Annotated in this window: 214 protein-coding genes (2 of these 214 cut by a window edge); 103 read left to right on the top strand and 111 right to left on the bottom strand. The window is 60.8% G+C overall.

Features of this window, described 5'->3' with window-relative positions:
- The 5 genes from fkpB to murJ form a co-directional block, all read right to left on the bottom strand.
- Positions 1-345: the 5' portion of an FKBP-type peptidyl-prolyl cis-trans isomerase gene (gene fkpB / locus AB1J88_RS25030; protein WP_430292716.1), read on the bottom strand. Its footprint begins 93 nt before the window's first position; 345 of the gene's 438 nt are visible here — the first part of the coding sequence; it begins with the start codon at positions 343-345; the stop codon falls past the left edge of the window.
- Positions 346-352: 7 nt separating this feature from the next.
- Entirely contained in the window at positions 353-865 is a 513-nt protein-coding gene (gene lspA, locus AB1J88_RS25025; RefSeq protein WP_041065299.1) for a signal peptidase II, read from the bottom strand.
- A complete protein-coding gene (gene ileS, locus AB1J88_RS25020; RefSeq protein WP_430292172.1) occupies positions 858-3,689 on the bottom strand; it encodes an isoleucine--tRNA ligase in 2,832 nt (943 codons plus the stop codon). Before ileS ends, lspA begins: the two co-directional genes overlap by 8 nt.
- 13 nt (positions 3,690-3,702) lie before the next feature.
- A complete protein-coding gene (ribF, locus tag AB1J88_RS25015; protein WP_003228347.1) occupies positions 3,703-4,641 on the bottom strand; it encodes a bifunctional riboflavin kinase/FAD synthetase in 939 nt (312 codons plus the stop codon).
- Between the two features lie 129 nt (positions 4,642-4,770).
- The gene (murJ, locus tag AB1J88_RS25010; protein WP_041065293.1) at positions 4,771-6,309 is read right to left on the bottom strand and encodes a murein biosynthesis integral membrane protein MurJ; all 1,539 of its coding nucleotides are present in this window, start codon (positions 6,307-6,309) and stop codon (positions 4,771-4,773) included.
- Positions 6,310-6,561: 252 nt separating this feature from the next.
- Between murJ and rpsT the strand changes: the two genes are divergently transcribed.
- Complete coding sequence (rpsT, locus tag AB1J88_RS25005) at positions 6,562-6,834, top strand: 30S ribosomal protein S20 (protein WP_003228351.1); 273 nt, start codon at positions 6,562-6,564, stop codon at positions 6,832-6,834.
- A gap of 120 nt (positions 6,835-6,954) precedes the next feature.
- On the opposite strand, the gene AB1J88_RS25000 is transcribed toward rpsT, so the two are convergent.
- From AB1J88_RS25000 to rplU, 5 genes are all read right to left on the bottom strand, one after another.
- A complete protein-coding gene (locus AB1J88_RS25000; protein ID WP_003228353.1) occupies positions 6,955-7,422 on the bottom strand; it encodes a CreA family protein in 468 nt (155 codons plus the stop codon).
- A 12-nt stretch (positions 7,423-7,434) separates the two neighbouring features.
- Positions 7,435-8,553, bottom strand: coding sequence for a glutamate 5-kinase (gene proB, locus AB1J88_RS24995; RefSeq protein ID WP_041065290.1), 1,119 nt, complete (start codon positions 8,551-8,553; stop codon positions 7,435-7,437).
- A 123-nt stretch (positions 8,554-8,676) separates the two neighbouring features.
- Positions 8,677-9,900 (bottom strand): Obg family GTPase CgtA, encoded by a 1,224-nt coding sequence (gene cgtA / locus AB1J88_RS24990; protein WP_041065287.1) that lies wholly within the window; start codon positions 9,898-9,900, stop codon positions 8,677-8,679.
- 194 nt (positions 9,901-10,094) lie between these two features.
- The gene (gene rpmA / locus AB1J88_RS24985) at positions 10,095-10,352 is read right to left on the bottom strand and encodes a 50S ribosomal protein L27 (protein ID WP_003228360.1); all 258 of its coding nucleotides are present in this window, start codon (positions 10,350-10,352) and stop codon (positions 10,095-10,097) included.
- A 35-nt stretch (positions 10,353-10,387) separates the two neighbouring features.
- Positions 10,388-10,699 carry a 50S ribosomal protein L21 gene (rplU, locus tag AB1J88_RS24980; RefSeq protein ID WP_003228361.1) on the bottom strand — a complete coding sequence of 104 codons (312 nt, stop codon included), beginning with the start codon at positions 10,697-10,699 and terminating at the stop codon, positions 10,388-10,390.
- A gap of 241 nt (positions 10,700-10,940) precedes the next feature.
- Between rplU and AB1J88_RS24975 the strand changes: the two genes are divergently transcribed.
- From AB1J88_RS24975 to AB1J88_RS24965, 3 genes are all read left to right on the top strand, one after another.
- Positions 10,941-11,909 (top strand): polyprenyl synthetase family protein, encoded by a 969-nt coding sequence (locus tag AB1J88_RS24975; RefSeq protein WP_041065282.1) that lies wholly within the window; start codon positions 10,941-10,943, stop codon positions 11,907-11,909.
- 160 nt (positions 11,910-12,069) lie between these two features.
- Entirely contained in the window at positions 12,070-12,411 is a 342-nt protein-coding gene (locus AB1J88_RS24970; RefSeq protein ID WP_041065279.1) for a zinc ribbon domain-containing protein YjdM, read from the top strand.
- 206 nt (positions 12,412-12,617) lie between these two features.
- Complete coding sequence (locus tag AB1J88_RS24965; protein ID WP_008078558.1) at positions 12,618-12,875, top strand: PA4570 family protein; 258 nt, start codon at positions 12,618-12,620, stop codon at positions 12,873-12,875.
- Positions 12,876-12,985: 110 nt separating this feature from the next.
- Here the strand turns inward: AB1J88_RS24965 and AB1J88_RS24960 are convergent, their stop codons facing one another.
- The 3 genes from AB1J88_RS24960 to AB1J88_RS24950 all read right to left on the bottom strand — a co-directional run bounded on the left by AB1J88_RS24960 (position 12,986) and on the right by AB1J88_RS24950 (position 14,654).
- The gene (locus AB1J88_RS24960; protein ID WP_198758327.1) at positions 12,986-13,603 is read right to left on the bottom strand and encodes an FKBP-type peptidyl-prolyl cis-trans isomerase; all 618 of its coding nucleotides are present in this window, start codon (positions 13,601-13,603) and stop codon (positions 12,986-12,988) included.
- A gap of 121 nt (positions 13,604-13,724) precedes the next feature.
- The gene (locus AB1J88_RS24955) at positions 13,725-14,030 is read right to left on the bottom strand and encodes a DUF6482 family protein (protein ID WP_096795239.1); all 306 of its coding nucleotides are present in this window, start codon (positions 14,028-14,030) and stop codon (positions 13,725-13,727) included.
- A gap of 135 nt (positions 14,031-14,165) precedes the next feature.
- Entirely contained in the window at positions 14,166-14,654 is a 489-nt protein-coding gene (locus AB1J88_RS24950; protein ID WP_007963798.1) for a TIGR00645 family protein, read from the bottom strand.
- Positions 14,655-14,828: 174 nt separating this feature from the next.
- Between AB1J88_RS24950 and AB1J88_RS24945 the strand changes: the two genes are divergently transcribed.
- On the top strand, positions 14,829-16,661 hold the full coding sequence (locus tag AB1J88_RS24945; protein ID WP_430292171.1) for a hypothetical protein: 1,833 nt from the start codon (positions 14,829-14,831) through the stop codon (positions 16,659-16,661).
- Between the two features lie 6 nt (positions 16,662-16,667).
- On the opposite strand, the gene AB1J88_RS24940 is transcribed toward AB1J88_RS24945, so the two are convergent.
- Both AB1J88_RS24940 and AB1J88_RS24935 read right to left on the bottom strand, forming a co-directional pair.
- Positions 16,668-16,997: a hypothetical protein gene (locus tag AB1J88_RS24940; RefSeq protein WP_041065267.1), complete on the bottom strand. Its 330-nt coding sequence runs from the start codon at positions 16,995-16,997 to the stop codon at positions 16,668-16,670.
- A gap of 323 nt (positions 16,998-17,320) precedes the next feature.
- Positions 17,321-19,759 carry a Lon protease family protein gene (locus AB1J88_RS24935; RefSeq protein ID WP_041065264.1) on the bottom strand — a complete coding sequence of 813 codons (2,439 nt, stop codon included), beginning with the start codon at positions 19,757-19,759 and terminating at the stop codon, positions 17,321-17,323.
- A 301-nt stretch (positions 19,760-20,060) separates the two neighbouring features.
- On the opposite strand from AB1J88_RS24935, the gene AB1J88_RS24930 reads away from it, so the two are divergent.
- The 4 genes from AB1J88_RS24930 to AB1J88_RS24915 all read left to right on the top strand — a co-directional run bounded on the left by AB1J88_RS24930 (position 20,061) and on the right by AB1J88_RS24915 (position 23,740).
- A complete protein-coding gene (locus AB1J88_RS24930; RefSeq protein WP_041065261.1) occupies positions 20,061-20,549 on the top strand; it encodes a DUF3015 domain-containing protein in 489 nt (162 codons plus the stop codon).
- A 260-nt stretch (positions 20,550-20,809) separates the two neighbouring features.
- A complete protein-coding gene (locus tag AB1J88_RS24925; protein ID WP_430292170.1) occupies positions 20,810-22,663 on the top strand; it encodes a DUF4105 domain-containing protein in 1,854 nt (617 codons plus the stop codon).
- Between the two features lie 154 nt (positions 22,664-22,817).
- Positions 22,818-23,174, top strand: a complete 357-nt coding sequence (locus AB1J88_RS24920) for a hypothetical protein (protein ID WP_007963787.1) — start codon at positions 22,818-22,820, stop codon at positions 23,172-23,174.
- A gap of 71 nt (positions 23,175-23,245) precedes the next feature.
- Positions 23,246-23,740 carry a GreA/GreB family elongation factor gene (locus AB1J88_RS24915; protein ID WP_145598291.1) on the top strand — a complete coding sequence of 165 codons (495 nt, stop codon included), beginning with the start codon at positions 23,246-23,248 and terminating at the stop codon, positions 23,738-23,740.
- Here AB1J88_RS24915 and gdhA read toward each other — a convergent pair.
- Both gdhA and ettA read right to left on the bottom strand, forming a co-directional pair.
- On the bottom strand, positions 23,737-25,074 hold the full coding sequence (gdhA, locus tag AB1J88_RS24910) for an NADP-specific glutamate dehydrogenase (RefSeq protein ID WP_430292169.1): 1,338 nt from the start codon (positions 25,072-25,074) through the stop codon (positions 23,737-23,739). The two genes, AB1J88_RS24915 and gdhA, sit on opposite strands and share 4 nt — an antisense overlap.
- Before the next feature lie 372 nt (positions 25,075-25,446).
- On the bottom strand, positions 25,447-27,111 hold the full coding sequence (ettA, locus tag AB1J88_RS24905) for an energy-dependent translational throttle protein EttA (RefSeq protein ID WP_086792873.1): 1,665 nt from the start codon (positions 27,109-27,111) through the stop codon (positions 25,447-25,449).
- 286 nt (positions 27,112-27,397) lie between these two features.
- Here ettA and AB1J88_RS24900 point away from each other — a divergent pair, with 286 nt between their 5' ends.
- The 7 genes from AB1J88_RS24900 (at position 27,398) to AB1J88_RS24870 (ending at position 37,288) form a co-directional block, all read left to right on the top strand.
- Positions 27,398-31,246 (top strand): sensor domain-containing protein, encoded by a 3,849-nt coding sequence (locus AB1J88_RS24900; protein WP_222018286.1) that lies wholly within the window; start codon positions 27,398-27,400, stop codon positions 31,244-31,246.
- A 248-nt stretch (positions 31,247-31,494) separates the two neighbouring features.
- Positions 31,495-32,748 (top strand): serine hydroxymethyltransferase, encoded by a 1,254-nt coding sequence (gene glyA / locus AB1J88_RS24895; protein ID WP_041065242.1) that lies wholly within the window; start codon positions 31,495-31,497, stop codon positions 32,746-32,748.
- A 226-nt stretch (positions 32,749-32,974) separates the two neighbouring features.
- Positions 32,975-33,547, top strand: a complete 573-nt coding sequence (locus AB1J88_RS24890; protein WP_041065239.1) for a hypothetical protein — start codon at positions 32,975-32,977, stop codon at positions 33,545-33,547.
- Between the two features lie 82 nt (positions 33,548-33,629).
- Positions 33,630-34,184 (top strand): hypothetical protein, encoded by a 555-nt coding sequence (locus AB1J88_RS24885; RefSeq protein WP_108183857.1) that lies wholly within the window; start codon positions 33,630-33,632, stop codon positions 34,182-34,184.
- 267 nt (positions 34,185-34,451) lie between these two features.
- Positions 34,452-35,765 carry a C4-dicarboxylate transporter DctA gene (locus AB1J88_RS24880; protein WP_095668274.1) on the top strand — a complete coding sequence of 438 codons (1,314 nt, stop codon included), beginning with the start codon at positions 34,452-34,454 and terminating at the stop codon, positions 35,763-35,765.
- An 84-nt stretch (positions 35,766-35,849) separates the two neighbouring features.
- Positions 35,850-36,554, top strand: coding sequence for a FadR/GntR family transcriptional regulator (locus AB1J88_RS24875; RefSeq protein ID WP_025108765.1), 705 nt, complete (start codon positions 35,850-35,852; stop codon positions 36,552-36,554).
- Positions 36,555-36,577: 23 nt separating this feature from the next.
- On the top strand, positions 36,578-37,288 hold the full coding sequence (locus AB1J88_RS24870) for a GntR family transcriptional regulator (RefSeq protein WP_430292168.1): 711 nt from the start codon (positions 36,578-36,580) through the stop codon (positions 37,286-37,288).
- Between the two features lie 122 nt (positions 37,289-37,410).
- On the opposite strand, the gene yjiA is transcribed toward AB1J88_RS24870, so the two are convergent.
- The 3 genes from yjiA to AB1J88_RS24855 all read right to left on the bottom strand — a co-directional run bounded on the left by yjiA (position 37,411) and on the right by AB1J88_RS24855 (position 40,814).
- Positions 37,411-38,382 carry a GTPase gene (gene yjiA / locus AB1J88_RS24865; protein ID WP_430292167.1) on the bottom strand — a complete coding sequence of 324 codons (972 nt, stop codon included), beginning with the start codon at positions 38,380-38,382 and terminating at the stop codon, positions 37,411-37,413.
- Between the two features lie 152 nt (positions 38,383-38,534).
- Complete coding sequence (locus tag AB1J88_RS24860; protein ID WP_003228401.1) at positions 38,535-38,732, bottom strand: YbdD/YjiX family protein; 198 nt, start codon at positions 38,730-38,732, stop codon at positions 38,535-38,537.
- Positions 38,733-38,747: 15 nt separating this feature from the next.
- Positions 38,748-40,814, bottom strand: a complete 2,067-nt coding sequence (locus AB1J88_RS24855; protein ID WP_047296692.1) for a carbon starvation CstA family protein — start codon at positions 40,812-40,814, stop codon at positions 38,748-38,750.
- Positions 40,815-40,973: 159 nt separating this feature from the next.
- Here AB1J88_RS24855 and AB1J88_RS24850 point away from each other — a divergent pair, with 159 nt between their 5' ends.
- Positions 40,974-41,342, top strand: coding sequence for a PilZ domain-containing protein (locus tag AB1J88_RS24850; protein WP_041065221.1), 369 nt, complete (start codon positions 40,974-40,976; stop codon positions 41,340-41,342).
- 152 nt (positions 41,343-41,494) lie between these two features.
- Here AB1J88_RS24850 and radA read toward each other — a convergent pair whose 3' ends face one another.
- The 3 genes from radA to katB are packed head-to-tail and all read right to left on the bottom strand — an operon-like array spanning position 41,495 to position 45,044.
- A complete protein-coding gene (gene radA, locus AB1J88_RS24845) occupies positions 41,495-42,862 on the bottom strand; it encodes a DNA repair protein RadA (protein WP_003228407.1) in 1,368 nt (455 codons plus the stop codon).
- Between the two features lie 43 nt (positions 42,863-42,905).
- The gene (locus tag AB1J88_RS24840) at positions 42,906-43,442 is read right to left on the bottom strand and encodes an ankyrin repeat domain-containing protein (RefSeq protein WP_108183861.1); all 537 of its coding nucleotides are present in this window, start codon (positions 43,440-43,442) and stop codon (positions 42,906-42,908) included.
- A gap of 60 nt (positions 43,443-43,502) precedes the next feature.
- Positions 43,503-45,044 carry a catalase KatB gene (katB, locus tag AB1J88_RS24835; RefSeq protein ID WP_222018280.1) on the bottom strand — a complete coding sequence of 514 codons (1,542 nt, stop codon included), beginning with the start codon at positions 45,042-45,044 and terminating at the stop codon, positions 43,503-43,505.
- 286 nt (positions 45,045-45,330) lie between these two features.
- Between katB and mscL the strand changes: the two genes are divergently transcribed.
- Positions 45,331-45,744 carry a large-conductance mechanosensitive channel protein MscL gene (mscL, locus tag AB1J88_RS24830; RefSeq protein WP_007963760.1) on the top strand — a complete coding sequence of 138 codons (414 nt, stop codon included), beginning with the start codon at positions 45,331-45,333 and terminating at the stop codon, positions 45,742-45,744.
- A 41-nt stretch (positions 45,745-45,785) separates the two neighbouring features.
- On the opposite strand, the gene AB1J88_RS24825 is transcribed toward mscL, so the two are convergent.
- The gene (locus tag AB1J88_RS24825) at positions 45,786-46,562 is read right to left on the bottom strand and encodes a ferredoxin--NADP reductase (RefSeq protein WP_041065214.1); all 777 of its coding nucleotides are present in this window, start codon (positions 46,560-46,562) and stop codon (positions 45,786-45,788) included.
- Positions 46,563-46,893: 331 nt separating this feature from the next.
- Between AB1J88_RS24825 and AB1J88_RS24820 the strand changes: the two genes are divergently transcribed.
- Positions 46,894-47,622, top strand: a complete 729-nt coding sequence (locus AB1J88_RS24820) for a helix-turn-helix transcriptional regulator (RefSeq protein ID WP_108183863.1) — start codon at positions 46,894-46,896, stop codon at positions 47,620-47,622.
- Positions 47,623-47,772: 150 nt separating this feature from the next.
- A complete protein-coding gene (locus tag AB1J88_RS24815; protein ID WP_430292166.1) occupies positions 47,773-48,897 on the top strand; it encodes a methyltransferase in 1,125 nt (374 codons plus the stop codon).
- Between the two features lie 75 nt (positions 48,898-48,972).
- Here AB1J88_RS24815 and AB1J88_RS24810 read toward each other — a convergent pair whose 3' ends face one another.
- The 3 genes from AB1J88_RS24810 to AB1J88_RS24800 all read right to left on the bottom strand — a co-directional run bounded on the left by AB1J88_RS24810 (position 48,973) and on the right by AB1J88_RS24800 (position 51,678).
- Positions 48,973-49,140 (bottom strand): DUF2474 domain-containing protein, encoded by a 168-nt coding sequence (locus AB1J88_RS24810; protein WP_080963309.1) that lies wholly within the window; start codon positions 49,138-49,140, stop codon positions 48,973-48,975.
- A gap of 84 nt (positions 49,141-49,224) precedes the next feature.
- Complete coding sequence (cydB, locus tag AB1J88_RS24805; protein ID WP_007963753.1) at positions 49,225-50,232, bottom strand: cytochrome d ubiquinol oxidase subunit II; 1,008 nt, start codon at positions 50,230-50,232, stop codon at positions 49,225-49,227.
- Between the two features lie 3 nt (positions 50,233-50,235).
- On the bottom strand, positions 50,236-51,678 hold the full coding sequence (locus AB1J88_RS24800; RefSeq protein ID WP_041065206.1) for a cytochrome ubiquinol oxidase subunit I: 1,443 nt from the start codon (positions 51,676-51,678) through the stop codon (positions 50,236-50,238).
- Between the two features lie 544 nt (positions 51,679-52,222).
- On the opposite strand from AB1J88_RS24800, the gene AB1J88_RS24795 reads away from it, so the two are divergent.
- The 3 genes from AB1J88_RS24795 to AB1J88_RS24785 all read left to right on the top strand — a co-directional run bounded on the left by AB1J88_RS24795 (position 52,223) and on the right by AB1J88_RS24785 (position 54,142).
- Positions 52,223-53,461, top strand: coding sequence for an MFS transporter (locus tag AB1J88_RS24795; RefSeq protein ID WP_222018277.1), 1,239 nt, complete (start codon positions 52,223-52,225; stop codon positions 53,459-53,461).
- A 100-nt stretch (positions 53,462-53,561) separates the two neighbouring features.
- Positions 53,562-53,840 carry a type II toxin-antitoxin system RelE/ParE family toxin gene (locus AB1J88_RS24790; protein ID WP_027612847.1) on the top strand — a complete coding sequence of 93 codons (279 nt, stop codon included), beginning with the start codon at positions 53,562-53,564 and terminating at the stop codon, positions 53,838-53,840.
- Positions 53,841-53,854: 14 nt separating this feature from the next.
- A complete protein-coding gene (locus AB1J88_RS24785) occupies positions 53,855-54,142 on the top strand; it encodes a HigA family addiction module antitoxin (protein WP_108183866.1) in 288 nt (95 codons plus the stop codon).
- Positions 54,143-54,147: 5 nt separating this feature from the next.
- Here the strand turns inward: AB1J88_RS24785 and AB1J88_RS24780 are convergent, their stop codons facing one another.
- Together AB1J88_RS24780 and AB1J88_RS24775 are read right to left on the bottom strand one after the other, a co-directional pair.
- Positions 54,148-54,699 carry a DJ-1 family glyoxalase III gene (locus tag AB1J88_RS24780; RefSeq protein ID WP_430292165.1) on the bottom strand — a complete coding sequence of 184 codons (552 nt, stop codon included), beginning with the start codon at positions 54,697-54,699 and terminating at the stop codon, positions 54,148-54,150.
- A gap of 67 nt (positions 54,700-54,766) precedes the next feature.
- Positions 54,767-55,216 (bottom strand): YolA family protein, encoded by a 450-nt coding sequence (locus AB1J88_RS24775; protein ID WP_145598307.1) that lies wholly within the window; start codon positions 55,214-55,216, stop codon positions 54,767-54,769.
- 224 nt (positions 55,217-55,440) lie between these two features.
- Between AB1J88_RS24775 and AB1J88_RS24770 the strand changes: the two genes are divergently transcribed.
- The 4 genes from AB1J88_RS24770 (at position 55,441) to AB1J88_RS24755 (ending at position 59,311) form a co-directional block, all read left to right on the top strand.
- Positions 55,441-56,736 carry an NCS2 family permease gene (locus AB1J88_RS24770; protein WP_047296708.1) on the top strand — a complete coding sequence of 432 codons (1,296 nt, stop codon included), beginning with the start codon at positions 55,441-55,443 and terminating at the stop codon, positions 56,734-56,736.
- The gene (trmA, locus tag AB1J88_RS24765) at positions 56,733-57,812 is read left to right on the top strand and encodes a tRNA (uridine(54)-C5)-methyltransferase TrmA (protein WP_430292164.1); all 1,080 of its coding nucleotides are present in this window, start codon (positions 56,733-56,735) and stop codon (positions 57,810-57,812) included. The genes AB1J88_RS24770 and trmA overlap by 4 nt, the downstream gene beginning before the upstream one ends.
- Before the next feature lie 198 nt (positions 57,813-58,010).
- Positions 58,011-58,460, top strand: a complete 450-nt coding sequence (gene aroQ, locus AB1J88_RS24760; RefSeq protein ID WP_025108744.1) for a type II 3-dehydroquinate dehydratase — start codon at positions 58,011-58,013, stop codon at positions 58,458-58,460.
- Positions 58,457-59,311 (top strand): shikimate dehydrogenase, encoded by an 855-nt coding sequence (locus AB1J88_RS24755; protein WP_430292163.1) that lies wholly within the window; start codon positions 58,457-58,459, stop codon positions 59,309-59,311. Before aroQ ends, AB1J88_RS24755 begins: the two co-directional genes overlap by 4 nt.
- A gap of 79 nt (positions 59,312-59,390) precedes the next feature.
- Here AB1J88_RS24755 and AB1J88_RS24750 read toward each other — a convergent pair whose 3' ends face one another.
- Together AB1J88_RS24750 and quiC are read right to left on the bottom strand one after the other, a co-directional pair.
- The gene (locus AB1J88_RS24750; RefSeq protein ID WP_041065184.1) at positions 59,391-60,068 is read right to left on the bottom strand and encodes a TetR family transcriptional regulator; all 678 of its coding nucleotides are present in this window, start codon (positions 60,066-60,068) and stop codon (positions 59,391-59,393) included.
- A gap of 102 nt (positions 60,069-60,170) precedes the next feature.
- Positions 60,171-62,072 carry a 3-dehydroshikimate dehydratase QuiC gene (gene quiC, locus AB1J88_RS24745; RefSeq protein WP_430292162.1) on the bottom strand — a complete coding sequence of 634 codons (1,902 nt, stop codon included), beginning with the start codon at positions 62,070-62,072 and terminating at the stop codon, positions 60,171-60,173.
- On the opposite strand from quiC, the gene AB1J88_RS24740 reads away from it, so the two are divergent.
- Entirely contained in the window at positions 62,071-62,313 is a 243-nt protein-coding gene (locus AB1J88_RS24740; protein WP_086792893.1) for a hypothetical protein, read from the top strand. The genes quiC and AB1J88_RS24740 overlap by 2 nt on opposite strands.
- Before the next feature lie 111 nt (positions 62,314-62,424).
- Complete coding sequence (locus AB1J88_RS24735) at positions 62,425-63,762, top strand: MFS transporter (RefSeq protein WP_222018262.1); 1,338 nt, start codon at positions 62,425-62,427, stop codon at positions 63,760-63,762.
- A gap of 128 nt (positions 63,763-63,890) precedes the next feature.
- Here AB1J88_RS24735 and AB1J88_RS24730 read toward each other — a convergent pair whose 3' ends face one another.
- From AB1J88_RS24730 to AB1J88_RS24715, 4 genes are all read right to left on the bottom strand, one after another.
- Complete coding sequence (locus AB1J88_RS24730) at positions 63,891-64,769, bottom strand: DMT family transporter (protein ID WP_430292161.1); 879 nt, start codon at positions 64,767-64,769, stop codon at positions 63,891-63,893.
- 64 nt (positions 64,770-64,833) lie between these two features.
- Positions 64,834-65,649, bottom strand: a complete 816-nt coding sequence (locus AB1J88_RS24725) for a sugar phosphate isomerase/epimerase family protein (protein WP_430292160.1) — start codon at positions 65,647-65,649, stop codon at positions 64,834-64,836.
- Between the two features lie 2 nt (positions 65,650-65,651).
- On the bottom strand, positions 65,652-66,713 hold the full coding sequence (locus tag AB1J88_RS24720) for a Gfo/Idh/MocA family protein (RefSeq protein ID WP_430292159.1): 1,062 nt from the start codon (positions 66,711-66,713) through the stop codon (positions 65,652-65,654).
- Between the two features lie 229 nt (positions 66,714-66,942).
- Positions 66,943-67,719, bottom strand: a complete 777-nt coding sequence (locus tag AB1J88_RS24715) for an IclR family transcriptional regulator (protein ID WP_262948109.1) — start codon at positions 67,717-67,719, stop codon at positions 66,943-66,945.
- Positions 67,720-67,894: 175 nt separating this feature from the next.
- Between AB1J88_RS24715 and AB1J88_RS24710 the strand changes: the two genes are divergently transcribed.
- From AB1J88_RS24710 to AB1J88_RS24695, 4 genes are all read left to right on the top strand, one after another.
- Entirely contained in the window at positions 67,895-69,634 is a 1,740-nt protein-coding gene (locus AB1J88_RS24710; RefSeq protein WP_430292158.1) for an FAD-dependent oxidoreductase, read from the top strand.
- The gene (locus tag AB1J88_RS24705; protein WP_430292157.1) at positions 69,618-70,451 is read left to right on the top strand and encodes an aldo/keto reductase; all 834 of its coding nucleotides are present in this window, start codon (positions 69,618-69,620) and stop codon (positions 70,449-70,451) included. Before AB1J88_RS24710 ends, AB1J88_RS24705 begins: the two co-directional genes overlap by 17 nt.
- Positions 70,452-70,639: 188 nt before the next feature.
- Positions 70,640-71,530 carry a KPN_02809 family neutral zinc metallopeptidase gene (ypfJ, locus tag AB1J88_RS24700; RefSeq protein WP_047296725.1) on the top strand — a complete coding sequence of 297 codons (891 nt, stop codon included), beginning with the start codon at positions 70,640-70,642 and terminating at the stop codon, positions 71,528-71,530.
- Positions 71,531-72,484 carry an alpha/beta hydrolase gene (locus AB1J88_RS24695; RefSeq protein WP_430292156.1) on the top strand — a complete coding sequence of 318 codons (954 nt, stop codon included), beginning with the start codon at positions 71,531-71,533 and terminating at the stop codon, positions 72,482-72,484.
- Between the two features lie 114 nt (positions 72,485-72,598).
- Here the strand turns inward: AB1J88_RS24695 and AB1J88_RS24690 are convergent, their stop codons facing one another.
- The 3 genes from AB1J88_RS24690 to AB1J88_RS24680 form a co-directional block, all read right to left on the bottom strand.
- On the bottom strand, positions 72,599-73,192 hold the full coding sequence (locus AB1J88_RS24690) for an HAD family hydrolase (RefSeq protein WP_108183877.1): 594 nt from the start codon (positions 73,190-73,192) through the stop codon (positions 72,599-72,601).
- Positions 73,189-74,058, bottom strand: coding sequence for an acyl-CoA thioesterase II (gene tesB, locus AB1J88_RS24685; RefSeq protein ID WP_003228466.1), 870 nt, complete (start codon positions 74,056-74,058; stop codon positions 73,189-73,191). Before tesB ends, AB1J88_RS24690 begins: the two co-directional genes overlap by 4 nt.
- Before the next feature lie 105 nt (positions 74,059-74,163).
- Positions 74,164-74,733 carry a GNAT family N-acetyltransferase gene (locus tag AB1J88_RS24680; RefSeq protein ID WP_041065149.1) on the bottom strand — a complete coding sequence of 190 codons (570 nt, stop codon included), beginning with the start codon at positions 74,731-74,733 and terminating at the stop codon, positions 74,164-74,166.
- Positions 74,734-74,815: 82 nt separating this feature from the next.
- Between AB1J88_RS24680 and AB1J88_RS24675 the strand changes: the two genes are divergently transcribed.
- Positions 74,816-75,736 (top strand): histone deacetylase family protein, encoded by a 921-nt coding sequence (locus AB1J88_RS24675; protein ID WP_047296732.1) that lies wholly within the window; start codon positions 74,816-74,818, stop codon positions 75,734-75,736.
- Positions 75,737-76,016: 280 nt separating this feature from the next.
- Complete coding sequence (locus tag AB1J88_RS24670) at positions 76,017-77,261, top strand: TIGR03862 family flavoprotein (protein WP_430292155.1); 1,245 nt, start codon at positions 76,017-76,019, stop codon at positions 77,259-77,261.
- Between the two features lie 135 nt (positions 77,262-77,396).
- Here AB1J88_RS24670 and AB1J88_RS24665 read toward each other — a convergent pair whose 3' ends face one another.
- Both AB1J88_RS24665 and yedA read right to left on the bottom strand, forming a co-directional pair.
- Positions 77,397-78,737, bottom strand: a complete 1,341-nt coding sequence (locus AB1J88_RS24665; protein WP_041065140.1) for a DEAD/DEAH box helicase — start codon at positions 78,735-78,737, stop codon at positions 77,397-77,399.
- A 65-nt stretch (positions 78,738-78,802) separates the two neighbouring features.
- Positions 78,803-79,744: a drug/metabolite exporter YedA gene (gene yedA, locus AB1J88_RS24660; protein WP_041065137.1), complete on the bottom strand. Its 942-nt coding sequence runs from the start codon at positions 79,742-79,744 to the stop codon at positions 78,803-78,805.
- 163 nt (positions 79,745-79,907) lie between these two features.
- Here yedA and AB1J88_RS24655 point away from each other — a divergent pair, with 163 nt between their 5' ends.
- Complete coding sequence (locus AB1J88_RS24655) at positions 79,908-80,360, top strand: Lrp/AsnC family transcriptional regulator (RefSeq protein WP_430292154.1); 453 nt, start codon at positions 79,908-79,910, stop codon at positions 80,358-80,360.
- 124 nt (positions 80,361-80,484) lie between these two features.
- Here the strand turns inward: AB1J88_RS24655 and AB1J88_RS24650 are convergent, their stop codons facing one another.
- The 3 genes from AB1J88_RS24650 to AB1J88_RS24640 all read right to left on the bottom strand — a co-directional run bounded on the left by AB1J88_RS24650 (position 80,485) and on the right by AB1J88_RS24640 (position 82,609).
- Positions 80,485-81,090 carry a 3'-5' exonuclease gene (locus tag AB1J88_RS24650; RefSeq protein WP_041065131.1) on the bottom strand — a complete coding sequence of 202 codons (606 nt, stop codon included), beginning with the start codon at positions 81,088-81,090 and terminating at the stop codon, positions 80,485-80,487.
- Positions 81,091-81,125: 35 nt separating this feature from the next.
- Positions 81,126-81,605, bottom strand: coding sequence for an NYN domain-containing protein (locus AB1J88_RS24645; RefSeq protein WP_041065128.1), 480 nt, complete (start codon positions 81,603-81,605; stop codon positions 81,126-81,128).
- A 245-nt stretch (positions 81,606-81,850) separates the two neighbouring features.
- Positions 81,851-82,609 carry a DUF2076 domain-containing protein gene (locus tag AB1J88_RS24640; RefSeq protein ID WP_041065125.1) on the bottom strand — a complete coding sequence of 253 codons (759 nt, stop codon included), beginning with the start codon at positions 82,607-82,609 and terminating at the stop codon, positions 81,851-81,853.
- A 178-nt stretch (positions 82,610-82,787) separates the two neighbouring features.
- Between AB1J88_RS24640 and AB1J88_RS24635 the strand changes: the two genes are divergently transcribed.
- Both AB1J88_RS24635 and AB1J88_RS24630 read left to right on the top strand, forming a co-directional pair.
- A complete protein-coding gene (locus tag AB1J88_RS24635; RefSeq protein ID WP_145598325.1) occupies positions 82,788-83,462 on the top strand; it encodes a YciC family protein in 675 nt (224 codons plus the stop codon).
- Between the two features lie 74 nt (positions 83,463-83,536).
- Complete coding sequence (locus AB1J88_RS24630; protein WP_430292153.1) at positions 83,537-84,616, top strand: endonuclease/exonuclease/phosphatase family protein; 1,080 nt, start codon at positions 83,537-83,539, stop codon at positions 84,614-84,616.
- Between the two features lie 116 nt (positions 84,617-84,732).
- Here the strand turns inward: AB1J88_RS24630 and AB1J88_RS24625 are convergent, their stop codons facing one another.
- The 4 genes from AB1J88_RS24625 to AB1J88_RS24610 all read right to left on the bottom strand — a co-directional run bounded on the left by AB1J88_RS24625 (position 84,733) and on the right by AB1J88_RS24610 (position 89,225).
- Positions 84,733-85,569 carry an ABC transporter ATP-binding protein gene (locus tag AB1J88_RS24625; protein ID WP_041065116.1) on the bottom strand — a complete coding sequence of 279 codons (837 nt, stop codon included), beginning with the start codon at positions 85,567-85,569 and terminating at the stop codon, positions 84,733-84,735.
- Entirely contained in the window at positions 85,557-86,360 is an 804-nt protein-coding gene (locus tag AB1J88_RS24620) for an ABC transporter permease (protein WP_041065113.1), read from the bottom strand. The genes AB1J88_RS24625 and AB1J88_RS24620 overlap by 13 nt, the downstream gene beginning before the upstream one ends.
- A gap of 10 nt (positions 86,361-86,370) precedes the next feature.
- Complete coding sequence (locus AB1J88_RS24615) at positions 86,371-87,357, bottom strand: ABC transporter substrate-binding protein (RefSeq protein WP_041065110.1); 987 nt, start codon at positions 87,355-87,357, stop codon at positions 86,371-86,373.
- A gap of 377 nt (positions 87,358-87,734) precedes the next feature.
- Positions 87,735-89,225: an aldehyde dehydrogenase gene (locus tag AB1J88_RS24610; RefSeq protein ID WP_430292152.1), complete on the bottom strand. Its 1,491-nt coding sequence runs from the start codon at positions 89,223-89,225 to the stop codon at positions 87,735-87,737.
- A 222-nt stretch (positions 89,226-89,447) separates the two neighbouring features.
- Between AB1J88_RS24610 and AB1J88_RS24605 the strand changes: the two genes are divergently transcribed.
- Positions 89,448-90,392 (top strand): LysR family transcriptional regulator, encoded by a 945-nt coding sequence (locus tag AB1J88_RS24605; protein ID WP_145598329.1) that lies wholly within the window; start codon positions 89,448-89,450, stop codon positions 90,390-90,392.
- Here AB1J88_RS24605 and AB1J88_RS24600 read toward each other — a convergent pair.
- The 8 genes from AB1J88_RS24600 to AB1J88_RS24565 all read right to left on the bottom strand — a co-directional run bounded on the left by AB1J88_RS24600 (position 90,375) and on the right by AB1J88_RS24565 (position 99,760).
- A complete protein-coding gene (locus AB1J88_RS24600) occupies positions 90,375-91,559 on the bottom strand; it encodes an MFS transporter (protein ID WP_430292151.1) in 1,185 nt (394 codons plus the stop codon). The two genes, AB1J88_RS24605 and AB1J88_RS24600, sit on opposite strands and share 18 nt — an antisense overlap.
- Complete coding sequence (locus AB1J88_RS24595; protein ID WP_430292150.1) at positions 91,556-92,791, bottom strand: ATP-grasp domain-containing protein; 1,236 nt, start codon at positions 92,789-92,791, stop codon at positions 91,556-91,558. Before AB1J88_RS24595 ends, AB1J88_RS24600 begins: the two co-directional genes overlap by 4 nt.
- A gap of 38 nt (positions 92,792-92,829) precedes the next feature.
- Positions 92,830-94,212: an FAD-binding oxidoreductase gene (locus AB1J88_RS24590; RefSeq protein WP_047296761.1), complete on the bottom strand. Its 1,383-nt coding sequence runs from the start codon at positions 94,210-94,212 to the stop codon at positions 92,830-92,832.
- Between the two features lie 139 nt (positions 94,213-94,351).
- On the bottom strand, positions 94,352-95,251 hold the full coding sequence (locus AB1J88_RS24585) for a hypothetical protein (protein ID WP_430292149.1): 900 nt from the start codon (positions 95,249-95,251) through the stop codon (positions 94,352-94,354).
- Between the two features lie 25 nt (positions 95,252-95,276).
- Entirely contained in the window at positions 95,277-96,017 is a 741-nt protein-coding gene (locus tag AB1J88_RS24580; protein ID WP_430292148.1) for an alanyl-tRNA editing protein, read from the bottom strand.
- 77 nt (positions 96,018-96,094) lie between these two features.
- Positions 96,095-97,156, bottom strand: a complete 1,062-nt coding sequence (locus tag AB1J88_RS24575) for a pyridoxal phosphate-dependent aminotransferase (RefSeq protein ID WP_086792917.1) — start codon at positions 97,154-97,156, stop codon at positions 96,095-96,097.
- Entirely contained in the window at positions 97,153-98,736 is a 1,584-nt protein-coding gene (locus tag AB1J88_RS24570) for a phenylalanine aminomutase (D-beta-phenylalanine forming) (protein ID WP_430292147.1), read from the bottom strand. Before AB1J88_RS24570 ends, AB1J88_RS24575 begins: the two co-directional genes overlap by 4 nt.
- Positions 98,737-98,740: 4 nt before the next feature.
- Positions 98,741-99,760 carry a TauD/TfdA family dioxygenase gene (locus AB1J88_RS24565; protein ID WP_430292146.1) on the bottom strand — a complete coding sequence of 340 codons (1,020 nt, stop codon included), beginning with the start codon at positions 99,758-99,760 and terminating at the stop codon, positions 98,741-98,743.
- Positions 99,761-100,081: 321 nt separating this feature from the next.
- Here AB1J88_RS24565 and AB1J88_RS24560 point away from each other — a divergent pair, with 321 nt between their 5' ends.
- Positions 100,082-101,491: an amino acid permease gene (locus AB1J88_RS24560; RefSeq protein ID WP_430292145.1), complete on the top strand. Its 1,410-nt coding sequence runs from the start codon at positions 100,082-100,084 to the stop codon at positions 101,489-101,491.
- 18 nt (positions 101,492-101,509) lie between these two features.
- Here the strand turns inward: AB1J88_RS24560 and hrpB are convergent, their stop codons facing one another.
- The gene (hrpB, locus tag AB1J88_RS24555) at positions 101,510-104,026 is read right to left on the bottom strand and encodes an ATP-dependent helicase HrpB (RefSeq protein WP_430292144.1); all 2,517 of its coding nucleotides are present in this window, start codon (positions 104,024-104,026) and stop codon (positions 101,510-101,512) included.
- Positions 104,027-104,135: 109 nt separating this feature from the next.
- Between hrpB and AB1J88_RS24550 the strand changes: the two genes are divergently transcribed.
- Positions 104,136-104,555 (top strand): hypothetical protein, encoded by a 420-nt coding sequence (locus tag AB1J88_RS24550; RefSeq protein WP_025108718.1) that lies wholly within the window; start codon positions 104,136-104,138, stop codon positions 104,553-104,555.
- Positions 104,556-104,577: 22 nt separating this feature from the next.
- On the top strand, positions 104,578-105,486 hold the full coding sequence (locus AB1J88_RS24545; protein WP_430292143.1) for a cation diffusion facilitator family transporter: 909 nt from the start codon (positions 104,578-104,580) through the stop codon (positions 105,484-105,486).
- Here the strand turns inward: AB1J88_RS24545 and AB1J88_RS24540 are convergent.
- Positions 105,480-106,526 carry a DUF6515 family protein gene (locus AB1J88_RS24540; protein WP_430292142.1) on the bottom strand — a complete coding sequence of 349 codons (1,047 nt, stop codon included), beginning with the start codon at positions 106,524-106,526 and terminating at the stop codon, positions 105,480-105,482. The two genes, AB1J88_RS24545 and AB1J88_RS24540, sit on opposite strands and share 7 nt — an antisense overlap.
- Positions 106,527-106,980: 454 nt before the next feature.
- Here AB1J88_RS24540 and AB1J88_RS24535 point away from each other — a divergent pair, with 454 nt between their 5' ends.
- The gene (locus AB1J88_RS24535; RefSeq protein ID WP_007909658.1) at positions 106,981-107,460 is read left to right on the top strand and encodes an Lrp/AsnC family transcriptional regulator; all 480 of its coding nucleotides are present in this window, start codon (positions 106,981-106,983) and stop codon (positions 107,458-107,460) included.
- Positions 107,461-107,683: 223 nt separating this feature from the next.
- Entirely contained in the window at positions 107,684-107,893 is a 210-nt protein-coding gene (locus tag AB1J88_RS24530; protein ID WP_003228500.1) for a DUF2788 domain-containing protein, read from the top strand.
- Here AB1J88_RS24530 and AB1J88_RS24525 read toward each other — a convergent pair.
- From AB1J88_RS24525 to AB1J88_RS24510, 4 genes are all read right to left on the bottom strand, one after another.
- Positions 107,888-108,523, bottom strand: coding sequence for a pseudouridine synthase (locus tag AB1J88_RS24525; protein WP_430292141.1), 636 nt, complete (start codon positions 108,521-108,523; stop codon positions 107,888-107,890). The two genes, AB1J88_RS24530 and AB1J88_RS24525, sit on opposite strands and share 6 nt — an antisense overlap.
- A 72-nt stretch (positions 108,524-108,595) precedes the next feature.
- Complete coding sequence (amn, locus tag AB1J88_RS24520) at positions 108,596-110,095, bottom strand: AMP nucleosidase (protein ID WP_161794895.1); 1,500 nt, start codon at positions 110,093-110,095, stop codon at positions 108,596-108,598.
- 178 nt (positions 110,096-110,273) lie between these two features.
- Positions 110,274-111,923, bottom strand: coding sequence for an acyl-CoA dehydrogenase family protein (locus tag AB1J88_RS24515; protein WP_430292140.1), 1,650 nt, complete (start codon positions 111,921-111,923; stop codon positions 110,274-110,276).
- A gap of 97 nt (positions 111,924-112,020) precedes the next feature.
- Entirely contained in the window at positions 112,021-114,375 is a 2,355-nt protein-coding gene (locus AB1J88_RS24510; protein ID WP_430292139.1) for a hybrid sensor histidine kinase/response regulator, read from the bottom strand.
- Positions 114,376-114,848: 473 nt separating this feature from the next.
- Here AB1J88_RS24510 and AB1J88_RS24505 point away from each other — a divergent pair, with 473 nt between their 5' ends.
- The 4 genes from AB1J88_RS24505 to AB1J88_RS24490 all read left to right on the top strand — a co-directional run bounded on the left by AB1J88_RS24505 (position 114,849) and on the right by AB1J88_RS24490 (position 118,367).
- Complete coding sequence (locus tag AB1J88_RS24505; protein WP_108183899.1) at positions 114,849-115,646, top strand: hydroxymethylpyrimidine/phosphomethylpyrimidine kinase; 798 nt, start codon at positions 114,849-114,851, stop codon at positions 115,644-115,646.
- Between the two features lie 18 nt (positions 115,647-115,664).
- Positions 115,665-116,288: a thiamine phosphate synthase gene (gene thiE, locus AB1J88_RS24500; protein ID WP_041065048.1), complete on the top strand. Its 624-nt coding sequence runs from the start codon at positions 115,665-115,667 to the stop codon at positions 116,286-116,288.
- Between the two features lie 15 nt (positions 116,289-116,303).
- Positions 116,304-117,587 carry a glutamate-1-semialdehyde 2,1-aminomutase gene (gene hemL / locus AB1J88_RS24495; RefSeq protein WP_222018215.1) on the top strand — a complete coding sequence of 428 codons (1,284 nt, stop codon included), beginning with the start codon at positions 116,304-116,306 and terminating at the stop codon, positions 117,585-117,587.
- Between the two features lie 225 nt (positions 117,588-117,812).
- Entirely contained in the window at positions 117,813-118,367 is a 555-nt protein-coding gene (locus tag AB1J88_RS24490) for a tetratricopeptide repeat protein (protein ID WP_047296791.1), read from the top strand.
- Positions 118,368-118,533: 166 nt separating this feature from the next.
- On the opposite strand, the gene AB1J88_RS24485 is transcribed toward AB1J88_RS24490, so the two are convergent.
- On the bottom strand, positions 118,534-118,863 hold the full coding sequence (locus tag AB1J88_RS24485; protein WP_430292138.1) for a DUF1820 family protein: 330 nt from the start codon (positions 118,861-118,863) through the stop codon (positions 118,534-118,536).
- A 133-nt stretch (positions 118,864-118,996) separates the two neighbouring features.
- On the opposite strand from AB1J88_RS24485, the gene miaB reads away from it, so the two are divergent.
- From miaB to lnt, 5 genes are all read left to right on the top strand, one after another.
- Positions 118,997-120,325 carry a tRNA (N6-isopentenyl adenosine(37)-C2)-methylthiotransferase MiaB gene (gene miaB / locus AB1J88_RS24480; protein WP_430292137.1) on the top strand — a complete coding sequence of 443 codons (1,329 nt, stop codon included), beginning with the start codon at positions 118,997-118,999 and terminating at the stop codon, positions 120,323-120,325.
- 284 nt (positions 120,326-120,609) lie between these two features.
- Entirely contained in the window at positions 120,610-121,608 is a 999-nt protein-coding gene (locus AB1J88_RS24475) for a PhoH family protein (RefSeq protein WP_041065034.1), read from the top strand.
- The gene (gene ybeY, locus AB1J88_RS24470; protein WP_095668226.1) at positions 121,601-122,095 is read left to right on the top strand and encodes an rRNA maturation RNase YbeY; all 495 of its coding nucleotides are present in this window, start codon (positions 121,601-121,603) and stop codon (positions 122,093-122,095) included. Before AB1J88_RS24475 ends, ybeY begins: the two co-directional genes overlap by 8 nt.
- 5 nt (positions 122,096-122,100) lie before the next feature.
- Complete coding sequence (locus tag AB1J88_RS24465; protein WP_003228526.1) at positions 122,101-122,940, top strand: HlyC/CorC family transporter; 840 nt, start codon at positions 122,101-122,103, stop codon at positions 122,938-122,940.
- A gap of 276 nt (positions 122,941-123,216) precedes the next feature.
- Entirely contained in the window at positions 123,217-124,740 is a 1,524-nt protein-coding gene (gene lnt / locus AB1J88_RS24460) for an apolipoprotein N-acyltransferase (protein WP_430292715.1), read from the top strand.
- Between the two features lie 172 nt (positions 124,741-124,912).
- On the opposite strand, the gene AB1J88_RS24455 is transcribed toward lnt, so the two are convergent.
- Both AB1J88_RS24455 and AB1J88_RS24450 read right to left on the bottom strand, forming a co-directional pair.
- The gene (locus AB1J88_RS24455; RefSeq protein ID WP_086793050.1) at positions 124,913-125,674 is read right to left on the bottom strand and encodes a YdcF family protein; all 762 of its coding nucleotides are present in this window, start codon (positions 125,672-125,674) and stop codon (positions 124,913-124,915) included.
- A gap of 105 nt (positions 125,675-125,779) precedes the next feature.
- The gene (locus tag AB1J88_RS24450) at positions 125,780-126,103 is read right to left on the bottom strand and encodes a hypothetical protein (RefSeq protein ID WP_041065025.1); all 324 of its coding nucleotides are present in this window, start codon (positions 126,101-126,103) and stop codon (positions 125,780-125,782) included.
- A 256-nt stretch (positions 126,104-126,359) separates the two neighbouring features.
- Here AB1J88_RS24450 and leuS point away from each other — a divergent pair, with 256 nt between their 5' ends.
- The 5 genes from leuS to AB1J88_RS24425 all read left to right on the top strand — a co-directional run bounded on the left by leuS (position 126,360) and on the right by AB1J88_RS24425 (position 132,465).
- Positions 126,360-128,966, top strand: a complete 2,607-nt coding sequence (leuS, locus tag AB1J88_RS24445; RefSeq protein ID WP_095668224.1) for a leucine--tRNA ligase — start codon at positions 126,360-126,362, stop codon at positions 128,964-128,966.
- A gap of 88 nt (positions 128,967-129,054) precedes the next feature.
- Entirely contained in the window at positions 129,055-129,660 is a 606-nt protein-coding gene (lptE, locus tag AB1J88_RS24440; RefSeq protein WP_430292136.1) for an LPS assembly lipoprotein LptE, read from the top strand.
- Positions 129,661-129,697: 37 nt separating this feature from the next.
- Positions 129,698-130,735, top strand: coding sequence for a DNA polymerase III subunit delta (gene holA, locus AB1J88_RS24435; RefSeq protein ID WP_025108700.1), 1,038 nt, complete (start codon positions 129,698-129,700; stop codon positions 130,733-130,735).
- A gap of 181 nt (positions 130,736-130,916) precedes the next feature.
- The gene (gene arfA / locus AB1J88_RS24430; protein ID WP_003228536.1) at positions 130,917-131,081 is read left to right on the top strand and encodes an alternative ribosome rescue factor ArfA; all 165 of its coding nucleotides are present in this window, start codon (positions 130,917-130,919) and stop codon (positions 131,079-131,081) included.
- A gap of 61 nt (positions 131,082-131,142) precedes the next feature.
- A complete protein-coding gene (locus AB1J88_RS24425) occupies positions 131,143-132,465 on the top strand; it encodes a lytic murein transglycosylase (RefSeq protein ID WP_430292135.1) in 1,323 nt (440 codons plus the stop codon).
- A 102-nt stretch (positions 132,466-132,567) separates the two neighbouring features.
- On the opposite strand, the gene AB1J88_RS24420 is transcribed toward AB1J88_RS24425, so the two are convergent.
- The 13 genes from AB1J88_RS24420 to AB1J88_RS24360 form a co-directional block, all read right to left on the bottom strand.
- Positions 132,568-133,515 carry a S66 peptidase family protein gene (locus tag AB1J88_RS24420; RefSeq protein WP_086793056.1) on the bottom strand — a complete coding sequence of 316 codons (948 nt, stop codon included), beginning with the start codon at positions 133,513-133,515 and terminating at the stop codon, positions 132,568-132,570.
- 129 nt (positions 133,516-133,644) lie between these two features.
- The gene (lipA, locus tag AB1J88_RS24415; protein ID WP_160768663.1) at positions 133,645-134,643 is read right to left on the bottom strand and encodes a lipoyl synthase; all 999 of its coding nucleotides are present in this window, start codon (positions 134,641-134,643) and stop codon (positions 133,645-133,647) included.
- Between the two features lie 25 nt (positions 134,644-134,668).
- Entirely contained in the window at positions 134,669-135,316 is a 648-nt protein-coding gene (lipB, locus tag AB1J88_RS24410; protein ID WP_025108695.1) for a lipoyl(octanoyl) transferase LipB, read from the bottom strand.
- Positions 135,316-135,591 carry a DUF493 domain-containing protein gene (locus AB1J88_RS24405; protein ID WP_027612895.1) on the bottom strand — a complete coding sequence of 92 codons (276 nt, stop codon included), beginning with the start codon at positions 135,589-135,591 and terminating at the stop codon, positions 135,316-135,318. The genes lipB and AB1J88_RS24405 overlap by 1 nt, the downstream gene beginning before the upstream one ends.
- 85 nt (positions 135,592-135,676) lie before the next feature.
- Positions 135,677-136,834, bottom strand: coding sequence for a D-alanyl-D-alanine carboxypeptidase family protein (locus AB1J88_RS24400; RefSeq protein WP_003228546.1), 1,158 nt, complete (start codon positions 136,832-136,834; stop codon positions 135,677-135,679).
- A gap of 187 nt (positions 136,835-137,021) precedes the next feature.
- Entirely contained in the window at positions 137,022-138,032 is a 1,011-nt protein-coding gene (locus AB1J88_RS24395) for a septal ring lytic transglycosylase RlpA family protein (RefSeq protein WP_041065003.1), read from the bottom strand.
- Positions 138,032-139,042 (bottom strand): lytic murein transglycosylase B, encoded by a 1,011-nt coding sequence (gene mltB / locus AB1J88_RS24390; RefSeq protein WP_041064999.1) that lies wholly within the window; start codon positions 139,040-139,042, stop codon positions 138,032-138,034. Before mltB ends, AB1J88_RS24395 begins: the two co-directional genes overlap by 1 nt.
- A gap of 17 nt (positions 139,043-139,059) precedes the next feature.
- Positions 139,060-140,163, bottom strand: coding sequence for a rod shape-determining protein RodA (gene rodA, locus AB1J88_RS24385; protein WP_047296919.1), 1,104 nt, complete (start codon positions 140,161-140,163; stop codon positions 139,060-139,062).
- Between the two features lie 31 nt (positions 140,164-140,194).
- Entirely contained in the window at positions 140,195-142,090 is a 1,896-nt protein-coding gene (gene mrdA, locus AB1J88_RS24380; protein ID WP_041064994.1) for a penicillin-binding protein 2, read from the bottom strand.
- A 10-nt stretch (positions 142,091-142,100) separates the two neighbouring features.
- Positions 142,101-142,568, bottom strand: coding sequence for a 23S rRNA (pseudouridine(1915)-N(3))-methyltransferase RlmH (gene rlmH, locus AB1J88_RS24375; protein ID WP_003185785.1), 468 nt, complete (start codon positions 142,566-142,568; stop codon positions 142,101-142,103).
- 9 nt (positions 142,569-142,577) lie between these two features.
- A complete protein-coding gene (gene rsfS / locus AB1J88_RS24370; RefSeq protein WP_007960601.1) occupies positions 142,578-143,072 on the bottom strand; it encodes a ribosome silencing factor in 495 nt (164 codons plus the stop codon).
- Positions 143,073-143,144: 72 nt separating this feature from the next.
- Positions 143,145-143,867, bottom strand: coding sequence for a nicotinate-nucleotide adenylyltransferase (gene nadD / locus AB1J88_RS24365; protein WP_430292134.1), 723 nt, complete (start codon positions 143,865-143,867; stop codon positions 143,145-143,147).
- The gene (locus AB1J88_RS24360; RefSeq protein ID WP_430292133.1) at positions 143,836-145,107 is read right to left on the bottom strand and encodes a glutamate-5-semialdehyde dehydrogenase; all 1,272 of its coding nucleotides are present in this window, start codon (positions 145,105-145,107) and stop codon (positions 143,836-143,838) included. Before AB1J88_RS24360 ends, nadD begins: the two co-directional genes overlap by 32 nt.
- A 177-nt stretch (positions 145,108-145,284) precedes the next feature.
- Here AB1J88_RS24360 and AB1J88_RS24355 point away from each other — a divergent pair, with 177 nt between their 5' ends.
- Positions 145,285-145,980 (top strand): DNA-3-methyladenine glycosylase, encoded by a 696-nt coding sequence (locus AB1J88_RS24355; RefSeq protein WP_041064983.1) that lies wholly within the window; start codon positions 145,285-145,287, stop codon positions 145,978-145,980.
- Between the two features lie 114 nt (positions 145,981-146,094).
- Positions 146,095-147,411, top strand: a complete 1,317-nt coding sequence (locus AB1J88_RS24350; protein ID WP_222018199.1) for a bifunctional DedA family/phosphatase PAP2 family protein — start codon at positions 146,095-146,097, stop codon at positions 147,409-147,411.
- 116 nt (positions 147,412-147,527) lie between these two features.
- On the opposite strand, the gene AB1J88_RS24345 is transcribed toward AB1J88_RS24350, so the two are convergent.
- From AB1J88_RS24345 to AB1J88_RS24335, 3 genes are read right to left on the bottom strand one after another with little or no spacing between them, the layout of a single operon-like run.
- Positions 147,528-148,118, bottom strand: coding sequence for an LON peptidase substrate-binding domain-containing protein (locus tag AB1J88_RS24345; RefSeq protein WP_007960613.1), 591 nt, complete (start codon positions 148,116-148,118; stop codon positions 147,528-147,530).
- A gap of 10 nt (positions 148,119-148,128) precedes the next feature.
- Positions 148,129-148,845 (bottom strand): LrgB family protein, encoded by a 717-nt coding sequence (locus AB1J88_RS24340; RefSeq protein WP_007960614.1) that lies wholly within the window; start codon positions 148,843-148,845, stop codon positions 148,129-148,131.
- Positions 148,845-149,207 (bottom strand): CidA/LrgA family protein, encoded by a 363-nt coding sequence (locus AB1J88_RS24335; protein WP_047296821.1) that lies wholly within the window; start codon positions 149,205-149,207, stop codon positions 148,845-148,847. Before AB1J88_RS24335 ends, AB1J88_RS24340 begins: the two co-directional genes overlap by 1 nt.
- Before the next feature lie 180 nt (positions 149,208-149,387).
- Between AB1J88_RS24335 and AB1J88_RS24330 the strand changes: the two genes are divergently transcribed.
- The 3 genes from AB1J88_RS24330 to AB1J88_RS24320 all read left to right on the top strand — a co-directional run bounded on the left by AB1J88_RS24330 (position 149,388) and on the right by AB1J88_RS24320 (position 152,350).
- Positions 149,388-149,843 carry a MaoC family dehydratase gene (locus tag AB1J88_RS24330; RefSeq protein ID WP_003228575.1) on the top strand — a complete coding sequence of 152 codons (456 nt, stop codon included), beginning with the start codon at positions 149,388-149,390 and terminating at the stop codon, positions 149,841-149,843.
- Positions 149,844-149,953: 110 nt separating this feature from the next.
- Positions 149,954-151,681, top strand: coding sequence for a C13 family peptidase (locus AB1J88_RS24325; protein ID WP_041064974.1), 1,728 nt, complete (start codon positions 149,954-149,956; stop codon positions 151,679-151,681).
- A 27-nt stretch (positions 151,682-151,708) separates the two neighbouring features.
- Positions 151,709-152,350, top strand: a complete 642-nt coding sequence (locus AB1J88_RS24320) for an oxidoreductase (protein WP_007968134.1) — start codon at positions 151,709-151,711, stop codon at positions 152,348-152,350.
- 118 nt (positions 152,351-152,468) lie between these two features.
- Here AB1J88_RS24320 and AB1J88_RS24315 read toward each other — a convergent pair whose 3' ends face one another.
- The 4 genes from AB1J88_RS24315 to AB1J88_RS24300 all read right to left on the bottom strand — a co-directional run bounded on the left by AB1J88_RS24315 (position 152,469) and on the right by AB1J88_RS24300 (position 156,830).
- Positions 152,469-152,753, bottom strand: coding sequence for a YceK/YidQ family lipoprotein (locus AB1J88_RS24315; RefSeq protein WP_115986843.1), 285 nt, complete (start codon positions 152,751-152,753; stop codon positions 152,469-152,471).
- A complete protein-coding gene (ubiX, locus tag AB1J88_RS24310) occupies positions 152,746-153,393 on the bottom strand; it encodes a flavin prenyltransferase UbiX (RefSeq protein WP_007968137.1) in 648 nt (215 codons plus the stop codon). The genes AB1J88_RS24315 and ubiX overlap by 8 nt, the downstream gene beginning before the upstream one ends.
- A complete protein-coding gene (mpl, locus tag AB1J88_RS24305) occupies positions 153,390-154,739 on the bottom strand; it encodes a UDP-N-acetylmuramate:L-alanyl-gamma-D-glutamyl-meso-diaminopimelate ligase (RefSeq protein ID WP_430292132.1) in 1,350 nt (449 codons plus the stop codon). Before mpl ends, ubiX begins: the two co-directional genes overlap by 4 nt.
- A gap of 177 nt (positions 154,740-154,916) precedes the next feature.
- Positions 154,917-156,830 carry a sigma-54-dependent Fis family transcriptional regulator gene (locus AB1J88_RS24300; protein ID WP_222018193.1) on the bottom strand — a complete coding sequence of 638 codons (1,914 nt, stop codon included), beginning with the start codon at positions 156,828-156,830 and terminating at the stop codon, positions 154,917-154,919.
- 463 nt (positions 156,831-157,293) lie between these two features.
- Here AB1J88_RS24300 and exaC point away from each other — a divergent pair, with 463 nt between their 5' ends.
- From exaC to AB1J88_RS24235, 13 genes are all read left to right on the top strand, one after another.
- Positions 157,294-158,814: an acetaldehyde dehydrogenase ExaC gene (gene exaC / locus AB1J88_RS24295; RefSeq protein ID WP_047296830.1), complete on the top strand. Its 1,521-nt coding sequence runs from the start codon at positions 157,294-157,296 to the stop codon at positions 158,812-158,814.
- Between the two features lie 302 nt (positions 158,815-159,116).
- The gene (gene eat / locus AB1J88_RS24290) at positions 159,117-160,487 is read left to right on the top strand and encodes an ethanolamine permease (RefSeq protein WP_041064957.1); all 1,371 of its coding nucleotides are present in this window, start codon (positions 159,117-159,119) and stop codon (positions 160,485-160,487) included.
- 163 nt (positions 160,488-160,650) lie between these two features.
- On the top strand, positions 160,651-162,045 hold the full coding sequence (locus AB1J88_RS24285; protein ID WP_430292131.1) for an ethanolamine ammonia-lyase subunit EutB: 1,395 nt from the start codon (positions 160,651-160,653) through the stop codon (positions 162,043-162,045).
- Positions 162,046-162,050: 5 nt separating this feature from the next.
- Positions 162,051-162,875: an ethanolamine ammonia-lyase subunit EutC gene (gene eutC / locus AB1J88_RS24280; protein WP_430292130.1), complete on the top strand. Its 825-nt coding sequence runs from the start codon at positions 162,051-162,053 to the stop codon at positions 162,873-162,875.
- Between the two features lie 114 nt (positions 162,876-162,989).
- On the top strand, positions 162,990-163,451 hold the full coding sequence (locus AB1J88_RS24275; protein WP_007958617.1) for a GNAT family N-acetyltransferase: 462 nt from the start codon (positions 162,990-162,992) through the stop codon (positions 163,449-163,451).
- Positions 163,452-163,726: 275 nt separating this feature from the next.
- The gene (locus AB1J88_RS24270; RefSeq protein ID WP_041064947.1) at positions 163,727-164,377 is read left to right on the top strand and encodes a DedA family protein; all 651 of its coding nucleotides are present in this window, start codon (positions 163,727-163,729) and stop codon (positions 164,375-164,377) included.
- Between the two features lie 4 nt (positions 164,378-164,381).
- Complete coding sequence (locus tag AB1J88_RS24265; RefSeq protein WP_430292129.1) at positions 164,382-165,194, top strand: zinc-dependent peptidase; 813 nt, start codon at positions 164,382-164,384, stop codon at positions 165,192-165,194.
- A 112-nt stretch (positions 165,195-165,306) separates the two neighbouring features.
- A complete protein-coding gene (ppa, locus tag AB1J88_RS24260; RefSeq protein ID WP_008052339.1) occupies positions 165,307-165,834 on the top strand; it encodes an inorganic diphosphatase in 528 nt (175 codons plus the stop codon).
- 223 nt (positions 165,835-166,057) lie between these two features.
- Entirely contained in the window at positions 166,058-166,804 is a 747-nt protein-coding gene (locus tag AB1J88_RS24255; RefSeq protein WP_108183918.1) for a S24 family peptidase, read from the top strand.
- A gap of 441 nt (positions 166,805-167,245) precedes the next feature.
- Positions 167,246-167,485, top strand: coding sequence for a type II toxin-antitoxin system RelB/DinJ family antitoxin (locus tag AB1J88_RS24250; RefSeq protein WP_222018145.1), 240 nt, complete (start codon positions 167,246-167,248; stop codon positions 167,483-167,485).
- A complete protein-coding gene (locus AB1J88_RS24245) occupies positions 167,475-167,771 on the top strand; it encodes a type II toxin-antitoxin system RelE family toxin (protein WP_123588860.1) in 297 nt (98 codons plus the stop codon). Before AB1J88_RS24250 ends, AB1J88_RS24245 begins: the two co-directional genes overlap by 11 nt.
- A 469-nt stretch (positions 167,772-168,240) precedes the next feature.
- On the top strand, positions 168,241-168,801 hold the full coding sequence (locus AB1J88_RS24240) for a hypothetical protein (RefSeq protein WP_430292128.1): 561 nt from the start codon (positions 168,241-168,243) through the stop codon (positions 168,799-168,801).
- Between the two features lie 15 nt (positions 168,802-168,816).
- On the top strand, positions 168,817-169,251 hold the full coding sequence (locus AB1J88_RS24235; protein ID WP_097089354.1) for a hypothetical protein: 435 nt from the start codon (positions 168,817-168,819) through the stop codon (positions 169,249-169,251).
- A 23-nt stretch (positions 169,252-169,274) separates the two neighbouring features.
- Here the strand turns inward: AB1J88_RS24235 and AB1J88_RS24230 are convergent, their stop codons facing one another.
- The 6 genes from AB1J88_RS24230 to AB1J88_RS24205 are packed head-to-tail and all read right to left on the bottom strand — an operon-like array spanning position 169,275 to position 179,460.
- Positions 169,275-170,087 (bottom strand): YfaP family protein, encoded by an 813-nt coding sequence (locus AB1J88_RS24230; protein ID WP_430292127.1) that lies wholly within the window; start codon positions 170,085-170,087, stop codon positions 169,275-169,277.
- Between the two features lie 3 nt (positions 170,088-170,090).
- On the bottom strand, positions 170,091-171,710 hold the full coding sequence (locus tag AB1J88_RS24225; RefSeq protein ID WP_430292126.1) for a DUF2300 domain-containing protein: 1,620 nt from the start codon (positions 171,708-171,710) through the stop codon (positions 170,091-170,093).
- A 1-nt stretch (position 171,711) separates the two neighbouring features.
- Complete coding sequence (locus AB1J88_RS24220; RefSeq protein WP_430292125.1) at positions 171,712-176,286, bottom strand: alpha-2-macroglobulin family protein; 4,575 nt, start codon at positions 176,284-176,286, stop codon at positions 171,712-171,714.
- Entirely contained in the window at positions 176,283-176,933 is a 651-nt protein-coding gene (locus AB1J88_RS24215) for a DUF1175 domain-containing protein (protein ID WP_086793068.1), read from the bottom strand. The genes AB1J88_RS24220 and AB1J88_RS24215 overlap by 4 nt, the downstream gene beginning before the upstream one ends.
- The gene (locus AB1J88_RS24210; protein ID WP_430292124.1) at positions 176,918-178,630 is read right to left on the bottom strand and encodes a DUF2138 domain-containing protein; all 1,713 of its coding nucleotides are present in this window, start codon (positions 178,628-178,630) and stop codon (positions 176,918-176,920) included. Before AB1J88_RS24210 ends, AB1J88_RS24215 begins: the two co-directional genes overlap by 16 nt.
- Before the next feature lie 38 nt (positions 178,631-178,668).
- Positions 178,669-179,460 carry a YfaP family protein gene (locus AB1J88_RS24205; RefSeq protein WP_047296857.1) on the bottom strand — a complete coding sequence of 264 codons (792 nt, stop codon included), beginning with the start codon at positions 179,458-179,460 and terminating at the stop codon, positions 178,669-178,671.
- Between the two features lie 495 nt (positions 179,461-179,955).
- On the opposite strand from AB1J88_RS24205, the gene AB1J88_RS24200 reads away from it, so the two are divergent.
- From AB1J88_RS24200 to AB1J88_RS24185, 4 genes are all read left to right on the top strand, one after another.
- Positions 179,956-180,198 (top strand): exodeoxyribonuclease VII small subunit, encoded by a 243-nt coding sequence (locus AB1J88_RS24200; RefSeq protein ID WP_003228627.1) that lies wholly within the window; start codon positions 179,956-179,958, stop codon positions 180,196-180,198.
- A complete protein-coding gene (gene ispA / locus AB1J88_RS24195; RefSeq protein ID WP_430292123.1) occupies positions 180,195-181,082 on the top strand; it encodes a (2E,6E)-farnesyl diphosphate synthase in 888 nt (295 codons plus the stop codon). The genes AB1J88_RS24200 and ispA overlap by 4 nt, the downstream gene beginning before the upstream one ends.
- A 91-nt stretch (positions 181,083-181,173) precedes the next feature.
- Complete coding sequence (gene dxs / locus AB1J88_RS24190) at positions 181,174-183,072, top strand: 1-deoxy-D-xylulose-5-phosphate synthase (protein ID WP_430292122.1); 1,899 nt, start codon at positions 181,174-181,176, stop codon at positions 183,070-183,072.
- 154 nt (positions 183,073-183,226) lie between these two features.
- Positions 183,227-185,113 carry a TonB-dependent receptor domain-containing protein gene (locus tag AB1J88_RS24185; RefSeq protein WP_430292120.1) on the top strand — a complete coding sequence of 629 codons (1,887 nt, stop codon included), beginning with the start codon at positions 183,227-183,229 and terminating at the stop codon, positions 185,111-185,113.
- A 39-nt stretch (positions 185,114-185,152) separates the two neighbouring features.
- Here AB1J88_RS24185 and AB1J88_RS24180 read toward each other — a convergent pair whose 3' ends face one another.
- The 12 genes from AB1J88_RS24180 to nrdR form a co-directional block, all read right to left on the bottom strand.
- The gene (locus AB1J88_RS24180; RefSeq protein ID WP_430292119.1) at positions 185,153-185,953 is read right to left on the bottom strand and encodes a cobalamin-binding protein; all 801 of its coding nucleotides are present in this window, start codon (positions 185,951-185,953) and stop codon (positions 185,153-185,155) included.
- Positions 185,953-186,372: a hypothetical protein gene (locus AB1J88_RS24175; protein ID WP_041074521.1), complete on the bottom strand. Its 420-nt coding sequence runs from the start codon at positions 186,370-186,372 to the stop codon at positions 185,953-185,955. The genes AB1J88_RS24180 and AB1J88_RS24175 overlap by 1 nt, the downstream gene beginning before the upstream one ends.
- Positions 186,369-186,986: a GTP cyclohydrolase II gene (gene ribA / locus AB1J88_RS24170; RefSeq protein ID WP_041074519.1), complete on the bottom strand. Its 618-nt coding sequence runs from the start codon at positions 186,984-186,986 to the stop codon at positions 186,369-186,371. The genes AB1J88_RS24175 and ribA overlap by 4 nt, the downstream gene beginning before the upstream one ends.
- Before the next feature lie 253 nt (positions 186,987-187,239).
- Positions 187,240-187,977 carry an ABC transporter substrate-binding protein gene (locus AB1J88_RS24165; protein WP_430292118.1) on the bottom strand — a complete coding sequence of 246 codons (738 nt, stop codon included), beginning with the start codon at positions 187,975-187,977 and terminating at the stop codon, positions 187,240-187,242.
- A 34-nt stretch (positions 187,978-188,011) separates the two neighbouring features.
- Positions 188,012-188,515, bottom strand: coding sequence for a phosphatidylglycerophosphatase A family protein (locus tag AB1J88_RS24160; RefSeq protein WP_007910933.1), 504 nt, complete (start codon positions 188,513-188,515; stop codon positions 188,012-188,014).
- Entirely contained in the window at positions 188,512-189,477 is a 966-nt protein-coding gene (thiL, locus tag AB1J88_RS24155) for a thiamine-phosphate kinase (protein WP_430292117.1), read from the bottom strand. The genes AB1J88_RS24160 and thiL overlap by 4 nt, the downstream gene beginning before the upstream one ends.
- 17 nt (positions 189,478-189,494) lie before the next feature.
- Positions 189,495-189,995 carry a transcription antitermination factor NusB gene (gene nusB / locus AB1J88_RS24150; RefSeq protein WP_041074513.1) on the bottom strand — a complete coding sequence of 167 codons (501 nt, stop codon included), beginning with the start codon at positions 189,993-189,995 and terminating at the stop codon, positions 189,495-189,497.
- The gene (gene ribH / locus AB1J88_RS24145) at positions 189,992-190,468 is read right to left on the bottom strand and encodes a 6,7-dimethyl-8-ribityllumazine synthase (protein ID WP_003228649.1); all 477 of its coding nucleotides are present in this window, start codon (positions 190,466-190,468) and stop codon (positions 189,992-189,994) included. Before ribH ends, nusB begins: the two co-directional genes overlap by 4 nt.
- Positions 190,469-190,703: 235 nt before the next feature.
- Positions 190,704-191,795, bottom strand: a complete 1,092-nt coding sequence (ribBA, locus tag AB1J88_RS24140) for a bifunctional 3,4-dihydroxy-2-butanone-4-phosphate synthase/GTP cyclohydrolase II (protein ID WP_007966103.1) — start codon at positions 191,793-191,795, stop codon at positions 190,704-190,706.
- Between the two features lie 16 nt (positions 191,796-191,811).
- On the bottom strand, positions 191,812-192,474 hold the full coding sequence (locus AB1J88_RS24135) for a riboflavin synthase (protein ID WP_007955571.1): 663 nt from the start codon (positions 192,472-192,474) through the stop codon (positions 191,812-191,814).
- Between the two features lie 47 nt (positions 192,475-192,521).
- Entirely contained in the window at positions 192,522-193,655 is a 1,134-nt protein-coding gene (gene ribD, locus AB1J88_RS24130; RefSeq protein ID WP_430292116.1) for a bifunctional diaminohydroxyphosphoribosylaminopyrimidine deaminase/5-amino-6-(5-phosphoribosylamino)uracil reductase RibD, read from the bottom strand.
- Complete coding sequence (gene nrdR / locus AB1J88_RS24125) at positions 193,652-194,116, bottom strand: transcriptional regulator NrdR (protein WP_003228656.1); 465 nt, start codon at positions 194,114-194,116, stop codon at positions 193,652-193,654. The genes ribD and nrdR overlap by 4 nt, the downstream gene beginning before the upstream one ends.
- Positions 194,117-194,243: 127 nt before the next feature.
- On the opposite strand from nrdR, the gene AB1J88_RS24120 reads away from it, so the two are divergent.
- From AB1J88_RS24120 to trxA, 3 genes are all read left to right on the top strand, one after another.
- A complete protein-coding gene (locus tag AB1J88_RS24120) occupies positions 194,244-194,708 on the top strand; it encodes a YbaY family lipoprotein (protein WP_108183938.1) in 465 nt (154 codons plus the stop codon).
- Complete coding sequence (locus AB1J88_RS24115; RefSeq protein WP_086793083.1) at positions 194,705-195,358, top strand: class I SAM-dependent methyltransferase; 654 nt, start codon at positions 194,705-194,707, stop codon at positions 195,356-195,358. Before AB1J88_RS24120 ends, AB1J88_RS24115 begins: the two co-directional genes overlap by 4 nt.
- Positions 195,359-195,556: 198 nt before the next feature.
- A complete protein-coding gene (gene trxA, locus AB1J88_RS24110) occupies positions 195,557-196,429 on the top strand; it encodes a thioredoxin (RefSeq protein WP_041074494.1) in 873 nt (290 codons plus the stop codon).
- 111 nt (positions 196,430-196,540) lie between these two features.
- On the opposite strand, the gene AB1J88_RS24105 is transcribed toward trxA, so the two are convergent.
- A complete protein-coding gene (locus AB1J88_RS24105; protein ID WP_430292115.1) occupies positions 196,541-196,900 on the bottom strand; it encodes a hypothetical protein in 360 nt (119 codons plus the stop codon).
- Positions 196,901-197,035: 135 nt separating this feature from the next.
- On the opposite strand from AB1J88_RS24105, the gene AB1J88_RS24100 reads away from it, so the two are divergent.
- The 5 genes from AB1J88_RS24100 (at position 197,036) to AB1J88_RS24080 (ending at position 201,201) form a co-directional block, all read left to right on the top strand.
- Positions 197,036-197,638, top strand: a complete 603-nt coding sequence (locus AB1J88_RS24100) for a DUF2796 domain-containing protein (protein WP_222018119.1) — start codon at positions 197,036-197,038, stop codon at positions 197,636-197,638.
- A 132-nt stretch (positions 197,639-197,770) separates the two neighbouring features.
- Complete coding sequence (locus AB1J88_RS24095) at positions 197,771-198,481, top strand: ABC transporter ATP-binding protein (protein WP_007966120.1); 711 nt, start codon at positions 197,771-197,773, stop codon at positions 198,479-198,481.
- Between the two features lies 1 nt (position 198,482).
- On the top strand, positions 198,483-199,748 hold the full coding sequence (locus AB1J88_RS24090) for an ABC transporter permease (RefSeq protein WP_430292114.1): 1,266 nt from the start codon (positions 198,483-198,485) through the stop codon (positions 199,746-199,748).
- Positions 199,749-199,759: 11 nt separating this feature from the next.
- A complete protein-coding gene (locus tag AB1J88_RS24085; protein ID WP_430292113.1) occupies positions 199,760-200,278 on the top strand; it encodes a DUF3299 domain-containing protein in 519 nt (172 codons plus the stop codon).
- 224 nt (positions 200,279-200,502) lie between these two features.
- Positions 200,503-201,201 carry an OmpW/AlkL family protein gene (locus AB1J88_RS24080; RefSeq protein ID WP_027612943.1) on the top strand — a complete coding sequence of 233 codons (699 nt, stop codon included), beginning with the start codon at positions 200,503-200,505 and terminating at the stop codon, positions 201,199-201,201.
- Positions 201,202-201,384: 183 nt separating this feature from the next.
- Here AB1J88_RS24080 and AB1J88_RS24075 read toward each other — a convergent pair whose 3' ends face one another.
- Entirely contained in the window at positions 201,385-202,314 is a 930-nt protein-coding gene (locus AB1J88_RS24075) for an NAD-dependent epimerase/dehydratase family protein (RefSeq protein WP_430292112.1), read from the bottom strand.
- Positions 202,307-203,191, bottom strand: a complete 885-nt coding sequence (locus AB1J88_RS24070) for a sugar nucleotide-binding protein (protein ID WP_041074483.1) — start codon at positions 203,189-203,191, stop codon at positions 202,307-202,309. The genes AB1J88_RS24075 and AB1J88_RS24070 overlap by 8 nt, the downstream gene beginning before the upstream one ends.
- A 320-nt stretch (positions 203,192-203,511) precedes the next feature.
- Between AB1J88_RS24070 and AB1J88_RS24065 the strand changes: the two genes are divergently transcribed.
- The gene (locus AB1J88_RS24065; protein WP_430292111.1) at positions 203,512-207,813 is read left to right on the top strand and encodes a DEAD/DEAH box helicase; all 4,302 of its coding nucleotides are present in this window, start codon (positions 203,512-203,514) and stop codon (positions 207,811-207,813) included.
- 143 nt (positions 207,814-207,956) lie between these two features.
- Here the strand turns inward: AB1J88_RS24065 and AB1J88_RS24060 are convergent, their stop codons facing one another.
- Positions 207,957-210,050, bottom strand: a complete 2,094-nt coding sequence (locus AB1J88_RS24060) for a mechanosensitive ion channel domain-containing protein (protein WP_430292110.1) — start codon at positions 210,048-210,050, stop codon at positions 207,957-207,959.
- Positions 210,051-210,269: 219 nt separating this feature from the next.
- On the opposite strand from AB1J88_RS24060, the gene AB1J88_RS24055 reads away from it, so the two are divergent.
- The 5 genes from AB1J88_RS24055 to AB1J88_RS24035 all read left to right on the top strand — a co-directional run bounded on the left by AB1J88_RS24055 (position 210,270) and on the right by AB1J88_RS24035 (position 215,636).
- Positions 210,270-211,472, top strand: coding sequence for an MFS transporter (locus AB1J88_RS24055; RefSeq protein WP_430292109.1), 1,203 nt, complete (start codon positions 210,270-210,272; stop codon positions 211,470-211,472).
- Between the two features lie 204 nt (positions 211,473-211,676).
- Positions 211,677-212,603, top strand: coding sequence for a DUF72 domain-containing protein (locus tag AB1J88_RS24050; RefSeq protein ID WP_108183950.1), 927 nt, complete (start codon positions 211,677-211,679; stop codon positions 212,601-212,603).
- Complete coding sequence (locus tag AB1J88_RS24045; RefSeq protein WP_041074473.1) at positions 212,600-213,397, top strand: endonuclease/exonuclease/phosphatase family protein; 798 nt, start codon at positions 212,600-212,602, stop codon at positions 213,395-213,397. Before AB1J88_RS24050 ends, AB1J88_RS24045 begins: the two co-directional genes overlap by 4 nt.
- Positions 213,394-214,668 (top strand): cardiolipin synthase ClsB, encoded by a 1,275-nt coding sequence (gene clsB, locus AB1J88_RS24040; protein ID WP_198760325.1) that lies wholly within the window; start codon positions 213,394-213,396, stop codon positions 214,666-214,668. The genes AB1J88_RS24045 and clsB overlap by 4 nt, the downstream gene beginning before the upstream one ends.
- Positions 214,665-215,636 (top strand): lysylphosphatidylglycerol synthase domain-containing protein, encoded by a 972-nt coding sequence (locus tag AB1J88_RS24035; protein ID WP_430292108.1) that lies wholly within the window; start codon positions 214,665-214,667, stop codon positions 215,634-215,636. The genes clsB and AB1J88_RS24035 overlap by 4 nt, the downstream gene beginning before the upstream one ends.
- A gap of 26 nt (positions 215,637-215,662) precedes the next feature.
- Here the strand turns inward: AB1J88_RS24035 and AB1J88_RS24030 are convergent, their stop codons facing one another.
- Positions 215,663-216,421 (bottom strand): alpha/beta hydrolase family protein, encoded by a 759-nt coding sequence (locus AB1J88_RS24030; RefSeq protein ID WP_047296890.1) that lies wholly within the window; start codon positions 216,419-216,421, stop codon positions 215,663-215,665.
- Complete coding sequence (locus AB1J88_RS24025) at positions 216,411-217,520, bottom strand: DUF3182 family protein (RefSeq protein WP_430292107.1); 1,110 nt, start codon at positions 217,518-217,520, stop codon at positions 216,411-216,413. Before AB1J88_RS24025 ends, AB1J88_RS24030 begins: the two co-directional genes overlap by 11 nt.
- 227 nt (positions 217,521-217,747) lie before the next feature.
- Between AB1J88_RS24025 and AB1J88_RS24020 the strand changes: the two genes are divergently transcribed.
- Entirely contained in the window at positions 217,748-219,193 is a 1,446-nt protein-coding gene (locus AB1J88_RS24020) for an ATP-dependent nuclease (protein ID WP_430292106.1), read from the top strand.
- The gene (locus AB1J88_RS24015) at positions 219,190-220,083 is read left to right on the top strand and encodes an HNH endonuclease (RefSeq protein ID WP_430292105.1); all 894 of its coding nucleotides are present in this window, start codon (positions 219,190-219,192) and stop codon (positions 220,081-220,083) included. Before AB1J88_RS24020 ends, AB1J88_RS24015 begins: the two co-directional genes overlap by 4 nt.
- Before the next feature lie 44 nt (positions 220,084-220,127).
- On the opposite strand, the gene AB1J88_RS24010 is transcribed toward AB1J88_RS24015, so the two are convergent.
- On the bottom strand, positions 220,128-221,120 hold the full coding sequence (locus AB1J88_RS24010; protein WP_430292104.1) for a GlxA family transcriptional regulator: 993 nt from the start codon (positions 221,118-221,120) through the stop codon (positions 220,128-220,130).
- 100 nt (positions 221,121-221,220) lie between these two features.
- Between AB1J88_RS24010 and AB1J88_RS24005 the strand changes: the two genes are divergently transcribed.
- From AB1J88_RS24005 to AB1J88_RS23975, 7 genes are all read left to right on the top strand, one after another.
- Positions 221,221-221,769, top strand: a complete 549-nt coding sequence (locus AB1J88_RS24005) for a cysteine hydrolase family protein (protein ID WP_108183955.1) — start codon at positions 221,221-221,223, stop codon at positions 221,767-221,769.
- Between the two features lie 152 nt (positions 221,770-221,921).
- Positions 221,922-222,590: a YjfI family protein gene (locus AB1J88_RS24000; RefSeq protein WP_041074461.1), complete on the top strand. Its 669-nt coding sequence runs from the start codon at positions 221,922-221,924 to the stop codon at positions 222,588-222,590.
- Between the two features lie 17 nt (positions 222,591-222,607).
- Positions 222,608-223,306 (top strand): PspA/IM30 family protein, encoded by a 699-nt coding sequence (locus AB1J88_RS23995; RefSeq protein WP_041074459.1) that lies wholly within the window; start codon positions 222,608-222,610, stop codon positions 223,304-223,306.
- A 203-nt stretch (positions 223,307-223,509) separates the two neighbouring features.
- The gene (locus AB1J88_RS23990) at positions 223,510-224,157 is read left to right on the top strand and encodes a DUF2491 family protein (protein WP_041074457.1); all 648 of its coding nucleotides are present in this window, start codon (positions 223,510-223,512) and stop codon (positions 224,155-224,157) included.
- A 14-nt stretch (positions 224,158-224,171) separates the two neighbouring features.
- A complete protein-coding gene (locus tag AB1J88_RS23985; protein WP_041074455.1) occupies positions 224,172-224,597 on the top strand; it encodes a DUF350 domain-containing protein in 426 nt (141 codons plus the stop codon).
- A gap of 17 nt (positions 224,598-224,614) precedes the next feature.
- On the top strand, positions 224,615-225,301 hold the full coding sequence (locus AB1J88_RS23980) for a DUF1190 domain-containing protein (protein WP_430292103.1): 687 nt from the start codon (positions 224,615-224,617) through the stop codon (positions 225,299-225,301).
- A gap of 2 nt (positions 225,302-225,303) precedes the next feature.
- Positions 225,304-226,461 carry a glutathionylspermidine synthase family protein gene (locus AB1J88_RS23975; protein ID WP_430292102.1) on the top strand — a complete coding sequence of 386 codons (1,158 nt, stop codon included), beginning with the start codon at positions 225,304-225,306 and terminating at the stop codon, positions 226,459-226,461.
- An 80-nt stretch (positions 226,462-226,541) separates the two neighbouring features.
- On the opposite strand, the gene AB1J88_RS23970 is transcribed toward AB1J88_RS23975, so the two are convergent.
- Both AB1J88_RS23970 and AB1J88_RS23965 read right to left on the bottom strand, forming a co-directional pair.
- Positions 226,542-227,060: a single-stranded DNA-binding protein gene (locus AB1J88_RS23970; RefSeq protein ID WP_007966163.1), complete on the bottom strand. Its 519-nt coding sequence runs from the start codon at positions 227,058-227,060 to the stop codon at positions 226,542-226,544.
- Positions 227,061-227,069: 9 nt separating this feature from the next.
- A protein-coding gene (locus tag AB1J88_RS23965) for an MFS transporter (protein ID WP_086794949.1) crosses the window boundary here: on the bottom strand, positions 227,070-227,094 show its final stretch. The gene runs 1,373 nt beyond the window's last position; 25 of the gene's 1,398 nt are visible here — the last part of the coding sequence; the start codon falls outside the window, past its right edge — the gene reads right to left on this strand; the stop codon is at positions 227,070-227,072.

The raw sequence follows: 227,094 nt of genomic DNA, 5'->3' as shown, positions 1-227,094 counted from the left end.
GAACGCTTTCACCACACCCGGCAGCTCAGTATTGGCCGCATCATTGAAGATCACCAGCAGACCCGGCGACAGTTCCATGTCGGCAAACTGCGAGCGCGGGATGATCTGTACGTTTTGCGGGTTCGGCTGGCCGAAGGCGTTTTCCGGCTCGACGGTCAGCGTACGCTTGTCGCCGGCCTTGAAGCCGAACAATGCCGCTTCGAAACCCGGCAGCAGGTTGCCGTCGCCGACCTTGAAGGTCGCCGGGGCTTTGTCGAATGTGCTGTCGACCGTGTCGCCGTTCTCCAGGCGCAATGCAAAGTGCAAAGTGACTTCCGTGTTCTGGCCGATGCGTTGCTCAGCCAATACCTGTTCAGTCATGAACGGCTTCTCCGGTTTTCTTACTTTTGAACATGTCCAGTGCCAGCATCACCGCACCGACGGTGATGGCGCTGTCGGCGAAGTTGAACGCCGGGAAGTACCAGCGGTTTTGCCAGTGCACCAGAATGAAGTCGATCACATGGCCCAGGGCAATGCGGTCATACAGATTGCCCAGCGCGCCACCCAGCACCAGCGCCAAGGCGACGGCCAGCCAGGTATCGTTGCGGCCCAGACGCTTGAGCCAGACCACCAGCACCGCACTGACCACGATCGCGATCAAGGCGAACAGCCAGCGCTGCCAGCCGGAGCTGTCAGCCAGGAAGCTGAACGCCGCGCCGGTGTTGTAGGCCAGGGTCCAGCTGAAGTAATCGGGAATGATCACGATCTGCTGGAACATTTCGAGCTTGCCTTCGAAGTAGAACTTGCTGGCCTGGTCGATGACCAGAACCAGCAAGCTCAACCAGAGCCAGCCCAACCGTCCGAAACGGCCAACGGCGTTAGGCATAGTGACGAACCTCGCCGGCGCCGCTGATGTTGTCGACGCAACGACCGCAGATTTCCGGATGCTCCGGGTTCACGCCGACGTCTTCGCGGCAGTGCCAGCAACGGGCGCATTTCGGGAAGGCCGATTTGACGATCTTCAGTTTCAGGCCGCTGACTTCGGTGGCTACCGCGTCCTCAGGAGCCTGAACGAAAGGTGCCACGCTGGCAGTCGAGGTGATCAGGACAAAGCGCAGTTCGTTGCTCAGCTTCGCCAGGTCGGCGCTCAGCGCGTCTTCGGCGAACAGCGTTACTTCGGCTTGCAGGTTGCCACCGACGGCTTTGGCCGCACGCTGGATTTCCATCTCTTTGTTGACCGCTACCTTCACTTCCATGATGCGATCCCAGTACGCGCGACCCAGCTCGAAGCCTTCCGGCAGTTCGGTCAGACCTTCGTACCAGGTGTTGAGCATCACCGATTCATTGCGCTCGCCCGGCAGGTATTGCCACAGCTCATCGGCGGTGAACGCGAGGATCGGCGCGATCCAGCGCACCAGCGCTTCGGAGATGTGGAACAGCGCAGTCTGGCACGAGCGGCGTGCCTTGCTGTCGGCGCCGGTGGTGTACTGGCGGTCCTTGATGATGTCGAGGTAGAAACCACCCAGCTCCTGCACGCAGAAGTTGTGGATCTTCGAGTAAACGTTCCAGAAACGGTATTCGCCGTAGTGCTCTTGCAATTCGCGTTGCAGCAGCAGCGTGCGATCCACCGCCCAGCGATCCAGCGCCAGCATGTCTTCTGCCGGCAGCAGGTCGGTGGCCGGGTTGAAACCGGTCAGGTTGGAAAGCAGGAAGCGCGCGGTGTTACGGATACGGCGATAGGCGTCCGCGCTGCGTTGCAGGATCTGCTCGGACACGGCCATTTCGCCGGAGTAGTCGGTCGACGCGACCCACAGACGCATGATGTCGGCGCCCAGAGTGTCGTTGACTTTCTGCGGCGCGATCACGTTGCCCAGCGATTTGGACATCTTGCGCCCGGACTCGTCCACGGTGAAACCGTGGGTCAGCAGTTCGCGGTACGGCGCGTGGTTGTCGATGGCGCAACCGGTCAGCAGCGACGAGTGGAACCAGCCGCGGTGCTGGTCGGAACCTTCCAGGTACAGGTCGGCGCGTGGACCGGTCTCGTGGCCCATCGGGTGTGAGCCGCGCAATACGTGCCAGTGAGTGGTGCCCGAGTCGAACCAGACGTCGAGGGTGTCGCTGATCTTGTCGTATTGCGGGGCTTCATCGCCCAGCAGTTCGGCAGCGTCGAGTTTGAACCAGGCTTCGATGCCTTCGACTTCGACGCGCTTGGCGACTTCTTCCATCAGTTCGACGGTGCGTGGGTGCAGCTCGCCGCTTTCCTTGTTCAGGAAGAACGGGATCGGCACGCCCCAGTTGCGCTGACGGGAGATGCACCAGTCCGGACGATTGGCGATCATCGAGTGCAGGCGCGCCTGGCCCCAGGCCGGAACGAACTTGGTGTCTTCGATGGCTTTGAGCGAGCGTGCGCGCAAGGTGTCGCCGCTGACTGGTTCTTTGTCCATGCCGATGAACCACTGCGCGGTGGCGCGGTAGATCAGCGGGGTCTTGTGACGCCAGCAGTGCATGTAGCTGTGTTCGATGACGGTGGTGTGCATCAGCGCACCGACTTCGGTCAGCTTGTCGACGATGGCCGGGTTGGCCTTCCAGATGAACTGGCCGCCGAAGAATTCCAGCGACGGCACGTACACGCCGTTGCTTTGTACCGGATTGAGGATGTCATCGTTGATCATGCCGTACTTCTTGCAGGTCACGAAGTCGTCCACACCGTAGGCCGGGGCGGAGTGAACCACACCGGTGCCGGCACCCAGTTCGACGTAGTCGGCCAGGTACACCGGCGACAGGCGGTCGTAGAACGGGTGACGGAAGTTGATCAGTTCCAGCTCTTTACCGGTGGTGGTCGCGATGACCGAGCCTTCAACGCCGTAACGCGACAAGCAGGACTCAACCAGCTCTTCAGCCAGGACCAGCAGCTTGTCGCCGATATCAACCAGCGCGTAGTTGAATTCCGGGTGAACGTTCAGTGCCTGGTTGGCCGGGATGGTCCACGGGGTGGTGGTCCAGATCACGATCGAAGCGGGTTTGCTCAGCGATGGAAGACCGAACGCGGCGGCCAGTTTGGCTTCGTCGGCGATCGGGAAGGCCACGTCGATGGTCGAGGACTTCTTGTTCTCGTACTCGACTTCGGCTTCGGCCAGGGCCGAACCGCAATCGAAGCACCAGTTCACCGGCTTGAGGCCCTTGAACACGAAACCGCCCTTGACGATTTCGGCGAGGGCGCGGATTTCACCGGCCTCGTTCTTGAAGTCCATGGTTTTGTACGGGTTGGCGAAGTCGCCGAGCACGCCGAGGCGGATGAACTCGGTCTTCTGCCCTTCGATCTGCTCGGTGGCGTAGGCACGGCACAGCTCGCGGGTCTTGTCCGCGCCCAGGTTCTTGCCGTGGGTCACTTCAACCTTGTGCTCGATCGGCAGGCCATGGCAGTCCCAACCCGGAACATACGGCGCGTCGAAACCCGACAGGGTTTTCGAGCGGATGATCATGTCCTTGAGAATCTTGTTCAGTGCGTGACCGATGTGGATCGTGCCGTTGGCGTACGGAGGGCCGTCGTGCAGGACGAACTTCGGACGATCCTTGCCAATCTCGCGCAACTTTCCGTACAGGCCAATACTGTCCCAGCGCTGCAGAATCTGCGGTTCGCGCTGTGGCAGGCCGGCCTTCATTGGGAAGGCGGTGTCCGGAAGGTTTAGCGTGGCTTTATAGTCGGTCATTTAAGGCTCTTCATTAGCGATGGGCGCTAGGTGCGGCTAGTGCACGGGCGGCGGCGACATCCGCGTTGATCGCCGTTTTCAGTGCCTCCAGGGAGGCGAAACGCTGCTCTTCACGCAGCTTTTGGTGGAAAACCACCGTCAGACGCCGGTCATACAGATCGCCGGCAAAATCCAGTAGATGAACTTCAAGGTGGGCTTTGCCATCACCTTGGACCGTGGGCCGCACGCCGATATTGGCGACGCCGGGCCAGGTCTTGCCGTCGATGTCCACATCCACCAGATACACCCCGGTGAACGGTACGCGACGACGCTTGAGTTGAATGTTGGCAGTGGGCGTACCCAGTTGCCGGGCCAGTTTCTGGCCGTGCAGCACGCGACCGGCGATCCGGTACGGGCGGCCGAGCAAGCGTTCGGCCAAGGCAAAATCGGCGGCGGCCAACGCATTGCGCACCTGGGTGCTGCTGACGCGAATGCCGTCCAGCTCGACGGTTTGCGCGGCTTCCACGGTAAAACCGTGAACCTGACCGGCCTGCAGCAGAAAATCGAAATCGCCGAGGCGGTCGCAACCAAAGCGGAAATCGTCGCCGACTTCCAGATGCTGCACGCCGAGGCCGTCCACCAGGATGGTATCGACGAACTCACTGGCGCTGAGCTTGCTCAGGCGCTGATTGAAAGCCAGGCACAACACCCGGTCGACGCCTTCGGCGGCCAGCAGCTGCAATTTGTCGCGCAAGCGGGCCAGACGTGCCGGCGCGGTCTCCGGGGCAAAGAACTCCCGGGGCTGCGGCTCGAAAATCACCACGCAGCTGGGTACGCCCAACTCAAGCGCACGCTCACGCAGGCGGGCCAGGATAGCCTGGTGACCACGGTGAACACCGTCAAAGTTGCCAATAGTGGCGACGCAGCCCCGATGCTGGGGGCGCAAGTTGTGGAGGCCTCGAACCAGCTGCATAACGCGCTTCTTGCTCATAAAGTGGTCGATTATAACCACACCCGACGGTCGACGACAGGCAACACCGTAACGCAAAGTGCTCGAGCCGACAAAACTGCCGGCCCATGCCCGTATTTAATGGCTGAAACCTCAGCTCAAGGCCTTGCGATTGAAGTCGCGCAGACGGAAACCGAGCAGCAGCAACATACCGAAATACGCCACCACACCGGCAACCACCAGCGCCCCCAGACGCAGGAAGCGCTCCAGCATGTGCCCCTGATCCCAGGCCGGCATGAAATGCATGCCCAGCAGCAGCACTGCCGACATCACCGCCACCGCTACCACCAGCTTGAAACCGAACATGTACCAGCCCGGTTGCGGCTGATACATCTTTTGCTTGCGCAGTTGATAGAACAGCAAACCGGCATTGAGGCAGGCTCCGGCACTGATCGCCAGCGCCAGACCGGCGTGAGCCAGCGGGCCGATCAACACCAGATTGAACAACTGCGTGCACACCAGCGTGAAGATTGCGATTTTCACCGGGGTGCGGATGTTCTGTTGCGCATAAAAGCCCGGCGCCAGCACTTTGATCACGATAATTCCGAGCAGACCGACAGAATAGGCAATCAGCGCACGCTGGGTCATGGACGCATCAAACGCGCTGAATTGCCCGTACTGGAACAGGGAAACGGTCAGCGGTTCGGCGAGAATCCCCAGCGCCAATGCACACGGCAGCACCAGCACAAAGCACAGGCGCAGGCCCCAGTCGAGGATCCGCGAATACTCGTGGCGATCCTTGCTCGCATAGGTCTTGGCTAATGTCGGCAGCAGAATCGTGCCCAGCGCCACACCGAGCACGCCGGACGGCAGCTCCATCAAACGGTCAGCGTAATACATCCACGACACCGACCCGGCCACCAGGAACGAAGCGAAAATGGTGTTGATGATCAGCGAAATCTGACTCACCGAGACGCCAATAATCGCCGGCAACATCTGCTTCATCACTCGCCAGACACCGGTATCACGCAGGTTCAGGCGTGGCAGCACCAGCATGCCGATCTTTTTCAGGTGCGGCAGTTGATAGAGCAACTGCGCCAGACCACCGACCAGCACCGCCCAGCCCAACGCCATGACCGGCGGGTTGAAATACGGCGTCAGGAACAGCGAAAACACGATCATGCTGACGTTAAGCAGGGTCGGCACGAAGGCCGGCACCGAAAAACGGTTCCAGGTATTGAGAATCGCCCCAGCCAGCGAGGACAGGGAGATCAGCAATATATAAGGGAACGTCACCCGCAACAGATCAGAAGTGAGCTGGAATTTTTCCGGCGTGTCGGTAAAACCCGGAGCCGTGGCCCAGATCACCCACGGCGCAGCGATCATCCCCAGCGCGGTAACCAGCGCCAGCACCAGGGTCAGCAAACCGGAAACGTAAGCGATAAAGGTGCGAGTCGCCTCTTCGCCCTTCTGGCTTTTGTATTCGGCCAGAATCGGCACGAAGGCCTGCGAGAACGCCCCCTCGGCGAAGATTCGTCGCAGCAGGTTGGGCAATTTGAAGGCAATGAAAAAGGCGTCCGTCGCCATTCCGGCGCCGAAGGTGCGAGCGATGAGCGTGTCACGGACGAACCCCAGAATCCGGGAAAGCATCGTGATAGAGCTGACAGCGGCCAACGATTTGAGCAGATTCATTGAGGAAATTAGTGCCTGTCGATAAACAGCAGGCGAACAATGCGCCTACTTGTGCGATACTCCGCGCCGCAACAGCACAGAGCCAAAGCTCGCGAGTTTACAGGTCAAGCGCCGGAAATAAATATCCCGCCTCTTTATACCTACCACTTAGCGGAACGTTTCAAGCGCCCTTGACAAGACTTCTCTTCATCGGCATGATTCGCGGCCTATTTTGTTTGCTATTTCCTAAAAAGTCTTTCGAGGAGCTCGACGGTGGCCAACTCACCTTCCGCCAAAAAACGTGCAAAACAGGCTGAGAAGCGTCGCAGCCACAACGCCAGCCTGCGTTCCATGGTTCGTACCTACATCAAGAATGTAGTTAAAGCCATCGACGCAAAAGACGCTGAAAAAGCTCAAGCTGCATACGTTCTGGCTGTGCCAGTTATCGACCGCATGGCCGATAAAGGCATCATCCACAAGAACAAGGCTGCTCGTCATAAGAGCCGTCTGAATGGCCACGTCAAAGCACTGAAAGAAGCTGCTTAATCGACGTAGTCATTAAAAAACCGACCCTAGGGTCGGTTTTTTATTGCCTGCGATTTGATAAACGCAGAGCAAAAAAATGCAGGAGCGAGCAAGCTCACCCCTGCAATTGGTTTTGCGCTGTTACTGCTGGACCGGCACCCACGGCACGATCGGGATCGCGGTCACCGCATTCTGCGGACTCCCTTCGATCACGCGATCGCTGTAGACCAGATACACCAGCGTATTGCGCTTCTTGTCGAGGAAACGCACCACCTGCATGGTCTTGAACACCAGCGACGTGCGCTCCTTGAACACCTCGTCGCCGTCTTTCAACTCACCCTTGAACTTGATCGGGCCCACCTGGCGACAGGCAATCGACGCTTCAGCGCGATCCTCGGCCAGACCGAGGCCACCCTTCACCCCACCCGTTTTGGCGCGAGACAGGTAGCAGGTCACGCCGTCGACTTTCGGATCATCGAAAGCCTCGACTACGATTCGGTCATTCGGGCCGACGAACTTGAACACCGTCGACACCTGACCGATTTCCTCGGCCGAGGCCAGCAATGGCAACGCCATCAGCAGACCCAACAATCCTTTTGCCATGCGCATGCGTAATTTCCCTTAGACCAGAATCAGGTTGTCACGGTGAACCAGTTCCGGCTCAGCCATGTAGCCCAGCACGCCGACAATTGCATCCGACGACTGACCAATGATTTTTTGCGCCTCAAGCGCACTGTAGTTGGCCAGGCCACGGGCGATCTCACGACCATCAGGTGCCACGCAGACCACCATTTCGCCCCGGCGAAAACTGCCCTGGACCAGTTTCACACCGACCGGCAACAGACTCTTGTGGCCCTGGGACAATGCCGACACCGCACCTTCGTCCAGCACCAGCGTGCCGCGAGTCTGCAGATGCCCCGCCAGCCATTGCTTGCGCGCCGCCAGCATGCCGCGCTCAGGCGACAGCAGCGTGCCGATGCGCTCACCCGCCTTCAAACGATCAAGCACTCGCTCCAGACGCCCACCGACGATGATGGTGTGCGCCCCGGAACGCGCCGCCAGACGCGCCGCACGCAGCTTGGTCTGCATGCCGCCACGCCCCAGCGCACCGCCGGTGCCGCCCGCCACCGCATCCAGAGTCGGATCATCGGCACGCGCCTCATAAATCAGTTGCGCATCGGGGTTATTGCGCGGATCAGCATCGAACATGCCATCGCGATCGGTGAGGATCACCAGCAGATCAGCCTCGACCAGGTTGGCCACCAGCGCTGCCAGCGTGTCGTTGTCGCCGAAACGGATTTCGTCAGTGACCACCGTGTCGTTTTCGTTGATCACCGGGATGACTTTCAGCTCGACCAGTGCACGCAGGGTGCTGCGGGCGTTCAGGTAGCGCTTGCGGTCGGACAGGTCATCGTGAGTCAGGAGAATCTGCGCGGTGTGCCGACCGTGCTCGGCAAAGCTCGATTCCCAGGCCTGCACCAAGCCCATCTGACCGATTGCCGCGGCAGCCTGGAGCTCGTGCATCGCACTGGGTCGTGCGGTCCATCCCAGACGGCTCATGCCGGCAGCCACAGCACCGGAAGACACCAGCACCAGCTCGACACCCGCCTCATGCAAGGCCACCATCTGCTCGACCCAGACACTCATTGCCGCGCGATCCAGCCCTTTGCCATCAGCCGTCAGCAAAGCGCTGCCGATCTTCACGACCCAACGCTGCGCACCTGTCACCTTGCTCCGCATCATCTTCAACCTTAGCTTGAGGGCAGCGCGACCCAGCGCCGCCCATGTCGTTATTTGTGACTTGCGATTTCCAGATACTAAAACGCCGCTCGATTGAGCGGCGCTTAAGTTTACTGCAACGAATCAGTCGCGCACGTAAATGATTTCCGGACCGTCTTCATCATCCACATCTTCTTCGTCCCAGTCATCGTCGCCGATGTCATGGACCGACTTCACACCGCTGCGACGCAGGGCACGCTTGTCGTCCAGCGCCTGCAATTGAGCACGAGCTTCGTCTTCGATGCGCTGATCGAGATCGGCCAGTTCTTCCTTGTACGCCGGGTCGTTAGCCAGACGATCGGCACGATCTTCCAGGTAACGCATGATGTCGCGCGTCAGACGCTCGGTGCCTTCTTTGGCGATGGCCGAAATCACGTAGACCGGACCTTCCCACTGCAGACGATCGACGATTTCCTTGACGCGCTCTTCGTGCTCTTCTTCAAGGATCTGGTCGCATTTGTTCAGCACCAGCCAACGATCACGCTCAGCCAGCGAAGGACTGAATTTGACCAGCTCATTGACGATCACTTCAGCCGCGTCTGGTGCACTGCTGTCATCCAGCGGCGCCATGTCGACAAGGTGCAGCAACAGACGCGTACGCGCCAGGTGCTTGAGGAAGCGAATGCCCAGACCGGCACCGTCGGAAGCGCCTTCGATCAGACCCGGAATGTCGGCGATGACGAAGCTTTTCCAGCGGTCTACGCTGACCACACCCAGGTTCGGCACCAGCGTGGTGAACGGGTAGTCGGCGACTTTCGGCTTGGCCGCCGACACCGAACGGATAAAGGTACTTTTACCGGCGTTCGGCAAGCCCAGCAGACCAACGTCGGCCAGCACTTTCATTTCCAGTTTCAGGTCGCGCTGCTCACCCGGTTTGCCCGGCGTAGTCTGGCGCGGCGCACGGTTGGTACTGGATTTGAAACGCGTATTGCCCAGACCGTGCCAACCGCCCTGCACTACCATCAGTTTCTGGCCAGCCTTGGTCAGGTCGCCAATCACTTCCTGGGTGGCCGAGTCGATCACGGTGGTACCGACCGGCACGCGCAGGATCAGGTCTTCACCCTTCTTGCCGGTGCAATCGGTGCTGCCGCCGTTGGAGCCACGCTCGGCATCGAAGTGCCGGGTGTAACGGTAGTCGACCAGGGTGTTGAGGTTTTCGTCGGCCATCATGTAGATGGAACCGCCGTCACCGCCGTCACCACCGTTCGGGCCGCCGTTCTCAATGAATTTTTCCCGACGGAAACTCATGCAGCCATTGCCGCCGTCGCCAGCTTTTACGCGGATCGATACTTCGTCTACAAACTTCATAACTCAACGCCTCTCGCCATACGGACGAGCCGAAAAACAATCAAGACATAAGACTCTTGCAAAAATGAGCGCAGCGACCCCAAACCACGACCTGCATCGCACGCCGACAGCCCATACAAACAGTTTTGCAAGAGACTCACCCCACAAACGAAAAAGCCCCGTCGCAAGACAGGGCTCTTCCAGCGATCTCGCGATTAAGCCGCGACAACGCTCACGTAACGACGACCGAAGGCGCCTTTTACTTCAAACTTGATCACGCCTTCGATTTTCGCGAACAGGGTGTGATCTTTACCCATGCCAACGCCGTAGCCAGCGTGGAATTGGGTGCCGCGCTGACGCACGATGATGTTGCCGGCCTTGATGACCTGGCCGCCATACATCTTCACGCCAAGGCGTTTGGCTTCTGAGTCGCGACCGTTACGGGTACTACCACCAGCTTTTTTGTGTGCCATGAGTTCAATTCTCCTAGTGAGGAATTAGGCTGTAATTAAGCCTGAATACCGGTGATTTTGATCTCGGTGAACCACTGGCGGTGGCCCATACGCTTCATGTGGTGCTTACGGCGACGGAACTTGATGATGCGGACTTTATCGTGACGACCTTGGGAGATCACTTCAGCCTTGACGGTTGCGCCAGCAACAACAGGTGCGCCGATGTTCACGTCGTCGCCATTGGCGACCAGCAGAACGCGGTCAAAAGTCACGGACTCGCCAGTAGCGACTTCCAGTTTTTCGATCTTCAGGTATTCACCTTCAGCGACCTTGTATTGCTTACCGCCGGTAACGATTACTGCGTACATGGTATTTCTCCGATAATCCTGCTCACCCAGCTCTTTATAAGAAGAGGTATTGGCTGGCATGGCTGCATGGGGCTGGAACGGCCCAAGTGCAATTGCGTAAGGCAGGTGCTGCCCAGGAAGTTCAGGGTGCGCGATTGTACGCAAGCATCGAGAGTCACGCAAGAGGCCGTCCATCGCGCCTTGACAGGCCCCGGTGGGGGTCCTAGCATGCCGCGCAACCCTTCTGGAGCAACTGTCGCTGATGCAACCCCAAGCTTTCTACCGCGCGGTGGCGGACGATTTTAGCGCCGTCGACGGCATCATCAAGAAGCAGCTGACTTCCCGAGTGCCGCTGGTATCGAAAATCGGCGATTACATCACCTCGGCCGGCGGCAAACGCCTGCGTCCTTTATTGGTGCTGCTGTGCGGCAAGGCCCTGGGTCGCGAAGGCGACGACCTGCGCCTGCTGGCCGCCACCATCGAATTCCTGCACACCGCGACCCTGCTGCATGACGACGTGGTCGACATGTCCGGCATGCGCCGTGGCCGCTCGACCGCCAACGCCATGTGGGGCAACGCTCCGAGCGTGCTGGTCGGCGATTTCCTGTACTCGCGCTCGTTCGAAATGATGGTCGAACTGGGCTCGATGCCGGTGATGAAGATCCTGTCCCAGGCCACGCGCATCATCGCCGAAGGCGAAGTGCTGCAACTGTCCAAGGTGCGCGACGCCAGCACCACCGAAGAAACCTACATGGAGGTCATCCGCGGCAAGACCGCGATGCTCTTCGAAGCCTCGACCCACAGCGCTGCCGCACTGGCCGGTGCCTCCGCCGAGCAGAGCGAAGCCCTGCGCACCTTCGGCGATCACCTCGGCGTGGCGTTCCAACTGGTCGACGACTTGCTGGACTACAAGGGCGACGCCGAGACCCTGGGCAAGAACGTCGGTGACGATCTGGCCGAAGGCAAGCCAACCCTGCCGCTGATCTTTACCATGCGCGAAGGCACGCCGGAACAGGCTGCCCTGGTACGCCAGGCGATCCAGAAAGGCGGAATCGAAGACCTCGAAAGCATCCGCATCGCCGTGGAAGCCTCGGGTTCGCTGGAGTACACCGCGCAACTGGCCCGTGACTACGTGGCCCGTGCGATCAAGTGCCTCGACGCGCTGCCGGCCAGCGAATACCGCGATGCACTGGTAGAACTGAGCGAGTTTGCGGTCGCCCGCACGCACTGATATCGCTGAAGCAAGATCAAAAGATCGCAGCCTGCGGCAGCTCCTGCACAATCATCTGTAGGAGCTGCCGAAGGCTGCGATCTTCTGCTTTTGGCTCCATCAAAGGCTAAAACCTTATACAATGTGCGACTTTTAGCGATCCACATCCCAAGGAGCCTTAGTGAGCACGTTGCCACCCTGCCCGAAATGCAATTCCGAATACACCTACGAAGACGGTGCCCAACTGATCTGCCCTGAGTGCGCCCACGAGTGGTCGGCCAACGGCGAAACCGAAGTGGCGTCCGATGATGCCGTGAAGAAAGATTCGGTCGGCAACGTCCTGCAGGACGGCGACACCATCACCGTGATCAAGGACCTGAAGGTCAAGGGCACCTCGCTGGTGGTCAAGGTCGGCACCAAGGTCAAGAACATCCGCCTGTGCGATGGCGACCACGACATCGACTGCAAGATCGACGGCATCGGCCCGATGAAACTCAAGTCCGAGTTTGTCAGAAAGGTCTGATCCTGCTGTCAGCCATCCCACGCCCGGCGTGGGATGGAGCTCCGCCCTCTCCCGCTTTGCTCCCGCATGCTCGCGTAATAGCCAGACGCCAGCCGTTTTGACCTTACGCAATCTTTACCCGGAAAAAATCGCATTGCGCCAATAGGCACTTGCTATTTGACGAATAAGAATTATTCTCATTGAAACCTTTCAAGGAGATGAGACCCATGACTTATTTGATCGATGCCTGGCTGGATCGCCCACACCCGTACCTCAGGATCCTGCATCGGGAAACCGGGGAAGTCTGTGCGGTTCTGGAAGAAGAAGCCCTGCATGAGCTGCAGGATCAGGGCGATCTGGACGTCAGCAGCCTGAATTCCAGCGAGCCGCTGGTGCTCAAGGAGCTGGTGCGTAATCTGTTCCTGTTCTGCTATGCCCGGGCCTTGCGCCCGACCCATGAGCTGCATCACAAGATCGAAATATGAAAAGCAACCCAAAACCTGTGGGAGCGAGCTTGCTCGCGAAGGCAGCAACGCGATTGCAGATTTGAACCGGATCGCCTGCATTCGCGAGCAAGCTCGCTCCCACAAAGGTTTTACAGAACGTCCAGCAGCTCGACGTCGAACACCAGAACGCTGTGCGGCGGGATGCTGCCAACGCCTTGAGCGCCGTAAGCCAGTTCGCTCGGCACGTACAGGCGCCATTTGCTGCCGGCGTTCATCAGTTGCAGGGCTTCGGTCCAGCCGGCGATCACGCCGCCCACCGGAAATTCTGCTGGCTGGCCACGATCGTAGGAACTGTCGAACACAGTGCCGTCGATCAGCGTGCCGTGGTAGTGAGTACGCACGGTGTCTTCACGGGATGGCTTGGCGCCTTCACCTTGAGTCAGCACTTCGAATTGCAGACCGGAAGCCAGAGTAGTGATGCCTTCTTTCTTGGCGTTTTCAGCCAGGAACGCACGGCCTTCACCGGCAGCCGCTTCAGCTTTGGCGGCGGCTTCGGCTTGCATGATCTCGCGGATCACCTTGAAGCTGGCGGACATGGCTTCCTGATCGACACGGCTTGGCTTGCCGGCGAATGCGTCGGTCAGACCGGCCAGGATGGCGTCCAGGCTGACACCCGGTGGCGGGTTGTCGCGCAGCTGGTCACCCAGCTGACGGCCGATGCCGTAGCTGACGCGGGTTTCGTCGGTGGACAGATTTACTTCGGACATGACACTGCTCCGCTGTGCGGACGGCCATCAGACTTGCCGTGCGTGCACAGCGCGTCCCGGCGCGCCCGGAACCAAAAGGGCGAGCAGACTAGCACAGATGCCCGGCGATGGGGCGCAACGCCTACAGGGCCGAGCGCCAGGCCAGCGGCACTTTCAGGCTTTCCTCGTCACTGACGCCCAGGCCGCACATTTCGTCGTGCACCGAGGTATGGACGAGGTTGAACGGCAGCACCGGAAAGTTATGCAGCAAATCCCGCGCGTGCTCCACCGAACGCAGCTGCAGCATCTCGCCCTTGAGATCACTCAGCGGATACGCCGCCCCGTGCATCCGCGCTTCGAGCAGATAAATCCCGCCCTCCATGGAGATCAGGTTCAGCTCATCGACCTTTCTGGCGATGGCAAACGCATTCAACTCTTGCAGGTTCATAAACGCACCTCGTGCGATGGCGAGCCAGGACCCTTACAGGGATATGCCCGCGCGCACCAAAGCACAAGCCACAAACGACACCGCCCGTCTGTTTCGCAACAGACGGGCGGTGTTTTTGCAGCGATCAAACAATGATCAGTGCTTGGTGAGCTTGTCCAGGTAACCCATCGCGAACGCCGAAATCACGAAGGTCATGTGGATGATCACGTACCACATCAGGTGCTCGGGATCGACGTTCTTGGCGTCCATGAAGATCCGCAGCAGGTGGATCGAGGAAATCGCCACGATCGACGCCGCCACTTTCATCTTCAGCGACGAGGAGTCCATGGTGCCCAGCCAACTGAGCTTCTCTTTGCCTTCATCGATGTTCAGCTCGGACACGAAGTTCTCGTAGCCGGAAATCATCACCATCACCAGCAAGCCGCCTACCAGCGCCATGTCGATCAGCGAAAGCAGTACCAGGATCAGATCCGATTCGGCCATGGAAAACACGTTGGGAATGACATGAAACACTTCCTGGAAGAATTTCAATGCCAGCGCCAGCAGCCCGAGGGACAGCCCGATATAGATCGGCGCCAGCAGCCAGCGCGTGGCGTACATTGCATTTTCGATAAAGCGTTCCATTGACTCTCACACAATAAGGATTGAAATCGGCGGCGAGTATACCAGCCGACCGTGACAGCCAGAAACGGCCCGGCCCGCACCTCCAATCAGCGCAACCTGCGTGTGTGTATGATTTTTTTTCTGCTACTGTCCAAACCATTGACCGCCTAGCGAAAGTGGACAGGACGACTGGAAATGGATGTGCGATTGCCGTTGAAAACCGCCGGGATTTGCCTCGCTCTGCTGCTGGGCGGCTGCTCTCCCGGCGAAGAGAAAAAACCCTCGGTCAGCCTCGACGCGAAGACGGCAACCTTCGAACATTCACTGGACGCCATCACCGATCCGAAGCTCAAGGATGCCGTGACCGAACTCGGCGGTTCGCTGCTGTTGCTCGAACGCGCGCAACTCAAGCTCGACAGCACACCCCTGAAAACCGTCTACGGCGAAGACACGCTCGGCATCCTCAAGCACTACCCTTCGCCGCAGGCGCTGGTCGATACTTTCATCAACGGGCTGTTCGTGCTGCACAAGGACGCCAGCTCCGACTACCTCACCGACCTGCAGCCAGTGTTCCCGTTCAACCTGAACATTCCCGGCGGTTTTCTGTTTCCGCATGGCGTGGAATGGCAGTCGGTGACCCTGAGCAACAAGCGCGTGATCACCTATCAGCCGGAATGGTCGGAAACCGATCCCGGCATTCAGTTGAGCCCGTCCAGTTCCAATGTCAACAACCCCGATGACCTGACCGTGACCTACCCTTTCATCGAGGGGCTGGACGTCGACAAGAAGACACAACCGCAGCCAGTGAGCCTGCAGGGCAACGTCGAAGTCATCACGCCGCGCCGCCTGTTCAGCTTCAACCTGAGTCAGAAGGATGTCGGCCAGACCCGCACCGATGACAACCTCAGCGTCACCCTGCTGAAGCTTGCAAAAAACTACGCCGAAGTCGAATTCAGCAACAGCCTGCCATTGGCCCCCGAGGTCGAGGGGGCGCAGCTCAATCCGTTGATCGTTCAGGCCCGCGACACCACCGGGCAATACCTGGTGCGCGCCGGCTCAATCAATGAGAGCCCGGCACAAGTCGCCTTCTACGAGAAACAACTGGCGCATCTGCAACAGCAGAAAACCTGGAGCGAGGCGCTGGAAAAACAGCTTGAGGACGAACAGCAGGCCTTCACACAGCAGCATCCGCGCCGCTATAACAAGGTCTACTTCAACGGCCCCGTCGATACCCTAGAGGTCAGCGTGCTCGATTTTTCATCGGCGACCGTGACCCGCAAGGCACTGGATTTGCCGGTGCGCACTTTCAGTCAGCACACCACGGAAAAGACCATCCAGCCGCTGGACCCGGACGTAGTGGTCTATGACGATCTGGCGCCGAACTGGCTCAAGGGCGCGAGCCTGACCGAGGAAGCGTTGAAGGCCGGCATCCGCATCCATCAGTCCGTGGAGGATCCGAGCGCCGCGCGCATCGAGTTCTCCCACCGGCGTACCTTCAATGATGAATTGCTCGGCGATGATTTCAGCCCGGGAGAAAGCCCGGTGACGTTCTTCACCGAGAAACGCAGCGGCAAACTCGACGAGCCGATCGAACTGCCACCCGAGGCCTATCAGGTCGATCCGCTGCAAGCGACCATCACTTACGATTTGAACCTGTTCCCGGAAACCCCGGCAATTGCTGTGGGTTCGATGCCGCTGTTTCTGGCGAGCGTCGACAAGAAAACCTACGACGCCAAGGCCCTGCCCAAAGGCCTGGAGATCAAGAACAACACACTGGTGGTGGACCTGAAACGGTTCCCGGCCAACGCCTGGCGTTTCTTCGTCAAGGACGACAGCGGCAACTACCTGAAACAGATTCTCTCGGTCAGCCACGACGCGAGTGCGCAAGGCCCGGCGCTGTTCGGCGTGCATTACTTCTATGGCCGTCCAACGCACGTGGAGACCTATCAGCGAACTGAACTCAATACCGTGCAATACGGCTTTGAGGTCAAGCTCGACAAGGCGCCGGTGCCCGACACGGCGCGGTGATTGCGCCTAATGGTCGAACACACCGGCCGGACGTCCACGGCCACCGTTGATCTGGCGCAGCTGCGCCTGCAAGTGCAAGCTCCAGATCTGCGGATCATTGGCCAGCTCGTAGCCGTGCATCGTCAGGCTTTCCACAATGGTGTCGAGAATCGACTCGGCGGCGACCGGCCCGTGAAACGGGCCTTGGGCCTTGATGGCGGAGGGTTGTTCGCCGGCCATGCCGGCAGCGAAGAGCAAGGTCCACATACCGTTATCGCCGGCCAGAGGTTTGATGGCGCATTCGATACGGGTCACAAGACCCAGGCATTGACGGGTGAGGCAGAGGTTGCGCGACATGGCGGCGACCCTCGGTAAAACCTGTATTCAGCCTTCACGCGAAGGCTGTTTCGATCCAGTGATACTGTCGATGTCCTTGAGCTGAGAATAGAAGAAAAGTCCGCCGCGCAAGCCGGATAGAACCAGAAGGCGCCGAATGGTCATTGTGTGAATGTTGACGTCAGAGTAGTGGCACTTTTCCTGATGATCAGCGCAAAAATCAATCTGGAAAACAACTGTGGGAGCGAGCTTGCTCGCGAATGCGGATGTTCAGGCAACTAAATGTCGACTGGTATGCCGCCTTCGCGAGCAAGCTCGCTCCCACAGGATTTGCTCTAGACTTTTTAAGCTGGTTTGGCCTCGGCCAACGCCTCCTGCGCCAACTCCTTCTCGGCCTCTTTCAGATCCTCTTCACTGATCATCTCGGCAATCACCCGCAGACGCTCGACCACGCGCGCATTGACGCTGCCTTCAGGGAACTGACCGTCAGCATCCGGCTCACCGGCCGGCTCGCCGACCAACAGGCTCAGCGCCTCATCGGCCTGACGCACCGCGTACACGTGGAACTGCCCGGCGCGCACGGCCGCCAGCACCTTCTCGTCGAGCATCAGCGTGGCGACGTTGGCCTGCGGAATGATCGCGCCCTGCTCACCCGTCAGCCCACGTGCTTCGCAGAGACGGAAGAAGCCCTCGATTTTCTCGTTGACCCCGCCGACCGCCTGCACTTCACCGAACTGGTTGATGGAACCAGTGATCGCGAAGCACTGCTTGAGCGGGGTTTTCGACAGCGCCGAAATCAACGTGCAAGCCTCGCCCAGCGACGCACTGTCGCCATCGACGTAACCGTAGGATTGCTCGAGCGCAATGCTCGCGGAAATCGCCAGCGGGAATTCCTGGGCGTAACGGCTGCCCAGGTACCCGGTGAGGATCATCACGCCCTTGGAGTGGATCGGCTGACCGAGATTGACCTCGCGTTCGATGTCGACGATGCCGCTGCCGCCCGGGTACACCGTGGCGGAAATCCGCGCCGGTACACCGAACGCCGAATCGCCGACTTCCAGCACGGTCAGCCCGTTGCACTTGCCGACCGCGGCGCCGTCGGTGTCGATCAGGATGATCCCGGCGAGCATGTCGTCGAGAATCCGCGCCGATACGCGGCCAGTGCGAGTGGCTTTGGCTTTCAGCGCACGCTCAATGTGCCCGGCGTCGGTCATTTCATCACCGGCCAGATGACGAATGAAGTCCGCCTCGCTGACCAGTTGGAACAGGTCGCCGATACGCGCCGACAAACGCCCCTGATGTTCGGCCAGACGTGCGCTATAAGTCGCCAGACGCGCCACCGCATCGGCGGTCAGCGGCGCCATGCCTTCTTCCGAAGTGCGGGTTTTCAGCAACTGGGCGAACTGCTCGAGGCTTTCGTCGACCATCGGGATGTCTTCGTCGAAGTCGACCAACACGCGGAACATCTCCTGGAAGTCCGGATCCAGGTCCTGCAGCGTGTAATACAACTGCCGCGCACCGATGATCACCACTTTGACCTGCAACGGAATGTGCTGCGGATTCAGGGTCACGGTGGCGAAACGGCCCATCTCGCCCAGCGGCGATTCCATCTTCAGTTTGCGCGATTGCAGGGCGCGCTTGAGTGCGTCCCACACGAACGGCTCACTGAGCATTTTTTCCGCTTCAAGAATCAGGAAGCCGCCATTGGCGCGATGCAATGCGCCTGGGCGCAACTGGCGATAAGTGGTGTAAAGCGCACCCTGATCGGTGGTGTATTCAATGCGGCCGAACAGGTTTTCGTAGGTCGGATGCGGTTCGAACACCACCGGCGCACCGCCACTGTGCGGATGACCGACCACCAGGCTCGGCGCGTATTGCTCTTCCAGCAGCTTGCGCGCCACGGCATCGGTCTTGCTGTCGTCGACCAGTTGCTCGACCACGGTTTTCAGCAGATACACCTGCATCGCTTGCAGGTAACCGCAGACCGCGGCGTTCTCCGCGTACTTTTCCGACAGCGGCGACAGCAACGGCTGCAAGGCCAGGGTGATGGTTTCTTCGTTGAGCTGGCGCAACTGATTGTTCGACTCGCGCTTCCACTGCGGCAGGCTCGCAAGCTCTTCATTCAGCCGCTCTTCGAGACCGGAAATATCTTCGTGGAAACGCTCGCGCTCGGCTTCCGGCAATTGCGAAAACTCGGCTTCATCCAGCGCCTTGCCTTCGAGCATCGGGGTGAAGGCGATGTTGCTGCTGTCGCGGTACAGGGCGACGTCTTTTTCCAGGGCCAGACGTTCGATGACGTCCAGTGCCTTGTCGTAGCGCTGGTTGAATGCGCGGTCGATGGCGCTTTTTTTCTGCTGGTAGGACGGGTGTTCGAACACCGCCGGAAACGTCGCCAGCAGGTTGTCGATCAAGCCGTTGATGTCACCGATGAATGCGCTCGCCGTACCCGATGGCAGCTCCAGCGCGCGGGGTTCGCGCGGCTCATCGAAGTTGTTGACGTAGACCCAGTCCGCCGGGGTCTGCAGGCGTTTGCCTTCGGCCTTCAGGTAGCGTTTGACGAATGAGAAGCGACCGGTGCCCGGTTCGCCCATGACAAAGACGTTGTAACCGGGGCGTGGCATGGCCACACCGAACTGCAAGGCTTCGACCGCACGTTCCTGGCCAAGCACACCGCGAAAGGGCTCCAGATCATTGGTGGTAGTGAAGCTGAACTGTTCAGCGGAAAACGGACGGGTCAGCGCTTCGGGCGCTAGACGCAAGCTGGCAGCAACAGGATCAGGCATCGGGCTTCCTTAACAATCAGGCGGGGCAGATAGCGGCATTCTGGCGCTGCCCGTGCCCCACTGGCAAGGCGCGCCATGCGACAAAGCATAGACAAGCGCCGAGCCGCGCGGCCCGCCCCGTGAATCCGGGGATTTCAACGAATAATCAGCAAAAAATCACGGAACCACGGGAACGTGCCTAAACTCCAAACTGCGCGGCTGGAACTAATAACCGGCCCACTGGCTTCAAAAGGGTCTGTCTAGGCAGCACTTGGGGGGCCAGAACCCTGTCCATTGGTATGCACACAAAGAGAACAAAGCTATGAAACGGATTCTTCTCGGTACTCTCTTCACCGTTGTTTCCCTCAATGCCATGGCGCAAGCGCCAGGCGGTCCGGATTGCGGTTGGGGCAACATGCTGTTCGAAGGTCAGCGTGGCACCCCGGCACACTTCCTGGCATCCACCACCAACGGCACCTCCGGTAACGCTACGTTCGGTATGACTTCCGGCACCAACGGTTGCTCGACCAACGCGTCGCTGACCTACGGCGGTAAATCCTGGTTCGCCATGAATGGCATGATGAACGAGCTGTCCGAAGACATGGCAAAAGGCAACGGCGAAGCGCTGACGACTTACGCTGTGGTACTGGGCGTGGCGCCGGAAGACCGTGCGCATTTCGCCGCTGTCACTCACGAGCACTTCCAGCAAATCTTCAGCAAAGCTGACGTGACCGCCGAAGACGTGCATACCAACACCCTGGCTGTACTGAAATCAGACCCACGTCTGGCCAAGTACGCCACTCAGGCTTAAGCTCGACCCCACCCGCTTCTTTCGGGAAGCGGGTTTTGTTTTGAGTGCAATCACTCGAATGTGACGCTGAACCTGTGGTGAGGGGATTTATCCCCGATCGGCTGCGTAGCAGTCGTGAAACCATTCAATTGGGTGTATCTGATACACCGAGTTTTGCAGGTATGAGGGCCGCTTCGCAGCCCATCGGGGATAAATCCCCTCGCCACAGGGAGTGATCGCAGCCCGATCCGGTTTTTTTCTTTCGACTTAAGTTGCCACTTATGCTCAAACGCCTTGCCTGGCTGGCGCTCTGTGTCTGCGCCCCGCTGTCCGCCGCGCCTCACATCGACCCTCAACGTTTGCAGCAACTGGCCAACGACCGCTTCTGGATTTCCCTCGGTCATTACGAAACCGCCAAGCTCGGCGGCTGGCGCAGCTATGTCAGCGACAGGAAATTCTTTCTCGCGCCTGATGGCAACGAACACCCCGACCATGAGTTGGCCGCCACCGTGCAAGCGCTGTACGCCCCGGCCAGTCTCGGCGAGCAGCACGCGCAGTGCGTCTATCCGGCCCGCACCCGCTGGCTGAAAGCGCAGCTCAACCTGAGCGATCTGCCCGCCCCCGATTGCGCCGAATTCAAGAAATGGTTCAAGGACGTCTCGCCGCACAGCGCGGTGATGATCTTCCCGGCGGCCTACCTCAACAGCCCGTCGTCGATGTTCGGCCACACCCTACTGCGCATCGATCAGGCTGACGTGCAAAGCGACAAGACTTCGCTGCTCAGTTACGCGATCAACTTCGGTGCCTACATCGAAGGCTCCGACAACAGCATCCTCTACGCCTGGAAAGGCTTGATGGGCGGCTACCCGGGGCTGTTCGCGCTGGTGCCGTATCAGGAAAAACTCTCCGAGTACCGCAGCCTGGAAAACCGCGACCTGTGGGAATACCGGCTGAACCTGACGCAAGCAGAAACCGCACGCATGGTCGAACATGTGTGGGAACTGAAGCAGATCCAGTTCGACTATTTCTTCTTCGACGAAAACTGCTCCTATCGCCTGCTCGAATTGCTGCAGGTGGCGCGTCCAAGCCTGCGCCTGACCGAGCAATTCCCGCTGACTGCCATCCCTACCGACACGGTCAAAGCCGTGAAGGAAGCCGGACTGGTGGAAAGTATCGAATACCGCCCGTCCCGCGAACGTGAATTGCTCAGCCGCGCCCAGCCGTTGAGCAGTGATGAACAGCAATGGGTGCTGAACGTCAGCGCCGATCAGCAAGTGTTGCAAGACCCGACCTTCAAGGCTCTGCCCCGGGATCGACAGGCGCTGATCATCGATGCTGCGTATCGTCTTGAACGCTATCGCGCCAACGGTCAGGAACGTGATCCGCAACGCGCACAGCGCAGCTTCGAACTGCTGCGGGCGATCAACAAGAACCCGGCGCCGGAGCTGCAGATCCCCCAACCGGGCCTGCCCGAAGACGGCCACGAATCGCGCACCTGGCAGGCCGGCATCGGCACCCGGGGCGACCGTGCGTTCGGCGAGTACGGTTTGCGCATGGCCTATCACGACCTCAACGACAACGCCGAAAGCTTCCCCCTCGGCGCACAGATCGAAATCCTGCAAATGAAGTTGCGCCAGTACGAAGGTAACCAATGGCAATTCCAGCAACTGGATCTGGCGACCATTCGCTCGCTGACCCCGCGCAATGAGTTGCTGCAGCCGCTGTCGTGGCAAGTCACTGGCGGCCTTGAGCGCGTACCGGGCAAACACGATGACGAAAACCTGGTCAGCCACGTCAACGGCGGCGGTGGCGGCACCTGGCAACTGGGCGAAGACACGCTCGGTTTTGCCCTTGGCACGGTGCGCATCGAACACAACAATGACTTCGCCGAATTCGTCTCCCCGGCCGGCGGTTTCAATACCGGCGTGTTGTGGAAAAACCCGCTGGGCAATCTCAGCCTGGAAGCCAAGGGCGATTACTTCTTCAATGGTGAAGTGCGCCGTAGCCTGAGCCTGAACCAGCAGTGGGAATTGTCGCGCAACCTCGGTTTGCGCCTGAGTGCGCAGCGTGAGTTCAGTCATGTGGCGACGCCGGAAAACGAAGTGATGCTCGAAGTGAAGTGGTATCACTATTAAAAGATCGCAGCCTGCGGCAGCTCCTACAGTGGGAATGCATTTTTCCTGTAGGAGCTGCCGCAGGCTGCGATCTTTTGATCTTCCTTTCACACCCCATCAACGAATCCCCTTCTAGACTTTCCCTATCAGCCGAGAATCGGCGCAGGAGAGTGCAATGTGGCGGTGTGCGGGACTGTTGGGTGTTTTGCTGTTGCTCGGGGGTTGCCAGACCACCCATGAAGACTTGATCGCCAAAGGTTATCCACCGGCCTTCGCCGACGGTTTCGATGACGGTTGCGTCAGTGGCCGGCAAGCCGCCGGCTCGATCAGTGGCGAGTTTCGCAAGAACGTGCCGCGCTACCTCAAAGACAAGCAATACGCCGAAGGCTGGACCGACGGCTTTCGCCAGTGTCAGGCGATGCTCGAGAACAAGGATCGCGAAGAGTATCGCAACGAACACTGGGACGAGCGCGAGCGCGCCTGGCAGCAACAGAAGGATCAGGACGCCGGACGGGCCTATCGCTCGCAATAGGTCGTTTCCAGACATCCAGTGAAACCAAATGCCGGCGACCATGGCCCAAACTCTATGCAGAGGAGGACAGCATGAGCCGCGCTTTCGTCAACGAAGACAATGCCGCCGCGCAAGCCGATCAGCCCGTCGAACGGCAGGTCAGCGCGCAGCCCAATTACGTCACACCGCAGGGGCTGGCACAGCTGCAGGCCAAAGTCGCCGAGCTGCAAGCCCTGCACGCCGAACAATCGGCCAAGGGCGAACAAGCCGACAAGCAGCGCCTGGCCGATCTCGAAAGGGATTTGCGCTACTTCAACCAACGCCTCGCCAGTGCACAAGTCGCGGCCCCCGCGACCTCTACCGAAAAAGTGCAGATTGGCAGTTGGGTGACCTTTGCCGACGAGCACGACACCGAAAGTCGGGTGCAACTGGTCGGCGAAGATCAGGCCGACGCCAGTCAGGGCCTGATCAACTGGGGCTCGCCGCTGGGCCGGGCGCTGCTCGGCGCCCGGCTCAATGACGAGGTGCTGTGGCAGCGCCCCGCTGGCGATCAGGTGATTGAAGTGATTCGCATCGAACCGGCTTAAACCACGCCTTGGGCCAACATCGCATCGGCGACTTTGACGAAGCCGGCGATGTTCGCGCCTTTGACGTAGTTGATCCGCCCGTTCTCTTCGCCGTAATGCACGCAAGCGTGGTGGATCGACTGCATGATCGCGTGCAACTTGCTGTCCACCTCGCCAGCGGTCCACAGCAGGCGCATGGCGTTCTGCGACATCTCCAGCCCGCTGACCGCGACCCCGCCGGCGTTCGACGCCTTGCCCGGAGCGAACAAAATGCCGGCCTCGATAAAGATATCCACAGCCTCCAGCGTGGTCGGCATGTTCGCGCCCTCGGCGACGCACACGCAGCCGTTGCGCAGCAGTGTGCGCGCGGCGTTGGCGTCGAGTTCGTTCTGCGTGGCGCACGGCAGCGCGATGTCGCACGGCAGCGACCACGGCAACTGCCCGGCGCGGAACTCCAGACCGAACGCCGTGGCCAATTCGCTGATGCGTCCGCGTTTGACGTTTTTCAGTTCCAGCAACGCCTGCCACTGTTCTTCGCTCAGGCCCGATTCGCAGTACAGCGTGCCTTCGGAGTCGGACAGCGAAATCACCTTGCCGCCCAGGTCCATGACCTTGCGCGCCGCGTACTGCGCGACATTGCCGGAACCGGAGATCGCCACGCGTTTGCCTTCGACGGTCTGTCCGCGGCGCTTGAGCATTTCTTCGGCGAAGTACACGCAACCGAAACCGGTGGCTTCCGGGCGAATCAGGCTGCCGCCGTAGGTCATGCCTTTGCCGGTCAACACGCTGGTGAACTGGTTGCTCAGGCGTTTGTACTGGCCGAACAGGAAGCCGATCTCCCGCGCCCCGACACCGATGTCGCCAGCCGGCACATCGACGTCCGCGCCGATGTGGCGGTACAGCTCGCTCATGAACGCCTGACAAAAACGCATCACTTCGGCGTCGCTCTTGCCTTTCGGATCGAAGTCCGAACCGCCCTTGCCGCCGCCCATGGGCAATGAGGTCAGAGAGTTCTTGAACGTTTGCTCGAAGGCGAGAAACTTCAACACACCCAGGTTCACCGAAGGATGGAAGCGCAACCCGCCCTTGTACGGGCCGATGGCGCTGTTCATCTGGATGCGGAAACCGCGATTGACCTGAACCTTGCCCTGATCGTCGACCCACGACACGCGAAACACAATCGCCCGCTCCGGCTCGCAGATACGCTCCAGAATCCCTGAGGTCAGGTAATGCGGATTGGCTTCGAGAAACGGCCAAAGACTGCGCAGGACTTCTTCGACGGCCTGGTGGAATTCGGGTTGATCCGGGTCGCGTTTTTTCAGGCGGGCGAGGAAGGATTCGACGGATTCGATCATGGGAAAAGTCTCGGCAAATTTATTGTCGTTGAAAGCGATTGAGCCGGACTGTAACAAACGAATTGCGCACAGGAACAGCGCAAAATGTCGCAGTTATGAAATTAAATGGTGCACAGGATATAAATCAGGCGGTTTTTTGATCTGATTTTGCACCTGAATAGGGAGATCAGATTGAAGTGATGCACCAACAGTTACACCGCTATCGCTGGCAAGCCAGCTCCCACAGTTTTCGTGGTGCTCACACATTCCAGGTACAACAAAAATCCTGTGGGAGCTGGCTTGCCAGCGATGAATTCAACTCGGTATTGCCGAAAAAACCAGGCAAAAAAAAACGGAGCCCGAAGGCTCCGCTCTTTCTGCCACCAACCCGAATCAGGCCAGTTTCTTGTGGCGTACCCGGTGTGGCTGGGCCGCCGCTTCGCCAAGACGCTTTTTGCGGTCGGCTTCGTACTCGGTGTAGTTACCTTCGAAGAACACCGCTTGCGAGTCGTCTTCGTACGCCAGGATGTGGGTCGCGACGCGGTCCAGGAACCAGCGATCGTGAGAGATCACAATGGCGGCGCCCGGGAAGTCCAGCAAGGCTTCTTCCAGGGAACGCAGGGTTTCAACGTCGAGGTCGTTGGACGGTTCGTCGAGCAGCAGGACGTTGCCGCCCTCCTTCAAGGTCAGCGCCAGGTGCAGACGACCGCGCTCACCACCGGACAGGTCCTTGACGAACTTCTGCTGGTCGCCGCCCTTGAAGTTGAAGCGACCGACGTAGGTGCGCGACGGGATCTCGTAGTTGCCGATGCGGATCTGGTCGGAACCGTCGGAGATCTGCTGGAACACGGTCTTGCTGCCGTCGAGGTCTTCACGGCTCTGGTCAACACAGGCCAGTTGCACGGTTTCACCGACTTCGATGGTGCCGGAATCCGGCGTTTCCTTGCCCATCAACATGCGGAACAGGGTCGATTTACCGGCACCGTTACCACCGATCACGCCGACAATGGCGCCCTTCGGCATGGAGAACGACAGGTTGTCGATCAGGACGCGATCGCCGTAGCCCTTGGTGACGTTCTTGAATTCGATGACCTTGTCGCCCAGACGCGGACCGGCCGGGATGTAGATCTCGTTGGTTTCCGAACGCTTCTGGAATTCCTGCGACTGCATTTCTTCAAAGCGTGCCAGACGAGCCTTGGATTTCGACTGGCGGGCCTTGGCGCCTTTGCGCACCCACTCCAGTTCTTCCTTCATGGCTTTTTCGTGAGCCGACTGTTGCTTGGATTCCTGGGCCAGACGATCGGACTTGGCTTCCAGCCAACCCGAATAGTTGCCCTCGTAAGGAATGCCCGCGCCGCGGTCGAGCTCGAGAATCCAGCCAGCAACGTTATCCAGGAAGTAACGGTCGTGCGTGATCGCGACCACGGTGCCCGGGAAGTCGTGCAGGAAGTGCTCCAGCCACGCCACGGAGTCAGCGTCCAGGTGGTTGGTCGGTTCGTCGAGCAGCAGCATGTCCGGAGCGGACAGCAGCAGGCGGCACAGGGCCACGCGACGCTTTTCACCACCGGACAGGTGTTCGACCTTTGCGTCCCAGGCCGGCAGACGCAGCGCATCGGCCGCGACTTCCAGTTGACGCTCCAGGTTATGACCATCGCTGGCCTGCAGGATCGCCTCGAGCTTGGCCTGTTCGGCAGCCAGCTTGTCGAAGTCGGCATCCGGGTCAGCGTAGGCGGCGTAGACCTCGTCCAGACGCGCTTGCGCGTCCTTGATCACGCTGACGGCTTCCTCGACCACTTCACGCACGGTCTTGGTCGGATCAAGTTGTGGTTCTTGCGGCAGATAACCGATGTTCAGGTCCGGCATCGGACGGGCTTCGCCCTCGAACTCGGTGTCGACGCCGGCCATGATTTTCAGCAGCGTGGACTTACCCGAACCGTTGAGGCCGAGTACGCCGATCTTGGCGCCGGGGAAGAACGACAGCGAAATGTTTTTCAGGATTTCCCGCTTCGGCGGAACAACTTTGCCCAGCCGATGCATGGTGAAGACGTATTGAGCCATGGAGAACCTTGGGTCAGTGACAGATGAATGATTGGAGCGCAGGCGATGCCCGGCCAGACCGATGCGCGTCGTTCACTTGATGGTCATCAATGCGTGCGCGCTGAAAAAGTCTGAGTCTAGGAGCTGGAACGCTCCCGCGTAACCGGCAAAGCTACCTGAATGACGGAAGGCAGTCCAGCCGAGTGGGGCTGGCACTTCGCCACAACTCAAGGCATGCTAGCCGCCCTTCGGGCGTCCGGCTTATAGTGCACGTCGCGCCAGTCCAGCCAAACCGCAGGATTTCAGCTTGTCCAACGTTACCCCGCCAGCATCTGTGAGCGCGTCCAATCCGGGGACCGGCTCGCCCCTGCGAGGAACATTGAAGGGTGCCTTGGCGACGCTGGTACTTTTGCTGCTGGCATTGCTGTTCTGGCAGTTGCTCGACCAATTGCGCGAGACTCAGAAAAACCAGCGCCAGTACACCATCGACTACACCGCCGACCTCGCCTCGCAGGTCAGTCTGAACATGTCGCTGAATGCGCAAATCGCCCTCAACCTGCTACCGATCGTCGAACAGCCACAGTCGTCCGACGAACAGCAGGCGCTGCTGCGCAAGCTCCAGCAATCGCTGCCGGACGTACGCAGCCTGGCCCTGCTCAGCCCGTCCGGAAAAATCCTCAACGACAGCGCCAGCGACAGCCACGACGCCGATTACCTCGCTGAACTGGTGCGCCGCAGCCGCGCCCAGGCGCATTACTTCAGCAACGCCGACGACGGCTCGGTGGTGCATCTGTTATTGCATCAAGCCAGCGGCAGCACGCGCGGTTACTGGGTATTGCGCCTGACTCCAACCTTCTTCGACTCGCTGACCCAGCAGGGCGAAACCGGCATCCGCCCGTTGTGGCTGGTGGAAAACCGCCTCAACCACCAGATCATCAGCCGCGACGAAGCGCTGTCTTCAGCCAGGCCCGGCGTGCTGAGCCCCGACGACCTGGCCAACACTGTTTTAACCGTGCCGCTGAGCAGCAGCGACTGGCAGTTGCGCGGGCTGTTCGATCGTCAGCGGGTGCTCGAAGAACTGCTGCCAGCGTTTATCGGCAAATGCCTGCTGGGTCTGGCGTTCTCGATGTTGCCGGTGATCGCGCTGCTCAACATGCGTCGCCGCCAGCGCCAGTTGCATGAAGGCCGCCGACGTTATCAGGACATCTTCGAAGGCACCGGTGTTGCGCTGTGCGTGCTCGATCTGTCCGGCCTCAAGCAGGTGTTCGACAAAGCGCAGATCCAGACCAGCGACCAGCTCAAGGCCTGGCTCGACCAACCGGTCCAGCGCCAGCAACTGCTGCAAGAACTGCGCGTTACCGAGGTCAATCAGGTCGCGCTGCAGCTGCTCAATGTCAATTCCTGCGAGCACGCCTGGCAACTGCTGATCGACGGCCATCCGCACAGCCAGTGCGCCATCGGTAACCAGGTGCTCGACGCGGTTCTGCAGCAACAGAATCAACTGGAACTGGAAATCAGACTGCCGGATATCAACGGTCGCGATCAGCACCTGTGGATGGTTCTGCGCCTGCCTGAAGAGCTGCACGACTATAAAGCGGTGATTCTGAGCATCAACGACATCACCAGCCGCAAGCTGATCGAACTGTCGCTGCTGGAGCGCGAAGGCTTCTGGTCGGACGTGGTGCGCACGGTGCCGGATCATCTGTACGTGCAGGACGTGATCAGCCAGCGGATGATTTTCAGCAACCACCACCTCGGCCAGACCCTCGGTTACAACCGCTCCGAGCTGCACCAGATGGGCGAGTACTTCTGGGAAATCCTCCTGCATCCGGAAGACGCCGACTATTACCACCGCTCGCGGCAGATGCAGCGGCACGCCGGTTACAGCCAGCTGTTGCAGTGCCAATTGCGCTTCCGCCATCGCGACGGCAAATGGCGGCGCTTCGATATTCGTGAGCAGGCGCTGGCCCGTGACAAACATGATCAGGTCACGCGGATCATCGGCGTGGCCAAGGACATCACCGAGCAGATAGAGGCCAGCGAATCGCTGCGCGACAGCGAGCAGCGCTACCGCATGCTCGCCGAAAGCATCAGCGACGTGATTTTCTCCACCGACAGCAAGCTGTCGTTGAACTACGTCAGCCCGTCGGTGCAGGCGGTGCTGGGTTACGACGCCGAGTGGATTTTCCAGAACGGCTGGCAATCGACCATCGCCAACCCGCAACAGCTGAGCGGCATCTATTCCCTGATGGACCGGGTCAGCAAAGCGCTCGACAAGCCTGAGCAACTCGCACAGCTGCGAAGCCAGGTGCAGACGCAGATGTTCCTGTTCGACTGCCTGCGCGCCGACGGTCGCAAGATTCCGATCGAGCTGCGCCTGGTGTTGGTGTGGGACGAACACGGCGCCTTCGAAGGTGTGCTCGGCGTCGGCCGCGACATCAGCCAGCAGCGCCGCGCCGAGAAAGACTTGCGCATGGCCGCCACGGTATTCGAGCACTCGACTTCGGCGATCCTGATCACCGACCCCGCCGGTTACATCGTGCAGGCCAACGAAGCCTTCAGCCGGGTCAGCGGTTATGCCGTCTCGGAAGTGCTCGATCAGTTGCCGAACATGCTCACCGTCGACGAACAACAGGACGCACACCTGCGTTACGTGCTCAAGCAACTGCATCAGCACAGCACCTGGGAAGGCGAAGTCTGGCTCAAGCGCCGTAACGGCGAGCATTACCCGGCATGGGTCGGCATCACGGCGGTCCTCGACGATGAAGGCGACCTCGCCAGTTACGTGTGTTTCTTCAGCGACATCAGCGAGCGCAAGGCCAGCGAACAACGCATTCATCGACTCGCCTACTACGACGCCCTGACCCACCTGCCGAACCGCACGCTGTTCCAGGATCGCCTGCACACCGCGCTGCAATCGGCCGAACGGCAGAAGTCGTGGGTGGTGCTGATGTTCCTCGACCTCGACCGCTTCAAGCCGATCAACGACTCCCTCGGCCACGCCGCCGGCGACCGCATGTTGAAAGACATGGCCACGCGCCTGCTGGCCTGCGTCGATGAAGACGACACCGTGGCGCGCATGGGCGGCGACGAGTTCACCCTGCTCCTGCAACACCGCTCCAGCCGCGAAATGGCGCTGAACCGGGCGATTCATGTGGCCGAGCAGATCCTTGCCAGCCTGGTGAAACCGTTCGTGCTGGAAGGCCGCGAGTTCTTCGTCACCGCCAGTATCGGCATTGCTTTGAGTCCGCAGGACGGCAACGAACTCAGTCAGTTGATGAAGAACGCCGATACCGCGATGTACCACGCCAAGGAGCGCGGCAAGAACAACTTCCAGTTCTATCAGGCCGACATGAACGCCAGTGCGCTGGAGCGTCTTGAGCTGGAAAGCGACCTGCGCCATGCGCTGGAGCAGAACGAATTCGTCCTGTATTACCAGCCGCAATTCAGTGGCGACGGCAAACGCCTGACCGGCGCCGAAGCGCTGCTGCGCTGGCGTCATCCGCGTCGCGGGCTGGTGCCGCCGGGAGATTTTATTCCGGTGCTGGAAGAACTCGGTCTGGTAGTGGACGTTGGCGACTGGGTCATCAGCGAAGCCTGCCGTCAGCTCAAGACCTGGCACCAGAACCGCGTGCGCGTGCCGAAGGTGTCGGTGAACATCTCGGCGCGGCAGTTCTCCGATGGCCAGCTCGGCACGCGGATCGCCACCATCCTGCGCGAAACCGGGCTGCCACCGGCGTGCCTGGAGTTGGAGCTGACCGAAAGTATCCTGATGCGCGAAGTCAGCGAGGCGATGCAGATTCTCGCCGGGCTGAAAAACCTTGGTCTGAGTATCGCGGTCGACGACTTCGGCACCGGTTATTCGTCGCTGAACTACCTCAAGCAATTCCCGATCGACGTGCTGAAGATCGACCGTACCTTCGTCGACGGCCTGCCGTCCGGCGAGCAGGACGCGCAGATCGCCCGCGCGATCATCGCCATGGCCCACAGCCTCAATCTGGCAGTGATCGCCGAAGGCGTGGAAACCCATGAGCAACTGGACTTCCTGCGCGAGCATGGCTGCGATGAAGTGCAAGGCTATCTGTTCGGCCGACCGATGCCGGCAAGCCGGTTTGAAGCGCAGTTCAGCAATGATGCGCTGTTCATGTTCGACTGAGGTTCTGTGTAAAGGCTGCTGACCCCATCGCTGGCAAGCCAGCTCCCACAAGGGTTGATGTCGATCACAAGTCGTGTAGTTCACCCAGGTTAATGTGGGAGCTGGCTTGCCAGCGAAGAGGCCGGCAAAAGCACCGCACATCTGTCATGAACGCCACTTGTCTGCGACATGATGTCGTTTCATATGCCATCCAAAACCCATTGGGTTAGAATGCCCCCCTTTTCTGCCCCCGATCCTTGAGGACCGCCATGTTCAGCCGTGATTTGACTATTGCCAAGTACGACGCCGATCTCTTTGCCGCCATGGAGCAAGAAGCTCAGCGCCAGGAAGAGCACATTGAGCTGATCGCTTCGGAAAACTACACCAGCCCTGCGGTGATGGAAGCTCAAGGCTCGGTACTGACCAACAAATACGCCGAAGGCTATCCGGGCAAGCGCTACTACGGTGGTTGCGAGTACGTTGACGTCGTTGAACAACTGGCCATCGACCGCGCCAAAGAGTTGTTCGGCGCCGATTACGCCAACGTTCAGCCGCACGCCGGTTCGCAAGCCAACGCCGCTGTTTACCTGGCCCTGCTGCAAGGTGGCGACACCATTCTGGGCATGAGCCTGGCCCACGGTGGTCACCTGACCCACGGCGCCAGCGTTTCCTCCTCCGGCAAGCTGTACAACGCCGTGCAGTACGGCATCGACGCCAATGGCCTGATCGACTACGACGAAGTCGAGCGTCTGGCCGTTGAGCACAAGCCGAAAATGATCGTGGCCGGTTTCTCTGCCTACTCGCAGATTCTGGACTTCCCGCGCTTCCGTGCCATCGCGGACAAAGTCGGTGCCTACCTGTTTGTCGACATGGCTCACGTGGCCGGTCTGGTCGCCGCTGGCGTCTACCCGAACCCGGTACCTTTCGCTGACGTCGTGACCACCACCACGCACAAGACCCTGCGCGGTCCACGTGGCGGTCTGATCCTGGCGCGCGCCAACGCCGACATCGAGAAGAAGCTGAACTCTGCAGTATTCCCGGGCGCCCAGGGTGGCCCGCTGGAGCACGTGATCGCTGCTAAAGCGATCTGCTTCAAGGAAGCGCTGCAGCCTGAGTTCAAGGCTTACCAGGAACAAGTGGTGAAGAACGCCCAGGCCATGGCCGAAGTGTTCATCGCGCGCGGTTTCGACGTGGTTTCCGGCGGTACCAAGAACCACCTGTTCCTGCTGTCGCTGATCAAGCAGGACATCTCGGGTAAAGACGCCGACGCCGCGCTGGGCAAAGCGTTCATCACCGTGAACAAGAACTCCGTGCCTAACGATCCACGCTCGCCGTTCGTCACTTCCGGCCTGCGCTTCGGTACTCCGGCTGTGACCACTCGTGGCTTCAAAGAGGCAGAGTGCAAAGAGCTGGCCGGCTGGATCTGCGACATCCTGGCTGACCTGAACAACGAAGCGGTGATCGACGCCGTTCGTGAGAAAGTCAAAGCCATCTGCAAGAAACTGCCGGTATACGGCGCTTGATGCGACGTTAAATCAGCAGCATGAAAAACCGGCCAAGTGATTGGCCGGTTTTTTTTCGTCTGCGTGAAAGTCGCTGCCGCCTCACTTAAAACTTGAAACAACAACTTCAAAGAAAAACAGGACACCAACAAAACTTAGCTGTTAGTGTTAAAAACAGAATACGCAACAGCAACTAAAAATCCACACAAAACAAAGAAACACCCATCAAAAACTCAAGGAAGAGTTCATGACAACAAACAGGCAAAAGTCATTTATCGCAACACTAACACTGGATCAGCACCATCTGAACGTCCTGGGCGCGCTTTATGAAAACCCAGTCTTGCGTTATGACAATTCATTTTCCGGCGGTTTTTATACAGGCGCCCCCAAAACGATCGATGATGCCCATCTATTGGGTTGCCGCCCCCAAAGGGAAGTAAAGAATGTTCAACCCATGAACATTTATTTTCGCTGCACTGATGACTATTACCACCTTTACATACGCGACCACGCCACGCACACCGGCTATTGCTTGAGCAAGGGTCGCGCCGGGGTATTAGGGGCTTTTCTGCCGGCGGGCAGCGATACCACCTCTTTCAACTTGCTGAGCCACGATAACCGGATCATCACCTTGCAGGATATGGGCGGTGATCGTCAGCGAGTGCGGCTCAAGGCACGCAACGCAGGCCAGATAACAGCGCTGCGTCGACGAGGCGCGCCCTACACCTACCTGGCCGAGACGGATAACACAGGCCTGCCGTTCACACTGAACATCATCGAGCGCAATGCATCGTTTCTCAGTGATCCCGACGAAATCTGACATCAACGTTCAAATATTCAATATTTACGCCATTGAACAGTCCGCTATTTATTTATCAGCACTCAAATAATCGAGTAATACCATGAGCACCAATCAGGAAAAATCCTTTATTGCAACATTGAGCACTCGCTATGGCTACCCGCACTTCCCCAAGTTGACGTATGGCAGAAAGGTCACGACTCCGCGTCCTGATTATGAAGCTTTTACGTTCTCCCACCACCTGGATGTTTCAAACTATCTCTTTCTCAAGCCGGATGTTGCACCGGACGCACTGACTCTTTACTTCCGCTGCCTTGACGACTACTACACTATCTATATCTTCACGCCAGGCGAGTACTACTACAGAACCATCAGCCGTGAAGAAAAAGACTTCTTGAACGCTTATGCAACCGAAGATGGAGACCAGACCACGTTCAACTTGCTCAATGCCAAGGGCAATATCATCACGCTGGATCAGATCGAAACGGATACGCCCACCGTCAGAATCCAGACCCGAAGCGGCGCGCTGTTGTGCGCCGGGCAAAGTCGCAACAAGCATGACCCCAGAGTCGGCACGTTCGTACGCACCAACTCGAACCGCAGCGCCGGTGTTCTCGACTTCAAGCTCAATATCCTGAAGCGCAACGTGCCTTACTGAGCAGATTGAAATCCGCCAGCGTCAGCACAAACCAGCCCGGCCGAACATCGCCGGGCTTTCTCGTTGCGAACGGGCTCCACGGCAACACCGTGCAAAGCACCACTGGTCAGACCGGTCATGCCAATTTCCGACCTCCCTCTTGTATTTCAAGAAATCCCGCGCGTAGACTGCGCCTGCACTGGACATACCGGTAAGACCACAATAATTAAGTCCTGAATCTGATGTGCTCCGCACACGGCAGCCAGGACACCGACCAGGATTCCTCCCATGCTCAGATGGTGCTCGCGTTCAATCTTCCTCCAAGTGGTTCTCGGACTGGTGCTCGGCATCATCTGCGGACTGACCCTTCCCGAATATTCCGCTCAGCTCAAACCCTTGGGCGACGGCTTCATCAAACTGATCAAGATGCTGATCGGCCTGATCGTGTTCTGCGTGGTGGTCAGTGGCATCAGCGGCGCAGGGGATCTGAAGAAGGTCGGGCGTATCGGCCTCAAATCGGTGATCTACTTTGAAGTGCTGACCACCATTGCGTTGGTGATCGGTCTGGTGTTCGCGTTCAGCACCGGGATCGGCAGCGGCGCGAATATCCATCTGGAGCAGTTGTCCGCCGCTGACATGGGCGACATCGCCGAACGCGGCCAGCACATGCACACCACCACGCAGTTCCTGATGGACCTGATCCCGACCTCGGTGCTCGGCGCCTTTGCCGACAACAACATCCTGCAGGTGCTGCTGTTTTCGGTGCTGTTCGGCAGCGCACTGAATCTGGTGGGTGAAGCGGCCTCCGGGATCTCGCGACTGATCAACGAACTGAGCCATGTGATCTTCCGGATCATGGGCATGATCGTGCGTCTGGCGCCCATCGGCGTGTTCGGCGCCATCGCCTTCACCACCAGCAAGTACGGCCTCGATTCGCTGCAGCACCTGGGCAGTCTGGTCGGTTTGTTCTACCTGACCTGCGTCGCGTTCGTCAGCGTGATCCTCGGTGTGGTGATGCGTGCCTCGGGCCTGCGCCTGTGGCCATTGCTCAAATATCTGCGTGAAGAGCTGCTGATCGTCATGGGCACCGCCTCCTCCGATGCCGTGCTGCCGCAGATCATGCGCAAACTCGAACATCTGGGCATCGGCAGCTCGACGGTCGGGCTGGTGATTCCCACCGGCTACTCGTTCAACCTCGACGGATTTTCGATCTACCTGACGCTGGCCATTGTGTTCATCGCCAACGCCACCGGCACGCCATTGGCGATGACCGACCTGCTGACGATTCTGCTGGTGTCGCTGATCACCTCCAAGGGCGCCCACGGCATTCCCGGTTCGGCGCTGGTGATTCTGGCGGCGACACTGACAGCGATCCCGGCGATTCCGGTGGTCGGGCTGGTGCTGGTGCTGGCGGTGGACTGGTTCATGGGCATCGGCCGGGCGCTGACCAACCTGATCGGCAACTGTGTCGCCACCGTGGCCATCGCCCGCTGGGAAAAGGACATCGACGTACAACGCGCCAACAAAGTACTCAGCGGTCAGCAGGGCTACACCTTTCAACCGCGTAAAACCGGAACTCCGGCGCACCAGCAAGAGTTCTGATTTTCAACCCTGCAGGAGCTGCCGCAGGCTGCGATCTTTTGATCTTGTTTGCGGCATCCCCTATAGGCTTACGGAGCTAGACAAGTGATCACCACATCAACCGTCGTCAACTCAGTCGTAGAAAAACTGCGCGCCGCCCTCGCCCGTGGTCAGTGGCGCTCCGGCGACATGCTGCCGGGCCAGCGCGAACTGGCCGAACAACTGGGCATCAGCCGTCCGAGCCTGCGCGAAGCGGTGATCGTTCTGGAGACCCTGGGCCTGGTCCGCTCGATGCCGGGCAAAGGCGTGGTAGTGCTCGACGCCCAGCTCAGTGACAGCCAGAGCCACGACAGCGCGGTCGCCGGCGCCAGCCTCGAAGACGTGCTGCAACTGCGCTACACCCTTGAGCCGTTCATTGTCGGCCTGGTCGCGCAGTCGATCAGCAGCAAGGAAGTCGGCCAGTTGCGCCTGACCCTGATGGACATGCGCGAAGCCCTTGAAGCGGGCGACAGCGAAGCCGGCGTCAGCGCCTACATCGCCTTCCACGAAGAGCTGTTCACCCTGACCTCGAACCCGATTTTCCAGAGCGTGGTGCAGCAGACCAGCAATGCCCTCAAGCAAAGCGCCGAAGTGCTGCGCAATTCGCCTGAGCATCTGGCCGAGCGCCTGGAAGAAAACGAAGCGGTGGTGCGCGCGATCCGCAGCAAGAACAGCGCTCAGGCCAGCGCCGAAATGCGTCGGCACATCCTGCGCGAAGGCCAGCGCATGGGCATCGAACTGAATATCCCGGAAGACAACCTCAGCCACTGAAGAACTCACACTGGAGACCGGCCATGAACAGTCTTGCCACGTCGCCGCACACTCGTCAGATGTCGGCACCTCTGCCCTTCTCCCGCCTGCAGGCGCCGGCAGATGCTCTGTACCCGCGGCTGTTCGAGGCGATTCTGGACCGGCGAATCGACCCGGCCAGCCGCTTCACCGAAGACAGTCTCAAGCAGATGTTTGGCGTCAGCCGCGCCGATGTACGCCGGGTACTGACGCAGTTGTCCCATGAGCAGGTGATTGTGCTGCGCGCCAATCATCGGCCGCGGGTCGCCGCACCGGATGCAGAGCAGACCCGACAAACCCTGCACGCTCGGCGCCTGACCGAAGCGACGCTGGTGCGTCTGGCTTGTCAGAATGCGTCGGCGGAGGGTTTGAAACGCTTGCGCACGCTGGTCGAACGCGAACGCCTGGCCGTGGTTCAGGAACGGCGTGCGGCGGCGATTCGTTTGTCCGGCGAGTTTCATCTGCAGTTGGCGCAGATGTCGGGGAATGCACCGCTGGCGCATTTTCTTGCCAGCTTGGTGCCGTTGACGTCGCTGGCGATTGCGCGGTGTGACGGATCAACGCTCGGTTGTTGCGCGTGGCAGGAGCACCTGGCGATTATCGAGGCGGTTGAATGTGGAGATGGGGTCAAGGCCAGTCTACTGATGAATCGGCATCTGGATGATCTGGAGCAGACGCTGCTGGAGCCAACCGTCAAGCATTGCGTTGTCGGTTGAATCGCCATCGCGGGCAAGCCCGCTCCCACAGGGTTATCGTCGTTCACAGATTGTGTGTACACCTATAAACCTGTGGGAGCGGGCTTGCCCGCGATGGCGTCAGCCCTGACACCGAAGAACCATCAGGCAGAAGCCACCTTGGCAAACCCCGCCCGAATCTTCTCTTCCGGCAAATCATCGGCAATAAACACGATCACGCTTTCCCGCGCCTCACCCTCGGCCCACTCGGTGTCCCAGTCGAAACCGTAGAGTTTCAGCACGCCCTGGAACACCAGGCGCCGATCCTCGCCAGCGATGTTCAGCACTCCCTTGTAACGCAGCAATTGCTTGCCGTGCTCTTCCAGCAACTCATTCATGAATTCGCTGAGCCGATCGATATCCAGCGGCTGGTCCGTGCGCAGCACCAGGCTGGAGATGCGATCGATGGAAGGCGCCTTGCTCACCGGACGCAGGCTGACCCCGCCGCCCAGATCGGCGTTGAGGTTGAAACCCCGCACATCAAGCAGTTCCGCCAGATCGATGTTGCCGTGCTCGACCACGCGGATTGGTGCACGGCGGTTGATTCGCGTCAGGCGTTCGCTCAGTGCATTGAACGTGGCCTCATCCACCAGATCAGTCTTGCTGACCAGCAAGCGGTCGGCGAAGCCGATCTGCGCCTGGGCGATGGTCTGGGTCAAATGCAGGTCGGCGTGGGCGGCGTCGACCAATGTGATGATGCCGTCGAGCAGATAGCGCTCACGCAGTTCTTCGTCGATGAAAAAGGTTTGCGCCACAGGCGCTGGATCGGCCAGCCCGGTGCATTCGATCACCAGCCGGTCGAAGGCGATTTCACCGCTGTCCAGGCGTTCGAGCAGCAGGTACAGGGCCTTGGTCAGATCAGTGTGAATGGTGCAGCAGACGCAGCCGTTGGCCAGGGTCATGACTTGCACCGGCTGGTCGCCGAGCAACTGGGTGTCGATGCCGGCGTCGCTGAATTCGTTCTCAATCACGGCGATTTTCAGACCGTGCTCGGCTTTCAGCAGATGGCGCAGCAAGGTGGTCTTGCCGGCACCGAGAAAACCACTGAGTACCGTCACGGGTATGGGAGAAGACAAAACACGATCTCCTGAAACAAACACAAAACAAATGTGGGAGCGAGCTTGCTCGCGAAGGGGTCATGTCAGTCGACATCATTGCTCGATGACACACCGCTTTCGCGAGCAGGCTCGCTCCCACAGAGGGATGACCTCAACCGCAGGCTGTCAGCTCAACAGCACTTCGGCCCACCCTTGCCACCGTAACGCGCTTCCTGACGCTCGCGAAAGAACATCTCGTAGCTCATCACCGGCTTGTCCGGGTGTTTGGTTTGCATATGCTCGACGTAGGTGTCGTAGTCGGGCATGCCGACCATCAGGCGCGCGGCCTGACCGAGGTATTTACCGAGGCGACTCAGGTCATTGAACATGGTGCAATCCTCTGGTTACGCGTCCGGCAGGGCCTGGAATGGCGATTCTTTATCCGTACGCTCTTTTTTGCCCCAGGCGGCAATGCCGACCTTGAGCGCGTAGAACAGGATGCTGAAGACCACGAACAGGAACAGCGCGGTGAGCGTTGCGTTGGTGTAGGCGTTGAAGATCACGTGCTGCATCTGCTCGATGCTCTTGGCCGGAGCAATGACTTGGCCGGCGGCCAGGGCATCGCTGTACTTCTTGGCCAGCGACAGGAAGCCGATCGCCGGGTTGGCGTCGAACAGCTTGATGAAGCCCGCAGTCGTGGTGCAGATCAGCAGCCAGGCGGCCGGCAGCAGGGTGACCCAGATGTAGCGCTGGCGCTTCATCTTGATCAGGACCACAGTGCCGAGCATCAGCGCGATACCCGCCAGCATCTGGTTGGAGATACCGAACAGCGGCCACAGGGTGTTGATGCCGCCCAGCGGATCGATCACGCCCTGATACAGCAACCAGCCCCACATCGCCACACAACCGGCGGTGGCGATCAGGTTGGCGGTCCACGATTCGGTGCGCTTGAGCGCCGGAACGAAGGAGCCGAGCAGGTCCTGCAGCATGAAGCGCCCGGCACGGGTGCCGGCGTCCACAGCAGTCAGGATGAACAGTGCTTCGAACAGGATCGCGAAGTGGTACCAGAACGCCATGGTGTTTTCACCCGGCAGGACACTGTGCAGGATCTGCGCGATACCGACCGCCAGGGTCGGCGCACCGCCGGCACGGGCGAGGATGGTGGTTTCACCGATGTCATGGGCAACCGCTTGCAGCGCCTCAGGCGTGATCGCGAAGCCCCAACTGCTGACCATCTGTGCCACCGATGCCACGTCACCACCGACCACCGCGGCCGGGCTGTTCATGGCGAAGTACACGCCCGGCTCGATCACCGAAGCGGCAACCATCGCCATGATCGCCACAAACGATTCCATCAGCATGCCGCCGTAACCGATGTAACGGGCGTTGGTTTCGTTATCCAGCAGCTTCGGCGTGGTACCCGACGAGATCAGTGCGTGGAAACCGGATACTGCACCGCAAGCGATGGTGATGAACAGGAACGGGAACAGACCGCCCTTCCACACCGGCCCGGTGCCGTCGACGAACTGGGTCAGCGCCGGCATTTTCAGCTCGGGCATGGTCACCAGAATACCGATCGCCAGAGCGATGATGGTGCCGATCTTGAGGAACGTCGACAGGTAGTCGCGTGGCGCGAGAATCAGCCACACCGGCAACACGGCGGCGACGAAGCCATAACCGATCAGCATCCAGGTGATTTGCACACCGGTGAAGCTGAAAGCCTTGGCCCACACCGGATCAGCGGCAATCTGCCCACCGAGCCAGATCGAACCGAGCAGCAGCAACACGCCGATGACCGAGATTTCGCCGATGCGGCCCGGGCGGATGTAGCGCATATAGATGCCCATGAACATCGCGATCGGGATGGTCGCCATCACGGTAAAGATGCCCCACGGGCTCTCGGCCAAGGCCTTGACCACGATCAGCGCCAGCACCGCAAGGATGATGATCATGATCAGGAAGCAGCCGAACAGGGCGATGGTGCCGGGGATGCGGCCCATTTCTTCACGGACCATGTCGCCCAGGGAACGGCCGTTGCGCCGGGTCGACATGAACAGGACCATGAAGTCCTGCACCGCGCCCGCCAGCACCACCCCGGCAATCAGCCACAATGTGCCGGGCAGGTAGCCCATCTGCGCCGCCAATACCGGGCCGACCAGAGGTCCTGCGCCGGCGATCGCGGCGAAGTGGTGACCGAAAAGAATGTGTTTGTTGGTCGGCACGTAGTCCAGACCGTCGTTGTTGAGCACGGCGGGGGTGGCCCGACGCGGATCCAGTTGCATCACCTTGTTGGCGATGAACAGGCTGTAGTAACGGTACGCAACCAGATAAATGGCCACCGCCGCGACCACGATCCACAAGGCGTTGATCGCCTCTCCTCGGCGCAATGCCACTACGCCCAGGGCGCACGCTCCTACGATTGCCAGCACTAGCCAGGGTAAGTGGCGTAGCAGGCTATTATTATTTTTCATTTTATTATTCCAGCCAGGGTGGACAAGAAAGACAGCCACCCCGAGTTTAGCGCTTACGGCGCCAAAGGCCATACCCCGACGTTGGTCTAGACGCCTTGTCGATTGGCAGCCACCCGCCGGTCGGGTCTATAGTCAGCGAACGCTTCCGAGGATTGCGCCATGAGCGAACAACCAGCCAATCGCCGTCGCTTCAAACGTATTGCGTTCGATGCCAGAACCGAGCTGAGTCAGGGCCAATTCATCTGGCCGGTGAAGTTGATCGATCTGTCCCTCAAGGGGCTGCTGATCGAACGGCCGGAGCCTTGGCTCGGGGATAAGGAGCAGGATTTCTTCGTCGACATTCATCTGAGCGATGACGTGGATATTCAAATGGATGTGCATCTGGCCCATGAGGATCACGGGCAACTGGGGTTTGTCTGCCGGCATATCAGCCTGGAATCGATCCAGCGCTTGCGGCGGTTGATCGAACTGAATCTGGCGGATGAGGCCGAACTGGAGCGCGAACTGGGCGCTCTGATCGAAATCTAGCCCCCAAAATCAACCTGTGGGAACACTCTTGTGGTGAGGGGATTTATCCCCGATGGGGCACGGAGCGGCCCCGATAAATCCGGGTCTGCTGCGCAGCCCATCGGGGATAAATCCCCTCACCACAGGTTTTCATTCAATCAAGGGAATGGCAGCTATTCGAACAGTGCGTCGAGCGCCTGCTCCAACCGGGTCACGGCAATGATCTGCAGTCCCGCCGGCGCCTCTTTCGGCGCATTGCCTTTGGGCACAATTGCGCGTTTGAAGCCATGCTTGGCCGCTTCCTTCAAGCGCTCCTGACCGCTCGGCACCGGGCGTACCTCGCCGGACAAACCGACCTCGCCAAACACCAGCAGATCATGCGGCAGCGGCCGGTTGCGCAGGCTCGACATCACCGCCGCCATCAACGCCAGGTCGGACGCGGTTTCCAGCACCTTCACCCCGCCGACCACGTTGAGGAACACGTCCTGATCGTGGGTCGGGATGCCGCCGTGCCGATGCAATACCGCCAGCAACATCGCCAGACGATTCTGGTCCAGACCCAGGGTGACCCGGCGCGGGTTGGCCAGATGACTGTCATCGACCAGCGCCTGCACTTCCACCAGCATCGGCCGCGTGCCTTCCCACGTGGCCATGACCACACTGCCCGGGACTTCCTCTTGGGCACGGGTGAGAAAAATCGCCGACGGGTTGGAGACTTCTTTCAGGCCCTTGTCGGTCATGCCGAAGACGCCGAGTTCGTTGACCGCGCCGAAACGGTTTTTCACCGCCCGCAGCAAGCGCAAACGCCCGTCCGATTCGCCTTCGAAATACAGCACGGTATCGACCATGTGCTCCAGGACTCGCGGGCCGGCGAGCGCGCCTTCCTTGGTGACGTGGCCGACGAGGAAAATCGCCGTGCCGCTCTGCTTGGCATACCGCACCAGCAACGCCGCACTCTCACGCACCTGCGAGACGCCACCCGGCGCTGATTGCAGCTGTTCGGTGAAAATGGTCTGGATCGAGTCGATCACCATCACCTTGGGTTTTTCCTGGCGGGCGGTGGCGATGATGGTTTCGATGCAGGTTTCGGTCATCACCCGCAGTTGATCCTGCGGCAGTCCGAGACGGCGGGCACGCATGGCCACTTGTTGCTGCGATTCTTCGCCGGTGACGTACAGCGCCGGCATGCTCTTGGCGAGGTTGCACAGTGTCTGCAACAGGATCGTCGACTTGCCGATGCCCGGGTCACCGCCGATCAATACCACCGAGCCGTCGACCAGACCGCCACCCAGGACCCGGTCCAGCTCACCGGACGCGGTAGAGAAACGCGGAATCTCTTCGATGCTGACTTCGGCCAGGGTCTTGATCTGCGCCTGCTGCCCGGCCCAGCCGGTACGCCCGGTGGGCGCCGTGGCGCCGCCGCTCTCGATCATGGTTTCGGTCAGGGTATTCCAGGCGCCGCACTCGCCGCACTGGCCCGCCCATTTGGGAAAGGTTGCGCCGCATTCGGTGCAGCCGTACATGCGCTTGGCCTTGGCCATCTGGATCCCCCGGCAAAAACCGCGATGATAACGCAGCCACCGCTCAGCGCGGCACGGCGGTGCGGATTTCGCCGTTGGCCAGACGCGCGGCGCTATTGCCCAGCGGATCCTCGGCATTGAGGTCGGCGCCCTTGGCCTTGAGCGCGTCGAGCAGCTCGATGCGCTTGAACAACCCGGCGTACATCGCCGCAGTCTGGCCGGCGCCGTTGCGCTGATCGGGGCTGCAATCGGTGGCCATCAACCGTCGGGCAATCTGCATCTCGCCCTTGAAGATCGCGCCCATCAGCGCCGTATTGCCGCGTTGATCCTGCGCACAGGCATCAGCCCCCGCCGCCAGCAGTCGCTCAACTGCCGTCCCCTGGCCGTGATACGCCGCCAGAATCAGTGCGGTGTAGCCCTTGCTGTCGCGGGTATCGAGGGAATAACCGGACTCGATGAAGGTCTCGAGCATCGGCACATCACCACGCCGGGCCGCATCGAAATAGTAATCCTGCAACTGGGCCTTGATCGCCTCGGGGTTCTGTTCGGCCAGCGCTGTACATGACAGGCAACCGAGCAGCAATAACAGACAAAATCGCATCAGCCTTCTCCTTGAGCAGAACGGGGCCTGCATCAGGCCCCGCGTTGCATGGCGTCGAGATCAGTCGACCAGTTTCGCTGCCAGCGCCTTGACCCGGCTCAGGTCACCCTTGGCCACTTTGGTCACGCCAGTGCCGTATTCCGGATCGGCCTTATAAAGGAAGGACAGGATGATGTGCTTGCTCTCGTCATCGGTGGTGGCCAACGAGCCGCCGAAGCTGGCAATCAGGTCCTGACGTTCCTGCTGGCTGAACGAGCGGTACAGATCACCGGCCTGCTTGAAGTTCTGCTCGCGCTGAATCTTCGCCTGCTGGGTGCTGCCGGACAGCGCCAGCTGGCTGTAACGCGCGCTTTGCGGCTCTTCACGCGGTTGCAGGCGGCTTGGCTGATAGTTCACGCCAGACTGCGTGGCTGCGAAGTTCATCGCACCGTCCTGATTGCCATTATTGACGGCAACTTTGGGCGCATTGATCGGCAACTGCAGAGCATTGGCTCCCAGACGATACATTTGCGTATCGGCATAAGAAAACACTCGGCCTTGCAACAGACGATCTTCCGAAGGTTCGATACCCGGCACAACATTGGCCGGGGCCATCGCAACTTGTTCGGTTTCCTGGAACACGTTGGCCGGATTACGGTTCAACACCATTTGTCCAACTTTTCGCTCAGGAACATTTGGCCAGATCTTGGTAGCGTCCAATGGATCGAAATCAAACTTGGACAAATCTTGCGGATTTAGCACTTGGATGTACAAGTCCCATTTCGGAAAATCGCCCTTGTTAATATGGGTGACCAGATCATTAGTCATATGACTGTAATCCTTGCCCTGAACTTTCTCGACTTGTTCAGGTGTCAGGTTTTTGATGCCCTGCAAACTTTTCCAGTGAAACTTCACATAGTGCACTTCACCTTTGGCGTTCACCAACTTGTAGGCATGCACGCCATTACCGTCCATCTCCCGATAACTGGCTGGAGTACCCGAATTGGAATACAACTCGGTCAGCGTGCGAGTGGCTTCCGGTACGTGGGAGAAGAAGTCGAAACGACGCGAGTCATCGTCCAGGTTGGTACGTGGATCGGGCTTGAAGGCGTGAACCATGTCCGGGAACTTGATCGCATCGCGGATGAAGAAGGTCGGGAAGTTGTTGCCCACCAGATCCCAGTTGCCATCGGCGGTGTAGAACTTGGTGGCAAAACCCCGTGGATCGCGCAGGGTTTCCGGGGAGTGGTTGCCGTGCACCACGGCGGAGAAACGCACGAACACCGGTGTGACCTGGCCAGCGGCGAATACTTTGGCCTTGCTCAAATCGCTGAGGTCGTTGGTCACGGTGAAGGTCCCGTGAGCCCCGGTGCCGCGGGCATGCACCACGCGCTCGGGAATGCGCTCACGGTCAAAACGCTGAAGCTTCTGGATCAGTTGCACATCCTGCAGCAACACCGGGCCGGTGGCACCGGCGGTCTGCGAATTCTGGTTGTCGCCGACCGCGGCACCGTTATCACGGGTCAGGGGTGCAGCGTGCACGGAGAAAGTCAGCAAGCTGGCGGCCAGCACGCCGAAAGTACGGCGATGGGGAAAAGCCCCCAGTCCAAGAGTGGAGTTCATATCAGGTTCCTCTGGTTTTTTTGGGCGCATCCAGGTGCGCAAACCAGAGGCTAGAGGGCTATGGCGGTGAACATAAATAGAAAGTTCGTAACTCGACGATTGAAAAAAATGGCTTTGTGATCAGCGATTTACGGCGTATTTCGCGCGCGATTAGTGGCACTTTGCAAACTAATCGTTGATTCATGTGTCGATAAAAACGGGCATTGTAAGAAGGTGTTTCGCGCAGGACGCGTTTTGCTGATTTACACTGCGTACACCAACCTCATCTGTAACAAGGAAATAACCTATGGGCGTGCTAAGTGAGTTCAAGGCCTTCGCGGTCAAAGGCAATGTGGTCGACATGGCCGTCGGTATCATCATCGGTGCAGCCTTCGGCAAAATCGTTTCATCGTTTGTCGGCGACGTGATCATGCCGCCAATCGGCCTGTTGATCGGTGGGGTGGACTTCAGTGATCTGGCCATCACGCTGAAAGCCGCCGAGGGCAACGCCCCAGCCGTGGTACTGGCTTACGGTAAATTCATTCAGAGCATTCTGGACTTCGTGATCGTCGCCTTTGCGATCTTCATGGGTGTGAAAGCCATCAACCGCCTGAAACGCGAAGAAGCCGTGGCCCCTTCCCTGCCGCCGGTTCCAACCAAAGAAGAAGAGTTGCTCGGCGAGATCCGCGATCTGCTCAAGGCGCAGAACAATCGGCCTTGACGGCTTCATGAATGAAAACGGCGCCTGATGGCGCCGTTTTTTTACCAGTAATTTTCCACCGCCACCTGACCGGGCCGCCGCGCCAGGCTCAGGCTCATGTGGCGTTTCTTCAACAACGCGCGGGTGTCATCGATCATCTGCGGATTGCCGCACAGCATGACGCGCGAGTGCTCGGGGGTCAGTTCCACGCCGGCCTCACGTTCCAGTTCGCCGCTTTCGATCAACGTGGTGATGCGACCGTGCAAGGCACCAGGCCAGCGTTCGCGGGTAACCGTGGGGATAAACCGTAATTTATGGGCATGCTCTGCCAGGTAATCACGTGTGGAAAGCTCAGCGATCAATGATTGATAGGCCAGCTCCCTTGCCTCGCGCACGCTGTACACCAGAATAATTCGCTCGAAACGCTCCCACACTTCGAAGTCCTGCAGGATCGACAGAAACGGCGCCACGCCGGTCCCTGTGGATAACAACCACAGATCCCGGCCGTCGACAAAACGATCCAGCGTCAGGTATCCAAAGGCCTGGCGCTCCACCAGCACGGTATCGCCGACCTGCAACCGGCTCAGTTCACTGGTGAATTCGCCACCCGGCACCACAATAGAGAAGAACTCGAGAAACTCGTCGAAGGGTGAAGAAACCATCGAGTAGGCACGCCACACCGTGCTGCCATCCGCCTTGGTCACGCCCAGGCGGGCGAATTGTCCTGCGCGGAACCTGAAACCCGTATCGCGCGTGGTGCGCAAAGTGAACAGGCTGGGGGTCAAGGGCTGCACGTCGAGCAAGGTCTGGGCAGTAAACTTTTCTGCACTGACAGTCATGGGCCACTCCACTGTAAAGAACCCAGACAGTTTCGCGCAAACTGACACTGTAAACACCACTGTTTTTGTAATGTCTTTTCATTTAGCGAAGCCAATGAGAAACAAACTCAGATACAACCAATGGAGAAACTTTCATATCTCAATCTGAAATTGAATGACACCTTGAATACAACGCTCTACTCCGGACTAATAACATTCTTGCAATCAAACTTCTCTGCAAAGAGCAAAAAAGTTCAACGCCAACTGTAGGACATATCCTACACTCGATTGCGTGATGGATTCATTGGATCCAAACAGCCCAGCGCGTAAAACGACTCACGGAGAGTTTGTGATGGAAATGTGGAAGGAGTCGCAATTAAAGCAACTGACTTTCGCGAGAGAAATAGAGACCGCTTATCCGATCCTGCTGAGATTCGCTCAAAACATAGGCTTCAACTTTTGTGCCATCTCTTTGACATCAAACAATCGGACCGCTGACTTTAAAGCCTTGCAAATCAATAACTATCCCAAAGAATGGAATAATCTCTATGAACAGAAAAGCTACAGCAAAGTTGACCCGGTAGTCATACACTGCAACCAGTCAATGCTGCCGATTGTCTGGACCGAAAAGTTGTTTGCGCCGACTCCACAGTTGTGGGACGCGCAACAGGAGCATGGATTGCGCCACGGTTGGTCCCAGTCGTTTCACCATGAAGCCAGCGGGCTGTGCAGCACACTCAGCCTTGTCAGGAAAAATGGTCCTCTGAGCCCGCTCGAGTTGTACGAGCATTTTGGCTACATGTTTTACGCGACCAGTCATCTGAGTGATCTGTTTGCCAGAACCCTGCCCACAGCCCCGAAAAAACCCCAACAACCGCACCTTTCACCGCGGGAACTGGAAGTGCTGAAGCTCTCGGCGCTCGGCAAAACAGCCTATGAAATCGCCAGGATCCTCTGCCTGAGCGAACGAACCGTGAATTACCACGTGCAAAACGTAATTATCAAACTGAACGTCTGCAACAAAATCTCCGCCGTCATCGCCGCCAGCCGCTGCGGCCTTCTCGACGCCCCCTCCGCCTAAAAGCCACGGGTATTTCAACAGAAAAAAACGTACCATTTGAGGCCTTCCCGAGTGATGACGTGAGCAGTGACGTCGTATTGCACTCGGACGGTTCCGCCGCACATTCCCTTGGCCGCGGGCCACCCGTTGATTATCCAGAGTCCCCGCCCCATGCCTTTGCTCGACACGCCCTTTGCCCAACTCGACCTGATCCGCCAGCCCGAGCAGCAGAATGAACCTCTGCAAGCCTTCGACGCGGCTGACGAGTACCTGCTCAATCATCTGGCCGCGCAACAACCGGCCGCAGACACTCGGGTATTGGTACTCAATGACAGCTTCGGGGCCTTGGCAGCGAGCCTGGCGGGCAAGGTTCAGGTCAGCAGCAGCGGCGATTCGTTTCTCGCGTTCCAGGGTCTGGAAAAGAATCTGGTACGCAACGGACTGCCATTCGATGCGGTGCGCGGCGTTGCGGCGAGTGAGCCGTTGACCGGGCCGTTCGACAAGGTGTTGATCCGCGTCCCCAAGACGCTCGCACTGCTGGAAGAGCAACTGATCCGTCTGCAAGGGCAACTGGCCCCCGGCGCCGAAGTGGTGGCAGCGGCCATGGTCAAACACTTGCCGCGCGCCGCCGGTGATCTGCTGGAGCGTTACATCGGCCCGGTACACGCTTCACTGGCGGTAAAAAAGGCTCGCCTGCTGATCGCGACGCCCGAGGCCAAAGCCCCGGCGACCTCGCCCTACCCGTCGCGCTACCAGCTCGACGAGCCGGCCATCGAGTTGCTCAACCACGCCAACGTGTTCTGCCGTGAAGGTCTGGATATCGGCACCCGGGCCTTTCTCCCGCACCTGCCCAAAAACCTCGGCAGCGCCCGGGTCGCCGACCTTGGCTGCGGTAACGGCGTACTGGCCATCGCCAGTGCTCTGCACAACCCTGACGCACACTACACGCTGGTCGACGAATCGTTCATGGCCGTGCAATCGGCTGCGCAAAACTGGCGCGCCGCGCTCGGCGAGCGCGAAGTGATCGTGCGCGCCGGCGATGGTCTGGCCGGGCAGGAGCCGCAATCGCTGGACGTGGTGTTGTGCAATCCGCCGTTCCATCAGCAGCAAGTGGTCGGCGATTTCCTCGCCTGGCGCATGTTCCAGCAGGCCCGCGAGGCGCTGGTGGTGGGCGGTGCGCTGTACATCGTCGGCAACCGGCACCTGGGTTATCACAGCAAGCTGGCGCGACTGTTCCGTGGCGTTGAGCAAGTGGCGGCCACGCCGAAATTCGTGATTCTCAAAGCCCGCAAGTAAAGCATCAGGCAAAAAAAACCCTCCGCGGTACAGAGGGTCATAAAACCGTGCCCAAGGGCAACGGGACGGGATGTCTCAGTGTGTGGTCAGGCCGGCCGCGCTCATGAACAGGCGCATCAGACTGGCGGCAATGAACAACGCGCCGACGCTACCGATCCAGATCAGGGCCAACCAGCCGAGCCGCTGCCACAGCGGCTTTTTTTCGGCTTCTTCAATCTCGTGCAGGGAATGTTTGCCGTTCATTGCATCGTTCCTCCATCAGGCGATGGCGTCGCCAGGGACGCCATCGCGAGCAGGTTCGCTCCCACAGGTGTGCGGGGCGGCAGTCTAGTGGTAACCGTCTTCATGGGTGACCTTGCCGCGGAACACGTAGTAGCTCCAGAAGGTGTAACCCAGGATGAACGGGATGATGAACAGCGTACCGACCAGCATGAAGCCCTGGCTTTGCGGCGGTGCGGCGGCGTCCCAGATCGAGATCGACGGCGGCACGATGTTCGGCCACAAACTGATGCCCAGACCGCTGTAGCCGAGGAAAATCAGCACCAGGGTCAGCAGGAACGGCATGTAGTTGGCGTTGCGCGCCACCGCGCGGATCAGCCCGTACAAGGTGACCAGCACCAGAATCGGCACCGGCATGAACCAGAACAGGTTCGGCATGCTGAACCAGCGAGTGGCGATTTCCGGGTGGGCCAGCGGCGTCCACAGGCTGACGATACCGATTACGGCCAGCAGCACGAACGCCAGCGGCCGCGCCAGGTTGTGCATCTGCTCCTGCAACTTGCCTTCGGTCTTCATGATCAGCCAAGTGCAGCCGAGCAAGGCATAGGCCACCACCAGCGCGGCGCCGCAGAACAGGGTGAACGGTGTCAGCCAGTCCAGTGAACCGCCGGCGTATTGCCGATTGACCACCGGCAAGCCGTCGATGAACGCCCCGAGTGCCACGCCCTGGAAGAACGTCGCCGCCACCGAACCGCCGATGAACGCCTTGTCCCACAGGTGACGTTTGTCGTCCTTGGCCTTGAAGCGGAACTCGAATGCCACGCCGCGGAAAATCAGCCCGATCAGCATGAAAATCAGCGGCAAGTACAGCGCCGACAGCACCACCGAATAGGCCAGCGGGAAAGCGCCAAACAACGCCGCGCCGCCCAATACCAGCCAGGTTTCATTGCCGTCCCACACTGGGGCGACAGTGTTCATCATCACGTCACGGTCGGTCTTGCCCGGGATGAACGGGAAGAGAATCCCGATCCCCAGGTCGAAACCGTCCATGACCACGTACATCATGATGCCGAAGATGATGATCACGGCCCAGATCAGCGGAAGATCAATACCCATGAGTCAAATCTCCTTTTCCAGGCTGCGCGGCGAGTCAGCGTCGGCGCCTTCGTCATCGGCGGCGGACAACGGACGCGCCGGGGTGCGTTTCTGGCCGGGACCACCTTCGTTGGTCTCCTTGCCTTCGTCGGTTTTCGGCCCTTTGCGCACCAGGCGCATCATGTAACCGAGCCCCGCACCGAACAGCGCGAAATACACCACAACGAACATGATCAGGGTGATGCTCATCTGCATGAAGCTGTGATTGGAGGACGCATCCGCCGTGCGCATCAGCCCGTAGACCACCCACGGTTGACGACCGATTTCGGTGGTGAACCAGCCGGCGAGGATCGCGATCAGGCCGGACGGCCCCATCCACAACGCCAGATACAGGAACGGGCGTGAGGTGTAGAGCGTGTCGCGCTTGCGCAGCCACAGGCTCCACAGACCGGTAAAGATCATCAGGAAACCGAGGCCGACCATGACCCGGAACGACCAGAACACGATGGTCGAGTTCGGCCGGTCTTCTGGCGGGAACTCCTTGAGCGCCGGCACCTGCTTGTCCAGCGAGTGGGTCAGGATCAGGCTGCCGAGGTACGGGATCTCCACGGCGAATTTGGTTTTCTCTTCTTTCATGTCCGGCCAGCCGAACAGGATCAACGGCGTCGCTTCGTTGCCTTTATTTTCCCAATGGCCTTCGATTGCGGCGATTTTTGCCGGCTGGTGCTCAAGGGTGTTGAGGCCGTGGAAGTCGCCGATCACGGCCTGGATCGGCGCGACGATCAGTGCCATCCACATCGCCATCGACAGCATGGTGCGGATCGCCGGGTTGTCCCTGCCGCGCAGCAAGTGCCAGGCCGCTGACGAGCCGACGAAGAACGCCGTGGCGACGAACGCCGCCGTCGCCATGTGCATCAGGCGATACGGGAACGACGGGTTGAACACGATGGCCAGCCAGTCGGTCGGGATCACTTGACCGTTGACGATCTCGAAGCCTTGCGGCGTCTGCATCCAGCTGTTGGACGCGAGAATCCAGAACGTCGAGATCAGCGTGCCGATCGCCACCATCACCGTGGAGAAAAAGTGCAGTTTTCGTCCGACCTTGTTCCAGCCGAACAGCATCACCCCGAGGAAACCGGCCTCGAGGAAGAACGCGGTGAGCACCTCGTAGGTCAGCAACGGTCCGGTGACGGAACCGGCGAAGTCCGAGAAACGGCTCCAGTTGGTACCAAACTGGTAGGCCATGACCAGACCAGAGACCACACCCATGCCGAAGTTGACGGCAAAGATCTTCGACCAGAAGTGGTACAGGTCTCGGTAGGTGTCATTATGGGTTTTCAACCACAGCCCTTCGAGCACCGCCAGGTAGCTCGCCAGACCAATGGTGATGGCCGGGAACAGGATGTGGAACGAGATGGTGAATGCGAACTGAATTCGGGCGAGATCGAGCGCCTCTAAACCGAACATAAGTCTTCCTCTGTCAGGTAATACCGGCGATGGGGCTTGTGGCCCCTGCACCTACTGCCCCCACGGATATCGAGTGCGGCGAATTCTGATTCGTTCTTTTTTAATAACCATCGCAACGCAGGGAGTCTGGCCGTCGGGCCACCAGACCATGGCCCGGGAGGGTCTTGATCTGGATCAAGCAACGTTAAAAGAGTAGTCCCATTTCCGACGAAGAACGGCGTGGTCGTTTGCCGCGTGACAAGTTGCCTCAGCGCCTGAGTAACGCTCTGAAATACATCCCCCAGAGCGGCACGACCTGTAGGGAGGGGATTCATCCCCGATGGGCGGCGAAGCAGCCCCCCTCCTATACACACTGCCTTTTGGTCGTGTCGGCAGTTTTTACGACTGCTACGCAGTCGATCGGGGATGAATCCCCTCGCCACAGGGGGATCGGCATCCAGTCCGGAGATAGATGTCTGGCTAACTAAATTTTTCGCCATGGCAACTTCCTGTTACAGACTGGTGATAACCTCACCGTTCCGCCCCGAGCCAGACCTGCCTTCAGATGCCCAGCCAAGAGCCCCTGCTGTTACGTCACCATCGTCCATTTCTTGCGTTCTGGTTCGCCCGGATCTTCACCGCCAGTGGCTTTCAGATGCTCACGGTGGCGATCGGCTGGAATCTGTATCAGTTGACCGGCAACGTGCTCGACCTGGGTCTGGTCGGTCTGGTGGAATTCGCGCCACGGGTGCTGTTCATGCTGCACACCGGTCACGTCGCCGACCGCTATGACCGGCGCCGGGTCGCGGCGATCTGTCAGTCGTTGCAGGCGTTGATTGCCCTGGCACTGGCCATCGGCAGTGCGACCGACCACGTCACCCGGGAAATGATCTTTATCCTCGCCTTCTTGCTCGGTGCCGCACGCTCCTTCGAGATGCCGACGACCCAGGCGCTGCTGCCAAGTATCGTGCCCAGCGCCCTGTTTCCACGGGCGGTCGCCGCAGCTCAATCGGCTCAACAGTCAGCCACCATCGTCGCCCCGGCCCTCGGTGGCTTGCTTTACGCGTTCGGCAGCGTCTGGGTTTACGGCCCGACGGTATTGCTCTATGTCATCGCCTGCACCTTGATGCTCAACCTGCCTGCCCGACAAACGCCACTGAACAAAGGCAAAGCCACGCTCGACTCGTTGCTGGCGGGCATCCGTTTCATTCGCAGCCGCCCGGACATCCTCGGGGCGATCTCGCTGGACTTGTTCGCCGTGCTGCTCGGCGGCGCCACCGCGTTGCTGCCGGTGTTCGCCAAGGACATTCTGCTCACCGGGCCGTGGGGCCTGGGCCTGCTGCGTTCGGCGCCGGCAGTCGGCGCGCTGGGGATGTCGCTGTTTCTGGCGCGATTCGCCGTCGAGCGCAATGTCGGGCGCGTGATGTTCACCGCCGTCGGCGTCTTCGGCGTGGCGACCATCGCCTTCGGCCTGTCGACCTCGTTCTGGTTCTCACTGGCGGTGCTGGTGGTGCTCGGCGCGGCGGACATGATCAGCATGGTGATCCGCGCCTCCTTCGTTCAGTTGGAAACCCCAGACGAAATGCGTGGTCGGGTCAGCGCGGTGAACGGCCTGTTCATCGGCGCCTCGAACCAGCTGGGCGAATTCGAATCCGGCCTCACCGCACACTGGTTCGGCACCGTCCCAGCCGTGGTGATGGGCGGGATCGGCACACTGGTAGTCACCGGGACGTGGATCAAACTGTTCCCGACCCTGGCCAAACGCGACCGGATGCATGTGCCGGTGGAGGAGGCGAAGGTCTGAGGCACATCAGCCAAATCAACACGCCAAGCACAAATTGATCGAAAAGGTGCGGTACATAGTTACCGCACAAAGTGTAATGTATCGCCTTACACTCGCCGCCATGATCAAATCCTTTCAGCACAAAGGCCTTCGTGGTTTCTATGAAACAGGTTCGACCCGCGGAATTCGCGCCGATCACGCAAAACGTCTGGCGCGTATGCTGCAGTTCATGGATCGCGCAGCACTTCCCGCAGACCTTGATCTGCCGGGTTGGCGCCTGCATCCACTGAAGGGTGAACTGTCCGAATATTGGTCGCTCAGTGTTTCAGGCAACTGGCGGGTTATCTTTCGTTTTGTCGGTTCGGACATCGAATTGGTCGATTATCTGGACTACCACTGACAGGAGGCAGGCTCATGCCCATGCACAACCCGCCACACCCCGGTGAAACGCTGCTCATGGATGTCTTGCCAGAGTTAGGTATCAGCGTGAGTGAATTGGCCCGACATCTGGGCTTCGCCCGCCCTCATCTTTCCCGCGTATTGCACGGCCATGCACCGATCAGCCCGGATCTGGCAGTAAGGCTGGAGCGAGCAGGTATCGGCAAGGCGCGTGTGTGGCTAGGCGTTCAAACCGATTACGATCTGTGGCAAGCAGAGCATCGGGAGCAACCCGCCATTACGCCTATCGCTGCCCACGCCTGAAGCCATCACACCAACATCTCCCCCGCCACTTTCGCCCGCAACGCCTTGCCACCAAGTTGCTCGACCAGCGTCAGGGCAAACGCCAGTACGGCGCCGGAGCCCTGGGCGGTGATGCAATTGCCGTCGACCACCACCGGTTGATCAACAAACGTACAGCCCGACAGTTGATGACTGACACTTGGCAGGCAGGTCATGCGTCGCTGGCGCAATACGCCAGCGGCTTGCAGGGCGATGGCCGGGGCTTCGCCGATGGCAGCGAACAGGCGTCCGGCGCTGGCCTGATCCTTGAGCAATTGTTGCAGCGGCTGATGCGCCGCCAGATGTTGAGAACCGACAGCCCCGCCGGGCAGGACGATCAGGTCAAACGTCTGCGCCAGTACATCGACCAGCATGCCATCGGCCGTCAGGCGCGTACCGCGTGCGCAGGTCAGCATGCGCCGGCCTTCGATGCTGGCCGCCACCACTTCAATGCCGGCGCGGCGCAGCACGTCGATCAGGGTCACGCTGTGCAGATCATCGATGCCCTCGGCGAGGGTAATCAGGGCTCTAAAGGTCATGGGCGCCATCCGCTGAGTGATCTTTAAAGCGTAGTCAGCTTTGCCTTGCCCTGTTCGATGGCAGCCGTTACTTGATGTAAAGCTGGGTCGACATCGTGTTGCGTGGCGCGTTGATCGAGGTGTTGCTGAAACTGAAGGTGCCTTCCTGCTTGCCAGCCAGATCGAAGGTATACAGCGAGCCGACCGTTTTGCTGCCGGGGATGCATTCGGTCAGATTGCCGGTATCAAAAGCGCACACCGGCGCCCGGGTGCCATTCACTTCAAAACCGTCCAGCGTGGCATGCGGCTGGTTCTGGCCATAGCCGATTTCCAGCACATACACCTTGATGCTCGGGCCGCTGTGATTACATTGGGTTTGCGGCTGGTTATCGCCAATGTCTTCCAGGCCACAGGCCGGCGACTGGACCTTGATCACTTTCACTTCGGTCAACGGTGGCGCCGAGGCTGCCAGCACCGCCGTCGGCCCGGCCATCAGCCCTGCCATTAACCCGAAAGCCTGCATCCAGCGCTTGCCCATTTGATCGCGTTTCCCCGAAAAATTCAGCGCGCAGTATGGCGCAGATAACCCTGCTACAAAACTTCGACGACGTTCGGCACCAACAACCGCCATATTCCTCACGCTGCTGGTATGATGCGCGGCTTTTTCCGGCCCACCACAAAATCCCAGGCGCTTGCGACGGTCTGTGCTTTGCTGTTGAGGTCGATACATTCACGGCGCCGCGCGCGCCACGGGGAGCAGACATGCTGGAAAGGCTGTTTCAACTCAAGGCACACAACACCAACGTGCGGACCGAGATTCTGGCGGGCGTCACGACCTTCCTGGCCATGGCCTACATTCTGTTCGTCAACCCGAGCATCCTCGGCGAGACCGGCATGGACAAGGGCGCGGTGTTCGTCGCCACCTGTCTGGCAGCCGCCATCGGCTCGACCATCATGGGCCTGATCGCCAACTACCCGATTGCCCTCGCGCCAGGCATGGGCCTGAACGCCTTCTTCACTTACACCGTGGTCCTGCACATGGGCCACACCTGGCAAGTGGCGCTGGGCGCGGTGTTCATCTCGGCGGTGTGCTTCTTCCTGCTGTCGATCTTCCGCATCCGCGAATGGATCATCAACAGCATCCCGCTGCCGCTACGCTCGGCGATTGCCGCCGGTATCGGCCTGTTCCTGGCGCTGATCGCCCTGCACAACGCGGGCATCGTGGTCAGCAACCCGGCGACCATGGTCGGCCTCGGTGACCTGAAAGCCCCCGCGCCGATCCTCGCCACCCTCGGCTTCGCCCTGATCGTCGCCCTCGAAGCGCTGAAAGTGCGCGGCGCAGTGCTGATCGGCATTCTGGCAGTGACCATCATCTCCATCGCCATGGGCTTCACTCCGTTTGGCGGCGTGACCTCGATGCCACCTTCGCTGGCCCCGACCTTCATGCAACTGGACATCAAGGGCGCGCTGGACATTGGTCTGGTCAGCGTGATCTTCGCCTTCCTGTTCGTCGACCTGTTCGACAACTCCGGCACCCTGATCGGCGTCGCCAAACGCGCCGGCCTGATGGGCAAGGATGGCCACATGCCGAAAATGGGTCGCGCACTGATCGCCGACAGCACCGCGGCGATGGCCGGCTCGCTGCTGGGTACTTCGACCACCACCAGCTACATCGAATCCGCTGCGGGCGTGAGTGCCGGCGGCCGTACCGGTCTGACAGCGATCGTCGTGGCGATCCTGTTCCTGCTGGCGCTGTTCTTCTCGCCACTGGCGGCCAGCGTTCCGGCATTCGCCACCGCACCGGCGCTGCTGTTCGTCGCCGTGCTGATGACCTCGGGCCTGGCGGAAATAGACTGGGAAGACATCACCGTTGCCGCACCGGTCGTGGTCACCGCGCTGGCGATGCCGTTCACTTACTCGATCGCCAACGGCATCGCCTTCGGTTTCATCGCCTGGACCGTGATCAAGCTGCTGTCGGGCCGCGCCCGTGAGCTGAACCCGGCGCTGGTGATTCTGTCGATTCTGTTCGTGATCAAGTTGGGTTGGTTCAACGCATGACTTTCGATTCCCAGGCCTACGCCACTCAGCTCGAAGACAAGGTCACGCGTTTGCGTGACCTGCTGGCCCCGTTCGATGCACCAGAGCCGACCGTGTTCGACTCGCCGCTGCAGAACTTCCGCCTACGCGCGGAATTTCGCCTGTGGCGCGAGGCCGGCGAGCGGCACTACGCGATGTTCTCCCAGGACGACAAACGCACGCCGATCCTGATCGAAGAGTTCCCGATTGCCAGCTTGCGCATCAACCAGTTGATGCCGCAGCTCAAGGCCGCGTGGCAGGCCAGCGCGGCGCTGAGCCACAAGCTGTTCCAGGTGGAATTCCTGACCACCCTGGCCGACGACGCGATGATCACCCTGTGCTACCACCGTCCGCTGGACGAGCACTGGCATGCGGCCGCGTCGAAGTTGGCGGCTGATCTCAACGTCAGCGTCATCGGGCGTTCCAAGGGCAAGCGCGAAGTCATCGGCCACGATTACGTGGTGGAGAAACTCGACGTCGGCGGTCGCACCTTCAGCTACCGTCAGCCGGAAGGCGCGTTCACCCAGCCCAACGGCACGGTGAACCAGAAAATGCTCAACTGGGCCTACGAAGCACTGGGCGATCGTCCTGACGATCTGCTGGAGCTGTATTGCGGCAACGGCAACTTCACCCTGCCGCTCGCCACCCGCGTGCGCAACGTGCTGGCCACCGAGATCAGCAAGACCTCGGTCAACGCCGCACTGAGCAACCTCAGCGAAAACGCTGTGGATAACGTCACGCTGGTACGTCTGTCCGCCGAAGAGCTGACCGAAGCACTCAACGAAGTGCGCCCGTTCCGTCGCCTGCAGGGCATCGACCTGAAGAGCTACGAGTTCGGCAGTGTGTTTGTCGACCCGCCGCGCGCCGGCATGGACCCGGACACCTGCGAGCTGACCCGGCGCTTCGACAACATCCTGTACATCTCCTGCAACCCGGAAACCCTCGCGGCCAACATCGCCCAACTGCACGACACGCACCGCATCAGCCGCTGCGCGATGTTCGATCAGTTCCCGTGGACGCATCACATGGAGTCCGGGGTGTTGCTGACCCGGCGTTGATGGCCAATGCCAGATGCGAGAAAGCCGTCGTGATTGACGGCTTTTTTGTGGGTGCGATTTCCTGATCTGTGCGATCACCGAACATAAAACGTCGGAGGCAACGCCGTTCAATTGACCATGGTAACCATCTGGTACATTTTACCTCCACAGGCTGAAACCTTCGGCCCAAGCCAAAAACAATAAGTGGAGTTTGCCCCCATGCCCCCTATCGTTCTGGTGCTCAACGGCCCGAACCTGAACCTGCTCGGCACCCGTGAACCGGCAACCTACGGTCACGAAACCCTGGCTGATATCTCTGCCCTGTGCGGGCGCGCCGCCGAAGAATTCGGCCTGGCCGTGGAGTTTCGCCAGACCAATCACGAAGGCGAACTGCTCGACTGGATTCATGCGGCACGCGGCCGTTGCGCCGGAATCGTGATCAACCCGGCAGCCTGGACGCACACATCGGTGGCGATCCGCGACGCCTTGGTCGCCAGTGAGTTGCCAGTGATCGAAGTGCACCTGTCCAACGTGCATGCGCGTGAGCCATTCCGCCACCACTCGTTTGTCTCGGCCATCGCCACGGCGGTGATGTGCGGCTTCGGCAGCCATGGCTATCGCCTGGCTCTGGAGCATTTCAGTCAGCGACTGAAGGGGCGCGCAGCATGACCCGTAAACCGGTAATACTGGCTGGCCTGATCGGCGCGGGCATTCAAGCCTCGCGCACGCCAGCCCTGCATGAACACGAAGGCGATGCCCAAGGCTTGCGCTATCTGTATCGGCTGATCGACCTCGATCAGTTGCAACTCGACAGCAATGCCCTGCCCGACTTGCTGCAGGCCGCCGAACGGATGAACTACACCGGCCTGAACATCACCTTCCCGTGCAAGCAGGCAATCATCCCGCTGCTCGACGAACTGTCGCCGGAAGCCCGGGGCATCGGCGCGGTCAACACCGTGGTGCTCAAGGACGGCAAACGCATCGGCCACAACACCGACTGCCTGGGTTTTGCCGAAGGTTTTCGCCGTGGCCTGAAAGACGCTGCGCGTGCACGTGTCGTACAGATGGGTGCCGGTGGCGCAGGGGCGGCGGTGGCCCACGCGCTGTTGAGCGAAGGCGTGCAGCAACTGAGTATTTTCGACGTCGATCGCGAGCGCGCCGAGAGTCTGGCGAACAACCTCAACCAGCATTTCGGCTCAGGTCGCGCGGTGGCCGGGCACGATCTGCCGAGTACGCTGAACCAGGCCGATGGTCTGGTGAACACCACGCCGATGGGCATGGCCAAACTGCCGGGGATGCCCGTGCCGGTGGAGTTGCTGCGCAAGGAATTGTGGGTCGCGGAGATCGTGTACTTCCCGCTGGAAACCGAACTGCTGCGCAACGCCCGCGCCTTGGGTTGCCGCACGCTGGACGGCGGCAACATGGCGGTGTTTCAAGCGGTGAAGGCGTTTGAGCTGTTCAGCGGCGTGGTGCCGGATGCGCAGCGCATGCTGGCGCATTTTCAAAGCATGAACGTTTAAAAGATCAAAAGATCGCAGCCTTCGGCAGCTCCTACAGGGCCTTGTGTAGGAGCTGCCGAAGGCTGCGATCTTTTGCTTGTCACGGCTGCAAGTAGCGCAACACCGACTCGCAGATCATCTCGCGATGACGCTGCTTGATGCTTTCGTCCGGCAGGTCGATCTGAAAGATCTCACCGAACGTGTGGCGGTTCGAGACGCGGTAGAAGCAGAACGAGCTGATCAGCAAGTGCACATCCAGCGCGTCGAGCCCGGCGCGGAACACGCCCTCCTCGGCACCGCGGCGCAAAATCTCGCCCAGCGAATCGAGGATCGTATTGTTCATCGCCTTGATCGCATCGGAACGCTTCACGAATTCGGCGTTGTGGATGTTTTCGATGCAGACGATGCGCACGAAATCGACGTTGCGGTCATGGTGGTCGAAGGTGAACTCCACCAGTCGGCGGATCGCCACCACCGGCGGCAACTCGGCGAGGTGCAGGCGGTTTTCGGTGCTGCGGATATCGCCGTAAAGCTTCTCCAGCACCTCGACGTACAACTGCTCCTTACTGCCGAAGTAGTAATAGATCATGCGTTTGGAGGTATGGATACGCTCGGCGATCGCGTCAACGCGGGCACCGGACAAACCCTGCTGGACGAACTCGACGATCGCCTCCTGCAGGATGTTCTCGCGGGTCTTTTCCGGGTTGTTCTTGCGACTCTTGCGCGGCTCGATGCCGGATACGACGGAGGCGGCGGGGAGTTCTGAAGTCATTGTCATTGCGGGCTCACGGCCATCACTGCACAGGTTGGCGATTATGGGCCGCGCTGCACAGTGAAGGAAGCCACGCGGCTCGTGTTTAATCCCGCGTTTACGAAATTCCTACAACTTCGCCTGACGCACGGCGCCGCTGCGTGATTTGGCCATCGCCGCCAGACGTACCGCGACGTTCGCCGCACCATAACCGGCATAGCCGTTTTTACGCTGGATGATCTCGAAGAAGAAGCGCCCCTCGAACGGCTCGGTGTACACGTGGAACAACTCGCCGCCCTGCGCGTCGCGGTCGTAGAGCACGTTGTAGTACGCCAGCTCGCTGAGGAACTCGTCGTCGAAATCGAAGCGCGCGGCGAGGTCGTCGTAATAGTTGAGCGGGATATCCAGCAACGGCACACCAGCTTCTTTGGCGCGGCTGACTTCGGCGAAGATGTCATCACAATCGAAGGCGATGTGATGCACACCGGAGCCGCGATAACTCGACAGTGCGTGAGAAATCGCGGTGTTGCGGTTCTCCGAGATATTCAGCGGCAAGCGGATCGAACTGTCGCGGCTGCGCAACGCGCGGCTCTTCACCAGCCCGTACGGATCGGGCAGCACCACTTCATCGTCGGCCTCGAAATCCAGCAGGCTCTTGTAGAACAGCACCCAACTGTCGAGGCTGTCGGCCGGCAACGCCATGGCCATGTGATCGATGCGCTTGAGGCCGCCACGGGCCAGGGCGTTCGGCAGCAGATTGAAGTCGGTGCCATAGACATCCGCCGCTTCATCCACCAGATAAATCAGGCTGCCGTCCGGTGCACGCACCGCGGCCAGTTCCAGTTCGTTGGGGCCGACCAGGCCGCGATAGGGCTGGCCCTTGTAGGCGACGGCGCGGGCCAGGGCGCTGGCGCTGTCCTTGACCCGCACGGCGGTGGCGCACAGCGACGGGCCGTGCGCCTCAAAGAAACTGTGGCCGAACGAATACGGTTCGGCGTTGAGGATCAGGTTGATATCGCCCTGACGCAGCAGGCTCACGCTCTTGGAGCGATGCTGCCCGGCCTTGACGAAGCCCAGGCGCTCCAGCCAGTTGCTCAGTTTGGCGCCGAGGCTTTCGTCGACGGCGAACTCGAGAAACTCGATGCCGTTGTACTCGCTGGCCGGCGGCGTTTCGAAGAGGATGTCGCGGTTGGCCACCGGCGTCGGTTGCTGCTCCAGGCGCTGACGGGTCTTCTCTTCCAGATACAGCAGCGAACGCAGACCATCGGCGGCATTCGCTCGAGGTGGCGCGGCGCGGAAGCCGTCGTTGAAAATTTCCAGCGACAACGGCCCGGTGTAACCGCTCTGGATGATCGGCGCGAGGAAGCCCGGCAGATCGAATTCGCCCTGCCCCGGGAAGCAACGGAAATGCCGGCTCCATTCCAGAACATCCATGGCGAGGATCGGCGCGTCGGCCATTTGCACAAAGAAGATCTTGTCGCCGGGAATGTCGGCAATCGCGCCTGGATCACCTTTCAGCGACAAGGTGTGAAAGCTGTCGAGCAGCACGCCGAGGGCCGGGTGATCGGCCTGGCGGACGATGTCCCAGACCTGTTGATACGTATTGACGTGCCGGCCCCAGGCCAGCGCTTCATAGCCGATGCGCAACCCGCGCGCGCCGGCCCGTTCGGCCAGCAGGCGCAGGTCATCGACCAGAATCTGCCGGTCGCCGACGCTGTCTGCCGAGGCGTTGCTGCAGACCAGCACCAGGTCGGTGCCCAGTTCCTGCATCAGGTCGAATTTGCGCTCGGCCCGCTCCAGATTGCGCGCCAGCCGATCTCGGCGGCAACCTTCGAAATCGCGGAACGGCTGGAACAGCGTGATGGCGATCCCCAGGTCAGCGCACATCTGCCTGATTTCCCGCGGACTGCCGTCGTAATACAGAAGATCGTTCTCGAAAATCTCGACGCCGTCGAACCCGGCGGCGGCAATGGCTTCGAGCTTTTCCGGCAGGGTGCCGCTCAGGGAAACGGTGGCAATGGAACGCTGCATGTTGCTACTCCCGGACTTCGCCGCGCTTATCTTTAAGGTAGGAGCTGCCGAAGGCTGCGATCTTTTGATCCTTGTCCTGAAAAGCAAATTCAAAAGATCGCAGCCTTCGGCAGCTCCTACACAGGATGTTTTTTATCGTTGGGAAATTATTGGCTGCATGACTGCGCACAGCAATTTAAAGTGTACCAGCCGGTTAGTTTTGCGTGCGATTATCGAACACTATGGCGTTTCGACGAATTGACGATTTTTCGTCCACTGCCCACCATCGACTCCACATTGAGTCCGGATATGAACCTTCGGTCGCAGTGCGTGCAAACAACACCACATAACAAATTCAAAAACGGGTGGAACAATGATTCCTTCACAGACTTCCCGCATGGCTCCGGCCATGAGCACTGCCACGGGTGGCATCGGCGACAAGATCCGCGGCGCCATGGCCGTCGGCAAGACCCGTTGGGGCATGCTGGCGCTGGTGTTTTTCGCCACGACCCTGAACTACATCGACCGCGCCGCCCTCGGCGTCATGCAGCCCATTCTTGCCAAAGAAATGAGCTGGACGGCGATGGATTACGCCAACATCAACTTCTGGTTTCAGGTCGGCTACGCGATCGGCTTCGTCCTGCAGGGACGCCTGATCGACCGGGTCGGCGTGAAACGCGTGTTCTTCTGCGCGGTGCTGCTCTGGAGCCTGGCCACCGGCGCCCACGGTCTGGCGACGTCGGCCGTCGGCTTCATGGTCTGCCGGTTTATCCTCGGCCTGACCGAAGCGGCCAACTACCCGGCCTGCGTGAAAACCACGCGCCTGTGGTTCCCGGCCGGCGAACGCGCGGTGGCCACCGGCATCTTCAACGCCGGGACCAACGTCGGCGCCATGTTCACGCCGATGCTGCTGCCGCTGATTCTCCACGTCTGGGGCTGGCAGGCAGCGTTCCTGTGCATGTCGGCACTGGGCGGGATCTGGCTGCTGTTCTGGGGCTTGAAATACTTCAACCCGGAAGACCATCCGAGCGTCAAACAGTCGGAGCTGGAATACATCCAGAAAGAAGTCGAACCGGAACAGGCCCGCGTCCCGTTCTCACGCATCCTGCGCATGCGCGGCACCTGGGCGTTCGCCCTCGCCTATTCGCTGACCGCGCCGGTGTTCTGGTTCTACCTGTATTGGTTGCCGCCGTTTCTCAACCAGCAATACAACCTGGGCATCAACGTCACCCAAATGGGTATTCCGCTGATCATCATCTACGTGACGGCCGACTTCGGCAGCGTCGGTGGCGGCATTCTGTCTTCGTTCCTGATCGGTCGCGGCATGAACTCGATCAAGGCGCGACTGCTGTCGATGTTCCTGTTCGCCTGCTGCATCATCGGCGTGATCATGGCCGCCGGTTCGGGCAATCTGTGGGTCGCCGTCGCGGCAATCTCCCTGGCGATCGGCGCGCATCAGGCCTGGACCGCGAACATCTGGAGCCTGGTGATGGACTACACGCCCAAGCACATGATGAGCACGGTGTTCGGTTTCGGCGGCATGTGCGCAGCGATTGGCGGGATGTTCATGACCCAGATCGTCGGCCACATTCTGACCGTCACCAACAACAACTACACGGTGCTGTTCACGCTGATCCCGGCGATGTACTTCATTGCCCTGACCTGGATGTACTTCATGGCACCGCGCAAGATTCCTGACGTCACCGAATAACCGGCCCCTACCACGTCCCCCTGTGGGAGCGGGCTTGCTCGCGAAAGCGCCCAGTCAGTCACTGAAGATGCCGACTGAAACGACGCCTTCGCGAGCAAGCTCGCTCCCACAGGGTTTATGTCTCTGTCTCACCTACGGCTCTGCTGCCACGCCGCCGCCAGGCCGCTGCAACAGATCACCACAATGCCGATCACCGTCAACAGGCTCGGCGTGTGATTGAACACCACCCAACCCAACAACCCGGCAAACACGATCTGACAGTAACCGAACGGCGCCAGCAATGCCGGCGCGGCATGGCGAAACGCCTGGGTCAGAAACAGGTGCGCGGTCATCCCGCAACTGCCCAGCGCCAGCATCAGTGCGGCGTGCGTCAACGTCGGCACCTGCCAGAAGAACGGCACCAGTGCACTCATCACCAGCGTGTTGCACAGACCGGCAAAGAAGTTGCTGGTGGTCGGGCTATCGACCTCACTGAGCTTGCGCGTCAGCAGTTGATAGAAGCAGAAAAACAACGCCGAGCAGAACGGCAGCAGCACCGCTGGAGTGAACAATTCACCGCCCGGGTGAACGATGATCAGCACGCCGATGAATCCACAGATCACCGCAATCCATTGCCCGCGCGTTACCCGTTCCTTGAGCAACGGCACCGACAATGCCGTCACCAGCACCGGCGCGAGAAAGTTGACCGCCGTGGCCTCGGCCAGCGGGATATACAGCAGCGCCGTGGTGAAAAACAGACTGGTGCCGAGCAGACACAGCGCCCGCGCCAACTGCCACAACGGCCGTTTGGTACGCAACACCCGAAGCCCCGATTGTGGCAGGAAGATCCCCGCCATCAGCAAGGTGTGCACCAGATACCGCGCCCATACCACCAAGACGATCGGGTAGAAACCCGAGAGGTATTTCGACAGCGCATCGTGGCTGGAAAACAGGAAGGTCGCCACGACAATCAGCAAGATCCCCTTGAAGGGTTGGTTGACACCGGAGAGCGGGGTGCTGACGGTCATTGGATATCTCTGAAGGAAAAATGAACAGTGGTGGGGACGCTGGCGCCCCGCCACCCACACTGACTTACAACTGCGCCAACAATTCCCGCGTCCTGTCGAGCGCCCTCTGCGCTCGTTGCAATCCGCTGACGCCCTGCTCCAGCAGTTTTACCGTGGGGATCTCCAGGCTCAGGGGAATATTAGCTGGCAGACTGCGCAACAAACCGTGCAGGTCGCAATCGCCCTCGCCGGGAAACCGCCGCTCGTTGCGAGCCTGACGCAAGATCTCGGCCATGTCCGCCGGTCTCGGCCCCGCCACATCGCACAATTGCGCATAACGCAGGCGCGCCGGTGCGACGCTGGCCAGATCCTCCAGCCGTGAGCCGGAGCGATCGAAATGAAAGGCATCGACCAGCACCGCAGCATTTTCCCGGTCGGCATTGGCAACGATGCGCAACGCCTGTTCGAGGTTGCACGCATCGGTCCAGGGCATGAACTCCAGATGCGGATGCAAACCGTAAGGCGCCGCCAGATCACACAGTGCGGCAAAGTTGTCGGTGAGCCGTTGCTCGTCAGGATCATTGCCGGCGACCAGTAATTCACTGGCGCCAAACTCCGCGCCGACGGCCAGCAGCTTGTCGAAATCGGCGACCACGGTGTGCGGTTTCAGACGCAGGATTTCCACGTCGAGCACCGCGATGCCAGTGTCGCGCAAACGCCTCACCGTCTGACGCCGCAGATCACCATCAGCCACCAGCGGAAAGTGATATTCCTCCGCCGTCGCCGGTTCCAGGCGCAGGCCGACATGGCTGTAACCGGCACGCGCCGCGACCTCGACCATTTGCGGTGGCGACAATTCGAGCACGGTGAGACTGGCCAGGGACAGGATTCGTTCGTTCATGCTCAAGCCTCGACCGCTGCCGGGGAACAGGCACGGCCGCTGGCCGCCGCTTCACGAATCGCCTCGACCAGCGCCAGGGTTCGCGCGGCATCGGCGGCACTGACCAAGGGTTCGACTTCACGCCGCGCGACCTGCACAAAATGTTGCAGCTGCAAACGCAACGCGTCCCCGCCCTCACACTGTTCTTGCAGCGCGATCAGCGGTTCGTGCCAACCGGCATCGACTTGATCGGCAGCGTAATGCCAACGCTTGAGTTGCGGAATGCTTAACGCTCCGGCAGTGCCCGCCAGCAAATAACACGGCTGATCGGCCTGACGCGGGTAAACCGGGTTCTCTGCGGAATTCAGCTCCCAGCTCCATGGCGCGGCGACCGCATCGGAACCGCTCAGCGTGCCCAGTGCACCGCCGGCAAATTGCAGTAACACCGCGACGCTGTCTTCGTTGGCAAAACCCCGCACCGCGTTGTCGGTGACGGCCTGTACCGACTGCACCTCCCCGCACAGGTGACGCAGCAGATCGAGGTCGTGAATCAGGTTGGTCAGCAACAGGCCCGCGCCCGGCTCACGGCGCCACGGGACCTCGAAATATCGGTCGGGTTTGCGTAACTGGAACAGTGCAGTAACCGTGGTCAGCCGCCCGAGCGCGCCGCTGCGCAGCAATTGGTGGGCACGCACGATCAACGGATTGTGCCGCCGATGGTGGCCGACCAGCACCGGCACGCCACTGCGTTTGACTGCCGCCACCAGTTCGCGTGCCTCATCCAGATGCACGCCCACCGGTTTCTCCAGCAACACCGGAACCCCGGCGGCGAGGCAATCCAGCGCCGTGCTGACGTGCTGATTATTCGGATTGGCCACGATCACCGCATCGGGCCGCACCTGCTCCAGCATCTGCCGGTGATCGGCGAAATACGCCACGCCCCACTGCGCCGCCAGCACGGGAGCCTGCGGGCCGGGATCGGCCACTGCACACAACCGGGCTTCATCGAGGGTTTGCAAGTGCTGGTAATGCTGCTGGCCCATGTTGCCGGCGCCGATCAGGGCGATACGAAGGGGCGGAGTCAAGGCGCGATCCTCTTGTGATTGTTGTCGGAAATGTCACTCCAGTAACAATCTAGAACTGCGTTCCAGAATCAAAAACCCGCTAATGGAAAATCCGTGCGAACACCGCACAACTTCGCACACGACGCTCAACCTGTAGGAGCTGCCGCAGGCTGCGATCTTTTGCTCTTGATCTGAAAAACAACGTCAAAAGATCGCAGCCTTCGGCAGCTCCTACAAAGATCGGCGCGGGTCAGACAAACAATTCGGACGCCAGGCTCGCCGCCGACAACTCCTCGGTGAACTTCATCAGCAACGGCGCCAGTTCATGCAGCCGCGCGCCAGGCATCCGTGCGCTTGGCCCGGCAATGCTCAGTACACCGATCACCCGCCCGTCAACGGGATGCTTGACCACCGCGGCAATCGCCGAAGTGCCCACCGCCGAACTTTCCTCGACGCAGGCATAACCCTGCTCACGCGCCAGCCGCAGGCGCTCCAGCAACTCGATATTGGAGCGCGGCGCATTCGGCCCGATGCCCACCGGCACTTCCGCGCCCTGGCGCTCGACCAGCGACAACGCCTCGGCATCGCTCATGCAGGCCAGCCACGCGTGCCCGGAAGCGGTGTAGAACAACGGCGCGTCGCGGCCCATGTCCGGGTCATAACGCAGGCCCGTCCGTGCGCCCTGCGCCTTGGCGATCCAGGTCTGGCGCTCGCCATCGATCACTCCCAGACGCACCAGCTCACCGGTTTCCTGCGCCAGTCGATCCAGCACCGGTTGCACGATGTCGGCACCGCTGCTCGACAGGTACTGAAACCCCATCGCCACCAGTTTGGTCGACAGGTGATAGCGCAAAGTCTCGGCATTCTGTCGCACGTAGCCCAGGCGAATCAGCTCCGCGAGCATCCGGTGCGTGGCACTTTTCGGGATGTCCAGTTGCTCGGCCAAGGTCTGCATCGGCAGCCCGCGCGGCTCACTGGTGAGGCTTTCCAGCACGCTGAAAACCCGTTCGATCTGACTGCCGGCCATGGGAAGGTCCAAGTGAAATTTTGCCGATTCTAGAAGACATCCGAGACAAAGCGAAATCCGGAACTGGCCGTGCGATAACCGCCCACTTTACTGAAACATGCCTTGTTGCAGCTGCACTTCATTGGTTAATTTCTGGAATCTAATTCCAATAAACCCAGTTGCGGAGCTTTGCCTGATGCCTGCCGAACTTCCCGAAATCGACTGCGACGTTCTGGTCGTCGGCTCCGGTGCCGCCGGTTTATCCACAGCGGTCACTGCCGCATGGCACGGTCTGAAGGTCATCGTGGTTGAAAAAGATCCGGTGTTCGGCGGTGCTACCGCGTGGTCCGGCGGCTGGGCATGGGTGCCGTGCAATCCGCTGGCCCGACGCGCCGGCATCGTCGAAGACGTCGAGCGACCGCGCACGTACCTGCGCCACGAACTCGGCGAGCATTACGACCCGGCCATGGTCGACGCCTTCCTCACTGCCGCACCACACATGGTCGCGTTTTTCGAACAGCACAGCGCTTTGCAATTTGCCGACGGCAACGCCATCGCCGACATCCATGGCGATACGCCGGGCGCTGGCACGGGCGGGCGCTCGGTCATCGCGGCGCCTTACGACGGACGACAAGTCGGACGCCTGCTCAAGCGCCTGCGTACAACGATGCGCGAAACGTCCTTCATGGGCATGCCGATCATGGCCGGCGCCGACCTTTCAGCGTTCCTCAATCTCACCCGTTCGCTGAAAGCGGCTTGGCATGTAACCCGTCGTTTTACCCGGCACTTACTGGATCTGGCGGTACACGGCCGGGCCATGCAACTGGTCAACGGGGTGGCGCTGGTCGCAAGGCTGGCGAAATCCGCCGAGGACCTTGGCGTCCTGTTATGGGAGTCGGCGCCGGTGAGCGAACTGCTGCGCGATGAATCAAGGGTTTGCGGCGCCGTGGTCAACAGCGCAAAAGGCCCGATCCGCGTCCATGCACGCAAAGCCGTGGTGCTGGCCGCCGGCGGTTTCGCCAATGACATCGAGCGGCGCAAGGCCTTGTTTCCGCGCACGCCCACAGGTCATGAACACTGGGCACTGCCACCGCTGGCAGTCAACGGCGATGGCCTGCGCCTGGGCGAAAGCGTCGGTGCCACGGTCAACACCGACGTGGCGTCGCCCGTGGCCTGGGCGCCGGTCTCGCAAGTACCCCATGCCGACGGCAGCATCGGCCATTTCCCGCACATCATCGAACGCGGCAAACCGGGAATCATCGGCGTACTGCGCAACGGCCAGCGTTTCGTCAATGAAGCCAATGGTTACTTCGACTACGTCAGCGCCATGGTTGCCGCCACCCCGGAAGGCGAGGAAGTCGCCTCGTGGCTGATCTGCAGCCGCGCCTTTCAACGGCGTTATGGCCTGGGCATGTCGCGGCCATTTCCCGTTCCGCTGTCAGGATTTATCCGCAGCGGCTATCTGAAAACCGGCAACACCCTTGAAGAATTGGCCAGCGCCTGCGGCATCGACCCCGGCGGATTGCGTCACACCGTCGATCACTACAACCCGCATGCCCGCCTTGGCGAAGACCCGCTGTTCGGTCGCGGCGCAACGCCCTACAACCGCAAACAGGGCGATCCGGCGAACCTTCCCAACCCTTGCGTTGCCCCAATAGAGGCCGGCCCCTTCTATGCCGTGAAAGTCCAACCGGGCTGCTTCGGCACCTTTGCCGGGCTCAGGGTCAACCCGCAGGCGCAAGTGCTCGATGCCCATGCCCAGCCCATCGCCGGGCTCTACGCCGCCGGTGGCGACATGGCCAGCATCATGGGCGGGCACTATCCGGCAGGCGGGATCAACCTCGGCCCGGCGCTGACGTTCGGCTACATCGCCGCCCGGCATATCGCCCGTATCACTGCTTTCGAACAGGAGATCGACCATGCAGCACATCGTTAACGCCCAGGGTTTGAACATGCCGAAACTCGGCCTCGGCACCTGGCCGATGCTCGGCGACGAATGCACCCGTGCCGTCGAGCAGGCGCTGGAACTCGGTTATCGGCATATCGACACGGCAGCGGCCTACAATAACGAAGACGCAGTCGGACAAGCGTTGGCGAACACATCGACACCCCGCGAGCAGATTCATGTCACCACCAAGGTCTGGTGGGACCAGTTGCAACCCGACGCCATGCGCCACTCGATGGAACGAAGCCTCAAGGCTTTGCACAGCGAGTATGTCGACCTGTTCATGATCCATTGGCCGAGCACTGACTGGGACTTGCCGCGCACGCTTGAAACCCTCGCATCCTTCAAGGAGCAAGGTCTGGCTCGCAACATCGGCGTGGCGAATTTTCCGCTGCCGCTGCTGCGCAAAGTCGTCGAGGAATACGCCATCCCTCTGTCAGCGATCCAGGTCGAGTACCACGTCTTGCTCGGACAAAACGCCCTGCTCGACTATGCCCGCCAACACGATCTGGCACTGACGGCCTACACGCCATTGGCGCGCAACAAGGTCTCGGAGATTCCACAGATTCAGCAGATTGCCGAAAAACACGGCGTGCTGCCGACTCAGGTGGCGTTGAAGTGGCTGCTGGATCAGCCTAACGTCGCGGCGATTCCCAAGGCCAGCAGCCGGGCCAATCAACTGGCGAACCTGGCTGCGCTGCAGGTTGAACTGGACGCTGAAGACCGCGCACTGATCGCCGCACTGCCGAAAAATCAGCGTCAGGTCAGCCCGGATTTCGCCCCGGTGTGGGACGCCTTCGATCGCTGACGCACAGTGCGAAAGGAGAAATCCGCCAACGGATTGAATTAGTCGCCCACACGCTCGTCAATAACAGGCCCGCCCTCGTCATCCGAGGCCGGGCCTGCTTGCGTGTGCGCCATGGACGGACGACCGGACTGGCGCCACACTCACACACCAGCAACACTCATCACCACGTACAGATAGAGGATTCCCACATGCTATGGAAAAAAGGCCGACGCAGTGACAACGTCGTCGATGCCCGTGGCGATGATAGCGGCGGTGGCGGCGGCATGCGTTTCGGTGGTGGCAAAGGCCTGAGCCTCGGGGCGATCCTGCTGATCGTCGGCATCGGCTGGATCACCGGGCAGGACCCGCTGCAGATCCTCGGCCAGCTCACCGGGCAAATGACCGAACAATCGGCACCGGCCTCGACGCAAACCCGTCAGGCGCCACCGGCCAACGACCAGCAGGCCGAATTCGTGCGTTCGATCCTGGGCGATACCGAAGACACCTGGGGCGCGATTTTCCAGCAGGCCGGCCGCCAATATAAGGACCCGACTTTGGTGCTGTTCAGCAACCGGGTGAATTCCGCCTGCGGGCTGGCGACTTCGGCGACCGGCCCGTTCTATTGCCCGGCGGATCAGAAAGTCTATCTGGACATGGCCTTCTTCCAGGAAATGGCCCAGCGCTTCAAGGCTGCCGGCGACTTCGCCCAGGCCTACGTGATCGCGCACGAAGTCGGCCACCATGTGCAGACGCTGCTCGGCGTCTCGGCAAAAATTCAGGCGGCCCGGCAGCAGGGGCGGCAGATGCAGGGCGACGGCGGTTTGCTGGTGCGTCAGGAATTGCAGGCTGACTGCCTGGCCGGCGTCTGGGCCTACCATGCGCAGCAGCGCCTGAACTGGCTGGAACCGGGTGACGTTGAAGAGGCCTTGAACGCGGCCAACGCCATCGGTGATGATCGCCTGCAACAACAGGGTCAGGGTCGAGTGGTGCCGGACTCGTTTACCCATGGCACGTCAGCGCAAAGGGTGCGCTGGTTCAAAACCGGATTCGCCCAGGGCCAGGTCGGCCAGTGCGATACCTTCGCGGCGAAAAACCTGTAAATGCACAAATGGCTTTTGGCGTTACTGATCATCGGCGGCAGCGCACACGCGGCGGGCGTCGATGCCATCAGCTCCGGGCGTCTGCAGTTGAAGGCCGGCGAAATGGCCGTGGGCATCAGCCCCGCACCGGAAAAAATCGAGCGGGTGCTGATCGTCATTCACGGCCGTCTGCGCAACGCCGAAACCTACCGCAAGAGTGCCGAGCACGCCACGGAATTGGCCGGACAAACTACGCACACGCTGGTGATCGCGCCGCAGTTTCTCAATGAAAGCGACGTCGCCCTGTACTCGCTGCCCAACACGTTGCTGCGCTGGAAAGGCAACGAGTGGATGGGCGGCGGGTTATCCACAGGGCCGAATCCGCTGAGTTCCTACGCCGCGCTGGATGAAATCGTCGCCCGGGTCAGCGACCGCAAGCAGTTTCCGGATGTGAAACAGATTGTGATTTTCGGCCATTCGGGTGGTGGCCAAGTGGTGCAGCGTTATGCCCTGCTGGCCAAGGATCAACCGGCGCTGAAGGCCAACGGCATTCGCCTGCGGTACGTGGTGGCCAACCCGTCGTCATACGCGTATTTCAACGAACAGCGGCCGGTAGCGTTCGATCACGCACAGTGCCCGGGTTTCAATCGCTGGAAGTACGGGTTGACCGACATGCCGGTGTACGCCGGTGGGCAAACACCGTTGCAGCTTGAGAGCAGCTACATCAAACGCGAAGTGATTTACCTGCTGGGGCAGCAGGACATAGACCCGCAACATCCGGCGCTGGACAAGAGTTGCGCCGCCGAGGCACAAGGCGCGTATCGGCTGGAACGCGGCAAGCTGTTTTTCGGCTACCTGCTGCGCCGGCATCCGGAAGGGGTGAATCAGCGGCTGGTTGAAGTGCCCGGGGTCGGGCATAACGGCGATGGGATGTTGACGTCGCCGGAGGGGCAGAAAGCGCTGTTTGATCAATGATTTTGCAGTGGCCGCTCAGGCCTCATCGCGGGCAAGCCCGCTCCCACAGGGGAATGCATTTCAAATGTGGGAGCGGGCTTGCCCGCGATGGGGCCCTTTCAGGCGCTAAAGAACTCAGGCCAGAAGCATCCGCCGCAACTCGACACAATCCTGCGCATGCCAGTCCGTCAGCTCCGGCCACGGGTTGTCCGGCAGATTCACCAGCACCGTCCGCGCCCCGGCCGCTCGCCCGCAATCCAGGTCGAAGCGGTAATCCCCGACCATCACCATCTCGCGCGCCGGCACGTTCCAGGCCTCGGCCAGTTTCAGCAACCCGCCGGGATGCGGCTTCGGCGGTGCTTCATCGCGGCCCAGCACATCTTCCACAGCGAAACAGTCGGCCAGGCCAATCGCTTCGAGCGTCACATGCGCCAGCTCCCGCGCGTTGCGCGTCAGGATGCCCAGGCGATAGCCCCGCCCGTGCAGATCGCGCACCAGCTCCACCGCACCGGCAGCCGGTTTCGAACCCAGCGCCAGATCGCGCTCATGCTCCAGCAGCCAGGCATGTTTCGCCGCCGCTTCGTCGGCCGGCAGCGCCGCGAGGTGGGTGAGAATGTCGTCCTCGGGCGGAATCGCCAGCGCCACGCGGATCGCCGCAAAGTCATGCACGGCGATCGTCAGCGTGCCGTCCATGTCGAACACCCAGTGCTTCACATCGCTCAGGCTCATGCCCAGTCCTTGCGGTGACGAATCAGGCCTTCCTGGGTCACCGACGCCACCAGTTGCCCGGCGCGGTTGTACACGCTGCCACGGGAGAACCCACGGGAATTACCGGCCCACGGGCTGTCCATCGCGTAGAGCAGCCAGTCGTCGGCGCGCAGATCATTGTGGAACCACAGTGCGTGATCGAGGCTGGCGACCTGCATGTCTTTCTGCCAGACCGACTTGCCGTGGGGCAGCATCGAAGTGGTCAGCAGACCGAAGTCCGAGGCGTAGGCCAGCAGGTATTTGTGCAGCGCCGGAATATCCGCCAGCGCGCCATCAGCACGGAACCACACGTACTTCACCGGATCGGCCGGCTGCGGGTTGTACGGGTCTTTTTCAGTGACCGGGCGCACTTCGATCGGTTTCGGGCAGAGCAATTTTTCGCGCATGTGCTCGGGAATCAGGTGCGCGCGCTGCTGGGTCAGTTCCAGCTCCGACGGCAGGTTTTCCGGACCGACCACCACCGGCATCTGGCTCTGGTGCTCGAAGCCTGCCTCGTCGTACTGAAACGACGCGCTGCAGGTAAAAATCGGGTGGCCCTTCTGGATCGCGGTGACCCGCCGGGTGCTGAAGCTGCCGCCATCACGCACGCGATCCACCGAGTACACCACTGGCAATTTGGCGTCGCCGGGGCGCAGGAAATAACCGTGCATCGAATGCACATGGCGCGCCTCTTCAACCGTCTGACTGGCCGCCGACAGCGACTGGCCGAGCACCTGCCCACCGAACAACTGACGGAAACCCAGGTCCTGGCTGCGGCCACGGAACAGGTTTTCCTCGATCGGCTCCAGGGTCAGCAGGTCGACCAGATCTTCCAACACTTGGCTCATTCAGACTCTCCTCACACAACGCTATGCCGCGCAGTCTTGGCTGCGGCGGCCCATTCAGGTTCTGGCGCGAGCCATTGTCGCGCCATTGTAAACGTCCGTGTCGGCTTAGCCATGCAGGGTTTGCAGCCATTGCTCCCTGGTAATCCGGTACAACACATGCCGGCGCAACGGGTGATCGACGGCAACTTTGGGATGATCGAAATCATCGGCCGGATCGTGCTGCATGCCAATCGCTTGCATGACTTTCTCCGAGGGCAGATTGCTCTGGGCGGTGAAGGACACGATTTCCTTCAGCGATAACCGGTCAAAGCCGCAACGCAGAGCGGTCCATGCCGCTTCACTGGCATAGCCCAGCCCCCAATGCTCGCGGGCCAGGCGCCAGCCGATTTCCACCGCTGGCGTGAACGGGGCATCGAAACCGACCACACCCAGACCGGTGAAACCGATGAACTCGCCGCTGTCCTTGCGCTCCAGCGCCCATAATCCGAAGCCGTGTTCGGCAAAATGGCCGCGCACCCGACCAATGAGCGAAGCACTTTCCAGGCGGCTCAATGGCTGTGGAAAGTAACGCATGACCTGCGGATCGGCACACATCGCCGCAAATGCCGGCAAATCCTCGTCCTGCCATTGGCGCATCAGCAATCGCGCACTTTCCAGTTGCAGTATCGGCTCCATCATGCCCCTCCGTTTCCATGCCGCAAGTCTACATCGCTGGTAGGATCGTTCACTCTTTCCATCGTTCCTACATGAAGTCGCCATGCCACTGCCGTTGATCTACCACGAAGACTACAGTCCCGAGTTTCCGGCGGATCACCGCTTTCCGATGGACAAGTTCCGTTTGCTGCGCGACCACTTGGTCGACAGCGGCCTGACCCGCGACGCCGACCTGCTGCGCCCGGAGATCTGCCCCAACGACATCCTCGCCCTGGCGCATGACCGTCGCTATATCGAACGCTACATGAGCGGCGAGTTGTCCCGCGAAGACCAGCGGCGCCTTGGCTTGCCGTGGAACGAAGCGCTGGCGCGGCGTACGGTGCGGGCGGTCGGCGGTTCAATTCTGGCGGCAGAAAAAGCCCTGGAGCATGGTCTGGCCTGTCACCTCGCCGGCGGCACCCATCACGCCCACTACGATTACCCGGCCGGCTTCTGCATTTTCAATGACCTGGCGATCATCAGCCATTACCTGCTGCAAAGCGGCCGGGTGAACCGGGTGCTGATCTTTGATTGCGACGTGCATCAGGGTGATGGCACCGCACGCATCCTCCACGACACGCCGGAGGCGATCACCGTTTCCCTGCACTGTGAAAAGAATTTTCCTGCCCGCAAGGCCGAAAGCGATTGGGACATTCCGCTGCCTAAAGGCATGGGCGATGGCGACTACCTGAAGGTGGTGGATGACACACTCAACTACCTGCTGCCGCTGTATCAACCGGACCTGGTGCTGTACGACGCCGGGGTCGATGTGCACAAGGACGACGCCCTCGGTTATCTGCAGCTGACAGACGAAGGTGTCGCCGCCCGCGATGAAAGCGTGATGCGCCATTGCCTGGGCCGCGACATCCCGGTGGTTGGCGTGATCGGCGGTGGCTACAGCAAGGATCGCCACGCCCTCGCCCGCCGCCACGGCATCCTGCATCACAGCGCGCAACGGGTCTGGACGTCACACGGTTGTCATTAAGCTGTGCTGCGTTACCCACAATGGCTGTGGAACGGCCTGTGGATAACCTGAGCGAAAGGGACTACAGGCCGCAGCGAACACGGTGTACAGCGCGATGGTTGTTTTTTAACCAGGCCACCAGATTTACCGTCGATCCCCCTGTAGGAGCTGCCGCAGGCTGCGATCTTTTGATCTTTGTTTTCTCAAGGCCAAGATCAAAAGATCGCAGCCTGCGGCAGCTCCTACACGGATCCCGGCTGTTAGAATGCGCGCCTTATCCCGCCATACCGCAGCGCACGCCATGACCCAGACTTCCGCCCCCCTCCCCGCTCACGTCGCCATTATCGGCGGTGGCCCCGCCGGCCTGATGGCCGCCGAAGTGCTGAGCCAGGCCGGCGTGCGCGTCGATCTGTATGACGGCATGCCCTCGGTGGGGCGCAAGTTCCTGCTGGCCGGGGTCGGCGGCATGAACATCACTCACTCCGAGCCTTACCCGGCGTTCCTCGCCCGCTACGCCGAACGCGCACCGCAGATCGCGCCGTTGCTGCGCGGCTTCGACGCCGACGCGCTGTGCCGCTGGATTCATGAGCTGGGCATCGAGACCTTTATCGGCAGCTCCGGCCGGGTATTCCCCACCGACATGAAAGCCGCGCCGTTGCTGCGCGCCTGGCTCAAGCGCCTGCGCGACAGTGGCGTGGTTATCCACACCCGCCATCGCTGGCTCGGTTGGGATGCACACGGCGCTCTGCGCATTGCCAGCCCCGATGGCGAAATCACCGTCAAACCCGACGCCACCCTGCTCGCCCTCGGCGGTGGCAGCTGGTCGCGGCTGGGTTCGGATGGCGCGTGGATGCTGTCGCTGGAGCAAAAAGGCGTAGGACTGGTGCCGTTACAGCCGAGCAATTGTGGTTTCGAAGTGCAGGCCTGGAGCGAGTTCCTTGTCAGCAAATTCGCCGGCGCACCGCTGAAAAATGTCGCCATCGGTTTGAACGACGACGTGCCGCGCCTGGGCGAATGCGTGATCACTGCAACGGGCGTTGAAGGCAGCCTGATCTACGCGTTGTCAGCGCCGATCCGCGAGGCGATCAACGCCCACGGCTCAGCCACGGTGCACATTGATCTGCTGCCCGGCCGGCCTGTGGATAAATTGCAGGCAGCGTTGAGCAAACCGCGCGGCTCGCGCTCGATGGCCAAGCATCTGCACAGTCAGGTCGGGATTGATGGGGTGAAAGCGGCGTTGTTGCGCGAGCTGAGTGACGCGGCAACCTTCAATGATCCGGCGCTGCTGGCGCGGGCGATCAAGGCGTTGCCGTTGACCCTGGTGAAAACCCGTCCGCTGGACGAAGCGATCAGCAGTGCCGGTGGCGTGACGTTCGAGGCGCTGGATGAGCGCTTGATGCTCAAGGCCTTGCCGGGGGTGTTTTGCGCGGGGGAGATGCTGGATTGGGAAGCGCCGACGGGCGGCTATCTGCTGACCGGGTGTTTTGCCAGCGGGCGTGCTGCCGGATTGGGGATGCTGCAGTGGCTGCAGCACAACCCCCTGTAGGAGCTGCCGAGTGAAACGAGGCTGCGATCTTTTGACCGTTAAAAACAAGATCAAAAGATCGCAGCGTGCCGCAGCTCCTACAGGGAAATGCATTCCCGACGTACCAGCGAAGGTGTCCTTAGCGATGCCACATCATCAAGGCTTGCGCTTGCGCGGCCCGGTATTGAACACCGGCACTTTACGCACAGGCTTGATCGACGGCTCCGGCGCCTGGGTGTCGCCACTGTCGACCCACTTGCCCAGATTGCGTTTGCCGCCACCGCCACCGGAGGTCTTCGGCTTTTTCGGTTTCTTCGGCTTCTTGATCACCTGACCACTGGCATCGGTCTCCGGCACACGGTGCTCAGGTTCGAAGTCCGGCTCGTTCTGGCGCTTCAAGGTCTGACGGGTGAGCATCTCGATTGCCGAGAGCATGTTCACTTCATCGGCACACACCAGCGAGATCGCCTCGCCCGTTGCACCGGCACGGCCGGTACGACCGATGCGATGGATGTAATCCTCGGCCACGATCGGCAGGTCGAAGTTGACCACCAGCGGCAAATCTTCGATATCCAGACCCCGAGCCGCGACGTCGGTCGCCACCAGAATCTGCACTTCACTGAGTTTGAAACGATCCAGCGCGCGCTGACGGGTCGCCTGCGGTTTGTCGCCGTGAATACCGTCGGCGTTCACACCGAGGCCTTGGAGTTTTTCCACCAACGCGTCCACGCCGTTGCGGGTCTTGGCGAACACCAGCACCTGCTTCCACTTGTTCTTGCGCATCAGGTGCACGAACAGTTCCGGCTTGCGCTTCTTGTCCACCGTCACCACCCACTGCTTGACGGTGTTGGCCGCGACGTTGCGCGGGCTGACTTCGATGCTCAGCGGATCGTTGAGCATCTGCCCGGCCAGCAGGCGAATGTCATCGGAGAAGGTCGCCGAGAACAGCAGCGTCTGGCGCTTCTTCGGCAGCGCGCGATAGATGTTCGCCAGCTCTTCGGAAAAGCCCAGGTCGAGCATGCGGTCGGCTTCGTCGAGCACCAGGGTTTGCAGTTGATTGAATTTCAACGCGTTCTGGCGGAACAGGTCGAGCAGACGGCCCGGGGTTGCCACCAGCAGGTCGACGCCGCCGCGCAGTTTCATCATCTGCGGGTTAATGCTGACACCGCCATACACCGCGTAGGTGCGCAACGGCAGGTTTTCTGCGTACTGGCGCACGGATTCGTGAACCTGCTCGGCCAGTTCGCGGGTCGGTACCAGAATCAGCGCACGCACCGAGTTGGCGGTGACTTTCGGCCCTTCCATGGCCAGCAACTGCAGCAGCGGCAAAGCGAAACCGGCGGTCTTGCCGGTACCGGTCTGGGCCGCAGCCATCAGGTCGCGACCGGCCAGCACGGCCGGAATGGCTTGCGCCTGGACCGGCGTCGGGGTCTGGTAGCCGAGCTTCTCAAGGGAGCGCAGCAAGGGTTCGATCAGGCCAAGGGTGGCGAAAGTCATGGGAGTACCGTAGGAAAAATCAGCGCGGTTGCGCAAAACAAGGGTGCAATGGCGCGCAGTTTACCCTAATTCACACGCGGTTCTGCTGGAACGGCGGTCTTCGGCGGCTCCGCGACCAGCGGCTGCGCCGGCCGCCGCCATTGCGGCAGACCGATCAGCACCACGGCACTGATGATCACCAGCATCGCCAGCGCTTCTTCCATGCCGATGGTCTCGCCGACAAACACGATCCCCAGCAACACCGCCACCGCCGGATTGACGTAGGCATAGCTGGTGGCCGCCGCCGGACGCACGTGCTTGAGCAGGTACATGTAGGAATTGAAGGCGATGATCGAGCCGAAGAAGATCAGATACCCCAAGGCCAGCCAGCCTTCCACCGGTGGCAAGGCTTGCAGGTGTTCGCCGCTGACCGCGCTGCCGATCAGCAGGACCACGCCGCCCACCAGCATTTCCACGGCACTGGCCATCGCCCCTTGCGGCAGCGGCAGATGCTTGCTCCACACCGAGCCGAAGGCCCAGGTCGCCGCCGCAAAAATCAGCAACGCCGCGCCCAGCGGACTCGATTGCAGGTTGGAACCCATGTTGAGCATGGCAATGCCGACGATCCCCAACGCCACCCCGGCCCATTCGAGGCGGGTATTACGCGCGCCCCAGAAATAGCCGCACAACAACGTAAACAACGGCACAGTCGCCACTGCCAGTGCCGCCACGCCGGACGCCACACCCGTGTGCTCGGCGACACTGACCGCGCCGTTACCGAAGCTGAGCAACAGAATCCCGATGATCCCCGCCGCTTTCCACTGCACCCAGGTCGGCGCCGGCGCGCCACGCCAGCGCAGGAAGGCGTACATCAGGCTGCCGGCAATCACGAAGCGCACCCCGCCGAGCATCAGCGGCGGCCAGTATTCGACGCCGAGGCGGATTACCAGATAGGTCGATCCCCAAATCACATACAGCGCGAAAAACGCGGCGATCAACGGCAAGGAAAAACGGCGCAAGGCAGGCATGGGCAGCTCGACAGTCAGAGGCAGGGTGAGGATTATTCTAGAAAGGCCCGTGAGCAAAAATAAGTTACAAAACCTGTTTATCGCGCCGGTACACTTTTGAAACAACGGAGATCGACGGGATAAGCCGTGATTTCGAAAGTCTGGCATTTTCAGGAGTCCGGCCTTGGACAAATATGACCGCATGCTGCTCGGCGCCCTGTTGGAAAACGGTCGCGCGTCCTACGCCGATCTGGCGCGCAAGGTGAACCTGTCCGCCCCGACAGTGGCCGAACGGGTGGCCAAGCTTGAGGCGTCCGGCGTGATCACCGGGTATCAGGCGAACATCGACCTGTCGAAAATCGGTTTGCCGATCCAGTGCATGATCGAATTGCGCCTGCACCAGAACGGCAGCCAGAAGGTCTACGACGAACTGGTGAAAATCCCGCAACTGACCGAGTGCTTCCGTGTGACCGGCGATCCTTGCGTGATGATGAAGGGTGCGGTGGGCTCGATGACCGAACTGGAGGAACTGATCAATCATGTGGCGAAGTTTGGCTTCAGCAAGACCTCGATCGTGTTGTCCAGCGCAATCGAGAAGCGCGTGCCGCTGAGCCATATAGAAGCCAACGGCAAATAATCAGCCCCACCGAAACGCCCCCTGTAGGAGCTGCCGAAGGCTGCGATCTTTTGACTTTTAAAAGCAAGATCAAAAGATCGCAGCCTTCGGCAGCTCCTACAGGGGATTTGTGGTGACTTCGGGATCAGCGGTAGCGCTGCAGGTGTTCGCTGACTTTGGCTGCCGGGACTTTCTGCAGTTTGCACAGCAGGTCATGGTTCAGCTCACGCACGCCATGCTTGTGCCGCAGTTCTTGCGCCAGATGCGCCATCAGGTTGGCCGCCATCTCGGCATCCGCCATGGCCCGGTGCGCCTGGCCGGTGTGCGGCAGGCGCGCAAATGCGGTGAGCGTACCGAGCTTGTGATTGGGTGCCGCGGGCATCAGGCGCCGGGCCAGCAGCAGTGAACAGGCGAAGTTCTGCAGACGGGTGCGTTTGATCCGTCCCAGTTCAAAGTCCCAGAATTTCTGGTCGAACGAAGCGTTGTGCGCCACCAGCGGCGTGCAGCCGACGAATTCGTTGACCTCTTCCATCACCCGCTCGGCCGCAGGCGCGGTACGCAGCATGGCGTTGCTGATGCCGGTCAGTTGTTCGATGAAGGCCGGGACGCGCACGCCGGCATTCATCAGGCTCTGGTAACGCTCGACGATACGGCCGTTTTCCAGCATGACCACGGCGATTTCCGTGGCGCGGCAGCTGCTGTTCGGCGACAGGCCGGTGGTTTCAAAGTCGATGACTGCAATGCGTTCCAAACCGGATTCAACTCCGTTCAAATCAATTTTTCAGCTTAATTCTTCAGCAACAATGCGCCTTCGATCGGCACGTAACGGCTGGCGGCGCGGATCAGCGAGTTGGCGGTCAACCCGGGCACGCCGTAGGCGACTGCCTGTACGCCGTGCTTGCTGATGATGCGTTCGAGCAGCATGTCGAAGTCGCCGTCACCGGAGGCCAGGACGATTTCGTCGACGTGGTCGGCGGCGTCCATGATGTCGAGGGTGATGCCCACGTCCCAGTCGCCCTTGGCCGAGCCATCGCTGCGCTGGATGTAGGGTTTGAGTTTCACGGTGAAGCCGAGGTTGCGCAGGATCTGCTGAAACTGCTGCTGCTTGCTGTCGCCGCGATCGATGGCGTAAGCATAGGCCTCGACGATCTGCCCGTGCTTGCTCACATCCGCCCACAGCGCGGCGTAGTTGAAATGGCAACCATAGGCCTGACGCACGGTGTAGTAGAGGTTCTGCACGTCGGCGAACACTGCGATTTTTTTCACCGGGATTCCTGTGAGCGCATAGCGCACGAAGCGGGATCAGGCGCCTGGCCCGAAAAAGGCGCTCAGTATGCCAGTCCACAGGAAGGTGGCGCGAATAATCGACCCACCACTCCAGACGGATGGTGGGCTGTGGCGAGGGGATTTATCCCCGATGGGCAGCGCAGCGGCCCCGAAAATGGGACTGCTGCGCACTCCATCGGGGATAAATCCCCTCACCACAGGTTTGATACTGGCGGGCTGATCAGTCAGACAAACGAATCGTCGTCATCGAAAAACGACGAGCTGTCATCGCTGTAGTCCGTGTCGGTAAACCCGCCCTGGTCATTGCCAGAGAAACCGTTATCGGCCACACGCTGGTCATTGCCCCAGTCATTGCCGCTCTGGTCGGCCACCTGCGCCGGCTCTTCCTTGATCACTTCAACGATTTCTTCAGGCTGCTGGTTGTGATGGAACAGGCTGCTGATGCCCTGTGCCAGCATCACGCCACCGGCCACGCCAGCGGCGGTTTTCAGGGCGCCGCCGAGGAAGCTGCTGCCCGCAGCCGGGGCGGCTTGCTGCGCGTAATTGGGCGGTGGTGCGGCATAGTTCTGTTGTGGCGCTGGCGCCGTATAGTTCTGTTGCGGTGCCGGTTCACGCCAGCCGCCGGTGGAGGCCGGAGCGCTCTGGGTCGGCGCCGGACGCGAGCTGCTGCCGCCGAAGATGCTCGACAGGAAACCGCCACCGCCGCTTGGCGCCGGGGCCGCACTCTGAGCCTTGGCCGCTTGCAGTTCAGCCTGCAACTGCTGGACTTGTTGGGTCAGTTGCTTGTTCTGTTCGTCGAGGCTCTTGATGGCCGCCTCTTGCACCAGAATCGCCTGGGTCATGAAATAACCTGCCGCCGGCTGGCGGGTCAGGTGTTCCTTGATCCGCGCCTCGGCCTGGGCGTCGCGCGGGGCTGCCTCCGTTTCGGCCTGTTGCAGCCGGGAAAACAGTCCATCGATCAGGGTTTGCTCTTCGCTGTTCATGGCGACCTCGTAGATTGCCGGGGATAACGTTGCCCGTGCCCACTGCGGACATGGCGCACCTCTGTAATGGAGGCAGTGACAGGATGTTTCAACGACCTTTACCGAATGTTTACGTTTGTGTCGGCCCACGCATCATCGGTTAAAGTGAGCCACTGTTTTCCACCTGCGATACCGACTGATGAATGCCTTCGATGTACTGCGCGACTCTCTGTATTTTTTCAAACGCCACCTGGGCAGCATCGTGCAGCTGTGCCTGCCGCTGGTGATCTTCGAGGCGGCGCTGCAGCAAGTGGTGGACCATGTCACCGACCCGGACAGTTTCTCCGCCGCCAGCGTGGTGGTCGGTCTGCTGGTATATCCGTTGTACACCGCCGCGCTGATCCTGTTCCTCGACGCCCGCACCCGTGGCGAAGCCCCGCGCACCGTCGACCTGCTGGCGATGTCCGCGCGTCTGTGGCCGCGTTTCGCCCTGCTCACGGCGCTCAATACCCTGCTGATTCTGCTGGGGCTGTCGTTGTATTTCCTGCCAGGCTTGATGTTGATGGTCATGCTCGCATTTGGTGAGTACCTGCTGGTGCTGCGTGGCATGGGACCGCTGCAGGCGATGAAGGAAAGCCTGCGTCTGACCCGCGGGCATTTCTGGCGAATTCTGCTGTGCATTCTCTGCGTGATGGGGCCGTTGTGGCTGCTCAAGGGAGCAACCCTGGCGGCCTACCCCGACCCGCAGAATCCCCTGATCGCGGTATTGATCGACAGTGCGCACAGCTTCCTGCAGCTGTTCACCAGCGTGGTGCTGTTCCGCCTGTTCATGCTGATCAGCGAATTGCCTGACAAACGTAGCGGAGCAGTCTGACTTCAGGAGACTTGGGCCAAGCGTCTGCGGTCGGGTATGCTCGCAAGCACTTTTGTAACGCGATAAGCCGAGCCATGCCCCGTCTGCTGCGCTACTCCCTATTGTTGATCGTGCTCGCCATCGCCTTGATCGGCGGGCTGATCTACAGCCTGACCTGGCGCCCCGGCGCGCGGGAAACCTTGCCGGTCACCTGCACCGGCACCCCACCGACACTGGTGCCCGGGCAGGCACTGAAAGTCATGACCTGGAACGTGCAGTACCTGGCGGGCAAGCGCTACGTGTTCTGGAACGATCTGGCCCAAGGCACCGATGAAGCGCCAACCCCGGAAGACATGGCGTTCAGTCTCGACGAGGTGGCACGGGTGATCCGGGACGAGCAGCCCGACGTGGTGCTGCTGCAGGAACTGGATGACGGCGCCAAGGCCAGTGATTACCAGAACCAGCTCAAGTTGCTGCAGGAACGGGTCACCGACCTCTACCCGTGCAGCGCTCACGCATTCGACTGGAAGGCCGATTTCGTTCCCGACCCGCACATTTTCGGCAGCGTTGGCCGGCAATTGGCAACCCTCAGCCGCTACCGCATCGAACACGCCGAACGCCTGCAATTACCGGTGCCGCCGGCGAATGTCATTGCTCGCCAGTTCGCCCCCAAGGATGCGTTGCTCGCCACCAAGCTGCCGCTGAGTGACGGCGGGCAACTGACGGTGTTCAACACCCATCTGGATCGCGCCAGCCAACCCGACGAGACCTTGCAGGCGCAGGTGACGGCGGTGGCCAAGGTACTCGACACGTACGAAAGCCAAGGCCTGGCGTGGCTGATCGGCGGCGATTTCAACCTGTTGCCGCTGGGCCAGTATCAACGCCTGCCCGCTGAACAGCGCACGCCCTACTCCGTCGACAGCGCCCTGCATCTGTTGTGGGACAAGTACCCGATGATCCCGACCAACAACGAGGCCAGCGGCATCGACCGCGCCCACTGGCTGACCCACTATCCCAACGACCCCGGCCTCAACGGTCCGGATCGCACCGTCGACTACCTGTTCTACAGCCCGAAGATCAAACGGGTCGAAGCGAGCGTGCGCCAGGACGATACCTTGCGCATTTCCGATCATCTGCCGGTGATTGCGCGGTTCCTGCTGCCCGCTGCTCCCTGATCACCAATGCCCCCTGTAGGAGCTGTCGAGTGAAACGAGGCTGCGATCTGTTGATCTTCAAAAAACAAGATCAAAAGATCGCAGCCTGCGGCAGCTCCTACAGGGGACTCATGTGATCAATGGACTTCTTCCAGGTCGTCATGCAGCAAGCCGAAAATCTCCCGCTTCATGTCGATAAACGAGCGCTCCATCACCATGTCCAGTGAGCGCGGACGCTCGATCGGCACGTCGAGGATCTGCTTGATCCGCCCCGGTTTGGCGCCCATGACATAGACCCGGTCGCCCAGCAGGATCGCCTCGTCGATATCGTGGGTGACGAACAACACGGTCTTCTTGCTGTTGCCCCACACTCGCAACAATAACTGCTGCATTTGCAGGCGGGTCTGGCTGTCGAGGGCGCCGAACGGTTCGTCCATCAGCAGAATCTGCGGGTCGTTGGCCAGCGCCCGGGCAATCGCCACGCGCTGCATCATCCCGCCCGAGAGCTGCTTGGCGTAATTGTCAGCAAACCCGGCAAGCCCGACTTCGTTGACGTAGTAATCGACAATTTCCTTGCGCCGCGCCGCCGGCATGCCACGCCGCTTGAGGCCGAACTCGACGTTCTGCCGCACCGTCAGCCACGGAAACAGTGTGTAGCTCTGGAACACCATGCCGCGATCGGCACCGGGGCCCTGCACTTGCTGGCCGCCGACGTAGATCTCGCCGGAGGTTGGCTCGGCGAGGCCGGCGGTCAGGTACAACAGGCTCGATTTGCCGCAACCCGACGGCCCGACCAGCACCGCGAACTGCTGATCCGGCACCTCGAACGACACCTGTTCCAGCGCCGTGAACGTACCGCCATCAGGCTTTTTGTAGCGCAGGCTGACCTTGTCCACTTGCAGGCGCGGGGCAGCTTGCGGCGCCGCAGCGCGCGATTCGGTAAAGCGATGATTGGCGGCAGTTACTGAGCCCATGCGGCAACCCTCAGGCGGAGAAAGCGGAACAGTTGATCGGTGACCAGCCCCAGCAGGCCGATGATCGCGATGGCGAGGAAAATCACGTCGACCTGAAAACCGCGCATGGCTTTCAGGCTCAGGTAACCGAGGCCACTCGACGCGGCGACCAGTTCGGCCACCACCAGATAGGTCCAGGCCCAGCCCATGGTCACGCGCAAGGTGTCGAGCACGCCGGGCACCGAGGCCGGGGCGATCACATGCAGCACCGCGTCGCGGCGGTTGGAACCGAGCGTGTAAGAGGCGTTGATCAGGTCCTTGGAGATGCCCTTGGACACATCCGCGATCATCACCAGTTGCTGGAAGAACACGCCGAAGATGATCACCGATACCCGCTGCTCCAGACCGATGCCAATCCACAGGATGAACAGTGGCACGAACGAGGTCACCGGCAGGTAACGGATGAAGTTGACCAACGGTTCGAGGAACGCCTGGACGATGCGAAAGCTGCCCATCAGCAACCCCAGCGGTACCGCCACCAGCGACGAGACGATGAACCCGACCATCACCACTTCGACACTGGCCCACACATGGGTGCCAAGAGTGCCGTCGCGGCTAAGGCGCACGGCGGCTTCAACCACCGCGCCGGGCGTCGGCAGAAACATCCCCGGGACGATGCCGCCGTAGGACAGCCCGGCCCACAGCCCGACCAGCAACACCCAGGCCAGACCACTGGCACTCCATACCACCGGCACCGGTAAGCCGGTCTTCGGTGTGATGCAGCGACTCAGCCATGAATTGCGCTTGAACATGACCAGTCTCCTAGAGCGGGCTGACGAAACGGTTATCCACCAGATCGTCGTTACTGACGTTATAGGGCTTGCCCTGCAATTCGCTGGCGGTTTCGTTGGCCAGTTTGATCAGCGGTGCGCTGTCACCCGGCGCGCCCGGCTTGCCCAGCAGCTTCTCGCTCATGGCCTGATCGTAGAAACGCACGCCTTGCGCTGCAGCAGCCAGTTCCTTCGGATCGGACAGATAACCGCCGACGCCCTTGGCCATGATTTCGTAGGCTTGCTGTGGATGGTCCTTGGTGTATTGCACCGCCCTGTAGAGACCGGCGACCAGCGCCTTGACGTCTTCGGGCTGCTTCTCGATCACCGTGCAGTTGAGCGCCACGACATCGACAATCACCCCGGGCGTGCTGCTGCTGTCGATCAGCACTTTGCCCTGCTGCTTGTCGCGCACCATCGACAGGTGCGGTTCCCAAGTCACGGCGGCCGGCACGCGACCGGCAATGAACGCGGTGGCAGCATCGTCGGCAGTCATGTTCTGCACGGTGATGTCGCTCATTTTCATGCCGTTCTTCTTCAGCAGATAGGAGAGCCAGAACTGCGAGGTCGAACCTTCGTTGACGGCCACGGCCTGGCCCTTGAGTTCCTGCAACGACTTCACGTCCTTGCCCACCAGCACGCCGTCGCCACCATGGCTGTCATCCAGCGCCGCCACGGCTTTGAAGCAGAACTGCGGACGGTACTTGAGCACTTCGTCGATGGTCGAGGCCGAACCGGAGAGTTGTCCGGAAGCCTGTGCGGCCATGTACATCGAAGCTTCCTCGACCACCGGCAACTCGACGGTAAGGCCGTTTTCCTTGAAGTAGCCCAGGTCCTGAGCCAGATACAGCGTGCCATAACCCACCCAGGTGGTATGGCCGATGGACAAGGTACCGGCCTGCGCGCCGGTCGCGACCGTGGCCGCCAGGGCGGTGATCGCCAGTGGATGGGTGAGACGGAGACACAAGGACTTGATCATGGAGCACTCCCGACGCTGTTGATTTAGTTTTGTCATGGGCAGTACGGCCAGCACCAATGATGTGAATCCACGCTGCGGTCTCTGCTGGACTCTGGCGTGAACCACCGGGCTGGCAAGATCGATGGTGGCCCATGTGCGGGCTGAGGAAAATCAGGAAATTGTTGGCAGCAAATGATGAAAAAACTGCTTAGCGTGCACCGCAAAAGCGCGGGGTTTGCGGGGATGCTCACGGTCGGTGCAAGCCAGGAATTTTCACTGCCTGGGGGAATGCCATCGCTGGCAAGCCAGCTCCCACAGTAATCGTTGGTGTACCCGGAATGGGTGGACACCACAAAACCTGTGGGAGCTGGCTTGCCAGCGATAGGGTCTACGCGGTCTCAGCGCAACTGAAACCAGGTGGTTTTCAGCTGGGTGTATTTGTCGAACGAGTGCAGCGACAGGTCGCGGCCGAAGCCCGATTGCCTGCCGCCGCCGAACGGCACGGTCACGTCCAGCGCATCGACGGTATTGACCGATACCGTGCCCGCCCGCAGCCTTCGCGCCACGCGGTGCGCACGATGCAGATCATCGGTCCACAGCGACGCCGCCAGCCCGTACACACTGTCGTTGGCCAGGCGCACCGCCGCGTCTTCATCATCGAACGGCACCACCGCCAGCACAGGGCCGAACACCTCTTCGCGAAACAACGCCATGTCGGCACTCACGCCGGTGAAAATCGTCGGTTCGATGAAGTTGTCCGAGCCGTTGAAGCGCCGTTGCTGACCGCCACATACCAGGCTCGCACCCGCCTGCTCGGCCTCACGGATGGCGCGCATGATGCTCGCCGTCTGCCGCTGATCGACGATCGCTCCGGCACGGCTTTGCGGGTCGAGCGGATCGCCCGGCAGCCAGCGTTCAGCCTGGGCTTTGAGGCGCTCGACAAACGCATCATGAATCGAACGCTCGACCAACAGTCGCGAGTTGGCCGAACACACTTCGCCCTGATTGAAGAATATCCCGAACGCGGCTTTTTCCGCCGCCAGGTCCAGATCTCGGCAATCAGCGAACAGCAGATTGGCACTCTTGCCGCCGCACTCCAGCCACACCTGTTTGAGGTTGGATTGCGCCGAATACTGCATGAAATATTTGCCGACCTGCGTCGAGCCGGTGAACACCAGACAATCGACATCCGCGTGCAGGCCCAAGGCTTTGCCGGTCTGCTCGCCAAGACCCGGCAACACGTTGAGCACGCCCGGTGGCAGGCCCGCTTCCAGTGCCAGCTCAGCCAGACGCAATGCCGAAAACGGTGATTGCTCGGCCGGTTTGAGGATCACCGAATTACCCGCTGCCAGCGCTGGCGCAAGCTTCCACGCGGCCATGTCCAACGGAAAATTCCACGGCACCACGGCAGCCACCACGCCCAGTGCTTCACGGGTGATGGTCGCCAGCACATTGGCGGCGCCGGGGGCGATCTGGTCGTAGAGTTTGTCGAGGCTTTCGGCGTACCAGCGAAACACCCCGGCGGCGCCCGGCACATCAATGTTGTAGGCGTCCATCACCGGTTTGCCCATGTTCAGCGAGTCGAGCAGGGCCAGCTCCTGACGATGTTCCATCAACAGCTCGGCCAGGCGCAGCAGCACTTGCTTGCGCTCGACGGGCGGGCGTTGCGCCCAGCTGCCAGCCTCGAACACGTGTCGCGCGTTACGCACCGCCACGTCCACATCCGCCTCGCCACAGGCCGCGACATTGGCCAGCAACTGGCCGGTGGCGGGGTTGATCGCGGCGAACGTCTGCCCCGATTGCGCGGTGCAGTGCTGGCCGTTGATCACGGCTCGATCGGGAAACTTCAAGGCACCGGCCTGGCGCTGCCACTCTGCAAGTTCGAACACGTCGAATGCTCCTTGGACGTTATTGTGCAGTCGATGGTGGCGCAGGCCCGGACGGGCGAAAATTAGTAAAAATGTCTTCGCAGGCAATGAAAAAACTGCTCAATCGGTTTCCCCAAAACCGCTGTGGATGACTAAGGTTCAAGGATAAAAACAACGTCGCGCAGCGGACGCGGCGGCGCACAAATTGCTTGGAAGTCGAGTCCGCTCGTCCTGAGGTTTGCCGTGGCCGCCTACAATTTGCGTCAGTTGAAATACTTCATCACCACCGTCGAATGCGGCAGCGTTGCCGAAGCCTCGCGCAAGCTGTACATCGCACAACCAGCGATCTCTACGGCGATCAAAGGTCTGGAAGACAGCTTCGCGGTGCAGCTGCTGATCCGCCATCACGCTCAGGGCGTATCCCTGACGCCGAGCGGTGCACGGTTCTTTCGCAAGGCGCAGGAGCTGTTGCGCATGGCCCGGGAGTTCGAGCAGAACGCCCTCGCCGACAACGACATCGTCGCCGGGCAGATCGACATCGGCTGCTTCGAAACCGTCGCGCCGCTGTACCTGCCGCAATTGATCGCCGGGTTTTCCGCGCTGTATCCGGGCGTGAAAATCCGCATCCGCGACGGCGAGCAACAGGAACTGGTGCAAGGCCTGACCTCGGGCAGTTTCGACCTGGCGATCCTCTATGAACACGAACTCGATGCCACCATCCAGACCGAGCCGCTGATGCCGGCGCAACGGCCGTATGCGCTATTACCGGCCGACCACCGTTTCGCCCAGTACAAGCAAGTGTCGCTGCGCGATCTGTGTCTGGAGCCGATGATTCTGCTCGACGTGCAGCCAAGCCGAACCTACTTCGTCAGCCTGTTCGAAGAACTGGGCCTGACCCCGCGCATCGAGTTCAGCTCGCCGTCGATCGAGATGGTCAGGGGCATGGTCGGGCAGGGTTTCGGTTTCTCGATCCTGGTGACCCGGCCCCACTCGGAATGCACCTATGACGGCAAGAAAGTGGTGTGCGTGGACATCGTCGAAGACGTCACCGGCTCAGGTCTGGTCGCCGCGTGGCTCAAGCGCGGGCAACTGACCAAACCGGCACAGCTGTTCGCCGACTATTGTCGCGAACAGTTGACCGCCAAGACCGCTGCCTGCCGCACCGAGCCATCAGGAAACCGGGACTGAGCGCTGTTCCACGTCGATGCCGATCAACGGGCGTTTGAGCGCAATCGATACCCAGGCGCCCACGGCGGCGATGACGCAGGCAGCAAACCCCAACAGAAACGACATGAAGCTCAGCTCGTTGGCCACTGCCAGCAGGCCGAGCACGGCGGCGGTAGCTTCGGCAGCGCCCCAGACACAGGTCTGCACGGCCATCGCCACGGAACTGCGTCCGCGCCAGATCTTCACGGCCTGAGCCTGGTACAGCGGGCCGCAGATCATCTCGCCGATCACGATAAACACCACCACGACAAACAGGATCGCCTGCGCCTGTGACGAAATGATCAACAGCAGGCAGCCCGCGCCGATCAACAGGTTGGAAACGATGACCCGCCACAATCGTGAGACACGCTGCGCGAATGAGGTCACGTAAACCTGGCTGAAGATGATGATCCCGCTGGCCACCAGAAACAGCACGCCGACCAGTTCACTGGAAAAGCGCTCGGTGGCATAGGTAGGGAACACGTAATAAAACTGCGCATAGCCGATCATGGTCAGAAAGTTGATCGCCATGAACGCCACCACTTTGGGCGATGCCTCGGTTTCGCCCAGCGTGGAAGCACGCGCGGCAAACGCCACGCCTGCACTACGCGCCACCTGCGGAATCAGCCGCGTGGAAGCCGTGGCCAGCACGCCCAACAACAGCGGCAGGGCGACAAACCAGTAACCGGTGCCGGCAAGAATCAACGACGCCACGAACGGCGCGACCCCGGCCCCTGCGTTCGCCGCAACATTCTCGTAAGAGAGCACGCGTTCGTGCTCGCCCTCGCGAAAGTACTGCACGATGTAGGAAATCTGCGAGATCGTGGCAATCGAATTGGAGACACCGAACACCACAACCAGTACGACCCAGATCAACACGTTGGTAATGCCCATCGCGGCGGTGACCAGCATCAATAGCGCCGCCACCGCCACACAGAACAAGGCCAGGGCTATTTCCCGGCGTCGCTCGACCTTGTCCAGCATGCCCTGAAAAGCCAATGCGCCGATGCGGTTGGAGACAATCGCGAACCCGACAACGACCCCCGCCGCACTGGTACTGAGGCCCACGGACGCATTGAGCCAAATGGCCATGAACGGATAGAAACAGCTCCAGGCCGCGGACGAAAGAAACCGGACGAAGTAAATCATTTGAAGACCGGGCTTCTAGGGCCGCGATCGGTCAGGACACGTACCTGGCCAATCTCGCGCGCAACGACATCGGCATAGCCGGTGAGCATGCCGACCCAGGCGTAGTCGGACGTGCCGATGGGCTGGATCACGCTGCCGACGTTGGCAATGGGCGTGTGAATGGAAGCCATCGGCGGAATCTCCCAGTCATGCACGACGGCTTCGTGATCCAGGCAGTACCAGTAGCTCAGGGTCTGGCGGCAAGATTCGACCGGCTGGTATTGAAGCGCAGCCTCCAGCAAGCCCAGTGGCAGCAGCGCCACGTGTTGCAGGACAGTCGCTGGCGCCAGATCGTAGGCCAGCGCAATCTGTTCAACGATACTCGCGCCGCCCAGGCGCCCCATGTTGGCATCGATCAGATAAGCCGTGGCGTCGTTCGCAATGAACTCGCAATGGAAGAAGCCATTGTCGAACCCTGAACGGGCAATCAGATCGCGGACCGCCTTCTCGATTTTCGCACGCACGGGCAAGGCCATGCGGGCGTCGGCCGGGAACTGGTTGGCGACTTCCGTGAATCCCACTCGGTCGCGCCTGGACAGTCCGAGGAAGACCACCCGCCCCTCCTGGGCAAAGCCTTCCAGGCTGACGAGATCACCCGTGCAATGCGCCTGGACAATCCAGGCAGTGTCTTGCGGGTCGTCGATTCCGCTGTTCAGGATGGCGGCGCGGATCACTGCGCCAGGGTCAGCGTCCGGTGCAATCGAGAGCAGGGTGGTGGCCACCGCGCCAGAGCCGACCGAGGGTTTGAGCACCACATCGTTTTGTTGCCCGGGTGTCAGCCAGGGAATGACCACGTCGCCATCGCTCAGCGACACACAGGTCTCGGCGGGCACATGTTCCGGGATCAAGTGGCCGACGAAGCCCTTGGAGGACAGCCGGGCAAACACCTCAGGCGGCGCCTTGAAGCCGAATTCTTCGGCAATCGCGGATACGACCGGGAACAACTCGTCAAAGAATGTCGTGATGCTGCGAATCACGCCAACCAGTGCGGGATGGGCGTTCAGGTAAGCGGACAGCGCGACCCTGTCGGTAAAGGCAGGAATGCAGGTGACCCCTTCGAACACGTTTTTCGCCGCGCCATGAAAACCCGAGGGATCAACGGACAGTATCGGTTCGAAGCCCGCACCGCGGATCGCCTCGCACACGTACTTGATGGAGACCTTGTTGATGCCCACTATCAAAATATGATCCATACCTTTCACATCCATCCTTAAAAACAAAAAATCGACAGTTATCGAGCGTCAACCCGTAACGATTGATACATCTTGCCGGGGTTGAACAGGTTGTCCGGATCCAGGGCCGATTTGATGGCCCTCATGAACTGCAGCGCTGCGCCGTGTTGCGCCGACATCCACTTCAGTTTTCCCTGCCCTACCCCGTGCTCGCCGCTGACGGTGCCGCCGAACGACAACGCGCGACTCGACAGCCGGCTGAGGAACGCCTGAATGTCCGCACTTTCGTCTTCACCTTCATCGAGCATGATCAGCAGGTGAAAATTACCGTCACCGACATGGCCGATAAGCGGCGCATCAAGACCGGAGGCAGCAATGTCGGCGGCCGTGGCGCTGATGCAGGCACTCAGACAGGACAACGGGACACAGACATCGGTGGCCAGCCCCTTGCGGCCTTTGTAGAAAGCGTGAAAGGCCCACCAGGCGTCATGTCGGGCTTTCCACAGGGCCGTGCGTTCTTCAAGGCGCTCGGAGATCCTGACCTGCCCGCCGTACTCACCGGCGCAATCCTTGAACAGCTCGACACTGCTGGCGACCGTCGACCGGTCGCCGTGGAACTCCAGAAACAGATGCGGCGTTTCCACCAGCCCCAGTGCCGCAGAATAGGCATTGCACGCACGCACCGCCGTGGCATCCAGCAGCTCGATCCGGGCGATCGAGAGTCCTTGGCCCAGGGCACTGGCCACCGTCTGTACCGCGTTATCCACCGAGTCGAACGAACAGACACCGGCAACAATGGCCTCGGGCACCGGATGCAGGCGCACTTGCAGTTCGCTGAAGATGCCCAGAGTGCCCTCTGAACCGATGGCAATCGCCAGCAGATCCAGACCCATGGCCGATTTGGGCGCGCGGGAACCAATGGCGGCGACCGAGCCGTCCGCCATGATCCAGCGTGCGGCTTTGACATTCCCGGCCATGGTCCCGTAACGCACCGAGTTGGTCCCCGATGCACGGGTCGCCGCCATTCCGCCCATGGAAGCGTTGGCGCCAGGATCGACGGAAAAGAACAGTCCGGTCTCACGCAAGTGGCTGTTGAGTTGCTCGCGGGTAACGCCCGGCTGAACCGTGGCGGTCATGTCGGTGACGTTCACATCGACAATCGCGTTCATTTCCGAGCAGTCGACGCAGACGCCACCCTGTGGCGCATTGATCTGCCCTTCGAGGGACGAACGCGCACCCGACGGGATCAGCGCCACACCGTACTCACGGCAAAGCTTCACGACCTGAATGATTTCGTCTTCGCTGCGAACGGTCACTACCGCATCGGGGGGACTCAGCTCGATGCCGGGAGGCGCCTGGCAGAACTGTTGCCGGATTCCCTGTTCGAGCCTCAAGCGTTCGCCGAACAACTGACGGAGTTTTTCTACGACTGGAGCATTCATTCATCTCATCCCTGTTCTGACTGATGACGGCCGGGTTGCGGTTCTGCGCCCCGTTTTCTGTACTGTCCGCGCACTCCTGTGAACGGTTGGTTTTTGCCGGGCCATGCCACACAGAAGCGGCGAAGCGCCCGGCAGCTGTTCACTCCTCGTCTTTTTCACCGACGCGGGCCGCGCGCCCGTCGTACTCCGGACGCCCGGAAACCACCAGCCCGAAGAAATAAGGCTGTGCGCCTGAATCCTCCAGCTGACGACCAGACTTGTTATGCACTTCGATGACCGAGAACAGGTCCACCAGACGGTCCTGAATCTGTTCTATTTCGGCGTCCTTGAGCGTCACCATCGAGCTGTATTTGAAAGAGCCTGAAACATCGAAGTATTCGCTCTTCTCCGGCTTGAGCAGCGACCGGTCCACTTCATGGCGCAGGAACTGATCCTTCAACTTCAACGCATCCACGGTCCTGGGCATCCTCAACGTGGGTGCATGCCGGACAAACGGGTCATCCGGCGTTGCGCGCGGCTTGGACACCAGGTTCAGGAACGCTTCAGTGTCCCGGTCATAAGCCAGACCGATCTGCTGGCACACCAGCTGAATCTCCGCCACTGAGGCGCTGTCGACCATGTACAGATACGTCATCAATGGCAGCAGGTCGAATTGCGCCTCGAACGCGGCGATCACCTCTTCGGTGACAATGAACTCACGCTCGTAGCGACTCAGGCTCAGGGCCCGGCGCAAGATTCTGGAGTCGTGTTCGCGCAGTTCCAGGCGCGAAGAGAGATCGGTCACCTCGACGCCTTTGCCGAACAACATTTCGTGGACGTCCGCCGGCAACAAATCCCTGAAGTAGTGCCAGAAATAATCAAAACTGGCTTTGCTGGCCGCATCGATGCCAAGGTGATCATGCAGTTCGACGGCAGCATCGATACTCAGGTATTTCCTTCCGGCCTCGACGTCGCGGTAGTAATTGGCCGAGAACGGAATATTGACCTCGTCGAGAAACGTGGAGATCTTCAGATGCCCCGCGTCGATTCGAAACTGCATGAGAAATGCGCCAAACGCACGTTTGCTATCCAAGCTCTTCCGCCTCTGCCGACAGAGTGACAAGCACTCTGGTCGTGTTTTTCTTGATCTTCATACTGGAAGTCACCACGCCTATTTCTTGCGTATTACGCACATGAACGCCCCCACAGGGGATTGACCAGTCTTCGCATTGCCACCAACGAAATCCCTGTCCCTGGCGGGTATCCGCTTCCGTACGAATCTCATGACTTGCAGAGCAAAACTCGTTCAAGGCATCTGTTGCGCGCCTCAGACTGTCTTCGTCGAACTCACCGACAAACTCGTATTGGTTCTCGCCACCCTCGTCGCTCAACGGCGAACGAACCGGATGCGCAATCGCTCGCCCGAGCGTCCGCTCGAGCATGCAATGAATCAAATGCATCGCCGAATGAACCCGCATCTGATGATATCGCAATGGCCAATCCAGCGTGGCGGTCGCCTGCTGGTCGCTCACCCGCGTCTGCAGGTCTGCGAACGTTTCGTCGTCGATGCTCAGGTAATGCCTGATCTGATCGTCCCGTTTTTTCGTCGCGACGATCTCCAGCGTGCGCAGTACCTCACCCTCCCCCGCGAGCGGAATGTTCAATACCCCCCGATCGCCCAGTTGCCCGCCTCCCTGGGGGTAGAACACGGTCTCGCCGAGGAGTGCGAAAGGCAGGCCGGCGTCGTCGCGCTCCAGTCGATCAACTCGGCAGTCCAGTTGCTTCAAGTAGGGTTCAGCGTGAAACAACGTCAGCGTCTGGCTCATTTTTACCTCAGTCAAGGTTTCCTGATCTTGCCCTGGAAGCCCTGGGCAATCGCCGAAGGCTCCCTGCCCTGCTGGCCTCAGGCAAGTTCCATGGTTTGCAGTTTTTGCTTCAGTACAGCGCGCAACCGGGTCATCTGCGCCTGGTTGCCGAAGGAGATTCGCAGACACGTCTCAAGACCATAGTCGGTCAACCGGGACGTCAGGAAACCTTCCCTCTCCAGATGCTGATGCAAATCCTGGCAGCGTGGCGCGGTGACGCATTCGACGAAAACAAAATTGACGTAGCGGCTTCTGGCTTCAATGCCGTGAGACTTGAACAGGCTCACGAGCTCCTGCCCCCACGCCTGACAATACGCCGCCGTGTTGTCCAGATGATCGCCGTCCTGCAGGACGTATTCGCCTGCCAGGGCGGAAAACGAACTGACGTTGTACGGCGCACGCCGCGCTTGCAGCGCAGGCACCTGATCGCCGCTCGCGTAAGCCCAGCCAAGGCGCAGGCCGGCAATGCCGTAGGCCTTGGAAAACGTGCGCAGGCATATCGCGTTTTCCCGGCTGTTGACGATCTGAATACCAGCCGTGTTTTCCCGATCCGGCGCAAACTCTGCGTACGCTTCGTCGATGATGACGGTCGTGCCGGGTGGAATCAGTGCCACCAGCGATAACAGCTGCGAGGGCAACAGATAGTCGCCCAATGGATTGGACGGATTGACCAGCACCACGACGTCGGGCTTTTGCTCAAGAGCGAGCTGCAATGCCGCCTCATAGTCGCCGCTGGCATCCGGGGTCATCTCGCTGTAGTCGGCCCCCAGCAACGCGGCCCGGATTTTGTACATCTTGAAGCAGTGCTGCTGCGTCACGATGCGACTGCCGGGCTTCAACAGGCTACGCAACGCAATGTCGATCAGTTCGTCCGAACCGGCGCCCACCACGACGCGCTCGGGATCAACGCGCCAGCGCTCGCCGATTGCCAGGCGCAGAGACTTGTAAGTGACTTCGGGGTATTCGCTGAGCAGCGTCGGCATCGAGGCGCACAGCTGCAGGGCCAGGCCCGATGCACCCAGCGGATTTTCGTTGGCATGCAGCCGGACCGGCTCAGTGATGGCTGTTGCCAACAGGTCACTCTTTCCCGACGAACTCATCGGCTGTGCCCTCCCAGAACCTGGGTAACGAGCGCTTCCAGGTAAGCGGTTAACGCCACATCCCGATCCAGATACGGAATGTGTTCACGCACCCGCGCATGCCAGGCGCGGCCTTTCGGCCCGAGTCTGGCGTTGCCACGGATATCGGCGGCCTGGGCTGCACAGATCAGCTCAAACGCGAGGACGTAACGCGTGTTCTGCAGCACTTCGGTCACCCGGCGCGCGGCGACCAGGCCGAAGGAAACCACGTCCTGGAAATCACCTGTGGTGGTCAGGGTCTGGATCGAGACGGGGGTGGCCAGCGAACGGTTTTCTGCCGTCAGCGACGCCGACATGAATTGCCCGCCCATGAGGCCGAAACGCAGGCCACCGTTTTCCGCGCACAGGAATGACGGCAGGCCATTGCTGTTGGCTTTGGTCAGGAAGCGATCGATCCGCCGATCCGAAAGATTGCACAGGGTGATGATGGAGATCGTCAGGTAGTCCATGGCCGAAGCAATGTATTGCCCGTGAAAATGGCCATTGTGAAAAACCTCGCCGTTTTCAGGGGTGATCAACGGGTTGTCGTTGGACGAGTTCAGTTCGTTGCCGACCACGCGCTCGACAAATTCGATGGTCTCCAGCACTGGCCCGAGGATTTGCGGCGTGCAGCGAATGGAATAGGCATCTTCGATGGGCATGTCTTCCTGGCGTACCTGGTCGGTGCGCAGGGCGCTCAACTGCGAAGAGAGTTCAAGATCGTCAATCGCCAGTTCCGAGCCTTGCAGATCAGCCCAGATGGCCTCGGCAATTTTTTGCTGGCCCAGGTGCGGTTTCAACTGGTGAACATCCGGATGAAAAGGACGCACCCGAGCCTGCAGCGCTTCAAACGAGAAGGCCGAAATCGACGTGTATTGCTCGAGCAGTTCCCGGGCTTCAACCACATTCATCGCTGCCACCGCGACCATGCAGGAGGTGCCATTGATCAGCGCCAGCCCTTCCTTGTAACTCAGGTGCAGCGGCGCCAGGCCCAATTGCTCGAGCGCTTGCGCCGCCGGAATCCGGGCACCGTCGAGGTAGGCATGACCGTCCCCGGTCAGCATCCGCGCAACCGCCGCCAGCGGCCCCAGGTCGCCACTGGTCCCCAACGAACCCTTGCTCGGGATTTCCGGGATCAGGCCGGCGTTGTAAATGGCGATATAGCGGTCGAAATTTTCCAGCGAGAGTGCCGAGTTGCCACGGGACAGCGATACGATCCGCGCAAACATGGTGGCTCGCGTCACACTGTCCGGGAACCGCTCGGCAACGTTGGTCGAGACGCCCTGAATCAGGTTCGATTGAAGCTCGTGGGCTTTGTCGATGGGCACCAGATGGTCAACGAAACCACCCATCCCGGTGTTCACCCCATAAATCACCGCGCCTTGTGCAACGAGATTTTCCAGGGCGTCTCGCGATGCCTGAACCCGTTGCCGGGTGGCTTGCGAAGCGACCACTTTTGCCCCGGGCCGGGAATACCTGATCAAGTCCTTGAGACTGACATCCACGCCGGGGGTCAGTACAAACGTGCTATCCGACGTGAAGTTTCTTTCCTGAATCGTCATCTTTTCATCCCTGAGCTGCGTGTGGCTGATCATCCGCCCAATCGGCGATGATCACGTTGATGGTCCTGTTGCCGGAAAAGGCGCGCCGGCCGTGGGCATACTGGAAATTGTCGAGCAGCAAAATATCGCCCGCCCGCAGATCGACATCCTGTTCCAGACGTCTGACGGTGTGGAACAACTCCAGCGTCAGGTCTTGCGGCAGTGGTTCGCCGTCACCGAAACACATGGCCTCCAACAGTTGCGGCGTGTTGCGCAGCGCCTCGGCCAATTCACTGGCGTCCTGTTCACGACCGTCGATACGCGCCCATTCGATCATCGCGGCCGCGCCCCAGAAGTGCGCCTGATTGCACCAGATGTCCGCCGCTTTGCGCGGGTGTCGGCGCATCGGGGCGATACAGTCCTGCCAGAGGATCAGGTCGCCGCCACTCCATTCGAAGTCCCAACCGCGTGTCCGGCACAGCACTTCTGCCTCGGCGGTGCTGGAAGTGGAGAACGTCTCCTGCCAGCTTTTTTTCACCCCGGGCTTGAGATTCACCCGCGCCTCGCCGGGCAGCGTGCGGCGCAACTTGAGCCCGCGATCGGTCAGTTGCTGCAGGGTGGCGCGATCAATCAACTGCTCCAGTTTGCGCATGTCCCCGACCACGGATTCACCGCCGCGCTCCGCAGGCTCGACACACACGAAAGCGATGATTTCGGGCGGATGTTGTACATAGGCCATTTCCTGATGAAGGATCACCGACCAGTCGGGCGGGGTGCGCGTCGCTTCCATGACCTTGCCCTGGATCGTCGAGCGTGGAGAGCTGCCGCCGACGTAATCGCGCGTGTGAAACCCCAGCGCACCGATGGCCCGTTCAAACACCTCGGGATCCCTGCACGGCGTGGCACCGCGAATGAGCACCGCGCCTTCACTCAGCAGCTGTGCCCGAATGTCCTGCGCCGCCGCTGAAAAATAGCCCGCCGGATCGGCCTCGGCGCCGACCACAAAATCGAATGTCCCTAGTGCATTGCACCCCGTCACCGTCATCACTCCTCAGTCCCTGGAATCGTTGGCATGTCCCTGTGCGATGCATTAGATACCATCCCCCATTTACAAATTCAACAGATAGAAATATGTTTCTTCCAATAGATTTTTCCATGGAGCGCGCACCAAATCGCGCGTAACCAAGCTGAAAACTCGATCTAACTGATTGATAAAAATAGAAATAATCTGAAGGAACAGAAACCATATGACTGTGGAGAATTACCTGTCCCCCACTGTTGGCACCGTCGCGTCACTGCATCGGCCCGCCTCGCCCCGCGCAAGTGTCTTGCAAACACTCAAGCAACCTTGCGAGTACCCTTTCTCATGAGCGGACTCCATGCGCACTCAGGTCAACTGCAACGCAGCCTGAAAAATCGACACATCCAATTGATCGCACTGGGAGGCGCCGTTGGCACGGGGTTATTCCTGGGCTCGGCGGGCGCACTCAAGTCTGCCGGGCCCTCGATGATCCTCGGTTACGCCATTTGCGGCTTCATCGCCTTCATGATCATGCGACAACTGGGCGAGATGATCGTTGAAGAGCCGGTTGCCGGCTCTTTCAGCCATTTCGCCCACAAGTATTGGGGCGCATTCGCCGGTTTCCTGTCGGGATGGAACTGCTGGATGCTGTACACCCTGGTCGGCATGTCCGAACTGACAGCCGTCGGCAAATACGTGCATTACTGGTGGCCCGAGATACCGATCTGGGTATCGGCTGCGGTGTTTTTTGTGCTGATCAATGCGCTCAACCTGATCAACGTCAAAGTGTTCGGCGAGGCGGAATTCTGGTTCGCCATCATCAAGGTGTTGGCGGTGATCGGGATGATCGCCATGGGCAGCTACCTGCTGGTCAGCGGTAACGGAGGGCCGCAGGCATCGCTGAGTAACCTGTGGCAACACGGCGGCTTTTTCCCCCACGGGATGGCCGGCCTGGCCATGTCCATGGCGGTCATCATGCTGTCCTTTGGCGGGCTGGAGATGCTCGGTTTTACCGCCGCCGAAGCGCAAAACCCTCGTCGCGTGATCCCCAAGGCAATCAATCAGGTGATCTACCGTATCCTGATTTTCTACATCGGCGTACTCGTTGTGCTGTTGTCATTGATGCCGTGGGACAGCCTGCTGACGTCACTCAATGCCTCTGGCGATACCTACAGCGGCAGCCCCTTCGTACGTGTGTGGTCAATGCTCGACAGCAATACCGCCGCGCACATTCTCAACTTCGTGGTCCTTACCGCGGCGTTGTCGGTCTATAACAGCGGCACCTATTGCAACAGCCGGATCCTGCTCGGTCTGGCCCGGCAGGGTGACGCGCCACAAAGCCTGGTCAAGATCGACTCGCGCGGGGTTCCTGTGCGCTCGATCCTCGCAACGGCTGCAGTGACTTTGATGGCGGTGGTGCTGAACTACGTGATCCCGCAGCAGGCCCTCGAAATACTGCTATCGCTGGTGGTGGCGACGCTGCTGATCAACTGGGCGATGATCAGCCTGGCCCACGGCAAATTTCGCCGGCACCTGAACGAGACCCGGCAGATACCACGGTTCAAGGCGCTGTGGTACCCCTACGGTAACTATGTCTGTCTGGCCTTCATGGTGTTCATCATGGCGGTCATGCTGATGGACCCCGTCAACCGGATGGCGGTCTACGCGATTCCGCTGTGGATCACGCTGGTGTGGGTCTGCCACAACATCAAGCACCGCCGCCGTGCTGCGCAAAGCCTCTACGGCGAGGCCTGATCAACCCCGGGCAAAGGCTCACTTGCGCGGTTTGATCCGCGCCGTGGCCTCGGCCACCAGCGGATCATCCGGCCAATAATGCTTCGGATACCGCCCCTTCAGATCCTTTTTCACCTCGGCATAGGTGCTGCGCCAGAAGTTGGCCAGATCCTGCGTCACCTGCACCGGCCGCCGCGCCGGGGACAATAGGTGGAGCTTGACCACTTGCCGCCCGCCGGCGATTCGCGGCGTCTCGGCGAGGCCGAACAGCTCTTGCAAACGCACCGCGAGAATCGGCGGCGACTCGCTGTAGTCCAGACGAATCGATGACCCCGACGGCACACTGATGTGATGCGGCGCCAGCTCATCAAGCTTCTGCGGCAATGGCCACGGCAGCAGACTGCGCACGATGCTCGACAGGTCCAGATTGGCGAAATGACTCAGTCGCGAGACTTTGCCCAGATAGGGCATGAGCCATGCCTCCAGGGTTTTGAGCAACGTCGCGTCGCTGACATCCGGCCATTGGCTGTCGGCCTGTGTCGCCAGATCCAATTGCCGCAACAACGCGACTCGCGCCTGCCACTGACGCAATTCCGGTGTCCACGGCAGCAGCTCCAGACCTTTGCGCCGTACCAGATTGACCAGCGCCTGACTGCGCGCCGCTTCGTCAAGCCCGGTCAACGGTTCGCGGCTGAGGATCAGTTCGCCAACCTTGCGCTGACGCTCGGCGCGCAGCACGCCTTCGCGCTCGTCCCAGTCCAGTTGATCGACGGCACGCACTTGCTCGGCGAGCACCGAGTCGAACAGCGTCGGATCGAAATCCGCCGCCAGGTAAATCCGCTCCTCGCGCTGCCCCTGACGACTGCCGAGGTCGGCGATCACAATCCACGCTTCCTTCATCAGGCTGTCGGCTTCGGCGAACAGCGCAGCGCGACCATTGGCCAGCCGATATTCGGCGCCACCGGCACGCCGCTGTTGGGCGACGCGATCCGGATAGGCCAGCGCCAGCAATGCGCCAAGCCAGCGCGGATGATCGGGATCGCTGACGGGCTCGCTGGCCTTGCCGCGCAGGTAACCGCGATACTGCCGCGCCAGTTGCCGCGCACGTTGCACGCCGCCCTGAGCACCACGCGATGCGCGCTCCTCGCCAGAGAGCAGCACCAGGCGGCTGTGCAGATCCGCCCCGGCGCCGCGCAAAATATCGCGTTCGCCTAGCAGTGCCGCGACATCGCACGCCATCTGCGCCAGCCCCAGTGCCTGGCCGCGCAGCAACAGATGAGCGATACGCGGATGTGCCGGCAATTCAGCCATGGCCTGACCGTGCGCGGTCAGCGCCTCGCCTTCAAGTGCGCCCAGGCGCTGCAACAAATCCTGCGCCTGTGCATAGGCTGCTGCCGGCGGAATATCGAGCCAGACCAGTTCGCCCGGGGTGACGCCCCAACGTCCGAGTTGCAGCGCCAGACCCGCCAGATCCGCCGACAGAATTTCCGCACTGCCGTAAGCGGCGAGTTGCTCGTGCTGATCCTGCGACCACAGGCGATAACACACGCCCGGTTCCAGACGTCCGGCCCGGCCCACACGCTGGGTGGCGCTGGCCCTGGAAATACGCTGCGTATCGAGACGGGTCATGCCGCTGCCCGGGTCGAAACGCGGCACCCGCGCCAGCCCGGCGTCGATCACCACCCGCACGCCGTTGATGGTCAGACTGGTTTCGGCAATGTTGGTCGCCAGCACCACTTTGCGTTGGCCGGCCGGCGCCGGGTCGATGGCGGCGCGCTGGGCGTTGAGGTCCAGTTCGCCGTGCAGCGGGCAGAGCAAGACATCTTTACGCTCACCGATGGCATCGCTCAGTTGCTGATGCACACGACGGATTTCCGCCTGCCCCGGAAGGAACACCAGCAGGCTGCCGGTTTCATCGTGCAGGGCTTCGAGGACGGTCTGGGTCACGCGCTGGTCGATGTATTCGCCAGGCTGGAACGGCCGCCCCCAGCGCATCGTCACCGGGTACATGCGCCCTTCGCTGCGCAGGATCGGCGCGTCATCCAGCAACCCGGCCAGACGCTCGCCTTCCAGCGTGGCGGACATCAGCAGAATCTTCAGCGGCTGTTCAGCGCGGAACAGTTCACGACCGTTCAAACTCAGAGCCAAAGCCAGATCGGCATCAAGGCTGCGTTCGTGAAATTCGTCGAAGATCAGCAGACCGACGCCTTCCAGCGCCGGATCATCCTGCAGACGCCGGGTGAGAATACCTTCGGTGACCACTTCGATGCGGGTGTCGGGGCCGACCTTGCTGTCGAGACGGATGCGATAGCCGACGGTTTCACCCACCTTCTCGCCCAGTTCGCTGGCCAGACGTTCTGCGGCTGCACGCGCGGCGAGACGGCGCGGCTCGAGCATCAGAATGGTCTGCCCGGCCAGCCAGACTTCATTGAGCAAGGCCAAAGGCACGCGGGTGGTTTTACCGGCGCCGGGCGGTGCTTCGAGCACGGCTTCGTGGCGTGTCGCCAAGGCTTCACGCAAGGCGGGTAAAACTTCATCGATCGGCAAAGAAATCATGCTGGCTCCCAAACTGAGGGCCGAGTATAACGGCGAACTGCCAAGCGTTCGTCAGGGTCTTAACTTCACAAGACGAAGCTTCGTTAATAGATGACTCAGGAGATTTTCCATGCGCTTACCTTCTCGCCTGATCGGCGGTGTACTGGTCGCCACCCTGCTCACTCAACTCACGGCCTGCGGTTCGATTTTCTATCCGGATCGTCGCGGTCAGATCGACGGCAAGATCGACCCGGCGATTGCCGTACTCGACGCCGTCGGCCTGCTGTTCTACGTCATTCCCGGGCTGATCGCTTTCGCGGTCGACTTCACCACGGGCGCGATCTATTTCGAACCGGGCCACACGGCGCAGGTCGATCCGGCGAAACTCAAACAAGCGATCGGCCCGGACGGCCAGGTCGATAACCTCAAGTTGCAGGCTATTCTCGAAACTGAACTGGGCCGCAACCTGCCGCTGGACGATCCACGCCTGATCCAGCACAAGGGCAGCACCCAGCAACTGGCCATGTTCGGCCTGCAACCCGCCGCCTGATCCATAAGGAATTTCTGCACTCATGACCACCAGCCCCGAACACGCCCGCCTGCTGCGGCTGGCAACCCGCGCCTCGGTAGCGGTGGCCTGCACGCTGATCATCGCCAAAGCCATCGCCTGGTGGCTGAGCGGTTCGGTGAGCATGCTCGCCGGCCTCACGGACTCGGCGCTGGATGGCGTCACTTCGCTGCTCAATCTGCTGGCGGTGCATTACGCACTGCGCCCGGCCGATGACGATCACCGTTACGGCCACGGCAAGGCTGAATCGCTGGCGGGCATGGCGCAGGCGCTGTTCATCGGTGGCAGTGCGGTGCTGATTGCGTTTCAGGCGTATGAGCGCATCAAGCAACCGGAGCCGTTGGGCGCACCGTGGCTGAGTATCGGTGTGATCGTTTTCTCGCTGTTGCTGACCGCGGCGTTGCTGATGCTGCAACACCGGGTGATCAAGCAGACCGGCTCCAACGCCGTGCGCGCCGACTCGCTGCACTACCGCTCGGACATGCTGCTCAACGGCAGCATTCTGATCGCGCTGGTTCTCGCCGGCATGGGCTTTCATCAGCTCGATGCTTGGTTCGGTCTGGGGATTGCCGGGTACATTCTGTGGAGTGCGATCCAGATCGCCCGGGAAAGTTTTTCGGTGCTGATGGATGAGGAGCTGCCGACCGATGTCAGTCAGCACATGCTCGAACTGGCCTGCGGCGTACCCGGCGTGCTGGGTGCACATGATCTGCGCACGCGGATTTCGGGTAACCACTGGTTCGTGCAGTTGCATCTGGAGTTGCCGGGAGAGCTGACGTTGTCAGTGGCCCACGGCATCAGCGATCAGGCGGCGGATGCGATTCACGCCGCCTACCCGCGAGCCGAGGTGCTGGTGCACGCCGACCCGCAGGAAGTGGTCAGGGCTGAACGGGCGCAGACCCGGCTTCAGTAAGACACCTGATAACCGCGACTGCTCAGGCAATTGCCCTGAGCCTGACGGTAAGCCTGCACCACTTCAGGCGCTGGTTGATAGGTCGCGGTACGCGGGTCGAAACCGCTCTGCTGCACAGCGTATTGGTAGCACTGATAACCGTCCTGCTGCACCTGTTCCGGCGACTGCCCGTTGGCCGGATAAGCCTCGACGTCATAGCCCTGGGATTGTGGCTGCGGTTGCGGCGGTTGCTGCACCGGGGGTTCGACTACGACGTAATCCTGGGTGGCTTCCTGATACGCATAGTAGGAACCGGCAGCGAGGAACAGCAGCGCACCGCCGATCCACACTTCACGGGCGTAGTCCGGCAGGTACTGAATACGAATCCCGCGTGGCGGCTGCACGACGATGTAGCGCGGGCCTTGCGGGCGATACCAGTAGCCGCCGGAATAGAAGTAATCCTGACCGCGATACGGCACGCGATATTCACGATCCGGGAAGCGGTCGATCACATGCCCCGGACGGTATTGCGGGCCAGGGCCCCAACCGTTGCCATGCCCGTCCGGGCGACCCGGCCAGCGATTGTCATCGGGCCGGTTGCCGGTTTGCCATTGCTGGTTGTGGTAACCATTCTGCGGACGCTCGTCGCGGTAGTAGCCCTGACGCGGTTCCTGAGTCTGGCGCACGGTGTCGGGACGTGGCTGGATCGGCAGGTTGTTCGCCGGTGGCGGTGGCGCCTGATGAACCGGTGCAGGCTGATTGGGCGCGCGGTTCTGGTTCTGCCATTGGCCGTTATTGTGCGGCTGACCGTTGTGCTCGAATTGGCGGCTGTTGTCGCCGCGAATGATCTCGCTGTTCTGCGGCCGCGGCGGATTTTGCGGCGGCGGATTGTTTTGCCCATGGGGCTGACGCTCGCCGCCATGCCCCTGATTGCCCTGATGCTCACCGCCGTGCCCGTTATTCTCGGGGCCACGATTCTGTGGCTCGTCGGCCAGCGCTTGGGCTCCGACGCTCACACACAGCAAACCAACACCGGCCAGACGCCAGATGCGCGACTTCATGCTTTTCCTCACTGCGGGTATTAAGAGGGCTTGTAGCTAAGACCGGGAATACGCACACCGGGTTCTGCGACAGGTTATCAGTCACGAAACTTATTTATTGAGGGAAGCCGTACATCGAGGCACAAAAATCGCAGACAAGAAAAAGGGAGACCCGTCGGCCTCCCTTTAGAGAACTTCGTCCTGGCTCGACGCTTTTGACGTCGGCTCACCTCACGCCGTCTTCTGGACAGTGTGCAGCTCGGGGGCCGGCACATCCCCGGTGGGGGTGGCGGCCGCGGCGGGCCTGATTGGGCGGGCCGCAGTGGACTGTGTTACCGAGCAGTGATTCTGGTGATAAGAATAGGCCGCAACGCGCGACAGATGATTGCGAAGATTGCTCAAATAAACACCGCTTGCGCAATTTTTAACCCTGGATAGATAATCCGCCGCAATAGTTACAACCAAGGACTGATTCATGAGCAAACTCGACCGTTACGACCTGAGTATTTTGGCGGAATTGCAGCGCGACGCCCGCATCTCCAACCAGGAACTGGCCGAGCGCATCGGTCTGTCGCCCTCGCCCTGCTCGCGCCGGGTCAAACAACTGGAGGATGATGGCTACATCTCGCGCCAAGTCGCCCTGCTCGATCGCAAGATGCTCGGCCTGAGCCTGACCGCCTACGTGCTGATCGGCATGGACCGGCACACCCCGGAACGTTTCGAGAACTTCGAAGCAGCGATCCGCACCTTGCCGCAAGTGCTGGAATGCAGCCTGGTGACGGGCGTGGATGCCGACTATCAGTTGAAAGTGGTGGTGCCGGACATGGATCACTATCAGAAGCTGCTGCTGGGACACCTGACCCGGATTGAAGGGGTGACCAGCGTGCGTTCGAGCTTTGTGCTGAATCAGGTGCTCAACAGCACCGAGTTGCCGCTGACACATCTGCGCAGCTAACCTGCACTCCCCTGTAGGAGCTGCCGAAGGCTCGGGCCGCGATCGGACGATCTTTTGATTTTGCTTTTCAAGATCAAGATCAAAAGATCGCAGCCTTCGGCAGCTCCTACAGGGGGGGCGTGTGGTAGAGGTGCGGTGCACCGACGCAGATCAATGCGTCCCCAGCCACCCCAGGCGTATAATCGCCCAGCCCTTTCAGCCCTGTGCGCGCCGGAGATGCCCGATGGATCCTGCAGTATTCGAAGAGTGGATGATGACTGGCCTGGTCAGCATCCTGATCATTTTCATGGGTTTCATCGTCTGGGATCTGGCGAAGAAGTCCAAGGCCGGGCGCTTCGGCTCGTTCATTCTGTTCTTCGTGCTGGGTCTGGGCGTGGCCGCGTTCATCATCAAGAGTGTGGTGATCGGCCTGATCGAATCCGGCGCTCTATAACCGCGCCGGCACTTCCTTCCACTGGCCCTGATCGAGCCCTTCAAGCGTCCAGTCGCCAATCCGCACCCGCACCAGCCGCAACGTCGGCAGCCCCACCGCGGCAGTCATCCGTCGCACCTGACGGTTGCGTCCTTCACGAATCACCAACTCCAGCCAACGGGTCGGCACGCTTTTGCGAAAGCGTACCGGCGGATTGCGTGGCCACAGTTCAGGCTCATCCAGTTGCCGCGCCTCGGCGGGCAGGGTCATGCCGTCGTTCAGCTCGACCCCGTCGCGCAGACGCTGCAGTTGTTCAGCCGTCGGCTCGCCTTCGACCTGCACCCAGTACGTCTTCGGCAACTTGTGTTTCGGGTCGGCGATCCGCGCCTGCAACTGGCCGTCATTAGTCAGCAACAACAAACCTTCACTGTCGCGATCCAGGCGCCCCGCCGGATAAATGCCCGGCACATCGATGAAATCCTTGAGCGTCGCCCGCCCACCTTCGTCGCTGAATTGCGTGAGGACATCGAACGGTTTGTTGAACAGGATCAGCTTCGGCTCGGCCGGCGGCGCCTTGGCGACACGACGTAGAGCTGAGGGCGAAGGCTTCGCGCCAGGGCGGCGGGAAGGAGGACGCGGGGGACGGGACATGGCGAAAAGAACATCTGACGGTCAGGGCTGCTAATGCTAGTGCCCCGACCGCCAAATGACCACGACTAACCGTTAACGGAACGGCGGCTCGTCGAAGCTGCGCAGTTTGCGCGAGTGCAGCGAGTTGAGTTCGGTGCGCAGCAGATCCACCGCCTCGATGCCGATCTTCAAGTGCTGACTGACCGCACGCTCGTAGAACGCGTTGGCCGAACCCGGCAGCTTGATTTCACTGTGCAGCGGTTTGTCCGAAACGCACAGCAACGTGCCGTAAGGCACTCGCAGGCGATAACCCTGGGCGGCGATGGTGCCGCTTTCCATGTCCACCGCCACGGCGCGGGACAGGTTGATCAACGGACGTTCCTGCGCCCAGCGCAATTCCCAGTTACGGTCATCGTAGGTCAGCACGGTGCCGGTGCGCAGACGCTTTTTCAGCTCCTCGCCCTTCTCGCCGGTGATATTGGCCGCAGCTTGTTGCAGCGCCAGTTGCACTTCGGCCAGCGCCGGGATCGGAATATTCGGCGGCACCACACGGTCGAGAATCCCGTCGCGACGCATGTAGGCGTGCGCCAGCACGTAGTCGCCGATGGTCTGCGACTGGCGCAGGCCGCCGCAGTGGCCAATCATCAGCCAGCAATGCGGACGCAGCACCGCCAGGTGGTCGGTGATGTTCTTGGCGTTGGACGGGCCGACGCCGATGTTGACCAGGGTCACGCCATGGCCGTCGTTGGCGATCAGGTGATAGGCCGGCATCTGGTAGCGGTGCCAGACCACGCCAGCAGCAATCGCCGAGGCTTCGCCGTGATCCATGCCCTTCTCGATGATCACATTGCCCGGCAGGACCATACGCACGAAACGCGGGTCTTTGCGCAGTTGCTCCAGGCCATGGACGATGAACTGGTCGACGTAGCGATGGTAGTTGGTCAGCAGAATCCACGGCTGCACATGGCGCCAGTCGCTGCCGGTGTAGTGCACCAGACGACGCAGCGAGAAGTCGACCCGCGCGGCGTCAAACAGCGCCAGTGGCAGCGGATCGGTGTTTTCCCAGTCGTAGAGACCGTCGGCGATGCCATCGGTGGCGGCGGACAGGTCGGTACTCGGGAACACTCGCGCCAGCACCGCAGCGGTGACGCCGGAGCCGGCCAGCTCATCGCCCTGCTCGACCACGTACGGGTACGGAATGTTCTGCTGGCTGACGCCGACTTCCACGGTCACAGTGAAGTCGTGCATCAACGGCACCAGTTGTTCCAGCAGGTATTTGCGGAACGCCTTGGGGTGGGTGACGGTGACGCTGTAAGTGCCCGGCAGTTGCACCTTGGCATAGGCGCGGGTGGTCTGCGGGACTTCGCCCTGACACAGGTAGGTCAGACGCAGTTCGGGATAACGAAACAGAGCGCGCTGTTCGGCGTCGGGCTCGACGCGATCCTTGAGGTAACGCTTGAGCGCCGAGTTCAGCGCAGTGGTGGCCCGCTCATGCAGCTCGGCCAGACGATCCACGGCTTGCTCGGCGGTTTGAACGACAATAAACGCTTCGGTCACGATCAGCTTCCTGTGTTCTGACTTGCAGAGCTTCATCTTGCCTGCATCGTGGTCTCACGGGAACAGTGGCATGTTGGCAACCGCACAATATGTCGGTCACACACGGTCTCTTGTAGGAGCTGCCGCAGGCTGCGATCTCTTGATCTTGCTTTTAAAAAGATCAGGATCAAAAGATCGCAGCCTGCGGCAGCTCCTACAGGGGATTTGTGTGGGGTCAGAAACCCTGCGGGGTTGAGCGGGTGACGATGGCTTCGACGTCCAGGCCCCGCGGCAATGCGCCATAGACCCGGCCGCCACCGTTCAGACGGCTGGCAATAAACGCATCACTGACCGCCGCATTCCCCGCCTCCAGCAACAACTTGGCTTGCAACCCCAGCGCTATATCTTCAGTCAGTTGCCGCGCGCGGTATTGAATATCGCTGGTGTCCTTGAACTGCGCCTGCAACTGCTGAATATGCGCGGCCAGGCGCTTGTCGCCATGGCCGTTGCCCAACTCGCTGAACAGCACATCGAGCACACCTGGCTCTTTCGACAGTGCACGCAGCACGTCGAGGCACTGCACATTGCCCGAGCCTTCCCACGTCGAGTTGACCGGCGCTTCGCGATACAGCCGTGGCAGGATGCTCTCCTCGACATACCCGGCACCACCCATGCACTCGGCGGCTTCGTTGATCATTGCGGGGGCGCGTTTGCAGATCCAGTACTTGCCCACCGCCGTCACCAGCCGGGCGAATTGTGCTTCGTGGCGGTCATCCAGATGATCCAGCGCCTTGCCCATGCGCAGGCTCAGCGCCAGTGCGGCCTCGCTTTCCAGCGCCAGATCGGCCAACACGTTCTGCATCAACGGTTGCTCGCTGAGCAGTTTGCCGCCGACCGAACGGTGCGCGCAGTGATGGCTGGCCTGAGTCAGCGCCTGACGCATCAGCGAGCTGGAGCCGACCATGCAATCGAAACGGGTCATCGCCACCATCTCGATGATGGTTGGTACGCCGCGCCCCTCCTCGCCGACCATCCATGCCAGCGCACCGCGAAACTCCACTTCGCTGGAGGCGTTGGACTGGTTGCCGAGTTTGTTTTTCAGGCGCTGGATGTAGAACTGATTGCGCGTGTCGTCCGGACGATGGCGCGGCAGCAGGAAACAGGTCAAACCCTTGTCGGTTTGCGCCAGGGTCAGAAATGCATCGCACATCGGCGCCGAGCAGAACCACTTGTGCCCGACCAGTTCATAGGCCTGGCCCGGACCACTGGCGCCCACCGGGTAAGCCTTGGTGGTATTGGCCCGCACGTCGGTGCCGCCCTGTTTCTCGGTCATCGCCATACCGATGGTCACGCCGGCCTTGTGCGCCATACCGACGTTGCGCGGGTCATACTCGGTGGCGAGGATTTTCGGCAGCCACTGTTCGGCCAGATCCGGCTGCAAACGCAGGGCCGGGACGCTGGCGAACGTCATGGTCAACGGGCAACCGCTACCCGCCTCGGCCTGGCTGTGCAGATAGCTCATCGAGGCACGGGCAACATGCGCGCCGTCCTGCGGATGAGTCCAGGGTGACGAGGTCAGGCCATGTTCGATCGCGGTGCGCATCAGCTCATGATAGGCCGGATGAAATTCCACCAGATCAATGCGATGGCCGTAACGGTCATGGCTGACGAACACCGGTTTGTTCTGATTGGCGAGGAACCCGGCTGTCATCAGCGGTCCGCCGGCCAGCGCACCGTAGGCATCGATCCGCGACTCGGCCCAACCGGCGCCAAAGCGGCGCGACCACTCCTGCAATGGCAGGTCGATGCGGTACAGGTTGGCACCGTCCAGCGACGGTGGCTGGTTGGTGACTTCGTGGGTTTCGGCGAACTGATGCAGGTTCATGACGGGGCTCCTTTGGTCAGCCAAGGGATTCAGTTAAGCACCGGCCCGTGACTGATCAAAGTGTCATATGCGCCGAACTGTCGGCGCTTTCACCCTGTTACGCGCTGAGCACCCGACGCTCCAGCGCCGTCTGCAGGTCTTCGAATTTCACCGGTTTGTTCAGGTAATCGATGCGCGTACCCGGCGCGCAATGCTCGCGATCCGTGCCCTGCGCCAGCATGAACACCGGCAGACTGGCGCAGCCGGGCAACGCATGAATCTGGCAGCACAGCGACGCCCCTTCGTGGGAGGGCAACTGGCAATCGATCAGCACCGCATCGAAGTTTTCCCGTTGCAGACAATCGAGTGCCGCCGCGCCGTGGTCCGCCGTGCGCACGCGGAAACCGAGCTTGAGCAGCATGCCGCGCATCACCAGTTGGTTGACGCTGTTGTCGTCGACCAGCAATACCGTGCAGTCCTGCGGCGCACGGATCCGCTCCTGCAGCGGGGCCGGGCTCGGCGCCGCTTCGACCGCCGGCAGTTCGAACTCGACGTCCAGCTGAAAACGGCTGCCACGCCCGGGTTCGGAACGATGGGTGAGCTTGCCGCCGAGCAACTCCACCAGTTGCCGACAGATCGCCAGCCCCACGCCCAGGCCGCCGTATTCGCGGGTCATCGAACCGTCGAGCTGGAAGAAGCGCTGATACAGCGTCGCCTCGCCCAGATCGGTGAAACCGATGCCGGTGTCGATCACCGCAAACGACAGCGCCAAGCGGTTTTCCGCCGCCGGCTTGCCGGTGACGCGCAGAGCCAGGCCACCGACCCGGGTGAACTTGATCGCATTGTCCAGCAGGCACTCCAGGCACTGCGCCAGTTTTGCACTGTCGCCGTGCAAGCGATCCGGCAGGGTCGGCAGCACCTCGACCTTGAAGTCCAGCGACTTGCTCGCCGCGTTGCCGTCGAACTGCACGCGCAAGGCCTCGACCACCGCGCGCAGGCTGAAGCTGCCCGGCGTCGCTTTCAGCTTGCCGGCCTGCAATTCGGTGAGGGTGAGGATGCCATTGACCATGCGCATCATGTCCCGCGCAGAACCGGCGGCGGTTTGCTGGTATTGCTCCAGTTCAGGCTCCAGTTCGACGGTCTGCATCAGTTCCAGCGAACCGATCACGCCGTTCATCGGCGTGCGCAATTCGTGGGTCAGGGTCGCGAGGAATTCATCCTTGAGCTTGTTGCTGTGCGCCAGTTGCTGGTTGAGCACTTCGAGTTTCTGCCCGGCATCGAACAGGGTCTGCGCCTGTTGCTCGCGCATCGCGTTGATGCGGTCGGCCAGCGCCAACGACAGCAGCGCAACTTCGATCGCCGAGCCGATCTGACTGGCGTACATGGTCAGGAACACGTTCGGCAGCAGGCCCAGCACCATCAGCGTGTTGACGATGCCGCCGAGCAGGAACGCCGACCAGGCAATGATGAAATAACGCGCCACCCGCAAGCCGCGCCACCAGGCGAGGATACCCGCAGCGAAGATCACCACGGTGAACACCAGCGCCAACAGGGTCGCCAGGCGCAACGACAGCGCATAGCTGGTCATCAGCGACAGCCCGACCACCAGCGCACCGAACGCAATCAAAGCGATCAGCAGATAGTCTAGCCAGCGGCTGTGGGTTCTGGTCTGCAGGAAACTGCGGGCGAACTGGCTGCCGAACAGCCCGGCGCAACCGATGAAGAACGGCGTGGCGGCGTTGGCCCACCACGGATTGTCCGGCCAGAAATACTCGACCGCCGCGCCATTCACCGACAGTTGATAAAGGCCGAACGAGGCGATGTAGAAGATGTAATAAAGGTAGCTGGTGTCGCGCACGCTCAGGTAGATGAACAGGTTGTAGACCAGCATCCCCAGCAGCACGCCATAGATGATCCCCAGCACATACAGGCGCACCGGCTGGTCTTCGAGGTACGCGGTGCTCGACCATAACGTCACCGGCGCCTGAATCGAACCTTCACTGGCCAGGCGCAGGTACACGGTTTTTTGCTGGTCAGGGGCGAAGGTCAGGTCGAACAGGTAATTGTTCTGACGGATTTCGCGGCTGGCGAACGGCAAGGCGTCGCCGGTCTGCCGGATCAGGCGGTAGTCGCCGTTGGCATCGGCCATATAAAGGTCGAGATGATCGAGCGGCGGATACGCCAGTTCCAGCAGCCAGGTGCGCTGCGCGGCCGGATTGTTCGGACGGTAATGCAGATCGATCTTCAGCCAGAATGCCGAGCGCGAGTAACCGGCATTGAGCGTGGCTTTGTCGTGGGGTTTGAAATTGCCCGCCGCCGCTTGAGCGCGGACGTCGGCGATGTTCGCCTGACCGCTCGGGTCTTCGAACACTTGCAGGGAGCGACCCAGGGGAAGGCTCTGGGTATTTTCGTCGAACTCGACGGCGCTTGCGAGGAGGGGCAAGCAGAACAGCAACATCAGCAAATAGCGCATTGAAGCCCCAGCGTGGCTCGTCCGGTTGTGTCAGGAAGCCCCCCATTCCCTTTGAGTAGACGTAAAACCGGTATTACCTGTTATTGGTTTGGATCCAGACTAGCATAGCCGTTGATGGCCATTGAGCACCATCGAAATTTTTCCTACAAAGGCTCTAGAACGGGCGTTTCAGAGCAAAGCTGCGGACTAGAGCTGTTGAGTTGGTCAACTCGCTACAACGGCGCATGTTGTGCATACCTCTGTGGCGAGGGGATTTATCCCCGATGGGTCGCGAAGCGGCCCCAAACCATGCAACCAGATTCTTTCAGACACGATTCGTAGAATGGATTTGCGACTGCTTCGCAGCGCATCGGGGATAAATCCCCTCGCCACCATTGCTACCCGACTAATGGCCGCAATGTGTCAGACAATCTCTAGCCAAACGCTTTCAGGACTGAACCCCAAAATCAGGTTTGGTGGTAAGCTCGCGCACCATGAATATCTACAGCTCCCGCCCCGTTGTCCTCTGTCTCTCCGGCCACGACCCCAGTGGTGGCGCCGGCTTGCAGGCAGATATCGAAGCCTTGCTTGCGCAGGGTTGCCATGCGGCTCCGGCCGTCACCGCCCTGACCGTGCAAGACACCGTCAACGTCACTGACTTCCGCGTCCTCGACCGTGAGTGGGTACTGGCCCAGGCCAATGCCGTGCTCAACGACTCCGAAGTCGCAGCGGTCAAACTGGGCATGCTCGGTTCGCTGGAAATGGTCGACACTGTGGTCGAACTGCTTTCTGCGCACCCGCACCTGCCGGTGGTCTGCGACCCGGTGCTGCGTGCCGGCGGCGGCGGACGACTGGGCAAGGATGAAGTCGGTTACGCGATGCGCGAGCGTCTGCTGCCACTGTCGATCATTGCCACCCCCAACCTGCCCGAAGCGCGGATCCTCGCTGAACTGCCCGAAGGCACCGCGGACGAATGCGCGGAAAAACTCCTGCCGTTCGTCAAAAACCTGCTGATCACCGGCGGCCACGGCGACGAAACTGAAATCCACAATCGCCTGTACGGCCGTGACGGCCTGCGTGAAACCTTCTATTGCCAGCGTCTGCCAGGCAGCTATCACGGCTCCGGTTGTACTCTGGCCAGCGCTATCGCCGGTCGTCTGGCCCAGGGCGAACACCTCGCCAGCGCCGTGCGTACCGCGCTGGATTACACTTGGCGCACCCTGCGCGATGCCGAACAACTGGGCAAAGGCCAGTTTGTGCCGCGTCGTCTGCCGCTGGATTTTTGCTCGTAACGCCGTGAGGTCTGCCTGATGAAACTACGTGGCCTGTACGCCATCACCGACAGCCAGTTGCTGGCGGGCAAGTTTCTGTCGTACGTGGAGGCGGCGCTGGAAGGCGGCGTCACCCTGCTGCAATACCGCGACAAAAGCAGCGACGAGGCCCGCCGCCTGCGCGAGGCCGAAGCTTTGCGTGATCTGTGCGAGCGTTACAAGACGCAGTTGATCATCAACGATGACGCCGAACTGGCCGCGCGCCTGAACGTCGGCGTGCACCTGGGGCAGACCGACGGCCCGCTGTCGCCGACCCGCGCCCTGCTCGGCTCCAAAGCCATCATCGGTTCGACCTGCCACGCGCAACTCGAACTGGCCGAGCAAGCCGCCAAAGAAGGCGCGAGTTATGTCGCCTTCGGTCGCTTCTTCAATTCCAGCACCAAACCCGGCGCGCCAAGCTGCAGCCTCGATCTGCTCGACGAGGCCAAACGCAAGCTGCATCTGCCGGTCTGCGCGATTGGCGGCATCACCCTCGACAACGCCGCGCCGCTGGTGGCCCACGGTGTCGACCTGCTGGCGGTGGTCCACGGCCTGTTCGGTGCCCAGAGCACCGCCGAAGTGACTCGCCGCGCCCGCGCCTTCAACGAACTTCTGAAAATCTGATTTGAGAGCCCGAACATGTCTCGTTCCGAAACCCTGTTTGCCAGTGCCCAGAAACACATTCCCGGTGGCGTGAACTCGCCGGTTCGCGCGTTCAAGAGCGTGGGCGGCACACCGCTGTTCTTCAAGCATGCCGAAGGCGCCTACGTCACTGACGAAGACGACAAGCGTTATGTGGATTACGTCGGTTCGTGGGGGCCGATGATCCTCGGCCACAGTCACCCGGATGTGCTCGACGCGGTGCGCAATCAACTGCAACACGGCCTGTCCTACGGCGCGCCGACCGCGATGGAAACCGAGATGGCCGATCTGGTCTGCTCGCTGGTGCCGTCGATGGACATGGTGCGCATGGTCAGCTCCGGCACCGAAGCGACCATGAGCGCAATCCGTCTGGCCCGTGGTTACACCGGTCGTGACAGCATCATCAAGTTCGAAGGTTGCTACCACGGTCACTCCGACAGCCTGCTGGTCAAGGCCGGTTCCGGCGCACTGACTCAAGGCGTGCCGAGCTCCGCCGGTGTACCGGCAGCATTTGCCAAACACACCTTGACCCTGCCGTTCAACGACATCGACGCGGTTGAGAAGATGCTCGCCGAAGTCGGTCAGGATGTCGCCTGCATCATTGTCGAGCCAGTGGCGGGCAACATGAACTGCGTACCGCCGGCACCGGGTTTTCTCGAAGGCCTGCGTTCGCTGTGCGACAAGCATGGCGTGGTGCTGATTTTCGACGAAGTGATGACCGGTTTCCGTGTGGCCCTCGGTGGTGCCCAGGCGTACTACGGCGTAACCCCGGATCTGACCACGTTCGGCAAGATCATCGGCGGCGGCATGCCGGTCGGCTGCTTCGGCGGCAAGCGCGAAATCATGCAGCGCATTGCGCCGCTGGGCCCGGTGTATCAGGCCGGGACCCTGTCGGGCAACCCGCTGGCAATGGCTGCCGGATTGACCACCCTGCGCCTGATCAGCCGTCCGGGCTTCCACGCCGAGCTGACCGACTACACCACGCGCCTGCTAGATGGCCTGCAACAACGCGCCGATGCGGCGGGCATTCCGTTCGTCACCACGCAAGCGGGTGGCATGTTCGGCCTGTACTTCAGCGGTGCCGACGACATCGTCACCTTTGAAGACGTGATGGCCAGCGACGCTGCGCTGTTCGGTCGCTTCTTCCACCTGATGCTCGAAGGTGGCGTGTACCTGGCGCCGAGCGCATTCGAAGCCGGTTTCACCTCGATCGCCCACGGCGAAGCCGAGCTGAAAATCACTCTGGACGCTGCCGAGCGCGCCTTCGCCGCACTGAAGTAATCGCCGTGCCGCTGACGTTGGCCATCGCCAGCGTCAGCTTTTACCTACACCCGAGCCGTTTTTCCCACGCCTCTGCTAAAAATCGGCAAGAAAGTGGGCGATATATTCCCCGCGCAGCAGAAAAACGAGTAAAGACTTTGTAAGGTTGGCCCTGCTTATTTCATAATGCGCGCTTATTGGATCCCTCGATGGGTCCGCGTGCCCTTCAGAGGTAAGTCGATTCCCATGAACCGCACCGGCCGCACCCTTGCCTTGGGCTGCCTGTTGCTCCTTCAGCCCCTGCTCGCGCATGCACAAGCAGGCGGCAACTCGTTGTTGATCCCGGCGATGGGTCGTTGCACCCTCAACACTCAGCCGCAAGACGTCACGCAGGCACTGGCCGCCTGCCAGAAAGCGGCGGACGAAGGGGATGCGCAAGCGCAATACGAGTTGGGTGAGTTCTACTACGACGGCAAGAATGCGCCACGCGATCTCAATCAAGCCCTGAGCTATTTCGAAAAGGCCTCGTTGCAAGGCCACGCTCAGGCGCAGTTCAAGCTCGGCACCATGTTCTTCCACGGTGAAGGCGTGCAGGCCAACAACATTCAGGCGTACATCGTGCTGAAGATGGCCGCGGTCAACGGCGCCGAAGATGCGCTGGACACCGCCGACGAAGTCTCCGAAAAAATGTCCCGCGAAGACCTCGAAACCGCGACCCAGGTGCTGGGGCAAATTTTCCGTAAATACCTGATGGAACTGCAGAACGCCGATGGGCGTACGCCGTTTTCGCCATTGCCATAAGAGCTTTTGTGGCGAGGGGATTTATCCCCGATGGGTTGCGTAGCAGCCCCAAAACCCTGCAATCAAGTTCCTTCTGACATACCTTGCTGAATGGACTTGCGACTGCTTCGCAGTCGATCGGGGATAAATCCCCTCGCCACAAATCATTTCAAATCCAGATCCGGGCTTACTTCTCAGGCATCGGCATCGGAAACGGCATCACATTGCCGACCGCACCGCGGACTTCGCTGATTTTCGGGGTGCCCAGACGTTCCACCTCGTCGATGCGCACGATCGAATGCATCGGCACAAAGCTGCGCACCACGCCTTCGAACTGCGCCTTGAGCTTCTCTTCGCTCGGATCGACCACCACTTGCGTGCGCTCGCCAAAGACGAACTCTTCCACTTCCAGAAAACCCCACAAATCACTTTGATAGATCTGCTTGGCGTACATTTCGAACACCTGGCCCTGGTTGAGGAAAATCACCTTATAGATTGGAGCTTCGCGTTTGGTCATGGCGGGGGGATAACATCGGGGATAAAAATGAGGGCGCAAACTATAGCATAGCCACCGGACGCGCAGCGGTAGGAACCTGAGGGCTTGTTCCCTATAATGCCGGGTTCTTTGAATCACGTGACGACCCTACTCCATGGCCAAGAAGCTTTACATCGAAACCCACGGTTGCCAGATGAACGAGTACGACAGCTCGCGCATGGTCGATCTGCTGGGCGAACATCAGGCCCTGGAAGTCACCGCGCGCGCTGAAGATGCCGACGTGATTCTGCTCAATACCTGCTCGATCCGCGAGCGCGCCCAGGATCGGGTGTACTCGCAGCTCGGCCGCTGGCGCGAACTGAAACTGGCCAACCCGGACATGGTGATCGCCGTCGGCGGTTGCGTGGCCAGCCAGGAAGGCGCGGCGATCCGTGATCGCGCCCCGTATGTCGACGTGGTCTTCGGCCCGCAGACCCTGCACCGCCTGCCGGAAATGATCGACGCCGCACGCAGCAGCAAGTTGCCGCAGGTCGACGTCTCGTTCCCGGAAATCGAAAAATTCGACCATTTGCCCGAGCCGCGCATCGATGGCCCGAGCGCCTACGTGTCGGTGATGGAAGGCTGCAGCAAATACTGCACGTTCTGCGTGGTGCCTTACACCCGTGGTGAAGAAGTCAGCCGGCCGTTCGATGACGTGATCGCCGAGATCATCCACCTCGCCGAAAACGGCGTGCGTGAAGTGACCCTGTTGGGGCAGAACGTCAACGGCTATCGCGGCCTGACCCACGATGGGCGTCTGGCCGATCTGGCCGAGCTGATCCGCGTGGTTGCCGCCGTCGATGGCATCGACCGCATTCGCTACACCACTTCGCACCCGCTGGAGTTCTCCGACAGCCTGATTCAGGCCCACGCCGAAGTGCCGGAACTGGTCAAACACCTGCACTTGCCGGTGCAGTCGGGTTCCGACCGGATCCTCGCGGCAATGAAGCGCAACCACACCGCGCTGGAATACAAATCCAAACTGCGCAAACTGCGCGCCGCCGTGCCGGGCATCTGCATCAGTTCGGATTTCATCGTCGGCTTCCCGGGCGAGACCGAGAAAGACTTCGAACAGACCATGAAGCTGATTGCCGATGTCGGCTTCGACTTCTCCTATTCGTTCGTCTACAGCCAGCGTCCGGGCACGCCGGCGGCCGATTTGGCCGATGACACCCCGGAAGAGCTGAAGAAAGAACGCTTGAATGCCTTGCAGCATCGTTTGAATCAGCAAGGGTTCGAGATCAGCCGACAAATGGTCGGTTCGATCCAGCGCATTCTGGTTACTGACTATTCGAAGAAAGACCCGGGCGAGCTGCAAGGGCGCACCGAGAATAATCGTATCGTCAACTTCCGCTGCGATAATCCGACCCTGATCGGCCAGTTCGCCGACGTGCACATCGACGCGGCGCAACCGCATTCGCTGCGCGGCTCGCTGGCCCAATAACATCGCGCGCTTTCTGTAGTAGGACTGTTGTGGTGAGGGGATTTATCCCCGATGGTTGGCGCAGCCGACCCAACGCTGAAGTTGCGGTGAATCTGCCATACCAAGAGCTCTGGTTTTGGGGCCGCTCCGCGGCCCATCGGGGATGAATCCCCTCGCCACAGAGAACTCCACCCGCCACAGAAAGGCGCTCCAAACTCGCATCGATATTTAAGAGCTTTCGCACCCACGCCACTGGCGTTATCCTTGATTTCATCTTAATTGCCCCAGGGCGGCTAAATACGACCTTGAACGCACCCATAGAACCACATCGTTTTATCCTCGAGCCCTTTGAGGCTCGCCGCTTCGCCAATCTGTGCGGGCAGTTCGACGAGCATCTGCGCTTGATCGAACAGCGCCTGGCCATCGAGATCCGCAACCGCGGAAACCAGTTCGAACTGATCGGCGAACCCAAGCACACCACGTCTGCGGAAAACCTGCTGCGCCGCCTGTACCGCGAAACCAAGGGTACCGAGCTGTCGCCGGACCTGGTGCACCTGTTCCTCCAGGAATCGGCCGTCGTCGAACTGGACAATCACGCTCCCGCTGAAGCCTCCGTCGCCCTGCGCACCAAGAAAGGCATGATTCGCCCCCGTGGCTTGAATCAGCTGCGCTACGTGAAGGAAATCCTCGGCAACGACATCAACTTCGGCATTGGTCCGGCCGGTACCGGCAAGACTTATCTGGCTGTGGCTTGCGCCGTTGATGCCTTGGAGCGCGAGCAGATCCGCCGCATCCTGCTGGTGCGTCCGGCGGTTGAAGCCGGTGAGAAGCTCGGCTTCCTGCCCGGTGACCTGGCGCAAAAGATCGACCCGTACCTGCGCCCGCTCTATGACGCGCTCTACGAGATGCTCGGCTTCGAATACGTGGCCAAGCTGATCGAGCGTCAGGTGATCGAAGTCGCGCCACTGGCGTACATGCGCGGTCGTACGCTGAACAACAGCTTCATCATTCTCGACGAAAGCCAGAACACCACCGTCGAGCAGATGAAAATGTTCCTGACCCGGATCGGCTTCGGCTCCACCGCCGTGATCACCGGTGACATCACCCAGGTCGACCTGCCGCGCGGCACCAAGTCCGGCCTGCATCATGTGATCGAAGTACTCAAGGATGTTCCGGGCATCAGCTTCACCCACTTCCAGCCCAAAGACGTCGTGCGCCACCCGTTGGTACAGCGGATCGTCGAGGCCTACGAGCGCTTCGAGACCCGTGCCGAAGCCGCCAGGGAAACCTCGCGCGATGCTTGAGCTGGATCTGCAAGTCGCTACCGAAGCGAGCGCCCCGAGTGAAACCGAGTTCCGCCAATGGTGCGAACTGGCTCTGCGCCAGCGCAGCGCCGACTCGGAAATGACCATTCGACTGGTCGACGAGGAAGAAGGCCGCGAACTCAATCACACCTGGCGCCACAAGGATTACGCGACCAACGTCCTGTCGTTCCCGGCGGAAGTCCCGGACGAATTCCTCGACATCCCGCTGCTCGGCGATCTGGTGATCTGCGTGGCGGTGGTCGAACGCGAAGCTGCCGAACAAGGCAAGGAACTCAAGGCCCATTGGGCACATCTAGTCATTCACGGCTGCTTGCATCTGCTCGGTTACGACCATATAGATGACGACGAAGCTGAAGAAATGGAAGCACTGGAACGCGAGTTGCTTGCCGAACTGGGCTATCCCGATCCGTACGCGGACGACGAAACCGAAACATCCCCTATCGTTACAACAAAGGATTCAGAGTAATCGCTATGAGCGAAGATCGATCGAGCAACGGGCAGAAGTCATGGCTGGGTAAACTGACCCAGGCTTTTGCCCACGAGCCGAAGAACCGTCAGGAGCTGCTTGAGCTGCTGCGTGATGCACATCAGAACAAACTGCTGGACAGCGAAGCGCTGGCCATTGTCGAAGGCGCCATTCAGGTGGCTGACCTGCAAGTACGCGACATCATGGTCCCGCGCTCGCAGATGATCAGCATCAAGGCGACCCAGACCCCTCGTGAATTCCTTCCGGCCGTGCTCGACTCGGCGCACTCTCGCTACCCGGTCATTGGCGAAAGCCACGACGACGTGATGGGCGTGTTACTGGCCAAGGACCTGCTGCCGCTGATCCTCAAGGAGAACGGCGACAGTTTCAACATCAAGGACCTGCTGCGCCCGGCCACCTTCGTGCCGGAGTCCAAGCGTCTGAACGTGTTGCTGCGTGAATTCCGCGCCAATCACAACCACATGGCTATCGTCATCGACGAGTACGGCGGCGTGGCCGGTCTGGTGACGATCGAAGACGTGTTGGAACAGATCGTCGGCGACATCGAAGACGAGCACGACGTCGAAGAAGACAGCTACATCAAGCCGCTGCCCAGCGGTGACTTCCTGATCAAGGCCCTGACGCCGATCGAGAACTTCAACGAGTTTTTCGACAGCGAATTCTCCGACGACGAGTTCGACACGGTCGGCGGTCTGGTGATGAGCGCGTTCGGGCACTTGCCAAAACGTAACGAAATCACTGAAATCGGCGCCTATCGTTTCCGCATCCTGAACGCCGACAGCCGTCGGATTCATTTGCTGCGACTGACGCCAATCGCTCGTTAAATCTAAGGATTGGGGTATGTCATCAGCTATTTCCTGTATCGCGTTGCGCCTGAAAGCGGGCCAGGCAAGGCGCAGTCCGCAGGGACTGGCATTCCCTTTCCAAGGACTGCAACGCAGCATGGCCCGCTTTCAGGCGTAACCCGGAGGGCCGGGCCTGCTGTTACGCAGGGCTGCGTTGCTCGTCGTTCATTTGAAAAACCAAACTTCACTCCTCGCGCCTTGCCCTGCGTAACAGCAGACCCGGCGCGATACAGGAAATAGCTGATGACATACCCCCTGCGCTGGACAACCCGCCCCGGCTGGCCCGGTAACCTGCTGGCCGTGGCGGCCGGTGCAATCACTACCCTCGCCCTGGCCCCGTTCAACATCTGGCCGCTGGCTTTGCTCGCGGTCGGCCTGTTCTACGCCGGCCTGCGTGAGCTGAAACCGCGTCAGGCGCTGGGCCGTGGCTGGTGCTTCGGTTTCGGACTGTTCGGTGCCGGCACCAGCTGGATCTACTACAGCATCCACCATTTCGGTGGCGCATCGGTGCTGCTGGCCGGGTTCCTGATGCTGCTGTTCACCGCAGCGATCGCGTTCTTCTTCGCCCTGCCCGCCTGGGTCTGGGCGCGCTGGTTGCGCCGCAATGAAGCACCGCTGGCCGATGCACTGGCGTTTGCCGCGCTGTGGGTCGGCCAGGAAGCCTTTCGTGGCTGGTTCCTCACCGGTTTCCCGTGGCTCTACTCCGGCTACAGCCAGCTCGATGGCCCGTTGGCCGGGCTCGCGCCGGTCGGCGGCATGTGGCTGGTATCGTTCGTTCTGGCGCTGACTGCAGCGCTGATCTACAACGCGCCCCGCTTGTTGCAATCCGGTCGCAAGGGCTTTATCGCGGCTGGCCTGGTGTTGCTGGTCGGGCCATGGGTGGCGGGCATTGCGCTCAAGGGCCACGCCTGGACCAGTCCGTCGGGTCCGGCACTGAGCGTTGCCGCGATTCAGGGCAACGTCGAACAAAGCATGAAGTGGGACCCGGCGCAGCTCAATGCGCAACTGGCGCTGTACCGCGACCTGAGTTTCCGCTCCAAACCGGTGGACCTGCTGATCTGGCCGGAAACCGCGGTGCCGGTGCTCAAGGAGTCCGCCGAGGGCTACCTGAACATGATGGGTAACTTCGCCGCCGAGCGTAAATCGGCGTTGATCACCGGCGTACCGATCCGCGAGACGGTTCGTCACGAAAAACGCTTCTTCAACGGCATTACCGTGGTCGGCGAAGGCGATGGTACCTACCTCAAGCAGAAATTGGTGCCGTTCGGCGAATACGTGCCGTTGCAGGATCTGCTGCGCGGCTTGATCGCGTTCTTTGACTTGCCGATGTCCGACTTCGCTCGCGGTCCGGCGGATCAGCCGCTGCTGCAAGCCAAGGGTTATCAGATTGCGCCATTCATCTGCTACGAAGTGGTGTACCCGGAGTTCGCTGCAGGTCTGTCGGCACGCAGCGACTTGCTGCTGACGATCAGCAACGACACCTGGTTCGGCACCTCGATTGGCCCGTTGCAGCACCTGCAAATGGCGCAGATGCGCGCACTTGAAGCGGGCCGCTGGATGATCCGTGCTACGAACAATGGCGTGACCGGACTGATCAACCCGTTCGGGCAAATCACCGAGCAGATCCCGCAGTTCGAGCAGGGCATTCTGTATGGCGAAGTGGTGCCGATGCACAACCTGACGCCGTACCTGCAATGGCGCTCGTGGCCGCTGATCGTCGTCTGTGTGCTGCTGTTTGGCTGGGCGCTGATGGCAAGCCGGATGTCGAAGACCCTTTAAAAGCAGTCCATAAACACTGTGGTGAGGGGATTTATCCCCGATCGATGACGCAGTCATCGCAAATCCATTGCACTCGATTTACCTGAAAGACCGAGATGCAGGTTTTGGGGCGGCTTCGCCACCCATCGGGGATAAATCCCCTCGCCACGGAAGCCCTCTCAAAACAGTGCTCTTAGCGGTAAAACAACGAATACCCCACCTGCCCCACCGCCTCATTCAGCAATTGCCCGCTCTGCCAGATCGACTTGAATTCCGGCAGCCAGCCACCAAACGGTCGCGCATTATCGGTCCCGAGAAACCCTACGGGCGCCGGTACCACTTCAAATCCTGCCTGCTGGAAACACCACACGGCGCGCGGCATATGCCAGGCCTGGGTGACCACGACCACGCGTTTTATGCCTTGGGGCAGCAAGATGTCGGCGCTGAATTTGGCGTTTTCCCAGGTTGTGCGACTCTCGCCTTCCTGCCAGCGCGTGGTCACGCCGAAGTCATCGCGCAGCGAATCGGCCATCAGCTTCGCCTCGGTCGGTGGCGTGCCGTAATGCAAGCCACCGCTGGTCAGAATCGGCAGCCCGGAGGCCTTGGCCAGTCGCGCCGCATAGCGCTGACGCTCCAGCCCCACGCCAGTCGGCTGATCCTCACCCCAGGCCAGATCACCGCGCTCGCGCCCGGAACCCAGCACAACAATGGCATCGGCCCGCTGCGCCAGGATTGACCAGGCATCACGGGGCAGCGGCGGCTCACGTTCCAGTGCCTTGGCGCCCCACTGCACGACCACCGGCAGGCTCATCAGCCAGAAACCACCCAGCCCAATGGCAAAACACAGGCCTGCCAGTCGCGGCCGGGAACGGCGCAGCCACCAGGCGATCAGCAACAGCAGCAAGAGAATGCCGGGCGGCAACAGAAGTTGTTTGATGAAGTAACGAAAAGGCATCGGGGCATCTCCAGAGATGCCCGAAGCCTAAGAGTGTTAATGATGCGTTACAACCGATAGGCAGGATCCTGTTGGAAAAGATCCGTTATTTGACCTGCCATGCGTTTACTTGGCCTGTACAGAACGAACCTTGACGGTGTCTCTGCCGGGCGCCTTGTCCTTGAGCCAGATGACCTTGGCTGAATGTGCTGCATCGAGCTGTTTCACTGCCTGCGACAGGTATCCATGCGCTTCACGCTCACTGCGATCCAGATAGGCCTTGACCAGTTTGAACTCGGCGGGGCTCAAGCCACGCAATTCCAGTTCCACGGGGCGCTCATCGCGCAGCCGGCCAGCGGTTTTTGCAGCGTCGAGCGCCATGCCCAGACGATCCATCAACCGTTCGTACAACTCGGGTTTCGTCACGTTTTTTTGCCGTTGCTCCACCATCCCTCACCTCATTGAAGATAAGACTCACTCCCCAATAAGAGCTTAGCTTCGCTGCACAAACCGGCTGAACGCCGCGACCAACGGCCCTCGCCACGGTTTTCCGGGGCCAGACAGCTGTAATCAGGGTTTCCCTAGGCCAAGCGCGGTCATGTATGCTACGGCGCTTCCTGTCATTCCACTTCCAGCCTGTCCGGAGCATCCCCCGGAGGGCGCGTTGAAGAGGATTAGGCCACCCCTATCCAGTACAAAAGTAGCCATGCACGAACAATATCAGCCCCGTGAAATCGAAGCCGCCGCCCAGTCGTTCTGGGACGAGCAAAAGTCCTTTGAAGTCAGTGAACAGCCAGGCAAGGAAACCTACTACTGCCTGTCGATGTTCCCTTACCCCAGCGGCAAGCTACACATGGGGCACGTGCGCAACTACACCATCGGCGACGTGATCTCCCGCTACCAGCGCATGCAAGGCAAGAACGTTCTGCAACCGATGGGTTGGGACGCCTTCGGCATGCCGGCGGAAAACGCCGCGATGAAAAACAACGTGGCGCCCGCCAAGTGGACCTACGAAAACATCGCCTACATGAAATCCCAGCTGCGCAGCCTGGGCCTGGCGGTGGACTGGTCCCGTGAAGTGACCACCTGCAAGCCGGACTACTACCGCTGGGAACAATGGCTGTTCACCCGCCTGTTCGAAAAAGGCGTGATCTACCGCAAGAACGGCACCGTGAACTGGGACCCGGTCGACCAGACCGTGCTGGCCAACGAACAGGTGATCGACGGTCGCGGCTGGCGCTCCGGCGCGCTGATCGAGAAGCGCGAAATCCCGATGTACTACTTCAAGATCACCGCCTACGCGGATGAGCTGCTGGAGAGCCTCGACGAACTGACTGGCTGGCCGGAACAGGTCAAGACCATGCAGCGCAACTGGATCGGCAAGTCCCGCGGCATGGAAGTGCAGTTCCCGTACAACGTCGACTCGATCGGCGAAGCAGGCACCCTCAAGGTCTTCACCACCCGTCCGGACACCCTGATGGGCGCGACCTACGTTGCCGTGGCAGCCGAGCACCCGCTGGCCACCCAGGCCGCGCAGAACAATCCTGAGCTGCAAGCGTTCATCGCCGAATGCAAGGGCGGCAGCGTCGCTGAAGCCGATGTCGCCACTCAAGAGAAGAAAGGCCTGCCGACCGGCCTGTTCGTCGAGCACCCGCTGACCGGTGAAAAACTCCCGGTATGGGTCGCCAACTACGTGTTGATGCATTACGGCGACGGCGCCGTGATGGCGGTCCCGGCGCACGACGAGCGCGATTTCGAATTCGCCCACAAGTACAACCTGCCGGTGAAATCGGTGGTGCGCACCAGCTCCGGCGACACCAACCCGGCTCCGTGGCAAGACGCCTACGGCGAGCACGGCACGCTGATCAACTCCGGCGAGTTCGACGGCCTGGACTTCACCGGCGCCTTCGACGCCATGGAAGTCGCCCTGATCAAGAAAAACCTCGGCGCCTCGCGCACCCAGTTCCGCCTGCGCGACTGGGGCATCAGCCGTCAGCGCTATTGGGGCTGCCCGATCCCGATCATCCACTGCGCCACGTGCGGTGACGTGCCGGTGCCGGAAGACCAGTTGCCGGTGGTCCTGCCAGAAGACGTGGTGCCGGACGGCGCCGGTTCGCCGCTGGCGCGCATGCCGGAATTCTACGAGTGCAGCTGCCCGAAATGCGGCCAGCCTGCCAAGCGTGAAACCGACACCATGGACACCTTCGTCGAGTCCTCGTGGTACTACGCCCGTTACGCCTCGCCGCACTTTGAAGGTGGCCTGGTGGAAAAATCCGCAGCCGACCACTGGTTGCCGGTGGATCAGTACATCGGCGGTATCGAACACGCCATTCTCCACCTGCTGTACGCACGCTTCTTCCACAAGCTGATGCGTGACGAAGGTCTGGTCAGCTCCAACGAGCCGTTCAAGAACCTGCTGACCCAGGGCATGGTAATCGCCGAGACTTACTATCGTCGCGAAGCCAACGGTGCCTACACCTGGTTCAACCCGGCGGACGTGGAACTGGAGCGCGACAGCAAAGCCAAGGTCATCAGCGCCAAACTGAAATCCGACGGCTTGCCGGTGGAAATCGGTGGCACCGAGAAAATGGCCAAGTCGAAGAACAACGGCGTCGACCCCCAGTCGATGATCGACCAGTTCGGCGCCGACACCTGCCGCCTGTTCATGATGTTCGCCTCGCCGCCCGACATGAGCGCCGAATGGTCGGACTCCGGCGTTGAAGGCTCGCACCGTTTCCTCAAGCGCGTCTGGCGCCTGGCGCAGACCCACGTCACTCAGGGCCTGCCGGGCAAGCTGGACATCGCCGGCCTGAACGACGAGCAGAAAGCCGTGCGCCGCGCCATCCACCTGGCCATCAAACAGGCCAGCCATGACGTCGGCCAGAACCACAAATTCAACACCGCCATCGCTCAGGTGATGACGCTGATGAACGTGCTGGAAAAAGCCGCGCAAGGCACCGAACAGGACCGCGCGCTGATTCACGAAGGCCTGGAAGCCGTGACGCTGCTGCTGGCTCCGATCACGCCACACATCAGCCATGAGCTGTGGAAGCAACTGGGCCACGCTGACCCGGTGATCGATGCGGGCTGGCCTGCGGTCGATGAAAACGCACTGGTACAGGACAGCCTGCAACTGGTCATTCAAGTGAACGGCAAGCTGCGTGGCCAGATCGAAATGCCGGCCAGCGCCACCCGCGAAGAAGTCGAAGCGGCTGCCCGTGCCAACGAAAACGTGCTGCGTTTCGTCGACGGTCTGACCATTCGCAAAGTGATCGTTGTACCAGGGAAACTGGTCAACATCGTCGCCAGCTAAATTGGATTGGGCGCCAGGTTCGCCTGGCGCACTGTAAAACCTTTCGGGCCGCAGGGTCGGCCCACATGGTTTCAAGGGGAGCAACACAATGATCAAACGCAATCTGCTGGTGATGGGCCTCGCCGTTCTGCTGAGCGCCTGCGGTTTCCAGCTGCGTGGTACCGGCACCAATGAACTGACGATCAAGGAGCTCGACCTGAGCGCCCGTAACGCTTATGGCGAGACCGTCACCCAACTGCGTCAGGTGCTGGAGTCCAGCGGCGTCAAGGTTTACAACGGTGCACCGTACAAGCTGTATCTGGCTGACGAACAGGAAAACCAGCGCATCCTCAGCTACGCCGGCGCCGGTCGTACGGGTGAGTACCAAGTGACCACCGTGCTGAACTACGACATCGTAGGCGAACACAATCTGAACCTGCTGAGCGACAAGCTTGAAGTGCAGAAAGTGTTCATTCACGACGGCAACAACCTCGTCGGCTCCGATCAGGAAGCCAACGATGCCCGTCGCGAAACCCGTCGCGAACTGGTTCAGCGCATGATGCTGCGCCTGCAACAGCTGACGCCGGGCCAACTGCAGCAATTGCAGCAAGCGGCCAACGACCGTGCCCGGGCCGAAGCCGATGCACTGAAGGCGGCACAGAAGGCTGAAGCGGAAACCCCGCGTCAGTCGCCGCTCGAACTGCCGCAGCAGTAAGACGTACGGGGCGCTGAAGCGCCCCGTTCGCCCTCTTATGAAGCTCGCTCCCGCTCAACTCGGCAAACACCTGCAAGGCGCGCTCGCGCCCGTCTATATCATCAGCGGCGATGACCCGCTGTTGTGTCAGGAAGCCGCCGACGCCATCCGCAGTGCTGCCCGCCAACAAGGTTTCGACGAACGCCAGGTGTTCGCCGCCGACGCCAATTTCGATTGGGGGACCTTGTTGCAGGCCGGCGCCAGCATGTCGCTGTTCGCCGAAAAACGCCTGCTGGAACTGCGCCTGCCTTCGGGCAAGCCCGGTGACAAGGGCGCTGCCGCACTGATCGAATACTGCTCACGCCCCGCTGAAGACACCGTGCTGCTGATCAGCTTGCCCAAGCTCGATGGCAGCGCGCAGAAGACCAAGTGGGGCAAGGCGCTGGTCGAAGGTCAGCAGACCCAGTTCATTCAGATCTGGCCGGTGGATGCCAATCAGCTGCCGAGCTGGATTCGTCAGCGCCTCTCCCAGGCCGGGTTATCGGCCAGTCAGGATGCGGTCGAACTGATTGCCGCACGCGTGGAGGGCAACCTGCTCGCCGCCGCGCAGGAAATCGAAAAGCTCAAGTTGATGGCCGAAGGTGGGCAGATCACCGTCGAAACCGTGCAGGCCGCGGTGGCCGACAGTGCGCGCTTCGACGTGTTCGGCCTGACCGATGCCGTACTCAACGGCGAACCGGCCCACGCCTTGCGCATGCTCGAGGGCCTGCGCGGTGAAGGCGTCGAGCCACCGGTGATTCTCTGGGCTCTGGCACGGGAGTTGCGCCTGCTGGCCAATATCTCGCTGCAGTACAGCCAGGGCACGCCGCTGGACAAGTGTTTCAGTCAGGCGAAACCGCCAGTCTGGGACAAACGCAAACCGCTGATGAGCAAAGCCCTGCAACGCTACTCGGCGCCACGCTGGGCGCAGTTGCTGCTGGAGGCCCAGCGCATTGATGCGCAAATCAAGGGTCAGGCCGCTGGTTCGCCATGGATGAGCCTGAGCCGATTGGCGTTGTTGATGGCGGGCCAACGCCTTTCGCTGCCCGCCGAATAATCTGTCATACCGCAAACGACCCTTTGCGAGCAGGCTCGCTCCCACATTGAAATGCATTCCAAATGTGGGAGCGAGCCTGCTCGCGAAAGCGTGAGAACACTCCTACCTATCAGGGACTGGACAGACGTCCAACATCGGCAGATTATTTCCTCCGCAAAACCACTCACTCGAGAGAACCCTCATGAGCAAAAAGCCATCGAAACATGGCCCGAACAAGGCCAAATCCATCATCGCCCAACCCCTGTTCCGCAGCCGCCAGGAACGACCGACCAAGGGTAAAGGCAGCTACCGCCGCGAAGCCTTCCAGTCTGACAGCTGGGAGGCTTCTTACTTTCTGGCTGCCTGAAGCGCAGTGCCCCCCGGTCATGTTAAGGTCTGTACCTGAATCGTATCCCCTGGAACCGTGCATGCCCTTTCGTCTTTCCCGTCGTTGGCCCGTTCGCCAACTGATCGCTGCCTCCAGCTTCATTCTGCTTGTCGCCTGCGCGGAAAAACCTACCGCCGCCGATGCGCAACCTCTCCAAGCCGCCCCTGTCGCAACAGCCCCGGCAATCATTCCGCCGGTAGTGCCGTCCGCTGACCCTCTTGATCTTCAGCCCACCCAGACCTTTGCCGAATGGCAGGCCGGTTTCCGCAAGGATGCCTTGGCGGCCGGGATCCGCGCCGAGCTGTTCGATCGCGCGTTTGCCAATGTCAGCTTCGATGCCAGCGTGATCAAGGCCGACCGCAGCCAGCCGGAATTCTCACGTCCGGTGTGGGAATACCTCGACGGCGCCCTCTCGCCATTGCGAGTGCGCAAGGGCCAAGCGCTGATCAGTCAGTACGCCGACATCCTGCAAAGCATCGAACAGCGATATGGCGTCGATCGTCAGGCACTGGTGTCGGTGTGGGGCATGGAAAGCAATTTCGGCCAGTTCCAGGGCACCAAGTCAGTGATCAACTCGCTGGCGACCCTGGCCTACGAAGGTCGTCGTCCGGGCTTTGCCCATGCGCAACTGATTGCGGCGCTGCAGATCCTGCAACAGGGCGATATCACTCCAGAGAAGATGCTGGGCTCGTGGGCCGGTGCGATGGGCCAGACCCAGTTCATTCCGACCACCTACAATACCCACGCGGTGGATTTCGACGGTGACGGTCGCCGCGACATCTGGGGCAGCCCGGCCGATGCACTGGCCTCCACCGCGCACTACCTGCAAAGCTCCGGCTGGCAGCGTGGTCAACCGTGGGGCTTCGAAGTGCAATTGCCGAACAGCTTCAACTACACCCTGGCCGATGGCGCGATTCGCAAAACTGTCGCCGAATGGCGTCAACTGGGCGTGAGCCTGCCCAATGGCAGTCAGGCACCGGCCGGCTCGGAACAGTTGTCCGCCGCCCTGCTGCTACCCGCCGGTTATCGTGGCCCGGCGTTTCTGATCCTCGACAACTTCCGGGCGATCCTCAAGTACAACAACTCGTCATCCTATGCACTGGCGGTGAGCCTGTTGTCCGAGCGCTTCAATGGCGCTGGCCTGATCAACGGCACGTGGCCGAAAGATGACCTGCCACTGAGCCGCACCGAGCGTATCGAATTGCAGACCCTGCTGAGCGCGCGTAATTACGATGCAGGCACGGCTGACGGGATTATCGGCGCCAATACGCGCAAGGCGATCCGCAGTGCCCAGCAGGCGTTTGGCTGGCCGGCGGACGGGTATCCGACGCATAAGTTGCTTGAGAGCCTGCGTACTCAATAAAGCAAAATCAAAAGATCGCAGCCTTCGGCAGCTCCTACAGGGTAAACACTAATCCAATGTAGGAGCTGCCGAAGGCTGCGATCTTTTTGCGTCACCCGAGCATTATCGGGTGACCACATCCTGCTCCAGCATCAATTCCTTCTTCCCTGCGTCCAAGCGAACCAGCGCCCCCATCGGCAGCGTCAGGTTCGGATCACAATGCCCGCTGCGCCACCCCGACAGCACCGGAATCCGCAACGGCTCAAACGTTTGCTTGAGCAGGCGGTTCAACGCATCGATATCGACCCCGGCCACATCACCGACCAGCACCCCGCGCAATCGGGCCAGTTTGCCGGCCAGACGCATCTGCGTGAGCAAACGGTCGATGCGGTACAGCGGCTCGTTGACGTCCTCGATCAGCAGAATCACGCCCTCGACATCAATCTCATACGGTGTGCCCAGCGTTGCGGCGATCATCGCCAGATTACCGCCGAGCAAACGCCCGTGCGCGATGCCCGGTTCGACGGTGGTCAAGGGATAAGCCACCGGATGGCTCAACACACTCCCCGCCTTCAACTGACCGCGCAGCATCGCAAAGAATGAAGTGACAGTCGGCGGCTCCTTGTCGCCCAGCAAATCGGCGTTGAGCAGCGGGCCGTGGAAGGTCACGAACCCGGCGTAGCGACTGATTGCCAGATGCAGCGCGGTGATGTCGCTGTAGCCGACAAACGGCTTGGCGTGACGACTCAGCAGATCGTAATCGATCCGGTCCAGCAGGCGCGGCGTACCGTAGCCGCCGCGCAGGCAGATGATCGCGTCGACTTCGGGATCGGCGAAAGCGGCATGCAGGTCGTTGAGGCGTACGTCATCGCTGCCGGCCAGATAGCCGTCCTTCTCGTAGACACCGGGGAACACTTTCAGCGCATATCCGCGGGCGCGCATCCACTGCACAGCCTTTTCCGTGTCCAGCGCACCGGGGCCGGCGGGCGCGATCAGGCCGATCAGCCCTTCGGACGGCAGCGCCGGTACGGGTTTATGCGGAAAAAGGCTGTGGGTCGGTCGAACGGTCATCCATGGGTCTCCCTGTGTGAAGTCTTGCAGACACAGTAGTCAGGTCCAGAGACAAACAAAAGAGTGCGCGGCAGACCCAAACAAAAATACCCGCCGAAGCGGGTATTTTGTGAAGCCTTCAGCGCCGGATCAGGAACCGAGCAGCTCGGCCTTGACCAGTTTCGCCTGCTCGTCGGCGTGATACGAGGAACGTACCAGCGGGCCGGAAGCAACGTTCTTGAAGCCCATTTTGTAGCCTTCTTCGGCGAACCAGGCGAAGGTGTCCGGGTGCACGAAACGCTGCACCGGCAAGTGGCTGCGCGACGGTTGCAGGTACTGCCCGAGGGTCAGCATGTCGATGTCGTGTTCGCGCATGCGCTTCATGACTTCGATGACTTCTTCGTCGGTCTCGCCCAGACCCAGCATCAGGCCGGATTTGGTCGGAATGTGCGGCATCATCTGCTTGAAACGCTGCAGCAGGGTCAAAGACCACTGGTAGTCCGAACCCGGACGTGCAGCCTTGTACAGGCGCGGCACGGTTTCCAGGTTGTGGTTGAACACATCCGGCGGCTCGGCGGCAGTGATTTCCAGGGCGATGTCCATGCGGCCACGGTAGTCCGGGACCAGGGTTTCCAGCTGCACGTTCGGCGACAGCTTGCGGATTTCGCGGATGCAGTCGGCAAAGTGCTGGGCACCGCCGTCACGCAGGTCGTCGCGGTCAACCGAGGTGATCACCACGTACTTGAGCTTCAGGTCGGCGATGGCGATGGCCAGGCTTTCCGGCTCGTTGACGTCCAGTGGCTTCGGACGACCATGACCCACGTCGCAGAACGGGCAACGACGGGTGCAGATGTCACCCATGATCATGAAGGTCGCGGTGCCGCCGGAGAAGCACTCGCCCAGGTTCGGGCAGGACGCTTCTTCACAGACGCTGTGCAATTTGTGTTTGCGCAGCAGGCTCTTGATCCGGTCGACTTCCGGCGAAACCGGGATGCGTACGCGAATCCAGTCGGGCTTCTTCGGCAGTTCGGTGGTCGGAATGATCTTTACCGGGATGCGTGCAACCTTCTCGGCGCCGCGCAGCTTGACGCCGGCTTCAACCTTGGGACGCGGGGCCGGGCGCTCGGTCACGTCGAGCGTCGGGATCATGGTTTGCACTGCATCAGTAGTCATATCAGTCGATTCCGCCCGTCAGGGTCGTCTGCTCAGCATAGTCGAGGTGTTTGACGAGCTGCGCGCGCAGCCGGGCACTTACCTCGGCAAATTCAATCGATCCTGCGTGATCGCTCAGCTGGGTCATCGCCAGCCCGGCATAGCCGCAGGGATTAATCCGTCGAAACGGTTCCAGGTTCATATCCACGTTCAAGGCCAGGCCATGAAAGGAGCAACCGTGGCGAATCCGCAAACCCAGAGAAGCGATTTTCGCTCCGTCGACGTAGACGCCGGGAGCATCTGGCTTGGCGGCGGCGGTGACGCCGTAGCTGGCCAGCAGTTCGATCAGGCACTGTTCCATGCGCGTGACCAGATCACGTACGCCGAAACCCAGCTTGCGCACATCCAGCAACAGGTAGGCGACCAACTGGCCCGGACCATGATAAGTCACCTGCCCGCCGCGATCGACCTGTACTACCGGGATATCACCCGGCAGCAGCAGGTGTTCGGCCTTGCCGGCCTGGCCCTGGGTGAACACCGGTGGGTGCTCGACCAGCCAGATTTCGTCGGCGGCATTGCTGCCGCGTTCGTTGGTGAAGCGTTGCATGGCATGCCAGACCGGCTCGTAAGCCATCTGGCCAAGTTCGCGAAAGCCCAGCGTGCCCGGCATCACAACACCATGTGCACGAAACCGGAAGCCCGCAGCTCGCTGTTGATGTTGTACAGCTGATCCTGGTCTGTCGCGACAATGTGCAACTGGATGGTGGTGTACTTGCCGTTGCTGCTTTGACGCTCGTCGATGCGCTCATCATTGATGGTCGCGTGTTTCTTGACGATGTCGATGATCTTGTCTTTGTTGCCGACGCCCGTATCGCTGATCACCTTAATCGGATAATCAGTTTGCGGAAATTCGATCTTTGGCGCCTTTACTTCGGTATCGGTCATGGCGTAACGGCCTCTAGAGCGCAAGCCGTGGTAACGCACATGGCCCCGCACCGGATCGGGGCGGGGCCATGCAGGTCAACACAAATCAGTTGAACAAGCCGTAGAAGAATAGACGGATGCTATCCCACATGCGGCGGAAGATACCACCCTCCTCGACAGCGTCCAGAGCGATCAGGTCAGCGCTGTGCACCACCTTGTCGTCCAGTTTCACTTCGACTTTACCGATCACGTCGCCCTTGGCGATTGGCGCGGTCAGTTGCGGGTTCATGGTCATGCTGGCAGCGAGCTTTTTCAGCTGGCCTTTTGGCAGGGTCATGGTCAGGTCTTCAGCCAGGCCGGCCTTGACCTGGCTGGTGGTGCCTTTCCACACCGGGGCCTGAGCCAGTTCGGTGCCCTTCTGATAGAAGGTCTGGGTTTCGAAGAAGCGGAAGCCGTAGGTCAGCAGCTTCTGGGTTTCAGCAGCACGAGCCACTTCGCTGTTGGTACCGAACACCACAGCAATCAGACGCTGGCCGTCACGTACAGCCGAGGACACCATGCAGTAACCGGCTTCGTCGGTGTGACCGGTTTTCAGACCGTCAACGGTCTTGTCGCGCCACAGCAGCAGGTTGCGGTTAGGCTGCTTGATGCCGTTCCAGAAGAACTCTTTCTGCGAGTAGATCGCGTAGTGAGCCGGGTCTTCGTGGATGATCGCGCGCGCCAGGATTGCCATGTCGTGGGCCGACGAGTAGTGCTCAGGGTTCGGCAGACCGGTCGGGTTCATGAAGTGCGAGTTGGTCATGCCCAGATCGGCGACCGTCTTGTTCATCAGGTCGGCGAACGCGTCTTCGCTGCCGGCGATGTGCTCGGACAGCGCCACGCTGGCGTCGTTGCCGGACTGAATGATGATGCCGTGCAGCAGGTCGCTGACGGTCACTTGCGAGCCGACTTTGATGAACATCCGCGAACCGCCGGTACGCCAGGCGTTTTCGCTGACGGTCACCGGGTCGTTCTCACCGATCTGGCCGCGACGGATTTCCAGCGTAGCGATGTACGCGGTCATCAGTTTGGTCAGGCTGGCCGGCGGCAGACGCTGGTCACCGTTGTTCTCCACCAGCACGTTGCCGCTGCTGGCGTCCATGAGCACGTAGGCTTTTGCAGCCAGTTGAGGTGGCGACGGCATCATCTCGGCCGCGAAGGCGGCTGGCGAGAGGAGCAGCGGGACTAGCAGACACAGGCGTTTGGCAAAGGTGGTGATGTTCATCCGTCTCTCGAAATCGCTAATGGAAACTTGCCCGAAGGCAAAACTATTCAGACAGCCTTCTAACGGGCCATCGCGTGTTCAGTTGCTCACTCCAGTCACCCTTGCCGGGCTTTTGTTCTTCGACGAGCCAACAACCTGGTCCACCCCCCAAAACCGCAAGTGAACCGTCAATCAAGTGCTACGTTCCTTACTCGGTGACCACGCTCGGCGAGCCGAGATTGGCCAGGCGCACACTGTTCTGCACCTGGGCGATCTCACCCGGCGAACCGATCGGCCCCAGGCGTACCCGGTGCAGGGTCTGCTGATTGCGCACGATCGAGCTGATGAACACCGGAGCGCTCACCATCCCGCTGAGCTTCGACCTCAGGAGTTCTGCAGCGTCCGGGTTGGCGAACGCGCCCACCTGCAGATACTGGCCAGACGCTGGTGCAGAAGCGTTTTTTTTTGCGCTGATCTGTACAGGGACAGTATCAGAGGCATGTTGCTGCGGCGGCGGCGTCCACTGCTCGATGGTACCGGCCGAAGCCGTAATGACCGGGGCGCTATTCTGCGCGACTTGCGGCTCGTTGAGCATCAGCGGCGCCGGACGGCCCTTCGCGGCCCACCATTGCTGCGGATCGATACCCTCGACCTTGACCCGCGCGGTGCCGATTTCGGCATAACCGAGCTTCTTCGCGGCTGCGTAGGACAAGTCGATGATCCGGTCCGAATAGAACGGCCCGCGATCGTTGACCCGCAGGATCACGCTCCGGTTGTTGTCCAGGTTGGTCACCCGTACGTAACTGGGCAGTGGCAGAGTCTTGTGGGCGGCACTCATGCCGTACAGGTCATACACTTCGCCGTTGGCGGTGTTCTGCCCGTGAAACTTGGTGCCGTACCAGGAAGCGGTACCCGAGGCGACGTAGGTCTTGGATTCCTGCAACGGGAAATAGGTCTTGCCCAGCACGGTGTACGGGTTGGCCTTGTACGGACCGGTGTGCAGGGTCGGCGTGGCGTCCGGGATGCGCGAAACATCGACATCCCACCACGGCGCGCCGTCTTTGTGCGCGCGGTTGATGTCCAGCCCCGGCTGTGCACGCACGGCGGTGGACGAGGTCTTCTGGGTTGGCGCGCGGCTGGTCGAACAGCTGGCGACCAGCACCGCCAACGCGGCGAATGCCACCAGCTTCAGGGGTTTATTGATAGGCAATGCCCGCATTACTTGACGCCCCGTGCTTTTACCAGCTCTTCAGACAGTTGATGTACGGCCATGGCGTACATCACGCTGCGGTTATAACGCGTGATCGCGTAGAAATTCTTCAGGCCCATCCAGTATTCAGGGCCGTTGTCGCCTTCGAGGCGAAATGCAGTAACCGGCATATCATCGCGCAGCGCATCATGACTTGACCAGCCCAGCGCCCGCAACTCTCCGACCGTTTTCGTCGGCTCGATGCCGGTGGTCAGACCTTCGTCGACCTGCTCGCCGCGCACGTCAGCGCGGCTCACCACCGGTTCCCCGGCGACCCAGCCGTGACGCTTGAAATAGCTGGCCACGCTGCCGATCGCATCGTCCGGATTGGTCCAGATATTGATGTGACCGTCACCGTCAAAATCCACCGCGTAGGCGCGAAAGCTGCTCGGCATGAATTGCGGCAAGCCCATCGCTCCGGCGTACGAGCCCTTGAGGGTCAATGGATCGACCTGCTCTTCACGGGCCAGCAGCAGGAACTCACGCAATTCCTTGCGGAAAAATTCGGCACGGGGAGGATAGTCGAATCCGAGCGTGGACAACGCATCAATCACCCGGTAATTGCCGGTATTACGTCCGAAAAAGGTTTCGACGCCGATGATCGACACGATGACTTGTGCCGGTACGCCGTATTCCTGCTCGGCACGGGCCAGTACGGCCTCGTGCTGGCGCCAGAAGTCCACACCACGGGCGATGCGCGCGTCGGTGATGAACATCGGGCGATATTCTTTCCACTGCTTGACCCGCTCGGCGGGCTTGGAGATGGCGTCGAGAATCGCCTGTTTGCGCTGGGCCTCGCGAAACACGGCCATCAGTTGCTCACCGGCAAAACCGTAGTCGCGGGTCATTTCGCCGACGAATTCGGCCACCTGTGGCGAGCCTTCGTAATCGCCGGCCAGCGCTTGCTGCACGCCGCCAAGGATGCCGACCAGGCCGACCCACGGCGCGTAACGAGTCGCCCAGCTGCGCATGACTTGCATTGAACTCTTCACCTTATTCAAACCTGTGCGATCCACTTGCGATGCGTATGAATCGACATCAAAACCCCAAACGCTGACAGCAGTGTCACCAGCGAAGTTCCTCCGTAGCTAATGAAGGGCAACGGCACCCCCACCACCGGCAACAGGCCACTGACCATACCGATGTTGACGAAAACATAAACAAAAAACGTCATGGTCAACGCACCGGCGAGCAATTTGCCGAACAGCGTCTGCGCCTGGGCGGTAATCACCAGGCCGCGACCGATCAGCAACAGATAGATCAGCAGCAGCGCGCAGATGCCGACCAGACCGAACTCTTCGCCGAGTACGGCGATGATGAAGTCGGTGTGGCTTTCCGGCAGAAAGTCCAGGTGCGACTGGGTGCCCAGCAGCCAGCCCTTGCCGAACACGCCGCCGGAACCGATCGCGGCTTTCGACTGGATGATGTTCCAGCCAGTGCCCAGCGGATCGCTTTCCGGGTCGAGGAACGTGAGGATCCGCTGCTTCTGATAGTCGTGCATGATGAAGAACCACATGGCGATCGCCACCGGCACGGCCGCAGCCAGCACGCTGAGGATCCAGCGCCAGCGCAGCCCGCCCATGAACAGCACGAACGCGCCGCCGGCCAGAATCAGCAGCGACGTCCCGAGGTCGGGCTGGCGCACGATCAGAATGAACGGCACACCGATCAACATCAGGCTGATGCCGACGTGCTTGAGCTGCGGCGGCAGCGTGCGCTTGGACAGATACCAGGCAATCGTTGCCGGCATCAGGATCTTCATGAACTCCGAGGGCTGGAAGCGGATCACCCCGGGGATGTTGATCCAGCGCGTCGCGCCCATGGCGTTGTGGCCCATGATGTCCACCACCATCAGCAGCACCACGCCGACCACATAACCGAGCGGCACCCAGCGGGCCATGAACCGCGGTTCGAACTGGGCGATGACGATCATCGACACCAGGCCGATGCCGAACGAAGTGGCTTGTTTGCCCAGCAGATCCCAGCTCTTGCCACTGGCCGAATACAGCACGAACAGACTGCCTGCGGCGAGGATCAGCAGCAGGATCAACAGCGGGCCATCGATATGCAGACGTTGCAGCAGCGTCGCCCGGCGACGCATCACATCCTCACTGGAGAGCATGCGATCAAAATTATTCATCACGGGCCGTAGCCTCCGCACTGATAGGACCGGCGTATTCGGCCTTCAATCGACCCTCCTGGTCCAGAAGCCAGGCGTCCATGACCTGACGCACCACTGGCGCGGCGACCCCGGAGCCGGACTCACCGTTCTCGACCATCACCGAGACCACGATTTTCGGGTTGTCGGCCGGGGCGAAACCGACGAACAAGGCGTGGTCGCGGTGGCGTTCCTGAACCTTGGAACGGTCGTATTTTTCACCTTGCTTGATCGCGACCACCTGAGCGGTACCGGACTTGCCGGCGATGCGGTATTGCGCACCGATTGCCGCCTTGCGCGCGGTCCCTCTGGCGCCGTGCATCACTTGCTGCATGCCGTGGTTAACCTTGGTCCAGTCCGACGGATCGCGCAGAACGATATCCGGCATCGGGTTTTCATCTACCGGTTTGGCACCTTCGATGGTCTTGGCCAGGTGCGGCCGGTTCCAGATGCCTTTGTTGGCCACCAGCGCCGTGGCCTGCGCCAGTTGCAAGGGTGTGGACTGCATGTAGCCCTGGCCGATCCCCAGAATCAGGGTTTCGCCCGGGAACCACGCCTGTTTGCGCGTCGCACGCTTCCACTCGCGGGACGGCATCAGGCCGGGAGATTCTTCGAACATGTCCAGCGAGACCTTCTGGCCGATGCCGAACTTGTTCATGTAGGCCGACAACCGATCGATGCCCAGCTTGTGCGCCAGGTCATAGAAGTAGGTGTCGTTGGAACGCATGATCGCCGTGTCGAGGTCGACGAAACCGTCACCGGTGCGGTTCCAGTTGCGGTACTTGTGATCGTAGTTGGGCAGCATGTAGTAACCGGGGTCGAACACCCGGCTCGACGCCGTCACGACACCGGCATCGAGACCGGCAATCGCCACCGCTGGCTTGATCGTCGACCCCGGCGGGTACAGACCGCGCAGCACCCGGTTGAACAGCGGCCGGTCGATGGAGTCGCGCAGCTCGGCATAAGCCTTGAAGCTGATGCCGGTGACGAACAGGTTCGGGTCGAAACTCGGCTGACTGACCATTGCCAGTACTTCGCCGGTATTCGGATCGAGCGCCACCACCGCGCCGCGCCGCCCGCCCAGTGCAGCTTCCGCCGCTTCCTGCAGTTTGATGTCCAGACTCAGGACGATGTCCTTGCCGGGAATCGGATCGGTCCGCTTGAGCACGCGCAGCACGCGGCCGCGGGCGTTGGTCTCGACTTCCTCGTAACCCACCTGCCCGTGCAGTTCCGGCTCGTAGAAACGCTCGATGCCGGTCTTGCCGATGTGGTGGGTGCCGCTGTAATTGACCGGGTCGAGGGTCTTCAGCTCTTTCTCGTTGATCCGCCCCATGTAACCCACCGAGTGCGCAAAATGCGCGCCCTGCGGGTAATGACGCACCAACTGCGCGACCACTTCCACCCCGGGCAGGCGGAACTGGTTCACCGCGATCCGGGCGATCTGCTCTTCGGTCAGCTCGAACAGAATCGGCACCGGCTCGAACGGCCGGCGCCCCTGGCGCATGCGTTTTTCGAAGATCACCCGGTCCTCGGGCGTCAGCTGCAGCACTTCGACGATCACGTCGAGCACTTGCTGCCAGTCGCCGGAGCGCTCGCGGGTCATGCTCAGGCTGAAGCTCGGACGGTTGTCCGCCACCACCACGCCGTTGCGGTCGAAGATCAACCCACGGGTCGGCGGAATCGGCTGCACATGGACGCGGTTGTTTTCCGAGAGTGTCGAGTGGTACTCGTACTGGATCACCTGCAAGTAGTACAGCCGCGCAATCAATACGCCGATCAACAGCATGACCGCAACAGCCCCGAACACGACGCGGCTACGCACCAGGCGGGCGTCCTTTTCGTGGTCCTTGATGCGGATCGGCTGAGACATGAGGGCAGGACTACTTGTGGTAAGGGTGACCGGACAGCACGGTCCAGGCACGGTACAGCTGTTCGCCGATCAGGATCCGCACCAGCGGGTGCGGCAAGGTCAGCGGCGACAACGACCAGCGCTGGTCGGCGCGAGCGCAGACTTCCGGCGCCAGCCCTTCGGGGCCGCCGACCATGAAGTTGACCGTGCGCGAATCCAGCCGCCAACGGTCGAGTTCGACCGCCAGTTGCTCGGTGCTCCAGGGCTTGCCGTGCACTTCCAGCGTGACGATCCGCTCGTTCGGCCCGACCTTGGCCAGCATGGCTTCGCCTTCCTGGCGGATGAAACGGGCCACGTCGGCATTCTTGCCACGGGTATTGAGCGGAATTTCCACCAGTTCCAGCGCCAGCTCGGACGGAAGACGCTTGGCATACTCATGCCAGCCTTCTTCCACCCACTTGGGCATGCGTGAACCGACGGCGATCAGTCGCAGTCGCACAGCAATCCCTTACAGCTGGTCTTTGTTGAGCTTGGTGAAATGCTCGTGGGTGTTTTCCGGGCTGTGGTGCTTGGCGTCTGCCGCACGGCTTTGCTCGGCACCGGCCCACAGGCGCTCCAGGTCGTAGAACTGACGCGCCGAGGCAGTCATCATGTGCACGATCACCAGGTCGAGGTCGAGCAGCACCCAGTCGCTGTCGCCCTTGCCTTCTTCGCCCAGCGGCTTGGCGCCCTGCTTTTTGACTTCTTCACGGACCTTATCCAGCATCGCGTTGATCTGGCGATTGGACGTACCGGTGGCGATGATCATGTAGTCGGTGATGCTCTGCTTGTCGCGCACATCGATGATCTGGATGTCTTGTGCCTTGACGTCTTCCAGGGCTGCCACGGCAACCTTGACCAGCTCGTCGCCCTTGAGCGGCTCGTTGGTATTGGCGACTTCCGGCAGCGGCGCGCTCTTGAACGTGCCTTTGCGCTTGACTTTGCTTACATCTTTGTCGGTCATATAAAACTCGTTTTGCTCATGTATTCGGCGGCTTGGCGATACGTGGATTCGTATCAGTGAAGCACGCCTTGTTCAGTTCGACGCACGGTACAGACCGTGCGCATCGATGTAGGCCAGGACCGCGTCGGGCACCAGGAAACGTACCGACTTACCGCTGGCCAGCAGTTGACGGATCTGGGTGGCGGAAACCGCGAGCGGTGTCTGCCAGACGAATGCAATCTGTCCGCTCGGCCCTTTCAGGGCCAGCGGGTCGCTCACCGAACGCGCTGCCAGCAGGTTGCGCAAGGCATCCGGCGGTTCGCTGTCGGCGTCCGGGCGCTGTAGCACCAGGATGTGGCAATGCTGGAGCAACTCTTCCCAGCGATGCCAAGTGGGCAGGCCGCAAAATGCGTCCCAGCCCAAAAGCAGAAAAACCTGGGTCTCGGCGGCCATTTCGGCACGCATCAACTCCAGGGTATCAATGGTGTAAGACGGCTTGTCCCGCTGCAATTCGCGGGCGTCCACCACCAGCGGCGGCACTCCGGCCACCGCGCACTTAACCATTGCCAACCGATCCTGCGCCGAAACTTGCGGCGTATCGCGGTGCGGCGGCCGGGCGCTGGGCATCATGCGCAGCTCGTCGAGCAGCAGCGCTTCGGCGACTTCCAGCGCACCACGCAAATGGCCGATGTGCACCGGGTCGAACGTGCCGCCCAGTACGCCGATGCGCCGGGGTCGGAGTTCGCCGTCAGGCAGCGGCGCTGTCAAGTCGAGGTCGGTCAAGTCAGACCGTCGCCTGGCCGCGCAACTGGCCATCACCGACCACGACGTACTTCTCGCAGGTCAGTCCTTCGAGGCCCACCGGGCCGCGGGCGTGCAGCTTATCAGTAGAAATGCCGATCTCGGCACCCAATCCGTATTCGAATCCATCGGCGAAGCACGTCGGGGTGTTGATCATCACCGACGCCGAGTCGACTTCCGCGACGAAACGCCGGGTGTCGGCGAGGTTTTCACTGACGATCGAGTCGGTGTGATGCGAGCCGTAATGGTTGATGTGGTCAATGGCCTGGTCCAGTCCGTCGACCACGCGGATCGACAGGATCGGCGCCAGATACTCAGTACTCCAGTCGTCCTCGCTGGCCGCATTCGCGTCAATGATCGCCCGGGTGCGCTCGCAGCCACGCAGCTCGACGCCTTTTTCGCGGAACTGGGCTGCCATCGACGGCAGGAAATCCTTGGCAACACTTTGATCGACGAGCAGGGTCTCCATCGCGCCACAGATGCCATAACGGTAAGTCTTGGCATTGAAGGCGATGCGCTGGGCTTTCGCCAGATCGGCGTGGGCACTGACATAAACGTGGCAGATGCCGTCCAGGTGCTTGATCACCGGCACGCGGGCGTCACGGCTGATGCGCTCGATCAGGCCACGGCCACCGCGCGGCACGATCACGTCGACGTACTCGGGCATGGTGATCATCGCGCCGACGGCAGCGCGGTCGGTGGTTTCGACCACTTGCACCACGGCTGCCGGCAATTCGGCCTCGGCCAGACCGCGCTGGATGCACGCGGCAATCGCCCGGTTGGAATGAATCGCCTCGGAACCACCGCGCAGGATGGTTGCGTTACCGGACTTCAGGCACAGGCTGGCGGCATCGATGGTCACGTTGGGCCGGGATTCGTAGATGATCCCGATCACACCCAGCGGCACGCGCATCTTGCCGACTTGAATGCCGGACGGGCGGAAGCTCATGTCACGGATCGCACCGACCGGATCCGGCAGTGCTGCCACTTGGCGCAGGCCGACGATCATCCCGTCGATGCGCGCGGGAGTCAGTTCCAGACGTTCCAGCAAGGCTGGCTCCAGACCATTGGCGCGACCGGCGGCCAGATCCTGTTCATTGGCTGCGGCCAGCTCGGCGCGAGCAGCGTCCAGCGCATTGGCAGCAGCCTGCAAGGCGCGGTTTTTCTGCGCGGAGCTGGCACGGCCGATGACCCGGGAAGCTTCGCGGGCGGCGCGACCCAATCGGGTCATGTAGTCAAGAACGGACTCAGTCATGGTCTGTTGGGGTCTTGGCAAAGAGGAAAGCGGCAGATTATAGCTGTCGCGTCCCGGGACTAACAGCGGTGACAGGCGGATGGTCGAAATGGACTGCAATTTGCCGACGTTCAGCCGTAATTAAGCCGCGGATTGTTATCATCACGACCTCCTTCGCCTGGATAAACACCGTTTGCCATGTCCAACCTGACCGTTCGCGCCACCGCCGAGCGCCTGCCACTGGGCCTTCCGGACAATTTTTTCGACCGTGACGCGCAAGTACTGGCCCGCGATCTGCTCGGCAAAGTCATCCGCCACCGGGTCGGCGATCTATGGCTCAGCGCGCGGATCATCGAAACCGAAGCCTATTACTGCGCGGAAAAAGGCAGTCATGCCTCCCTCGGTTACACGGAAAAGCGTAAGGCTTTGTTTCTGGATGGCGGGCACATCTATATGTATTACGCCCGTGGCGGCGATTCACTGAACTTCAGCGCTCAGGGGCCGGGCAATGCGGTGCTGATCAAATCCGCCTACCCGTGGGTCGATGAGGTCAGCGGGCCGGCGAGCCTGGCGCAGATGCTGTTGAACAATCCCGATGCCCAAGGCCGCCCGCGTCCTTCGCAAAAACTGTGCGCCGGCCAAACGTTGCTGTGCAAGGCGCTGGGCTTGAAGGTGCCGATGTGGGACGCCAAGCGTTTCGACCATGAACTGCTGCTGGTGGAAGACACCGGCCCGGCGCCGACGCAGATCATTCAGACCACACGCCTGGGCATCCCCCAGGGCCGCGACGAACACCTGATGTACCGCTTCGTCGACGCCACGTATGCCCAGTGGTGCACGCGGAACCCGTTGCGCCGGGGTCAGGTCGAAGGGCGCGATTATTTCCTGTTGTAAACACGTAACCCTGTAGGAGCTGCCGCAGGCTGCGATCTTTGCTGTTAAAAGATCAAAAGATCGCAGCCTGCGGCAGCTCCTACAGGGATCATCAATGGTTTGGAGTTTTTTGGTATGGGCCCATGGCTCGATAGCGTAACCGGATGGCTGGCGGCCAATCCGCAGTGGCTGGCCGCTGCAGTGTTTATCGTCGCATTCGTGGAGTGTCTGGCCATTGCCGGAATAATCGTGCCTGGCACCGTGCTGTTGTTTGCCGTGGCCGTACTGGCCGGCAGCGGTGCACTGTCGTTGAGTGAAACCCTGCTGCTGGGCTTCCTCGGCGGGATTCTGGGCGATGCGGTGTCGTATTACCTGGGCCGCCATTTCCACCAGAACATCCGCCGCCTGCCGGGTCTGCGCCACCATCCGGAATGGATGGCCGGGGCTGAAACCTACTTCCAGCGTTACGGCATCGCCAGTCTGCTGGTCGGGCGCTTCATCGGTCCGCTGCGGCCGATGCTGCCGATGGTCGCCGGGATGTGCGACATGCCGTTTGCACGTTTTGCCGCCGTCAGCCTGCTGGCGGCGGCCGGCTGGAGCGTCGCCTACCTGCTGCCGGGCTGGGCCACCGGCGCGGCGATCCGCTTGCCGCTGCCGGAAGGTTTCTGGCTGCAGGCCGGCATCGTCGCCGCCAGTATCGCAGTGATGGTCGGCCTGAGCGTCAACAGCAGCTTGCGCCAGCATCGCCGGGCGACGATCTGGATCAGCAGCATGAGCCTGTTGATTCTGATCGGGCTGTTTATTGGCTATCCGTACCTGCACGCCCTCGATCAGGGCGTGATGACCCTGGTGCAGGAGCATCGCCAGCCAATGCTCGATGAAATCGCGGTGACGTTCACCCTGATCGGTGAATTCCGCAACATGCTGATGTTCAGCGCCCTGCTCACCGGTCTGTTGCTGCTGTGCCGGCAATGGCGCCAGGCAATCTTTGCCGGTGGCGTGCTGCTGTGCACCGCGCTCCTCAATACCGTCACCAAACAGTTTTTCGCCCGGGTCCGCCCGGAGGTGCTGACCGATCCACTGACCAGCTACAGCATGCCCAGCGGCCATGCCTCCGGTTCGTTTGCGCTGTTTCTGGTGCTGGCGGTTCTCGCCGGTCGCGGACAACCGCCGCGCATGCGTCTGACCTGGCTGCTGCTCGGCTGCATTCCGGCGCTGTCGATTGCTTTGTCGCGAGTCTATCTGGGCGCGCATTGGCCGACAGATATTCTGGCGGGTGCGATGCTGGCGGCATGCGTGTGTGCGGCGGGACTGTGGCTGAGTCAGCGCAAGGCGCCGCTCAACGCCATGCCGTTCAAGGTCTGGTGGCTGATTCTGCCGGCACTGCTGGTGCTGTTCAGCCTTTTCGTTCTGAGGCATTTGCCGGACACGATGTTGCGTTACGCTTATTGAGAAGCAAAAGATCGCAGCCTGCGGCAGCTCCTACAGGGTTTTGATTTCACATGCGCACGATGCGGGTATGAAATGAATCTCATGTAGGAGCTGCCGCAGGCTGCGATCTTTTTCGCTCAGGCGAACAGCTCACCCTGAAGCTCATCAAGCAGCGCCTGGATCGCATCCAGTCGCTGCTGCGGATCGTCGAGTTGCAGCAGGTCGATCTTGTCTTCTTCGGCGAACGGCAGCAGATACGCCAGCTGATTGGCCAGCGACTGCTGCCCCAGCGCTTCGGTACCCATGTTCAACGCCTCGACCATCGGGTGCTCGGCCAAGGCCTTGAGCAGCGCCACCAGATCGGCGTCTTCGTCCTGCAACGGTTGCTCCGGCTCATCGTCCAGCCATTCGACGTCGGCGAGGATCAACTGATCGCGCTGCACCTCTGTGCGCAACACCTGAAAACGCCGGCCGCCCTGCACGCGGATCCCGAGCAGGCCGTTGTCCTGTTGCTGAAAATCGGTGATCCGCGCCTCGCAGCCGACCAGGGCAAAGCCTTCGGGCGCGACGCCGACTTCGTGGCCGTCGAGGATGCACACTACACCAAAGCCGCCACCCTGTTTCATGCAGCGGCCGATCATGTCCAGGTAGCGCGCCTCGAAGATCTGCAAGTCAAGGTTGCAGCCGGGAAACAGCACTGTGTTCAGCGGGAAAAGCGGCAGACTCATAGACATTTCCTTAGACCACCATCGACACCGCCAACGGCAGGAACACTGCCGTGGCCACGCCCATCAGACTCATCGCCAGCGCCGCGAAGGCGCCGCACTCATCGCTTTCCTGCAGCGCCACCGAGGTGCCGACCGCGTGTGCGGTCATGCCCAGCGCCATGCCCCGCGCTTCAGGACTGTGCACGCCGAGCCGGGTCAGCAACGCCGGGCCGAAGATCGCGCCAATCACCCCGGTGATCAACACGAACACCGCCGCCAGCGCCGCCACGCCACCGATCTGCTCGGCCACCAGCATCGCAATCGGCGAAGTCACCGACTTTGGCGCCATGGTCATCAAAATCATGTGCTCGGCACCGAACCACCAGCCGAGCAACACGCCCATGCCCGTGGCGACTACCCCGCCTATCACCAGCGTAGTAAAAATCGGCCAGAACAATTGGCGGATGCGCTTGAGGTTCAGATACAACGGCACCGCCAACGCCACCGTCGCCGGGCCCAGCAGAATGCTGAGGATCTCGGTGCTCTTGCGGTACTCGGCATACGTCAGGCCGCAGCCGACCAGCACGCCGATCACCAACAGCATGGAGACCAGCACCGGCTGCAGAAAGATCCAGCGGGTTTTCTCGAACGCCGCCAGCACCAGTTGATAGGCACCGAGAGTGATGCCGATACCGAACAGCGGATGATGGATCACCGAAGCCCAGGCACCTTGCCAATCGAAGAGCATCAAGCGTCCTCCGAGTTCGGTGCGTGACGCTTGACCAGCCGTTGCATCAGCACCCCGGCGAAGGCCATCGACAGGATCAACGACAGCACCAGCGCGCCGACAATCGCCCAGAAATCAGCAGCAATGTCGCTCGCATAAACCATCACGCCCACGGCCGGCGGCACCAGCAGCAACGGCAGATAACGCAACAGACTGCCGGCCGCGAGGTTCAGCGGCTCGCCGACTTCACCACGCATGATCAGGAATACCAGCAACAGCAGCAGGCCGATGATCGGCCCCGGCAGCACCGGCAACAGCAAATGGTTGAGTGCCGTGCCGAGCAGTTGAAACAGCACCAGCATGGTCAGGCCACGTAACAACATCAGACATCTCCCCCCGCAAGTCCTCGGCATTATAAGCACGGCGGCGCTATGGATCGGCATTCGCCAAAAGCATGGTCGGTTGACCGGAGCAAAACGCCATGATGATCTACAGTGGTTCGCAGGGCGGTCAAATCCCCCACCTGAAAAACTATAAAACCGATGAACCCAAGGAGAGTCTCAATGCCCTATGTTCCCGTTGCAGAGCTCAAAGATTATGTCGGCAAGGAACTCGGACGTTCCGAATGGCTCACCATCGATCAGGAGCGTATCAACCTGTTCGCCGAAGCCACCGGGGATTATCAGTTCATCCATGTCGATCCGGTCAAAGCCGCGCAAACGCCTTTTGGCAGCACCATTGCTCACGGTTTCCTGTCGCTGTCGCTGATCCCGAAACTGATGGAAGACATCCTCGTACTGCCGCAAGGCCTGAAGATGGTGGTCAATTACGGTCTGGACAGCGTGCGTTTCATCCAGCCGGTGAAGGTCAATTCAAAAGTGCGCCTGAAAGTCGACCTGGCCGAAGTGACCGAGAAAAAACCCGGTCAATGGCTGCTCAAGGCCACCGCGACGCTTGAGATAGAAGGCTCGGACAAACCCGCCTATATCGCCGAACCGCTGTCGCTCTGCTTCGTTTAAGTCACCGGATGCGAAACAGCGCACGCTGTTTCGCATCCGCGCTGTTTTCCCGGCTGTATAAGGTCACATGGCTGCGGCATACTCGGTCGCCTAATTGCCCGGATCCCGCTATGCGCCCACTCGCTTCTCTTGCACCCCTTGCCCTGACCCTGATGCTCACCGCGTGCGGCGACGGCGAATCGCTGCTGCCCCCGGATGCACGCCTGCCGGACGGCGGACGCTATCGCGGTGAACTGGTCAACGGCTTGCTGCAAGGCCAGGGCCGGGTCGACTACCCCAACGGCAGTTGGTACGCCGGGCAGTTCGACAAGGGCCAATGGCATGGCCAGGGCGAATGGCACGGCAGCAACGGCGAGGTTTATCGCGGCCAGTTCCAGCAGGGCCTGTTCGACGGCCAAGGCAGTCTGACCACCAACGCCAGCAGTTACACCGGCGGTTTCAAGCAGGGCCGACGCGATGGCGAAGGCACGCTGAAAGAAAACGGCATGACCTACCGTGGCGAGTTCAAGGCTGACCAGTATTCCGGGCTGGGGCGTCTGGAAATGGACGACGGCAGCGCCTATCAGGGCCAATTCGCCCACGGCAAACCCAACGGCGAAGGCCAGCGCGGCGATGCCAGCGGCAACACCTTCAGCGGCCATTTCGTCAACGGCCAGCTCGAAGGCAATGGCACGTTCAACAGTGCCGATGGCGACATCTATGTCGGCGGTTTCAAGAACAGTCAACTGCACGGCAAAGGCCGCTATGAAAACGCCGACGGCGACGTCTGGCTCGGCCAGTTCAAGGAGGGCGCGCTGACCGGCAAGGGCGAATTGATCGGCGCCGACGGCAGCCACTACATCGGCTATTTCAATGACTGGCGCTTCAGCGGCCAGGGCCGTTTGAACCTGTCTGACGGCAGCTTCTACATCGGCGAGTTCGACAGCGACAGCTACGCCGGGCGCGGCACCCTGGTGCTGACCGACGGCACCGTACTCAGCGGCACCTGGATCAACGGCCAGCGCGTGCGTGACGCCGACGGCAAGCTGCTGCCCGACACCCTCGAACTCGGTCTGCTGGCCCAGGGCCGCCTGCTCGATAACGCGCTGGCCGCCGTGCCCGCCTCGACCCCGGCGGTGGAGCTGTACACCCTGACCCTCGGTGGCGACGGCAAGCAAAGCGTGTTCCTGCGCGAGTCCGACTACGTCGCCAACATGCTCACCACACGTTTCGGCGCTTTCGGCCAGATTCGTCTGGTCAACCACCGTGACCACCTCACCGACCGGCCAATGGCCACCCGCGAAAACCTGCGCCGCGCCGCGCAGACCCTGGCCGAGCGCAGCGGCCCGGAAGACCTGGTGTTCATCTACCTGACCAGCCACGGCACCGCCGAACACGAACTGGTGCTCGACCAGCCGCGCATGGAGCTCGCCGACCTGCCCGCCGACGAACTCGCCACGGTGCTGGCGCCGCTGAAGAATCGCGACAAGGTGATCGTGATTTCATCGTGCTATTCCGGTGGTTTCATCCCCGCGCTGAAAGATGAGCGCACCCTGATCATGACCGCCTCGCGCGCCGACCGCGTGTCGTTCGGTTGCTCGGAAGAAGCCAACTTCACCTACTTCGGCGACGCCCTGTTCGCTCAGGCGCTGAACCAGACCGACGACCTCGAGCAAGCCTTCAAACTGGCCAAGGCCACCGTCGCCGAGCGCGAACTGGCGGACAACTTCGAAGCCTCGGAGCCGCAGATCTGGGCACCGAAAACCGTGCTGGCGCACTGGCAACTGCTGCGTAAGCAGCAGGCCAGAAAAGCGTTGCAGAGTGCTGCGTTGAACGACGGAGCCACAAACAGCAACTAAGCTGAACAGTATCAAGGGAGAAACACTATGTACTTGACGCCTCAGCACGTATTGCTTGCCGGAGCCACCGGACTGACCGGTGAGCACCTGCTCGACCGTTTGCTCAACGAGCCGACGATCACCCGCGTGCTCGCCCCGTCCCGCCGGCCACTGGCGGAACATCCGCATCTGGAAAACCCGGTGGGCGACCCACAGGCGTTTCTGCCGCAACTCAGTGGTCGCGTCGATATCGCCTATTGCTGCCTCGGCACCACCATCAAACAGGCGGGTTCCGAAGCCGCGTTCCGCGCGGTGGATCTGGACATGGTCGTAGCGTTCGCCAAACGTGCACGGGAGATGGGCGCGCGGCACCTGATCGTGATCAGCGCACTGGGCGCCGATCCGAAGTCGTCGATTTTCTACAACCGGGTCAAAGGTGAGATGGAGCAGGCGTTGCGCGCGCAGGACTGGCCGCAATTGACCATCTGCCGACCATCGCTGTTGCTGGGCGATCGCACCGAGCCGCGCCTGGGCGAACAGCTGGCCGCGCCGTTTTCCAAATTGATTCCCGGCAAATACCGCGGTATCGAAGCCTGCCAACTGGCCCGGGCGATGTGGCGTCTGGCGCTGGAAGAACAGGATGGGGTGCGGATCGTCGAGTCGGATGAGCTGCGCAAGCTCGGCAAGTAAACACCGTACTTTGTGGCGAGGGGGATTTATCCTCGATCGGCTGCGCAGCAGTCGTCGTTTTTCAGATTTTGGGGGCGCTGCGCACCCCATCGGGGATAAATCCCCTCGCCACACTCCCCTACAATCCACCCGTCGCCTGAAACCCAACGCCGATCACGGTCAGCAACGACAGCGGCAACAGCAGCGTATCGAGCAACGCACTCGCCGGCAGGTCCACCCCCGGATAACTCGGCGCCTCAGCACCGAAGCGATCCATCGCACAGCACCCGCCATTCATCGCATACAAATCCAGGCGCGTCCCGGAATACACCACTGGCGCGCCCGGTTTGGCTGCATCCAGCGTGCGCGCGGTGGCGCAGCCGGCCAGTTGCAGCGCCAGCACAATCGTCAGCAGCTTATTCATCGCTGCTCAGATGATGCTCGCCCCAACGCGGCAACATGTCCTGTGGAATGCCCAGCAGATTGAGAATCCGCGCGACGACGAAATCGATCAGGTCGTCGATGGTCTGCGGCTGGTGATAGAAACCCGGCGAGGCCGGCAGGATGGTCACGCCCATGTTCGACAGCTTGAGCATGTGTTCCAGATGAATGCTCGAATACGGCGCCTCGCGCGGCACCAGAATCAACTGGCGACGCTCCTTCAAGGTGACGTCCGCTGCGCGTTCGATCAGATTGTTGCAGGCACCGGTGGCAATCGCCGACAGGGTACCGGTGGAACACGGCACCACAACCATCGCCGCTGGCGCGCCGGAGCCCGAGGCCACCGGCGACATCCAGTCTTCCTTGCCGTACACACGGATCTGTCCGGCGGCGGCCCCGGTGTACTCGGTGAGGAACGCCTGCATCATTTGCGGCTTGGGCGGCAGCGTGACATCGGTCTCGGTGGCCATCACCAGTTGCGCGGCCTTGGAGATCAGGAAGTGCACTTCACGATCTTCGCGCACCAGGCAATCGAGCAGGCGCAAACCGTACTGCGCGCCGGACGCGCCGGTCATCGCCAGCGTGATGCGTTCCGGGCCGCCGCTCTGGGCAAAAGTGTTCATTTCAGGGCCTCGGCGAGCTTGCCGTGCAGGCCACCGAAGCCGCCGTTGCTCATGATCACCACGTGGGTGCCGGGTTGCGCCTGGCTCTTCACGCGTTCGATGATGCCTTCGAGCGAATCGCTGACAATCGACGGCACGCTGCACAGTGCCGCGGTGGCTGCCAGATCCCAACCGAGGTTGGCCGGCGCATACCAGATCACCTGATCGGCATCGACCACGCTGTCCGGCAGACCGTCACGGTGCGCGCCGAGCTTCATCGAGTTGGAGCGCGGTTCGATGATCGCGATCAGCGGTGCGTCGCCGATGCGCTTGCGCAAACCATCGAGGGTGGTGGCGATGGCCGTCGGGTGGTGGGCGAAGTCGTCGTAGATGGTGATGCCGCGCACTTCGGCGACCTTCTCCATTCGGCGCTTGACGTTCTTGAACGCGCTCAAGCCGGCGATGCCCATCGCAGGCACCACGCCGACATGCCGCGCCGCGGCCAGAGCAGCCAAAGCGTTGGCCACGTTGTGCTGGCCGGTCAATTCCCATTCAACAGTGCCTTGGGACTCACCTTCGAACATCACTTCGAACGCCGAGCCGTCGTCCTTGAGCAACTTGACCTGCCACTGACCGCCGGCACCGGTGGTTTGCACCGGAGTCCAGCAGCCCATTTCGATCACGCGCTGCAAGGCCGGCTCGGTGGTCGGATGGATCACCAGACCTTCACTCGGAATAGTCCGCACCAAGTGGTGGAACTGCCGCTCGATGGCCGGCAGATCGGGGAAGATGTCCGCGTGATCGAACTCAAGGTTGTTGAGGATCGCAGTGCGCGGACGGTAGTGGACAAACTTCGAACGCTTGTCGAAGAAGGCGCTGTCGTACTCGTCAGCCTCGATCACGAAGAACGGCGTACCGCCTAGACGGGCCGACACCGAAAAATTCTGCGGCACGCCGCCAATCAGGAACCCCGGGCTCATGCCGGCGTGTTCCAGCACCCAGGCGAGCATGCTGCTGGTGGTGGTCTTGCCGTGCGTACCGGCCACCGCCAGCACCCAGCGCCCTTGCAGCACGTGATCGGCCAGCCATTGCGGGCCGGAGACGTACGGCAGGCCTTTGTTCAGCACATATTCCACCGCCGGGTTGCCGCGCGACATGGCATTGCCGATCACCACCAGATCCGGTGCCGGATCGAGCTGGGCCGGGTCGTAGCCTTGGGTCAGCTGAATGCCCTGGGCCTCAAGCTGCGTGCTCATCGGCGGATAGACGTTGGCGTCGGAGCCGGTCACGTGATGGCCCAGCTCTTTGGCCAGAACCGCCATCGAGCCCATGAAAGTCCCGCAGATACCCAGAATATGAATGTGCATAGTCGACCTCGTAAAACATGGCCGCAGGTTAGCGCAGGGAGGGGGAAATCGCACTCTTTAGCTGATCACCATCACCCCACCTGTAGGAGCTGACGAGTGCAACGAGGCTGCGATCTTTTGATCCTGTAAAGAACAAGATCAAAAGATCGCAGCCTTCGGCAGCTCCTGCGGGGGGATTTATGCGGTTCGGGCGATACCGTGTTTACGCAGCTTTCTGTAGAGGGTGTTGCGGCTGACCCCGAGCTGCTGCGCGGTCTGGGTCATGTGCCAGCGCGTTTGCTCCAGCGCATTGAGCAACGCCAGACGTTCGGCGTCCTCCAGCGGATGCTCGGACTCAGCCGCCCTCAGCTCCAACGGCGGGCGCGCCTGGCGAATCATCGCCGGCAAATCGTCCAGCCCGATCCGCCCTTCATCGCACAACGCCGCCAGCGTGCGCAGAACATTGCGCAACTGCCGCACGTTGCCCGGCCAGTTGAACGCCAGCAACGCCTGACGGGCCGCCTCGTCAATCACGATTGTCTCGCCGCCAGCCTCCTCGGCCAACAGGAAATCCAGCAACTGCGATTTATCACTGCGTTCGCGCAGCGCCGGCAGCGCAACTTCGAGGCCATTGAGCCGGTAATACAGGTCTTCACGGAAGCTGCCGTCTTCGACCCGCTCCAGCAGATGGCGGTGCGTGGCGCTGATGATCCGCACGTTGACCGCCTCCGGTTCGCCGCCGATCGGCACCACCTGCCGGTCTTCCAGCACTCGTAACAACCGGGTCTGCAACGCCAGTGGCATGTCACCGATTTCATCGAGAAACAAGGTGCCGCCATCGGCCTGCTGCAACTTGCCGCGCATGCCATCCTTGCGCGCGCCAGTGAAACTGCCACCGCGATAACCGAACAGCTCGCTCTCGATCAGGCTCTCGGGGATCGCCGCACAGTTGAGGGCGACGAAGGCTTTGTTGGCGCGCTGGCTGGCGTGATGCACAGCTTTGGCGAAGGCCTCCTTGCCTGAGCCGGTTTCGCCATTGATCAGCAGCGGCACGTCGCGCTCGAATACCCGCAGCGCCTTGCGAAAATCCGCTTGCAGCGCGGCGTCACCGAGGCAGATGCCCGCCAGTGGCTGAGCTTTGGCCACGACCGGGGCCGGCATGATCTTCGCCGGTTTGCGCGACTCGCCACGCAGCAAGGCAAACAGATGCCGCCCATCGCGGGTGCGCAGCGGCCAACTGGCGCTGGCATTGGCGCTGGCACGACCGAGCAGTTCATCCAGCGAGCAATCGAAAAACGCTTCCACCGGCTTGCCGAGCAAACCACCGCGAATATGCCCCAACAGGTTCAGCGCACTCTGGTTGACCGCGCTGATCCGCCCTTCGCCGTCAAACGCCAGCAGCCCTTCGCTGAACAAGCCGACGGATTCGGCCTGCAGATGAAAACGCAGCAACCACTGGTTATCGAAGCAACGCAGGAAATAGCAGCTCTCGATCATCTTCGCCGACAGATTGACCAGCGCCATGGTGTGGAACTGGCTCTGGCGCGAAACGTCGTGGCGCGCCGAGGATACGTCGAGCACCGCCAGCAATTCGCCGTGCGGGTCGAACACCGGGCTCGCCGAGCAGGTCAGGCCGGTGTGGCGACCGCGAAAGTGTTCGTCCTGGTGGATGGTCAGCGCTTGGCGCTCGACCAGGCAAGTGCCGATGCCGTTGGTGCCTTCGCAGGCTTCGCTCCAGTCGGCGCCGAGCCAGAGCCCGGCACGTTCGAATATCTTGCGCTCGGCGGGTGCGGTGACGCAGTTGAGGATCACCCCGCGCGCGTCGGTCAGCAGCACCGCATGACCGGCGCCGGACAGTTGTTGATGCAGGCTGCTCATTTCATTGCCGGCGATTTGCAACACCTGTTGCAGACGCTCGCGGCTTTCGAGGACGCGTCCGTGTTCGAGCACCGTAGGCGCCATGGTCAGGGCCGGATCGAGGTGGTAGTCCTCAAGACAGCGCAGCCACGAGCGGGCAATCGACGGATCGGCACCCGGCCCGTGCAGGTGCGGCTTGCCCTGACTGACGGTGAGAACCTGCTGGGCATGGCGACTCAAATGGTTGTCGTGCATTTCTTATTATTCTCCCCGAGATCAGTGCCGCCTCTTTATTGGCTGGCACATACCTTGTGGTGAGGGGATTTATCCCCGATCGGCTGCGCAGCAGTCGTAAATCCGGCATACGCGGTGAATCTGAGTCGCCACAATTTTTTATTGGGGCTGCTTCGCAACCCATCGGGGATAAATCCCCTCACCACAAGGGTGCATCTGGGCGATTGGCAGTCAGCATCCTCCAGCCATCGACGCATTGCAATGCTGGCAAGACCAGCCGGTCACAGGCTGTGCCAAAAGCGGTACAAACTGTCACCCCCTCTGTACCGAAACCATCACAGGCTGCGTCCGCCCGTCCGACACAAACCACGCAAGGCCTTGATTTGCCTGCCCTGCGCGGCAATGGCCCGACCTTTGCTCTACGCTTATAGCAAGCGCACTTGCGCGTTTCTCTAATAAGTACAAAGCCAAGGAGAACAACATCATGCGTTACGCTCACCCCGGTACTGAAGGCGCCAAAGTCTCGTTCAAGAGCAAGTACGGTAACTACATCGGCGGCGAGTTCGTCGCGCCTGTCAAAGGTCAGTACTTCACCAATACCTCGCCAGTGAATGGCCAGCCGATTGCCGAATTCCCCCGCTCCACTGCCGAAGACATCGACAAGGCACTGGACGCCGCCCACGCCGCTGCCGACGCGTGGGGCGCAACCTCGGTGCAGGCGCGCTCGCTGATCCTGCTGAAAATCGCCGACCGCATCGAGCAGAACCTCGAAACCCTGGCGATCACCGAAACCTGGGACAACGGCAAAGCCATCCGCGAAACCCTCAACGCCGACATCCCGCTGGCGGCCGACCACTTCCGCTACTTCGCCGGGTGCCTGCGCGCCCAGGAAGGCAGCGCGGCCGAAATTGACGGCAACACCGTGGCCTATCACATCCATGAACCGCTGGGCGTGGTCGGCCAGATCATCCCGTGGAACTTCCCGCTGCTGATGGCTGCGTGGAAACTCGCCCCGGCACTGGCCGCCGGCAACTGTGTGGTGCTCAAACCTGCCGAGCAGACGCCGTTGGGCATCTGCGTGCTGATGGAGTTGATCGGTGATCTGCTGCCACCGGGCGTGCTCAACGTGGTGCAAGGTTTCGGCAAAGAAGCCGGCGAAGCACTGGCCACCAGCAAACGCATCGCCAAGATCGCCTTCACCGGCTCGACCCCGGTCGGCTCGCACATCATGAAATGCGCCGCCGAGAACATCATTCCTTCCACCGTGGAACTGGGCGGCAAGTCGCCGAACATCTTCTTCGAAGACATCATGCAGGCCGAGCCGAGCTTCATCGAGAAGGCTGCCGAAGGTCTGGTGCTGGCGTTCTTCAACCAGGGCGAAGTCTGCACCTGCCCGTCCCGTGCCCTGGTCCAGGAATCGATCTATGACGAATTCATGCAAGCGGTGATGAAGAAAGTCAGCCAGATCAAACGCGGCGACCCGCTGGACACCGACACCATGGTCGGCGCTCAGGCGTCCGAGCAGCAATTCGACAAGATCCTGTCGTATCTGGAAATCGCCAAGGGCGAAGGTGCCGAACTGCTGACCGGCGGCCAGGTGGAAAAACTCGAGGGCAATCTGGCGACCGGCTATTACATCCAGCCGACCCTGCTCAAGGGCACCAACAAAATGCGCGTGTTCCAGGAAGAAATCTTCGGCCCGGTGGTGAGCATCACCACGTTCAAGGACGAAGCCGAAGCCCTGGCGATCGCCAACGACACCGAGTTCGGCCTCGGCGCCGGTCTCTGGACCCGCGACATCAACCGCGCCTATCGCATGGGCCGCGCGATCAAGGCCGGTCGCGTGTGGACCAACTGCTATCACCTGTACCCGGCGCACGCCGCGTTCGGCGGGTACAAGAAGTCCGGCGTCGGTCGTGAAACCCACAAGATGATGCTCGATCACTACCAACAGACGAAAAACCTGCTGGTGAGCTACGACATCAATCCGTTGGGCTTCTTCTAAAACCCGGGGCAACACAAATGTTTCTGTGTTGCCCTCCCAATAGCTATCGCTGGCAAGCCAGCTCCCACAGGGATCTTTGCAGATCTCGATAACGGGCACACCACAAATACCTGTGGGAGCTGGCTTGCCAGCGATGGCGTCCTCAATGACACAACACAAGGCCTGGCCGCTCTGGCACGGCACTTGCGTACCCGTCATTCAGGTTTTGCAAAAAAACTGCCGCTGCGTGAACAGCTTCCATCCACCTCAACCGCTGCACCCGAAAGTCCAACAGATCGAACAATAAAAAACAGAGAGGACTTATGACTTCCACCACACAGCTCAAACCCACACTCGGCACCTTGCACCTCTGGGGCATTGCCGTCGGCCTGGTGATTTCCGGCGAATACTTCGGCTGGAGTTACGGCTGGGGCACGGCCGGCACCCTCGGATTTCTGGTCACGGCGCTGATGGTCGCGACCATGTACACCTGCTTCATCTTCAGTTTTACCGAACTGACCACCGCGATTCCCCACGCGGGCGGGCCGTTTGCCTACAGCCGCCGAGCGTTCGGCGAAAAAGGCGGGTTGATCGCCGGCATCGCCACGCTGATCGAATTCGTCTTTGCCCCACCGGCGATTGCCATGGCCATCGGCGCTTACCTCAACGTGCAGTATCCGGGACTCGACCCGAAAATCGCGGCGGTCGGCGCGTATTTCGTGTTCATGACCCTGAACATCCTCGGTGTCAGCATCGCCGCCACCTTTGAACTGGTGGTCACTGTGCTGGCGGTCGCTGAATTGCTGGTGTTCATGGGCGTGGTTGCGCCGGGCTTCAGCTTCAGTAACTTCGTACTCAACGGCTGGTCGGGCGCCAACGAGTTCACACTGGGTTCGATCCCCGGGATCTTCGCAGCGATCCCGTTCGCCATCTGGTTCTTCCTCGCCATCGAAGGCGCGGCCATGGCCGCCGAAGAAGCCAAGGATCCGAAACGCACGATTCCCAGGGCTTATGTCAGCGGCATTCTGACTCTGGTATTCCTCGCCATCGGCGTGATGGTGATGGCCGGCGGTGTCGGCGACTGGCGCCAGCTGTCGAACATCAACGATCCACTGCCGCAGGCGATGAAAGCGGTGGTCGGCAACAACTCCTCGTGGATGCACATGCTGGTGTGGATCGGCCTGTTTGGCCTGGTGGCGAGTTTCCACGGGATCATCCTCGGCTACTCGCGACAGTTCTTTGCCCTCGCCCGCGCCGGTTACCTGCCGAAAAGCCTGGCCAAGCTGTCGCGCTTCCAGACCCCGCACAGGGCGATTCTGGCCGGTGGTGTGGTTGGCATCGCGGCGATCTACAGCGACGGCCTGGTCAACCTGCAAGGCATGACCCTGACCGCCGCGATGATCACCATGTCGGTGTTCGGCGCAATCGTGATGTACATCATCAGCATGCTCAGCCTGTTCAAACTGCGCAAAACCGAACCGAACCTGGAACGCACCTTCCGCGCCCCGGGCTACCCGGTGGTGCCGGCGATTGCGTTGTTTCTGGCGGTGGTGTGCCTGGTGGCGATGGCGTGGTTCAACACGCTGATCGGCTGCGTGTTCCTCGGCTTCATGGCCGCTGGCTACCTGTACTTCCAGCTGACCGCCAAACAACGCGCCGACGCCCCGGCAGACGCTATGCTCGAAGGTATCTGACTGCCTTATAAAAGTGCACAGCGCCCATCCAGGCGCTGTGCTGGAACCCTGTAGGAGCTGCCGCAGGCTGTGATCTTTTGATCTTGTTTTTAGAAAATCAAAGTCAAAAGACCGCAGCCTGCGGCAGCTCCTACAGGGGGTTTATCGTTTACAGGAGGATATTGTGGCCGCATTTGCCCATTCCGTCGGCGCCCAGACCTATCGCTTCGACAGCCTCAAGGACGTCATGGCCAAAGCCAGCCCGGCGCGCTCGGGAGACTTCCTGGCTGGCGTTGCCGCGCTCAACGACGGTGAACGCGTGGCCGCGCAAATGGCGCTGGCCGACATCCCGCTCACGCATTTTCTGCAGGAAGCGCTGATTCCCTACGAAGCCGATGAGGTCACCCGACTGATCATCGACACCCACGACAAACAAGCCTTCGCCGTGGTCAGCCACCTCACCGTCGGTGGTTTCCGTGACTGGCTCCTCAGCGATGCGGCGGACGAAACCAGCCTGCGCAAGCTCGCCCCCGGCCTGACCCCGGAAATGGTCGCCGCCGTGTCGAAAATCATGCGCGTGCAGGATCTGGTGCTGGTGGCGCAGAAGATTCGCGTGGTGACGAAGTTTCGCGGCACCCTGGGCTTACGCGGACGCCTGTCGACCCGCCTGCAACCGAACCATCCGACCGACGAGCCGTCCGGCATCGCCGCGAGCATTCTCGACGGCCTGCTGTACGGCAACGGCGACGCGATGATCGGCATCAACCCAGCCACCGACAGCATCGCCTCGATCTGCGCGATGCTGGAGATGCTCGACGCGATCATCCAGCGTTACGATATTCCGACTCAGGCCTGTGTGCTGACCCACGTCACCACCTCGATCGAAGCGATCAATCGTGGTGTGCCGCTGGATCTGGTGTTCCAGTCGATCGCCGGCACCGAAGCGGCGAACGCCAGTTTCGGCATCAACCTCAATGTATTGCAGGAAGGCTATGACGCGGGGCTGAGCCTGAAGCGCGGCATCCTCGGGCAGAACCTGATGTATTTCGAGACCGGTCAGGGCAGCGCGCTGTCGGCCAACGCCCACCACGGTGTCGACCAGCAGACCTGCGAAACCCGCGCCTACGCCGTCGCGCGGCACTTCAAGCCGTTTCTGGTGAACACCGTGGTCGGCTTTATCGGCCCGGAATATCTGTACAACGGCAAGCAGATCATCCGCGCCGGCCTCGAAGATCATTTCTGCGGCAAGTTGCTCGGCGTGCCGATGGGTTGCGACATCTGCTACACCAACCACGCCGAAGCCGATCAGGATGATATGGACACCTTGCTGACGTTGCTCGGTGTCGCCGGGATCAACTTCATCATGGGCATTCCCGGTTCCGACGACATCATGCTCAACTACCAGACCACCTCGTTCCACGATGCGCTCTACGCCCGTCAGACTTTGGGCCTGAAACCGGCGCCGGAGTTCGAGCAATGGCTGGCGAACATGGGTATTTTCACCCAAGCGGACGGCAAGGTTCGCTTTGGCAACAACCTGCCGCCGGCCTTCCGCCAGGCGCTGGCGCAACTGGGATGAATGTGATGGAAAAACCGCCTGTGGACCCGCAAAACCCGTGGCTGGAGCTGCGTCGCCTGACCCCGGCGCGCATCGCTCTGGGCCGCACCGGTACCAGCCTGCCAACCCGCGCCCAGCTGGATTTCCAGTTCGCCCACGCTCAGGCGCGGGATGCGGTGCATCTGCCGTTCGATCATGCCGGGCTCAGCGCGCAACTGCGCGAACGCGGGCGCGACAGTTTGTTGCTGCACAGCGCGGCGACCGATCGCGACAGCTACCTGCAACGTCCGGATCTGGGGCGCAAGCTCAGCGACACCTCGGCGCAGGCCCTGCGTGAGCACGCGCAGGCCAATCCCGGCGGGGTCGACGTGGCGATTGTGGTGGCGGACGGTTTGTCGGCGCTGGCGGTGCATCGCCATACCTTGCCGTTTCTGACCCGTCTGGAGGAGCAGATGAGTACCGACGGCTGGTCACTTGCCCCCGTGGTGCTGGTGGAACAGGGTCGAGTGGCCATCGGTGACGAGATCGGTCAGTTGCTGGGCGCAAAAATGGTCGTGATGCTGATCGGCGAGCGTCCGGGCCTCAGCTCGCCCGACAGCCTCGGTGTGTATTTCACCTACAATCCAAAAGTCGGGCTGACCGATGCTTATCGCAATTGCATCTCCAACGTGCGGCTTGAGGGCTTGAGCTATGGCATGGCGGCGCATCGCTTGTTGTATCTGATGCGCGAAGCCTGTCGGCGGCAGCTGTCGGGGGTCAATCTGAAGGACGAAGCGCAAGTGCAGACGCTGGAGTCGGATACCGGTGCGGACATGAAGGGAAACTTCCTGCTTGATCCACCCGCAACCTGAACCGTTTCCGCATTGCGTTTCTGCGCTGCTTTAAGGCAGGATCGAAGCACGGCCGCAGGGTTTCCCATCGCCGTCAGAGCAGTTGAAGACAGCCACTTGAAGACGAGACCTATCATGCGGATTATTCAAGCGACCCTCGAACACCTGGATTTGCTGACCCCGTTGTTCGTCAAATATCGCGAGTTCTACGGTTCCCTGCCTTACCCGGACTCCTCCCGCGCGTTTCTCGAAAAACGCCTGCGACGCAAGGAATCGGTGATTTATCTGGCCCTGGCCGATGATGACGACAAGAAGTTGATGGGTTTCTGCCAGCTGTATCCGAGCTTTTCCTCGCTGTCGCTCAAGCGCGTGTGGATTCTCAACGACATCTACGTCGCCGAAGATGCCCGCCGCCAACTGGTGGCCGACAACCTGATCCGCACCGCGAAGAAAATGGCCAAGGAAACCCAGGCCGTGCGCATGCGCGTGTCCACCAGTGCTGACAATGAGGTGGCGCAGAAAACCTATGAGTCCATCGGGTTCAAGGAAGACACCGAGTTCAAGAACTACGTGTTGCCGATCAGCGACGAGCTCTGAAATCAAAAGATCGCAGCCTTCGGCAGCTCCTACAGGGATAACGCATTCCAAAGGTAGGAGCTGCCGAAGGCTGCGATCTTTTTAGCCCCTCCCGTCATTCCTGACAATTCATCACACCCCGACATCCCTCGCTACAAAACCAACGCGCTTTTCACCTCTCAGACCGTATAATCCCGAGCTTTCCGGCTTGTAAGAAAAACTACACCCCGCTGTAGGCTTACACCCGAATCATCCGCACAGGCCTGCCGAGTCGGGCCGCTACCACAGGTGCCCCCATGGATTTCAACCCGCTCGACCTTATCCTGCATCTCGATGTGTACCTCGATTTGCTGGTCACCAACTACGGGCCGTGGATCTACGCGATTCTGTTCGCTGTCATCTTCTGTGAAACCGGTCTGGTGGTGATGCCGTTCCTGCCGGGTGATTCGCTGTTGTTCATCGCCGGAGCGGTGGCGGCGGGCGGTGGCATGGATCCAGTCCTGTTGGGCGGTCTGTTGATGCTCGCGGCGATCCTCGGCGACAGCACCAACTACGTGATCGGACGAACGGCGGGCGAAAAACTGTTCAGCAACCCGAATTCGAAAATCTTCCGTCGCGATTACCTGCAAAAAACTCACGATTTCTACGACAGGCACGGCGGCAAAACCGTGACCCTGGCGCGTTTCCTGCCGATCATCCGCACGTTTGCACCGTTCGTCGCCGGCGTAGGGAAAATGCCTTATCCGCGTTTCTTCGCGTTCAGCGTGTTCGGCACCGTGCTGTGGGTCGGCGGTCTGGTGACCCTGGGCTATTTCTTCGGCAACGTGCCGTTCATCAAAAAGAACCTGTCGCTGCTGGTGGTCGCCATCATCTTGCTGTCGCTGGTACCGATGATCATCGGTGTGGTGCGCAGCCGTTTCGGCGGCGCCAAAGTCGAAACCCACTGATCCGATGTGGTCACTGAGCGCCTGGCGTCGCCGGCGCATTCTGGCCAGGCACCCGATTGCCGACGACCTGTGGCAACGGGTGCGCCATCACCTGAGTTTTCTCGACGGCATCAGTGCCGCCGAAGACCAGTGGCTGCGTGAAGCCTGCGTCCTGTTCCTCGAAGAAAAACACCTGACCGCCCTGCCCGGTGTCGAACTGCATCAGGAACAACACCTGCTGCTTGCCGCCCAGGCCCAGTTGCCGCTGCTCAATCTCGGCGACTTGAACTGGTATCAGGGTTTCCACGAAATCGTCCTTTATCCCGATGACTTTCTCAGCCCGCAACGCCATCGCGATGCCAGCGGTGTCGAGCACGAGTGGGACGGTGAACACAGCGGCGAAGCCTGGCAACAGGGCCCGATCATCCTCGCCTGGCCGGGGGTGATGGCCAGTGGTGGCTGGGAAGGCTACAACCTGGTGATCCACGAACTGGCGCACAAGCTCGACATGCTCAATGGCGACGCCAACGGTCTGCCACCGCTGCACGCCGACATGCGCGTCAGCGACTGGGCCGAGGTCATGCAACACGCCTACGATGACCTCAACCGCCAGCTAGACCGCAACCCCGACGCCGAAACCGCCATCGACCCGTACGCCGCCGAAAACCCGGCGGAGTTCTTCGCGGTCACCAGCGAATACTTTTTCAGCGCCCCGGATCTGCTGCACGCGGCCTATCCACAGGTCTACTTGCAACTGCAGCTTTTCTACCGGCAGGATCCGTTGGGCAGGCTGCGGCAACTTCAGGCCACAGACCCGGTCTATCAGGCGCACGCGTAAGCGCTGCACGACTTCTGGTACGTGGCGTCGGCGTAGGAATATGCCTATAATCGCCGCCACTTTTTGGTCAATCCGGCCAAGTGTTTTTGGTCAACTACGGGGGCAACGCCCAATGAGCTACAGCAAGATTCCGGCTGGCAAAGACCTGCCGAACGACATCTACGTCGCGATCGAGATCCCGGCCAACCACGCGCCGATCAAATACGAAATCGACAAAGACAGCGATTGCCTGTTCGTTGACCGTTTCATGGCCACCCCAATGTTCTACCCGGCCAACTACGGTTACATCCCGAACACCCTGGCTGACGACGGTGATCCCCTCGACGTGCTGGTTGTGACCCCTTACCCGGTTGCTCCAGGCTCGGTGATCCGCGCGCGCCCAGTCGGCATCCTGAACATGACCGACGACGGCGGCGGCGATGCCAAAGTCATCGCAGTGCCACACGACAAGCTGTCCCAGCTGTACGTCGACGTGAAGGAATACACCGACCTGCCACCGCTGCTGATCCAGCAGATCGAGCACTTCTTCGCGAACTACAAAGATCTCGAAAAAGGCAAGTGGGTCAAGATCGAAGGCTGGGCTGGCGCTGACGCCGCTCGCGACGCGATCACCAAGTCGGTTGCTGCCTACAAGGGCTAAGCACCTGCTGACTGCAAGATGCCTGAAGAAAACCCCGGTTGATCCGGGGTTTTTTGTGCCTGAGCAATGGCGTTTTAAACAGTGTGTTTATCACGGACTACAGAAAAGTTTCGAAGTGAGTGATTTCCCACAAGCACGTCTTACATCCAGTCGCAAAATACAGCCTTTTTTTGAACACCCGGTTTATTCAAACCGCTCTGGCACGGCCGTAGACTCGGTGTTTATGAGAAAGAACACTAGCGGTCCAAGATTCAAGGCACTCCTGGAAGCAGCGAACATCACCACCACGGGATTCGCAAAGTTCTGGGGCACGGAAGCCCAAAACATTCATAACTGGTACACCCGGGGCGTCCCGGCGTATCGCATGGAGGAAGTCTCACGCCTGCTCTCGGTCAACAGCGAGTGGCTGAAGACCGGTGAAGGCAGCAAAGAGTCACCGCGCCTGCAAACGCCTGCCAGCAACGGCGACACCTTTGATGCCGAGGCCATCCGCGGCGTCTACACCGTCATCGACCCCAGGGACATCGAACTGCCGTTTTTCAAGGAAACGCCGATCACCAACGGTGCTGGCAAAACTCACGTCATCCTCGACCCCGAACAAACCATCCGCCTGCCCCGCGCCCACCTCGACCAACTGGAAATCCGCCACACAGACGCCATCTGCGCACACATGATCGGCAACAGCATGGCCGAGCGCATCGAAGATGGCTCCATCGTCGGCATCGACCGCGGCCTGACCCAGGTGGTCGACGGCGAAATCTACGCCATCGAACACGACGGCATGCTGCGCATCAAATACCTGCACCGCATGCCCGGCAACGCCCTGCGCCTGCGCAGCCACAACAGCGCCGAACACCCGGACGAAATCTTTCGCGCCGCGCAAATCGATGAGCAGCGAATCCATATCCTGGGCTGGGTATTCTGGTGGTCGACCCTGGGCAAACGCCGGCCGGTGGTGCCGTTTCTCTGATCGGATACGACCTTCAACCCTGCACCAAACCCTGTGGGAGCGAGCCTGCTCGCGAAGAGGCCCCGAAAATCAGTACAAATTACGAATTTTGCCCCCCGCGGTGGCTCTATTCCGCACTTGAGACTGGGAATCCCCGACAAAACTCAGTATCCTGCGCCCCACATTTGCGCATTGACCCGCTCCCGCGGCCCAGATGACGCCCGACGCGGCAGACCAACGTCTGACCAAGTCCCACAGCCGGACGCAGATCCGGGTGTACGTTTTGAAGGCTGACGCGGTTTACCAAAAATAAACCAAGCCAGTCCCCGAGAAGCCGGCCACAAGCCGGCTTTTTAATGCCTGAAAGAATGCCAGGCCTACCGTCTGAAACCTGAATTCCCATTTGCCTGGTTCGGTGCCCCCTGCTACCGTAACGACAAACGTCATTACAGGTATTGCATCATGGCCTCCATCAACATCCGCATTGATGATGAGCTGAAACAACGCTCCTTCGCCGAGTTGGAAAAGCTCGGCGTCACACCTTCAGAGCTTCTGCGCCAAACACTTCAATACGTTGCTGATCGGGGAAAACTGCCGTTCAAGACCGCACTTATCAGCGAAGAAGATGAAGCGCTCATTGCCGTTGTTAGCGAACGTCTCGCTTCCCCTCAACGAGTCAAGGTAAGTCTGGATGACCTATAGTCTTGAATTCGATCGTCGTGCTTTAAAGGAGTGGAACAAACTGGGCGATACGGTTCGCCAACAATTCAAAAAGAAACTCCTAGAGGTATTGGAGAGTCCTCGAATAGAAGCCAATCGACTTCGCGAGCTACCGGATTGCTACAAAGTGAAGCTGAAAAGCGCTGGATATCGCTTGATCTACCAGGTGCTTGATCAGGAGATCGTTGTGTTTGTAGTCGCTATCGGGAAACGTGAGCGAGAGGCTGCTTACGAGGCCGCACAGGATCGATTGGAGCCTGAATGCTGATAACTCCACTGTCGGCGCACTGAATTTGTGCAGCAAGCCACTGCACAAATTGATTCCCCCTCACCCTTGGTGCACCTCGGCAACCCAACGCTTGCCACCCCCTCCACACATTGCTAAATCCCACCCAACACCCATACCCTCTGTTTTGCCCGCATGCCCGCCATCGGCCGGAGCTGACAGTTCAGTATGGGCGTGGCGACCACTCGCGAGTCCGGCTACGACCGGTCGCGCCAACTCTCGGAGGCCGATCAGGTGCTATACGGTACTAAAGACCAGAGAAGAAACCGCGTACAAACCCTGCGTTCTTTATACCTGAGCCTTTCGCAAGACTAACCGGACAGTGCCCGCCAGTCAGGCATCGCACTAAGCCATTAGCACATCCGCCCTAATTGCCCCGCGCCCAACCTCACCACTAAATTTCCATTCTGTTTTTGTGCATTACAAAAGCGCCAAGGAATGGAGCAACACCATGTCGTCGTTTTTCAAACTCACTCAATCCGCTGTTCTGCTGACCGCACTCCTGACCGCTACCACTTCAGCCTTGGCGGACGAGCCGAAGCTTGTTGGTGACTGGTGGATCATTTACGGCAACGGTATTCCCCACAAGAACATCATGTATGTCGCCGACAGCACTTCAGTCGTGCCGTCGAAGCAGACCAAGGGGGCCAAGTTGGTCGCCGTGACGCTGGTCTATGAGGAACCCGGCAAACCGATGATCGATGCCTACAACCTCGAAGTTCAGTGTTCGACGAATAAGGTCCGAATGCTCAATGGCCAGTCGGTTGATCGCATCGCTTACATGATGCGCAACTTGAAAGTTAACGACCAATGGCAGCAGCCGAAAGAGTTCTGGGTGCAGCGCACCAGCGAGTTCGTTTGCTCACCTGCCAAAAAGGACATGATCGCGCTGGGCAAGATGGAGTACTTGCAGATGATTCAGGGCCTGCAGCAGATGTTCTTCAAACTGGCGCCGATTCAGGAGAAAGGCCAGATGATGGACAACCTCGACTCGATCCTGGGCAACAAGTAAGCGGCGGGAATCACGATGAACCCATGGACTAAAACGTTATTGGCGCTGCTGATAACGCCCGCCGTTTTGCTGACCAGTGGCTGCCACTTGATTGCCCAGTCGCGCTGGGAAGGACGCGATGTTCAGGAAGCGCTCGATCTGTTCGGCAAACCCGACTCGATGAAAAAACAGACCGGGGCCAACGGCGAGAATCTGGCTGTGCTCACCTGGTACAAATCGTCCAGCTGGACCACCACGGAAGCGGCCGGTACCTCAATGAATCACACCGGCAACGGCATGGTTTACACCGAGTACTACGAGACGGTCGGCCACAGTTCCGATTGCAAACTCGAAGCCACCGTCAATAAGGCGAAAAAGATCGTGCTGTTCAGGATCGAGGACGGAAAGATCATCCACGGCAAGTGCATCAACGTGCCGTTCGTGCCTGGTTATATTCCGCCTGGTTTCTAGTGCAACCCTGAGCAGACTGCTGCTCAGGGATAGCTGAACGACTTCACCAGCGTCAGTTCACCCACCGCCCGCATCGGCACCACAAACGTCTCCATTTTCTCGCTTGGCGTGCCTTCCTCGGTAATCACCGTCACCTGCGCCGTGGTCAGCGGCTGCACCGCCTCTTCCCCGCCTTCATCATCCCCGCGATAACCACCACCGAAGTAGTTCACATACACCAGATACTGGCCCTTGATCGGCGCCGGCATGGCGAAGATTTCCGGGCCATAGCCGGTGGTGACGTCGACGTCGAGGGCGGCGCCGTTGGGTGCGACGCGGTCGCCGTACCAGATGTGCGCGCCGTCGGGGGTGATCAGGTGCAGGTCGAGGTCGGTACCGTCGCTGTCCCACGACAGCAACACGCGCAGTTTGGCCGGGGTGGCGCCGCCGCTGGCGTTGAGGAACTGCGTGCGGTGGCGTTGCTGGCCGTCGGGGCTGCGCACTTCGACGCTGTTGCTGCCGTTGGGGAAGGAAAACGGGCGGTCGAAGCGGCCGCTGTCGTCGACTTTCAGCGGCATGCTGACGCCGTTGACGATCAGTCGCCCAGGCTCCTTGCTCTTGGGGGTGGCTTTGATTTCGCCGCTGATGCGCGCGGTGTTGGCTTGGCCGACCGGGGTGTTGACCGAGGAGGCCGGGTAGTTGACGGTCTGGCGGAAGTTCTCGCCTTCGCCCTCGGGCGCGCCCGTGCGCCAGCCGCCGACCGGCGTGTCGAGTGTGACGCTGTCGGCGGCCATTGCCATCGGCAACGCATGGAACGCGCAGAGCAACAGCAAGACCTGTGGATAACGGAGTGTCATGGTCTATTCCAGCAAGAGGTGACGGGCGAGCCCTTCGATGTAGGTTTCATCCTGGCCATTGGGATGTGATTCAAAGGCCAGGTGCAGATATTCGTGAGTCAGGTCGAGACGATCCTGCAGCGTGAGCACGCCGCGCACGTAGATGCGCTGGCGTTCGCGATCGACGAACGGGCGGCCGAACGCCAGTTTGCACACGGCGAAGGTGCTGACTTCGTTGTAGCCGGTTTCGCTTTCCAGCGTGGGACGCCAGCCGCGACGCTGCTTTTGCAGCCAGTCTTGCGCGGCGGGCAGTGCTTCGCAGGAAGCGACCGGGTTGTCCCAACGGCTGAGGCTCGCGCGCGGATAGGCGTGCAGCAGAATCGCGTCGAATCGCTGACCGGCATTGGCCTGCTCGACGGCCTGTTGCCAGGCCAGTCTGTCCGGGCCGGGCTGGTCGGAGTGATAGGTGACGGTGCTGCCGGCCAACACCAGATCCGCGGTCCATGCGGCGATGTTGCGCGACTCGGCGGAGGCCGGACGCGGAGCGACGCGCTGACGGTTGCTGCTGTCGTCGATGCTCAGGCAATCGCCGTTGCGCGTGGCGTTTTGCAACAGATAGGTGCGGATCGCCACGGCCAGCGCTTTGGCGGCTTCGGCGGGTTCGGGTTTGGCTTCGCGTTCAAGAACGCGGGCAACGTATTCTTCGCGATCAAGTCTGGCGACCAGTTTGTCGTTGAGCAGAAACAGTTCGCCGCCGCTGTGGATATCCAGCGCATTGCCGTTGGCGAATTCGACGCGGTAGTTGCCCTGCAAGGGCCCGGAACCAGCGACGCGCTCACCCGACAGGACTCGCGAAAGCGGATAACGCGAGAACAGTCCGACCTCAACACAACGCCCTGCTTCCGCCGGCCAGGAAGCAGGCAGCACCGTCGCCAACGCCTGCCCGTGATGGCGCAAAACCATCTGACTGGTGCCACGCCCACCGGCCCAGATCGGCGAGCCGTCCGCCGTCCAACCGGCGAAACCGCCCTGGCGCGATTGCGGATCCTGATCGCCGAGCCAGCTCCAGGTTTTCACCCGCAAGCGCCCGCCCAGCTCACCGACGACATTGCCGTCCGCCGCGTTCAGCACGACGTCGAGCAACACGCGGCGCATCTGCTCCTGTGCCGGCAGCAACGACAACACTTTCAGCAAATCAGCCACGGAAACCCGGGTAGCCGGTTGCACGCCTGGCAAATCCAGCAACCACGACGGCGCCTGCCGCGCCTGCCAATAGGTGCGCCAATCGGCAGCAGCGATGCCCAATCGCGCCGGCTCAAAGTACAAGCCGCAGGATTTGACCAACGCCTGATCACGCTCGATCCTGCCGCCCGCCGAACAGCAATAAACCTCGTCCTTCGACTGCCCGCGACATTCATACGCCGGCTCGCGCGCACCGGTATCCACCAGCCACGCATAGACGAACAATTTCCACAGACTGCCCAGAGGCGTATCCAGCGTCGGCGGCAACGGCTCGCGAGCGATCAGTTGCGTCTGATTCAACGCCAGCAACTCGCCCTTGTACGCCAGACGCAGCGGCTCATCCTGCGCCGTCGCCAGCGCAGGCATCACACACATCAGCAGCCACAGCAGCGGCCGGTTCATGTCAGTTGACCGTGACCTGACCGAGGGCGGCTTTCGCTTCCTGGGCCTGATGCTGCGGCGCGTAGACCTGAGTGAAACGCACCGGCGGCAGGTTGAACTGGCCCTTCTGTGAGAAGCGCACCAGATGGCGCAAACGCAATTCGCCGCTCAGCGCATCCACAGGCACCGCGTAGGCCAGTTGCCCCGGTTCGAAGCGTGCTTTCTCCAGCGCGGTCGGTTCGGTACCGTCCTTGCCCTGCAACTTGATGCCCCAGGTAGTGCGCTCGACATCGGCACCCGGTGGCAGCGGCACTTCAAGCATGCCGTAGCGCAGCGGTTTCGGCGCCTTGCTGGTGAGGATCAGTTCGTCCAGGTACAGGCTGTCGCTGGACAGCGGTTTAGCGCCGACCGGCTCCAGTTTGAAGGTGAACGCTTCGTCGCCCGGCACCAGTCGCGACAGACGCCGGGTGATGGTCACGGCCATTGGATCGACGGCCGGTTGCTGGGTCTGGAAGCTCAACGCCGCGCGCAGCGGACGCTCCTGAGTGCCGGACACCGACAACACGCTCGGCACCGGCGTCGCACCCTGCCAGGTCCAGTACATCTCGCCGGTGGCGCCGTAGTTTTTCTTCCAGCCTTCACCCGGCAGCAGCGCGATGGTCGGCGAGGCCTGCGCGATGCTGCGTTGCAACCAGCTCAGCGCCAGGGCGCGTTCGAGGGTCGATTGCTGCGGCAACAGACGTTGCAGCAACGCCGTCGCGCGGGCCTGATCGAACGCTTGCAGCGACAAATTCAGCGCTTCGGCAAACGGCTGCGAACTGACCGCCAGACGCTGTTGCGCCGCACCGACCTGTCGATTGAACGCCTCCGGCAACGCGACTTTCGACTGGGTCGCCAGCGCCGCAGTCAATACCCGCGCCGCCGCCAGCCCTAGCGCCGAATCCGGATCGCTCATCACCAGGCTGTCTTCACCGTCGTCCATCAGAGTTTCGGCGTTGCCCTCACCGGCCTTGGCCAGATCGTCCATCAAACCGCTGAGCAAGGTGTTCACCGGCAGGTGCATCTGCTTGGCGAACGACAGGATCAGCGCCCGCTGCAGCAATGGCGTGTTCGGCGCTTGCTTGGCGTAGACCTCCAGCACCCGCTGCCAATGCTCCGGTGGCAAGGTCAGTTCCAGCACCTGACTGGCGTTCCAGTCGGCGTAGTAGGCGTAAGCGGTGAGGAACGCGTCCGGCTCGCCGTCGAAGCCCCACCAGGTGAAGCTCGCCGACGGCCCGGCCATTTGCACCAGACGCAGACGGCTGTTCTGCATGATCAGGCGCAGGCGATCGCGGATCTGCGGGTTCGACGCCAGCGACGGATAAGCGATGCTCAGCGGCAGCAAGCGGCTGGCGGTCTGCTCGACGCCACCGTACGGGTAGCTCAGCAGATCATCGAGCGCGGAACGGAACAGCGCTTGCGGACTGTCATCCAGACGCAGGCGAATATCGGTGGCATCTGCTGGCAAACTCAACGGTGTGTCGCCGCTGGCCACGTCGAGGCTCTGGGTTTGCGTGACTTGCCAGCCGTCACCCGTCGCACTCAGGCGCACGGCGAGGGCGTCAGCGATTTTGCCGTCCTGCACCAGCTCGGCGGTCCACTCACCCGAGGCCAGGGCGAACGCTGGCAGCGGCACGTAGTTGATGCCGTTGTTCAGGGTCACCGGCAGGCGTTGTTCGGCGCCAGCGTAGTGCGTGACCAATTCTGCCTTGACCGGTTTTTCGGCCTGGCTGAAGGCGAACATACCGAGTTGCGGCTGATCGCCTTTGCGGAATTTGCTCGGCCCGCTCCACTTCAGGTACAGCGGTTTTTCCGAACGGACAAACTGCTTCTTCTGCCCGACCTGGCCGTCATCGGCGATGGCCCGCGCGGTGATGCGCCAGCGGGTCAACGAGTCCGGCATCTTGAAGGTGAAACGGGCTTTGCCGTCGGCACCGGTCAACAACTCTGGCTGCCATGCGGCGGTGTCGACGTCTTCACGACGCGGACGCTCCAGCACTTTCACCCCGCGCTCACTGCGGTTGGCCTTGCCCGGTGCGCCGGGGCTGCCCGGCAGCGCGACGTCGTAACTGATGAACGACAGGCTGGCGCTGGTGCGCACGTTGTTGCGCCGTGGGTGATAGAAGAACTGGTCGATGGTCGGCGCGACTTCCGGTTGCAGCGCGTAGACCATTTCATCGACCACGCTGACGGTCAGGTGCGCCGGTACCGCTTTGCCGGCGAACTGCGTGGTCAGGTCGACGGTGACGGTGTCGCCCGGCTGATACACCGCTTTGTCGGTGCTGATCGCCACGTCGATTTGCGGTGCGACCACCTTGATCCCGGCGTTCTGGAAGCTGTACTGCCCGCCCTTGGTGTACAGCACCGAGAAGGTCAGGTTCGGCGCGAAATTGTCCTTTACCGGAATCCGCGCGCGGTATTGGGTGTCGCTGAGTTTTTCCAGCTTCAGCCAGTCGCCGCCCTTGGCCAGCAGCGCGGTGGCTTCGACTTTGTCGCGTTCCAGCGACAGCAGGGCGTCGCTGACCGGCTCCGGGAAGGTGATCAGCGCCAGTGCTTCATCGCCAGCCTTGTACTCAGGCTTGTCGAGGACGATTTCCACAGTGCCCGGCACCGCTTTGACGCCCTCCCCCGTAACCGAATGGCCGGTGGCGCCGAGGACACGACCGTGCTGATCTTTCAGCGTCAGGTTGTAAGTGCCCGGACGTTCGAAGGCAATGCTGAAGCCCTTGTCGGTGGCCGCCAGTTTGCCTTCACCGGTGCTCTGGTCTTCCAGGCGCACCCAGTTGTAGCTGCTCGGGGTGACCGCTTTGCTCTGCTCGCTGCCGCCATCGTTGACGTAGCGGAACGCAACTTTGTCGTTGACCGCGCTGAAGCGTTGCGGCGCGCTCAGGCGGAAGCTCGCGGCGCCACGGTCGATGAGGATTTCCTTGGTGGTCTTGACCCGATACGCCGCGCCATCACTGGCAAACACGGTGAGCATGTAGCGGCTCGGTTTGTCGGCGGCCGGCAGGTCGAGGGTCGCGTTGCCCTTGCTGTCGGTGGTCAGTTCGGTGCTGGTCAGTTCCACCGGGAATTGCCCGAGGTATTGCAGCTCGTTGTCGACCATCGACAGTTGTTGGGCGCGCAGGCTCAGGCTCAATTTGGCGTTGGCCACCGGTTTGCCGTCCGGGTAGAGCAACACCAGACTGCCCTTCACTGGCTCACCAGTGCGGTAATCCTGCTTGGCCAGATTCAGCGAGATCTCGAAGTGCGGTTTGATGTATTCGGCCACGCGGAAGGCGCTGCTGTAGGCCTGATCCTTGTAATTGAAGCGGATCTCGTAGCCACCGGCCACGGCGTTGTCCGGCAACTGGAACCGGCCTTGTGTACCGGCCTTGGAATCGAGTTTCAGGTCGAGGTGCTGCAGCTCGGTGCCGGTGGCATCAAGCACACTGACCGTGACGTCAGCCGCACCCGGCAATACCGAATCCCGCGCATTCTTGAACTCGCGACCGACGATTTTCAGCGACACCCAATCTCCCGGGCGATACAGCGGCCGGTCGGTGAACGCGTAGAGTTTGGTGTCGTAGATTTCGCTGTCGTAGTAGAAGTTTTCCGAGACGAACACCCCGCCCTCTTCATCCTCGCCAATGACGAACGAGCGCTCGGGGCTGACGTGTTTCAGGCGCAGCAAACCATCGGCATCGGTGGCACCGCTGCTCATCACGCCGAGGCCGTCAGTCCACAGCACATTGACCTTCGGCACCGAACTGCCTTCGTGTTTGCGCGCGGCCCAGACCAGCAATTCATCGCTGGCAATCTTGCTCACCGCCACGGTGTTGGAAACGAAGACCATGGTGGTCGCGCGGTACTTGCCGATCAGCGCTTCGACCAGGTACAGGCCCGGTTTCAGGTTGCCTAGCGGGATGTACACGTTACCCGGAGCAACGCTGACGAACTCGCTGGACGACCCGGCCAGATTGACACCGGCCGGCGGCTGGATCGGTTTGGCCTGCCACAGCGGATAACGGAACTGGCTGACCACCGGCAGACCCGGAATCAGCGCGAATTGCGGCTGCGCGTCGTACGGGGTCGGCGCGGCGATGGCGTTGCCCATCTTCAATTCCGGCACTTCTTCGGTGACCTGCTTGCGCGACTCATAGGAGAACGCACGCTGCATCACCCGCCGCGACTTGCGGTACCAGTTGTCCCACAGGTACGCGAGGGTGTTGGACAGGCCTTCGCCCTTGAACTGACCGTCGCTGACCACGCGGTGCAGGTTCTTCTGGCGCTTGAGGAAATCCAGCGGCTTGTCGATGCGGTACACGCGAATGTCGGCGCCGCCATACGGCTCCATGCGGAAACGCCGGTAGTCGCGGCCCGGTGCTTCGAGACGCACCATCGCCTGCTCGTCGGCGGCGAAACTGCTGTCGGCCAGCAGGAAGAAGCTTTCACCGGCGACCGGCGTGTAGCCGCTCGGCTCCACCGAATCTTCAGCGTTGACGGTCGCCAATGGCAGCAACAGCGCCAGCAGCAGAGGAATTCGAGCGCAGAGTCGCAGCATGCGGGCACCGGTCATTGGGAGAGAAAGTTCAGTCGATAGACGCCGATGAAGTTGGGGTTGGCTGCGTCGGGTATCCATCGGGTGTCCTTCCATGTCATGAGTTGCTGCAGGCTTGCCGAACGCATGCCGTTGTCAGTGGGGGTGGTCGTGCCGGTGTGATAGGCGATGTAGCGACCCATCCAGATCATCAGGTGCTGATCGTCGCCCTGATCGAAAAACATCAGGTCGCCGGGGCGTGCCTGGGACACGTCGCGGCTGACCAGATGGCTGTTGAACTGAATCAGTTTGATCGCGTTGACGTACGGTCCGACCTTGCCGCCGCCCTGCTGCCATTGACGGGCGAGCTTGCGCTGCTCATCGCTGAGCGACAGTTCCGGCGGCAGGTAGCGATTGGACAGGCCGTTGCTGCGCAGCCATTTGTCGTCGTGGACTTTCAGCGCTTCGTTGGCGGCGAAACGCACAAGGCCTGCGCAGTCCTGCTGATACCAGCGCGGGCTCGGGCCCTGGCTCAGTTGCTCCTGAGCGATGCGCACGAACCAGGCGCGGAATACCTGGGACTGCGCCGGATCCAGCGCAGGCGTTTCGATGGCTCGAGCACTCGCGCTGAGCAATAGCGCGAGCAGGCCGAGGCTGCGGATCAATGCCGTCACAGCGCTTTCCATTCCAGCGGCAGCCATTGCCAGTGGCCGTCAGGCTCGCTGCCTTCCGGCAAGGTCAGGGCGTATTTGCCGTAGCCGCCGAGGGTGCGCAGTTTCGGAATCAGGTAGGTTTGCGCAGCGTTGTAGAACACCGGCTCCATGTCCTGCGGCAGGCTGTCGAGGGTTTCCTGCTGCATCAGTTGCGCCATCGAATCCGGACCGAAGTAGATCGGCATCAACACATCTTTCGGCAGCACGTCAGCCATCGGCGGGAAGCGCTTGTCGAGGGTGCCGAGGGCCTTGTCGACCAGTTTGTCGTCGAGGGAGAACAGCAGCGTCGAACCGTGGCGGGCGAGGCTGACTTTCATGAAAGCGCGGCCGCTGATCGCGTCCGGGTTCTCGGCAGTCTTGGCGGCGTACGGACCGAAGTTGGAGCTGACCTGACGCTGCCAGACATGACTCTGACCTTCCTGTTTCTCGACCACCGGGAACACGTGTTCATCGACATTCGTCTCGTAGGCACCGACCATCGAACCGAACAACGTGCCCAGGTCGCCATCGAGCTTGCTGCTGTCCTCATCCTTCAGACTGGCGACCAGCAACGGCGTGTACAACCGCGAATCGGCGTACCAGCACAGGCCCGCCGCCCCGGCCACGTGCTCGGTGAGTTTCTGCGCCACGGCTTCGTCGGCGCCGAGTTTCACCAGCAGCGGTTTCTGCGGTTCGGCCGCCACCGGCAAGGTCACGCAGGCACTGGCGCCCAGCGGCATGGCTTGCCACACCGGTTTGAAATCGAAGTCCGGCTGGTTATCCAGCTCATCCATGGCGAGGTAGCTGTGCCAGCCTTTGTCGTCCATGTCGAAACGCAGCCCGGCAAAGTTCGGGATGAAGCGCTGATAGCCCATGGCAAGGACGCTGGAATTGACCGACAGACGCTGTTTGATCTCCGGTGCCTTGCCTGGCAGACCGAAGGCTTCGGGGAACAGTTTGTCGCCATTGAGCAAGGCCGCCAGCGCTTGTGGCGAGACGTGCCCGGACTCTTCCGATTCACCGTTGGCCGGGTCGTAATATTTGTTCGGGTTGGACAGCACCACCAGTTTGTCACCGCGCGACGCGAACAGCAGCGATTTGCTGGCGTTGTAGCTGAGCTGGTACAGCGGCACTTCGTCACCGCCGACCTTGAGGCTGCCGAAGACGCTGAGCTGCGAATCGTCCAGCGCGACTTTCGCCAACGGTTCAAGCAGCTTCGCCAACCCGCCGCGATCCATCACCAGCAGAAAATCCTTGAGCCGGCCATCCGCACCACGCCACAACGCGACGTCGGCCGGTTGATCGAAAAGCTGCTCGATCAGGCTGTCCTGCAGCTTCAGGTCGTGTTCGTAGATGATCCGCCGCAGGCTGCCGATCAGGCCGAGCCGGTCGGCGTGGGTTTCGTAATAGAAGACGAAATCCTCGGTGAGCGTGGCCTTGAGGAACGGCACCGTCAGCAGGTCCTTGGGCAACTGGCTCAGGGAGCGGGTTTCCAGCAGCGCATCCGGACGGCTCAGACCGAGCTTGTCGCTGGCCAATGCCGCCGCCGGCACCTTGGGCTTGTGCAGCAGCCAGCCGAGACCACCGGCCACCCCGGCCACCAGGACGAGGCCGATCAGCAGCGCCGGCCAGCGCCGGGAAGGTTGGCCGGCAGGAGCCGGGACGGCCGGAGAAGCAGCGTTATCACTCATGTTCACAAAACCCGAAGTTCATCCGTGGAGCGGGATGCTTAATAGTTGAAAGTCTTGACCAGCAGCAGATCACCGATCGCCCGCAGGGGCACGATGAATGTTTCGCGTTTTTCGTCGACCGTGTTTTCGTTGAGCACCAGCGTGATTTGCGAGGTGATCACCTCGTTCTGATTGCTGGCCTCCTCGAAGTTATAGCCGCCGTCGCCGAAGTTGCCCCAATAGTTGACGTAAACCAGATAGGTGCCATGCAGCGGCGCGGTCATGGTGAACATTTCCGGGCCGGGGCCATCGACGCCATCCGGATCCAGACCGCCGCCGTTGGTCAACGCCGTGTGGGCGAAAAACGCATGCTGGCCGTCCGGGGTAATGATGTGCAGATCGAGCTCGGCCTTGGGATCATCCCAGCCGAGCACCACACGAATCTTCGCCGGGGTGCGCAGGTTGTTCGCTTCATAGAACTGCACACGCTTGAGCGACTGGCCCTCGGCGCTGCGCACTTCGACACTGTTGGAGCCAGCGCCAAACGCATAAGGCCGGGCGAAACGCCCGTCATCGTCGGTGTACAGATTCAATGGATTGCCGTTGACCGCCAGCGTGTGCGGCCCGCGCTGATGACCGATGGCCTTGAGCTGGCCCTGGATCATCGTGCGATTGCGCTGGATGCCACGATCGATCGGCGGGGTGGGATAGGCGACTTGCGGGTTTTCACTGCGATCAAGCAGGCCGTGATAACGCCAGCCACCGGACGGCTCTGACAGCTCGGCAGTCGGCGCCGCCAGCAGCGCAGGCGCGCAAGCCCAACCGATCAGCAGCCAAAGAAATGAACGCATGTAATGCCTCCTGCCATGCCTGAACGAAACCTTGCACCCGATCCTCGGTACTTCACAGCGGTGGAAACTGCGTTTCGTCTGAAAGACCCCGTGACTAGCGGGTCGTAGAAGGCGCGAAGATTAGCGATTCGGCAGTTTTTTAACAATCGGATACATCTGGATTTGCGGTGGGAATCACGCAGGTTTGTTGGGCGTGAGCCGAATAGCGGCGTTATTCGGCTCACAAAATGAGCCGAATAAGCTCCAACCTTCCTGAAATCACCACAAATCCTGTGGCGAGGGAGCTTGCTCCCGCTGGACTGCGCAGCAGGCCCAAACCAGTCAATGCAATTCGCCTGAATAACTGCAGTGGCGGGTTTTGGGGTCGCTGCGCAACCCATCGGGAGCGAGCTCCCTCGCCACAGTAAAATGGGAACGTCCGGGGCACCTCATTTGCCCATAAACCCCCTATCTGCTAGTGTCGCGCCGGTTTAACGTCAACCGGAAATCGCCGCCATGGCCCGCAAAAAAGCTGCACTGGATTTCGAACAGTCCCTCGCCGACCTGCAAACACTGGTCGAGCGTCTGGAGAACGGTGAATTGTCGCTGGAAGACTCGCTGACCGCTTTCGAGCAGGGCATCGGTCTGACCCGTGACTGCCAGGCAGCGCTGGCCCAGGCCGAGCAGAAGGTGCAAGTGCTGCTGGAGCGCGATGGCGAACTCGCCGAGGAACCCTTCGACGCGGAACAGCCAGAATGATTGCGGCGTATTCGGCGACCAGCCAGGCGCGGGTCAATGCAGCACTGGAAATCCTCTTCAAGGCACCGCTGCCGGAGCTGTCGCGCCTGTATGAGGCAATGCACTACAGCGTGATGATCGGCGGTAAACGCGTGCGCCCGCTGCTGGCCTACGCCGCGTGTGAAGCGCTGGGCGGCAAGGCTGAACAAGCCAACGGCGCGGCCTGCGCAGTTGAGCTGATCCACGCTTATTCGCTGGTGCACGACGATTTGCCGGCGATGGACGACGACGATCTGCGTCGCGGCCAGCCCACCACCCACAAGAAATTCGACGAAGCCTGCGCGATTCTCGCCGGTGACGGCTTGCAGAGCCTGGCCTTCAGCGCCCTGCTCGACCCGCGTTTGAGCAACCTCGACGCTGACATCCGTCTGCAACAGGTCACGGCGCTGGCGCACGCGGCCGGCCCGGCAGGCATGGTCGGCGGTCAGGCCATCGACCTCGGTTCGGTCGGTCTGAAGCTCGATCAACAAGCGCTGGAACAGATGCACCGACACAAGACCGGCGCGCTGATCGAAGTCAGCGTCAAGCTTGGCGCCCTGGCCAGCGGCCGTGCCGAGCAGGATGAGCTCAAGGCCCTGCAGACTTATGCACAGGCCATCGGTCTGGCCTTTCAGGTGCAGGACGACATTCTCGACGTCGAAAGCGATACCGAAACCCTCGGCAAACGCCAGGGCGCCGACATCGCTCGCGACAAACCGACCTACCCGGCCCTGCTGGGACTGGACGTGGCCAAGGCCTATGCCCTTGAGCTGCGCGATCAAGCCCTGCACGCGCTGCGACCGTTTGACGCGGCCGCCGAGCCTTTGCGCGACCTGGCCCGGTATATCGTCGAGCGGCGCAACTGAACGCCAACCTGCCAAAAAAGACCTACGCGTGGGCAGGGGGCGATGCATCAGGTAAACTGCCGCATCTTTTATACCTATAACGATTCGCCTGATGCCCACGACGTTTCATGAGATTCCCCGCAAGCGCCCGACCACGCCCCTGCTCGACCGCGCGAACACGCCGGACGGCCTGCGCCGGTTAGGCGAAGCCGAGCTGGAAACCCTGGCCGATGAGTTGCGCCTGGAATTGCTCTACACGGTCGGCCAGACCGGTGGGCATTTCGGTGCCGGCCTGGGCGTCATCGAGCTGACCATCGCGTTGCATTACGTCTTCGACACCCCGGATGACCGGCTGGTATGGGACGTCGGTCATCAGGCGTATCCGCACAAGATCCTCACCGGTCGTCGCCAGCGCATGGAAACCTTGCGCCAGAAGGACGGCATCGCCGCCTTCCCGCGTCGCGCCGAGAGCGAGTACGACACCTTTGGCGTCGGCCACTCCAGCACCTCGATCAGCGCAGCGCTGGGCATGGCGATTGCCGCCCGCCTGCAAAACAGCGATCGCAAGGCGATTGCGGTGATCGGTGACGGTGCGCTGACCGCCGGCATGGCTTTCGAGGCGCTGAACCATGCGCCGGAAGTCAACGCCAACATGCTGGTGATCCTCAACGACAACGACATGTCGATCTCGCGCAACGTCGGTGGCCTGTCCAATTATCTGGCAAAGATTCTTTCCAGCCGTACTTACGCGAGCATGCGTGAAGGCAGCAAGAAAGTCCTGTCGCGCCTGCCCGGCGCCTGGGAAATCGCCCGTCGCACCGAAGAATACGCCAAAGGCATGCTGGTTCCCGGCACCCTGTTCGAAGAGCTGGGCTGGAACTACATCGGCCCGATCGACGGCCACGACCTGCCAACCCTGATCGCCACCCTGCGCAACATGCGCGATCTGAAAGGCCCGCAGTTCCTGCACATCGTCACCAAGAAAGGCAAAGGCTTCGCTCCGGCGGAAGTCGACCCGATCGGTTACCACGCGATCACCAAGCTCGAACCGCTCGACGCCCCGGCCGCTGCGCCGAAAAAGGCCGGCGGGCCGAAGTATTCGGCGGTGTTCGGCGAATGGCTGTGCGACATGGCCGCGGCTGACCCGCGTCTGGTCGGGATCACCCCGGCGATGAAGGAAGGCTCGGACCTGGTGGCGTTCAGCGAACGTTTCCCGCTGCGCTACTTCGACGTGGCGATTGCCGAACAGCACGCCGTGACGTTCGCCGCCGGCATGGCCTGCGAAGGTGCCAAACCGGTGGTGGCGATCTACTCGACGTTCCTGCAACGCGGTTACGACCAGTTGGTGCACGACGTCGCGGTGCAGAACCTCGACGTGCTGTTCGCCATCGACCGCGCCGGTCTGGTGGGCGAAGACGGCCCGACCCACGCCGGCAGCTTCGACCTGTCTTACCTGCGCTGCATTCCGGGCATGGTCATCATGACCCCGAGCGATGAAAACGAACTGCGCAAGATGCTCACCACCGGCCACCTGTACAACGGCCCGGCGGCAGTGCGTTATCCGCGCGGCACCGGCCCGAATGCGACCATCGACAAGGATCTCGAGCCGATCGAAATCGGCAAGGGCATCGTCCGTCGTCAGGGCAGCAAAGTCGCTCTGCTGGTGTTCGGCGTACAACTGACCGAAGCGCTGAAAGTCGCCGAGAAGCTGGATGCGACCGTGGTCGACATGCGCTTCGTCAAGCCGCTGGATGAAGCGCTGGTACGCGAGATCGCCGGTAGCCACGAGTTGCTGGTGACGATCGAAGAGAACGCGATCATGGGCGGCGCCGGTGGTGCGGTCAGCGAATTCCTGGCGCGCGAGAACATCCTCAGGTCGATGCTGCACCTGGGCTTGCCGGACATCTACGTCGAACACGCCAAACCGGCGCAAATGCTGGCCGAGTGCGGGTTGGATGAAGCGGGCATCGAAGCGGCGGTGCGTGAGCGCCTGACTCTGCTCAACAAGTAATCACCATCCCTGTGGGAGCGGGCTTGCCCGCGATGAGGTCGACACAGTCAACATTGATGTTGGATGTACCGACGCCATCGCGGGCAAGCCCGCTCCCACAGTGTTTTGTGTCGCTAGAAATTTTGTGCAAACCAGAAACACCAACGGAACACCGATGAAACTCGCGCGCCTCGCCCTGCCCCTCTTCCTGCTTCCCACCGCCAATACCCTCGCCGATACCTTCGAACGCGACGAAGCGCTGAAGCTGCCCGACACGCTGATCAGCGCCAACCGCCAGGTCGAAGCGCGCAACGACAGCAGCGCCGCCAACACCGTGTTCACCCGCGAAGACATCGACCGCCTGCAACCGGGCAGCGTCACCGACCTGCTGCAACGGGTGCCGGGCGTGCAGGTGGCACAGGCCGGCGGGCGCGGTAGTCTGCCGGGGATCTACATTCGCGGCACGCAATCGGCGCAGAGTCTGGTGCTGGTCGACGGCCAGCGCATCGGCAGTTCGACCTCCGGCGACAGCAATCTGCAGCACCTGAACATCGACCAGATCGAGCGCGTGGAAGTGTTGCGCGGTTCGCGTTCAGTGATTTACGGCAGCGATGCGATTGGCGGGGTGATTCAGATTTTCACCCGGCGCGGCAACGAGCAGGGCCTGCAGCCGCGCTTGCACGTCGGCTTCGGCAGCAACCAGACCTGGGAACGCAGCCTCGGCCTGTCCGGTGGCGACGAGAAGACCCGCTTCAACCTGGGCGCCAGCCTCGATGACACCGCGGGCCTCGACCGGACTCACGAGTCCTATCCCAGCGACGGCGATCATGATGCCTACCGCAACAAATCCGTCAGCCTGAGTCTCAGCCATGCACTGACCGATGACATCGAAGTCGGCGCCAACCTGCTGGATAACCGTGGCAAGAGCGAGTTCGACAATCCGTTTGGCCGCTTTGACACGAGCACCTTCGAGTCGGTGCAGCAACAGCCCTACAGCGACTTCAACGTCAGCAGTGTCAGCAGCTACGTCGACGCGCGGGTCAACGAAATCTGGAAAACCCGCGTCGAATTCGGTCACACCGAGAATCGCGAGAAAACCTTCGACAAACTCAGCGACGAGCGCACGGTTTTCAATACCTATCGCGACTCGGTGAACTGGCAGAACGACCTGACCCTGGATGCGCGCAACAGCCTGATCCTCGGCGGCGACTGGTACGAGGACCGGGTCAACAGCAGCACCGCATTCAACGAAGACAGCCGCTGGAACCGCGCCGCGTTCATCCAGCATCGTTATCAGGCCGACAGCTTCTCCACAGAACTGGGTCTGCGTCATGACGACAATCAGCAGTTCGGCAGCCAGAACACCTGGAGCGGCACTTTTACCCTGCCGCTGAACCCGGACAACGACCTGCTGCTGAGCTACAGCGAAGGCTTTCGCGCGCCGACCTTCAACGACCTGTACTACCCGGATTTCAGCAACCCGGACCTGAAGCCGGAAACCTCGAAAAGCTATGAGCTGCAATGGCGCAGCCAGTTGAGCGATAGCAGCCGCCTGGAAGCGTCGATCTACCGCACGGATCTGCAAGACGCGATTATCTTCGGCAGCAACTCACGCCCGGAGAACGTGGCCTCGGCGCGGATCAATGGCTTTGAAGCGGCGTTGAAACAGGAACTGTTCGGCTGGCAAAACAATCTCGGTGTGGCGATTATCGACCCGCGTGATCGTGATACCGGGCACACTCTGGCGCGTCGTGCGCGGCGTACATTGAGCTGGGATTTGGATCGGCAGTTTGACCAGATCGGCGTCGGAGCGAGTTGGCAGGCTGTCAGCAGCAGTTATGACGACCTGAAAAATGAAAACCCGCTGGGTGGCTACGCCTTGTTCGGCTTGCGCAGCAGTTGGGCGCTGAACCGCGAGATCAAGCTGGATCTGAAGGTCGATAACGTTTTCGACAAAGGCTACAGCCGGGCGAATTACAGCTATGACGGCAGCCAGTATGGCTATCGCGAGGAAGGTCGAGTCTGGATGTTTGGGGTCACCTGGACTCCAGGACTTAACTGAACTCCCTGTAGGAGCTGCCGAAGGCTGCTCCTACAGGGGTCAGCGGTGGGGCTGGATGAGTTGGCAGAGTTTGGCGGTCGCTTCGATCATCTGGCCGCTTGGGCGCTCAAGGCCTTTATCGGTAATCAACAGTAGTTTCCCCTGCTTCACTGCTGCTACCTGCGGCCAGGCTTTCCACGCATCAAGCTGCGCCTGATCGCCAGCCAGAATCACCTGCGGATCGCGCTGTAACACCGCCTCGATACTCACCTGTGGCGCCGGCAAACTCAGGTCGGCAAACACGTTTCGAGCGCCACACACCTCAAGCGCATCGCTGATGATCTGCCCGCCACCGACGGTGTACAGCGGCTTGTCCCAGACTTGATAGAACACGTTCAGCGGCGTGTCCCGGCGGTAGCGCTGGCGCAGGTCATCGAGTTTCTGGCGCAGTTGCGCCGCCAGTTTCACTCCGCGCTCAGGCCGGCCTAGTTGCGCGGCAATAGCTTCGATCTGTGCAGAAAGTTGTTCGAGACTGTGCGGTTCGGCGACGTAAGTCGGGATATTCAGGCGTTTGAGCTGATCGCGTTGTGCCGGGCCGACACTGCCGGGCCACAGCAGCAGCAAATCGGGCTTCAAACTGAGCAGACGCTCCATGTCCAGCTGACCGTAGCGCCCCACTGACGGGACATCCTTGAGTTCCTCCGGACGCTCGCCAGCATCGAGTACGCCCACCAGCAGGTCCGCCGAATCCAGCTCAACGACGATTTCCGACAGCGAAGGCGCGAGGCTGACCACCCGCAGACTCGCCAGCACCGGGCCGGCGCAGGCCAGCAGCAGAACCGCCAGCCACAGACGACGCATCAGCCGAGTTGACGCGGGATACGGTAGAGGTAGAACAGCACGGCCGTGGACAGCGCCAGCAACATCAGCGGTACGGCTTCAAGGCCGACGAACACCGCCAGCGCACCGATCCATGCCGGCAACGATGCCGCGAGCAAGGCAATACGGCGCTGGGTGGCCAAAGCAATCCAGGCCGTCGGTTCATCAGGGGTGTCGAGGGCTTTCTGCGTGGCGATCAGCGCGTGTTTGTAGCGCCCGAAGAACTTCAGGCTGACAAACATCGACGCAACGCCGGCGATGAACAATGGCATGGTCAGCACCGGCACAATGCCCTCGCCCTGACCGAACAGCAGGTTCAGGACAAACAGCGGCAGCAGCGCCAACGCCAGATACTTCCACCAGTCGACCGCCAGGCGGCGTCGCACCTGACCGCGGGTCACGCGCGGTCTACCTCGCCCTGATGCTCGTTGCCCATCATGTGGTCGAGCTTGCTGGCCTTGGTTGCCAGGTACAGTTTGTTGTGCGGGTTGTGACCGGTGTGCAGCGGCACACGCTCGGCAACGACGATGCCCATGTCGGTCAGGGCTTTGACCTTGCGCGGGTTGTTGGTCATCAGACGCAGCGACTTCACGCCCAGATGCTCGAGCATCGGCAGGCACATGGCGTAGTCACGCTGATCGGCGGCAAAGCCCAGACGCTCGTTGGCTTCAACGGTGTCGGCGCCGCCGTCCTGCAACTCGTAGGCGCGGATCTTGTTCAGCAGACCGATGCCGCGACCTTCCTGACGCAGGTACAGCAGCACGCCACGGCCTTCACGGGCGATGGCCTTGAGCGCCGCTTCGAGTTGCGAGCCGCAGTCGCAGCGCTGGCTGAACAGCGCGTCACCGGTCAGGCACTCGGAGTGCAACCGGCCGAGCACCGGGGCACCGTCGTCAATTTCACCGAGGCTCAGCACGACGTGCTCGCGGCCGGTGGCTTCATCGAGAAAACCGTGCATGGTGAATTGTGCAAAAGGCGTTGGCAGCTTGGAAGCGGCGACAAAAACGACAGGCACCGGTGTGCTCCTGATCTAAAAGTCTGAAGATTCGCAGGCCGGCATTGTAACAGCAGGTTCCTGCAGACGCTTAGGCTGAATTATCGGGCATAACGATCAAAAAGTTTGATAACACCCGACCAGCGCAGATCCCTGTGGGAGCGGGCTTGCTCGCGAAGGCGTCGTGTCAGTCGATCACTAGGCCGGCTGAACCACCGCGTTCGCGAGCAAGCTCGCTCCCACAGGGGACGGTGCTGAACGCAAGATCAGTGCGTCAGTTTGAATCAAACGGATAAGGCTGCTTCCACCGCTCGAAAACCGGCTTCAGCTCCCCGCTCTTGACCAATTGCTCCATGCGCCTGTCGAACAGCGCCATCAGTGTGCGCGCTTGCGGCGTGTCGGCGAAGAACAGGTACAGCGGCAATTCGGCGATATGCGTCTTGCGAAACTGCGTCGGTTCCCTAGCCCGGCCAAGCACGTAATCGATTTCGGTCAAAGCATCGATGTAATAGTCGGCGCGGTTGTGGGTGAGCATCGAGAGGATCCCGGTACGTCGCACGACCTCGTTGAAGTTGCGCACGCCGGGTAGATAATTCTGATAGTCGTAACCACGAACCCAGGCCAGCCGATATTGACCGAGGGTTTCCGGGGTCGGTGCTGGATTACTCGCCAGGCCCAGGGCGTAGATGTGGTCGGTGTCGAAATTCCAGCGCGGATAGAGCAGATCGCTGAATTCTTCATGGTAAGAACCGACACAAGCATCGACCTCGCCACGCTGGGCCAGCCCAACTGAACGAGTGTACGGTTCACTGCGAATGTCGAGTTTCACCCCGGCCGGCTCGAACACCTTGCGCAGCACGTCCCAGCCCAGGCCATGGCCGTCGGCGGCGGTGTAATCTTCCCAGTCTTCGCTGGCCAGATGGATGACCGCAGGCGTCGGCGCAGCTTCCTGCGCACTGGCAACAGTGCCCAGCAAGGTCAAAAACACAAGCGCCAGCCAGCGTCGAGCCATCCCTCGTTTCCTCACTTAACCCTGACGATCCGGATCAGGCGAAAATCCACACCAGCCCCTGCATCGCCAGCCAGGCAAACACGCCGGCCAGCACGTCGTCGAGCATGATGCCGACGCCGCCGTGGACATGCCGGTCGATCCAGCGAATCGGCCATGGCTTGAGAATGTCGAAGAAGCGGAACACCAGGAACCCCGCGAGCAACCAGTACCAGCCTTCCGGCACCAGCCACAGGGTGATCCACATCCCGACCATTTCATCCCAGACGATGCCTTCGTGGTCGTGCACCCGCAGATCGTCGGCCACCTTGCCGCACAGCCAGAAGCCGAACAGCATGGTGATCCCGAGCATCAGCCAGTAACCCCAGTCGGGCAGCATCTGCCACAACGGGATAAAGGGTAGCGCAACTAACGAACCCCACGTGCCCGGCGCTTTCGGCAAGGTGCCGGAGCCAAAGCCGAACGCGAGAAAATGCCAGGGATTGCGCCAGACCGACGGCGGAACGAATTCGGCCGGAACCTGTTTCGGGTGATCTGTCACGGTGTCTCCTGAAAATGTTGATAACCGCGGATTTGCGGGGTGATGTCGTGTCCTTCGCGATCCAGCAGCACCACACCCTGGCCCTGCGCCACACGCCCGATCACATGGATCGGCCAACCATCGGCCAGCAGCGCCGGCAACTCGACGGACGGTAGCGTGAAGGCCAGCACATAGTCGTCGCCGCCGCTCAACGCTGCCCGTTCGGCACCGCGCTGACCGAGAAACGCCACTAAAGCATCGGACAACGGTACGCGCTCGCGTTCAACTTCGAGTCGAACCCCCGAGGCCAGAGCGATATGCCCGCAATCGGCGAGCAGGCCGTCAGAGATGTCGAGGGCCGATGTGGCCTTGCCACGCAAGGCCTGACCGAGCGCCAGTTGCGGTTGCGGCGACCAGTAATGATCGAGCAACGGCTGGGCGATATCTGCTTCGGCCTCACGCTGGCCAAGCACCAGCGGCAACGCCCCGGCGGCATTGCCCAGCTCGCCGCCGACGCAGAGCAGATCGCCCGGTTGTGCGCCGCTGCGGGTCAAGGCCTGTCCGGCCGGAACGCGACCGAATACGGTCACCGTCAAGCTCAACGGCCCGCGCGTGGTGTCACCGCCGACCAGCGCGATGCCGCAGCTCTGCGCCATGCGGTTCAAACCGCGGGCGTAGGCTCGCAGCCAATCGGCAGTCACCGTCGGCACAGTCAGGGCAAGGGTAAAGGCAACGGGCGTAGCGCCCATGGCGGCCAGGTCGCTGACCGCAACGGCCAGCGAGCGCTGACCGAGCAGAAACGGATCGCAGGGATCGGCGAAATGCACGCCGGCCACCAGCGTATCGGTGGAAATCGCCAGCTGTTCCCCGGGGGGAACCGCCAGCAAGGCGCAGTCGTCGCCGATCCCCAGAGCAACGCCATCGCCGCCCTGCGCACAAGGCGCGGCGGCGAAGAAATTGCGGATCAGCTCAAACTCGCCCATGAGGTCTCAAGCGCGTATCAGCGCTTGAATGCCTTCACTTCAGCTTCACGCAGGCGCGGAGCCAGCTTGTCGAGTACGCCGTTGACGAACTTGTGGCCATCGGTCGAACCGAAGACTTTCGCCAGCTCGATACCTTCGTTGATCACCACGCGGTACGGCACATCGACACGCTTGAGCAGTTCCCAGGTGGACAGGCGCAGAACCGCCAGTTCAACCGGGTCCAGCTCTTCGATTTCGATGTCCAGGCATGGCTTGAGCGCGGTGTCGATTTCGCTCTTGAACTGCGGAACCCCGTGCAGGATCTCGCGGAAGTAGGCGCCATCGACATCGGTGAAATCGTTATCAACGCGAAACTGCGCTTCGATCTCGTTCAGCGATTGCCGGGCCATGTGCCACTGATACAGGGCCTGAGTCGCGAGCTGACGGGCTTCGCGGCGCTTGGCGCTCTTCGATGGCTTGCCGGCATCCGCAGGTTTCGGATCGCGCGGGTTGAAACGATCGCTATCGTCGCTAATCACTTGGCCTCCAACTGCGCCAGCAGGCTGACCATTTCCAGAGCGGACAGGGCAGCTTCAGCACCTTTGTTGCCGGCCTTGGTGCCGGAACGTTCGATGGCTTGCTCGATGGAGTCAACGGTCAGGACGCCGAACGCGACCGGTACGCCGAATTCCATGGACACCTGGGCCAGACCCTTGGTGCACTCGCCTGCCACGTATTCGAAGTGCGGAGTGCCGCCACGAATGACCGCGCCGAGGGCGATGATGGCTGCGAACTCGCCTTTCTGGGCGACTTTCTGCGCAACCAGCGGGATTTCGAAGGCGCCAGGTGCGCGGATGATGGTGATGTCGCTTTCGCTCACGCCGTGGCGAACCAGGGCATCAACTGCACCGCTGACCAGGCTTTCAACCACGAAGCTGTTGAAACGGCCCACTACCAGAGCGTAGCGGCCTTTAGGGGCGATGAAGGTACCTTCGATGGTCTTCAGGGTCATTCGTCAGATCTCTTAAAGAGCCGGGACGCGTCTCGTACGCATCCCTCAGTGATATTAGCCACAAATTCATGACCGGAAACACCGCATTGCTGTTCGACTACACCCTGTGGCGAGGGGATTCATCCCCGATGGACTGCGCAGCAGTCCCAACCAAATAGGGCCGCTACGCAGCCCGTCGGGGATGAATCCCCTCACCACAAGGATCTACATCAACAATGCCGAATTCACCGGGTCATTATTCGGAGGGCACGTATTCTACAACTTCCAGATCGAAACCGGATATCGCATTAAATTTCATTGGCGCCGACATCAGGCGCATTTTGCGCACACCGAGGTCACGCAGGATCTGCGAACCGGCACCGACGATGCTGTAGGTGGTCGGTTTTTTCACCGCCGCCTGATCAGCAGTTTCGCGGATGTGCGCCAGCAACACGTCGCCATCAAGCGGGTGCCCGAGCAACAGCACCACACCGCTGCCGGCCTCGGCCACCGCAGCCATCGCGGCGCGCAGGCTCCAACGGCCCGGTTGCTTGACCATCAGCAGGTCGCGCAGCGGGTCCATGTTGTGCACGCGCACCAGGGTCGGCTCTTCGGCGCAAACGGTGCCCAGCGTGAGGGCCATGTGCACGTCGCCTTCCACCGAATCACGATAGGTCACCAGGTTGAATTGGCCCAGTTCGCTGTCCAGCGGCTGCTCGGCAATCCGCTGAACGGTACGTTCGTGGATCATCCGGTAATGAATCAGGTCGGCGATGGTGCCGATCTTGATGTTGTGTTCGGCGGCAAACGCTTCCAGCTCGGCGCGACGGGACATGGTGCCGTCATCGTTCATCACTTCGCAGATCACGCCGCTCGGCTCGAAACCGGCCATGCGCGCCAGGTCGCAGGCGGCTTCGGTGTGACCGGCACGGGCCAGCGTACCGCCGGCCTGGGCCATCAGCGGGAAGATGTGGCCCGGGCTGACGATGTCTTCAGCCTTGGCGTCTTTTGCCGCCGCCGCTTGCACGGTGCGCGCACGGTCGGCGGCGGAGATACCGGTGGTGACGCCTTCGGCGGCTTCGATCGACACGGTGAACTTGGTGCCGAAACCGGAACCGTTGCGCGGCGCCATCAGCGGCAGCTTCAACAGCTCGCAGCGCTCGCGGCTCATTGGCATGCAGATCAGGCCACGGGCGTGCTTGGCCATGAAGTTGATGTGCTCGGCCTTGCAGCATTCGGCGGCCATGATCAGGTCGCCTTCGTTCTCGCGGTCTTCGTCATCCATGAGGATGACCATCTTGCCTTGGCGGATGTCTTCAACCAGTTCTTCGATGCTATTGAGCGCCACAAGGCACCCCCTTCAGTCAGGATTTGAGGTAGCCGTTGGCGGCCAGAAAGCTTTCAGTGATACCACCGGACGTCGGCTCTGCAGCCTTGTCGCCCAACAGCAAACGCTCCAGATAACGCGCCAGCAAATCGACTTCCAGGTTCACCCGGCGGCCTGGCTTGTAGGAGGCCATGATGGTTTCGCTCAGGGTGTGCGGAATGATCGTCAGCAGGAATTCGGCGCCATCCACCGCGTTCACGGTGAGGCTGGTGCCGTCGACGGTGATCGAGCCTTTATGGGCGATGTACTTGGCCAGTTCTTTCGGCGCGCGAATGCGAAATTCCACCGCACGAGCGTTGTCGCTGCGCGACACCACTTCGCCGACACCGTCGACGTGACCGCTGACCAGATGCCCGCCGAGACGGGTGGTCGGGGTCAGGGCTTTTTCCAGATTGACCGGGCTGCCGCTTTTCAGGTCGTTCATCGCGGTGCAATCGAGGGTTTCGCGGCTGACGTCAGCAGCAAAACCGTTGCCCGGCAATTCAACCGCCGTCAGGCACACGCCGTTGACGGCGATGCTGTCGCCGAGTTTGACGTCGCTCAGGTCGAGCTTGCCGGTTTCGACATGCACCCGCACATCACCGCCCTTGGGGGTCAGTGCACGGATACTGCCGATGGATTCGATGATGCCGGTAAACATGGGGTTCTCCTTGAGAACGAAGCCAGCGCTAAGGCGATGGCCGGGAATTATACGCTCGCCGAAACGACTGGCGTCGCAGTGACTCGCCAGTCATCGCCAACCGCGCGGATTTCAGTGATTTTCAACTCCGGAGCGTCCTTCATATAGGCCAGCGGCCAGTCCAGCAGCGGACGCGCTGTGGAACCGAGAAACTTGCCGGCGATGAAGATCACGAACTCGTCGACCAGACCGCGCTGGGCAAACGCGCCGGCCAGACGCGGGCCGGCCTCGACCAGCACTTCGTTGACGCCACGGTTGGCCAGTTCGATCAGCAACTGATGCAGATCGACCTGACCGTCATCGCCCGGCACGATCAGACACTCCGGGCCATTGGCGTATTGCTCTTCGACCGCCATGCAGGTGGCGACCAGCGCCGGGCCGGCCTTGAAGAACGGCGCATCCAGCGGCACCCGCAGGCGCCCGTCGATCAGCACCCGCAGCGGCGGACGGCTCATGGCCAGTGCGGTTTGCTCCGCATCCAGACCCAGTTCGTCGGCGCGCACGGTCAGGCGCGCACCGTCGGCCAGCACGGTGTCGGCCCCGGTCAGCACCACTGCAGCCTGCGCGCGCAGACGCTGCACGGCGGAACGCGCCGCTGGGCCGGTGATCCATTGGCTTTCGCCGCTTTCCATCGCCGTACGACCGTCGAGACTCATGGCCAACTTGACCCGCACGAACGGCAAGCCGTGTTCCATGCGTTTCAGAAAACCTTGATTGAGTTGACGTGCTTCGGCTTCCAGCACGCCGCTTTCGGTGGCGATGCCGGCATCGGCCAGGCGCTGCAAGCCACGTCCGGCGACCTGCGGATTCGGATCGCGCATCGCGGCGACCACCCGGGCAACTCCGGCATTTACCAGCGCATCGGCGCACGGCGGCGTGCGGCCATGGTGGCTGCACGGCTCAAGGGTCACGTAAGCCGTGGCGCCTCGGGCCAGCTCACCGGCTGCGCGCAAGGCGTGGACTTCAGCGTGGGGTTCGCCGGCACGCTCGTGAAAGCCTTCGCCGACAATCTGCCCGTCCTTGACGATCACGCAGCCAACCCGAGGATTGGGATGGGTGGTGTAGTGGCCCTTGCGCGCCAGTTCCAGTGCGCGTGCCATGAAACGGGCGTCGAGGATCGCCTGCTCGGCGGCGCTGGTCATTCTTTCACCGGTTCGCGGGCGAGGCGGTCGATCTCTTCGCGGAACTCGTTGAGGTCCTGAAAGCGTCGGTATACCGAAGCGAAACGGATATAGGCGACTTCATCAAGCTTTTGCAGCTCGGCCATCACCAGTTCGCCGACCACGAGGGATTTGACCTCGCGCTCGCCGGTGGCGCGCAGCTTGTGCTTGATGTGGACCAGGGAGGATTCGAGACGCTCGACGCTCACCGGACGTTTCTCCAGGGCGCGTTGCATGCCGGCGCGGAGTTTTTCTTCGTCGAACGGTTGGCGGCTGCCGTCGGTTTTGATCAGGCGCGGCAACACCAGTTCGGCCGTCTCGAATGTCGTGAAACGTTCGCCGCAGGCCAGGCATTCACGCCGGCGGCGCACCTGTTCGCCCTCGGCGACCAGACGCGAGTCGATGACCTTGGTGTCGTTGGCACCGCAGAAGGGACAGTGCATGGTGGCTGGCAACAAAAAAAGGGAGGGCCATGGTAGCGCATCCCGGTGGCAAGACAAGCCATAGGGTTTGCGGTATACAGACTGCCATGATCGTTTGATCCACGGATTTCATTTTCTGGAGCTGCCAATGTCGCTACGACCGCTCGTTTTGCTCAGTCTTTTCGCCCTGCTGGTGGCCTGCGGTAGCGATAAACCCAAACCGCAACCGCCAACACCAGGCCCGGCGCCGCAACAGGCGCAGAAAAAAGCCAAGGAAGCCGCCGACCTGGGTCCGCTGCCTGCCTATCAACGGGAACTGAGCGGCACCCTGCAAGGCGTGCCGGCCGGGGCCGAAGTCGAACTGGCGCTGCTGGTGATCGATGAAAAGTCGCGCCCGCAACAACTGCTCGCCAGTTCCAGCCTGATCGGCAACAACCAGATTCTGCCGTTTCGCCTGCGCTTCAATCCGGAGTCATTTCCGGCTGGCGCACGGGTTGAGCTGCGAGGTCGTGCCACGCAATCGGGCCAGTTGATCCTGCACCTGCCGTCACAAACCATCACCCAGCCGACCACACAGGCGCTGGGCCAGCTGCAATTTGTCAAAGCACCATGACCGTACCGCTCGACCTGCAACAGGCGCTGGGTGAACTGCTCGGTGATGCGCGGCTCAAGGCCTGTGCATTGCCGGGCACCGATTTGCAGTTGTGGCTGATCGACGGCGACAACATGGATCGCGAATTCAGCCCGGATGAAACCCGGCGCATCCTTCACGAACCGCCCTACTGGAGTTTCTGCTGGGCCAGCGGCCTGGCGGTGGCGCGTTATCTCGCGGAGTTCCCCGAGTGGGTGCGCGGCAAGCGGGTGCTGGATTTCGGCGCCGGCTCCGGGATCGCCGCGATTGCGGCGGTCAAGGCCGGGGCGTTGGAAGTGGTGGCCTGTGATCTGGATCCGCTGGCGATTGCTGCGTGTCGGGCCAACGCTGAACTCAATGATGTGCAGATGAGTTATTCGACGGACTTCTTTGCCGAGGCTGATCGCTTCGACCTGATTCTGGTGGCAGACGTGCTCTACGACCGCGAGAACCTGCCGCTGCTCGACGCGTTTCTCAGCCGTGGCCGCGAGGCACTGGTGGCGGATTCGCGGGTTCGGGATTTTCGTCATCCGTTGTATGAGCGCATTGAAATGCTTGAGGCGATGACGTTGCCGGATCTGGCGGAGCCGGAAGAGTTCAGACATGTCAGTCTTTACCATGCGCGGCGCTAACCAAAAGCATCGCGGGCAAGCCCGCTCCCACAGTGACCGAGTCGAACCAACATTTCTTCTACGACACAGAATCCTGTGGGAGCTGGCTTGCCAGCGATGGCGTCCTGCCTAGCTGTACACCTCTCAAATCTGCCCCGCTTCCGGCCACACCCCGCCAAGCCGTATAGTTGCCCCATCCACGCTTTTACGAGATCCCCCATGAGTCAGCAAACGCCGTACATCTTCGACGCCACGACTGCCGATTTCGACCAGTCGGTGATCGAAGCTTCCTTCAACAAACCGGTGCTGGTGGATTTCTGGGCCGAATGGTGTGCGCCGTGCAAGGCGTTGATGCCGATGCTGCAAGGCATTGCCGAGAGCTATCAGGGCGAACTGCTGCTGGCCAAGGTCAACTGCGACATCGAGCAGGACATCGTGGCCCGCTTCGGCATTCGCAGCCTGCCGACCGTGGTGCTGTTCAAGGACGGCCAACCGGTCGACGGCTTTGCCGGTGCGCAGCCGGAGTCCGCCGTGCGCGCCCTGCTCGAACCGCATGTACAGATGCCACCGCCGGCCGCTGCCGATCCGTTCGAACAGGCGCAGGCACTGTTCGATGAAGGTCGTTACGCGGAAGCAGAAGCCGCGCTGGTGGTGATGCTCACCGAAGACAACAGCAACGCCAAAGCGCTGATCCTCTACGCCCGCTGCCTGACCGAACGCGGCGAACTGGGTGAGGCGCAAACCGTGCTCGACGCAGTCAAGAGCGATGAGCACAAGGCTGCACTGGCCGGCGCCAAAGCGCAGATCAAATTCCTTGGCCTGGCCCGCGACCTGCCGGATGCCGCCGACCTCAAGGCACGCCTTGCACAGAATCCGCAGGACGACGAAGCGGTGTATCAACTGGCGATCCAACAACTGGCGCGTCAGCAATACGAAGCGGCGCTGGAGGCCTTGCTCAAGCTCTTCATCCGTAACCGCAGCTACGGTGAAGGCCTGCCGCACAAGACCTTGCTGCAAGTGTTCGAACTGTTGGGCAACGATCATCCGCTGGTGACCGCTTACCGCCGTAAAGTGTTCGCTGCGCTTTATTAAGATCAAAAGATCGCAGCCTTCGGCAGCTCCTACAAAGGATCGTATTCACCGCTTATTTTGCGCAGGAACGCTGAACCTGTAGGAGCTGCCGCAGGCTGCGATCTTTTCGTTTCACTCTATCCAGCTGTAAAGCGGTGTATCCCCGCCACTCACCACTTTTACATCCGAACTGTGGCGCAGGCGCACCAGCAGACGCTTACCCGCCGAGGCGCTGCCGGTCAGCCCCTCAAGCTGCTCCAGCAAATCCGGCCCGCTGAGCTGCCCGGCCTTGCGCAACAGATCCTGCGCGACCTGCCACAACGCATCGTCCCGGTTCAGTGGTTTCGCTGCCGGCGTGCTCAATGCCGCTTCAGGCTGATCACCCTGCGGCTGCGCGCCAAGGGCTGCGCCGAGCCTCACCCAATCGCTGTCATCCAGCTCCACCGTCAAATCCACCGGCGTCGCGCCAACGGTTCCGCGTATCCGCAACATCTGCTTCGCTCCTGCACATTTCTGACCTGCATGCTCCCACGGGACTTGTGCAACGCCAAGCGCACGGGCAAACTCTGCGGACTTTCGTTATAAGATTACATAACAAACTCTTCACTTTACTTTCCGGAGACCGCCATGCGTCGTCTGCTGCTCGCTTTGCCGTTTGCCCTGTTGCCGCTGGCCGTCGCCCATGCTGCCGATGAGCACGATCATGACCACGAGCACGGCAGCCTCGGTGCCCACGAACATGGCGTCGGCCGCCTGAACGCCGCGCTCGACGGCCAGACTCTGGAGCTGGAACTGGAAAGCCCGGCGATGAACCTGGTGGGCTTCGAACATGCCGCCACCAGCGATGCCGACAAGGCCAAGGTCGCCGCCGCACGCACCAAACTGGAAAACCCGCTGGCGCTGTTCAGCCTGCCAGCCGCCGCCGGTTGCAAGGTCACCAGCCAGGAACTGGAAAGCCCGCTGTTCGGCGACAAACCGGCTGCCGACGAGCATGACGATGATGACCACGACGAAGATGCCAAGGGTGGTGAAGCGCATCACCACGATCACAGCGAAATCCACGCCCACTATCAATTCAGCTGCGCGGCCTCGGGTGCTCTGAAGACCCTGGATCTGGCGAACCTCTTCAATACCTTCCCGGCCACACAGAAAATTCAGGTACAACTGATCGGCCCGAGCGGCCAGCAGGGTACGGAAGTGACGGCCAAGGCTGCCGCCCTGAAATTCTAATTGCCTGAAAAATCCCCTGTAGGAGCTGCCGAAGGCTGCGATCTGTTGATCTTGCCTTTAAAAACAGGATCAAAAGATCGCAGCCTTCGGCAGCTCCTACGCGGGCCCGTGATCAAACATGAAACCGCTGTCATGACCCAAGCACTCATCGAACTGTCCGACCTGGGCTTCAACTGGCCCGGTCACCCGCCGCTGCTGGACATCCCGGCGTTTCGCCTGGAACCGGGCGAAACCCTGTTCCTCAAAGGCCCCAGCGGCAGTGGCAAGACCACCCTGCTCGGTCTGCTCGGTGGCGTGCAGAAGCCCGGGCGCGGCAGCATTCGCCTGCTCGGCCAGGAACTGACCGAACTCGGTGCCGGCGCCCGCGACCGCTTTCGTGTCGATCACACCGGCTACATCTTCCAGCAATTCAACCTGCTGCCGTTTCTTTCGGTACGCGAGAACGTCGAGTTGCCCTGCCACTTCTCCAAACTGCGTGCCGAGCGGGCGAAACAGCGTCACGGCAGCGTCGACCAGGCCGCCGCCACCCTGCTCGCTCACTTGGGTTTGAAGGACGAAAGCATCCTCGGCCGTCGCGCCGATTCACTGTCGATCGGTCAGCAGCAACGGGTCGCCGCCGCCCGGGCCTTGATCGGCCAGCCGGAACTGGTGATCGCCGACGAACCGACCTCGGCGCTGGATTACGACGCCCGGGAAAACTTCATTCGTCTGTTGTTCGCCGAATGCCGCGAGGCCGGTTCCAGCCTGTTGTTCGTCAGTCACGACCAGAGCCTGGCGCCGCTGTTCGACCGTCACCTGTCCCTGGCCGAACTCAATCGCGCCGCCACGTCTGCCGAGGTCTGAGATGTATCTGTTTCGTCTGGCCATGGCCAGCCTGGCCAACCGCCGCTTCACCGCCCTGCTCACCGCGTTCGCCATTGCCCTGTCGGTGTGCCTGCTGCTCGCGGTCGAGCGCGTGCGCACCGAGGCCAAAGCCAGTTTTGCCAGCACCATCAGCGGCACCGACCTGATCGTCGGCGCTCGCTCCGGTTCGGTGAACTTGCTGCTGTACTCGGTGTTCCGCATCGGCAACGCGACCAACAACATTCGTTGGGACAGCTTCGAACATTTCGCCAGCAACCCGAAAGTGAAGTGGGCGATCCCGATGTCCCTCGGCGACTCCCATCGCGGCTACCGGGTGATGGGCACCACCCAAGCCTATTTCGAGCATTACCAGTACGGTCGTCAGCAGCACCTGGAACTGGCCGACGGCCGTGCCTTCGCCACCGACCCGTTCGAAGTGGTGCTCGGCGCCGAAGTCGCCGAAGCGCTGCATTACAAGCTCGGCGACCAACTGGTGCTGGCCCACGGCGTAGCGGCGATCAGTCTGGTCAAGCACGATGACAAACCGTTCACCGTGGTCGGCATTCTCAAGCGCACCGGCACGCCAGTAGATCGCACGTTGCACATCAGCCTCGGCGGCATGGAGGCGATTCACATCGACTGGCACAACGGCGTACCGGCGCGCGGCAACGGCCGGATCACGGCGGAACAGGCACGCAACATGGACCTGACGCCACAGGCGATCACCGCGTTCATGCTCGGCCTCAACAGCAAGATTTCCACCTTCGCCCTGCAACGCGAAATCAACGAATTCCGTGGCGAACCCATGCTGGCGATCCTCCCGGGCGTGGCCTTGCAGGAGCTGTGGAGCCTGATGAGCACCGCTGAAAAGGCGCTGTTTGTGGTCTCGCTGTTTGTGGTGCTGACCGGGTTGATCGGCATGCTCACGGCGATTCTCACCAGCCTTAACGAGCGCCGCCGGGAGATGGCAATTTTGCGCTCGGTCGGCGCACGACCGTGGCACATCGCGAGTCTGCTGGTGCTGGAAGCTTTCGCGCTGGCACTGACCGGCGTAATCGCCGGACTGGCGTTGCTGTACCTCGGCATCGCCGCCGCGCAGGGTTACGTGCAGGCCAATTACGGGCTGTATCTGCCGCTGGCGTGGCCGAGCGAGTATGAATGGACGCTGCTCGGTGGCATTCTGGCGGCCGCGCTGCTGATGGGCAGCGTGCCGGCCTGGCGCGCGTATCGCCAATCCCTGGCCGATGGCCTGTCGATCCGTTTATGAGGATATTCACCATGCCCCGCGCTGTGCTTGCGCTGCTGTTGCTGGTCGCCCTGCCCGTGTGGGCAGGGGCACCGAAAGACCTGACCTGGTCGGAGATGATCCCGCCGGACGCCGCGCCGGAAGTGCCGAACATGACGCCGTTGCACGACCTGTCGAAGATGGGCGACGCGCTCTCGGCCGAGTCGGCGCCAGCGGCGAAACAGGACATGCCCAACGCGCCGGTGGTGCAGAGCCTCGACGGGCAGAACATCCGCCTGCCGGGCTACATCGTGCCGCTGGAAGTCAATGAAGAAGGACGCACTACGGAGTTTCTGCTGGTGCCTTACTTCGGCGCCTGCATCCACGTGCCGCCACCGCCGTCGAACCAGATCGTGCATGTGAAAAGCGAGCTGGGCGTGAAGCTCGACGAGCTGTATCAGCCGTACTGGGTCGAGGGACCGTTGCAGGTCAAGGCGTCCACCAGCGAACTGGCCGATGCCGGGTATCAGATGGCGGCGGACAAGATTTATGTGTATGAGCTGCCGGAGTAATTCCGGCACTTCTGTGATGTTTTTAATGGCCCCTTCGCTGGCAAGCCAGCTCCCACAGTGATCGAGTCGTTCACCCATTTTTGCTGGCTTGCCAGCGAAGGGGCCGGCCAAGGTTCCACAAAAAACCGGGGCATCACTGTTTCATTGAGCTGAGTCAAAAGACCGTATCAGTTGGCTTCATACCATAGGACATCAGACATTTTTAACGTCCTTTTGGAGCCCCCATGAACAAGTCCTTGCTCAGCGCCTCGCTGTTTGCCCTCGCGCTCGCAGCCCCGCTCGCCCACGCTCACGAAGCCGGCGACATCATCGTTCGCGCCGGTGCGATCACCGTCAACCCGAAGGCCGACAGCTCCAATGTCAAGGTCGATCAGGGTCCGTTGAGCGGCACCAACCTGGGCGGCAAGGCGACCATGAGCAGCGACACCCAACTGGGTCTGAACTTCGCCTACATGCTGACCAACAACATCGGGATCGAGTTGCTGGCGGCCTCGCCGTTCGAGCATGACGTGAAGATCAAAGGCACCGCGCTGCCAGCGGCCAACGGCAAACTCGGCACCCTGAAACACCTGCCGCCCACCCTCAGCGTCGTGTACTACCCGCTGGATGCGAAATCGCCGTTCCAGCCTTACATCGGTGGCGGCATCAACTACACCTGGATCTACGACGAGCACGTCGGCAGCGAAGCCCAGTCCAACGGCTTCAGCAACTTCAAGGCGAAAAACTCCTGGGGCCTGGCCTGGCAGGTCGGCGCCGACTACATGCTGACCGACAACATCATGCTCAACGCCCAGGTGCGCTACATCGACATCGATACTCGCGCCACCGTCGAGAACAACGCCGTGGCACCGGGTACCCGGGCCAAGGTGAATGTTGATGTCGATCCGTTTGTGTACATGGTGGGTCTGGGCTACAAGTTCTAAGGCAGATTCAACCAGGAACGTTCACGTGGTGGTGAATGAGGCTTTGGGTGAGCAGGCTTAGAACTGACGACGATCACTTCGTGATCGATCGGGGATAAATCCCCTCGCCACAGGATTAGCGACACATTCCGGCCGTGAAAAAGGCGCCTGTCAAAAGGCGCCTTTTTCATGTCTGCGATAAACCTATTTGCCCAGCAATCGTGCCAGCCCCACGCGCATCGGCGTCGGCTCTGGCAGCTTGAAACGTTGCAGCAAACGCGCGTTGTTCGCCCGCGAATGACGGATGTCGCCGGCGCGCGCCGGGCCATAGCTGACCGGTGGCAGTTCGCCGACCACTGCCTGCAGCGTTTGCAACATCTGCTTGAGGTTCATCGCCTGATTCCAGCCGACGTTCATCGCGCCCACTTCCACTTCAGGCTTGTCGATTGCCTGCACCAGCACGTCGACCAGATCCTCGACATAGAGGAAATCGCGGGTCTGCTCACCATCGCCGAACACGGTGATCGGCAGACCTTTCTGCGCCCGCTCGCTGAAGATGCTGATGACCCCGGAATACGGCGAGGACGGATCCTGGCGTGGGCCGAAGATGTTGAAGAAGCGGAAGATCACCGGCTCCAGACCATGCTGGCGACGGTAGAAATCGAAGTAGTGCTCGCCGGCCAGTTTGTCCGAGGCGTACGGCGTCAGCGGGGCCTTTGGCGTGTCTTCGTCAATCGACTCGCCTTCGCCATTGTTGCCGTACACCGCTGCGCTCGACGCATAGAGCACACGCTTGACCCCGGCCTGGCGCATGGCTTCGCAGACATTCAGGGTGCCGATGAAATTGCTCTGGTGCGTCTTCACCGGATCGTCCACCGACGCCTGCACCGAAGCGACTGCCGCCAAATGCGCAACGGCGCTGCAGCCTTGCATGGCCTGCGCGACCAGCGCGGCATCGGCGACATCACCGACGATCAGTTCGACCTTCGGGTTGTCCAGCGGCAGGTTGGCGCGTTTGCCGGTCGACAGATCATCGAGAATCCGCACCGAATGGCCGGTGGCGAGCAATGCATCCGTCAGGTGCGAGCCGATGAAACCGGCGCCGCCGGTGATTAAAACAGGGCCTTCAGCCATGACGATAAAACCTATCCAGTAAAGCCGGGAGTGCGGCGCGCCAGGCGCGGGGCTTGATCCCGAAAGTGTGCAGAATTTTCTTGCAGGCGAGGACCGCGTGCTGCGGTTCCTCGGCGGCATCCGGCCGCGCGGCATGGGCCTGAGCGGTCGGCGCTTCGATCGCCAGCGGATGCAGGCTGCGTGCTTCGGTCAGAATCGCCTGACCGAGCGCCAGCGGTGTGGTCGCCTCGTGGCCGGCGTAATGGTAAGTGCCCCACAGCGGCGCCGCGCAATCGAGTTGCTTGAGCACCGAAATGATCACTCGCGCCGCATCGTCCACCGGGGTCGGATTGCCCCGGCGGTCATCGGCCATGAGCAATTCATCCGGCTGTTCGGCGCGGGCGAGGAAACGTCCGAGGGTGCCTTCAGGGCTGTCATCGAGCAGCCAGCCGAAGCGCAGCAACACGTGTTGCGGGCAGGTCGCGCGGACACTTTGCTCGATGCGCCACAGCGCCTGGCCGCGCAGGCCCAGCGGCACCGGCTCGTCTTTTTCGCTGTAGGCAGTCGCCCGCGAACCGTCGAATACCCGGTAACTGGACGGTTGCACAAGAATGATGTTGTGGTGCTGGCACAGTTCCGCCAGCCGTTCGATGGCGCGCTCCTGGCCGGCCAGACGGCTTTCGCTGACGGTCTCGGCCTGGAACCAGTCGAAATAGTAGGCGAGGTTGATCAACGCATCCGGACGGGTATCGTCGAGCAGTTGCGTCAGGCTCGCGGCATCCCAGCCGTCTTCTGGCGGGCGGGGGGCGAGGAAACCGATGTCTTCTTCCGCACCGAGGCGAATCAGCGCCTGCCCAAGGGCATTTCCGCCGCCCAGTAACATAAGGCGCATTCGCATAGAGTCAGCAGGCCCAGTCTGATTGGAACGATGGCTTTAGCGACGGTGCGGGTGACACCGTCATCGATAATTGCCGGAATCGTTGCATTTTGCGGGTTTAGTGCGCAACCGTCACCCGTAAAGTGTAGATCGCCGGGAATTGTGCTGAATCATCTGGCCCCATCGCTGGCAAGCCAGCGCCCACAGGGTTCAGTGTTGATTGCCAAACTGTTGAACAACAATCACTGTGGGAGCTGGCTTACCAGCGATGAGGCCCTGATGAACAGCGCAGATCCCCAGCGGTACTTGCATCTTGCCGCCCCCACCCGCATAACTTGAGCATGAATCTGCCCATCCCCAAGGACGCCGCCCTGGCTGGCTTTCACCCCGCCGTCAGCGCCTGGTTCAGCAGCACCTTCCCGTCGGTCACCGCCGCCCAGGCCCGCGCATGGCCGTTGATCCGCCAGCGCCGCTCGACGCTGATCGCCGCGCCCACCGGCTCCGGCAAAACCCTCACCGCATTCCTCGCGGTGCTCGACGATCTCGTCCACCGTGGCCTGGAAAACCCCGACGGCCTGCCCGACGAAACCCTGGTGGTCTACGTCTCACCGCTCAAGGCCTTATCCAACGACATCCGCATCAACCTGCAGAATCCGCTGGCCGGAATCACTGAGCAGCTGCGCCAGATGGGCCTGGCCGAATTGCACATCACCACGGCGGTGCGCACCGGCGACACGCCACAGAAAGACCGCGCCGCCATGCGCAAAAGTGCGCCGCACATTCTGGTGACCACGCCAGAATCGCTGTACGTGCTGCTCGGCTCCGAATCCGGACGCAAAATGCTCGGCAGCACACGCACGGTGATCATCGACGAGATTCACGCCATCGCTGCCGGCAAACGTGGCAGTCATCTGGCGCTGAGCCTCGAGCGCCTGCAGGCGCTGTGCGCCGAACCCTTGACCCGCATCGGATTATCCGCCACACAAAAGCCGATCGAGGCCGTGGCGCGGTTTCTGGTCGGCACTGATCGCCCCTGCGAGATCATCGACATCGGCCACGCTCGCCCCCGAGACCTCGGCATCGAAGTGCCGCCGGTGCCGTTGTCGGCAGTGATGGCCAATGACGTTTGGGAACTGGTTTATGACCGGCTCGCCGAGTTGGCCCGCGAACACCGCACCACGCTGATTTTCGTCAATACCCGGCGCTTGGCCGAGCGCTTGAGTCGACACCTCAGTGAGCGTCTGGGCAAACACGCAGTGGCCGCGCACCACGGCAGCCTGGCCAAGGAATTTCGTCTCGACGCCGAACAGCGGCTCAAGCGCGGCGAGCTGCAAGTGCTGATCGCCACGGCTTCGCTGGAATTGGGCATCGATATCGGTGAAGTCGATCTGGTCTGCCAAATATCCTCGCCGCGTTCGATTGCCGGGTTTCTGCAAAGAGTCGGTCGTTCCGGGCACCAGGTCGGCGGCACGCCCAAAGGTCGCTTGTTCGCCACCACCCGCGACGACCTGATTGAGTGCGCCGCCCTGCTCGACTGCGTGCGCCGTGGCGAACTCGACACCCTGCACATCCCCGAAGCGCCGCTGGATGTACTGGCGCAGCAGATCATCGCCGAAGTCAGTTGCCGGGAATGGGCGGAAGATGTGCTGCTGGCGCTGTTCCGCCAAGCCTCGCCGTACCGCGATCTCGACGAAAAACACTATCAGGCGCTGCTGACCATGCTCGCCGAAGGCTACAACGGTCGTCAGGGCATCCGCAGCGCCTACCTGCACCGCGACGCCGTCAGCCGCACGCTACGCGGCCGCCGTGGCGCGCAACTGACCGCCGTGACCAGTGGCGGCACCATTCCCGACAATGCCGACTACAGCGTGTTGCTCGAACCGCAGGGCCTGAACATCGGCAGCGTCAATGAAGACTTCGCCGTGGAAAGCATCGCCGGTGATGTGTTCCAGCTCGGCAATACCTCCTACCGCATCCTGCGGGTGGAAACCGGCAAGGTGCGGGTCGAGGATGCCCAGGGTCAGCCGCCGACCATTCCGTTCTGGCTCGGCGAAGCCCCGGGGCGCAGCGATGAATTGTCGGCGGCGGTGGCGCGCCTGCAAGCGACCCTCGATGAACTGCTTGGCGTCCGCCCCGGCGATCTGCAACCGGCGCTCGACTGGCTGACCGCAACCCTGGGTCTGAACCGTGCCAGCGCCGAACAACTGGTGGAGTATCTCGCCCGCGCTCGCCTGACCCTCGGCGCCCTGCCCTCGCAGGACACGCTGCTGATGGAGCGTTTTTTCGATGAGTCCGGCGGTACTCAGTTGATCATCCATTCACCGTTCGGCAGCCGCATCAACCGCGCCTGGGGCCTGGCCTTGCGCAAGCGTTTCTGCCGCACGTTCAACTTCGAGTTGCAGGCAGCTGCCAGCGAAGACGCGATCGTCCTGTCGCTGTCCACCAGCCACAGTTTCGAACTGGATGATGTCTGGCGGTACCTGCACAGCAACAGCGCCGAGCACATCCTGATTCAGGCGATTCTCGACGCGCCGCTGTTCGGCGTGCGCTGGCGCTGGAATGCCGGCGTGGCCCTGGCGTTGCCGCGTTTTACCGGCGGGCGCAAAGTCGCGCCGCAGTTGCAGCGGATGAAAAGCGAAGGCCTCATTGCCAGTGTGTTCCCCGATCAGATCGCCTGCCTGGAAAACCTCGCCGGCGAACGGGAAATTCCCGAGCATCCGCTGGTGGAACAGACCCTCGACGATTGCTTGCACGAGGCCATGGACAGCGCCGGCTGGCTCACGCTGCTGCGGCGCATGGAGCGTGGCGAGGTGCGGTTGATCAGCCGCGATCTGCCGGCACCATCGCCGCTGGCGGCGGAAATTCTCAGTGCGCGACCGTACAGCTTTCTCGACGATGCACCGCTGGAAGAACGCCGCACCCAAGCGGTGATCAACCGACGCTGGAGCGATCCGCAATCCACCGATGATCTCGGTGCACTCGACGCCGACGCCATCAACGCGGTGCGCGAGCAAGCGTGGCCGACGCCGGCCAACGTCGATGAAATGCACGAGGCGCTGATGAGCCTGGCGTGCGTCGACGAGGCTGAAGTGCAGGCCAACGAGAATTGGCGTGAATGGCTGGCTAGGTTGACCGAAAGTGGTCGAGCCGGTCGCCTGATGGTCAACCCTCGACATTCGTTGTGGTTGGCACGTGAACGCCTGACGTGCCTGTTGGCGCTTTATCCACAGGCCACGCTGCAGCCGCAGCAGCAGGCCTTGCCCGGTTTCAACGAGCCATGGACGTTCGAGGAAGCGCTGGTCGAAGTGATCCGTGCACGCCTCGGTGCGTTTGGCCCGCTGCCGCTCCCGGCGATTGCCGAACCGCTGGCGCTGCCCCCTGCACACGTCGCACAAGCCCTCGCGCAACTGGAGCGCGAAGGCTATGTGCTGCGCGGGCATTTCACTCCGGGCGTAGCCGTTGAGGAGTGGTGCGAACGGCATCTGCTGGCGCGCATTCATCGCTACACGGTCAAGCGTCTGCGCCGGGAAATCGAGCCGGTGGCGTTGCAGGATTTCATGCGCTTTCTGTTCGACTGGCAGCACCTGTCCGCTGCTACGCGCGGTCAGGGCCACGCGGTGCTGCCGGCAATTATCGGCCAGTTCGAAGGTTACCCGGCAGCGGCTTCGGCGTGGGACAGCGACCTTCTCCCGGCGCGCCTGAAAGACTATTCGCCGAGCTGGCTTGATGAGCTGTGTCGCAACGGCAAACTGGTGTGGACGCGCCTCAGCGCCCGACAGAAAGTCAGCGGCACGGCGTTGCGCAGTACGCCGATTGTGCTGTTGCCGCGCAGTCAGGTCGGGTTGTGGAGTGGATTGGCCGAGCAAACACCGGTCAGCGAACTGTCGCCGAAAACGCAAAAGGTTTATGAGGCGCTGAGTCAGCACGGCGCGCTGTTTTTCGATGAGCTGATTCACGAGGCGCATCTGCTGCGCACCGAGCTGGAAATCGCCTTGCAGGAACTGGTCGGCGCCGGCCTGGTAAACGCCGACAGCTTCGCCGGCTTGCGTGCCCTGATCACCCCGGCGAGCAAGCGCCAGCAACGCAGCAGTCGACGCGGACGCGGTGCGTTTGTCGGTGGCATGGACGATGCCGGGCGCTGGGCATTGTTGCGCCGCGGGCCATGGCAGGAAAGCGCTGAGATAGCGTCACCGGAAACCCTCGAACATGTCGCCATGACGTTGCTGCGCCGCTACGGCGTGGTGTTCTGGCGCCTGCTGGAGCGCGAAGCGGATTGGCTGCCGAGCTGGCGCGAATTGCTGCGCACGTTTCATCGGCTGGAGGCCCGTGGCGAGATTCGCGGCGGGCGTTTTGTCAGTGGTCTGGCGGGGGAACAGTTTGCCTTGCCCGAGGCGATTCCATTGCTGCGCGAGGTACGGCGGCGGGCGCATGACGGCAGTCTGGTTGCGGTGTGCGGGGTTGATCCGCTGAACCTGGCCGGGACGTTGTTGCCAGGGGCGAAAGTGCCGGCGTTGGTGAGTAATCGGCTGGTGTATCGCGATGGGATGCCGGTTGCTGCCGAGATTGCTGGCAAGCAGGTTTTCTGGACTGAGCTGGATCAGGTGGCCATGGAGCAAGTGCGTAGCAAGCTGATCCGGCATTGATGTCGACAGGTCTGGCCCTCATCGCGGGCAAGCCCGCTCCCACAGTGATTTTTGGTGTGCCTACTATTTCAACATCACCCAGAACCCTGTGGGAGCGGGCTTGCCCGCGAAGAGGCCGGCAATCCCAGCACAAAATCCGGCGGTCAGGTACTCGACCGTTGTGGCGCCTCGCTCGCCACCAACTCCCCCTCACCCTGCCGCTTGGGCAACAAAACCTGCTGTGGATAAGTCTGCGCGAAATGCACCTCGGCGCTGTTATCCACAAGCTTTTTCAAACGCTGATTGAACGCCCGGCTCACCGCATACTGCCCGCCCGACACGGTACGGAATTGCGCGGTCAGCACCACGCCGTTCAAGTCCATTCTGTCCACGCCAAATACATCCAGCGGCCCTTGCAGGTTGTACTTGAGGAACGGGTCTTCGCGAATTGAATCACCGGTCTGGCGGATCAGTTCGATGGCCTTGTCGACATCGGTGTCGTAGGTGAACTGCACCGAGAAAAACGCGAAGGCAAACTGGCGTGACTGGTTGGTGACTGCCTTGATCTGACCGAACGGTACCGAGTGCACAAACCCCTTGCCGTCGCGCAGGCGCAGGGTGCGAATGGTCAGGCCTTCTACCGTGCCGGCATGCCCGGAATCGAGCACCACCCAGTCGCCGATCGACAGCGTGTCTTCAATGATGATGAACAGCCCGGTGATCACATCCTGCACCAGTTGTTGCGAGCCGAAACCGATGGCCAGACCGACCACCCCGGCACCCGCCAACAGTGGTGCGACGTTGATGCCGAGGTTGGCCATGGTGGTGATCGCGCAGATCACCACCAGGATGATTTTGATTGCGTTGCGCAGCAGCGGCAGGATGGTTTTCACCCGGGTGCTGGGCTGGCGCGACGAGCGTTTGCTGACCGGTGGTTTCAGCGCTTCCTGAATCGCCGTGTCGAGCACCACCCACAACAGCCAGGTGACGAGGAAGATCAGGCCGATGCTACTCAACGCATTGCTGATCGCCCGGCCGACGGTGCTGCTCTGGGCAAAATCGAGCAGCGAAACGCCCCAGATCCGCCCGAGAATATCGATGAAGGCAATCGCCATGACAATCCGCAGCAGCGCGTGCAACAGGCTGAGAAAGCGTTCCTTGTAAGCGCTGCTGCGCTGGATCGCTTCGGCTTTGCGCGACTTGAACAGGTGCTGGAGGATGGTGCTGAGGAACACCGTGCCGATCAGCAAAACCGTGGTGAACAACGCGCAGCGCAGGGCCTTCTGGTTGTCCTCGCCGATGCCGATCAGATTGACCGCCGAAACCAGCACCATCAACACAATCGGCCAGTACCAGAGCCCGGAAAAAATCCGCAGTGACTCCTGCATCGACGGCTGCTTCAGGCGCTGGGCCAGCGGCCGGTTGCGAATCAGATGTGCCACCGGCCGGCGCAAGCGAATCACCAGCAGACCGAAGATGACCGAGGCGATCAGCCCGGTGAACACCGCGACGCTGCTGGTGATGTTGCCGCCCAACTGACGGGCGATCTGCGGGCTGGTCAACGCGTCACTGAGGGCGGCGAGAAAGCCGATCAGGAATAGCGGTTTCGGGCAGTAGTCGCGGATGATCCGCGCGGCCGGCCGTTTGTGGCCGACGTTGAACATCACCACCACGCACAACAGCATCGAGGTGGAGAAAATCCCGCTGCTGGTGGCGTACGCCAGACACAGCGCCAGCGCCCGACCGACCGAGGCCTGCAGAAAGTGGCTGACGTACAGTGTCAGCGGCAGACAGATCAGCGCCGGCAGCGTGTACGGCAGCAGGTAGCCGACCAGGTCCTGACTGCGCTGGCGGGTCCGCAGCCAACGGCCCTGACTCAGCCGCTTGGCCAGCAGGCTGCCGAGCACCGTGAGCAGCGCGAAAGCGCCAAGCCACACGCCGGACAACATCAGGAAATCCCCGGCGACACTCCAGCCGGAGCGGTTCGACGGCTGGTTGACCAGTTTGTCGACCTCGTCCGCCGCGCGATCGGCACGCAGGCGCCAGGCGTCGACCAGATGTTCGTTGAGATCGAGTTTGTCCTGCACGTCGTCGATACTCGAACTGATCGCGCCGAGCAGACCGCCCTGCACAATCGGCTCGGGTTTGGCCGGCTCTTCAGCGGCAGCCGGAACCCCCGGCAGCGCGGCGGCTTCGAGTTCGCTGGCGCCGAGAAACAGCAGCGCTCCCAGCAGAATGGCGATCCTGAACTTGATCAAAACTGCGATCCCTCTTGGCTGAACCTGTAAGGAACTGATCGGTGAATGGCGGACAAGTTCGGTTTTTGGGTCAATTGCCTTCCCCCTGTGGTGAGAGGATTCACAGCACTCCGTGGATATTTGCGCCAGAAGCAAATATCAAATGCCCAGCTCTGTATTTTTCCGCACAAGCCAAACCTCGACACTGCGCTCCATTCAAACCTCTACCGGAGTGCTGTCATGCCCATTGCCTTGCTCGCGCTGACCCTCAGCGCCTTCGCCATCGGGACGACCGAGTTCGTCATCGTTGGCCTGCTACCCACCATCGGCGCCGACCTCGGCGTCGGTCTGCCGTCCGCCGGCCTGCTGGTCAGTCTCTATGCCCTGGGCGTTGCCATTGGCGCGCCGGTGCTGACCGCCCTGACCGGCAAAGTCCCGCGCAAACTGTTGCTGTTGTCGCTGATGGTGCTGTTCACCCTCGGCAACCTGCTGGCCTGGCTGGCGCCCAGTTATGAATCACTGGTGCTGGCGCGGATCGTCACGGGCCTGGCGCACGGGGTGTTCTTTTCCATCGGCTCGACCATCGCCACCAGCCTGGTGCCCAAGGAAAAAGCCGCCAGCGCGATTGCGATCATGTTCACCGGCCTCACCGTGGCGCTGGTCACCGGCGTACCGCTGGGCACGTTCATCGGCCAGCATTTCGGCTGGCGTGAAACCTTCCTCGCGGTCTCGGCGCTGGGTGTGATCGCCTTCATCGGCAGCCTGCTGTATGTGCCGAACAACATCGCCCACAGCAAACCGGCGTCGCTGTTGCAACAACTGCAAGTGCTGAAACAACCGCGCCTGCTGCTGGTGTACGCCATGACCGCGATCGGTTACGGCGGCTCGTTCATCGCCTTCACCTTCCTGGCGCCGATCCTGCAGGACATCTCCGGTTTCAGCGCCGGTACCGTCAGCCTGGTGCTGCTGGTGTACGGCGTCTCGGTGGCGGCCGGCAACATCTGGGGCGGCAAAATGGCGGACAAGCGTGGGCCGATCAGCGCCCTGAAAATCATCTTCGCCCTGCTCGCCGCCGTGCTGTTCGTACTGACCTTCACAGCCGGCAACCCATGGCTGGCGCTGGCCACGGTGCTGGTGTGGGGCGCGGTGGCGTTCGGCAATGTGCCGGGGCTGCAAGTGTACGTGGTGCGTCAGGCTGAACATCACACGCCGCAGGCGGTGGACGTGGCATCGGGGCTGAACATCGCGGCGTTCAACCTGGGGATTGCCGGTGGTGCGTGGGGCGGCGGACTGATCGTCGAACATCTGGGCCTGATTCACACGGCATGGATCGGCGGGCTGGTGGTGTTGGTGGCGCTCGCGCTGACGGCGTGGAGCGGGCGACTGGATCGCCTTGGTCCGACCTATGCCGAAAGCACTACGCGAGTCGTCACCGGTCACTGATCCCATGATCCCCTGTAGGAGCTGCCGCAGGCTGCGATCTTTTGATGTTGCTTTTCAAGATCAAAAGATCGCAGCCTGCGGCAGCTCCTACAGGGATGATGTTGTCTCCAGGCTACCGTCCGTAACGCCACCGAAACTTTCCCGAACCGCCCACAGTCATCAACAGACACAGGCTGTATGAGGACTGACGACGGGAGGGGCGGCATGGCAACGATTCACATCGGTATTTCCGGCTGGCGCTACGCTCCGTGGCGCGGGGATTTCTACCCGAAGGGACTGACCCAGAAGCGCGAACTGCAATTCGCATCACGGGCGGTCAACAGCATCGAAATCAATGGATCGTTCTACGCCCTGCAACGGCCCGAACGTTATGCGCAGTGGTACAGCGAAACGCCGGACGACTTCGTCTTCAGCGTCAAGGCGCCGCGTTTCATCACTCACGTGCGCCGCTTGCGCGAGATCGAAAAACCGTTGGCGAATTTCTTCGCTTCCGGGGTGCTGGAGCTCAAGGAAAAGCTCGGGCCGATCCTCTGGCAGTTTCCGCCGAACTTCAAATTCGACCCCGAGCGCTTCGAACACTTCCTCTCATTGTTGCCCCACGATACCGAGGCGGCCGCCGCCCTCGCCCGTCAGCACGACGCGCACCTGCACGGCCACGCCAGCCTGAAAGCCTGGCGCAAAAAACCGCTGCGCCATGCCGTCGAAATTCGCAACGACAGCTTCATCGATCCCGACTTCGTGCGCTTGTTGAAACGCTACAACACCGCCCTGGTGATCGCCGACACCGCCGGCAAATGGCCGTACCGCGAAGACCTCACCAGCGACTTCATCTACCTGCGCCTGCACGGTGCCGAAGAACTCTACGCCAGCGGCTACAGCGAATCGGCGCTGCAGAACTGGGCCAAACGCATCGACGCCTGGCACCACGGTCAACAGCCCGGCGATGCGCACCTGATCGCGCCGCGCCTCAAGCCTCGGGCGCGCAAGTCCCGCGAAGTGTTCTGCTATTTCGACAACGACATCAAAGTCCGCGCGCCCTACGACGCGCGCCGGTTGCTCCACTGTTTTGAGCTGGATAAAACACTCGCCACCGCCCCCGGCGAACCCGCTGCCGAAGGGGTGCTGACATGAGTATTCCAGAGCCGGTCGGGTTCACCGACGAGCAGACCCGTGTCGAAGCCTCGGTGCGCCGTTTCACCGTGCTGACGGTCAACACCCACAAGGGTTTCACCGCGCTCAATCGACGCTTCATCCTCCCGGAGTTGCGCGAAGCCGTGCGCAGCGTGGCCGCCGACGTGGTGTTTCTGCAGGAAGTCCACGGCACCCATGAGCATCATCCCAAGCGCTACAGCAACTGGCCGACGATGCCGCAGTACGAGTTCCTCGCCGACAGCCTGTGGCCGCAATTCGCCTATGGACGCAACGCGGTGTACCCAGAGGGCGATCACGGCAATGCGCTGCTGTCGAAATTCCAGATCATCCGCCACGACAACCTCGACGTGTCGATCAGCGGCCATGAGAACCGTGGCGTGTTGCATTGCGTGCTGCGCCTGCCGGGCGATGGCGTCGAGGTGCATGCGATCTGCGTGCATCTGGGCCTGCGCGAAAGCCATCGCAATGCGCAACTGAAGCTGCTCGGCGAGCGCATCGCGCAACTGCCGGCTGATGCGCCAGTGATTGTCGCCGGTGACTTCAATGACTGGCGCCAGCGCGCCGATGCGCTGCTCGAACCCTGCGGCTTGCGCGAAGTGTTCGCCGAACATCACGGCAAACCGGCGCGCAGTTTTCCGGCACGTCTGCCGATCCTGCGCCTGGACCGCATCTACGTACGTAACCTCAAGGCCAGCCAGCCAAACGTGTTGACAACACGGCCCTGGTCACACCTTTCCGACCACGCCCCGTTATCGGTGGAGATCGAACTATGAGCAGCGCACCGCTGGAGAAATCCGCCGTGGAACCGATCAGCATCAACCCGCCGGTACGCGAGCCCGGGCATGTCGATGTCGAGTACAGCTGGCAGGGCAACAACCGCGTCGAATTGCTGGAAAACGGCGAGGAATATTTCCCCCGGGTGTTCGACGCCATGCGTGCGGCGAAGAGTGAGATTCTGCTGGAGACCTTCATCGTTTTCGAAGACAAGGTCGGCGCAGAGTTGCAGCAGATCCTGATCGACGCCGCCCGGCGCGGCGTGCGCACCACCGTCAGCCTCGACGGTTTCGGCTGTGGTGAGTTGACCACCGGTTATCTCGCGGCATTGAGCGACGCCGGCGTGCACTTGCAGATGTTTGATCCGGCGCCCAAGCACCTGGGTTTTCGCACCAACTGGTTCCGCCGTCTGCACCGCAAGATCGTGGTGGTCGACGGACTGATCGCGTTCATTGGCGGGATCAACTTTTCCGGCGATCACCTGGCCGACTTCGGCCCCGAAGCGAAACAGGATTACGCGGTGCAGGTTCAAGGGCCGGCGGTCGCTGACATCCATCATTTCGCCCTGCTGCAAAGTGGTCGGCCGGGCCGCGCACGCTTCTGGTGGCAACGTCGGCGCCAGCGTCGGGCAGACATGGCTTTCAACGATCACGACGGTCAGGTGCGCCTGGTGTTTCGTGATAACGATCAGCACCACACCGACATCGAAGACGTGTACTTGCACGCATTGCGCCGGGCCAAACGCCGGGTGGTGATCGCCAACGCCTACTTCTTCCCCGGCTACCGCCTGCTGCGCGAGCTCCGCAACGCGGCGCGCCGTGGCGTCGAGGTGCGCCTGATCCTGCAAGGTCAACCGGACATGCTGGTGGCCAAACTGGCGGCGCGCATGACCTACGACTATCTGCTCAAGGCCGGGGTGCAGATCCACGAATATTGCCAGCGCCCGCTGCACGGCAAAGTCGCCTTGGTGGATGAGGAATGGAGCACGGTCGGTTCGAGCAATCTCGACCCGCTGAGCCTGTCACTGAACCTGGAAGCCAACGTGCTGATCCGCGATCGCACGTTCAATCAGCACTTGTTCCAGCGCCTCGAAGACCTGAGCCACAACCACTGCAAGGCGATGGACCCGAGCAAGGTGCCACGCGGACGGATCTGGCACATGACCGTGGGGTTTCTGGTGTTCCACTTCCTGCGGCATTTCCCGGCAATGGCCGGTTGGCTGCCGGCGCACAAACCACGGCTCAAGCCGTTTCGGGGGCGCATGTCATGAGCCATTCCTCAGCGCAAGCAGCGCCCGCCGTGCATTCTCGATGGAGTCGCTGGAAACGCCCACTGACGCTGCTGTTCTTCCTCGCGTTGATCGTGTTGCTGACGATGTTTGCCACGCGCATCGAATGGGCGGAAGTGCTGCAGACCCTGGCCGACTTCAAGGTGCGCACACTGCTCATCGCCGCCGCCGTGACCCTGTTGAGCTTTCTCACCTACGCCAGCTTCGACCTGATAGGGCGCACCTACATCCGCCAGGACCTGACCTGGAAACAGATCCTCCCGGTGGGGATCATCAGCTATGCGTTCAACCTCAATCTCAGCGCCTGGGTCGGCGGGATCGCCATGCGCTATCGGCTGTATTCGCGCCTGGGGGTGAGCAAAGGCAACATCGCCAAGATTCTCGGTTTGAGCCTGGCCACCAACTGGTTCGGCTACATGACGATTGCCGGCGCGGTGTTCAGCAGTGGCCTGGTGAGCATGCCGCCGGGCTGGAAAATCAGCAGCGATGCGCTGCAGGGCATTGGCGTGCTGTTGCTGCTGCTGAGTGCCGGTTACCTCGCCGCGTGCCAGTTCTCCAAGCGCCGCGAGTGGTCGATTCGCGGGGTGGAAATCAACCTGCCGTCCCTGCGCATGGCCGTTCTGCAACTGCTGCTGGGTGCGCTGAACTGGTCGCTGATGGCGGCGGTGATTTTCACCTTGCTGCCGGGCAAGCTGGATTATCCATTGGTGCTTGGCGTGCTGTTGATCAGTGCGATTGCCGGGGTCATCACGCACATTCCGGCGGGGCTTGGAGTGTTGGAAGCGGTGTTCGTCGCGCTGCTGCAGCACGAAGCTTCGCGGGGCAGCCTGGTGGCGGGATTGCTGGCGTATCGGGCGATTTATTTTCTTTTGCCGTTGTTGATCACCGTGGTGATGTACCTGCTGGTCGAGGCCAAGGCGAAGGCGTTGCGGATCGAGAAGACGCCCTAGTCATCCTTCGCCACAGGGGGATGTGCTCAAGTGGACTGAATGATGCTCAACCGCTCCCCAACCACCATCTCGGTAATCCAGTCCACCAGAATCGAGGTGTAGGCCTGCTGCGAAACCGGGTCGCTCAGCGCATGGTCAGCACCGTCGATTATCCGGTGCGTCAGCGAATGCGTCTGCTGACACGCGGCGCGATAACTCATGATCGTGGCGTGGGGCACGTAGTCATCGGTTTCCGATTCCACCAACAACACATCCCCGGTGAACTGCGAACAGGCGTGCAAGGCGCGGTTACTGTCGGCACGCACCAGCGTCGCCCGATAGTCGCGCAGATCAGCCTTGTCCAGATCACGCTTGGGCGTATGCCATTGTTCGTCGCGATACAGCGCCGGCACCCGCAACGCCAGCCAGCGCACCGGGCGCAGCGAGGTGAGAATCGACGCGAGATAGCCGCCATAACTGGTGCCGACTACCGCAATCGCCGAGGTGTCGAGCGCCGGATGCGCCAACAGGCGATCGTAGGCCGCGAGCAAGTCACGCAGGTTGTCTTCGCGCGTGACCCGGGTCAGCGGAATGCCGGTGCCACCGGTGTGTCCGCGCAGGTCGAAGGTCAGGCACACACAACCCAGCCCGGCGATGCCCTTGGCGCGTTCCAGATCACGCTCCTGGCTGCCACCCCAGCCGTGCACAAACAACACGCCGGGGACTTTCGATTTGGGACTGAGAAACGTCCCGCTCATCTGTTCGTCATCAATGTCGATCTGAATGCTTTCGCTTCTAGCCGTCATAGGATTTGACCGTTACGTATTTGAGGAGAAAGTCGCTGTTCTCGGCCGGGCCGCGATAGATTTCGATGGCGTCCGCCGGCAGGCTTTGATCACCGTAGGTTTCTACGGTCGAGACACGGATCGCCCGCATCTGCGGAGCGTTGACGAAGCTCTGCAGCGCGGCCAGTTCAGCGCTGCTGGCACCGCCCATGCGCCAGGATTGTTCGAGCACACCGCTGCGCGGTTTGCCATTGCTGTCCAGGCCTTGAGCGATGTCGTAGTTGCGCCGCGAGGCATAGAAACCCGGGTAGGCTTCGTCTGCCGCCCGGTCAAACATCCGCGCTTGCTCGATGGCCAGCCGCACGTCATCCGCTAAATCCAGCGCCAGCAACTGATCGTAACCGCCCTGCACCACCAGCAGATTCGAACCGCCGTAGACGTCCTCGCCATGGGCGTCCTGAGTCAAGTATTGATCACCGCAGTAGCTCAGCACCTTGCCGCCGATGAATGACTGACCGACGCTGTGGGTGACGACCTTGCTCAAGTCCTGCTCCAGCACCACGCCATCGCGGAACAACGCTGCTGCATCCACTCGAGCGAGGACCTCGTCGAACGCGTCGAGGCTGTTGATAACTTCCTGACCGCGACCGGCACAAGCGTGAATCGGCTTGAGGCGAATGGGGCCGCTGTACAGCAAGTGCTCGGCGGCGGGCCGCGCGTCTTCCAGGGCAAACACGGTCAAGCCATCGAGCACCACGTCGCGCACACGCTCGCAGAACAGCGGCGCCCAGCCTTGCGGCGCGTGGGCCAGATGGCTGCGCAGGCCGTGACTGATGGCTTTGGTGCAGATGAAATCGTGTTCGACGAATCCGCCCCATAAATCATCCGCGCTTTTGATGCCCAAGGCCTGTGCCTGTCCGGCGCCGACAATGGTTTGCGTCGGCAGCCAGTACAGATCACGACCGCGGTGTTGTTCCGGGACGTAGCTGCCAGCAAATCTGAGCCCGAGAATCTGCGCCAGCCAACGGGCCAGCGCCTTGTTGGTCTGCACTTCATGGTGTGGCGCGCCAGCGCGCACCGAGTGCGCGACGACGATTTTTCTGCCTGGCGTCGGGGTCATGCGTCCCCCTTTTTCTAGTTAGGAGCGGATACGCTCAAATGCATGCATGCCTTGAGCCAACCCACCGATCAAATAAATATTAAAAAAAACAATAAGTTAGAATTTGGTAGTAGCAATTGGCCTGTATTTTTTTGCATACTTTTGAGAAGCTTGTAGCTCATTTTGCACGACAACGAGTTTTGAGATTTAACTGGAATAAACAATTAGCCATCAAAGGAGTGAACAATATGAAATTTTACGTAGCACCCTCTCAAGCAGTCTTACTAGAGGCAAAAGAATTCCCCTTCATGTCTTTGGCGCGTGACACTTGGGATGATTACGGTAAAAAAACCCTCTTTACTTTATGGCTTTATGAAACTCCATCCCAGCGCTCATCTCTTGGAAAACTAAAGATAATATCTAAAGACGACGCTCACTACGACTCCAATGGATATACATTACTACCCGACACCTTCGAAAGTTTGAGCGATGACTACTGCTCACTTGGTCAAGATCTAGACTATTATGATAAGACAGCAAAAGCATTGGACTCAAACAGCGAAGTTATATTAGACGCACTAAATGACTTGGCCATGAACCCCGCGCTCGCTGAAGAATTCGACCATCTGAGCGCTTATACCAGTTCTTTAATAAGATTCAGCGAAGCAGAAAAATCTTTAAAAAGAGGCATAAATGCATTAAAAGGAACCTCTTTTGACGAGGAGTTTGATTTTAGCTTTTCCTGTCGAGTTGGTTCTGCCGAAGCTGATCACGATGCAAAATTTACGTTTATAAAAAACACTGAACTCCCAAATAGAATAATTGCAATTGTGGGTGGGAACGGATCAGGAAAGACTCAATATCTCTCTAAACTATCCCTGGCACTGAGCGGCGAAGAAGCACAAGGAGAATTCTATCCAACTCGGCCACTGTTTAATAAAATTATAGCGGTATCCTACAGCGCCTTTGATAAGTTCAAGCGCCCCCGTACCAAAAGAAGCTTCAGCTACAAATACTGCGGTCTGAAAGACGACAGCGGCTTCATGACACCAAAAAAACTTGAAACCATTTACAAACAGGCTTGCGATCGTATCACCCAAAAATCAAGAGTCGATCATTGGAAGGCTGTACTGAGCATAATAATAGACCCCAACATATTAGAAAAAATTCACGACGATTTATTTACTCAAAAGCAATTCTCCAAAGTGGCTCACAATAGCGAAGGAACATTGAGCTCAGGCCAAAGCATACTTATGTATGTAATTACAGAAATCATCGCTAACATCAGGGATGACTCCCTGATACTATTCGATGAACCAGAAATGCATTTGCATCCAAATGCCATTTCAAAATTAATCATCATGCTCAACTATTTGCTTAAAAACTTTAACTCCTATGCGATTCTTGCAACCCACTCCCCAATAATCCTCCAAGAAATACCTTCTGTTAACGTAAGAGTATTCGAACGAATTGGCAATACCCCCCTAGTGAGAGGACTAAACATAGAATCATTTGGCGAAAATTTGACTACCATAACAAAAGCAGTTTTTGAAACAATTGATACCGAGCAAAATTACAGAAAAGTACTTAAACAACTTTCAACAAAGCACACATTTGAAGAAATACACAAAATGTTTGACAATCGGCTCAGCCTCAATGCCGAGATCTACTTAAAGGGATGCTATGCAGAATGAAAAACTTTGTCTACCTTCCCGCCCCGTATTTCTCTCACTTTGAAAACATAACAAATTCAAAAAAAGATACGGTAAAGACTCAAGCCAACGAGAAAAAAAACACCTTACTTTCTTTATTTGATGAGATTCGGACAAAGTACAAATACTACGAAGACAACTTTGACAAAGGCAAACTGCACCTAATCAACAGCGCAGGATATGTTGATATAAAAAAATTAAGCCTCCTGGATGCGTACACAGGAAATGGAAAAGAGCTGGACAAACTAAAATCATCAATAAAAAAACTGCAGCATCAAGATTGGCAAAACACCTGCCCTTATTGCGGAATACTATCATTAAGTTCGACCGACCACTACCTACCAAAAGAAGACTACTCAGAGTATGCCGTACTTGCAATAAACTTAGTACCTTGCTGTTTGGAGTGCAACAACAAAAAAGGTACATACTGGAAAGCAAACAATGCCAGAACAATTATAAATTTTTACCTTGACGACATACCCGAGCAAGAATTCTTAACATGCGACCTTAAATATGAAGACGCAATACCTGTCGCTCGATACAAGCTTTTACAAGATCATGATATATCAGCAGAATCTTTTAACTTAATAAAGTGCCATTACGACAGACTCAATCTTTTGGAAAGATACAAAGACGGCTCAAACGATGAAATAACCAGCACGTTAGACTCCATATTGTCGTTCTCAAAAGACGATGAACCTTCAAAAATAAAATCAGACCTTATCACCAACTACCAAAAAAGAGTTTCGCGCTATGGAGTGAACCATTGGCGCTGCGCATTACTAAAGGCACTTTATAACAGTAATGTTTTTTTAGACCAAGCCTCCACCGCCCTAAAAACCCAACTTGTCAACGACATGATAAAAATATAATCGCCAAACTAAGCACTCTATTAAGAATGCTTAGTTTTTTACTTTCAGACCGCATTCGGTCGTACACACCCAAACAGCTCGCGATAATCACTTGGCGTCAGCCCGGTGATTTTCTTGAAGATCGCGCGAAACGCTCCCGGGTCCTGATAGCCCACCGTCCATGCAATGTGGTCGATGGTGCCATTGGTGAATTCGAGCAGTTCTCGCGCCTTGCCAACCCGCAGATGCTGGCAATATTCGGTGGGCTTCAACCCGGTCGCCGCACGGAAACGACGCAGAAACGTGCGCTCCTCCAGCCCTGCCCGTTCCGCCATCGAGGTCAGCGAAACATCAGTGGCGCCGGTGCTTTGCAGCCAATGCTGAACCTTGAGAATCGCCGCGTCGCCATGACTGAGGATCGGTGCAAAATTGCTCCCGCAGGCACTGGCGCTGTCGCTGTGCTCCATCACCAGAAAGCGCGCGGTGCCGCTGGCGATGCTCGGCCCGAGCAGCCGGTCGACCAGGCGCAAACCCAGCTCCGACCAAGCCATCAGCCCGGCAGTGGTGATCAAGTCGCCGTCATCGACAATCGGCGTATCCGCCTTGAGCCGGATGTTCGGATAACGCTCGACAAATGCCTTGGCCGAGGTCCAGTGCGTGGTGGCGCTACGCCCGTCGAGCAGGCCGCTTTCGGCCAGCAGCATCGACCCCACACAGACACCGCCGAGGGTTGCACCACGGGCATGCTGATCACGTAGCCACTGCAACCATTGCGCTGAAACGCTGGCCGCAGAAAAACTGCCGAGGGACGGTGGAATCAGCACTGCCAGCAAATGACTGTCAGCGCCGGGATGACTGTCGTACACCCGCTGCGGCGCCTGCCCGGCGTCGGCTTTCCAGTGACTGACGCGCAGCACCGGTAACTGCGCCGCCTGACGCTCGACAGCTATCCGGTTGGCGACCGCAAACAGATCGTTCAGCCCATGCACCGCCGCCAGTTGTACGCCCGGGTACATCAGTACGCCCAGTTCCACCGTGGCGGCCCTTTCTGCGCCCATGTCAGTTTTCCCCTGCTTATTGTCGGTCCGGCCAATCCTCGAAACGTCGGCCAGCGCCAATACTGAATCCATTTCCAGCCCATGCATCGAGGACACACCCATGACCAGACAAGCGCTCATCGTAGTCGATATCCAGAACGACTACTTCCCCCAAGGCAAGTGGCCGCTGGTGGGGGCTGAAGCCGCCGCCGACAACGCCGCACGGCTGCTCGCCGCGTTCCGCGAAGCGGGCGATCCGGTGGTGCACATTCGCCACGAATTCACTTCGGCCGACGCACCGTTTTTCACCCCGGGCTCGGACGGCGCAAAACTGCATCCCAAAGTACTCAATCGTCCGGACGAACCGGTGGTGCTCAAGCACTTCGTCAATTCGTTCCGGGAGACCGAGCTGCAATCGATTCTCGATGAACAAGGCATCAGGGATCTGGTGATTGTCGGCAGCATGAGCCACATGTGCATCGACGGCATCAGCCGTGCGGCGGCGGACCTGGGCTACGGCGTCACGGTAATCCACGACGCCTGCGCCTGCCGTGACCTGGAATTCAACGGGGTCACGGTGCCTGCCGCTCAGGTCCACGCGGCATTCATGTCGGCACTGGGTTTCGCTTACGCCAGCGTGGTCTCGGCCGAGGAGTTTCTGGGGCGCTGATCCATCACGACACACCCGGTAAAAACTTGCGCCCGCCATGTTGCGGGCGTTTTTTCGTCTGTCATGAAAATCTCACGCGTGAGCCATTGATGGCACTTTGAATTGGTTGTAGTGTGGCTCACGCGTGAGATGTTCATAACGGAGTCATTGCCATGAAAAGCCGCTCCCCCACTGTTGCGTCAGAGAGCCCAAAGGGAGAGCGCTCGAAACCGTCCGCGAAAAAACCGTCGAGCTTCTACATGAAGCAGATGCGCGCGGGCCTGGCTGCTGCCGGTTATGTGAAACACGAAACTTGGGTGCTTCCGGAAAACCGAAGCTTGCTCAAGCAGATGGAGCAACAGCTACGCCAACCGATTCTGGCTGGCTCATTCATGTCGGAGAATTACATGAGCGCAGGCAACAACTGGAACATCGATAGCCTCTTCAACGCCCTCAAGGCACTGGACGAGGTGGCTTCGCACGAGATCACGCTGTCTCTGATCCAGAGCTCCGAACCCAGCATCAAGCTGGAAATGAACGAATTCGGCGGTCTGCCGATTCACATCGCCGTGGCCGGTCAGCAGATCATCGTCGACACCGTGCTGGTGGACATCGATTCGATCACTGACGTGCGCGCCTTCAACGACGCCGTGCTGCGCAGCCGGGAAATGTTCCCGCTGTCGTCGATCGGCATCGAGTCGATGCCCAACGGTCAGACCGTTTACAACATGTTTGGCGCTCTCAGCGCCGACTCGAGCCTGACCAACGTCGTCACCGAGGTGAAAACTCTGGTCGACAACGTGCAGCGCGCGAGCGAAGCCTTCGAACACTTCTTCAAGTAATCAACAGGGAATATCCAATGACTCAGTCCATCTGGAGCAAGTTGTTCACCGCTCTGCGCGGCGGCGCCAATGAAGTCGGCGAAGCGATCGTCGACCAGCAGGCCCTGCGCATCCTCGATCAGGAAATCCGCGACGCCGACACCGCGCTGTCCAACGCCCGCCGCGAGCTGGTCACCATCATGGCCAAGCACAAGCTGGCCGCCGACCGCGTGAGCGAGTACGACGCGAAGATCAAGGACCTGGAAGCCAAGGCGGTTGCCGCGCTGAACGCCGGCCGCGAAGACCTGGCCATGGAAGTGGCCGAAGCGATCTCGACCCTGACCAACGACCTGACCGCCGAGAAAGCCCAGAGCGACGAATTCGGCACCTACGCCGAAAACATGCGCAAGGACATCACCAAGGCCGAGTCGCGAATCAAGAGCCTGCGCCAGCAGGTGGACATGGCCAAGGCCCGTGAAAGCGTGCAGAAGGCGCAGGTCAGCGCGTCCATCGCCAGCGGCGGCGCCAACGGCAAACTGGAAACCGCCGTCGGCACCCTGAACCGTCTGCAGGCCAAGCAGCAGCAACGCGCTGCCGAGCTGAGCGCCGCCGACGAACTGGCCGACGCTTCGACCGGCAACGACCTGGAACGCAAACTGCGCGACGCCGGCATCACGCCGAACGAAGGCAGCGCCAATGCGATTCTTGAGCGTCTGAAACAGAAGTCCGCGCAGTAAAATCGCTCTCCTGTAGGAGCTGCCGCAGGCTGCGATCTTTTGATCTTCAATCCAGATCAAAAGATCGCAGCCTGCGGCAGCTCTTACAGGTTTTTTGCACCCAGAATATTTGCATTTTGCCTGCTCGTTCGCCGCCCGGCCCGGTACACTAGCGACGTTTTTTTTACCGACGAACACCTCCACCCGCCTCAAGGAATGTACCCATGGGATGGTTAAAAGATTTGCTGGGCACCAGCAACTGGCAGCCGGCTGCGCCCGCTCCGGTAGCCGGCGGCCCACTCGGAATGGCACAGGGCAAAGGCGTGCGATTCGATTCGACCCTGGCCTTACTGCTTGATGGCAGCACCTCGGTGCAGGTTCCGGCAGCAGAGGCAATCTGGAGCGCTGGCTGGATCGACCTTGGCCAATCCAACAAACTGCATCGCTACTACCTCAACAACGAGGATTTCTGGCTGCAGATCCACGTCACCGGTGACGACCAGATCGAGTCGGTCACCCTGTTCAACTACCTCAACTACGTGACCGTCAACAGTGACGCCGAGCTCCAGCGCCTGGCCGGTCCTGCAAGCCCGATCGGCCTGCCGACCTACACCCACGACGGCGTCCAGTACAGCCGCGAATGGGGCACCGAGCTGGGCCAGACCGAACTGGTCCCGCTGACCGAACACGTGGTCAATCCGGACGAGAGTTACACCATCGAACACCACTCCATGCTTTATGCGCGCGAGACCGGCCTGACCGATCGCCGCGAATTGCTGCTGTTCTCCGTCGAACAGGACGAAGAAGGCACCGTCAGCCTGAGCACCTCGCTGGGCATTTCGCTGTACACGACTGATCTGAGCACCATTTAAAAAGGACGTTTTCCATGCTGGAAGTGCTGGCCGTTTCCCTGAACAAGACCGCGCTGGTCGGTTTCGTCGTCTACCTGATCGGCGCTGTGCTGCTGTTCATGCTGTTTCAGTTCGTCTACACGCGCATCACGCCCCACAAAGAATTTGAGCTGATCCGCTCCGGCAACATCGCTGCCGCGATCGCTTTGTCCGGCGCGATCATCGGTTTTGCGATTCCGGCCAGCAATGTCATCGCGTTTTCGGTCAACGTCCTCGATTTCGTGCTGTGGGCAGTGATTGCGGCGGTGGTGCAATTGCTCGCGTTCCTCGCCACCGGCCTGGTTCTCAAAGGCACCTCCAAGCGGATCGCCAACGGTGAAATCGCTTCGGGCATCTACGTGGCCGCAGTGGCCATCAGTGTCGGCATGCTCAATGCCGCGTGCATGACCCCGTCCAACTGATCGGCAGGAAGCCTTCGATGAAACGCAGCAAGTACGTTCAACTGTCCCTCGCCGCTTCGGTGGCGCTGGCGATTTCCGGCGAGGTTGCCGCGCAGGATCAGCAACGCTTCCAATCGGTCGAGGAGTGCGTCGGCGCCGAAGTGGCCGCCGATGTCTGCTCCAACGCCTACGTCGCGGCATTGACCGAGCACCGACGCATTGCCCCGGCCTACGCCGACAAGGCCACGTGCGACGCTGACTTCGCCGCCGACTGGTGCCAGAAAAATTCCGACGGCCGCTTCGTGCCCAAACTCGGCGGTTTCAAGGTACCGCAGAACGGCGAGCCCCCGCAGGACCTGAATGCGCTTGCCAACGCGCAGATGCCTGCCGGTGAAACAGCGGCTGCGCAGAACGCGCAAAGCACTTCCCACGCCTCTGGTGGCGGCGGCAACGGTTGGCTCACGGGCTGGCTGATCGGCAATGCGATGAGCAACAACGCCAACCGCACCGTTTACCGCGATCGCGACACGCGTCAGCCCTACAACACCTCGACGCAGTACCGCAAAATCGAATCGGCGCCGCGCAGTCAACCGGACTACGAGAGCAGCAAAAGCAAACCGGTGAACGTCGCCTCGTCGACCTCCCGTGGCGGCTTCGGCAGCCAGTCTTCCGCTCGCAGCGGCTGGGGTGGCTGGGGCAGCAGTTCCGGACGCTCGAGCAGCTGACCATGAAGAAGATCCACTGCGCCGAGCGCCCAGACTGGAAACAGACAGCCGAAAGCCTCGGCTTTCTGTTTCACACCATCGACGACGAGCCGTACTGGGACGAAAGCGCCTACTACCAGTTCACGCTCGCGCAGATCGAAAACGATCTGGAGGACCCGACCACCGAACTGCACGAGATGTGCATGGATCTGGTCGACCGCGTGGTGCACAGCGAAGAGCTGCTGGATCGCCTGAGCATCCCGGCGTCGTACTACGACATGATTCGTACTTCCTGGCTGGAAGGTCATCCGCATCTGTACGGACGCATGGACTTTTCCTACAGCGGCAATGGCCCTGCCAAACTGCTGGAGCTCAACTACGACACGCCGACCAGCCTCTATGAGGCCGCGGCGTTTCAGTGGGGTTGGCTGGAGCAATGCATCGAGCGCGGAGTGTTGCCGCGCCACGCCGACCAGTTCAACAGCATCGATACCAGGCTGCATCAGGCGTTTGCCGAGTTGCAGCTCAAGCGTCCGTTCTACTTTTCCTCGATGAAAGACTCGGTCGAGGACAAAAGCACGACTGACTACCTGCGCCTGATCGCGGAAAAGGTCGGCATCGAATCCCGGCACATCGACATCGAAGACATCGGCCTGACCGCCGAGGGTCGCTTCGTTGACCTTGAGGATCGCTGGATCCCGCACCTGTTCAAACTGCACGCCTGGGAGTTCATCTTCCACGAGCCGTTCGGCGCGGCGATTGCCGAGTGCGATACACAGTTTTTCGAACCGGCATGGAAAGCGATCCTGTCGAACAAAGGCGCACTCCCACTGCTATGGGAACTGCACAAGGGCCACCCGAACCTGCTGGCGGCACACCTTGATCCGAATCCGGCCAGTGCGGTGCCCAAGGGCTGGGTGCGCAAACCGTACTTTTCCCGGGAAGGCGCCAATATCGAACTGCACACGGCAGAAGGTCTGATCGTCAAAGAAGACGGGCCCTACACCGATGCGCCATTCATCCTGCAGGAATTTGCGCCATTGCCGAAGTTCGACGACAGCTACACGCTGATCGGCTCTTGGGTGATTGGTGATCAGGCGGCGGGGATCGGCGTACGGGAGGACAATAGTCTGATTACCAAGGATTCGAGCCGGTTTCTGCCGCACCTGATCCTCGACTGAGGCACGCATCCGCTCCCACAAAAAAGGCCCGTCGTTTTGAACGACGGGCCTTTTTTATTCAGCGCGGATGCAGCATCCAATTAGAACGGAATGTCGTCATCGAAGCTGTCGAAATCCGGAGCCGGTTGCGGTGCGGCCTGCTGTGGAGCCGGGGCTGGACGCTGTTGCGGAGCCGATTGCTGCGGACGCGGAGCCTGTTGACGTGGCGCCTGCTGCTGGTAGTTGTTGCCACCGCCTTGTTGGTCGCCCTGTTGTGGACGGCCGCCGAGCAGTTGCATGGTGCCTTGCATGTCGACCACGATTTCAGTGGTGTAACGCTTGATACCGTCTTTTTCCCACTCGCGGGTCTGCAGCTTGCCTTCGATGTACACCTGCGAACCTTTACGCAGGTATTCGCCGGCGATTTCCGCAACCTTGCCGAACATCGAAACACGGTGCCACTCGGTCTTCTCGACCTTCTGACCGGTTTGCTTGTCGGTCCACTGTTCGCTGGTTGCCAGACTCAGGTTGGTCACGGCGTTACCGTTAGGCAGGTAGCGAACTTCGGGATCCTGGCCGCAAGTGCCGACCAATATGACTTTGTTAACCCCACGGGCCATAACGTTCTCCTAGGCTTCGCAAGCAGCCTCGGCC

It is taken from the genome of Pseudomonas sp. S8 (genome assembly GCF_050473925.1).
In the GTDB taxonomy this organism is placed as follows: domain Bacteria; phylum Pseudomonadota; class Gammaproteobacteria; order Pseudomonadales; family Pseudomonadaceae; genus Aquipseudomonas; species Aquipseudomonas parakoreensis.
The sequence above is the reverse complement of the archived record's forward strand: the minus strand, read 5'-3'. Positions and strand labels throughout refer to the sequence as shown.

Excerpts from the sequence above, each read along its gene's own strand:
- lspA (WP_041065299.1), bottom strand. The coding sequence starts at position 865 with ATGCCTAACGCCGTTGGCCGTTTCGGACGGTTGGGCTGGCTCTGGTTG.
- ileS (WP_430292172.1), bottom strand. The coding sequence starts at position 3,689 with ATGACCGACTATAAAGCCACGCTAAACCTTCCGGACACCGCCTTCCCA.
- ribF (WP_003228347.1), bottom strand. The coding sequence starts at position 4,641 with ATGCAGCTGGTTCGAGGCCTCCACAACTTGCGCCCCCAGCATCGGGGC.
- murJ (WP_041065293.1), bottom strand. The coding sequence starts at position 6,309 with ATGAATCTGCTCAAATCGTTGGCCGCTGTCAGCTCTATCACGATGCTT.
- AB1J88_RS25000 (WP_003228353.1), bottom strand. The coding sequence starts at position 7,422 with ATGCGCATGGCAAAAGGATTGTTGGGTCTGCTGATGGCGTTGCCATTG.
- proB (WP_041065290.1), bottom strand. The coding sequence starts at position 8,553 with ATGCGGAGCAAGGTGACAGGTGCGCAGCGTTGGGTCGTGAAGATCGGC.
- cgtA (WP_041065287.1), bottom strand. The coding sequence starts at position 9,900 with ATGAAGTTTGTAGACGAAGTATCGATCCGCGTAAAAGCTGGCGACGGC.
- rpmA (WP_003228360.1), bottom strand. The coding sequence starts at position 10,352 with ATGGCACACAAAAAAGCTGGTGGTAGTACCCGTAACGGTCGCGACTCA.
- rplU (WP_003228361.1), bottom strand. The coding sequence starts at position 10,699 with ATGTACGCAGTAATCGTTACCGGCGGTAAGCAATACAAGGTCGCTGAA.
- AB1J88_RS24975 (WP_041065282.1), top strand. The coding sequence starts at position 10,941 with ATGCAACCCCAAGCTTTCTACCGCGCGGTGGCGGACGATTTTAGCGCC.
- AB1J88_RS24965 (WP_008078558.1), top strand. The coding sequence starts at position 12,618 with ATGACTTATTTGATCGATGCCTGGCTGGATCGCCCACACCCGTACCTC.
- AB1J88_RS24960 (WP_198758327.1), bottom strand. The coding sequence starts at position 13,603 with ATGTCCGAAGTAAATCTGTCCACCGACGAAACCCGCGTCAGCTACGGC.
- AB1J88_RS24955 (WP_096795239.1), bottom strand. The coding sequence starts at position 14,030 with ATGAACCTGCAAGAGTTGAATGCGTTTGCCATCGCCAGAAAGGTCGAT.
- AB1J88_RS24950 (WP_007963798.1), bottom strand. The coding sequence starts at position 14,654 with ATGGAACGCTTTATCGAAAATGCAATGTACGCCACGCGCTGGCTGCTG.
- AB1J88_RS24945 (WP_430292171.1), top strand. The coding sequence starts at position 14,829 with ATGGATGTGCGATTGCCGTTGAAAACCGCCGGGATTTGCCTCGCTCTG.
- AB1J88_RS24940 (WP_041065267.1), bottom strand. The coding sequence starts at position 16,997 with ATGTCGCGCAACCTCTGCCTCACCCGTCAATGCCTGGGTCTTGTGACC.
- AB1J88_RS24935 (WP_041065264.1), bottom strand. The coding sequence starts at position 19,759 with ATGCCTGATCCTGTTGCTGCCAGCTTGCGTCTAGCGCCCGAAGCGCTG.
- AB1J88_RS24930 (WP_041065261.1), top strand. The coding sequence starts at position 20,061 with ATGAAACGGATTCTTCTCGGTACTCTCTTCACCGTTGTTTCCCTCAAT.
- AB1J88_RS24925 (WP_430292170.1), top strand. The coding sequence starts at position 20,810 with ATGCTCAAACGCCTTGCCTGGCTGGCGCTCTGTGTCTGCGCCCCGCTG.
- AB1J88_RS24920 (WP_007963787.1), top strand. The coding sequence starts at position 22,818 with ATGTGGCGGTGTGCGGGACTGTTGGGTGTTTTGCTGTTGCTCGGGGGT.
- AB1J88_RS24915 (WP_145598291.1), top strand. The coding sequence starts at position 23,246 with ATGAGCCGCGCTTTCGTCAACGAAGACAATGCCGCCGCGCAAGCCGAT.
- gdhA (WP_430292169.1), bottom strand. The coding sequence starts at position 25,074 with ATGATCGAATCCGTCGAATCCTTCCTCGCCCGCCTGAAAAAACGCGAC.
- ettA (WP_086792873.1), bottom strand. The coding sequence starts at position 27,111 with ATGGCTCAATACGTCTTCACCATGCATCGGCTGGGCAAAGTTGTTCCG.
- glyA (WP_041065242.1), top strand. The coding sequence starts at position 31,495 with ATGTTCAGCCGTGATTTGACTATTGCCAAGTACGACGCCGATCTCTTT.
- AB1J88_RS24890 (WP_041065239.1), top strand. The coding sequence starts at position 32,975 with ATGACAACAAACAGGCAAAAGTCATTTATCGCAACACTAACACTGGAT.
- AB1J88_RS24885 (WP_108183857.1), top strand. The coding sequence starts at position 33,630 with ATGAGCACCAATCAGGAAAAATCCTTTATTGCAACATTGAGCACTCGC.
- AB1J88_RS24880 (WP_095668274.1), top strand. The coding sequence starts at position 34,452 with ATGCTCAGATGGTGCTCGCGTTCAATCTTCCTCCAAGTGGTTCTCGGA.
- AB1J88_RS24870 (WP_430292168.1), top strand. The coding sequence starts at position 36,578 with ATGAACAGTCTTGCCACGTCGCCGCACACTCGTCAGATGTCGGCACCT.
- AB1J88_RS24860 (WP_003228401.1), bottom strand. The coding sequence starts at position 38,732 with ATGTTCAATGACCTGAGTCGCCTCGGTAAATACCTCGGTCAGGCCGCG.
- AB1J88_RS24855 (WP_047296692.1), bottom strand. The coding sequence starts at position 40,814 with ATGAAAAATAATAATAGCCTGCTACGCCACTTACCCTGGCTAGTGCTG.
- AB1J88_RS24850 (WP_041065221.1), top strand. The coding sequence starts at position 40,974 with ATGAGCGAACAACCAGCCAATCGCCGTCGCTTCAAACGTATTGCGTTC.
- radA (WP_003228407.1), bottom strand. The coding sequence starts at position 42,862 with ATGGCCAAGGCCAAGCGCATGTACGGCTGCACCGAATGCGGCGCAACC.
- AB1J88_RS24840 (WP_108183861.1), bottom strand. The coding sequence starts at position 43,442 with ATGCGATTTTGTCTGTTATTGCTGCTCGGTTGCCTGTCATGTACAGCG.
- katB (WP_222018280.1), bottom strand. The coding sequence starts at position 45,044 with ATGAACTCCACTCTTGGACTGGGGGCTTTTCCCCATCGCCGTACTTTC.
- mscL (WP_007963760.1), top strand. The coding sequence starts at position 45,331 with ATGGGCGTGCTAAGTGAGTTCAAGGCCTTCGCGGTCAAAGGCAATGTG.
- AB1J88_RS24825 (WP_041065214.1), bottom strand. The coding sequence starts at position 46,562 with ATGACTGTCAGTGCAGAAAAGTTTACTGCCCAGACCTTGCTCGACGTG.
- AB1J88_RS24820 (WP_108183863.1), top strand. The coding sequence starts at position 46,894 with ATGGAAATGTGGAAGGAGTCGCAATTAAAGCAACTGACTTTCGCGAGA.
- AB1J88_RS24815 (WP_430292166.1), top strand. The coding sequence starts at position 47,773 with ATGCCTTTGCTCGACACGCCCTTTGCCCAACTCGACCTGATCCGCCAG.
- AB1J88_RS24810 (WP_080963309.1), bottom strand. The coding sequence starts at position 49,140 with ATGAACGGCAAACATTCCCTGCACGAGATTGAAGAAGCCGAAAAAAAG.
- cydB (WP_007963753.1), bottom strand. The coding sequence starts at position 50,232 with ATGGGTATTGATCTTCCGCTGATCTGGGCCGTGATCATCATCTTCGGC.
- AB1J88_RS24800 (WP_041065206.1), bottom strand. The coding sequence starts at position 51,678 with ATGTTCGGTTTAGAGGCGCTCGATCTCGCCCGAATTCAGTTCGCATTC.
- AB1J88_RS24795 (WP_222018277.1), top strand. The coding sequence starts at position 52,223 with ATGCCCAGCCAAGAGCCCCTGCTGTTACGTCACCATCGTCCATTTCTT.
- AB1J88_RS24790 (WP_027612847.1), top strand. The coding sequence starts at position 53,562 with ATGATCAAATCCTTTCAGCACAAAGGCCTTCGTGGTTTCTATGAAACA.
- AB1J88_RS24785 (WP_108183866.1), top strand. The coding sequence starts at position 53,855 with ATGCCCATGCACAACCCGCCACACCCCGGTGAAACGCTGCTCATGGAT.
- AB1J88_RS24780 (WP_430292165.1), bottom strand. The coding sequence starts at position 54,699 with ATGACCTTTAGAGCCCTGATTACCCTCGCCGAGGGCATCGATGATCTG.
- AB1J88_RS24775 (WP_145598307.1), bottom strand. The coding sequence starts at position 55,216 with ATGGGCAAGCGCTGGATGCAGGCTTTCGGGTTAATGGCAGGGCTGATG.
- AB1J88_RS24770 (WP_047296708.1), top strand. The coding sequence starts at position 55,441 with ATGCTGGAAAGGCTGTTTCAACTCAAGGCACACAACACCAACGTGCGG.
- trmA (WP_430292164.1), top strand. The coding sequence starts at position 56,733 with ATGACTTTCGATTCCCAGGCCTACGCCACTCAGCTCGAAGACAAGGTC.
- aroQ (WP_025108744.1), top strand. The coding sequence starts at position 58,011 with ATGCCCCCTATCGTTCTGGTGCTCAACGGCCCGAACCTGAACCTGCTC.
- AB1J88_RS24755 (WP_430292163.1), top strand. The coding sequence starts at position 58,457 with ATGACCCGTAAACCGGTAATACTGGCTGGCCTGATCGGCGCGGGCATT.
- AB1J88_RS24750 (WP_041065184.1), bottom strand. The coding sequence starts at position 60,068 with ATGACAATGACTTCAGAACTCCCCGCCGCCTCCGTCGTATCCGGCATC.
- AB1J88_RS24740 (WP_086792893.1), top strand. The coding sequence starts at position 62,071 with ATGTTGCTACTCCCGGACTTCGCCGCGCTTATCTTTAAGGTAGGAGCT.
- quiC (WP_430292162.1), bottom strand. The coding sequence starts at position 62,072 with ATGCAGCGTTCCATTGCCACCGTTTCCCTGAGCGGCACCCTGCCGGAA.
- AB1J88_RS24735 (WP_222018262.1), top strand. The coding sequence starts at position 62,425 with ATGATTCCTTCACAGACTTCCCGCATGGCTCCGGCCATGAGCACTGCC.
- AB1J88_RS24730 (WP_430292161.1), bottom strand. The coding sequence starts at position 64,769 with ATGACCGTCAGCACCCCGCTCTCCGGTGTCAACCAACCCTTCAAGGGG.
- AB1J88_RS24725 (WP_430292160.1), bottom strand. The coding sequence starts at position 65,649 with ATGAACGAACGAATCCTGTCCCTGGCCAGTCTCACCGTGCTCGAATTG.
- AB1J88_RS24715 (WP_262948109.1), bottom strand. The coding sequence starts at position 67,719 with ATGGCCGGCAGTCAGATCGAACGGGTTTTCAGCGTGCTGGAAAGCCTC.
- AB1J88_RS24710 (WP_430292158.1), top strand. The coding sequence starts at position 67,895 with ATGCCTGCCGAACTTCCCGAAATCGACTGCGACGTTCTGGTCGTCGGC.
- AB1J88_RS24705 (WP_430292157.1), top strand. The coding sequence starts at position 69,618 with ATGCAGCACATCGTTAACGCCCAGGGTTTGAACATGCCGAAACTCGGC.
- ypfJ (WP_047296725.1), top strand. The coding sequence starts at position 70,640 with ATGCTATGGAAAAAAGGCCGACGCAGTGACAACGTCGTCGATGCCCGT.
- AB1J88_RS24695 (WP_430292156.1), top strand. The coding sequence starts at position 71,531 with ATGCACAAATGGCTTTTGGCGTTACTGATCATCGGCGGCAGCGCACAC.
- AB1J88_RS24690 (WP_108183877.1), bottom strand. The coding sequence starts at position 73,192 with ATGAGCCTGAGCGATGTGAAGCACTGGGTGTTCGACATGGACGGCACG.
- tesB (WP_003228466.1), bottom strand. The coding sequence starts at position 74,058 with ATGAGCCAAGTGTTGGAAGATCTGGTCGACCTGCTGACCCTGGAGCCG.
- AB1J88_RS24680 (WP_041065149.1), bottom strand. The coding sequence starts at position 74,733 with ATGGAGCCGATACTGCAACTGGAAAGTGCGCGATTGCTGATGCGCCAA.
- AB1J88_RS24675 (WP_047296732.1), top strand. The coding sequence starts at position 74,816 with ATGCCACTGCCGTTGATCTACCACGAAGACTACAGTCCCGAGTTTCCG.
- AB1J88_RS24670 (WP_430292155.1), top strand. The coding sequence starts at position 76,017 with ATGACCCAGACTTCCGCCCCCCTCCCCGCTCACGTCGCCATTATCGGC.
- AB1J88_RS24665 (WP_041065140.1), bottom strand. The coding sequence starts at position 78,737 with ATGACTTTCGCCACCCTTGGCCTGATCGAACCCTTGCTGCGCTCCCTT.
- yedA (WP_041065137.1), bottom strand. The coding sequence starts at position 79,744 with ATGCCTGCCTTGCGCCGTTTTTCCTTGCCGTTGATCGCCGCGTTTTTC.
- AB1J88_RS24640 (WP_041065125.1), bottom strand. The coding sequence starts at position 82,609 with ATGAACAGCGAAGAGCAAACCCTGATCGATGGACTGTTTTCCCGGCTG.
- AB1J88_RS24635 (WP_145598325.1), top strand. The coding sequence starts at position 82,788 with ATGAATGCCTTCGATGTACTGCGCGACTCTCTGTATTTTTTCAAACGC.
- AB1J88_RS24630 (WP_430292153.1), top strand. The coding sequence starts at position 83,537 with ATGCCCCGTCTGCTGCGCTACTCCCTATTGTTGATCGTGCTCGCCATC.
- AB1J88_RS24625 (WP_041065116.1), bottom strand. The coding sequence starts at position 85,569 with ATGGGCTCAGTAACTGCCGCCAATCATCGCTTTACCGAATCGCGCGCT.
- AB1J88_RS24620 (WP_041065113.1), bottom strand. The coding sequence starts at position 86,360 with ATGTTCAAGCGCAATTCATGGCTGAGTCGCTGCATCACACCGAAGACC.
- AB1J88_RS24615 (WP_041065110.1), bottom strand. The coding sequence starts at position 87,357 with ATGATCAAGTCCTTGTGTCTCCGTCTCACCCATCCACTGGCGATCACC.
- AB1J88_RS24600 (WP_430292151.1), bottom strand. The coding sequence starts at position 91,559 with ATGATTTACTTCGTCCGGTTTCTTTCGTCCGCGGCCTGGAGCTGTTTC.
- AB1J88_RS24595 (WP_430292150.1), bottom strand. The coding sequence starts at position 92,791 with ATGGATCATATTTTGATAGTGGGCATCAACAAGGTCTCCATCAAGTAC.
- AB1J88_RS24590 (WP_047296761.1), bottom strand. The coding sequence starts at position 94,212 with ATGAATGCTCCAGTCGTAGAAAAACTCCGTCAGTTGTTCGGCGAACGC.
- AB1J88_RS24585 (WP_430292149.1), bottom strand. The coding sequence starts at position 95,251 with ATGCAGTTTCGAATCGACGCGGGGCATCTGAAGATCTCCACGTTTCTC.
- AB1J88_RS24580 (WP_430292148.1), bottom strand. The coding sequence starts at position 96,017 with ATGAGCCAGACGCTGACGTTGTTTCACGCTGAACCCTACTTGAAGCAA.
- AB1J88_RS24575 (WP_086792917.1), bottom strand. The coding sequence starts at position 97,156 with ATGAGTTCGTCGGGAAAGAGTGACCTGTTGGCAACAGCCATCACTGAG.
- AB1J88_RS24570 (WP_430292147.1), bottom strand. The coding sequence starts at position 98,736 with ATGACGATTCAGGAAAGAAACTTCACGTCGGATAGCACGTTTGTACTG.
- AB1J88_RS24565 (WP_430292146.1), bottom strand. The coding sequence starts at position 99,760 with ATGACGGTGACGGGGTGCAATGCACTAGGGACATTCGATTTTGTGGTC.
- AB1J88_RS24560 (WP_430292145.1), top strand. The coding sequence starts at position 100,082 with ATGAGCGGACTCCATGCGCACTCAGGTCAACTGCAACGCAGCCTGAAA.
- hrpB (WP_430292144.1), bottom strand. The coding sequence starts at position 104,026 with ATGATTTCTTTGCCGATCGATGAAGTTTTACCCGCCTTGCGTGAAGCC.
- AB1J88_RS24550 (WP_025108718.1), top strand. The coding sequence starts at position 104,136 with ATGCGCTTACCTTCTCGCCTGATCGGCGGTGTACTGGTCGCCACCCTG.
- AB1J88_RS24545 (WP_430292143.1), top strand. The coding sequence starts at position 104,578 with ATGACCACCAGCCCCGAACACGCCCGCCTGCTGCGGCTGGCAACCCGC.
- AB1J88_RS24540 (WP_430292142.1), bottom strand. The coding sequence starts at position 106,526 with ATGAAGTCGCGCATCTGGCGTCTGGCCGGTGTTGGTTTGCTGTGTGTG.
- AB1J88_RS24535 (WP_007909658.1), top strand. The coding sequence starts at position 106,981 with ATGAGCAAACTCGACCGTTACGACCTGAGTATTTTGGCGGAATTGCAG.
- AB1J88_RS24530 (WP_003228500.1), top strand. The coding sequence starts at position 107,684 with ATGGATCCTGCAGTATTCGAAGAGTGGATGATGACTGGCCTGGTCAGC.
- AB1J88_RS24525 (WP_430292141.1), bottom strand. The coding sequence starts at position 108,523 with ATGTCCCGTCCCCCGCGTCCTCCTTCCCGCCGCCCTGGCGCGAAGCCT.
- amn (WP_161794895.1), bottom strand. The coding sequence starts at position 110,095 with ATGAAGCTCTGCAAGTCAGAACACAGGAAGCTGATCGTGACCGAAGCG.
- AB1J88_RS24515 (WP_430292140.1), bottom strand. The coding sequence starts at position 111,923 with ATGAACCTGCATCAGTTCGCCGAAACCCACGAAGTCACCAACCAGCCA.
- AB1J88_RS24510 (WP_430292139.1), bottom strand. The coding sequence starts at position 114,375 with ATGCGCTATTTGCTGATGTTGCTGTTCTGCTTGCCCCTCCTCGCAAGC.
- AB1J88_RS24505 (WP_108183899.1), top strand. The coding sequence starts at position 114,849 with ATGAATATCTACAGCTCCCGCCCCGTTGTCCTCTGTCTCTCCGGCCAC.
- thiE (WP_041065048.1), top strand. The coding sequence starts at position 115,665 with ATGAAACTACGTGGCCTGTACGCCATCACCGACAGCCAGTTGCTGGCG.
- hemL (WP_222018215.1), top strand. The coding sequence starts at position 116,304 with ATGTCTCGTTCCGAAACCCTGTTTGCCAGTGCCCAGAAACACATTCCC.
- AB1J88_RS24490 (WP_047296791.1), top strand. The coding sequence starts at position 117,813 with ATGAACCGCACCGGCCGCACCCTTGCCTTGGGCTGCCTGTTGCTCCTT.
- AB1J88_RS24485 (WP_430292138.1), bottom strand. The coding sequence starts at position 118,863 with ATGACCAAACGCGAAGCTCCAATCTATAAGGTGATTTTCCTCAACCAG.
- miaB (WP_430292137.1), top strand. The coding sequence starts at position 118,997 with ATGGCCAAGAAGCTTTACATCGAAACCCACGGTTGCCAGATGAACGAG.
- ybeY (WP_095668226.1), top strand. The coding sequence starts at position 121,601 with ATGCTTGAGCTGGATCTGCAAGTCGCTACCGAAGCGAGCGCCCCGAGT.
- AB1J88_RS24465 (WP_003228526.1), top strand. The coding sequence starts at position 122,101 with ATGAGCGAAGATCGATCGAGCAACGGGCAGAAGTCATGGCTGGGTAAA.
- AB1J88_RS24455 (WP_086793050.1), bottom strand. The coding sequence starts at position 125,674 with ATGCCTTTTCGTTACTTCATCAAACAACTTCTGTTGCCGCCCGGCATT.
- AB1J88_RS24450 (WP_041065025.1), bottom strand. The coding sequence starts at position 126,103 with ATGGTGGAGCAACGGCAAAAAAACGTGACGAAACCCGAGTTGTACGAA.
- leuS (WP_095668224.1), top strand. The coding sequence starts at position 126,360 with ATGCACGAACAATATCAGCCCCGTGAAATCGAAGCCGCCGCCCAGTCG.
- lptE (WP_430292136.1), top strand. The coding sequence starts at position 129,055 with ATGATCAAACGCAATCTGCTGGTGATGGGCCTCGCCGTTCTGCTGAGC.
- holA (WP_025108700.1), top strand. The coding sequence starts at position 129,698 with ATGAAGCTCGCTCCCGCTCAACTCGGCAAACACCTGCAAGGCGCGCTC.
- arfA (WP_003228536.1), top strand. The coding sequence starts at position 130,917 with ATGAGCAAAAAGCCATCGAAACATGGCCCGAACAAGGCCAAATCCATC.
- AB1J88_RS24425 (WP_430292135.1), top strand. The coding sequence starts at position 131,143 with ATGCCCTTTCGTCTTTCCCGTCGTTGGCCCGTTCGCCAACTGATCGCT.
- AB1J88_RS24420 (WP_086793056.1), bottom strand. The coding sequence starts at position 133,515 with ATGACCGTTCGACCGACCCACAGCCTTTTTCCGCATAAACCCGTACCG.
- lipA (WP_160768663.1), bottom strand. The coding sequence starts at position 134,643 with ATGATCCCGACGCTCGACGTGACCGAGCGCCCGGCCCCGCGTCCCAAG.
- lipB (WP_025108695.1), bottom strand. The coding sequence starts at position 135,316 with ATGCCGGGCACGCTGGGCTTTCGCGAACTTGGCCAGATGGCTTACGAG.
- AB1J88_RS24405 (WP_027612895.1), bottom strand. The coding sequence starts at position 135,591 with ATGACCGATACCGAAGTAAAGGCGCCAAAGATCGAATTTCCGCAAACT.
- AB1J88_RS24400 (WP_003228546.1), bottom strand. The coding sequence starts at position 136,834 with ATGAACATCACCACCTTTGCCAAACGCCTGTGTCTGCTAGTCCCGCTG.
- AB1J88_RS24395 (WP_041065003.1), bottom strand. The coding sequence starts at position 138,032 with ATGCGGGCATTGCCTATCAATAAACCCCTGAAGCTGGTGGCATTCGCC.
- mltB (WP_041064999.1), bottom strand. The coding sequence starts at position 139,042 with ATGCAAGTCATGCGCAGCTGGGCGACTCGTTACGCGCCGTGGGTCGGC.
- rodA (WP_047296919.1), bottom strand. The coding sequence starts at position 140,163 with ATGCGTCGCCGGGCGACGCTGCTGCAACGTCTGCATATCGATGGCCCG.
- mrdA (WP_041064994.1), bottom strand. The coding sequence starts at position 142,090 with ATGTCTCAGCCGATCCGCATCAAGGACCACGAAAAGGACGCCCGCCTG.
- rsfS (WP_007960601.1), bottom strand. The coding sequence starts at position 143,072 with ATGACCGACAAAGATGTAAGCAAAGTCAAGCGCAAAGGCACGTTCAAG.
- nadD (WP_430292134.1), bottom strand. The coding sequence starts at position 143,867 with ATGGCCAGTTGCGCGGCCAGGCGACGGTCTGACTTGACCGACCTCGAC.
- AB1J88_RS24360 (WP_430292133.1), bottom strand. The coding sequence starts at position 145,107 with ATGACTGAGTCCGTTCTTGACTACATGACCCGATTGGGTCGCGCCGCC.
- AB1J88_RS24355 (WP_041064983.1), top strand. The coding sequence starts at position 145,285 with ATGTCCAACCTGACCGTTCGCGCCACCGCCGAGCGCCTGCCACTGGGC.
- AB1J88_RS24350 (WP_222018199.1), top strand. The coding sequence starts at position 146,095 with ATGGGCCCATGGCTCGATAGCGTAACCGGATGGCTGGCGGCCAATCCG.
- AB1J88_RS24345 (WP_007960613.1), bottom strand. The coding sequence starts at position 148,118 with ATGAGTCTGCCGCTTTTCCCGCTGAACACAGTGCTGTTTCCCGGCTGC.
- AB1J88_RS24340 (WP_007960614.1), bottom strand. The coding sequence starts at position 148,845 with ATGCTCTTCGATTGGCAAGGTGCCTGGGCTTCGGTGATCCATCATCCG.
- AB1J88_RS24335 (WP_047296821.1), bottom strand. The coding sequence starts at position 149,207 with ATGTTGTTACGTGGCCTGACCATGCTGGTGCTGTTTCAACTGCTCGGC.
- AB1J88_RS24330 (WP_003228575.1), top strand. The coding sequence starts at position 149,388 with ATGCCCTATGTTCCCGTTGCAGAGCTCAAAGATTATGTCGGCAAGGAA.
- AB1J88_RS24325 (WP_041064974.1), top strand. The coding sequence starts at position 149,954 with ATGCGCCCACTCGCTTCTCTTGCACCCCTTGCCCTGACCCTGATGCTC.
- AB1J88_RS24320 (WP_007968134.1), top strand. The coding sequence starts at position 151,709 with ATGTACTTGACGCCTCAGCACGTATTGCTTGCCGGAGCCACCGGACTG.
- AB1J88_RS24315 (WP_115986843.1), bottom strand. The coding sequence starts at position 152,753 with ATGAATAAGCTGCTGACGATTGTGCTGGCGCTGCAACTGGCCGGCTGC.
- ubiX (WP_007968137.1), bottom strand. The coding sequence starts at position 153,393 with ATGAACACTTTTGCCCAGAGCGGCGGCCCGGAACGCATCACGCTGGCG.
- mpl (WP_430292132.1), bottom strand. The coding sequence starts at position 154,739 with ATGCACATTCATATTCTGGGTATCTGCGGGACTTTCATGGGCTCGATG.
- AB1J88_RS24300 (WP_222018193.1), bottom strand. The coding sequence starts at position 156,830 with ATGCACGACAACCATTTGAGTCGCCATGCCCAGCAGGTTCTCACCGTC.
- exaC (WP_047296830.1), top strand. The coding sequence starts at position 157,294 with ATGCGTTACGCTCACCCCGGTACTGAAGGCGCCAAAGTCTCGTTCAAG.
- eat (WP_041064957.1), top strand. The coding sequence starts at position 159,117 with ATGACTTCCACCACACAGCTCAAACCCACACTCGGCACCTTGCACCTC.
- eutC (WP_430292130.1), top strand. The coding sequence starts at position 162,051 with ATGGAAAAACCGCCTGTGGACCCGCAAAACCCGTGGCTGGAGCTGCGT.
- AB1J88_RS24275 (WP_007958617.1), top strand. The coding sequence starts at position 162,990 with ATGCGGATTATTCAAGCGACCCTCGAACACCTGGATTTGCTGACCCCG.
- AB1J88_RS24270 (WP_041064947.1), top strand. The coding sequence starts at position 163,727 with ATGGATTTCAACCCGCTCGACCTTATCCTGCATCTCGATGTGTACCTC.
- AB1J88_RS24265 (WP_430292129.1), top strand. The coding sequence starts at position 164,382 with ATGTGGTCACTGAGCGCCTGGCGTCGCCGGCGCATTCTGGCCAGGCAC.
- ppa (WP_008052339.1), top strand. The coding sequence starts at position 165,307 with ATGAGCTACAGCAAGATTCCGGCTGGCAAAGACCTGCCGAACGACATC.
- AB1J88_RS24255 (WP_108183918.1), top strand. The coding sequence starts at position 166,058 with ATGAGAAAGAACACTAGCGGTCCAAGATTCAAGGCACTCCTGGAAGCA.
- AB1J88_RS24250 (WP_222018145.1), top strand. The coding sequence starts at position 167,246 with ATGGCCTCCATCAACATCCGCATTGATGATGAGCTGAAACAACGCTCC.
- AB1J88_RS24245 (WP_123588860.1), top strand. The coding sequence starts at position 167,475 with ATGACCTATAGTCTTGAATTCGATCGTCGTGCTTTAAAGGAGTGGAAC.
- AB1J88_RS24240 (WP_430292128.1), top strand. The coding sequence starts at position 168,241 with ATGTCGTCGTTTTTCAAACTCACTCAATCCGCTGTTCTGCTGACCGCA.
- AB1J88_RS24235 (WP_097089354.1), top strand. The coding sequence starts at position 168,817 with ATGAACCCATGGACTAAAACGTTATTGGCGCTGCTGATAACGCCCGCC.
- AB1J88_RS24230 (WP_430292127.1), bottom strand. The coding sequence starts at position 170,087 with ATGACACTCCGTTATCCACAGGTCTTGCTGTTGCTCTGCGCGTTCCAT.
- AB1J88_RS24225 (WP_430292126.1), bottom strand. The coding sequence starts at position 171,710 with ATGAACCGGCCGCTGCTGTGGCTGCTGATGTGTGTGATGCCTGCGCTG.
- AB1J88_RS24220 (WP_430292125.1), bottom strand. The coding sequence starts at position 176,286 with ATGACCGGTGCCCGCATGCTGCGACTCTGCGCTCGAATTCCTCTGCTG.
- AB1J88_RS24215 (WP_086793068.1), bottom strand. The coding sequence starts at position 176,933 with ATGGAAAGCGCTGTGACGGCATTGATCCGCAGCCTCGGCCTGCTCGCG.
- AB1J88_RS24210 (WP_430292124.1), bottom strand. The coding sequence starts at position 178,630 with ATGAGTGATAACGCTGCTTCTCCGGCCGTCCCGGCTCCTGCCGGCCAA.
- AB1J88_RS24205 (WP_047296857.1), bottom strand. The coding sequence starts at position 179,460 with ATGCGTTCATTTCTTTGGCTGCTGATCGGTTGGGCTTGCGCGCCTGCG.
- AB1J88_RS24200 (WP_003228627.1), top strand. The coding sequence starts at position 179,956 with ATGGCCCGCAAAAAAGCTGCACTGGATTTCGAACAGTCCCTCGCCGAC.
- ispA (WP_430292123.1), top strand. The coding sequence starts at position 180,195 with ATGATTGCGGCGTATTCGGCGACCAGCCAGGCGCGGGTCAATGCAGCA.
- dxs (WP_430292122.1), top strand. The coding sequence starts at position 181,174 with ATGCCCACGACGTTTCATGAGATTCCCCGCAAGCGCCCGACCACGCCC.
- AB1J88_RS24185 (WP_430292120.1), top strand. The coding sequence starts at position 183,227 with ATGAAACTCGCGCGCCTCGCCCTGCCCCTCTTCCTGCTTCCCACCGCC.
- AB1J88_RS24180 (WP_430292119.1), bottom strand. The coding sequence starts at position 185,953 with ATGCGTCGTCTGTGGCTGGCGGTTCTGCTGCTGGCCTGCGCCGGCCCG.
- AB1J88_RS24165 (WP_430292118.1), bottom strand. The coding sequence starts at position 187,977 with ATGGCTCGACGCTGGCTGGCGCTTGTGTTTTTGACCTTGCTGGGCACT.
- thiL (WP_430292117.1), bottom strand. The coding sequence starts at position 189,477 with ATGGGCGAGTTTGAGCTGATCCGCAATTTCTTCGCCGCCGCGCCTTGT.
- ribH (WP_003228649.1), bottom strand. The coding sequence starts at position 190,468 with ATGACCCTGAAGACCATCGAAGGTACCTTCATCGCCCCTAAAGGCCGC.
- AB1J88_RS24135 (WP_007955571.1), bottom strand. The coding sequence starts at position 192,474 with ATGTTTACCGGCATCATCGAATCCATCGGCAGTATCCGTGCACTGACC.
- ribD (WP_430292116.1), bottom strand. The coding sequence starts at position 193,655 with ATGACCAGCGCCGCCGAGCAGGCGATCCTCGACGCCCGTTTCATGGCA.
- nrdR (WP_003228656.1), bottom strand. The coding sequence starts at position 194,116 with ATGCACTGTCCCTTCTGCGGTGCCAACGACACCAAGGTCATCGACTCG.
- AB1J88_RS24120 (WP_108183938.1), top strand. The coding sequence starts at position 194,244 with ATGTCGCTACGACCGCTCGTTTTGCTCAGTCTTTTCGCCCTGCTGGTG.
- AB1J88_RS24115 (WP_086793083.1), top strand. The coding sequence starts at position 194,705 with ATGACCGTACCGCTCGACCTGCAACAGGCGCTGGGTGAACTGCTCGGT.
- trxA (WP_041074494.1), top strand. The coding sequence starts at position 195,557 with ATGAGTCAGCAAACGCCGTACATCTTCGACGCCACGACTGCCGATTTC.
- AB1J88_RS24105 (WP_430292115.1), bottom strand. The coding sequence starts at position 196,900 with ATGTTGCGGATACGCGGAACCGTTGGCGCGACGCCGGTGGATTTGACG.
- AB1J88_RS24100 (WP_222018119.1), top strand. The coding sequence starts at position 197,036 with ATGCGTCGTCTGCTGCTCGCTTTGCCGTTTGCCCTGTTGCCGCTGGCC.
- AB1J88_RS24095 (WP_007966120.1), top strand. The coding sequence starts at position 197,771 with ATGACCCAAGCACTCATCGAACTGTCCGACCTGGGCTTCAACTGGCCC.
- AB1J88_RS24090 (WP_430292114.1), top strand. The coding sequence starts at position 198,483 with ATGTATCTGTTTCGTCTGGCCATGGCCAGCCTGGCCAACCGCCGCTTC.
- AB1J88_RS24085 (WP_430292113.1), top strand. The coding sequence starts at position 199,760 with ATGCCCCGCGCTGTGCTTGCGCTGCTGTTGCTGGTCGCCCTGCCCGTG.
- AB1J88_RS24080 (WP_027612943.1), top strand. The coding sequence starts at position 200,503 with ATGAACAAGTCCTTGCTCAGCGCCTCGCTGTTTGCCCTCGCGCTCGCA.
- AB1J88_RS24075 (WP_430292112.1), bottom strand. The coding sequence starts at position 202,314 with ATGGCTGAAGGCCCTGTTTTAATCACCGGCGGCGCCGGTTTCATCGGC.
- AB1J88_RS24070 (WP_041074483.1), bottom strand. The coding sequence starts at position 203,191 with ATGCGAATGCGCCTTATGTTACTGGGCGGCGGAAATGCCCTTGGGCAG.
- AB1J88_RS24065 (WP_430292111.1), top strand. The coding sequence starts at position 203,512 with ATGAATCTGCCCATCCCCAAGGACGCCGCCCTGGCTGGCTTTCACCCC.
- AB1J88_RS24055 (WP_430292109.1), top strand. The coding sequence starts at position 210,270 with ATGCCCATTGCCTTGCTCGCGCTGACCCTCAGCGCCTTCGCCATCGGG.
- AB1J88_RS24050 (WP_108183950.1), top strand. The coding sequence starts at position 211,677 with ATGGCAACGATTCACATCGGTATTTCCGGCTGGCGCTACGCTCCGTGG.
- AB1J88_RS24045 (WP_041074473.1), top strand. The coding sequence starts at position 212,600 with ATGAGTATTCCAGAGCCGGTCGGGTTCACCGACGAGCAGACCCGTGTC.
- clsB (WP_198760325.1), top strand. The coding sequence starts at position 213,394 with ATGAGCAGCGCACCGCTGGAGAAATCCGCCGTGGAACCGATCAGCATC.
- AB1J88_RS24035 (WP_430292108.1), top strand. The coding sequence starts at position 214,665 with ATGAGCCATTCCTCAGCGCAAGCAGCGCCCGCCGTGCATTCTCGATGG.
- AB1J88_RS24030 (WP_047296890.1), bottom strand. The coding sequence starts at position 216,421 with ATGACGGCTAGAAGCGAAAGCATTCAGATCGACATTGATGACGAACAG.
- AB1J88_RS24025 (WP_430292107.1), bottom strand. The coding sequence starts at position 217,520 with ATGACCCCGACGCCAGGCAGAAAAATCGTCGTCGCGCACTCGGTGCGC.
- AB1J88_RS24020 (WP_430292106.1), top strand. The coding sequence starts at position 217,748 with ATGAAATTTTACGTAGCACCCTCTCAAGCAGTCTTACTAGAGGCAAAA.
- AB1J88_RS24015 (WP_430292105.1), top strand. The coding sequence starts at position 219,190 with ATGAAAAACTTTGTCTACCTTCCCGCCCCGTATTTCTCTCACTTTGAA.
- AB1J88_RS24010 (WP_430292104.1), bottom strand. The coding sequence starts at position 221,120 with ATGGGCGCAGAAAGGGCCGCCACGGTGGAACTGGGCGTACTGATGTAC.
- AB1J88_RS24005 (WP_108183955.1), top strand. The coding sequence starts at position 221,221 with ATGACCAGACAAGCGCTCATCGTAGTCGATATCCAGAACGACTACTTC.
- AB1J88_RS24000 (WP_041074461.1), top strand. The coding sequence starts at position 221,922 with ATGAAAAGCCGCTCCCCCACTGTTGCGTCAGAGAGCCCAAAGGGAGAG.
- AB1J88_RS23995 (WP_041074459.1), top strand. The coding sequence starts at position 222,608 with ATGACTCAGTCCATCTGGAGCAAGTTGTTCACCGCTCTGCGCGGCGGC.
- AB1J88_RS23990 (WP_041074457.1), top strand. The coding sequence starts at position 223,510 with ATGGGATGGTTAAAAGATTTGCTGGGCACCAGCAACTGGCAGCCGGCT.
- AB1J88_RS23985 (WP_041074455.1), top strand. The coding sequence starts at position 224,172 with ATGCTGGAAGTGCTGGCCGTTTCCCTGAACAAGACCGCGCTGGTCGGT.
- AB1J88_RS23980 (WP_430292103.1), top strand. The coding sequence starts at position 224,615 with ATGAAACGCAGCAAGTACGTTCAACTGTCCCTCGCCGCTTCGGTGGCG.
- AB1J88_RS23975 (WP_430292102.1), top strand. The coding sequence starts at position 225,304 with ATGAAGAAGATCCACTGCGCCGAGCGCCCAGACTGGAAACAGACAGCC.
- AB1J88_RS23970 (WP_007966163.1), bottom strand. The coding sequence starts at position 227,060 with ATGGCCCGTGGGGTTAACAAAGTCATATTGGTCGGCACTTGCGGCCAG.